193 protein-coding genes, 2 tRNA genes, 4 riboswitches and 1 other annotated feature (1 of these 200 only partly in view) are annotated in these 230,686 nt (G+C 60.9%); of the genes, 57 read left to right on the top strand and 138 right to left on the bottom strand.

Features of this window, described 5'->3' with window-relative positions; all coding sequences use genetic code 11:
* Nucleotides 1-586, top strand: the 3' portion of a protein-coding gene (locus LPW11_RS14890) for a radical SAM protein (protein WP_230994664.1). It extends 203 nt beyond the left edge of the window; only the last 586 of its 789 coding nucleotides appear in the window; its start codon lies off the left edge, out of view; the stop codon is at nucleotides 584-586.
* Nucleotides 587-687: 101 nt separating this feature from the next.
* Here the strand turns inward: LPW11_RS14890 and LPW11_RS14885 are convergent, their stop codons facing one another.
* From LPW11_RS14885 to LPW11_RS14855, 7 genes are all read right to left on the bottom strand, one after another.
* Complete coding sequence (locus tag LPW11_RS14885) at nucleotides 688-1,488, bottom strand: SHOCT domain-containing protein (protein WP_230994663.1); 801 nt, start codon at nucleotides 1,486-1,488, stop codon at nucleotides 688-690.
* A 168-nt stretch (nucleotides 1,489-1,656) separates the two neighbouring features.
* On the bottom strand, nucleotides 1,657-1,968 hold the full coding sequence (locus tag LPW11_RS14880) for a hypothetical protein (RefSeq protein WP_230994662.1): 312 nt from the start codon (nucleotides 1,966-1,968) through the stop codon (nucleotides 1,657-1,659).
* 201 nt (nucleotides 1,969-2,169) lie between these two features.
* Entirely contained in the window at nucleotides 2,170-3,123 is a 954-nt protein-coding gene (gene cysK / locus LPW11_RS14875) for a cysteine synthase A (RefSeq protein WP_230994661.1), read from the bottom strand.
* 202 nt (nucleotides 3,124-3,325) lie between these two features.
* A complete protein-coding gene (locus tag LPW11_RS14870; protein ID WP_230994660.1) occupies nucleotides 3,326-4,393 on the bottom strand; it encodes a sulfate/molybdate ABC transporter ATP-binding protein in 1,068 nt (355 codons plus the stop codon).
* Between the two features lies 1 nt (nucleotide 4,394).
* On the bottom strand, nucleotides 4,395-5,276 hold the full coding sequence (cysW, locus tag LPW11_RS14865; RefSeq protein WP_230994659.1) for a sulfate ABC transporter permease subunit CysW: 882 nt from the start codon (nucleotides 5,274-5,276) through the stop codon (nucleotides 4,395-4,397).
* A 45-nt stretch (nucleotides 5,277-5,321) separates the two neighbouring features.
* Nucleotides 5,322-6,152 (bottom strand): sulfate ABC transporter permease subunit CysT, encoded by an 831-nt coding sequence (gene cysT / locus LPW11_RS14860; protein ID WP_230994658.1) that lies wholly within the window; start codon nucleotides 6,150-6,152, stop codon nucleotides 5,322-5,324.
* Nucleotides 6,153-6,311: 159 nt separating this feature from the next.
* On the bottom strand, nucleotides 6,312-6,773 hold the full coding sequence (locus LPW11_RS14855) for an RrF2 family transcriptional regulator (protein ID WP_230994657.1): 462 nt from the start codon (nucleotides 6,771-6,773) through the stop codon (nucleotides 6,312-6,314).
* 365 nt (nucleotides 6,774-7,138) lie between these two features.
* On the opposite strand from LPW11_RS14855, the gene LPW11_RS14850 reads away from it, so the two are divergent.
* The 7 genes from LPW11_RS14850 to mnmA all read left to right on the top strand — a co-directional run bounded on the left by LPW11_RS14850 (nucleotide 7,139) and on the right by mnmA (nucleotide 12,462).
* Entirely contained in the window at nucleotides 7,139-8,392 is a 1,254-nt protein-coding gene (locus LPW11_RS14850) for an O-acetylhomoserine aminocarboxypropyltransferase/cysteine synthase family protein (RefSeq protein WP_230994656.1), read from the top strand.
* Nucleotides 8,393-8,450: 58 nt separating this feature from the next.
* Nucleotides 8,451-8,663: a sulfur carrier protein ThiS gene (gene thiS, locus LPW11_RS14845; protein ID WP_230994655.1), complete on the top strand. Its 213-nt coding sequence runs from the start codon at nucleotides 8,451-8,453 to the stop codon at nucleotides 8,661-8,663.
* Entirely contained in the window at nucleotides 8,660-9,481 is an 822-nt protein-coding gene (locus LPW11_RS14840; RefSeq protein ID WP_230994654.1) for a HesA/MoeB/ThiF family protein, read from the top strand. Before thiS ends, LPW11_RS14840 begins: the two co-directional genes overlap by 4 nt.
* Entirely contained in the window at nucleotides 9,474-9,875 is a 402-nt protein-coding gene (locus LPW11_RS14835; protein WP_230994653.1) for a M67 family metallopeptidase, read from the top strand. Before LPW11_RS14840 ends, LPW11_RS14835 begins: the two co-directional genes overlap by 8 nt.
* A gap of 58 nt (nucleotides 9,876-9,933) precedes the next feature.
* A complete protein-coding gene (locus LPW11_RS14830; protein WP_230994652.1) occupies nucleotides 9,934-10,872 on the top strand; it encodes a 4Fe-4S dicluster domain-containing protein in 939 nt (312 codons plus the stop codon).
* A 94-nt stretch (nucleotides 10,873-10,966) separates the two neighbouring features.
* Nucleotides 10,967-11,191: a sulfurtransferase TusA family protein gene (locus LPW11_RS14825; RefSeq protein WP_230994651.1), complete on the top strand. Its 225-nt coding sequence runs from the start codon at nucleotides 10,967-10,969 to the stop codon at nucleotides 11,189-11,191.
* A gap of 188 nt (nucleotides 11,192-11,379) precedes the next feature.
* Complete coding sequence (mnmA, locus tag LPW11_RS14820; RefSeq protein WP_230994650.1) at nucleotides 11,380-12,462, top strand: tRNA 2-thiouridine(34) synthase MnmA; 1,083 nt, start codon at nucleotides 11,380-11,382, stop codon at nucleotides 12,460-12,462.
* 72 nt (nucleotides 12,463-12,534) lie between these two features.
* Here mnmA and modC read toward each other — a convergent pair whose 3' ends face one another.
* The 4 genes from modC to LPW11_RS14800 form a co-directional block, all read right to left on the bottom strand.
* Entirely contained in the window at nucleotides 12,535-13,590 is a 1,056-nt protein-coding gene (gene modC / locus LPW11_RS14815; RefSeq protein ID WP_230994649.1) for a molybdenum ABC transporter ATP-binding protein, read from the bottom strand.
* A gap of 1 nt (nucleotide 13,591) precedes the next feature.
* A complete protein-coding gene (gene modB / locus LPW11_RS14810; RefSeq protein ID WP_230994648.1) occupies nucleotides 13,592-14,275 on the bottom strand; it encodes a molybdate ABC transporter permease subunit in 684 nt (227 codons plus the stop codon).
* 86 nt (nucleotides 14,276-14,361) lie between these two features.
* A complete protein-coding gene (gene modA, locus LPW11_RS14805; RefSeq protein ID WP_230994647.1) occupies nucleotides 14,362-15,126 on the bottom strand; it encodes a molybdate ABC transporter substrate-binding protein in 765 nt (254 codons plus the stop codon).
* 263 nt (nucleotides 15,127-15,389) lie between these two features.
* Nucleotides 15,390-17,036, bottom strand: coding sequence for a methyl-accepting chemotaxis protein (locus LPW11_RS14800; protein ID WP_230994646.1), 1,647 nt, complete (start codon nucleotides 17,034-17,036; stop codon nucleotides 15,390-15,392).
* 149 nt (nucleotides 17,037-17,185) lie between these two features.
* On the opposite strand from LPW11_RS14800, the gene LPW11_RS14795 reads away from it, so the two are divergent.
* Nucleotides 17,186-18,088 carry a cation diffusion facilitator family transporter gene (locus tag LPW11_RS14795; protein ID WP_230994645.1) on the top strand — a complete coding sequence of 301 codons (903 nt, stop codon included), beginning with the start codon at nucleotides 17,186-17,188 and terminating at the stop codon, nucleotides 18,086-18,088.
* A gap of 22 nt (nucleotides 18,089-18,110) precedes the next feature.
* Here the strand turns inward: LPW11_RS14795 and LPW11_RS14790 are convergent, their stop codons facing one another.
* The 8 genes from LPW11_RS14790 to LPW11_RS14755 form a co-directional block, all read right to left on the bottom strand.
* On the bottom strand, nucleotides 18,111-18,911 hold the full coding sequence (locus tag LPW11_RS14790; protein WP_230994644.1) for a hypothetical protein: 801 nt from the start codon (nucleotides 18,909-18,911) through the stop codon (nucleotides 18,111-18,113).
* 498 nt (nucleotides 18,912-19,409) lie between these two features.
* On the bottom strand, nucleotides 19,410-19,631 hold the full coding sequence (locus tag LPW11_RS14785; RefSeq protein ID WP_230994643.1) for a GSU3473 family protein: 222 nt from the start codon (nucleotides 19,629-19,631) through the stop codon (nucleotides 19,410-19,412).
* 273 nt (nucleotides 19,632-19,904) lie between these two features.
* Complete coding sequence (prsR, locus tag LPW11_RS14780) at nucleotides 19,905-21,266, bottom strand: PEP-CTERM-box response regulator transcription factor (protein ID WP_230994642.1); 1,362 nt, start codon at nucleotides 21,264-21,266, stop codon at nucleotides 19,905-19,907.
* 51 nt (nucleotides 21,267-21,317) lie between these two features.
* Nucleotides 21,318-23,384: an XrtA/PEP-CTERM system histidine kinase PrsK gene (gene prsK, locus LPW11_RS14775; RefSeq protein ID WP_230994641.1), complete on the bottom strand. Its 2,067-nt coding sequence runs from the start codon at nucleotides 23,382-23,384 to the stop codon at nucleotides 21,318-21,320.
* Between the two features lie 38 nt (nucleotides 23,385-23,422).
* Complete coding sequence (locus tag LPW11_RS14770; RefSeq protein WP_230994640.1) at nucleotides 23,423-24,709, bottom strand: nucleotide sugar dehydrogenase; 1,287 nt, start codon at nucleotides 24,707-24,709, stop codon at nucleotides 23,423-23,425.
* Between the two features lie 58 nt (nucleotides 24,710-24,767).
* Complete coding sequence (locus tag LPW11_RS14765) at nucleotides 24,768-25,400, bottom strand: exosortase C-terminal domain/associated protein EpsI (protein WP_230994639.1); 633 nt, start codon at nucleotides 25,398-25,400, stop codon at nucleotides 24,768-24,770.
* Nucleotides 25,397-26,242: an exosortase A gene (gene xrtA, locus LPW11_RS14760; RefSeq protein WP_230994638.1), complete on the bottom strand. Its 846-nt coding sequence runs from the start codon at nucleotides 26,240-26,242 to the stop codon at nucleotides 25,397-25,399. The genes LPW11_RS14765 and xrtA overlap by 4 nt, the downstream gene beginning before the upstream one ends.
* Nucleotides 26,229-26,498, bottom strand: a complete 270-nt coding sequence (locus LPW11_RS14755) for a hypothetical protein (RefSeq protein WP_230994637.1) — start codon at nucleotides 26,496-26,498, stop codon at nucleotides 26,229-26,231. Before LPW11_RS14755 ends, xrtA begins: the two co-directional genes overlap by 14 nt.
* A gap of 197 nt (nucleotides 26,499-26,695) precedes the next feature.
* Here LPW11_RS14755 and LPW11_RS14750 point away from each other — a divergent pair, with 197 nt between their 5' ends.
* The 6 genes from LPW11_RS14750 to LPW11_RS14725 all read left to right on the top strand — a co-directional run bounded on the left by LPW11_RS14750 (nucleotide 26,696) and on the right by LPW11_RS14725 (nucleotide 33,186).
* Entirely contained in the window at nucleotides 26,696-27,427 is a 732-nt protein-coding gene (locus LPW11_RS14750) for a Crp/Fnr family transcriptional regulator (protein WP_230994636.1), read from the top strand.
* A 171-nt stretch (nucleotides 27,428-27,598) separates the two neighbouring features.
* On the top strand, nucleotides 27,599-28,678 hold the full coding sequence (locus LPW11_RS14745; RefSeq protein ID WP_230994635.1) for a hypothetical protein: 1,080 nt from the start codon (nucleotides 27,599-27,601) through the stop codon (nucleotides 28,676-28,678).
* 19 nt (nucleotides 28,679-28,697) lie between these two features.
* The gene (locus LPW11_RS14740) at nucleotides 28,698-29,714 is read left to right on the top strand and encodes an AAC(3) family N-acetyltransferase (RefSeq protein ID WP_230994634.1); all 1,017 of its coding nucleotides are present in this window, start codon (nucleotides 28,698-28,700) and stop codon (nucleotides 29,712-29,714) included.
* A 214-nt stretch (nucleotides 29,715-29,928) separates the two neighbouring features.
* Complete coding sequence (gene asnB / locus LPW11_RS14735; protein WP_230994633.1) at nucleotides 29,929-31,899, top strand: asparagine synthase (glutamine-hydrolyzing); 1,971 nt, start codon at nucleotides 29,929-29,931, stop codon at nucleotides 31,897-31,899.
* A gap of 18 nt (nucleotides 31,900-31,917) precedes the next feature.
* Complete coding sequence (nadE, locus tag LPW11_RS14730) at nucleotides 31,918-32,910, top strand: NAD(+) synthase (RefSeq protein WP_230994632.1); 993 nt, start codon at nucleotides 31,918-31,920, stop codon at nucleotides 32,908-32,910.
* A gap of 30 nt (nucleotides 32,911-32,940) precedes the next feature.
* Nucleotides 32,941-33,186 carry an acyl carrier protein gene (locus tag LPW11_RS14725; RefSeq protein ID WP_230994631.1) on the top strand — a complete coding sequence of 82 codons (246 nt, stop codon included), beginning with the start codon at nucleotides 32,941-32,943 and terminating at the stop codon, nucleotides 33,184-33,186.
* Between the two features lie 267 nt (nucleotides 33,187-33,453).
* Here the strand turns inward: LPW11_RS14725 and LPW11_RS14720 are convergent, their stop codons facing one another.
* Nucleotides 33,454-36,066, bottom strand: a complete 2,613-nt coding sequence (locus LPW11_RS14720) for an Ig-like domain-containing protein (protein WP_230994630.1) — start codon at nucleotides 36,064-36,066, stop codon at nucleotides 33,454-33,456.
* 783 nt (nucleotides 36,067-36,849) lie between these two features.
* Nucleotides 36,850-38,049 carry a hypothetical protein gene (locus tag LPW11_RS14715; protein WP_230994629.1) on the bottom strand — a complete coding sequence of 400 codons (1,200 nt, stop codon included), beginning with the start codon at nucleotides 38,047-38,049 and terminating at the stop codon, nucleotides 36,850-36,852.
* On the opposite strand from LPW11_RS14715, the gene LPW11_RS14710 reads away from it, so the two are divergent.
* A complete protein-coding gene (locus LPW11_RS14710) occupies nucleotides 38,027-38,167 on the top strand; it encodes a hypothetical protein (RefSeq protein ID WP_230994628.1) in 141 nt (46 codons plus the stop codon). The genes LPW11_RS14715 and LPW11_RS14710 overlap by 23 nt on opposite strands.
* Nucleotides 38,168-38,289: 122 nt before the next feature.
* Here the strand turns inward: LPW11_RS14710 and LPW11_RS14705 are convergent, their stop codons facing one another.
* The 23 genes from LPW11_RS14705 to LPW11_RS14595 form a co-directional block, all read right to left on the bottom strand.
* Nucleotides 38,290-39,675: a glycosyltransferase gene (locus tag LPW11_RS14705; protein ID WP_230994627.1), complete on the bottom strand. Its 1,386-nt coding sequence runs from the start codon at nucleotides 39,673-39,675 to the stop codon at nucleotides 38,290-38,292.
* A 235-nt stretch (nucleotides 39,676-39,910) separates the two neighbouring features.
* On the bottom strand, nucleotides 39,911-41,020 hold the full coding sequence (locus LPW11_RS14700; RefSeq protein ID WP_230994626.1) for a CapA family protein: 1,110 nt from the start codon (nucleotides 41,018-41,020) through the stop codon (nucleotides 39,911-39,913).
* Nucleotides 41,021-41,062: 42 nt separating this feature from the next.
* Entirely contained in the window at nucleotides 41,063-42,475 is a 1,413-nt protein-coding gene (locus tag LPW11_RS14695; protein ID WP_230994625.1) for a hypothetical protein, read from the bottom strand.
* A complete protein-coding gene (locus LPW11_RS14690) occupies nucleotides 42,472-43,428 on the bottom strand; it encodes a glycosyltransferase (RefSeq protein ID WP_230994624.1) in 957 nt (318 codons plus the stop codon). Before LPW11_RS14690 ends, LPW11_RS14695 begins: the two co-directional genes overlap by 4 nt.
* Nucleotides 43,429-43,575: 147 nt before the next feature.
* Entirely contained in the window at nucleotides 43,576-44,853 is a 1,278-nt protein-coding gene (locus LPW11_RS14685) for a phenylacetate--CoA ligase family protein (protein ID WP_230994623.1), read from the bottom strand.
* A gap of 609 nt (nucleotides 44,854-45,462) precedes the next feature.
* On the bottom strand, nucleotides 45,463-46,776 hold the full coding sequence (locus LPW11_RS14680) for an O-antigen ligase family protein (RefSeq protein ID WP_230994622.1): 1,314 nt from the start codon (nucleotides 46,774-46,776) through the stop codon (nucleotides 45,463-45,465).
* Between the two features lie 202 nt (nucleotides 46,777-46,978).
* Nucleotides 46,979-48,508, bottom strand: coding sequence for a lipopolysaccharide biosynthesis protein (locus tag LPW11_RS14675; RefSeq protein ID WP_230994621.1), 1,530 nt, complete (start codon nucleotides 48,506-48,508; stop codon nucleotides 46,979-46,981).
* On the bottom strand, nucleotides 48,492-49,610 hold the full coding sequence (locus LPW11_RS14670) for a glycosyltransferase (protein ID WP_269145421.1): 1,119 nt from the start codon (nucleotides 49,608-49,610) through the stop codon (nucleotides 48,492-48,494). Before LPW11_RS14670 ends, LPW11_RS14675 begins: the two co-directional genes overlap by 17 nt.
* Before the next feature lie 132 nt (nucleotides 49,611-49,742).
* Complete coding sequence (locus LPW11_RS14665; protein ID WP_230994620.1) at nucleotides 49,743-50,879, bottom strand: radical SAM protein; 1,137 nt, start codon at nucleotides 50,877-50,879, stop codon at nucleotides 49,743-49,745.
* Nucleotides 50,876-51,814, bottom strand: a complete 939-nt coding sequence (locus tag LPW11_RS14660) for a class I SAM-dependent methyltransferase (protein WP_230994619.1) — start codon at nucleotides 51,812-51,814, stop codon at nucleotides 50,876-50,878. The genes LPW11_RS14665 and LPW11_RS14660 overlap by 4 nt, the downstream gene beginning before the upstream one ends.
* 15 nt (nucleotides 51,815-51,829) lie before the next feature.
* Nucleotides 51,830-52,948: a DUF362 domain-containing protein gene (locus tag LPW11_RS14655; RefSeq protein WP_230994618.1), complete on the bottom strand. Its 1,119-nt coding sequence runs from the start codon at nucleotides 52,946-52,948 to the stop codon at nucleotides 51,830-51,832.
* Nucleotides 52,945-53,613 (bottom strand): GNAT family N-acetyltransferase, encoded by a 669-nt coding sequence (locus LPW11_RS14650; protein WP_230994617.1) that lies wholly within the window; start codon nucleotides 53,611-53,613, stop codon nucleotides 52,945-52,947. The genes LPW11_RS14655 and LPW11_RS14650 overlap by 4 nt, the downstream gene beginning before the upstream one ends.
* Nucleotides 53,610-54,758 carry a GNAT family N-acetyltransferase gene (locus tag LPW11_RS14645; RefSeq protein WP_230994616.1) on the bottom strand — a complete coding sequence of 383 codons (1,149 nt, stop codon included), beginning with the start codon at nucleotides 54,756-54,758 and terminating at the stop codon, nucleotides 53,610-53,612. The genes LPW11_RS14650 and LPW11_RS14645 overlap by 4 nt, the downstream gene beginning before the upstream one ends.
* On the bottom strand, nucleotides 54,758-55,858 hold the full coding sequence (locus LPW11_RS14640; RefSeq protein ID WP_230994615.1) for a polysaccharide deacetylase family protein: 1,101 nt from the start codon (nucleotides 55,856-55,858) through the stop codon (nucleotides 54,758-54,760). Before LPW11_RS14640 ends, LPW11_RS14645 begins: the two co-directional genes overlap by 1 nt.
* Nucleotides 55,859-55,877: 19 nt before the next feature.
* The gene (locus LPW11_RS14635; protein WP_230994614.1) at nucleotides 55,878-58,454 is read right to left on the bottom strand and encodes a hypothetical protein; all 2,577 of its coding nucleotides are present in this window, start codon (nucleotides 58,452-58,454) and stop codon (nucleotides 55,878-55,880) included.
* Nucleotides 58,444-59,676: a glycosyltransferase family 4 protein gene (locus tag LPW11_RS14630; RefSeq protein WP_230994613.1), complete on the bottom strand. Its 1,233-nt coding sequence runs from the start codon at nucleotides 59,674-59,676 to the stop codon at nucleotides 58,444-58,446. Before LPW11_RS14630 ends, LPW11_RS14635 begins: the two co-directional genes overlap by 11 nt.
* 4 nt (nucleotides 59,677-59,680) lie before the next feature.
* Nucleotides 59,681-60,208: a serine O-acetyltransferase gene (locus tag LPW11_RS14625; RefSeq protein ID WP_230994612.1), complete on the bottom strand. Its 528-nt coding sequence runs from the start codon at nucleotides 60,206-60,208 to the stop codon at nucleotides 59,681-59,683.
* Entirely contained in the window at nucleotides 60,201-62,081 is a 1,881-nt protein-coding gene (asnB, locus tag LPW11_RS14620) for an asparagine synthase (glutamine-hydrolyzing) (protein ID WP_230994611.1), read from the bottom strand. Before asnB (LPW11_RS14620) ends, LPW11_RS14625 begins: the two co-directional genes overlap by 8 nt.
* Before the next feature lie 2 nt (nucleotides 62,082-62,083).
* Nucleotides 62,084-64,501 (bottom strand): glycosyltransferase family 2 protein, encoded by a 2,418-nt coding sequence (locus LPW11_RS14615; RefSeq protein WP_230994610.1) that lies wholly within the window; start codon nucleotides 64,499-64,501, stop codon nucleotides 62,084-62,086.
* Nucleotides 64,501-65,436: a glycosyltransferase gene (locus LPW11_RS14610; RefSeq protein ID WP_230994609.1), complete on the bottom strand. Its 936-nt coding sequence runs from the start codon at nucleotides 65,434-65,436 to the stop codon at nucleotides 64,501-64,503. The genes LPW11_RS14615 and LPW11_RS14610 overlap by 1 nt, the downstream gene beginning before the upstream one ends.
* Before the next feature lie 7 nt (nucleotides 65,437-65,443).
* The gene (locus tag LPW11_RS14605; protein ID WP_230994608.1) at nucleotides 65,444-66,478 is read right to left on the bottom strand and encodes a FemAB family XrtA/PEP-CTERM system-associated protein; all 1,035 of its coding nucleotides are present in this window, start codon (nucleotides 66,476-66,478) and stop codon (nucleotides 65,444-65,446) included.
* Entirely contained in the window at nucleotides 66,460-67,332 is an 873-nt protein-coding gene (locus tag LPW11_RS14600) for an XrtA system polysaccharide deacetylase (RefSeq protein ID WP_230994607.1), read from the bottom strand. The genes LPW11_RS14605 and LPW11_RS14600 overlap by 19 nt, the downstream gene beginning before the upstream one ends.
* A gap of 685 nt (nucleotides 67,333-68,017) precedes the next feature.
* Nucleotides 68,018-69,682, bottom strand: coding sequence for an Ig-like domain-containing protein (locus tag LPW11_RS14595; RefSeq protein ID WP_230994606.1), 1,665 nt, complete (start codon nucleotides 69,680-69,682; stop codon nucleotides 68,018-68,020).
* Nucleotides 69,683-69,755: 73 nt separating this feature from the next.
* Nucleotides 69,756-69,832, bottom strand: a riboswitch (cyclic di-GMP riboswitch).
* Nucleotides 69,833-70,317: 485 nt separating this feature from the next.
* Here LPW11_RS14595 and LPW11_RS14590 point away from each other — a divergent pair.
* Nucleotides 70,318-70,959: a PEP-CTERM sorting domain-containing protein gene (locus LPW11_RS14590; protein ID WP_230994605.1), complete on the top strand. Its 642-nt coding sequence runs from the start codon at nucleotides 70,318-70,320 to the stop codon at nucleotides 70,957-70,959.
* A gap of 101 nt (nucleotides 70,960-71,060) precedes the next feature.
* On the opposite strand, the gene LPW11_RS14585 is transcribed toward LPW11_RS14590, so the two are convergent.
* The 20 genes from LPW11_RS14585 to prsT all read right to left on the bottom strand — a co-directional run bounded on the left by LPW11_RS14585 (nucleotide 71,061) and on the right by prsT (nucleotide 100,462).
* Nucleotides 71,061-73,319: an Ig-like domain-containing protein gene (locus LPW11_RS14585; RefSeq protein WP_230994604.1), complete on the bottom strand. Its 2,259-nt coding sequence runs from the start codon at nucleotides 73,317-73,319 to the stop codon at nucleotides 71,061-71,063.
* 611 nt (nucleotides 73,320-73,930) lie between these two features.
* Nucleotides 73,931-75,670, bottom strand: a complete 1,740-nt coding sequence (locus tag LPW11_RS14580) for an Ig-like domain-containing protein (protein ID WP_230994603.1) — start codon at nucleotides 75,668-75,670, stop codon at nucleotides 73,931-73,933.
* Nucleotides 75,671-75,743: 73 nt separating this feature from the next.
* Nucleotides 75,744-75,820: riboswitch (cyclic di-GMP riboswitch) on the bottom strand.
* A 267-nt stretch (nucleotides 75,821-76,087) separates the two neighbouring features.
* Nucleotides 76,088-78,673, bottom strand: coding sequence for a heparinase II/III family protein (locus LPW11_RS14575; RefSeq protein ID WP_230994602.1), 2,586 nt, complete (start codon nucleotides 78,671-78,673; stop codon nucleotides 76,088-76,090).
* Nucleotides 78,674-79,420: 747 nt separating this feature from the next.
* A complete protein-coding gene (locus LPW11_RS14570) occupies nucleotides 79,421-80,566 on the bottom strand; it encodes a glycosyltransferase family 4 protein (protein WP_230998299.1) in 1,146 nt (381 codons plus the stop codon).
* A 35-nt stretch (nucleotides 80,567-80,601) separates the two neighbouring features.
* Nucleotides 80,602-81,738: a glycosyltransferase gene (locus LPW11_RS14565; RefSeq protein WP_230994601.1), complete on the bottom strand. Its 1,137-nt coding sequence runs from the start codon at nucleotides 81,736-81,738 to the stop codon at nucleotides 80,602-80,604.
* The gene (locus LPW11_RS14560; RefSeq protein WP_230994600.1) at nucleotides 81,731-82,984 is read right to left on the bottom strand and encodes an O-antigen ligase family protein; all 1,254 of its coding nucleotides are present in this window, start codon (nucleotides 82,982-82,984) and stop codon (nucleotides 81,731-81,733) included. The genes LPW11_RS14565 and LPW11_RS14560 overlap by 8 nt, the downstream gene beginning before the upstream one ends.
* The gene (locus tag LPW11_RS14555) at nucleotides 82,962-83,924 is read right to left on the bottom strand and encodes a glycosyltransferase family 2 protein (RefSeq protein ID WP_230994599.1); all 963 of its coding nucleotides are present in this window, start codon (nucleotides 83,922-83,924) and stop codon (nucleotides 82,962-82,964) included. Before LPW11_RS14555 ends, LPW11_RS14560 begins: the two co-directional genes overlap by 23 nt.
* A 25-nt stretch (nucleotides 83,925-83,949) precedes the next feature.
* The gene (locus tag LPW11_RS14550; RefSeq protein ID WP_230994598.1) at nucleotides 83,950-84,855 is read right to left on the bottom strand and encodes a glycosyltransferase family 2 protein; all 906 of its coding nucleotides are present in this window, start codon (nucleotides 84,853-84,855) and stop codon (nucleotides 83,950-83,952) included.
* The gene (locus tag LPW11_RS14545; protein WP_230994597.1) at nucleotides 84,852-85,928 is read right to left on the bottom strand and encodes a glycosyltransferase WbsX family protein; all 1,077 of its coding nucleotides are present in this window, start codon (nucleotides 85,926-85,928) and stop codon (nucleotides 84,852-84,854) included. The genes LPW11_RS14550 and LPW11_RS14545 overlap by 4 nt, the downstream gene beginning before the upstream one ends.
* A 7-nt stretch (nucleotides 85,929-85,935) precedes the next feature.
* Nucleotides 85,936-87,381, bottom strand: coding sequence for a lipopolysaccharide biosynthesis protein (locus LPW11_RS14540; RefSeq protein ID WP_230994596.1), 1,446 nt, complete (start codon nucleotides 87,379-87,381; stop codon nucleotides 85,936-85,938).
* The gene (locus tag LPW11_RS14535) at nucleotides 87,368-88,525 is read right to left on the bottom strand and encodes a glycosyltransferase (protein ID WP_230994595.1); all 1,158 of its coding nucleotides are present in this window, start codon (nucleotides 88,523-88,525) and stop codon (nucleotides 87,368-87,370) included. Before LPW11_RS14535 ends, LPW11_RS14540 begins: the two co-directional genes overlap by 14 nt.
* Nucleotides 88,522-89,355 (bottom strand): polysaccharide deacetylase family protein, encoded by an 834-nt coding sequence (locus LPW11_RS14530; RefSeq protein WP_230994594.1) that lies wholly within the window; start codon nucleotides 89,353-89,355, stop codon nucleotides 88,522-88,524. Before LPW11_RS14530 ends, LPW11_RS14535 begins: the two co-directional genes overlap by 4 nt.
* Nucleotides 89,356-90,498, bottom strand: a complete 1,143-nt coding sequence (locus LPW11_RS14525; protein WP_230994593.1) for a glycosyltransferase family 2 protein — start codon at nucleotides 90,496-90,498, stop codon at nucleotides 89,356-89,358.
* A gap of 39 nt (nucleotides 90,499-90,537) precedes the next feature.
* The gene (locus LPW11_RS14520; RefSeq protein WP_230994592.1) at nucleotides 90,538-91,809 is read right to left on the bottom strand and encodes a TIGR03016 family PEP-CTERM system-associated outer membrane protein; all 1,272 of its coding nucleotides are present in this window, start codon (nucleotides 91,807-91,809) and stop codon (nucleotides 90,538-90,540) included.
* A gap of 11 nt (nucleotides 91,810-91,820) precedes the next feature.
* Nucleotides 91,821-92,930: an XrtA/PEP-CTERM system-associated ATPase gene (locus LPW11_RS14515; RefSeq protein WP_230994591.1), complete on the bottom strand. Its 1,110-nt coding sequence runs from the start codon at nucleotides 92,928-92,930 to the stop codon at nucleotides 91,821-91,823.
* Between the two features lie 83 nt (nucleotides 92,931-93,013).
* Nucleotides 93,014-93,850 carry an XrtA-associated tyrosine autokinase gene (locus tag LPW11_RS14510; protein ID WP_230994590.1) on the bottom strand — a complete coding sequence of 279 codons (837 nt, stop codon included), beginning with the start codon at nucleotides 93,848-93,850 and terminating at the stop codon, nucleotides 93,014-93,016.
* Nucleotides 93,851-93,874: 24 nt separating this feature from the next.
* Nucleotides 93,875-95,350 carry an XrtA system polysaccharide chain length determinant gene (locus tag LPW11_RS14505; protein WP_230994589.1) on the bottom strand — a complete coding sequence of 492 codons (1,476 nt, stop codon included), beginning with the start codon at nucleotides 95,348-95,350 and terminating at the stop codon, nucleotides 93,875-93,877.
* Nucleotides 95,351-95,430: 80 nt separating this feature from the next.
* Nucleotides 95,431-96,237, bottom strand: coding sequence for a polysaccharide biosynthesis/export family protein (locus LPW11_RS14500; RefSeq protein WP_230994588.1), 807 nt, complete (start codon nucleotides 96,235-96,237; stop codon nucleotides 95,431-95,433).
* Nucleotides 96,238-96,378: 141 nt separating this feature from the next.
* A complete protein-coding gene (locus LPW11_RS14495) occupies nucleotides 96,379-97,764 on the bottom strand; it encodes a TIGR03013 family XrtA/PEP-CTERM system glycosyltransferase (RefSeq protein ID WP_230994587.1) in 1,386 nt (461 codons plus the stop codon).
* 52 nt (nucleotides 97,765-97,816) lie between these two features.
* Nucleotides 97,817-100,462, bottom strand: a complete 2,646-nt coding sequence (gene prsT, locus LPW11_RS14490; protein ID WP_230994586.1) for an XrtA/PEP-CTERM system TPR-repeat protein PrsT — start codon at nucleotides 100,460-100,462, stop codon at nucleotides 97,817-97,819.
* A 597-nt stretch (nucleotides 100,463-101,059) separates the two neighbouring features.
* Here prsT and LPW11_RS14485 point away from each other — a divergent pair.
* Nucleotides 101,060-101,839 (top strand): PEP-CTERM sorting domain-containing protein, encoded by a 780-nt coding sequence (locus LPW11_RS14485; RefSeq protein ID WP_230994585.1) that lies wholly within the window; start codon nucleotides 101,060-101,062, stop codon nucleotides 101,837-101,839.
* Nucleotides 101,840-101,965: 126 nt separating this feature from the next.
* On the top strand, nucleotides 101,966-102,682 hold the full coding sequence (locus tag LPW11_RS14480) for a CAAX prenyl protease-related protein (RefSeq protein ID WP_230994584.1): 717 nt from the start codon (nucleotides 101,966-101,968) through the stop codon (nucleotides 102,680-102,682).
* A gap of 384 nt (nucleotides 102,683-103,066) precedes the next feature.
* On the opposite strand, the gene LPW11_RS14475 is transcribed toward LPW11_RS14480, so the two are convergent.
* From LPW11_RS14475 to metF, 3 genes are all read right to left on the bottom strand, one after another.
* Nucleotides 103,067-103,618, bottom strand: coding sequence for a PEP-CTERM sorting domain-containing protein (locus LPW11_RS14475; protein WP_230994583.1), 552 nt, complete (start codon nucleotides 103,616-103,618; stop codon nucleotides 103,067-103,069).
* Nucleotides 103,619-103,917: 299 nt separating this feature from the next.
* Nucleotides 103,918-104,865 (bottom strand): YbgA family protein, encoded by a 948-nt coding sequence (locus LPW11_RS14470; protein WP_230994582.1) that lies wholly within the window; start codon nucleotides 104,863-104,865, stop codon nucleotides 103,918-103,920.
* A gap of 119 nt (nucleotides 104,866-104,984) precedes the next feature.
* Nucleotides 104,985-105,890 (bottom strand): methylenetetrahydrofolate reductase [NAD(P)H], encoded by a 906-nt coding sequence (metF, locus tag LPW11_RS14465; RefSeq protein ID WP_230994581.1) that lies wholly within the window; start codon nucleotides 105,888-105,890, stop codon nucleotides 104,985-104,987.
* A 270-nt stretch (nucleotides 105,891-106,160) separates the two neighbouring features.
* On the opposite strand from metF, the gene LPW11_RS14460 reads away from it, so the two are divergent.
* Nucleotides 106,161-107,798 carry an ABC-F family ATP-binding cassette domain-containing protein gene (locus LPW11_RS14460; RefSeq protein ID WP_230994580.1) on the top strand — a complete coding sequence of 546 codons (1,638 nt, stop codon included), beginning with the start codon at nucleotides 106,161-106,163 and terminating at the stop codon, nucleotides 107,796-107,798.
* A 317-nt stretch (nucleotides 107,799-108,115) separates the two neighbouring features.
* Here LPW11_RS14460 and LPW11_RS14455 read toward each other — a convergent pair whose 3' ends face one another.
* Complete coding sequence (locus LPW11_RS14455) at nucleotides 108,116-109,099, bottom strand: NAD(P)H-quinone oxidoreductase (protein WP_230994579.1); 984 nt, start codon at nucleotides 109,097-109,099, stop codon at nucleotides 108,116-108,118.
* A gap of 82 nt (nucleotides 109,100-109,181) precedes the next feature.
* Entirely contained in the window at nucleotides 109,182-109,553 is a 372-nt protein-coding gene (locus tag LPW11_RS14450) for a hypothetical protein (protein ID WP_230994578.1), read from the bottom strand.
* Between the two features lie 137 nt (nucleotides 109,554-109,690).
* Between LPW11_RS14450 and LPW11_RS14445 the strand changes: the two genes are divergently transcribed.
* From LPW11_RS14445 to LPW11_RS14425, 5 genes are all read left to right on the top strand, one after another.
* Nucleotides 109,691-110,434: a YebC/PmpR family DNA-binding transcriptional regulator gene (locus LPW11_RS14445; RefSeq protein WP_230994577.1), complete on the top strand. Its 744-nt coding sequence runs from the start codon at nucleotides 109,691-109,693 to the stop codon at nucleotides 110,432-110,434.
* Nucleotides 110,435-110,601: 167 nt separating this feature from the next.
* Complete coding sequence (gene ruvC, locus LPW11_RS14440) at nucleotides 110,602-111,093, top strand: crossover junction endodeoxyribonuclease RuvC (RefSeq protein WP_230994576.1); 492 nt, start codon at nucleotides 110,602-110,604, stop codon at nucleotides 111,091-111,093.
* 288 nt (nucleotides 111,094-111,381) lie between these two features.
* Nucleotides 111,382-111,981 carry a Holliday junction branch migration protein RuvA gene (ruvA, locus tag LPW11_RS14435; protein ID WP_230994575.1) on the top strand — a complete coding sequence of 200 codons (600 nt, stop codon included), beginning with the start codon at nucleotides 111,382-111,384 and terminating at the stop codon, nucleotides 111,979-111,981.
* Between the two features lie 444 nt (nucleotides 111,982-112,425).
* A complete protein-coding gene (gene ruvB / locus LPW11_RS14430) occupies nucleotides 112,426-113,439 on the top strand; it encodes a Holliday junction branch migration DNA helicase RuvB (RefSeq protein WP_230994574.1) in 1,014 nt (337 codons plus the stop codon).
* Between the two features lie 3 nt (nucleotides 113,440-113,442).
* Nucleotides 113,443-114,144: a DnaA/Hda family protein gene (locus LPW11_RS14425; RefSeq protein ID WP_230994573.1), complete on the top strand. Its 702-nt coding sequence runs from the start codon at nucleotides 113,443-113,445 to the stop codon at nucleotides 114,142-114,144.
* A 70-nt stretch (nucleotides 114,145-114,214) separates the two neighbouring features.
* Here the strand turns inward: LPW11_RS14425 and LPW11_RS14420 are convergent, their stop codons facing one another.
* The 4 genes from LPW11_RS14420 to trpB all read right to left on the bottom strand — a co-directional run bounded on the left by LPW11_RS14420 (nucleotide 114,215) and on the right by trpB (nucleotide 118,926).
* Nucleotides 114,215-116,110, bottom strand: coding sequence for an ABC-F family ATP-binding cassette domain-containing protein (locus tag LPW11_RS14420; RefSeq protein WP_230994572.1), 1,896 nt, complete (start codon nucleotides 116,108-116,110; stop codon nucleotides 114,215-114,217).
* Nucleotides 116,111-116,182: 72 nt separating this feature from the next.
* A complete protein-coding gene (locus LPW11_RS14415; protein WP_230994571.1) occupies nucleotides 116,183-116,686 on the bottom strand; it encodes an LEA type 2 family protein in 504 nt (167 codons plus the stop codon).
* 84 nt (nucleotides 116,687-116,770) lie between these two features.
* A complete protein-coding gene (locus LPW11_RS14410) occupies nucleotides 116,771-117,469 on the bottom strand; it encodes a lytic transglycosylase (RefSeq protein WP_331001569.1) in 699 nt (232 codons plus the stop codon).
* A gap of 266 nt (nucleotides 117,470-117,735) precedes the next feature.
* Nucleotides 117,736-118,926: a tryptophan synthase subunit beta gene (gene trpB, locus LPW11_RS14405; RefSeq protein WP_230994569.1), complete on the bottom strand. Its 1,191-nt coding sequence runs from the start codon at nucleotides 118,924-118,926 to the stop codon at nucleotides 117,736-117,738.
* A gap of 540 nt (nucleotides 118,927-119,466) precedes the next feature.
* Between trpB and LPW11_RS14400 the strand changes: the two genes are divergently transcribed.
* The gene (locus LPW11_RS14400) at nucleotides 119,467-119,937 is read left to right on the top strand and encodes a tRNA (cytidine(34)-2'-O)-methyltransferase (protein ID WP_230994568.1); all 471 of its coding nucleotides are present in this window, start codon (nucleotides 119,467-119,469) and stop codon (nucleotides 119,935-119,937) included.
* 4 nt (nucleotides 119,938-119,941) lie between these two features.
* Here the strand turns inward: LPW11_RS14400 and LPW11_RS14395 are convergent, their stop codons facing one another.
* Entirely contained in the window at nucleotides 119,942-120,091 is a 150-nt protein-coding gene (locus LPW11_RS14395; protein WP_230994567.1) for a hypothetical protein, read from the bottom strand.
* A 102-nt stretch (nucleotides 120,092-120,193) separates the two neighbouring features.
* Here LPW11_RS14395 and LPW11_RS14390 point away from each other — a divergent pair, with 102 nt between their 5' ends.
* Entirely contained in the window at nucleotides 120,194-122,899 is a 2,706-nt protein-coding gene (locus tag LPW11_RS14390) for a M6 family metalloprotease domain-containing protein (RefSeq protein ID WP_230994566.1), read from the top strand.
* 263 nt (nucleotides 122,900-123,162) lie between these two features.
* On the opposite strand, the gene LPW11_RS14385 is transcribed toward LPW11_RS14390, so the two are convergent.
* The 16 genes from LPW11_RS14385 to LPW11_RS14310 form a co-directional block, all read right to left on the bottom strand.
* Nucleotides 123,163-124,551, bottom strand: a complete 1,389-nt coding sequence (locus LPW11_RS14385) for a radical SAM/SPASM family putative metalloenzyme maturase (protein WP_230994565.1) — start codon at nucleotides 124,549-124,551, stop codon at nucleotides 123,163-123,165.
* A gap of 515 nt (nucleotides 124,552-125,066) precedes the next feature.
* Nucleotides 125,067-126,299 (bottom strand): ChaN family lipoprotein, encoded by a 1,233-nt coding sequence (locus LPW11_RS14380; RefSeq protein ID WP_230994564.1) that lies wholly within the window; start codon nucleotides 126,297-126,299, stop codon nucleotides 125,067-125,069.
* Between the two features lie 90 nt (nucleotides 126,300-126,389).
* Nucleotides 126,390-127,334 carry a Tim44 domain-containing protein gene (locus LPW11_RS14375; RefSeq protein WP_442899824.1) on the bottom strand — a complete coding sequence of 315 codons (945 nt, stop codon included), beginning with the start codon at nucleotides 127,332-127,334 and terminating at the stop codon, nucleotides 126,390-126,392.
* A 48-nt stretch (nucleotides 127,335-127,382) separates the two neighbouring features.
* Nucleotides 127,383-128,180 (bottom strand): HD domain-containing protein, encoded by a 798-nt coding sequence (locus tag LPW11_RS14370; RefSeq protein WP_230994562.1) that lies wholly within the window; start codon nucleotides 128,178-128,180, stop codon nucleotides 127,383-127,385.
* On the bottom strand, nucleotides 128,173-128,547 hold the full coding sequence (locus LPW11_RS14365; protein WP_230994561.1) for a PilZ domain-containing protein: 375 nt from the start codon (nucleotides 128,545-128,547) through the stop codon (nucleotides 128,173-128,175). The genes LPW11_RS14370 and LPW11_RS14365 overlap by 8 nt, the downstream gene beginning before the upstream one ends.
* 141 nt (nucleotides 128,548-128,688) lie before the next feature.
* Nucleotides 128,689-130,020, bottom strand: coding sequence for a class II fructose-bisphosphate aldolase (locus LPW11_RS14360; RefSeq protein ID WP_230994560.1), 1,332 nt, complete (start codon nucleotides 130,018-130,020; stop codon nucleotides 128,689-128,691).
* 88 nt (nucleotides 130,021-130,108) lie between these two features.
* A complete protein-coding gene (locus tag LPW11_RS14355) occupies nucleotides 130,109-131,038 on the bottom strand; it encodes a DUF4140 domain-containing protein (RefSeq protein ID WP_230994559.1) in 930 nt (309 codons plus the stop codon).
* A 76-nt stretch (nucleotides 131,039-131,114) separates the two neighbouring features.
* Nucleotides 131,115-131,585, bottom strand: coding sequence for an FKBP-type peptidyl-prolyl cis-trans isomerase (locus LPW11_RS14350; RefSeq protein ID WP_230994558.1), 471 nt, complete (start codon nucleotides 131,583-131,585; stop codon nucleotides 131,115-131,117).
* 45 nt (nucleotides 131,586-131,630) lie between these two features.
* Entirely contained in the window at nucleotides 131,631-132,872 is a 1,242-nt protein-coding gene (locus LPW11_RS14345; protein WP_230994557.1) for a DUF1015 domain-containing protein, read from the bottom strand.
* A gap of 101 nt (nucleotides 132,873-132,973) precedes the next feature.
* Nucleotides 132,974-133,777, bottom strand: coding sequence for an NlpC/P60 family protein (locus LPW11_RS14340; RefSeq protein WP_230994556.1), 804 nt, complete (start codon nucleotides 133,775-133,777; stop codon nucleotides 132,974-132,976).
* Between the two features lie 306 nt (nucleotides 133,778-134,083).
* A protein-coding gene (gene prfB, locus LPW11_RS14335; RefSeq protein ID WP_230994555.1) for a peptide chain release factor 2 occupies nucleotides 134,084-135,200 on the bottom strand; the annotation gives its coding sequence in 2 pieces (ribosomal slippage) (nucleotides 134,084-135,130 and nucleotides 135,132-135,200; 1,116 coding nt in all).
* A gap of 15 nt (nucleotides 135,201-135,215) precedes the next feature.
* Nucleotides 135,216-136,784 carry an apolipoprotein N-acyltransferase gene (gene lnt, locus LPW11_RS14330; protein ID WP_230994554.1) on the bottom strand — a complete coding sequence of 523 codons (1,569 nt, stop codon included), beginning with the start codon at nucleotides 136,782-136,784 and terminating at the stop codon, nucleotides 135,216-135,218.
* Nucleotides 136,781-137,632, bottom strand: a complete 852-nt coding sequence (locus tag LPW11_RS14325) for a hemolysin family protein (RefSeq protein ID WP_230994553.1) — start codon at nucleotides 137,630-137,632, stop codon at nucleotides 136,781-136,783. The genes lnt and LPW11_RS14325 overlap by 4 nt, the downstream gene beginning before the upstream one ends.
* A gap of 81 nt (nucleotides 137,633-137,713) precedes the next feature.
* On the bottom strand, nucleotides 137,714-138,421 hold the full coding sequence (locus LPW11_RS14320) for a diacylglycerol kinase (protein WP_230994552.1): 708 nt from the start codon (nucleotides 138,419-138,421) through the stop codon (nucleotides 137,714-137,716).
* A 27-nt stretch (nucleotides 138,422-138,448) separates the two neighbouring features.
* Nucleotides 138,449-138,814 (bottom strand): rRNA maturation RNase YbeY, encoded by a 366-nt coding sequence (gene ybeY / locus LPW11_RS14315; protein WP_230994551.1) that lies wholly within the window; start codon nucleotides 138,812-138,814, stop codon nucleotides 138,449-138,451.
* Nucleotides 138,801-141,170: an HD family phosphohydrolase gene (locus LPW11_RS14310; RefSeq protein WP_230994550.1), complete on the bottom strand. Its 2,370-nt coding sequence runs from the start codon at nucleotides 141,168-141,170 to the stop codon at nucleotides 138,801-138,803. Before LPW11_RS14310 ends, ybeY begins: the two co-directional genes overlap by 14 nt.
* Nucleotides 141,171-141,438: 268 nt before the next feature.
* Here LPW11_RS14310 and eno point away from each other — a divergent pair, with 268 nt between their 5' ends.
* The 4 genes from eno (at nucleotide 141,439) to LPW11_RS14290 (ending at nucleotide 146,108) form a co-directional block, all read left to right on the top strand.
* Entirely contained in the window at nucleotides 141,439-142,728 is a 1,290-nt protein-coding gene (gene eno, locus LPW11_RS14305) for a phosphopyruvate hydratase (protein ID WP_230994549.1), read from the top strand.
* 216 nt (nucleotides 142,729-142,944) lie between these two features.
* A complete protein-coding gene (locus LPW11_RS14300) occupies nucleotides 142,945-144,570 on the top strand; it encodes a methyl-accepting chemotaxis protein (protein ID WP_230994548.1) in 1,626 nt (541 codons plus the stop codon).
* 341 nt (nucleotides 144,571-144,911) lie between these two features.
* Entirely contained in the window at nucleotides 144,912-145,076 is a 165-nt protein-coding gene (locus LPW11_RS14295) for a hypothetical protein (RefSeq protein WP_230994547.1), read from the top strand.
* 114 nt (nucleotides 145,077-145,190) lie between these two features.
* Nucleotides 145,191-146,108, top strand: coding sequence for a pseudouridine synthase (locus tag LPW11_RS14290; protein ID WP_230994546.1), 918 nt, complete (start codon nucleotides 145,191-145,193; stop codon nucleotides 146,106-146,108).
* On the opposite strand, the gene LPW11_RS14285 is transcribed toward LPW11_RS14290, so the two are convergent.
* The gene (locus tag LPW11_RS14285) at nucleotides 146,086-146,739 is read right to left on the bottom strand and encodes a protein-L-isoaspartate(D-aspartate) O-methyltransferase (protein WP_230994545.1); all 654 of its coding nucleotides are present in this window, start codon (nucleotides 146,737-146,739) and stop codon (nucleotides 146,086-146,088) included. The two genes, LPW11_RS14290 and LPW11_RS14285, sit on opposite strands and share 23 nt — an antisense overlap.
* 734 nt (nucleotides 146,740-147,473) lie before the next feature.
* Here LPW11_RS14285 and LPW11_RS14280 point away from each other — a divergent pair.
* On the top strand, nucleotides 147,474-147,995 hold the full coding sequence (locus LPW11_RS14280) for a BCAM0308 family protein (RefSeq protein ID WP_230994544.1): 522 nt from the start codon (nucleotides 147,474-147,476) through the stop codon (nucleotides 147,993-147,995).
* An 87-nt stretch (nucleotides 147,996-148,082) separates the two neighbouring features.
* Here the strand turns inward: LPW11_RS14280 and LPW11_RS14275 are convergent, their stop codons facing one another.
* Both LPW11_RS14275 and rpsA read right to left on the bottom strand, forming a co-directional pair.
* Nucleotides 148,083-148,304 (bottom strand): DUF3820 family protein, encoded by a 222-nt coding sequence (locus tag LPW11_RS14275; protein ID WP_230994543.1) that lies wholly within the window; start codon nucleotides 148,302-148,304, stop codon nucleotides 148,083-148,085.
* A gap of 3 nt (nucleotides 148,305-148,307) precedes the next feature.
* Complete coding sequence (gene rpsA, locus LPW11_RS14270; protein ID WP_230994542.1) at nucleotides 148,308-149,510, bottom strand: 30S ribosomal protein S1; 1,203 nt, start codon at nucleotides 149,508-149,510, stop codon at nucleotides 148,308-148,310.
* 227 nt (nucleotides 149,511-149,737) lie between these two features.
* Between rpsA and LPW11_RS14265 the strand changes: the two genes are divergently transcribed.
* From LPW11_RS14265 to LPW11_RS14255, 3 genes are all read left to right on the top strand, one after another.
* A complete protein-coding gene (locus LPW11_RS14265) occupies nucleotides 149,738-149,941 on the top strand; it encodes a GSU3473 family protein (protein ID WP_230994541.1) in 204 nt (67 codons plus the stop codon).
* Nucleotides 149,942-150,109: 168 nt separating this feature from the next.
* Nucleotides 150,110-151,567: an RtcB family protein gene (locus tag LPW11_RS14260; protein ID WP_230994540.1), complete on the top strand. Its 1,458-nt coding sequence runs from the start codon at nucleotides 150,110-150,112 to the stop codon at nucleotides 151,565-151,567.
* 56 nt (nucleotides 151,568-151,623) lie between these two features.
* Complete coding sequence (locus tag LPW11_RS14255) at nucleotides 151,624-152,055, top strand: archease (protein WP_230994539.1); 432 nt, start codon at nucleotides 151,624-151,626, stop codon at nucleotides 152,053-152,055.
* A gap of 6 nt (nucleotides 152,056-152,061) precedes the next feature.
* Here LPW11_RS14255 and LPW11_RS14250 read toward each other — a convergent pair whose 3' ends face one another.
* On the bottom strand, nucleotides 152,062-152,379 hold the full coding sequence (locus LPW11_RS14250) for an ArsR family transcriptional regulator (RefSeq protein ID WP_230994538.1): 318 nt from the start codon (nucleotides 152,377-152,379) through the stop codon (nucleotides 152,062-152,064).
* A 27-nt stretch (nucleotides 152,380-152,406) separates the two neighbouring features.
* Nucleotides 152,407-153,126: a BON domain-containing protein gene (locus tag LPW11_RS14245; protein WP_230994537.1), complete on the bottom strand. Its 720-nt coding sequence runs from the start codon at nucleotides 153,124-153,126 to the stop codon at nucleotides 152,407-152,409.
* A 267-nt stretch (nucleotides 153,127-153,393) separates the two neighbouring features.
* On the opposite strand from LPW11_RS14245, the gene LPW11_RS14240 reads away from it, so the two are divergent.
* Nucleotides 153,394-154,491: an AAA family ATPase gene (locus LPW11_RS14240; RefSeq protein ID WP_230994536.1), complete on the top strand. Its 1,098-nt coding sequence runs from the start codon at nucleotides 153,394-153,396 to the stop codon at nucleotides 154,489-154,491.
* A gap of 121 nt (nucleotides 154,492-154,612) precedes the next feature.
* On the opposite strand, the gene LPW11_RS14235 is transcribed toward LPW11_RS14240, so the two are convergent.
* From LPW11_RS14235 to mutL, 4 genes are all read right to left on the bottom strand, one after another.
* On the bottom strand, nucleotides 154,613-156,079 hold the full coding sequence (locus LPW11_RS14235) for a DUF512 domain-containing protein (protein ID WP_269145420.1): 1,467 nt from the start codon (nucleotides 156,077-156,079) through the stop codon (nucleotides 154,613-154,615).
* A 76-nt stretch (nucleotides 156,080-156,155) separates the two neighbouring features.
* Nucleotides 156,156-156,380, bottom strand: a complete 225-nt coding sequence (gene hfq, locus LPW11_RS14230) for an RNA chaperone Hfq (protein ID WP_230994535.1) — start codon at nucleotides 156,378-156,380, stop codon at nucleotides 156,156-156,158.
* 12 nt (nucleotides 156,381-156,392) lie between these two features.
* Complete coding sequence (miaA, locus tag LPW11_RS14225; RefSeq protein ID WP_230994534.1) at nucleotides 156,393-157,307, bottom strand: tRNA (adenosine(37)-N6)-dimethylallyltransferase MiaA; 915 nt, start codon at nucleotides 157,305-157,307, stop codon at nucleotides 156,393-156,395.
* Between the two features lie 37 nt (nucleotides 157,308-157,344).
* Entirely contained in the window at nucleotides 157,345-159,357 is a 2,013-nt protein-coding gene (gene mutL, locus LPW11_RS14220) for a DNA mismatch repair endonuclease MutL (protein ID WP_230994533.1), read from the bottom strand.
* A 229-nt stretch (nucleotides 159,358-159,586) separates the two neighbouring features.
* On the opposite strand from mutL, the gene LPW11_RS14215 reads away from it, so the two are divergent.
* Nucleotides 159,587-160,219 (top strand): trimeric intracellular cation channel family protein, encoded by a 633-nt coding sequence (locus tag LPW11_RS14215; RefSeq protein ID WP_230998297.1) that lies wholly within the window; start codon nucleotides 159,587-159,589, stop codon nucleotides 160,217-160,219.
* A gap of 11 nt (nucleotides 160,220-160,230) precedes the next feature.
* On the opposite strand, the gene LPW11_RS14210 is transcribed toward LPW11_RS14215, so the two are convergent.
* Nucleotides 160,231-162,123: a UvrD-helicase domain-containing protein gene (locus LPW11_RS14210; protein WP_230994532.1), complete on the bottom strand. Its 1,893-nt coding sequence runs from the start codon at nucleotides 162,121-162,123 to the stop codon at nucleotides 160,231-160,233.
* A gap of 274 nt (nucleotides 162,124-162,397) precedes the next feature.
* On the opposite strand from LPW11_RS14210, the gene LPW11_RS14205 reads away from it, so the two are divergent.
* Complete coding sequence (locus LPW11_RS14205) at nucleotides 162,398-163,432, top strand: adenosine deaminase (RefSeq protein WP_230994531.1); 1,035 nt, start codon at nucleotides 162,398-162,400, stop codon at nucleotides 163,430-163,432.
* 187 nt (nucleotides 163,433-163,619) lie between these two features.
* Here the strand turns inward: LPW11_RS14205 and hisG are convergent, their stop codons facing one another.
* Both hisG and hisI read right to left on the bottom strand, forming a co-directional pair.
* Nucleotides 163,620-164,495 (bottom strand): ATP phosphoribosyltransferase, encoded by an 876-nt coding sequence (gene hisG / locus LPW11_RS14200; protein WP_230994530.1) that lies wholly within the window; start codon nucleotides 164,493-164,495, stop codon nucleotides 163,620-163,622.
* Nucleotides 164,496-164,508: 13 nt separating this feature from the next.
* Complete coding sequence (hisI, locus tag LPW11_RS14195; RefSeq protein ID WP_230994529.1) at nucleotides 164,509-164,886, bottom strand: phosphoribosyl-AMP cyclohydrolase; 378 nt, start codon at nucleotides 164,884-164,886, stop codon at nucleotides 164,509-164,511.
* A gap of 184 nt (nucleotides 164,887-165,070) precedes the next feature.
* Here hisI and LPW11_RS14190 point away from each other — a divergent pair, with 184 nt between their 5' ends.
* Genes LPW11_RS14190 through msrA (LPW11_RS14180) form a run of 3 tightly spaced genes read left to right on the top strand, consistent with a single transcriptional unit; the run spans nucleotide 165,071 to nucleotide 166,918 of the window.
* Nucleotides 165,071-165,943 (top strand): D-alanyl-D-alanine carboxypeptidase family protein, encoded by an 873-nt coding sequence (locus tag LPW11_RS14190; RefSeq protein WP_230994528.1) that lies wholly within the window; start codon nucleotides 165,071-165,073, stop codon nucleotides 165,941-165,943.
* Between the two features lie 12 nt (nucleotides 165,944-165,955).
* A complete protein-coding gene (locus LPW11_RS14185) occupies nucleotides 165,956-166,372 on the top strand; it encodes a secondary thiamine-phosphate synthase enzyme YjbQ (protein ID WP_230994527.1) in 417 nt (138 codons plus the stop codon).
* A gap of 27 nt (nucleotides 166,373-166,399) precedes the next feature.
* A complete protein-coding gene (msrA, locus tag LPW11_RS14180; protein WP_230994526.1) occupies nucleotides 166,400-166,918 on the top strand; it encodes a peptide-methionine (S)-S-oxide reductase MsrA in 519 nt (172 codons plus the stop codon).
* Here msrA (LPW11_RS14180) and LPW11_RS14175 read toward each other — a convergent pair.
* Nucleotides 166,915-167,217 (bottom strand): YciI-like protein, encoded by a 303-nt coding sequence (locus LPW11_RS14175; RefSeq protein ID WP_230994525.1) that lies wholly within the window; start codon nucleotides 167,215-167,217, stop codon nucleotides 166,915-166,917. The two genes, msrA (LPW11_RS14180) and LPW11_RS14175, sit on opposite strands and share 4 nt — an antisense overlap.
* A 247-nt stretch (nucleotides 167,218-167,464) precedes the next feature.
* Here LPW11_RS14175 and LPW11_RS14170 point away from each other — a divergent pair, with 247 nt between their 5' ends.
* On the top strand, nucleotides 167,465-167,668 hold the full coding sequence (locus LPW11_RS14170) for a hypothetical protein (protein ID WP_230994524.1): 204 nt from the start codon (nucleotides 167,465-167,467) through the stop codon (nucleotides 167,666-167,668).
* A 22-nt stretch (nucleotides 167,669-167,690) separates the two neighbouring features.
* Here LPW11_RS14170 and LPW11_RS14165 read toward each other — a convergent pair whose 3' ends face one another.
* Nucleotides 167,691-168,383: a TVP38/TMEM64 family protein gene (locus LPW11_RS14165; RefSeq protein WP_230994523.1), complete on the bottom strand. Its 693-nt coding sequence runs from the start codon at nucleotides 168,381-168,383 to the stop codon at nucleotides 167,691-167,693.
* Nucleotides 168,384-168,506: 123 nt separating this feature from the next.
* Here LPW11_RS14165 and msrA (LPW11_RS14160) point away from each other — a divergent pair, with 123 nt between their 5' ends.
* Complete coding sequence (msrA, locus tag LPW11_RS14160; RefSeq protein WP_230994522.1) at nucleotides 168,507-169,025, top strand: peptide-methionine (S)-S-oxide reductase MsrA; 519 nt, start codon at nucleotides 168,507-168,509, stop codon at nucleotides 169,023-169,025.
* Here the strand turns inward: msrA (LPW11_RS14160) and LPW11_RS14155 are convergent.
* From LPW11_RS14155 to LPW11_RS14140, 4 genes are all read right to left on the bottom strand, one after another.
* Nucleotides 169,022-169,324, bottom strand: a complete 303-nt coding sequence (locus LPW11_RS14155; RefSeq protein WP_230994521.1) for a YciI-like protein — start codon at nucleotides 169,322-169,324, stop codon at nucleotides 169,022-169,024. The two genes, msrA (LPW11_RS14160) and LPW11_RS14155, sit on opposite strands and share 4 nt — an antisense overlap.
* Nucleotides 169,325-169,554: 230 nt before the next feature.
* Complete coding sequence (locus tag LPW11_RS14150) at nucleotides 169,555-171,360, bottom strand: VTT domain-containing protein (protein ID WP_230994520.1); 1,806 nt, start codon at nucleotides 171,358-171,360, stop codon at nucleotides 169,555-169,557.
* Nucleotides 171,361-171,538: 178 nt separating this feature from the next.
* Nucleotides 171,539-172,513, bottom strand: a complete 975-nt coding sequence (locus tag LPW11_RS14145; protein ID WP_230994519.1) for a sulfurtransferase — start codon at nucleotides 172,511-172,513, stop codon at nucleotides 171,539-171,541.
* Between the two features lie 261 nt (nucleotides 172,514-172,774).
* Nucleotides 172,775-173,464 (bottom strand): hypothetical protein, encoded by a 690-nt coding sequence (locus LPW11_RS14140; RefSeq protein WP_230994518.1) that lies wholly within the window; start codon nucleotides 173,462-173,464, stop codon nucleotides 172,775-172,777.
* A 275-nt stretch (nucleotides 173,465-173,739) separates the two neighbouring features.
* Between LPW11_RS14140 and LPW11_RS14135 the strand changes: the two genes are divergently transcribed.
* Both LPW11_RS14135 and LPW11_RS14130 read left to right on the top strand, forming a co-directional pair.
* Entirely contained in the window at nucleotides 173,740-173,982 is a 243-nt protein-coding gene (locus LPW11_RS14135) for a type II toxin-antitoxin system Phd/YefM family antitoxin (RefSeq protein ID WP_230994517.1), read from the top strand.
* Nucleotides 173,983-174,133: 151 nt separating this feature from the next.
* Nucleotides 174,134-174,598 (top strand): pyridoxamine 5'-phosphate oxidase family protein, encoded by a 465-nt coding sequence (locus tag LPW11_RS14130; RefSeq protein ID WP_230994516.1) that lies wholly within the window; start codon nucleotides 174,134-174,136, stop codon nucleotides 174,596-174,598.
* Here LPW11_RS14130 and LPW11_RS14125 read toward each other — a convergent pair.
* From LPW11_RS14125 to LPW11_RS14110, 4 genes are all read right to left on the bottom strand, one after another.
* Complete coding sequence (locus tag LPW11_RS14125; RefSeq protein ID WP_230994515.1) at nucleotides 174,595-175,818, bottom strand: MFS transporter; 1,224 nt, start codon at nucleotides 175,816-175,818, stop codon at nucleotides 174,595-174,597. The genes LPW11_RS14130 and LPW11_RS14125 overlap by 4 nt on opposite strands.
* Before the next feature lie 203 nt (nucleotides 175,819-176,021).
* Nucleotides 176,022-177,785, bottom strand: a complete 1,764-nt coding sequence (locus LPW11_RS14120; protein ID WP_230994514.1) for a flavocytochrome c — start codon at nucleotides 177,783-177,785, stop codon at nucleotides 176,022-176,024.
* Between the two features lie 305 nt (nucleotides 177,786-178,090).
* Complete coding sequence (locus LPW11_RS14115; RefSeq protein ID WP_230994513.1) at nucleotides 178,091-179,503, bottom strand: sigma-54-dependent transcriptional regulator; 1,413 nt, start codon at nucleotides 179,501-179,503, stop codon at nucleotides 178,091-178,093.
* Entirely contained in the window at nucleotides 179,500-181,257 is a 1,758-nt protein-coding gene (locus tag LPW11_RS14110) for a transporter substrate-binding domain-containing protein (RefSeq protein WP_230994512.1), read from the bottom strand. The genes LPW11_RS14115 and LPW11_RS14110 overlap by 4 nt, the downstream gene beginning before the upstream one ends.
* A gap of 738 nt (nucleotides 181,258-181,995) precedes the next feature.
* On the opposite strand from LPW11_RS14110, the gene LPW11_RS14105 reads away from it, so the two are divergent.
* From LPW11_RS14105 to LPW11_RS14090, 4 genes are all read left to right on the top strand, one after another.
* Nucleotides 181,996-183,765 carry a fumarate hydratase gene (locus LPW11_RS14105; RefSeq protein WP_230994511.1) on the top strand — a complete coding sequence of 590 codons (1,770 nt, stop codon included), beginning with the start codon at nucleotides 181,996-181,998 and terminating at the stop codon, nucleotides 183,763-183,765.
* A gap of 125 nt (nucleotides 183,766-183,890) precedes the next feature.
* Nucleotides 183,891-184,061, top strand: coding sequence for a twin-arginine translocase TatA/TatE family subunit (tatA, locus tag LPW11_RS14100; RefSeq protein WP_230994510.1), 171 nt, complete (start codon nucleotides 183,891-183,893; stop codon nucleotides 184,059-184,061).
* 106 nt (nucleotides 184,062-184,167) lie between these two features.
* Nucleotides 184,168-184,243: transfer RNA gene (locus tag LPW11_RS14095), tRNA-Thr, on the top strand.
* 210 nt (nucleotides 184,244-184,453) lie between these two features.
* Entirely contained in the window at nucleotides 184,454-184,789 is a 336-nt protein-coding gene (locus tag LPW11_RS14090; protein ID WP_230994509.1) for a hypothetical protein, read from the top strand.
* Nucleotides 184,790-184,819: 30 nt separating this feature from the next.
* Here LPW11_RS14090 and LPW11_RS14085 read toward each other — a convergent pair whose 3' ends face one another.
* Both LPW11_RS14085 and LPW11_RS14080 read right to left on the bottom strand, forming a co-directional pair.
* Nucleotides 184,820-186,211: an aminotransferase class I/II-fold pyridoxal phosphate-dependent enzyme gene (locus tag LPW11_RS14085; RefSeq protein ID WP_230994508.1), complete on the bottom strand. Its 1,392-nt coding sequence runs from the start codon at nucleotides 186,209-186,211 to the stop codon at nucleotides 184,820-184,822.
* A 44-nt stretch (nucleotides 186,212-186,255) separates the two neighbouring features.
* The gene (locus LPW11_RS14080; protein WP_230994507.1) at nucleotides 186,256-187,245 is read right to left on the bottom strand and encodes a GNAT family N-acetyltransferase; all 990 of its coding nucleotides are present in this window, start codon (nucleotides 187,243-187,245) and stop codon (nucleotides 186,256-186,258) included.
* Between the two features lie 149 nt (nucleotides 187,246-187,394).
* Nucleotides 187,395-187,471: riboswitch (cyclic di-GMP riboswitch) on the bottom strand.
* Between the two features lie 422 nt (nucleotides 187,472-187,893).
* Here LPW11_RS14080 and LPW11_RS14075 point away from each other — a divergent pair.
* On the top strand, nucleotides 187,894-189,138 hold the full coding sequence (locus tag LPW11_RS14075; RefSeq protein ID WP_230994506.1) for an MFS transporter: 1,245 nt from the start codon (nucleotides 187,894-187,896) through the stop codon (nucleotides 189,136-189,138).
* 321 nt (nucleotides 189,139-189,459) lie between these two features.
* Here LPW11_RS14075 and LPW11_RS14070 read toward each other — a convergent pair whose 3' ends face one another.
* From LPW11_RS14070 to LPW11_RS14060, 3 genes are all read right to left on the bottom strand, one after another.
* The gene (locus LPW11_RS14070) at nucleotides 189,460-189,648 is read right to left on the bottom strand and encodes a hypothetical protein (protein ID WP_230994505.1); all 189 of its coding nucleotides are present in this window, start codon (nucleotides 189,646-189,648) and stop codon (nucleotides 189,460-189,462) included.
* 44 nt (nucleotides 189,649-189,692) lie between these two features.
* Entirely contained in the window at nucleotides 189,693-191,162 is a 1,470-nt protein-coding gene (locus tag LPW11_RS14065) for a YsnF/AvaK domain-containing protein (protein WP_230994504.1), read from the bottom strand.
* Nucleotides 191,163-191,223: 61 nt separating this feature from the next.
* Nucleotides 191,224-191,664, bottom strand: a complete 441-nt coding sequence (locus tag LPW11_RS14060; protein WP_230994503.1) for a YsnF/AvaK domain-containing protein — start codon at nucleotides 191,662-191,664, stop codon at nucleotides 191,224-191,226.
* Between the two features lie 494 nt (nucleotides 191,665-192,158).
* On the opposite strand from LPW11_RS14060, the gene LPW11_RS14055 reads away from it, so the two are divergent.
* Complete coding sequence (locus tag LPW11_RS14055) at nucleotides 192,159-195,053, top strand: ATP-binding protein (RefSeq protein WP_230994502.1); 2,895 nt, start codon at nucleotides 192,159-192,161, stop codon at nucleotides 195,051-195,053.
* Between the two features lie 623 nt (nucleotides 195,054-195,676).
* On the opposite strand, the gene LPW11_RS14050 is transcribed toward LPW11_RS14055, so the two are convergent.
* The 6 genes from LPW11_RS14050 to LPW11_RS14025 form a co-directional block, all read right to left on the bottom strand.
* Nucleotides 195,677-196,567, bottom strand: a complete 891-nt coding sequence (locus LPW11_RS14050) for a carotenoid biosynthesis protein (RefSeq protein WP_230994501.1) — start codon at nucleotides 196,565-196,567, stop codon at nucleotides 195,677-195,679.
* Between the two features lie 436 nt (nucleotides 196,568-197,003).
* The gene (locus tag LPW11_RS14045) at nucleotides 197,004-198,074 is read right to left on the bottom strand and encodes an MlaD family protein (protein WP_230994500.1); all 1,071 of its coding nucleotides are present in this window, start codon (nucleotides 198,072-198,074) and stop codon (nucleotides 197,004-197,006) included.
* 61 nt (nucleotides 198,075-198,135) lie between these two features.
* Nucleotides 198,136-198,924, bottom strand: a complete 789-nt coding sequence (locus tag LPW11_RS14040) for an MlaE family ABC transporter permease (protein WP_442899785.1) — start codon at nucleotides 198,922-198,924, stop codon at nucleotides 198,136-198,138.
* Nucleotides 198,909-200,357: a hypothetical protein gene (locus tag LPW11_RS14035; RefSeq protein WP_230994498.1), complete on the bottom strand. Its 1,449-nt coding sequence runs from the start codon at nucleotides 200,355-200,357 to the stop codon at nucleotides 198,909-198,911. The genes LPW11_RS14040 and LPW11_RS14035 overlap by 16 nt, the downstream gene beginning before the upstream one ends.
* Before the next feature lie 320 nt (nucleotides 200,358-200,677).
* The gene (locus LPW11_RS14030; RefSeq protein WP_230994497.1) at nucleotides 200,678-201,205 is read right to left on the bottom strand and encodes a 3-isopropylmalate dehydratase small subunit; all 528 of its coding nucleotides are present in this window, start codon (nucleotides 201,203-201,205) and stop codon (nucleotides 200,678-200,680) included.
* A gap of 115 nt (nucleotides 201,206-201,320) precedes the next feature.
* On the bottom strand, nucleotides 201,321-202,604 hold the full coding sequence (locus LPW11_RS14025) for a 3-isopropylmalate dehydratase large subunit (RefSeq protein ID WP_230994496.1): 1,284 nt from the start codon (nucleotides 202,602-202,604) through the stop codon (nucleotides 201,321-201,323).
* A 171-nt stretch (nucleotides 202,605-202,775) separates the two neighbouring features.
* Here LPW11_RS14025 and LPW11_RS14020 point away from each other — a divergent pair, with 171 nt between their 5' ends.
* A complete protein-coding gene (locus LPW11_RS14020; RefSeq protein WP_230994495.1) occupies nucleotides 202,776-203,804 on the top strand; it encodes a TIGR00730 family Rossman fold protein in 1,029 nt (342 codons plus the stop codon).
* 221 nt (nucleotides 203,805-204,025) lie between these two features.
* Complete coding sequence (locus tag LPW11_RS14015; RefSeq protein ID WP_230994494.1) at nucleotides 204,026-204,226, top strand: cold-shock protein; 201 nt, start codon at nucleotides 204,026-204,028, stop codon at nucleotides 204,224-204,226.
* 388 nt (nucleotides 204,227-204,614) lie between these two features.
* Here the strand turns inward: LPW11_RS14015 and LPW11_RS14010 are convergent, their stop codons facing one another.
* Nucleotides 204,615-206,159: a 2-isopropylmalate synthase gene (locus tag LPW11_RS14010; RefSeq protein WP_230994493.1), complete on the bottom strand. Its 1,545-nt coding sequence runs from the start codon at nucleotides 206,157-206,159 to the stop codon at nucleotides 204,615-204,617.
* 175 nt (nucleotides 206,160-206,334) lie between these two features.
* Nucleotides 206,335-206,574: a binding site (T-box leader), on the bottom strand.
* Between the two features lie 399 nt (nucleotides 206,575-206,973).
* Between LPW11_RS14010 and LPW11_RS14005 the strand changes: the two genes are divergently transcribed.
* Both LPW11_RS14005 and LPW11_RS14000 read left to right on the top strand, forming a co-directional pair.
* The gene (locus tag LPW11_RS14005; RefSeq protein ID WP_230994492.1) at nucleotides 206,974-207,744 is read left to right on the top strand and encodes a SagB/ThcOx family dehydrogenase; all 771 of its coding nucleotides are present in this window, start codon (nucleotides 206,974-206,976) and stop codon (nucleotides 207,742-207,744) included.
* A complete protein-coding gene (locus LPW11_RS14000) occupies nucleotides 207,744-208,004 on the top strand; it encodes a GIY-YIG nuclease family protein (RefSeq protein WP_230998296.1) in 261 nt (86 codons plus the stop codon). The genes LPW11_RS14005 and LPW11_RS14000 overlap by 1 nt, the downstream gene beginning before the upstream one ends.
* A 60-nt stretch (nucleotides 208,005-208,064) precedes the next feature.
* Here LPW11_RS14000 and LPW11_RS13995 read toward each other — a convergent pair whose 3' ends face one another.
* From LPW11_RS13995 to LPW11_RS13975, 5 genes are all read right to left on the bottom strand, one after another.
* Entirely contained in the window at nucleotides 208,065-213,248 is a 5,184-nt protein-coding gene (locus tag LPW11_RS13995) for a trifunctional serine/threonine-protein kinase/ATP-binding protein/sensor histidine kinase (protein ID WP_230994491.1), read from the bottom strand.
* 665 nt (nucleotides 213,249-213,913) lie between these two features.
* Complete coding sequence (locus LPW11_RS13990) at nucleotides 213,914-214,882, bottom strand: DUF5996 family protein (protein WP_230994490.1); 969 nt, start codon at nucleotides 214,880-214,882, stop codon at nucleotides 213,914-213,916.
* A 330-nt stretch (nucleotides 214,883-215,212) separates the two neighbouring features.
* On the bottom strand, nucleotides 215,213-215,719 hold the full coding sequence (locus tag LPW11_RS13985) for a LutC/YkgG family protein (RefSeq protein WP_230994489.1): 507 nt from the start codon (nucleotides 215,717-215,719) through the stop codon (nucleotides 215,213-215,215).
* On the bottom strand, nucleotides 215,716-217,083 hold the full coding sequence (locus tag LPW11_RS13980; protein ID WP_230994488.1) for a LutB/LldF family L-lactate oxidation iron-sulfur protein: 1,368 nt from the start codon (nucleotides 217,081-217,083) through the stop codon (nucleotides 215,716-215,718). The genes LPW11_RS13985 and LPW11_RS13980 overlap by 4 nt, the downstream gene beginning before the upstream one ends.
* Nucleotides 217,080-217,802, bottom strand: coding sequence for a (Fe-S)-binding protein (locus tag LPW11_RS13975; RefSeq protein ID WP_230994487.1), 723 nt, complete (start codon nucleotides 217,800-217,802; stop codon nucleotides 217,080-217,082). The genes LPW11_RS13980 and LPW11_RS13975 overlap by 4 nt, the downstream gene beginning before the upstream one ends.
* A 464-nt stretch (nucleotides 217,803-218,266) precedes the next feature.
* On the opposite strand from LPW11_RS13975, the gene LPW11_RS13970 reads away from it, so the two are divergent.
* A complete protein-coding gene (locus LPW11_RS13970; protein ID WP_230994486.1) occupies nucleotides 218,267-219,679 on the top strand; it encodes a toll/interleukin-1 receptor domain-containing protein in 1,413 nt (470 codons plus the stop codon).
* On the top strand, nucleotides 219,676-223,449 hold the full coding sequence (locus LPW11_RS13965; RefSeq protein WP_230994485.1) for an NACHT and WD repeat domain-containing protein: 3,774 nt from the start codon (nucleotides 219,676-219,678) through the stop codon (nucleotides 223,447-223,449). Before LPW11_RS13970 ends, LPW11_RS13965 begins: the two co-directional genes overlap by 4 nt.
* Nucleotides 223,450-223,492: 43 nt before the next feature.
* Here the strand turns inward: LPW11_RS13965 and LPW11_RS13960 are convergent, their stop codons facing one another.
* From LPW11_RS13960 to LPW11_RS13920, 9 genes are all read right to left on the bottom strand, one after another.
* Nucleotides 223,493-224,371, bottom strand: coding sequence for a substrate-binding periplasmic protein (locus LPW11_RS13960; RefSeq protein WP_230994484.1), 879 nt, complete (start codon nucleotides 224,369-224,371; stop codon nucleotides 223,493-223,495).
* Nucleotides 224,372-224,465: 94 nt separating this feature from the next.
* Nucleotides 224,466-225,365 (bottom strand): cyclase family protein, encoded by a 900-nt coding sequence (locus LPW11_RS13955; RefSeq protein ID WP_230994483.1) that lies wholly within the window; start codon nucleotides 225,363-225,365, stop codon nucleotides 224,466-224,468.
* 59 nt (nucleotides 225,366-225,424) lie between these two features.
* Nucleotides 225,425-226,051, bottom strand: a complete 627-nt coding sequence (locus LPW11_RS13950) for a cysteine hydrolase family protein (RefSeq protein WP_230994482.1) — start codon at nucleotides 226,049-226,051, stop codon at nucleotides 225,425-225,427.
* 302 nt (nucleotides 226,052-226,353) lie between these two features.
* Nucleotides 226,354-227,322: a Tim44 domain-containing protein gene (locus LPW11_RS13945; protein WP_230994481.1), complete on the bottom strand. Its 969-nt coding sequence runs from the start codon at nucleotides 227,320-227,322 to the stop codon at nucleotides 226,354-226,356.
* Between the two features lie 59 nt (nucleotides 227,323-227,381).
* Nucleotides 227,382-227,603 carry a ribbon-helix-helix protein, CopG family gene (locus tag LPW11_RS13940; protein WP_230994480.1) on the bottom strand — a complete coding sequence of 74 codons (222 nt, stop codon included), beginning with the start codon at nucleotides 227,601-227,603 and terminating at the stop codon, nucleotides 227,382-227,384.
* 535 nt (nucleotides 227,604-228,138) lie between these two features.
* Complete coding sequence (locus LPW11_RS13935) at nucleotides 228,139-229,050, bottom strand: DUF4382 domain-containing protein (RefSeq protein ID WP_230994479.1); 912 nt, start codon at nucleotides 229,048-229,050, stop codon at nucleotides 228,139-228,141.
* Nucleotides 229,051-229,139: 89 nt separating this feature from the next.
* A riboswitch (cyclic di-GMP riboswitch) is annotated at nucleotides 229,140-229,216 on the bottom strand.
* Nucleotides 229,217-229,669: 453 nt separating this feature from the next.
* On the bottom strand, nucleotides 229,670-230,008 hold the full coding sequence (locus LPW11_RS13930; RefSeq protein WP_230994478.1) for a cupin domain-containing protein: 339 nt from the start codon (nucleotides 230,006-230,008) through the stop codon (nucleotides 229,670-229,672).
* Nucleotides 230,009-230,064: 56 nt separating this feature from the next.
* On the bottom strand, nucleotides 230,065-230,487 hold the full coding sequence (locus tag LPW11_RS13925) for a hypothetical protein (RefSeq protein ID WP_230994477.1): 423 nt from the start codon (nucleotides 230,485-230,487) through the stop codon (nucleotides 230,065-230,067).
* Between the two features lie 103 nt (nucleotides 230,488-230,590).
* Nucleotides 230,591-230,665 (bottom strand) — tRNA-Gly (locus LPW11_RS13920).
* Nucleotides 230,666-230,686 lie beyond the last annotated feature (21 nt).

Genomic DNA, 230,686 nt, shown 5'->3' with positions numbered 1-230,686 from the left:
CCCCGAGCTGATAGAGGAGGCCCGCGCCGCCGGCGCGAAGACCGCCCTCACCACCAATGCACTCGCCCTCCCCGATGAGTTGGTGGCGCTCCTTTCCGCGGCGCGGACCCGCGTGAAGGTGAGCCTGCACGGTGATCGGGAGGAGCACGACGCGCTGGTGGGGCGGGGCGCCTTCGACGGCACCTGCGCCGGGGTGCACCGCCTCCTCGCGCAGGGGGTAGAGACCTCGCTGCAGAGCGTGTTGGTACGGGGAGGCATCGGAATCATTGAGTGGGGGGTAAACTTCTGCCTGGAGAGGAGGATACGCCGCTATACCCTTCTCCCCTTCGTGGCACGGGGGAGAGGGGGTGACCGCCGGGACCGCTATGAGCTGGAGGAGGCGGGGCGGCGGGCGCTGAGGCGCGAGGTGGCGCGCCTCCGGAAGGATCTCGGGAGCCGGCTCGATCTGCGGCTGCTGGACTTCCACTCCAGGCGCATCCCGGTGGTGGAGACGGACGGCAGGATCGTCTGGGAAGGGTGCAGCGAAACCGGCGACATTCTCATCTGCACCATCCCGGAGGGGGCACAGATGCAGGCGGAGCCATAGCATTGAGTGGCTGTCGGACTGGTCGGACTGGTGTGACAACTCGGTCCACAAAAAAGCCCCCGCCGAAATGGCAGGGGCTTTTGTACTCTCGGTCTGTCGTCTCAGAGTTCCTTCAGGATGCTCTCCTTCTTCGCGCGGTACTCGTCCTCTGTGATGAGCCCTTTCGCCTTCAACTCACCAAGAACCCTCAGGCGCTCCTCGAAGTCCTTCGCCGCAACAGGAGCGACCTTCACCGGCGCCCCCGCGACTTCAGGCTCGGGAGCGAGCGCTGCCTCGGCCGAAGCCTCGGGAACAGCTATCACCAGCCAGTCGGGTCGCTGTGCTGCAAAAGTGACCTTTGAAGAGGTGCTGGTAACGACACCGGGCAGTTCAACCCCCTTCCCGCGGGAGGGGGGGACGAAGGGCTGCAGGCGACGGTCCAGTTCCCGGATCTGTTCGCGCAGCATCCCCAGAATGAGGTTCAGCCGGTTTTCCCGGTAAAAGGCTCGCCCGGTGGTGACAACCTCTTCGCTGCCGATGCCGGCGAGAACGGGGTTTCTTCCGTAGACGGCAAAGACGACGTCCTGGTCGGGGCGCGCCTTCTGCAGCGCGGCGGGGAGTTGCTCGGTGAGAAGCTTCACTTCCGGTTCGTCGAAAACGCGCACCTGCTTCGGGTTGTTCGGAAACTTCACACGCAGGGCGGCAAGCTCCGAGTGGAGCCTCTTGTCGGAGAGGGAGACAGGGTGCTGGTTCGGCGGGGCCTTCTCCCCCCTCTCGTCGCGGTCCACCAGCGCCACGAACTGATCGCGCGAATGCCACACTACCGCTTTCTTGGCCGCCTCTTGCGTAGCGCAACCGGTTTGCAGCGCCATCAGGGAGATCAGCGCAAAAAGACAAAAGGTACGAGGTGACAGAAACGACATTTCTTCCTCCTTCAGCATAAGCGCCAGGCGCCGGGGATAGCAGGCCAACAAGTTCAGCCGTCTTATCAGCAACGCCATGGCAAGTCAAGCCAAAAGGGAGGGATCCCGCGGGTAGTAAAACGAAATCTCATTCCGCTGGTGCGTCGCTCCGTGGAGGAGAAACGCCACCTACAGCGCACACCGGTCTCTGCGTTCAAGCACCGCGTCGATGATCCTGTCCGCTTCGCTGGCGGTGAGACCGACGCCGGGCTTGTTCCCCATCCAGTGGGTAACGTCGTCCCTGCTGCTCGCCAGCGGCTGCGGCAAGGGAGGGCCGTTCACCCGCTTGCCGTTGACGTAGAGCATCGCCTTGTACTCCCCCTGGTGACGCACGAGGGCAAAGGTGGCGAGTGCTCCGTTGGACAGGACCTTGTTCAGAAGCTCCCTCTCCACAATCGGCTCTTCATCCGCATACAGCTTGTACCAGTCAAGGTTCGACATTACCGTTCTCCTCTGGTGAAGATTGCGTCGTGCCAACGAGACAGCGGTTGAATTAAGGGATAGTAATAGAATCGGCACTGCAGGGAGGATCTTGAATTAAAACAGTGGGAAACCGGGAAGGTCGGGACGGCGGGGGAACGAAAAGGATGGGGGAAGGGAAGAGGGATGCCGCGGACGATGCCGGGCATCCCTCTCTTTTACCTACGCTTCCTCGAAGAGGGCGGTGGAGAGGTACCTTTCTGCGAGGTCCGGGAGGATGACCACGATGGTCTTCCCGGCAAACTCGGGGAGCTTCGCCAGCCGCACGGCGGCGGCTGCGGCGGCACCGCTGGAGATCCCCACCAGGAGCCCTTCCTCCTTCACCAGCCGCTGCGCGAAGGCGAGCGCCTCGGCGCTCTCCACCTGCTCAACACGGTCGACGAGGGAAAGGTCGAGGGTCTCGGGGATGAAGCCTGCGCCGATACCCTGGATCTTGTGCGGGCCGGGCTTCAGCTCTTCACCGGCAAGCTTTTGCGAGATCACCGGGCTCTCTTTCGGCTCCACGGCGACGGAAAGGATCTGCTTCCCCTGCGTCTGCTTGATATAGCGCGAGATGCCGCTGATGGTGCCGCCGGTGCCGACCCCCGATACGAGAACATCGATGCCGCCGTCGGTGTCGGCCCAGATTTCGGGACCGGTGGTCTTCTCGTGAATCTCCGGGTTCGCCGGGTTCTTGAACTGCTGCGGCAGGAAGTAACGCGCCGGGTCGGAGGCGGCGATCTCTTCAGCCTTTGCCACGGCACCCTTCATCCCTGCGGAACCGGGGGTGAGGATCAGGTTGGCGCCAAGCGCCGCGAGGACGCGACGACGCTCTATGCTCATCGTCTCCGGCATGGTGAGGGTGAGCTTGTAGCCGCGGGCAGCGGCGACGTAGGCAAGAGCGATGCCGGTGTTGCCGCTGGTCGGCTCAACGATCTCGACCCCCGGCTTCAGCACGCCTCGTGCCTCCGCGTCCCAGATCAGGTTAGCTCCGATCCTGCACTTGACGGAGTACGCCGGGTTGCGCCCCTCGATCTTCGCCAGTACGGTAGCCTGGGCACCTTTGGTGACGTGGTTCAGGCGAACCAGCGGGGTGTTGCCGATAGACTGCGAGTTGTCTTCATAAATGCGGGACATGGAGCTTCTCCTTTCGCTGTTTATTGCGGGCCACTTTTGCAGCGTCGCCGGGTACTGTGTGGGGGTGCAGCTTCTTTATCCAGCTCGCTGCTGGCAGAAAATCCAGAACTACCTTTATAATTATCGCATTCCATTGTCAACTACATTCTCCCCATTCTTGACCACATCGGTGAGACAATGGGGTGCAGGGGGAGGAGAATCGCTAGATCTGGTAGTCGCCGGTGAAGACGCGGACCTTGCGGGGGCGTGCGTAGACGCGTTCCCCTACCTGCAGGGTGAGGCGGTCGGCGGCCTCGCGGGAGAGGTCGACCTCCACCTTCGCGGTGCTCCCCACGAGGGATAGATCGACCCGCACCAGAGGTCCCACCGCGAGGATGTGCCTCACCTGCGCCTCGATGGCGGTCGCGTCCAGCGGGTGCCGGGCGAGCTCGATGTCGTGGGAGCGGACGTAGCCGATGGCAGGGGTATTACTGATGGCGGCATGCTCCGGCGCCTGCACCTCCACCCCGGCGAGCTGCGCCTTCCCCTGGTGCACCCGGCCGTGGAAGAGGTTCACATTCCCCAGGAAGTCGAAGACAAACGGTGTCGCCGGACGGTCGTACACCTCGCTCGGCGTCCCCTGCTGCTCGATGCGCCCACTGTTCATCACCACGATCCTGTCTGCAACCTCCAGCGCCTCCTCCTGGTCGTGGGTGACAAATACGCTGGTGACGTGAATCTCGTCGTGCAGCTTGCGCAGCCAGCGGCGCAGTTCGAGGCGGACCTTCGCGTCGAGCGCCCCGAACGGCTCGTCCAGCAGAAGAACCTGCGGCTGCACCGCGAGGGCTCGCGCGAGCGCCACGCGCTGCCTCTGTCCCCCCGAGAGCTGTGCCGGGTAGCGATCGGCCAGCTGCTCCAGCTGGATGAGACCGAGAAGCTCCCGCACCCTCCCCGCGATCTCCCGCTTCGACGGACGCTCCTTGCGCGGCTTTACGGTCAGCCCGAAGGCAATGTTGTCAAAGACCGTCATGTGCCTGAAGAGGGCGTAGTGCTGGAAGACGAACCCCACCTGCCGCTCCCGCACGTCCCTCTCCGTCGCCTCCTCCCCGTTGAAGAGGATGCTGCCGCTGTCGGGCGCCTCCAGCCCCGCGATGATGCGCAGGAGAGTCGTCTTCCCGGAGCCGGAAGGGCCGAGGAGGGCGACGAGCTCTCCGGAGGGGAAGGTCATGGAGAGGTCGCTGAGGGCCTCGAAGTTGCCGAAACGCTTGCTGATGCCGCTGATCTCGATCATGTCAGTTACCTTTCCTTACTGCGCCGGTGAGGGTCTGCTGGATCTTCCATTCTGCCACCGTCTTCACCGCCAGTGTCACCAATGCGAGGAGCCCGAGGATGGAGGCGACGGCGAAGGCGGCGGCGTAGCTGTACTCGTTGTAGAGTATCTCCACCTGCAGCGGCACCGTGTTCGTCGCGCCGCGCACGTGCCCGGAGACGACGGAGACGGCTCCGAATTCCCCCATCGCCCGCGCGTTGCACAGAATGACTCCATAGAGTATCCCCCACTTGATGTTGGGGAGCGTCACCCGCAGGAATGTCTGCAGGCCGCTCGCCCCGAGAGTCAGCGCCGCCTCCTCCTCGTCGCGCCCCTGCGCCTCCATGAGGGGGATAAGCTCCCGCGCCACGAAGGGGAAGGTGACAAAGAGGGTGGCGAGCACGATCCCCGGGACCGCGAAGATGATCTTTATGTCGTGCTCCTGGAGCCACGGCCCGAGCCACCCCTGCAGCCCGAAGATGAGGACGTAGATGAGACCGGAGACGACCGGTGAAACCGAAAAGGGCAGGTCGATAAGGGTGATGAGGAGGCTCTTGCCGCGGAAGTTGAATTTGGTGATCACCCACGACGCCACCACCCCGAAGAAGAGATTGAGCGGGACGCAGAAGGCGGCGGTAATGAGGGTGAGCCTGATCGCCGCGAGGGTGTCCGGCTCTTTCAACGCCTGCAGATAGGCGTCCCACCCCTTCTCCAGCGCCTGGGAAAAGACGGCGCACAGGGGGAGTATGAGAAAGAGGGCGAGAAAGGCTATGGCGGCGGCGACAAGGAGCCAGCGCACGGCGGCCGGCTCCGAGACGTTCAAGCCCCCCCTCCCCTTATGTCCCAAAATCTTCGTTGCGTGCATCGGGCACTCCTTCCGACCTCACTCGAGGTCACGCTTTGCTGCTGATCATGCCGCGAAACGGCGGCTCCACTTCTGCAGAAGATTTATCGCCAGAAGGAGGAGGAAGGAGGCGACCAGCATGACGGAGGCGATGGCGGTGGCGCCGGCGTAGTCGTACTGCTCCAGCTTCGTGATGATGAGAAGGGGGGTGATCTCGGAAACCATCGGCATGTTGCCGGCGATGAATATGATGGAGCCGTACTCCCCCACCCCCCTCGCAAAGGAGAGGGCAAAGCCGGTCAGTATCGCCGGGAGCATGGTAGGGAAGAGGACGCGGCAGAAGGTCTGCCAGCGGTCGGCGCCGAGGCAGGCGGCCGCCTCCTCTATCTCGCGGTCGAGTTCCTCCAGTACCGGCTGAACGGTGCGCACCACAAAGGGAAAACCGATAAAGATCATGGCGATGACGATACCCGCAGGGGTGAAGGCGACCTTTATGCCGTGCCCTTCCAGAAAGGAGCCAAGCCAGCCGTTGGAGGAGTAGAGGCTCGACAGCGTGATACCGGCGACCGCGGTGGGGAGCGCAAAAGGGAGGTCGACGAGGGCGTCGAGGATCCTTTTGCCGGGGAAACGGTAGCGCGCCAGCACCCAGGCGACGAGGACGCCGAAGATCGCATTGGTGAAGGCGGCGATGAAGGCCGCGCCGAAGGTGACCCGGTAGGAGGCGAGTACCCGCGGAGCCGTCACCGCCTCCAGAAACTCTCCCCACGAAAGGGTAGCGGTCTTGCAGGCGAGCGCGGAAAGCGGGATCAGCACGATGATGCTGAGATAAAAGAGGGTGTAGCCAAGGGAGGGGGCAAAGCCCGGGAGAACTGAATCTTTCTTGCCGAAGACAGCCATGGTACGCTCCGTTTTTTCGCCCCCTCCCGTCGCGAGACAGGGCGTCGTAGACGTCGAGAGTCCGGCAGGAAGCCCCCGGGGTGGCGGCTTGCGCCGCCACTCGCAGGGGAAGTGGCCCGCCTTAGGAGGTACCCGACGTCTACCCGGAGGTACGTCGGACTAGATGCAGAAATCCAGTATCCCTCGGTGCTCTTTCTCTGCTTTTTCGATCTGCTCAAGGACGTCGGCAAGGGTGGTGCCATCGAGCACCTTCGCGATGGCGTCCCGCGTCTCCTTCATGACAAACCTGATGCCGCAGGTGTTCTCGTCCTCGCACTCGGTGCACTTTGCGTAGGAGGTTTCGCTGACGCAGGGGACCGGGGCGAGGGGGCCCTCCATAACGCGGACCGCCTGGCCGAAGGTGATCGTCTTCGGCGCCCTGGCGAGGAAGTACCCACCCCCCTTCCCTTTCTGGCTCTGCAGGATGCCACTATTTTTCAGAGCGAGAAGGATCGCTTCCAGGAACTTCTTGGGGATCCGCTCTTCCCGCGCCAGGTCGGCGATCAGGATCGGCCCTTCTTCGTAATGCTGTGCAAGGTAGATAAGTGCCTTCAGGCCGTACTTGGTCTTTTTAGAGATCATCTTTTTATCCTATCAACTAGGTAGATTACTGATTATCATTGGAGCAGCACTATTGTCAAGAAGTAATTTTTCCTTTACCGCATGCAGCACCTCCGTTCGCGCAAGCGCCTGATTCTCAAGAAAAGAGGGAGGAGAGCACGGACTGCAGCGCCCAAGCGACCTGAGTCCCCGAAAAGGGGGAGCCGCGGTACCTATTCCCCACCTTTTTACTCTGGTATCACCCTTTTATTTCTTGACAAATCCACCACATATTCTTTATCCTCTGCCACACCATTTCATTAAGCTGCCGGTTTTACACCTCGGCAGTAGGTAATAGAGTTTATTACCGCAAGAAGAAGATTATTTCCATAGATTTAGGAGGCGCTGTGGGCAAGGCGGAACGAGAGCTGAAATTTGATACCCTGCTGGTGCATGGCGGCGTGGCACCGGGTCCGGGGGGAGCGACGAAGGCTCCCATCGTGCAAGCCTCCGCATTTGCCCAGGACAGTGCCGAAGGACTGGAGGACATCTTTCGCGGCAGAGCGGTAGGGCCGATCTACACCCGCATCGGGAACCCCACCCTGGACGCCCTGGAGCGCCGTCTGGCCGTCATCGAAGGGGGGATTGCGGCTATCGTCACCGCCTCGGGGATGGCGGCGATCACCACCGCTGTCATGGCGGTAGTGCGCAGCGGCGACGAGATCGTCTCCTCCTCCTCTCTCTTTGGCGGCACCTTCTCCCTCTTCCGTGACACCCTCGGCAACTTCGGCGTCACGACCCGTTTTGTCGACCCCACCGATCTGGAGGCGGTCGAGGGGGCTATGAGCGAGCGCACGCGCCTCGTCTTCGTGGAGACGATCGGCAACCCGAAGATGGACGTTCCCGACATCGCGGAGCTCTCCGCCATCGCCAAAAGGCACGGCGTCCCCCTCATGGTGGACGCGACCGTATCCACCCCCTATCTCGCCAGGATGAGGGATCTCGGCGCGGACATCGTGATTCACTCTACCAGCAAGTTTATAAACGGCACCGCGAACGCCATCGGCGGCGCCATCATCGACTGCGGTAGCTTCAACTGGCAGAGCGAAAAATTCCCCCACTTCGAGCCGTTCTACAAGAAGTTCCGCGGCTTCGCCTTCACCTCCCGCACGAGGAAGCTGATCCACAAGGACCTCGGCGCCTGCGCCGCGCCGATGAATTCCTTCCTGTTGGGCGAGGGGCTGGAGACGCTGGCGCTGCGGATGGAGCGCCATTGCTCCAATGCCCAGAGGCTCGCGGAATTCCTGCAGAGCTACGAAAAGGTGGCCTGGGTCAACTACCCCGGTCTTTCCGACTCTCCGTACCACGAAACGGCACAAAAGCAGTTCGGCGGCAAGTTCGGCGGCCTCCTCACCTTCGGGGTCGCAGACCGCCAGAGCGCCTTCACGGTCATAAACGGGTTGAAACTGGCGAAGAATCTTGCCAACATCGGAGACACGAAGACGCTGGTGATCCACCCGGCGAGCACGATCTGCGCGGAGTACGAGCCGGAGGTAAAGGGGCTCATGGGTGTGACCGAAGAGCTCATAAGGGTTTCGGTTGGCATCGAGGCAATAGAGGATATCTTAGACGACTTCGGCGCGGCGCTCGGGGCGCTGTAGTAACCGCCCCGCCCGGCACAGACCACGTCCCGAAAAAGGACCACCAGGAGCATAATCAATGAATCTGACAGTAAATGGCAAAGCGGCAGAAGTCGCCCAGGATGCACTTTCGGTAACGAGGCTCCTCGAAGAGCTCCAGGTAGCCCAGCGCGAGTACGTCACCGTGGAACTGAACGGCGACATCCTCGACCGCGCCGACTTCGACGCCATAACGGTGAAGGACGGCGACACGGTGGAATTCCTCTACTTCATGGGGGGTGGCTCTTTATGAAGCTCACCGAGGACCAGATCACCCGCTACTCCCGCCACATCCTCCTGAAGGAGGTCGGCGGTAAAGGCCAGCGCAAGCTCCTGAACGGCAAGGTGCTCATCATCGGCGCGGGGGGGCTGGGCGCCCCGATCGCTCTCTACCTGGCCGCCGCCGGAGTCGGGCAGATCGGCATCGCCGACGCAGACGAGGTCGACCTCTCCAACCTGCAGCGCCAGGTGATCCACTTCACCCCCGACGTGGGGAAGGCGAAGGTGCTCTCGGCAAAGGAAAAGATGCTCGCCATCAACCCGGACCTTAACGTGAAGACGTACCAGGAGTGGGTTTCCGCGGCGAACATCAGGGAGATGATCGAGGAGTACGACTTCGTCATCGACGGCACCGACAACTTCGCGGCGAAGTTCCTCATCAACGACGCCTGCGTGCTCGCCGGTAAGCCGTACTCCCACGGCGGCATCCTGCAGTTCGACGGGCAGACCATGACGGTGAAGCCGGGGGAATCCGCCTGCTACCGCTGCATCTTCCCCGACCCCCCCCCCAAGGAGGCTATCCCTACCTGCTCGCAGGCGGGGGTGATCGGCGTGCTTCCGGGCGTGCTGGGGACTCTCCAGGCGACCGAGGCGATCAAGTTCCTCCTCGGCGCGGGGGACCTCCTCACCGGAAGGCTCCTCACCTACAGCGCGCTGCGCATGCGCTTCAGGGAGATCCCGGTGAAAAAGAGCGCGAAGTGCCCGATCTGCGGCGACAACCCCACCATCACAGAACTGCACGACGAGCTCGAAGCGATGACCGTGTGCGACCTGGAGCAGCGCAATGCTTAAGATCCCCTCCCAGATTCTCGAGGCGATAATCGCCCGCTCCCAGGAAGGGTTTCCCCTCGAGGTGTGCGGGATCCTCTCGGGGGTAGACGGTCTCGTCCTGGGGCACCATCCGATGACCAACATGGATGCCAGCAACGAGCACTTCACCATGGACCCGAAGGAGCAGTTCGCGGTGGTAAAGGAGCTGCGCCGCAAAGGGTGGGACATGGTGGCGATCTACCATTCGCATCCGGAATCTCCGGCGCGCCCGTCGGAGGAGGACATCCGCCTCGCGCTGACCCCGCATGTCTCGCACCTGATCGTCTCCCTCATGGACCGGGAGGCTCCGGTGGCGAAGTCGTTCAAGATCACGGACGGCGTGGTGGAGCCGGAAGAGATGGTGGTGACGGAGTAGGACTTTCAATTGAAGAAAAGCGTCCGGCGCCAGCCGCACGCAGGAGGAGACCCTATAGATGGCAGATATAAAGATTGACCTCAAGAACCTGAAGGCGGGCGGCTTCATCAAGGAGCGCGGCAAAGACCTCTTCACCGTGCGCCTGCGGGTGCCGGGGGGGCGGATGTCGGTGGACCGCCTGAGCAAGATCGCTGCAGTGGCGCAGAAATACGGCAAGGGGTACGTGCACCTGTCGGTCCGCCAGTCCATCGAGCTCATCAACATCAACTTCTCCGACTTCGATGCGGTCGTTGCCGAGCTCGGCGAAGAGCAGCAGAAGGTCGCTTCCTGCGGCGCGCGCGTGCGCGTCCCCACCGCCTGCGGAGGGTGCGAGTACAACCCGAACGGCCTGGTGGACACCCAGAAGTCGGCGCTCGAGGTGGACGAGAAACTGTTCGGCACCGCCACCGGGCACCACAAGTTCAAGGTCGGTTTCGCCGGGTGCCCTTTCGACTGCCCGAAGTCGGCGACAAACGACGTCGGATTGCAGGGCGCCATCTGGCCGGAGCTCTGCGCCGACGAGTGCATCAGCTGCGGACTGTGCGCCAAGAGCTGCACCGAAGGCGCCATCACCATGGGTGACGACGACAAGCCAGTTTTTAACGGCTCCAACTGCATCTACTGCGGCGACTGCGTGAAGGTCTGCCCCACCGATGCGTGGAAGAGCGTGAAGAGGGGTTACACCGTGCGCATCGGCGGGAAGTGGGGGCGCCGCCCCCTCGTCGGCACCCTCTACGCCACCTTCCTCCCCGAGGAACAGGTAGTGCCGTTCGTGGCGGAAGTGCTCGCCTGGTACAAGGAGAAGGCGGAGGGGAAGGGACGGGTCCGCATCGGCGACATCATCCTGCAGGAGGGGTGCTCCTCCCTCCTCGAGCACCTGCGCAAGAGCTTCCCGGAGTGCACGGTGGCGGAGACCATTCCTCCGCAGATCGTGCAGACGCAACTGCCGATCCGCTAGGATCCCGGCGCGACGCCGGAGTTTCTGAAAAAGACTGGCCTTTTTCTCTGGCAAACGGTATCCTCGTGCCAGATTTACGTTGAGGAGAGGGAGTATGGAAAGAATAGATCTGCGGGGCGTGACCTGCCCGACCAACTTTGTGAAGGCGAAGCTTGCCCTTGAAGACATCGAGACCGGGGAGACGGTGGAATTCCTCATCGATGACGGCGAGCCGGTGAAAAACGTCCCGAGGAGCCTGAAAGCGGAAGGGCACAAGCTGCTCGGCCTGAAGGAGACCGACGGCTACTACACCCTCACGCTGGAGAAGGGTGAGGACTAGTAGCAAGTCTCGATACCCGGCACCATCATCCCCCTCCTGAGACGGCGGAGGGAGGAGCGAGTGAGCGATTTCACTCCCCCTCCCTTCCCTTTCTCCAGCTGGGGGTTTTTCTGTTTATGGAGCAGAGCGTTCCCACCCCTTTCGAGGGACTGGCGAACAATCCATCGTATTGTGCATCAAGAGGAAATATGACCGAGTCAGTTGGCAAAAAAGTTCTGGTGGCGATGAGTGGCGGCGTCGATTCATCCGTCACCGCCGCCCTTCTACAGGAAAGGGGATATGAGGTTATCGGCGTCACCATGCAGTTGTACGAGCCGCGCCACGCTCCTGTAGGCGGAAAGACCTGCTGCTCCCTCACCGACGTCATGGACGCCGGCAGGGTCGCAAAGCGGCTCGGCATCCCCTTCGAGGTGCTGGACCTGCGCGACAAGTTCAAGGAGATGGTCATCGACGACTTCGTCCGCGAGTATGCCGCAGGACGGACGCCGAACCCCTGCGCGCGCTGCAACGAAAGGATCAAGTTCGGGGCGCTCCTGGAGATGGCCTCTTCCTTCGGGGCGGACCTCCTCGCCACCGGGCACTATGCCCGCATCGAGAAGGACGCCGCCGGAGCGTACCAGCTCCTCAAGGGGCTCGACCAGCGCAAGGACCAGTCGTATTTCCTTTTCGCCATGAACGCGGACCAGCTCTCCCGCACCATCCTCCCGATCGGGTCGATGGAAAAGCACGAGGTGCGGCAGCTCGCCGAGAGGTACAACCTCCCGACCGCCCAGAAGCAGGAGAGCCAGGAAATCTGCTTTATACCCGACAACGACTATGTGCGCTTTCTGGAGGAAAACGGGGTGCACCCGGAGCCGGGAGAGATCGTCACGAGCACCGGGAAGAAGGTCGGCGTCCACAACGGCGTACACCAGTTCACCGTCGGGCAGCGGCGCGGGCTCGGCATCGCCTGGGCGGAGCCGCTCTACGTACTCGCCATCGACCGCGATAACGCCGTCGTGACCGTGGGGCCGCGCCACGAGCTCACCTGCGGGGGGCTCGTCGCCGGGAACACCACCTGGACCGGCACCGCACCGGAAAGCTTCCACGGGACGTGCAGCATCCGCTACCGGCAGAAGCCGGTGCCGTGCGAAGCGGCGCTGGAGGCGGACGGAAAGCTGCGGGTAAAATTCGAGACTCCGCAGGGGGGTGTGACACCTGGGCAGGCAGTTGTCCTCTACGACGGGGATCGTGTGGTAGGCGGCGGCTGGATCGAGGCAGGAACGCCCTGATGCAGATGTGACTGTGAACTGTAGGCCGGGATAAGCCGCAGGCGTTCCCGGCGGTCCACTGCAACGGCAACTCTAATCGAGCCGCCTGAACGACGAAGCCTTCACCACGGCATACAGCTCGCTCCCTTCCTGCAGTTGCAGGTCGGAGGCGGCCGCGGCGACGACCTCGGCAATGAGCTTCCTGTTACCGCAGGAGAGCTCCACCCCCACCTTCGTGCCGGAGGCAAAGGTGTTTTTCACGGTGCACTCCAGGAGGTTGCGGGCGCTGATCGCCTCCGGGTGTTTCTTGAAAAGGATGATATCGCGGGAAGAGAGCTCAAAGAGCGCCTTCGGGCGCTCGTCCCCCGCTGAAAGGAGCACCTCGTTGTCCCCCCACCGGTAAAGATGAAGTCCCTCCTGCACCCCCATCCCCTCCAGATGCAAAAGATTGAGGTACCCCATGGGGCTGCGCCCCATCTTTTCGCGCGCGAGCTTTTCCGCGGTCGTGTGCGCAGCTATCCGCCCCGACTCCACCGCAATGACCTGGTCGGCCATAAGGCGCATCTCCAGCAGGGAGTGGGAAATGAAGAGATAGGGGATCCTGAAGCGGGCGCTGACGTCCTTCAGATACGGGATGATCTGGAACTTGAGGGTGTCGTCAAGGGCGCTCAGCGGCTCGTCGAGAAGGAGGAGCCGCGGATTGGCGAGCACCGCCCGCCCCAGCGCCACCCGCTGCCTCTCCCCTCCCGAAAGGTGGCTTACCCCGCGCTCCAAAAGCCCCTCCAGCTTCAGCACCTCCACCAAGGCATGGAAGTCGACGTTTCTGTACTCCGGGCTGCAGCGCTTGAAGCCGTACAGCAGGTTCGACCTGACGCTCAGGTGCGGAAAGAGGCAGGACGCCTGGAAGACGATGGAGACGCGCCGCTTTTCGGGGGGGAGGGCGATCCTCCTCTTGCTGCTGAAGAGACAGATATCGTCGAGGTAGATTTCCCCCTCGTCCGGGTCGGCAAGCCCCGCTATCAGCCCCACGAGGGTGGACTTCCCGCTCCCCGACTGGCCGAATACCCCGATGTCATCGCCGGAGACGGAGAAATCGACGTCGAGGGTGAAGTCGCCGAGGGTCTTTTTGGCCGCCATGCGGATTTCCATATCAGTCCCTCCGCGCCAGTCTGACGCTCAGATATTCATGAAAGAAGAGGACGAGGACCGATATGGCGACCGAGACGAGACAGAGGGAGAGCGCAAGCTTTTCGCTTGCGGGGGAGCTGGCATAGTCGTAGATCGCAAGAGGAATGGTCTGGGTAATCCCGGGGATATTCCCTGCCACGATGACGGTGGCTCCGAACTCGCCGAGGCTGCGGGCGAACATGAGGGAGGAGCCGGCGATGATGCCGCGCATCGAGAGGGGGAGGATCACGGTGAAGAGCGTGTCGTACCAGCTGGCGCCGAGGGTGCGGGACGCGTTTATGAGCTGCCGGTCGACGGCGTCCATTCCGATGCGGATGGAGCGCACCAGGAGGGGGAAGCCGACGACGGCGGAGGCGAGGACTGCCGCCTTCCAGGTAAAGATGACGGTGATGCCAAGGGGGCGCAGGAGAGACGCGAGCCACCCCTCCTTCCCCAGTAGGAGCAGGAGGAGGTATCCCACCACCACGGGGGGAAGGGTGAGGGGCAGGTTCACCAGCACTTCCAGGACCATCTTGCCGCGGAACCTGACGAAGGTGACGAGATAGGCACAGGCGAGGGCAAAGGGGAGGGACACCACGGTGGCAGCGACGGCGACCTTCGCGGAGAGCCTTATGGCATCATAATCGGCAGGTGCTAGCGAAACCATGATGCGTCCCCCTTATGTTCCACTTCCTTCGTGCTCACCATTGAGCCCGCCTCCTCTACCTCGAAACTCCCTGTCGCTATAGGACGCTACCGCACCGCAAAGCCATACCTGGAGAGCACACCCTTCGCCTCGTCGCTCTCCAGAAAGCGGAAGAATTCTGCCGCTTCCTTCTTTCCCGCTCCCGTGGCGGTAAGACCCATCGGATACACGATGCGGGAGTGGAGCCCCGCGGGGACCTCGAAAAGGATCCTCGTCTTTCTCCCCTGCAGCGCGTCCGTTCTGTACACGAATGCGCCGTCTACGTCTCCGCGCTCGGCATACATGAGGGACTCGCGCACGTCCCGGGAAAAGACCACCCTTTTTTCCATCTGCTTTTCCAGCCCCGCCTTCCTTATGGCTTCGGCGGCGTATTCCCCCGCGGGGACGCTCTTGGGGCTCCCCATGGCGATCCGTTCCAGTTTCGGGAGATCGTGCATGGAGGCGGCCTTCGTGCTGCCACTCCCCGCAAAGACAAGGGTGTTGTAGGCAAGGGGGCGGAGCGATCCGGGCTCCAGGAGCTTTCTTTTTTGCAGATACTCCGTCCACTCGGAGCTTGCGGAGATGAAGATATCAGCGGGCGCGCCATTTTCAATCTGCTTCGCGATGGTGCCGGACCCTCCGAAGTTCGTCACGACGCGAAGACCCCGGTGCCTGGTCAGGTAGAGCCGGGAGAGGTCCCCGATTGCTTCTTTGAGGCTTGCCGCGGCCGCGACCTGAATCTCTCCCGCCACCGCCACCGGAACGCGGGCGGAGAAGCAGAGGAGCAGAAGGATAGCGCTCCATGCGCTTTTTCTTTTCAATCGACCGGCCATCGTCGTACCCCCGCCTTCAGATTAACCGTTGCACAGACTCCTTTAGCAGATTCCATTCCAAAATACCACCGATTCCAAAAGTTCCGCGTTTCCGGAGCTCTCCACGGGGGTCGGCATCCCCCCCTGGCACCTTCCTGCCGCAATAAGGAGCGTCCTTTGCGAAAGGTGCCTGCAGACCGGGCAGGCTTCAAAATGTAAAGAGGCGGGCCCCCTTTCCGGTGGGCCCGCCTCTGACAACGATCAGGTCGTGACAATGCTACAGACTACGCCACCTTGAACTGGTGCACGATCGTCTCCAGATCCTGGGCGCAGCGGGAGAGCTGCGCCGCTTGGGAGGCACATTCATGCGACTCCTGCGCCGTTCTCTGCACAAGGGTGGTAATCTCCTGGATGTTACCGCTGATCATCGCGGTGGTGGCGGTCTGCTCCTCGGCAGCGGAGGCGATCTGCGTCACCTGCAGCGAGACGGCGTTCACCTGCTCCAGTATCTCCTGCAGCGCCGAGCTCGACTTCGTAGCCTCCTCCGTTCCGTGCTCCACCTCGGCTACCCCCTGCTCCATGGCATTCACCACCCCCTTCGTCTCGGTCTGAATCGCCTTTATCATCTCGCCGATCTCACGGGTTGCCTTCGTCGTCCTTTCCGCCAGCGCACGCACCTCGTCAGCCACGACAGCGAAGCCGCGTCCCTGCTCTCCCGCACGAGCCGCCTCGATAGCTGCATTGAGGGCGAGCAGGTTCGTCTGGTCGGCGATGTCCTCGATGGTCCCTATGATCTCGCCGATCTGGTCGCTGCGCTCACCGAGAAGCCCCACCGTGTCGGCAAGTCCCTTTACCCGGACCGCGATTCTCTCCATGATCGTTATCGTTCCTCCCACGATCTCCACCCCATTTTCTGCGATAGCGGAGGTATTCTGCGAGCTCTCTGCCGCGGACTGACAGTTGCGGGAGATGTCACGGGAGGTGGCCGCCATCTGCTGGCTGGCGGTCGCCATACCGGTCGACTCCGCCGCGGCGCTTTCGGCGTTCTGGGCAATCTCCTCGGAAGATCTCGACAGTTCCTGAGAGGCATCCGCCAGTAGCGTCGAAGTCGTGCCGATCTGGTGCAGCATGGAGTCGAAGCGGTCCACCATGGTCTTCAGGCTGCCGAGCATGACCCTCACGCTCCCCCGCCCCTCTACAGGGACCGCTACCGTGAGATCACCGGCAGCGATCCGGTCGGTAATGGAGGTACAGAGGGCAAAGGTGCCACTGATGCTCCTGATGATGAGGGCGCTGACCGCACCGAAGGAGAGAAGGACAACCAGGCACAGGGATATCATGAAGAAGCTGGAGCGCGAGAGAAGAGCTGCTGTTTCCTGCTCAACCTGCACCCCCTTCGCGTTGGTGATGGTCACCAGCCGGTCGATCTGCTGCCGGTGGGACTCGTACAGGGAGGCAAGGGTCTTCAGGGACCCCTCAGACTTCTCGCGGTCCCCGCGCATGAGAGCCGGGAAGAAGGAGTTTATCCCCTCGTTGAAAAAGGCCTGCGCCGGCTGGTACGAGGCTTCCACCATCAGCCGCTTCATCTCCCCTTCCGCAAGTTCCTTCTCCCAGAAGGCGTGTCGCTCGTCATACTCGGATTTGAGCCTCTTGAAGCGCTCCAGGAGCTGCTGCTCTTTTTGGGGATCGCTCGCGTGGTTCGCCTGAAGAACCACCAGGTACGACTCGATGATGTATTCCGGAGGGGGGAGTATGTCGGCGACGAGGTCCTTCCCCTGCACGATCTCGCGGTATAACGGGCTGGACACCTTCACCTTCCCCACCACACCGAAGGAAGCGACGGAAAGAACGACCAGCCCAAGCACCGCTATCAGGGCAAGGACGAGAATCTGTTGAAACACACTGAACCTGCTGACTTTTCCGGCTGCCATGCACTGCACTCCTTCGCATTTGGATTGTAAGGTCCTCGCTATACCATCGTCACTACCGGTCCCCCTCTTTAGGAAAAGTGCGGGAGACACTATGCCGTTATTTTCGGGAACGGTTGTGCTGAGGGGCCAGATGGGGTAAGGTGAGGACCATGAATCAGCAACTCAAACTGCGGGCCGCCCGCATCTCCATCCTTTCCAATACCACCCTTATCGCAATAAAGCTGGCAGCAGGTTTCGCGATGCACTCGGTGAGTGTCGTCTCGGAGGCGGTCCATTCCGCCATCGATCTCACCGCAGCCTTCATTGCGTGGTTCTCCATCCGCGAGTCAGGGAAACCCGCCGACGCCAAGCACAACTTCGGTCATGGAAAGATCGAAAATGTTGCGGGCACTATCGAGGCGATCCTCATTTTCGGGGCGGCACTGATTATCATGTGGGAGGCAGGGCGAAAGCTCGTCACGGGAAATGTGGAGGTGGAGCAGATCGGAGTGGGGCTTTTCGTGATGCTCCTCTCGGCGGGCGCCAACTTTTTTGTCTCCCGGCATCTCTCGAAGGTCGCGAAAGAGACCGATTCCGTTGCCCTGGAGGCGGATGCCCAGCACCTGCGAACAGACGTCTACACGTCCCTCGGGGTTGTTGCCGGTCTGGTGGCGATCAAGCTCACCGGCGTGAAGCTTCTCGACCCGGTGGTGGCGATAGTGGTGGCGTGCCTCATCCTAAAGACCGCGTTCGAGATGACCAAGGAGGCATTTTCTCCGATCCTTGATGCCAAGCTTCCCGATGCCGATGAAGAGGTCATTCACAAGGTGCTGGACGATTATGCGGGGGAGTACGTCGAGTATCATAATCTGAGAACGCGGAAGGCGGGGTCGCTGCGCTACATCGATATGCACCTTGTGGTGGCAAGGGGGATGACGGTTCAGGAAGGGCACGAGCTTTCCGACAAGATCACCGGCCGTATCAAGGAGCTACTTCCCAACAGCCACGTCCTGGTACACATCGAGCCGTGCGGTGATACGTGTGTTATCTGCGAGCAGGAGTGCGGCAAGTAACCTTGCCGCACCCGCGGACAATCTAGAAGGCGTAGGCGAGCTTGAGCGAGATGAGGCTTGAGTCGGAGGGGGGCTGAAAGGCCTGGTTGTCGACGATCTGCGCGCCGCCGGTGGCTATCCGTTGCGTGGGGACGTTGGCCGATTGGGAGAATTTCACAGCTTCGTACTCCACGCTCACCGATACCGCTCCGACCCTGACACCACCCTCTGCAAAGCCGGTCACCCGTGACTTTGGTTCGACCACCACATCCGAGTACCCGGAATCGCTCAGGCTGACATGATTCCTCGTGTAGATCGGAATAAAGGCCCCGCCGCGGGCAAAGAGGGTGCATCCTCCCGTCCTGTACTCCCCTGCCACCCCTGCCTTTGCGTAAAAGAGGTTCCAGTCCTCACCGGAGCGGGTCCTGACCCAGAATTTGTGCCCCAGCGCCGCGAACGGCTCCACATTCAACCGCTCTTCCGCAAGAGCCTGATACCCCAGTGAAAATTCTTCCCTGGTGCCGATGTATATGGTGCTCGAGTCGATCGGAACCGTTCCGGTCACATCGTGCCCGTCATAATCGAGTTCCCCTCCCCATACCTCCAGAAGCTCGTTGAAGGTGAACCGGCTTACTTCGTCCTTCCTGGCGATACCCGCGGCGTGAAGGAAACCCTGCTCCTTCACGAAAGAAGAGCCGTTTAGCTGCTCGTCCCATTCAAACCATCCCGTCTTGAAATATACGCTCGTTTCTCCTGCATAAGCGTCGATGGCAGTAAAAGCGATGCAGAGGGCAAATAGTGCTGCAAGCCTGCAAATGGCGCGGTTGAAGTTTCTCTCTCTCATGGCTCAGCCTCCTATGTTGGGGACACCGAGCTCTTAGTTTCAACCAATGAACCAAAATAAACGTTTCCACACCAAAGGCCCTAGCTTGCTAATACAGCTGAGCTTTTTCCGCTTCAGCGGTTTGAAATTGAAAATGCCATATCAACATGCGCCGAGGTATCGTGCACACGCGGAGAGAGAGAAACAGACGACTCCGTTGGTTTTATTTAACTTTTTCAACACACGGCTGTGAGCAAGTGAGGCAAGGATTGAACAGGGAACGGGGGGGGCGCCGGAGGAGCGAGTGCTACTTCGGAAGGAGTTTGAAAAAGATCCGCTGCAGCGAGTTTGTGGCCGAGGAGTTCGGAGAAGGGAGAATGAACAGCGGAGAGACGCTGGGCGGAGGAGAGAAGGGAAAAGCTGCCCCCTCCGCAGCAGGGATTCATACCTATTGCGGCTGCCACCTGGCGGTGGAGCTACCAAAGTTTGTCAGGATGGAGCCTACCGCCGGGGGGACGGTCAGTTGTTCTGCATCCGATCGCCGAAGAGGTTTTCGGCCCTTCTCTCCGGGCCGTTGTAGGTGGTTGCCTTCCTGCTGGTGCGGATCGGATCAACCCCTACTGTTACCCAACCGGTACTGCGCAAGAACCTCGCTACCTTTCCGGACTCAATAAGGCTGTCCAACATGAAGTCCTTGACATAATCGTAGCGATTGTTCGTCCAGTTCACCTGAATGAGCATAGCACCCACCTCTTGCGTATGAAAAAAAAGTCACTCCGCCGAAGGGCGACCGTGTCAGAAAAATTCACCACTTGTACCCGAGGCATCAGAACCGGGCATTCAAAAATCACACCAAGGAATGATAAATGGCTTTTCAGCTACTTGCGGCACGGACCGGGAGACACCACGCGGGTAGCTGTAAAGAGTCCCGACACCACTGTCGGCAAAGCTTACACAGCGGGCGTAACTGAGGGAGAGTCCCTGTCGAAAAAGGACCGTCCCCTTCGGGAGACCTCAAGGATGCAGTGAAAGTTTCTTCATGAGGTCGTAGAGGGTCGGCCGGCTCACCCCCAGTTCCTCCGCCGCCTTCATCATGTTCCCCGACTGGCGCTGGATGGCTGCCAGCACCATTTCACGCTCCACTCTGTCTCTCGCCTCCCGCAGCGAGATCGTCACTTTCGACGGTTCCGTGTCCTGACAAAATTCGGGATCGGACCCGAGATCGGAAGGCTCGATGGTGGCGCCCTCGCACATGATGACTGCGCGCTGGACCCTGTTGCGCAGTTCGCGGACGTTGCCGGGCCACCCGTAGCTCCTCAGAAAGGAGATCGCCGCCGGCGTGAAACGCACCGCCTTTTTCTTCTGCTCGGCTGAGAACGCCTTCAGGAAATGCTCGGCGATTATCACCACGTCATCCCCCCGCTCCCGTAGCGGCGGGAGATGGATGTTGATGACGCCGATGCGGTAGTAGAGGTCCTCCCGGAACTTTCCTTCGCCGATCGCTTTCAGGATGTCGACATTGGTGGCACAGGTAGTGCGCGTATCGATGCAGATATCCTCGCGTCCCCCCACCCGCTGGATCGTCCCCTCCTGCAGGAAGCGAAGGAGCTTCACCTGGAGGTTGATCGGCAATTCCCCTATCTCGTCAAGAAAGAGGGTTCCCTTGTGGGCGTACTGAAGCTTTCCCTGCACCATCTGGTGAGCCCCCGTGAACGCCCCCTTCTCGTGGCCGAAAAGTTCCGATTCGAGGAGGCTCTCCGGGATCGCGCCGCAGTTGATGGGGATGAACGGCCCCTTGCGCCGCAAGCTCGTCTCATGGATCGCCCCTGCCACCAGCTCCTTTCCCGTCCCGCTTTCGCCGGTGATGAGAATCGGGGCGTTGGAGCCGGCGACCTTGCGGATGGTGGTGTAGACGGCGAGCATCTCCTTGCAGCAGCCGATCATCCCCCACGCTTCCCCGGCGGACTGCACCGTCCCGTGGGTGCGGCTGTGCGATTCGAGGTCGGCAAGATAGAGGGCGCGGCTGATGATGACCTTGAGCTCGGCGAGCACGGGGGGCTTGGAGTAGAAGTCGCACGCGCCCATGCGCATCGCCTTCAGCGCGTTTTCCCGCTCGTTTTGCCCGGTCAGCATGATGAGCTTTGCGTACGGGTTCAGTTCCAGCATCTGGGCCAGAAGACGAAATCCCTCCTCCGAACTCTCCTCGTACGGCGGGAGCCCGAGATCGAGGACCACCACGGGGGGAGCCTCCTTCTTGAAGAGAGCGAGCGCCTCTTTCGCGTCACCGGCGAGAAAGACGGTAAAGTCCTGCCCCAGCCCCCATTTGAGCTGCTGCCGTATCTCCCTGTTGTCGTCGACAATGAGCAACTTAGCCACAGGTAACCTCGTCCACAAATGTCCTGATGATTATCGACCAGAGGCAGCAGTTCATGCCGCCGCCGTATTCCCGTTGTAACCACTCTCCTCCAGCGGGGAGAGCCACACGGTAAAGACGGTCCCCTTCCCTTCCACACTGCTCACGTCGATCCTGCCGCCGTGAGCCTTCACGATCTGGCGGCACTGGTACAGCCCGATCCCCAGCCCCTGTTTCTTCGTGCTGCGAAAGGGGGTGAAAAGCTCGCGGCCGAGAAAGGCGGGGGACATTCCGCAACCGTAGTCGGCAACCCGGATATAGGGGGCGTCTTCGCCTCCGACCTCGACGAAGACCGGGCTCTCCCGGTCGGAGGCCTCGATCCCGTTCAGGAGAAGATTCAGCACCACCTTCTGCATCTCCCCTTCGTCCGCCATGGCGATGCGGGAAGTCCCTGAAACCTCTATCTGCGCCCCCGATATCTGCCGCGCGCTCTTCTTTACCAGGGTCAGGAGATCTACCGGCCTCAGCTCCGTCCTGTGGTTCCCGAAGTTCCCCAGCCTGCCGATCAGGCGCTGCATCTTGTCCACCGTGAGTCCCAGGCCCTCCATCATGTCCTGCTGGAATTCGGGGTTGTCCAGGTGTTGCCGGGCGTTTTCCAGGATGAGCGAGATGGTGGCGACCTGGTTTTTCAGGTCGTGCACCACGAAGGTGGCGAGGCTTCCGACGGCCTCCAGCGCCCGCGCCCGGGTCAGTTCCTCCGAGAGGCGCTGATGCTGCACCGCGAGGGACGCCTGCCTGGCCATCGCCTTCATGAGGTCGTAGTCCTCGTAGATGAACGGCTCGTCCGATTTGACGAGCGCCCCGAGGGGGAGGAGGCCGACAAGCCGCTCCCCTTCGAAGAGGGGGACTATGAAGGAGATGCGGTGCCTGCCGAGGAACTCCTCGTTCTCCCGCAGGATCTCGGGGTTGTCGTCTCTCGTGCTGAATACCCAGCGGCGCTCCCTCAGGTACTTCACCAGCTGGTTCTCGCTCGGGAGGGTGTCGTCCGTCGCGTCCATCTCGCGGATGGAGATGCTGCAGTACCACCCCGTCCCCTCCTGGTGCAGGAAAAGAGCTGCACCCTGCACCCCGAAGGTGTCGCAATAGGCGGAAAGGAGGCTCTTCAGGACCTCTTCGCCGGAAGAGGAGGATTCCACTCTCTCGGTCAGGCTCAGCCACTGGTGCCGGTAGTCGTACTTGCTCGGATAGAAGTGCTTGTGCAGGAAGACCTGCACCTCCCGCTTCACCCTCCTGGAAGAGAGAAGCACCAGGAGAAGAACGCCGCCGAGGAAGACGACGCTCGCCGTGAGGGAGCGCGGGAAGAACGGCCCGAGATACTGCATCCCCACCCCCAGCATCCCGAGAACGACGAGGTAGCAGGCGACCGCGCCGAAGACGACGGACTTGAAGGCTGCGGAGTGTGAGACGGTGATGCGCACCGCGCCGCGAAAGTGCAGCCTCGCGTACGACATAAGCGCCGCCGCCACCGCGAAGAGGGTCGAGCGCAGCGGCACGTACCCCATGTCGAGGGTGCGGTACAGGATGGCGTGGCTGTAGTAAAAGATGAGGACGGCGAGGATGGCGCCGAGCGCTATGACGTCCAGTTTCACCCGCCAGAGCGCCTCGGGGGAGGCGTTTTGCAGGGTCGATTCGAAATTGATCAGGGCGTACACCAGAAACGTCATGATCGCGAAGTAGTAGCAGCTGCCGAAGGTGGTGAGGAAAAGGAGCGGCTCCTGAGGGAAATCGGGGGCATAGAAGAAGGCGGAGTCCGGCAGAAGCAGGGGCGCCAGGACGAGGAGGGGAGAGAGGAGACAGCAGAGCTTCCCGCAGCGGCTGAAAGAGGCGACTCCGCCGCCCCGTGCGTAGCTCAGGCTGCAGGCCACCCAAAAGAGAGGCAAAAGCGCCTCCACCACCAGCGCGCAGCTTTTGAAGGGGAAATGGGGTGCGACCCCGGAAAGGGCTCCGAGGTCGCAAAGTTCCAGCGTGGCGGTGGCGGCGAGGGCAACGCAAAGGGAGGCGTTGTCGAGGGTGCGATCGCGCAGGAGTGCGCGCAGCGCGCAAGCATACAGCGCAATGATCGCAACCAGAGAAATCGCCATCTCCCCCCCTCCTGCGCAGTCCTCGCTGCGCCGCTATCTCAAAGGTTCCAGACCCTCATCCCGGCAGCGCTCAATGCGGAGCCGTCGTAGATACTCTTCACGTCGATCAGCACCGGGGACTCCCCCATGAGCCGGGTGAGCTCCGCCACGTTCAGGGCGCGGAAGTCGGCGTGGGCGACCGCCGCGACAACCGCCACCGCGGGTTTCAACTCGCCGAAAGGAACAAGCTTCACCCCGTACTCCTCCAGCGCCTCCTCGGGGTCCGCCAGCGGGTCGGTTACCTGCACTTCCATGCCGTAGTCGGAGAGTTCGTGGATGATATCGGCGACCTTGGAGTTTCGCAGGTCCGGGCAGTCCTCCTTGAAGGTCAGTCCGAGGACGGTTACGACGCTTCCGAGGACCGGGTGGCCGGCACGGACTATCTCCTTCACCGCGCGCTGCGCGATGAACCTGCCCATGCCGTCATTTATGCGCCGCCCGGCGAGGATCACCTGCGGGATGTACCCCGCCTTCTCCGCGCGGTGGGTGAGGTAGTAGGGGTCGACACCGATGCAGTGCCCTCCTACCAGTCCCGGGGAGAACTTCAGGAAGTTCCACTTGGTACCCGCCGCCTCCAGCACCGCGGAGGTATCGATATTGAGGCGGTCGAAGATCAGCGCGAGCTCGTTCATGAGCGCGATGTTCAGGTCGCGTTGGGTGTTCTCTATCGCCTTGGCGGCTTCCGCGACCTTGATGGAGGGTGCCCGGTGCACCCCGGCGGTCACGACGGAGGAGTAGACCTGCGCCACGATCTCCAGCGTCTGCGCGTCCTGGCCGGAGACGACTTTCTTTATCTTCGTGAAGGTATGCTCCCTGTCCCCCGGGTTGATCCTCTCCGGGCTGTAGCCGACGGTAAAGTCGCGCCCACCCTTCAGCCCCGATACCCGCTCGAGGATCGGGAGGCACTCCTCCTCGGTCACCCCGGGATAGACGGTCGACTCGTACACCACGATGTCCCCCGCCTTCAGCGCCGCCCCCACCGTCTCGGAGGCCCTGCACATGAGGGAGAGATCGGGCTGGTTCGCCTCGTCTATCGGGGTCGGCACCGCCACGATATGGAAGTCGGCGTGCTTTAGCTCCTCTATGCTGTCGGTGAAGAGGATGTCGGCGGAAAGGAGGTCGTGCGCATCGACCTCGCCGGTGCGGTCGATCCCGTCCCTCAGTTCCGCGATCCTCACCTTGTTGATGTCAAAGCCGATGGTGCGGCGCACCTTCCCGAAGGCGACTGCCACCGGCAGCCCGACGTAGCCAAGACCAATGACAGAGACGATACGATCGGTGTTCACAGGTTATCTCCTTTTTCCATTGCCATGATTCTTCTTCCTCGCTCCCTGCGGGGGTCCGCTAGCTCGGCAGGAACTCCCGCAGGGTGGGGATCAGATCTTTCACGAACTGCTCGCCTACCAGGGCGGCCTTCTGGTCGTCCCCCTCCACCGGGACCGATATCCGGATAAATGAGGCGTCGCGGCGCCGGTGCAGCACCGAATTGGCAATTTCGGCAACCTTTAAGGAATATTCGTCGGAGATGCTGGTCTTTCCGACCTGGAACCAGTAAAGGAAGAGCTCCTTGTTCTCTCCCTTCTGGTACAGCGCCCGCACGAACTTCAGCTTCTCCCCCGCGGTGGCGACCTCGGCACGTTTGCTGTACACCTCGCACCAGCCGCTCCCGGGGAGGCAGTGCTTCGGGGAGTGGATCTCGCCGCTCTCCTTGCCGCCGTCGTGATACCCCACGTAGAGGAGCACCCGCTCCCCCCGCGGATTCACATACTCCCGGTACAGGACGTCGGATGCCTTCAGCACCTGCTGCACGCTCTCCGGCAGGCTCGACTCCCGCGTCAGCTTCCAGCTGCTCACCGCAGCGGGAAAGTCTTCGAAAGGCTTCTTCATCGGCACCCCGAGGTCGCGGTGCACCGTCATGTACAGTGCCGCGGCGCCGAGGAGGGCGTAGACGGCGAGGAAGCGGCTCTTCCCGATCATGAGCCCCCCTTCCCCGAGCGGGCGAGGAGGCCGCCGAAGGAGACCACCATGGCAATCGCCACGCCGAAAACCGCGAGCCCTGCGAATTCATGGAAGAACCCCTCCGCCGCCCGGGCTCCCCAGTACTGCGCCAGAAAGCCGGTGACGATCACCCGGAGGGCGTTGGTGAAGACCGCCACCGGGACTGCCGCACCGATCAGAAGCACCCTCTTGAGCGGGGGGATGCGCAGGAAAAAGGCGTAGGCCACGGTCAGTGCCAGGAGCGAGATGAGCGACCTGATCCCGCTGCAGGCGTCCGCCACCTCCAGTGTCGTCTCCGGCAGGATGATGATGTTCCCTTCCGACAGGACCACCACCCCCATGAGCTTCAGGAACGCGATGGAGGCCTTCGTCACGAAGAGCTTCAGGGGGAAAGCGACCGCGTCGTACACGATGTACGGCAGGGGGACCATGAAAAAGAGGTAGCAGATAGGGAAGAGCATGAGCCGGAAAGCCCCCTTCCCGAAGAAAAAGAGAGTGAGCCCGCCAAGGAGGACGACGATGGAGGACCTCATGGTGAAGAGCTCGGTTGCAAGCCATCCCAGCACCAGTTGCACGACCCCGCACCCGACGAGGGCGAGCCCCGGCCACCACGGCTCCACCGCCACGCCCTGCAGTTCCTCTCTCATCTCATAGAGGAAGTATCCGGCAATGAGAGGGACTACGAATCCATGCGAATAGTTCGCGTCGTGGTACCAGTCGAGCGCCATTTGCGGCACCACTGTATGGTACAGCACAGCCACAAGGAGCAGCAGTATCAGATACGGCCACTTGTCGGCCTTCAGAGATTCAACCAAAGTCATAGCTCGCCACCGCTTTGTCGCTTTGCAAGAGCATCGAAGTTGCTTGAGTGAGACCGAAGATTGCAGGCGGATTATGATACACAACCAATTCTTCTTTTGCAACAACAGCTGCATGAATGAGTGAAAATTCGGGAATTAGGCCGAAAACGCGCTCCTGATCAAGGAGTAACTGACGCCGAACCAATAGACACTTTTTATTAAAAGTAGCAGCAGAATGAGAAGGCGCTGCAGGTGGGAAATTTTTTTCTGCTTTCACCGTACTTCCGGAGGGACGCCCGCCGTACGCTGTAAAGAATTCCGACAGTGCGAACGCCGCGTCCGCATGAGGCGGCTCGATCACCTGTAATCACAGAGGGTTAGCCTCGACTGCGGCCAGGGCACTTTTTTTGCTACCTCACCCGCGTCTTTCCTCCCCGGGACGCAACGGCCTGGCGGGGGTACTGGAGGAGCTTTATGGCGGAGAAAACCAGAAGCGTGATCTGCAACATCCCCTTTTTCTCCACCCTCGCCCCTGAAGAGATGGAGCAGGTGGAACTCCTCTTCAGGAAGAAGCAGTACGCCAAGGAGGAGATCGTTCTCTACGAGGAGGACACCTCGAGCTACATGTACCTTATCTATTCCGGCAAGGTGCGGGTCGTGAAGATGAACGACGAAGGGAAGGAGCAGATCATCACCATCCACAAGAGGAACGATTTCTTCGGAGAGATGTCCCTTCTGGACGGCAAGACCTCACCCGCCACCATCATCGCCCACGAAGAGGCGATCATCGGGCTCCTGCACAAAAGGGACTTCGACGAGCACCTGATGAAGAACGAGGGGATCAGGAAGAAGGTCATAGAGCTCCTCTGCAGCCGGCTGCGCGACAGCTGGGAAATGATCAAGATCCTCAGCTTCAACACGGAAAACGCGCAGGACCGCGTCGTTTCCCTCCTGAAGAGGCTGAAGGAGCTCTACGGCATAAGGGACGACCGCGGCGTCATCATCGACGTGAAGATGACCCACCAGCAGATGGCGAGTTACGCCTCGGTGACCCGGGAGACGATGACCCGCGTACTGAAGACGCTGGAAAAGTCCGGAGCGATCAGCATCATGGAGAACAAGGCAATCCGCATCAACAGCTGCTCTTCCATAGCGGCTCCCGAAGCGCCGGACAAGAAACACCCAGCTGCTGCCGCTCTCTCGTAAGCGGGCTTTTGTTCCGTCATTCACTGGAATCCTGCCACAGCCTGCTACAATCCAATTAGCAACCTCCAATACTATCCCGGGGAAGCATCACTCCTCCACCACAAGGCTGTCACCGGCCTGCGGGTGTCGCCCTGCAGATACTCTCCTCTCAGGAGGTTCCACGGAGGGGCCATGGACCGATCAACCGTTCACCCCGTGCATGACCGCATGATGGTGCAGTTCGCCCGCAACGGCGTCCTGTACACGAGCGAGGACCATTTCGTTTACGCGAGCCGGGACAGCGGGTCGACCTGGCAGCAGGTCTGCGAGATCGAAAACCGCAGGACATCCGCAATCAGCAGGGCCAAAAGCTTTCTCCTCAGGTCCGGCATCGTCAGGAGGCTCCGGCGCAATATCGGGATCAACAATGTGGTGGTTCTCCCGAGCGGGACCGTGATCATCCAGTACGACGGCATATACCGCTACGACGGCACAGGCACCCGCGCCCGCCATGTCTGCCGCTTCAGCGATCACAACCTGCAAGGTCCGCTCAAGAACGGGCTGGCGGTGGACGACAGCTCCGGAAACCTCTACTTCGGCGAGTATAATAACACGCGACCGTACAGCGTACGGATCGTGCGCGGGACCGACGACGGCCGCAAATGGGAGATATGCCACCAGTTCCCGCCGGGAAAGATCAAGCACGTCCACAGCATCGTGCCGGACCCGTTCAGAAACCGGCTCTGGATCTGCACGGGCGATGCGGATCAGGAAGCTCACCTCTTCTACACGGACGACGACTTCAGGACCGTGAGGCACCTCGGGGGCCAGTCGCAACGGTGGCGCATGGTTACTGTCATTCCTGCCCCCGACTCCCTGATCTGGGGGTCGGATGCCGGCCGTGACGCCCCGGCGGCAGACAACTACATCTACCGCTACGACCTCGCAGACAACCGGATCGAGCGGTTGCAGTACATCAACAAGCCGGCATACTACGCGACCCGCCTGAGCGACGGAACCCTGGCAATCGGCACGACGTACGAGCCGGGGCAACAGGGGGTTGAAGAGGAATCGGCAGATATCTGGATTTCCAGGGACGCGGAACAGTGGAAGAGAGTCGCTGCCCTCCCCTTCCAGCCTTCCGGCAGGAGCTCCGGCACGCGCTACGGGACGGTGAACTTGCCGGCGGGGGACGACTCCCTGGCCACCCTGTTCTTCACCCCGGTAAATGTCAGAAAGTACGATTTCTCGTTGCTCGAGTGCCGCACATAAACCAGCAGAAGGGGGCCGTATGACCGCTCTTGTGGAGCTGAAACGGAGACTTTTTCCGAAAGGGGTACGGAAAGAACTGGAAAAGCTGCGCAATCGCCTTTTCAACCGCTGCACCGAAGAAAAGCTGGTGCAAGCGTTCCGGCGCCTGCAGATTCCCCCCGGCGCATACATCTGCGTGCACAGCATGCTCAGTGGTCTGGGATATCTGGTCGGCGGCCCGGAAATGGTAATCAGGGCACTGCAGCGCTCTGTCCCCGGCTGCACGATCATGATGCCCAGTTTTCCCTTTTCCGGCTCCGCGAAGGATTATCTCGACCTCGGGCAGGTCTTCGACGTGCAGCGTACCCCTTCCAGAAGCGGATTGCTTACCGAGTGCCTGAGGCACATGCCGGGGGCCGTACGGGGTTTGCACCCTACCCACCCGTGCGTCGCCCTGGGCCCCGGAGCGCACGAGCTGATCGACGGTACCGAGCACTCGGCCACCCCTTTCGGTGACGACTCGGCCTATGGCCGCTTCTGCGAAAAGCCGGATGCGTATCTGCTCCTCATTCACACCAACAACACCAGCATCCTGCACCGGACGCAGGAAATGGTGGACATGCCAAATCTCTTCCTCGATGAGCCCTTCCACGCGAAGAGCCTGCTCCCCGGCGGCGAGGTGGCCACATTTACCGTGAGGCTTCACACACCGGTACTGCCTCTGGCTGTACTGGAAGAAGATGACGGTGGCGACAAGAACGTCTTATGGTATCCGGACTACATGTTGCTGTTTCCCGGCTACAACTATCAGCGGATATGGCAGAAGTTGCGCGGAAACTCGGTGTGGGAAAGACTCAGGAAGAGGCACGAGTCATTCATCGAGAGAGGCATTTATGCGATCTCCGGGAGTGGTGGATCCGAGATCATGTCGGTACGGGTGGCGCCCTGGATGCAGGAGATCAACCGGGACCTGCGCCAGAACCTGGAGAGTTTCCCCCTGAACTACGACCGTGACTTCCTCGTCTCGATGGAGCAGGAGGGACGCCTCGTCAGATGACGATAACAGTGCCGGTTGCGCCGCAGGATGACAGGGGAGCACGGTCTCCGCCCGGAGGGGGTGCGGCTTTGCTGCTGCAGAGAAGCCAGGATAACAGGCGATTCCTTCAGCGGTCCGGTGAACGGCGCTCCGATTGACAAGCACCGGAACCACCTTTAACGTTTCTTAACATGGTTCCACTTTTTTAACCCACCTCAGACAGGAAATCACACCCATGTGCGGAATCTCCGGGGTTTTTGATAGCGGTCCCGACCGTGAGGAGCTGGTGTGCCGGATGATCTCCGCCCTCCAGTACCGGGGTCCGGACGAGACAGGGCTGTACCTCGACGACGATGTGGCACTGGGCCATTGCCGCCTCAGCATCGTCGGCCTCGACGACGGAATCCAGCCGATCGGGAACGAGACCGGGACGCTGTGGATCGTGTACAACGGCGAGGTCTTCAACTATCCGGAGCTGCGCGAGGAGCTCCAGAAGAAGGGGCACCTCTTCCGCACCGGCACCGACACGGAGGTGCTGATCCATCTCTACGAGGAGTACGGGGTGGAGGGACTTGCGAAGGTGAACGGGCAGTTCGCCTTCGCGATCTGGGACAGGGGAAAGAAGGAGCTCCTGATCGCCAGGGACCGGGTCGGCATTCGCCCCCTTTTCTACCACCGCCGCGGCGATCGCGTCCTCTTTGCCTCGGAGATGAAGGCGCTCTTTGCAGACCCCTCCGTTCCGCGGGAGATAGACCCGGTCGCGCTGCACCAGATATTCACCCTCTGGACCACCGTGAGCCCCGCCACGGTCTTCAGGGGAGTGTACGAGCTCCCCCCCGGCCACTACCAGATCATCCGCAAGGGGAAGGCGGAGGCGCCGCGCCCCTTCTGGGCCATCCCGTATGCGACTCCGGAGAACCGGTTCAGGGGGAGCTTCGCCGAAGCGATGGAGGAGCTGAAGGCGCTCCTGCACGACGCCATCAGGATCAGGCTGCGCGCGGACGTCCCGGTCGGGGCATATCTGAGCGGCGGGCTCGACTCATCCATCATCACGGCGGTCATCGCGCGCAATTTCAACAACAGGCTGCGTACCTTTTCGCTCCGTTTCCAGGAGGAGGCGTTCGACGAGACGCCGTACCAGCGGGAAATGGCGGCGCACCTCGGCACCGACCACCGGGAGCTGCTGATCTCCTCCGCCACCATACGGGACAACTTCCCCCAGGTGATCTGGCACTGCGAGACCCCCCTCCTGCGGACGGCGCCGGTCCCGATGTACCTCCTCTCCGGGCTGGTGCGGGGGAACAACTTCAAGGTCGTGCTGACCGGCGAGGGGGCGGACGAGGTATTCGGCGGGTACGACATCTTCAAGGAGGGAAAGATCAGGCGCTTCTGGTGCAGGCGTCCCGACTCGAAGATGCGCCCGCGCCTCCTGGAGAAGCTGCACCCCTACATCTTCAGGGACGCCCGCAGCCGCGCCATGCTGCAGAGCTTCTACGCCGTGAGCCCGGAAGAGCTGGCAGATCCCTTCTTCTCGCACAGGGTGCGCTGGAAGAACACCGGGAAGAACCACACCTTCTTCTCTCAGGACGTGATGGAGAGGGCGGCGGGGTACGATCTCGAAGGGGCGCTCCTGCAGCAGCTCCCGGAGGGGTTCTCGCGGCGCGATCCGCTGGCGCAGGCACAGTTTCTGGAGATGACCCTTTTCCTCTCCAACTACCTCCTCTCCTCCCAGGGGGACCGTGTCGCCATGGGGAACTCGCTGGAGCTGCGCGTCCCCTTCCTCGACTACCGGGTCATCGACTTCGCCATGCGTCTCCCCCCTGCGTGGAAGATACGGGCGCTCGACGAGAAGCACATACTGAAGCGCGCCTTCCGGGACCTTGTTCCCCAGCGTATCCTCTCCCGCCCGAAGCACCCGTACCGTGCGCCGATCCGCGACGTCTTCTTCGCGCAGCGCCCCGGGTACCTCGACGAGCTCCTCTCCGAGCCGGCGCTTAAAAGGAGCGGCTACTTCGATCCGGGGAAAGTGCGGATGCTGGTGGAAAAGTTCAGGAACGCCGAAAAGTTCGTCGCCAGCGAAACGCAAAACATGGCGCTGGTGGGGATCCTCTCAACGCAGCTTGTGCACGAGAAGTTCATAGACCACTTCCCTTCGGGGGAGATAGAGCCGGCCGCCATGAAAAAGAGGGTCATACTCGGCGCATGACCGGCCGCAGGAGGGTACATGGCACCAGAACAACTTTCACCGGAAGTGTTACGGCTCGACGCGAAGGAGGAGACCGCAAGGATCACCGCCACGATACGCACACTTTTGCGTAACGAGCTGAAGCGGCGCGGCATCGTCGTCGCCCTCTCGGGGGGGATCGACAGCAGCGTCACCGCCGCTCTCGCGGTACGCGCGGTGGGAAAGGAGAGGGTATTCGGGCTGGAGATGCCGGAGCTCCATTCGGCGAAGGAGACGACGGAGCTCAGCGGCGCGGTGATCAGCCACCTGGGGATCGAATCGAGGCGGCTGGACATCGCCCCGATCCTCGAGGCGGAGGGGTTCTACCGCGAGTACGACAGCGCGGTGCGCTCCGTCATACCGGAGTACGGCGCGGGGTGGAAATCGAAGATAGTCATATCGAGTTCCTTCGAGAACGAGGGGTTCAGTCTCCACACCCTCGTCGCCCAGGCACCCGACGGCACGATGCAGCGGGTGAGGCTGCCGCTCAAGCCGTACCTGGAGATTGTGGCCGCCACCAACCTGAAGCAGCGCACCAGGAAGATGCTCGAGTACTACCATGCCGACCGGCTGAACTATGCGGTGGCGGGTACCCCGAACCGGCTGGAGTACGACCAGGGGTTCTTCGTGAAGCTCGGGGATGGCGCGGCCGACCTCAAGCCGATCGCCCACCTGTACAAATCGCAGGTGTACCAGCTCGCCGAGCACCTGGGGATACCGGAGGAGATCCGCCGGCGCCCCCCGACGACCGACACCTACTCCATGCCGCAGGGGCAGGACGAGTTCTACTTCTCCCTCCCCTACCGCCAGATGGACCTCTGCCTGTACGCAAAAAACCACGGCATCGAGCCGGAAGAGCTCGCCCCGGCGATAGGGCTGTCGGCGGAGCAGGCGCAAAAGGTCCTGGAGGATATCGACACCAAGCGCGCGACCACGAGGTATCTGCACCTGCGCCCCCTGCTGATCGAGAAGGTGCCGGAGATCGCCTACTGAACCGGGTTCAACCAAAAGGAAGGAAATGCCATGCGCGAGAAAATCAGGCTCTTCATCGTCGACAACTTCCTCTTCGGGGATGCGAAGGGGCTGGAGGACTCCACCTCCCTGCTCGGCGCCGGTGTGGTCGATTCCACCGGCATTCTTGAAATGGTGAGCTTCCTGGAACAGGAGTTCGCCATAAAGATCCAGGACGAGGAACTGGTCCCGGAGCACCTCGATTCCATCAACAGCATCTCGCTATTCCTGCAGAGAAAGCTGGGAGTAGCGACTTAACAGAAACGCCCTGATGGACAGCTATTGGACCTTGAAGATATGGCCATATTGCCCGCCTGCCTTGCACGCGTTTCTGTTCCAGCTTGCTGCCGTTTCCCACACAGTGCGGGCCCCGGGGACATCGGTCACACCATGAGGATCAGCCACAACAGCTGAGGTATCGCGTGCACGCTGCCTTGCGCCCCCACAAAAAAGGCACAGGAAAGTTCCTGTGCCTTTTTCGATCTCACAATTACCGGCATCAGCCGGAGTGTACATTGCCCCCGGTTATACGCGTCTGACCTGGATGGCGTTGATCTTCGCATTCCCGACCTTTCCGCTCAACTGGATATTCATCGTGCCGTTGGTCACCGTCACCGGCAGGGTCACGTCGTAGGCAGCATTTTTCCCTACCTTGGAGTAGATGTCGAGATTGCTGATAACGGTGGAGCCGCCAATCGCCACATTGAAGACGCGCGAACCGACTGTGCTGTACGCAAACTCGGCAAACCTGAGGGTCACGGAGTATGTCCCGTTCGGCAGCGGGATGTTGTAGCCGAAGCTCGTCCCCCAGCGCTCGCTCTTGTACAGCGTCTGGTCGGTAGTACCGGTGATGGTGGAGGTCGTGGTGGAGGCTGCACCACCGGTGTACCTGGTGTCAGTCGAGTAGGAGACAGAGCCGGTGCTCGTGTACTGGGAGCCGCCGCAGTTTACCGCAAATACGGTAGTCGCCGTGGTAGAGGTAAAGCTCGCCGCGATTGTATGATTCGCGGTGACGTTGGAGAAGGTGTAGCTGGATGCCGTCCCCACCAAGGCGCCGTCGACTTTCACCGCAGAGATCTTGTAGCCGGTCGCCGGGGTGATGGTATAGGTCTGGCTGGCCCCGGAAGTCACGCTTGTGGTACCCGCAGGGGTGATAGTCCCCCCCGTGCCGGCGCTTGCGGTGAGGGAGTACTTGGTCGCGGTCACGGTGTTTTTGACGTTGACGCTCACTGCGGAGGAGGTACCCACGTTTCCGGCGGCATCGTACGCCTTCGCGGTCAGGGTGTACGCGCCGTCGGGATAGGAAGCGCTGTTCCATGACATGCTGTAGGGAGCCGTTCCGTCCATCCCATACAACGCTCCGTTGACGTACAGCTCTACCTTGCTTACCGCCACGTTATCGCTGGCAGTCATCGAGACCGGCGTGGTGCCGGAAACGGTCGCATTGGCGGTCGGGGCGCTGATGGAAGCCGTCGGGGCAGTGGTATCCCCCACCACGTTCTTCACAGTGACGCTGACAGGAGCCGACTGGCCGATGTTACCGGCGGCGTCATATGCCTTCGCCGTCAAGGTGTAGGTACTGTTCGCCACGTTCGCTGTGTTCCAGCTCACCGCGTATGGAGCAGCAGTGTCGCTCCCCTGGAGCACGCCGTTAACGTACAGTTCCACCTTGCTCACTCCGACGTTGTCGGAAGCACCTATGGAGACGGTGGTGGTGCCGGTCACGGTACTCCCGCCGGCAGGAGCCGAGATGCTCGCAGTCGGAGCGGTGCCGTCAGCGTTCCCCTGGGCCGAAAGCAGCTGAAAATAAGTGGTACCGATACGGGATCCGTTGATGATGAAGTCATCTATCCACCAGCGGCTGTCCAGCCCGCCGGTGAGGCCGTGGCCGCTCAGGCGATTACCACCGAGCGTGATCTTGTTGTAGAAATGATCGAAGTACATCAGATGGTTCTGGCCCGTAACGGAAAAGTGACCCTTCTCTACACCATTTTTGTCGTAAATCCAGAAGTCCGTGCTGCCGTCGTTGTTCCCCTTCGTCCCTATGTCCGCGGCAAGCTCGACGCCGTACCAGTCGCCGGTGCTGATATAGGAGTTGATGTCCAGGGTGGTGCCGCTACGCAGCGGCCGGTTGTTGACGATGTTGGCAACTGTGTAGTTGGGGGCGGTGCCGGTAGCTACACGATTATGCTCCCCGTAAAAGAGGTTCTGAGGGTTAGAGAGCCCTCCGCCTATGAAGTTGAAGAGGCTGTAGTTCATTCCGTACTCGGGGACACGGTAGGCCCAGCTGGCGTCAACCAAAGCCCTGTCTGCAGCGGTTCCCCACTCGCTCACGCCGGTGAAGCCGGAGCAGAGGTCAAAAGCCTTTATTACCTTGGTCGCATCATAGCCGCCAGCGACACAGGTGGTCCCGGGATCGAGGCACTTGTTGAAGAAGGTCGGGCTCACCTTCATCATGAAAAAGACATAGACCTTCTTGTAGCCGCTTTTCCCGTTAGTACCATCACCGAAGTAGGTCCCCAGCCGCTGCACCCCCAGACCCGCCATGGTCGGGTCGGTGGCTTTGAGGTTGTCGTTGTCCCCTATGTCCAGAACAAGGGATTTTCCGGTACCCCTCCAGGTGTAGGCGGCGCCGTGGTTCCCGATCATGAGCGGCCACTGCAGGTTCGTCCCCGTCTTAGACCCGCTGCTGATGCGCTCCCCCGCCACAAATTTGGAGGTGCCCCTGGCGGTGTTGTCGTAAGTGATTTGAATGTAAGACTTGCCGTCGAGGTTCCAGACCCGGCGCACCGTCGCCGTGGCACCGGAAGTCCCACCCGTGACTACGTCACCTATGGCGAAGGTTCCGCTGCCAGGAGTGAACTGGAAGGACAACCCTTTGGTGTTCCAGAGCTGCCAGATGGACTTGCTGCCATCGATTTTCTTCGGAAGGGAAGAGTTGGAGGGACAGGTGGCGCAACCGGCACCGGAATACCACTGACCACCAGGTGTCCAATCCTGCAGTTCGTCGAATGTGTCAACGATGTCGAACTTGGAGTCCAGGGTCTCTTGCCATGTGGCCGCCTTCCCCTCCGTGCTGGCAAAGAGCAAGGCCAGCCCTGCTACAACAGTAAACGTCGATCTCAGAAACTTCGTCATCAGCACCTCGTCTGATGGGCATGAAGAAGAAGACGTCTTCCTCACACCCGAGCTTAGGTTTCAGGTGCACCTGTTCCGGTAGCACCCCACAACCGCCCCCCTCAGGGCGACCAGCTTCGGCGCCCCCCATTCGGTACGAAATAACTTGGGCATTATGCTCAACCAAGCCCCATTGGTCTGTGTCCCACGTCACAAAAGAAACGCATTAGCTCCAACTAAGCACTCTCAACCCCTTGACATATTAAAATTTGCCAACACCCGAAAGGGCAGCATCCATGTACTGCCATAACCGCGATCCGTTTCCCCGCCGCGCCCAATTCCGCGCCAGCTCAGCCCTTTGCCCGGGGATGCGAGATGCCGAACAGGCAGACGGCTGCCGCCAGGCGTGCGCCCCCTTCGCCGTAATCGGGGTCAATGTTTATGTCGGTTGCATAGCTAAAGGAAGGGCGTGGGAAGGAAGGGGGTCATGGGCAGGTTGAGTTCATACAACGTGATGGGGCACTTCCTCGTTGAACGGCCGAGCCCGTACACAATGCTAATCGACCGGCCTAGCTACTTCCCAAATGTGGATCGGTCTGCTGCGCTTCGCTTCATAGGCTGCCGGGAGCGGTGGCAGGAGAGGAGGGAGTTTCCGAAGGGGCTGTCAGGAGATCTGGATTTGACTTGATTAACAAGTTATGGAGTCAGATGTGATGCCGGTGGGCCTTTGCGGCGGCGGCAAGCAAAGCTTCGGGTAACTCATCTGCAGAAAAGGGTTTCCGCACGTGCAACTTCCCACGGAGATCAAGGAAGTGTGAACTCGATCCGCGACGGGGGCCCGGGATCGCCGTTTTCGGTGACCACCCGGGCTTCTGCGGCATGCCTGCCCGGTGCCAGCAGCAAGTAACGCCCGCTCCCCTTGCAATCCCGCCATCCTCCGCCGTCGGCTTTTACCTCGAAGTGGCTGAAGTACGGACTGTAGCAGCGCAATCCCAGCTTCAGCAGATATCTGCCCCCCCCCACCTCCCGCACCTCCCTGGCCCGCACCTGAACGACGTTTACGGGCCAGTCGAAGAGGGCCTGGGAGTCGACACGTTTTTTTTCTGTCAGGATAGGACCAAGGTCACTGCGAGCAGTCCACCAGGTGGCGAGATCGCCACCGGCGGGACTTCCGGGGGGCAAGCGCCTGCTCAACCAGTCGTTTCTCATGTCGAGATGAACATACCGGTAAAGATGCAAGAGATCCACCTCCCGCAGGCTGGGCTTCAGAGGAGCGAAGGTGCGAACCTTCAGCAACCCCTCTTTCTTGAGTTGCACCCCGCGGTGGCACAGCTCGTAAGCCGAAAGGGGGATGCCGCCGGCTTCGTACACGAGGTTGTAGTCGGTATCCACCAGGAACCATTTGTTGAACTGGTTGGACCACACCTCCGCCAGCGCGTGCTCCCAAACATACCCGTCACTGGAGGCGGTAACGAGGCGGGCCGGCCAGCCAAGGGCCGTAGCCGTCTGCACCGTCACCCTGGCGCATACTTCGCACCAGAATCTCCTGCCCCTTTCACCGGAGACAATGATGTCGGCGGGAGACCCGGTCGCAACGCCACCTGGCACTGGATCCGTCCCATGGTCCCACCGTGTGCCAATCCAGCGGAACAGGATCAGCATCCGGTCATATTCCGTGGCGCCGCTTGAGACCAGATGTCTCAGGCGAAACCGCTGCAAAAGTTCCAGCAGGTACTCGGCGCGGGAGGACTCATAGACGAAGGGAATTGCACCAGGTGCGGGCAGGGTGCCGCCTTGCGCCAGTGCCCCCCTCTCCTGCGGCTGCTGCTCATTTTCGCCGTGGAAGTAGGAGCCGCAGATCGCCTCCACCCGATCCAGATGGCTGGAATAGTGGCGGGCAAGGATCGGCGTGCAGACTCTTTTGGCCGCCAGATGCACGAGAGTAAATGGCGTGGCGTGGTAGTGGCGGGAGAGGAGGAGCGTGCAGCACAAGAGGATTGCCACCGTTGCCGCCGCCAATCGCCGGCTTGATCGCTTCGGACTCATCACGGAAGACTTTCCTGAGCTTCTGGCGCTGCACCATCGCGGAGGCCAGCATACCACCAGCGCCCACTCCGGTTGACCAGATGGTTGAACACGCACAAGAAAAGCGCGCAGATGGATGACAGACTTACGGTGGCGATGCATCCGCTGAAAAAGACTGCGACGAAGAAGAGTGCTGTAGCGGACATCTTCCCTCGCTCTCTATGATCGTGCTGCCTCGATCAGGTGGTCGTCGAGGACGGCTGCAATGCGCTGGACGTTGTAGAAGTCACGCTCATGGTAGTCAGCGCGCAGTGTGCCGGCGATCTTCTTTTGCTCCAGCAACTCCAGCAGCCGGTCTGCGATCCCCGCCACGTCCGTCTGGTCGAAGAGGTCCCCGAACCGGTGCTGAGTGACCATTCTTCCCAGCGCGCCGTCGTGAGGGGTAATGGTGAGGATAGGCCTGTTCAGGCACAGGTAGTCGTAGAGCTTGGACGGTACCTGCGTCCTGGTGTTTGGCTGAATCAGCACCAGGACATCCGAGCGCTGCAGTTCCCTCAGGCATTCGGCGAAGGGGAAGGGGCCGAGATCCCTCATCACGCCCCGCTCCATCAGACTGCGGTAGCGCTCGTGAAAATCGTAATCCAGCTGCACGGTCCCGATCTGCAGAAAGAGGAACTCCCCCGGCTGGCACCTGTCAGAAGCAATCAGTCGCTCCAGCGCCTCGAGAAGGGGGGAGGGATCCCGCCTGCCATACAAGAAACCGGCGTGCGCCAGGACCAGGCGGTCTGGACCCGATTCAGCTGCCGTTTCGGCATCCGGCTGCAAAGTCCGGAAGTCTTCCGGGTCGTAGCCGTTGCTGAGCACCACGAACTTGGAACGGGGCTGCTCCGGATACCGGGCCAGAAATTCGTCCCGCAGAGGCTCCGTATTCGCCGAGACAAGCGCCGCATCGTGCACGATGCGCCTCTCCAGATACCTTCCGAGAGCATCCAGGAGGACCCCCTTGCTTTCGTGGAAGGGGTTGCCGATCCAGGGGTCCCGAAAATCCACGGCGAAGCTGACGCCGGTCACCTTGTGCAGAAGCCAGGCCACCACCAGCGCTGACCATGGCATTCCGCTGGCTAACACGAGGTCGATCTTCTCTTTTCTGACAATGCTGCGGCCGGCTCGCAGCGCAGGCAGGATCCAGCCGCTCGCTCCGTCAGGATAGTGACAAAGGTCGTAGACGAAGTCCTTGACCTTTTGCGCCAGGGAGCGGGGGTGCCGCGGAAGGGCCTCAGATCCCCCCGCCGCGGCCATCCCCTGCGCCTCCACCTTTCCTCTCCCTCTTCCGAGAGCGCGTCGGAGCGCACGCCTCAGGGCGAGAAGCACCTGGAACAGGTCGTAGGAGCGCGCGAATGCGATCTTCTCACCCTTGACCGGCACCTCGCGGTCGAAGTCGCGGGAGACGAAGGGGGGATAGCAGGAGGTTTCCACTGTCAGCACCCATACCGACTGCTTCTCAAGGTACCGCACGAACTTGACCGCCCGCTGCGAGCCTGGCAGAGCCACGCCTCCTGCCGGCGGATAGTAAAAGGTGACGAACAGCAGCTTGTTTTTCTGCATTTCTTTCCCTTTCAAATGATCGTATGAAGGCAGCGGAAGGCAGTTGCGGTGGGGTAGATCCGGATGAGTCAGGTATCTCGACCAGTCTAGTACAAGATAAATTCTTTTCAATGCAAGGATGTAATCGAAGACTCTTCCTTACCGGGCGAGACGGGGCAGAGGGGGCCTCGGACCGAAACGTCTCTTCACAACGGTTCGCGGCACTGGTGGAAAGGAGGCCATGCCGCTGGCAGATTCAGGGATGAGGATAGTGGCGCACGGATCGACGCCCGGGACTGGCGTCCTGGAGATGCAGCGCGCTCCGCAGGGATTGAAAGGCTATCTGCGCCAGGATTGCGGGGTTGTACCGGTGGAAGTTCTTCGCCACATGGAGGTGGGAAAGGTTTCTGTTCCGCAGGCGCAGTCTCTCCACATATGACTCATACTCTGCCGGAACGCGTGAGCAGTGGGAAACCGGGTAGTGCTCCGCAACTGCCAGCGGGGCGACGCTGTAGTCGTCGCAGGTCTCCACAAGCACGGTTTTGCGGATTTGCGTCGTGGCACCTACATCGCAGGTGACAATTATCCCCTTCCGCAACGGATCATCCCACAGCATGTCCGATACAAAGTTTCCCAGGCTGTAGAGGATTATCCCGTCGCGGTAAGCCTCCGCTTCTTGCAGTACGTGCGGGTGATGTCCTACTACAAGGCAAGCGCCGGCATCTATCACCTTTCTCCCGAGGTCGACAATCTCCGCGGAAGGCCCCGAAACAAACTCGTCCCCCCAGTGGAGGCTGACCACGACCTTGTCGCACTCCTCGCTCAACATTGCGGTGTCAGCGATGATCTGGGGGGGGTGTCCCTGGGCGTACAGAGGGGTGTTTCTGCAGTAGTTCTCCGTGGTACATCCATACCCCAGGATGCCGACTTTTTTCCCGCGTAGATCAAGGACCAGGGGGTGGCACAGGTACCTTCCTGTGCCGCGCAGTCCCACGACATGGAGCCCTGCCTCTTCTATGGCCCGACAGGTAGCCCTGAAGCCGACCTCCCCGTGCTGCATTGCGTGATTGTTGGCGACATTGAGCACGGTGATTCCTGCTTCGCGGAGTGCTGTTACTGCTCCCGGAGCTCCCCTCATCTGCGCTTTCCTGAAACTCCAGCGACAGAAGTCGTGGTCGCCGACCACACATTCCAGGTTGGCAAAGACTATGTCACCCTCGAGAAAGTTGCAGATCTTCTGGAACAGGTAGCCAAAACCGGATCTCGAGGTGGCTGACCTGACGCCGAACCCTACGCACTTCGCGGAGTCCCCGAGCATGAGGTCCCCTACAGCGGTAAAAGATAGATCGCGATCGTCACCGGGCATGTACCCTCCTTGTGAACGTGCTCCTGTTTGGCCGAGTCCTGCTCACTGGCCGCTGGGGATTGTCCCTTTAGTCGGAGTGGATGAGGGGACGGTGGACAAAGTCGTTCCCTTAAGCAGCAGGAAGTAGCTCGGCCCGATGCGGGAGCCATTGATGATTACATCGTCAATCCACCACCGGCTGTCGTTTCCACCGGTTTTGCCGCTGCGGCTCAGCCGGTTCCCCCCCAGCACGAACTTGTTGTAGAAGTGGTCGAAATGCATCACCCTGTTTTCGCGGCGTACCGAGTAGTGCCCCTTCTCGGAACCGTTTTTGTCGTAAATCCAGAAGTCCAAGCTTCCATCGTTGTTGCCAGGAGTGCCAATGTCGGAGGCCACCTCGACCCCGAACCAGTCGCCGGACGCGATATACGACTCGATGTCCAGGCTTGTACCCCTGCGTAGCGGCCTGATGCCGCCCTTTCTGCTGACTAGGTAATTGCGCGAGGCGCCGCCAGCAACACGGGTACCTTCCCCGAAGAATATGCTCCGAGGGAATGACTTCCCCCCCCCCATAAAGTAGAAGATGCTGTAGTTCAGCCCGTACTCGTTGAGACGGTGGGAATCAGGTCCGGAAACCTGAGCCGCCTCTGACGGGATTCCCCACTGGCTTACCCCCGTGAAGCCGGAGTCCAGTTCAAAGACCTTTACTACCGATACCGGATCGTACCCATCGGCAACGGAGGTCGCCCCGGACATTTGGGATTTATTGAAGAAGGTGCGACTGACCTTCATCATGAAAAAAACATGTATCTTCTTGTAGCCGCTTTTCCCACTTCTTCCGTCACCAAGGAATGCGGCCATCCGTTGCGCTCCCAAACCCGCCATTGTCGGGTTCCGGGGGTCGGTATTGTCGTTGTCGCCTATATCCATAACCAGCGATTTTCCGTTTCCCCGCCAGGTTTTGCCTGGGCCGTGGTCGGCGATGAAAAGCGGCCACTGCAGGTTCGACCCTGTCTTTGACCCGCAACTGATGCGCTCGCCGGCCACAAAGTTCGTGGTTCCACGAACGCCGTTGCCGTCGGTCAGCTGGATGTACCACTTCCCCTCCAGGTTCCATACCTGCCGCACCGTAGCTCGGGCACCGGACGTCCCACCGGTAATGAGGTCACCAGGGGCGAAGGTCCCGCGCCCTGGATCGTACTGGAAGGCCAACCCCTTGTTGTTCCAAAGCCCCCAGATCGACTTCGTCCCGTCGAGCCTCCGGGGAAGTGTTGTGTCAGAGGGACAGGTCGGGCAACCGGCGGCGGAGTACCATTGGCCACCAGGGGTCCAGTCTCGTAGCTCATCGAAGGTCTCGACGATGTCGTACCGGCTTTGCAGGACCTCCTGCCAGCTTGCTCCTTTGCTATCGCCGCCATAAAGGAAGACCGCCAGAGTAGCTGCCAGGGAAAAGGCCGTTTTAAAGGACTTCTTCATGATGTCCCTCCCCGGGGAGTGAACATTTTCTGGAAATGCCCGTGCCACAGAGATGCACTTCTGGCCACGTAATAAACCATCCAGACGATGATAAGGGGGCCGAAGAATCTGACTTCTGCCCCGCGGCACACGGCTCGTGCACTTCTGTAGAGAGGAAGCATGAGAACCACGGGAAGTGTCACTGATAGGGGGACAGGTCCGGCAGATACCGCAATGTAAAGGTTCAAAGCCAGTGCAAAAGAAAAGAGATAGAACTGAACGACACTGAAAAACTGGCGCAACGACGTCCTCGAGACCGTGATGCTTGCGAGGCTTCTGCCCCTCCACTTCTCCTTCAGGTACAGTGCATAGAGATCCCTGGCTTCACCCAGATGAGTTACTACGAGTTCGTCATCATAAAGGATCTTCTTGCCATGCAACGTCACCTTCCTGCAAAGATCCACGTCCTCGCAGGTCACCAGGGATTCGGAGAACCCCCCTATCTCATGGAAAAGCTCCTTCTTCATTACCATGTTCATCGACGAGGCCCACTGTACGTAGCCAACCGTCCTGTTCTTTCTCCTGGTCTGTTCCCAGGCCTTCTGCACCCACGTACTGTCACCGGGGATGTCGATGCGCCCCGTGACGATACCGATTTCCTCCCTTTCGAGATGCGGCAGGGCCCGGACCAGAAAGTCTTTCGCAACGACGACATCTGCGTCAACAAAGACTACGACATCTCCCGCGACCCGGCCGGCTCCGTGATTCCTCATCTGTGCGATGGTGGAGCCCACCTGCACGAAGACCTGAGCATGGAATCTCTGCGCTATTTCCACCGTGTTGTCTGACGAGCCGTTGTCAACCACCACAACAGTTATGTTATGGCCATCCCTGTTCAGGCCTTCGATGGCGGCAAGGCAAACGGAGATCCTCTTTTCCTCGTTCTTAGCTGGTATTATAAACGCGATATCCATAGGTTCTCTGGCATCCTGTTGGCCCTACTCCTTGCCTGCTATCTCTATCCGCCCCGTCCCGGCGGAGGAAGGCACTTCCCCGGACTTGCGACCCCCGGTGTCATGGCTACTCGCCATTGAGCCGGCGTTTGCGATGCTGGGGCAAAGCTAGACGGTCGATATGAAATCTTTTCTCTTGCCGCTGAAATCGCTTCGCTGACAGTCATCCTGTATCACCACCTCCAGGTCGTCGGAGAAGTACTTGCGGAACTCCCCCTGGATCAGGGAGGTCTCGGCCGGTTCAAGCTTCTTTTCCAGATAAGCAACAACCTTTCCTTTCGTGTCCTGCACCACCTGATAGTTGTAGACCAGATTCCTTCCTGCCAGATTCTTGAAAACATAGTAAAGCGTCAAACTGGGATATGTGTGCTTCTTCCCGTGTATCAGGGCACCTACCCTTCCGGTTACTTCGGTAATGATTTGATGCGCCATTCCACATGAGCATTTCGTCTCCCTGTCTACCCTCACATAGTCTCCCAGCTTGTAGCGGATGATGGGAAAGGATCTGGAGACGAGGTTTGTCACCACTATCTCCTCCTCTATGACCTCTACGAGCGATGTCTCCATATTTATATGCATGTTGCGACCGGGACACTCAAAGGCGATGATCCCGCCTTCTGCAGAACCGTACTCGCTGACGAGCCTCCTACCGAACGCTCTCTGCGCCTCGCGCTGGTATACCTCCAGTATCTTCTCCGAGGTGCCCTTTACCATCTGCAGGTTATAGCCGTGACGGGCATTCGCATTGACCTTTTTCGCCACTTCATAGACCATCGAGGAGTAGCCCTCCAGAAAACGGGCATGGCGCAATTTCCTGGAAAACTCTTCCACATCTTCATCCTTGTAGGAAAAGAGCCGGAACCGGTTCTGCAGGGAATCCAGCAGCCTCATCTTCAGACGCTTCGCGGGTGCGATATTGTAGCCCCACAGGTAACCACTCCGCTCCCACGGCTCAACCTGATGCCAGGAGTATCCCCTGAACACCGAGGCGTTGTGCCACGCATCCCATTCCTGGTTGCGGTAGAATACCAGAGGTCTTCCGGTGCTTCCGGACGTTTCCGAGTAAAAGAGCCTCTCGCCGCAGTCCATTATTTGAATCGCCGCGCAATTTGCCAGCACCTCCTCTTTCGTGCTGCACGGGATCTTTTCCACGTCCTGGAGGCTCCTGATGTGGGAGGGATGGAAGCCGCAACTATCAAACTTATTTTTGTAGAAGCGAGACCTCCCATACGCGTGGACAAGAAGATCCTGCAGTCTGGCAAGCTGCATTTCCTGGAGTGTCTTCAGGTCGTACTTCTCACTCTCCTTCAAAGACCTGTAGCAGTCGAAGATCTTCCTGTTGCGCAGCCAGACCCCCGCGAGGTAAAGGTACTTGTGGATCTTCACTGTCTGCCCTCCCTGTGACAAGGTCCCCCGGACGTTCTCTGAGTCCGGAGCGGCCTCCTGGCTTCCCTCCAGATGGACGAACGGAAAGCGCAACCCCAGTTTTCAGTACAGCCACCGAAGAATTAATTATATCACATTAAAGCCAGAGAACGCGCCCCCTCTTCCTGCGCAGGAGGGGCCGCAACAGGGGGAAAGGGCCACTGACGAGGGGTCCTCGCTGTCGGCAGCCCGCAATTGTCACCCCTTTCACAGAGAGGTGCCGACGATCGCAGCCAGCTTCTCGAAAAGAGGAGCGCCCCGTTCGAGGTAAGATGTGACGCGTCAAGGAACAGTAAAATGGTTCACAGCCGAGTCAAAGAAAGCCTCCCTGTCCACCCGGACCTTTGCAATCAGAGGGGCCCCACACCGGGACGTGCAGTCCACGAGGTAGCGAGGTCTTCCCCGGTGGGACTCCCGGGGCGCAGCCGCCTGCTGTACCAGTCGTTTCTCATGTCGATTTGCACAAACATAACGGTAGAGAGAGAGCAGATCGACAGGCCGCAGGCCTCCTCTTGAGGGAGGCGAAGGTGCGCGGTGTGAGGAGGTCTTCTGCCTGCAGTCGTGGCTCGCTTATCCGAGGGAGGACTGCGGGGCCAACGCGACAGTCGCCGGTCTGGACAGATGGATGTTGGCGAATGCTGCAATGAAGAAAGGAAGCCAGTACATAAGCTCACCGTAGAACCCGTTGATAAAGGAGAGGGCAATCAACAGCGAAAGCCACGAGGATTCCAGTGCCGTTGCCTGGAAGGTATGGTAGGTGGCTCCAGCAGCCGAGAGCCGCTGTCGTGTCTTTCGCGCCAGCACGAAGACGGAAGCGACGTAGCCGATGAAGCAGCACAAGCCTTGGTAGCCATAGTCGGAGAGCACCTCGAACCATGTTGAGTGAACGGCCCTCTTCCCGTTAGTCAGCCACTCCTTCGGGAGGTAGTAAGGGCTCAGCGTGTGGTAGGTTCTGGCTCCGCCACCGAGGGGGTGATCACCCAGCATCTTCGGCGTCATGAGCCAGAAGTCCACCCTGCTGTGGGTCTCCTTCTCGGATGCGCCCTGCACCTCCTTCAGGGTAGACATCCTGGTCCAGAAGACGTCGTCGGCGAGATAGAGAAAGAGTGCCGCAACGCCTACGACCCCCACGACGATTTTCGCCTTCTGCCCTATCAGCCCCTTCTCGCGCAGAACCCTCCAGGAGAAGAAAGCGATGGTAAAGGTAACGGCGAGAAAGGACCCGCGGCTGTTGAGAAGGATCAGAGCGTTGAGGTTGAAGGCAAGGCCCACCAGACATACGAATTGCAGCGGCCTGCTTTTTATAAACAGCAGATAGAAGACGAAAAGGGGGACCGCTGTGGCAAGGAGCGCGGCGGTGCCGTTAGCATCGCTCCCGTCGGCGCACCCTATCCCTTCCAGCCTCCCCCCTCCGGTCCGTCCGGTCTGCCAGATCAGGAGGGCGAGGTAGCTCGTGCCTACCAGGTATGTTGCCAGGAGTGCCTCCATTTTCTCCGGTGTGTCGGTCACCTTGTAGGCAAGGATGACGAACATCAGGACCTTCAGGTACCGTGTCGCAAACTTGTGGTGCACCTCCGGATCTACGGCCCAGAGATAACTGATCACCACCAGTACCACGAGCCCCGCCAGCCACTTCACCTGTGGCAGCGAAAGGACTCGATTGTGAGTGAACTTCTTCATGTTTCCAAGGTAGCTGATCACCACGAGGCACATTACCAGAAAAGAGTAGCGGAGATGCGGTAGCTCCGAATACCACCACCGTTGAGGGGGATTGACAAGGTATTCCATCATATACAGGAGGATGCCGTAAAAGGGCGAGTACCACATGGTAGCCACGGCTCCGGCGAGGAAGAAGGCAAGATACAGAATGGAGGATATGGACATTTCATTCCCCTGCGTTTCTGAGGCTCGGCTGCAGCAGTTAGTTATCGTGGACAGCGGCAAAGTCTAAGCCTTCGCGTTTTTCACGGCAGTGGGGACACGCGTGCCTGTCTCCTACCGCCAGAGTCTCTCGCGCTCCCCCTGCCGCGGCAGGACAAGATCGATCGACTGCCAGCGCGGTCACCGCTTCCAGCACCACTCCCCTCTACCCCCTCGAGGCTTCAGGGAGCCGCCTGCGCCCCGGGATGAAAAGAAACGGATCGATCCGCAGCCACCTTCTCAGGAACCCATGGTCTTCGCTGCTGACGAGCCCGGCAAGGTTGAGGGCGAAGAGGTAGACGTAGCAAAAGATCACAAAGAAGGTAGCAAGGGCCGGCAACCGTTCAGGCAAACCACATCCCGTCCACAGGAGGTGAAAGATGAAGGTTGCGCCCCCGGCGGCACCCGCGACAGCTGAGATCTTCGCGACATGGCGCCACGGCATGATCTCAGACCACTTCACCCCCAGTATCCGCACGGAGCACCCGAGGAGGTACACGACGTACAGGAAAGAACCGGCAAAGACGCCGGCAGCCACGCCGACTGTGCCCATGATCTTGAGAAAGAGCAGGCAACAGGAGATCTTCGTCACGATACTGATGACGGTGGCATGCAGGAGCATCCTGGTGTTGCCGCTGACAGTGGGGATCATGTTGTACACCGTTACACCGAAGAGAAGCGACAGCAGGTATACCCTGAAAACGGGAATCGCCTCCGCGTACTGTTTCGTGTACAGAGTCTCGATGAGCAGTGGAGCCTCGACCATGAGGAAGGCGAAAACCGCGAGGTTTATCTTTGCCACCTTGTCCATGTTCGCGTGCATCAGGTCGAGAAGGAGTTTAACGTTCCTTTCCTTGTAGGCGGCGATGTACTGCGGGAGGGTGATGTCGTTCAGGAGGTAGGTGATGGTGGAAATGAAAGGGACTTCCATCGCGCCACGGGAGTAGACGGCAAACTGGGCGGGGGAGAAGCCGTTCGATATGACGTACTTGTCCAGCTGGCTGCCGACCACTCCGAGATATCCCGCTGCGCTGATCGGAACCGCGTATCGAATCTGGTCCAGCAGCGTCACATGCTCCCCGGTATCCGCAGGAGAGCCCCCGCACCGGCTCAGGCAGCACCGCCTCAGGAGGATGAAGAAGAGGAAAAGCCCCAACGCCTTGGAGACTATCATCAGCAGGAAGATCTCTCTGAGGCCGAACCCGCAGGCGACTGCCCAGAAAAGGGGCAGGTAGTCCAGAAGGGCGCAGCAGAGGACGCTCCCGGAATTGGCTACAAACGCCCCGGAGGAGAAAAAGATCGAGTCCCGGAAGCCGAGAGGAGCCTGCAGCAGTATTATCAGCGCCATGTAGGGGACGTAGCCTGCCAGTTCGGCGTTCCCCATGAGGGCGCTGATGCCCCCCGCACAGAGGATCATGACGAGGGCCACCACTCCTCCAATGGCGATGCTCAGGAGGAGGTTCCTGTAGATGAACCTCTTCCTGTCGGCAGTGACGTGGAAGTAGTAGTAGATGCTTTGCGGTATCCCTACGAAAGCGAGGAGGATAACGGTGTTGACTATGAGCATCGCCTGCAGGTACGTGCCATAGGCGGCCTTCGTGAGGTAGCGGGTCATGATAACGCTCGAGACCATCAAGAGCACCGACCCGGCCGTCTTTGCAAGAATATTGAGCGTTGCCTTATCCGCGAATCTCATGGCTTCCTTCGATCCTGTGTTGATAAAGCTTCAGATATGCTTCCATCATCGTGCTGAAGCTGAAATCCGCGATAACCCGCTCACGCCCCCGGGCTCCCAGCCGGGCGGCCTTTTCCCGATCGTTCAGAAGCTCGACCACGCGCCGCGCCAGCGCTTCATCGTCTTCCACCTCCACAAGGTATCCCGTCACCCCGTCGAGAACGACCTCAGGGTTACCTCCCGCCCTGGAAACCACGGTCGGCACGCCACTCCCCATAGCCTCCAGGAGGGTAATTGATATTCCCTCCGTGAAAGAGACAAGGAGGAAGACCTCAATGACCTTGAAGATCTCCCGTAGATCAGATCGCAGGCCCAGGAAGTGCACCCGCTCGGAGATCCCCAGTTCGGTGGCAAGGGCGGTGAGACGCTCAAGCTGCGTACCGTGGCCGGCAACGAGCAGGACACAGTCGGGGAATGCCTGAAGCACCCTCCTGAAAGCTCTCAGCATCGTCGGGATGTTCTTGATCTCCTCTAGGCGGCTGGCCGTCCCGATCACGCGAGCCCCCTCCCCGATACCAAGTGCACGGCGCTTTTCCTTGAGATCAAACTGCGGGCCCACCTCGTCGATCTCCACTCCATTGTGAATGACGGAGATGCGGGGTCCAGGAAGGTTGTCGTATCGCACCATCGCGAGCCGTGTGCTGCTGGAGATGGAGACGAGGTGATTGACCCTCGTGGCAAAGAGGCGGTTCGTCAGGTAGCGCTTCCAATTCAAGCGCTCCGGGTACATCCGCCCGTGCTCGGTGTACACGAGATTGACCTCTGGTCTGCCGAGGGTGGCCAGAACCGAGTAGTGCAACGGGTTGTACTGATGGGCGTGGACCACCGCCACCCGCTCTTTCTCGATGATCGCTTTCAGCCAGGACACCGTGCCCCACCGATCCTTTATACTGTCAGGACGGAGGTAGAGGGTGATTCCCCTCGCGCGGACCCTTTCGGCGAGGGGGCCGCTTTGACCGACACAAACCATTATGGGCCGGTACCGGTGCGCGGGAAGGCTGGCAACCATGTCGTAGGCCAATTTTTCGGCCCCCCCAACCCCGAGAGAGTAGAGTACGTGCATTACGCAGAGCTGCATAGGCGACAGGGGAAGCGGCTCCGTCCCGGAGTCGCTGGTGTGCCCGTGGTATCCACCTTCGGAGAGAGGTTGACTCGGATTGTAAGCATCTTTCTTCGGTCGCAACATCACGCCTCCCTAGAACCTGCAGTACAAGCCTGCCTTTTCGGCACCGCGGACCGCGTAAAATCTTGCGGTCTCAAGGAGGGACGAGTCGTGGTACGGCCTGAGGTTGCAGTTGAGACAGATAGGCAGCTTCGCGCTCTGCTGGGCGGCAATAAATCTGCGGTGCTTCGCTGTCCCCCAGATCCCGGTCGCTTCGCCGAAGGCTATGTTCCCGAGGTGGTAACATCGGTAAAACGGGCAGGGAGAAACGTCGCCGTTAGGAGCGATTGTCATGAGGGTGGTCGCGACGCGGCAGCTGGCGTGGGGATACTCACCCTTCAGGTGCGTCGCATCTGATGTGGAGTAGTAGGTCTTCCAGCACACATAGACGCGGCTGGTGCGGCTTTGCGCCCGTCTGACCATCTCCTTGAACTCGGCAAGTTCGCCCGGGGTGATCAGGTGCGATTCACCATCTGTCGGCATGAAGAAGGGCTCCGGGCGGGATCCATCCAGCAGAGAGCCGGCGACATTCTCCGGCGAGAATTCCGCCAGCGGGCGCGGGTAGATCGCTGATATCGGATAGCTTTCCAGAAATTCGACGAGGCGAGGGAAGTTCCGGAAATTCATCCGGGAGAGGGTGGTTACGATGCCAAGCCGAGGCACAGTCTTGTCACCTCGCAGCCTGAAGAATTCCTCTATCGCCACTGCAATTTTCGCGAAATTTCCCGATACGCCCCTCACCAGATCATGGGCCTCATCAAGGTCATCAACGGAGAAGTACAGCATGTCTAGGCCGGAATCGATGAGGGATTTAAGGGTCTCGCTGTCGCACAGATTCGCGTTGGTGGGCAGGAACGTGGTGATCCCTTTGATCCGGCACTCACGGATGAGGTCAAAGAGCACATCCTTCCGCAACAGCGCATCGCCTCCGAAGATCTCCAGGGAGCGCACGCCGAGGCGCTCCAGGTTCTTCACCGCCGTCATCCACCCAGCCCGATCCATCTCATCCCTGCCATCCTTCCCCAACTGCCAGAGATTGCACGTCTTGCAGCAGTTAGTGCAGCGATAGGTTAGAAAGGCGAGGGCACAGGTTGGTTGCACCCTTCGATGGCAAAGCTCCCTCTTCACGTTCCCCATAACCTCTTCTGCCATGCCACGAATCAGATTCATACTTCCTCCGAAAATGTGGTTTCCCCATCGGCAGCCACTTCCCCTTTCTTCGCCTTCACCAGCATCAACTCCCCGAGGTTGTTCAAAAGCGGGACCCTCTCCACTACGCGGGAGAGCCAAAGGTCGTTAAGGCCAAGACGTCCGGAGAAGGGGATGTGCACGGAGATCGGATGTGACTTCCGCACAATCAGGTGTCGTCCGATCTCCTCGGTGAGCTCCTTCCTCGTGAAGCGGTGATAGAAGATCCCGCTCTCGTGGCGCCCCTCCTTCGGCAGCCCCTGCATGCGCCAGCTGAGGTGATGGTGATATGCGTTGCAGACGAAGACGCCGCCGGGGGTAAGCTGCTGCGCCACGTGGCGGTACAGGTCTTCGCGCAGCGCAGCAGTTGGAACGTGCTGCAGCACCTGGGCGCAAAGCACGAGGTCGAATGAGTGCGGAGAGGTTTGGAACTTCGTGGCGTCCGCCAGCACGAGCCCCCTCCTCCCCCCCTGTGGCATGGCCGCCGCCAGAAGCTTCAGAGAGTCAAGGGAGAAGTCCACTCCGGTGAAAGATGCCGATCTTCCGGCGAGGTAGACAGAGTACCTGCCGGTGCCACAGCCAAGCTCCAGCACCCTCTTACCCTCGAGCTCGCCGAGCATGCAGAGAGTCGGCGGGATCTCCTTCCTGTCGCCGACCTCACTGCAGTAGGTGTGGTAATTCTCCGCGTCGACGTCTCGTGCCTCAGCCTCACGGACGCTCTCCGGATCCATGAGCTTTTGTTGGTGCTCCAGGAGAATGAGAATGCCACTCTCGACCCGGTAGAGAAGCCCGCATCTAACACAGCGGGCGCACCCATTGAGAACCGGATCCTGCAGCGCGCCTTCCAGCACGAGAGCACCCGCATCGATGGGACAAAGGATCTGCTGCAAAAGCTCGAGGGAAAACCCGGAGTACATATCTTCCTCCATCGTCTACATCGTTATCTGAACGAGCTCTATCCTTGAAGGATCCGCGACGCCTATGCCAAGTTCGGCAGCTCTCTGTATGTAGCGGGGGGGAGGGGCAACTGCTGCCATTCCATTTTCCTTCCTCAGCTTCTCGATGAGCCGCCACCCGACTGCGTCGACCGCCACCGGATCATCGGAGAGAAGCAGCCGGTCGACCCGCGACAGGTACTTCTGATCCCGGCCATTCACCCAGCGATAGGAGCCGAAGATGGCATCGAGAACGACGAGCCGCGTCTTTTCCCGTATCTCCGGAAGGGAGTTAACAAGGGGGATGTGCTCCATGATGTCCTTGTGGTGCTCACCCGGGTTCGCGATGCTCCCGTAGTGGTTCTTCATGCTGAGGGTGACGCCGCAGTACCCGTCCAGCGCCTTCAGCACCGGGACGTTTATGAGGTAGTCACAGTGAAACCGCACACCGGGGAGAGGCAGAAGCCCGCCGGACAGGTCGTTGCACAGCAATCGGGCAAGGCGATGATTGTAGAAGCGGGAGTACCCGCCAAAGTCAGATACGGTGCCGACCTTCACGCCGGGGCCGGAGTTGCGCCGGAACCCGGCGAGGTGAAAGGCGTGGTCTGTCATGTCGTAGATCACAATGTTCCCCGCCGCGACACCTGCCACAAGAAGCCCCTCCACGATCGGCTGCACCACCTTCGACTTCGTGTACACCGCCTCAATCTGGCAGTTCACCTTGATCGCCACCCGCTTCGCCGGGTCGGGAATGATCTGCCGCCACGCAGTTTGGAGATCCCGAGCGCCGGTGAAGGCGAGGACACCCTCCTGCACCATCCCGCGCACCACATCGGCATCGACGTCGGCGTTGTCGAAGCCAGTTCCGGCAGCGGAAGCACGCGGATCGTGGACCGTGATCACGCGGCTCCTGCCACGTACAGAGGTCGCCGCAAATGCCTCTCTCTTGACGCCTCCCCTGAAAAAGGCGGCAGCAGCCATGAGAGCGAGAAATCCGCGGCGACCCAGCCTCCATCCCCATGGCACCTCTTCCCGCGAGATCGTTCCGATTCCGCAGCGGCGTGTCTCCCGAGCCAGATCGCTCGTTGCACGCTCTCCCCTTCCATCCCGAGTCACGACGCGCCCTCCCCAACCACCAGCGGACGCGCTTCCTCGTGCCCGTGCAGCAGGCGCCCAGCCGCAAGGACCTCCTCAGGAGTGGTCGTGAAGTAGCGGCAGCCGCAGACCCTTAGGTGGCTGATCTTCTTCACCGGGAGAAAGCCGCACCCTGTGTAGAGCTTCAGCGACGCGGCGTTCCACTCAGGAATATGGCAAAAGAGATAGCGCCCGCCGCTCTGCGCGAGCCACCCAAGGGTCCCCAGGACGAGCTCCCGGGAGAGCCCCTTGCCGCGGAATTCCGGCGCGATGTAGGTGTCGCAGACGAAGGCCTCGTCATCCTTTAGCGGGATCAGCGCATCGAAGTCCTGCACGTACACCTTCTGCAGTGCGATCTTTATATATCCTGCTGCCGTTCCGCCCCGGTAGATGAGCGGGTAATGGTGCCCCCAACGGCGCGCTGCCTCCAGCTCCGCGCCTGGAGCGATCCAGGGGAAGCGGGCTGCCTCCTTCTGCAGGTATACGCAGGAGGCGGCGAAATCATCGAACTCTATCCGGATCCCCTCCGCCGGCCGCCACTGCGCGCGCCCCGCCGCGGCTCCGCAAAACCACATCGCGCTGTTGTGCGTGAAGAGATACCTCTTGCCCTGCCCCAGAAGGCTCCTGATACGCCGCATACTCGTCATGTACGTGCACCTCCGAGTATCTCCGGCATCAGCCGGACCTTGTCACGCACCGTTCTCAGGAGCGCCACGGTCCCGAGTTCATGAAGGGCGGCCATGGTGGACCCGATCCCTCCGTGGAAGGCGGTGAGGGAGACGTGCGCCCTGGCGCTGTCACTCCAGCGCCTCTTGTACCGATCGAAGCTGCCGCCGAAATCGATCCGGCGTATCCCGGCTGGCACCTCAAAAAACTTCTTCAGGATCTGCATCTCCAGAAAAGCTCCCGGGGACAGGTGCGCATACTCCTCGTGATAGGACGCCCGCAGGGCATGATCCGTCGCGCCGCTGCGGAGGTGGAACTCAAAGGCCACCGTCCTCCCCTCCAGCTTCAGGATCCACAACGAAAGCGCCTGCCGCGCCGCCGCCACACATGCGAGATCGGCGAAGAAGGCCGCGTTCCCGGGTTGCGCCAGCGAGTCACCGACCCTGTCGGTCCAGCTGCTTCTTGCCACGTCCTCGATTTCGGCCCTGACGTCGCGGTACGCCTCCCAAGTCGTGACCTGAACAATCTCGTGGCGCCCGTGACGGCAGATGGTGTTCTCGATGTTGCGCAATGTCTTGCGCGCCCTGGCGGAGCGGCTGGAAAGGAAGGTCTCCCACGTCCCGGAGACATTGATGTACGGCGATGCGAAGGAGGGACGCGACTGGAACTTCCTCCGGTCCTCGAGGAGAAGGCGGAGAAGGGATGCGCAGTTCTCCGACTCCTCCGGTATGTTTTTCAGCTGCAACACGTCCCACATGTCACGGCGCCGATACAGGTATCCCAGCACCTCCCCCAGCACCTTCTCCCGGCACTCCGGCAGCACCAGCGGCTCGTTGTGCAGCGAGTTTCCGTTCTCCAGGAAGGAGAGAGCGCGCACCGGCACACCGTGCAGGAAGGCGCGATGCCGCATCAGGGGAAAGATGCCGACCGTCTCCCCGCTTTTCCGCACCACGAGGACCTGCAGCGCACCGCCGCCGCCAAAATGAGCCCACCAGCAGCGGTACCAGGGATGAGACATGAAGAAGGTAGCGTCATCCTTCAGGGCTGCGTGAAGCACATCCCACTCCGGCTGCAGGCGGTCCAGCCCGAGGGCGTCGTCGACAATGTCGATAGTTGCGCCGCCCATCACGCTCCCTCCACGCGAGGAGTCCCCGCCTTCCTTCCGACTGCTCCGGGATTGCTGCAAGAAAGCCTGCCGCGGCCAATGCTTCGCAAGAGAGAGAAGGCGCCGCAGGTGCTCAGTCTGAAGATGTCTGGGGATGAGGTGCCGTCGTTTCCGGCGGGGACCCTGCCGATGCCGAACCGGTTTCCGCCGCTCAGGTCGTACAGGGTGCTGTCGGTGGTAAAGGCGCAGAGATAGCCGGCGCGGGGCAGGAATTCCTGGTGTCTCTCCTGGAAGTCGAGGCCCGGTTTCCCGTTCGGGAAGCAGAATGCCTCCGCCTCGTGCCCCAGCGTCTCCCTGAACCGTTTCCTCGGTGCCACAATCTCCCCGTGCAGTTCGTCGTCATCCATCTCGGCGAGAATCCTGTGCGTCGCCGTGTGCATCCCGAACTCCACCAGGCCCGAGCGCTGCATGTAGCGCACTTCGTCCCAGTCAAGCAGCCCGAGATCAGCAAGATATTCTGAATAATCGAGCGGCACCGACTGCCGCAATCCGGTCATGAGCATCTCCCTCACCTTCACCCCCGCACGCTTGTACTCCTCCGCGCATGAGACATAGGCCTCCCACAGTTTTCCGGCGCGGTAATACCGCTGCGCCTCCGCACCTGGAAGGGGGAGCTGGATTCCCCTTTGCCACCCGGTCGTAATGAGGAGATAGAGCTCGTCAAACCAGAGGATTTCATTGGTGCCGATGAGATCGACAGTGAGGAAGATTCCGGCGGGAACCTGCAGGTCCTGCATGATGGGAAAGGCGACACTGAAGTTGTTCTTCAGGCCGTCATCGAAGGTTATCAGCGCCGCCCGCTCGGGGAGAGGAGTCCCGGAGGTAAGCGCCGCCACTACCTCAGCAAGGCTCACCAGACGGTAATGGTCGCGCAGGAAGAGTATCTGGCGCCTGAAGGAGTCGACCGGAAGCTGCGTCCAGACCGGCGGATCGAAGAGACGTTCCGTGACGCCATGGTACATGACCACGAGGAGCCGGTTCCGGTTCAGGTACCGGAAAGCGCTGTCCACTCCAAATGCTACCGGAACCCGGCAGAGAGCTTGCTTCAACCACGGATGCATCCTTCCCCTCCGTATGCGATTACAGTCTTGCTCTGAGCCAGGAAAGCTCCCGCTTCAGGCTCGTCTCGCGCAGTGCCACGGCAAGCTCAGAGAGTACCCTCGCCGAGACCGACGCGACGCCAAGTCGCGGGATCGGTGCCCCCTCCCCTCTCCCGTGTGCTGCGACGGCGATGTCGTGCAATTGCACCGTGGAGAGCGCCGGGACTACCCAGCCGTTTTGCAGCATCAGCGCCAGAGGTCTCGTGCACCTGCTGGTTGAAAAACGGGAGAGGTCGACCACCGCAGCGTCCGCCAGCTCGCGTGCCTTCGCGAGGAACGCGTCCCGTGCCTCGTTCTGGGCATGCCGCGCAGCGCCGTAGAGCACCACGCTCTTGCGGAGTTCCTGCGCCGCCCACGTCTCATTTGGATACTCCAACCTTTCCGGACGCTGAAGGTAAGTATACTCGTTTTTGGCCATCCATCTGGCGTAGGTCAGGAGAGCGTCCCTTGCGAATGCGAAGCCGCCATCGCATTCCTCAAGCTCCATCTTCAGATCCAGAAATTTCAGGACCGAGTTGAGAAGGACGGAGTACGACCATGCCACCTCGGGTTGCAGCAGATTTCTTGCGTCAACGTCATCATCGGGATGGATCGAGCCGCCGATCAGCTCCTCGGCGCGTGCCAGGAAGCGGCGATCACCGCAGGCGCGAAAGGCGTCCAGAGCGGCATTGAGGGCGTTTCCGGTGCCGCGGCTCAACGGGTAGCGCGGAAAGGGGGCTCCCCGCCGGAGGTGCAGAAGCGACAGGTAGCTGCGCGTTTTCTTGAGGACCGCCAGAAGGGAGGGGACGCCCGAGAGCGACCGGTAGCACCAGTCCGCAAGGGATACCACGGCATCGCGGAAGCGGGTGTCGCCGGTCAGCCAGTAGTGCAGGAGGAGTCCGGTCGTGTAGCAGTGCTCTGCTGCCGGTCCCCCACCGTAGAAGCGTGGATCCTTCCTCTCGAGGTGCTCTCTGGAAAACGTGCGATGGGTGGCGAGCCCCGCGCTTATGTAGTGCTCGGTGTGCCAGAAGAGGCCGCCGTTGTACTCCTCCCGGTCGCCGTCGGTATGGTAGATGTCGATGTCCAGCACATGCCGGGCGAGATCCCCCGCGAGCTCCCCCCACCCCGGCTCCCCTGTCGCCAGGAACTTGCGGTAGAGCCCGGCGCAGAGGTCGTACTGGTTGTTGTAGTGGGAGATGAAGGGATCCTCCCCCTGGTGATACACCGCCTCGTGGTCGGCGTACACCTCGCCATAGTGGCGCCAGCCGTACTCGTCGATCTCCTCCCGCTTTTCGGCGAGCTCCTGCGGCGAGGAGAGGTAGCGGTCGACGAGATCGTCCCCCCCCTCGGGAGGGGGAAGGTCCGGAAGAACCGCCGCATCCAGCACCGCTTCAGGTGCGGCGACAGCAAGGAGCGGTCGATTCATCCACTCCAGCTCGCGCGGCAGACAGTCGAAGTCAACCCGGATCTGCGTCGTCTTCTGCTCCCCCCCCTGCAGTTCGTGAAGTGCCGGAGAGCCGGCAGGGAAAACAGAAACCTTCAGGAGATCCGCGCCTGCCGAAATCTCCTTCGGAAATTCCTGCCAGAAGCAGGGAAGAACGACCCCGATTCCCCGCTCGCCGAAGCCGCACCAGAAGGAAGGGGTGGCACGGTCCCCCTCCTTGAGCACCCGCTCTCCGTTTTTCAGAAGGTAGCCGCGCCCTGAGGCGTAGCTCGGCCCCTGCGCCGTGCGGTGGTTGGGGCTCAGGCATCTGCGGCCACCGCTCGACTCCTGCCGTATGGAGAGGTCCGCCCCTTTCTCTCCCGCGATCCTTACCACCTCCCCCGGCTCCGCTGCGACTTCCAGCATCGGCTTCCAGTCCGGCGGGAAAGGGAGCTGGAGCGAAAGCTCAGAAAAAAGGAGTGAGCCGGGGTCACCGAGGTCCCAGATCCCTCCCGGGTGGGTCGCGGCGCACGGGTTGTGGAGGGTGAAGTCGATTCCGACGTAGCTGCGATCGGCATGGAAGTGGAGGCGGCAGAAAAAGAGGGCTTTCGCGATCCCGTCGAACCGCCCTGCAAGAGCGAGCGTCGCGCGGAGGGGGCCGCCGCATTCCGGAGCTGCCGACTCCACCAGCGCCGGGTGCCGTGCGCCGTCCGGCAGGATGAGCTCGCAAACCCCGCCGCTATCGGCAAGGCAGCGGGCGCCGCGGGCGGTAACGGCGGCAAAGGGGCGCAGCTTCCGTGCATCGACGGTGAAGCGGGCGACGCCGGTATCGACGGTCCAGCTCCCTTCTCCCGGCACGATCGATATCCCCGGAGCAGGGGGTGGGGCCGCCTCTCCGGCCACAAGTCGGTACACCCCTTTTCCCGCAGCGGGAACCGAGGCTAAGAAGTCGCACAGCAGCCACTTCACCGAACTGTCGTGCCAGCGGGACAGCACGTCCAGTTGCACCGGGCACCCCTTCCCATCGGGCCCGAGGAGGCGCACCCCCGACTCCTCCGGCGCTTCCCCCCTGGCAAACGGCACCGAGACCCGCACCGGTTCCCCGGCACGAGCAACCCCGTCCCTCTCCATCACCCAGATCTCTTTAGCTTTCATCGGCAAAGCCACTCCATGCGGGAACCGGGTCCGGCAGCGAGCCGCACCCAGCAAACCAGGCGTAATACTCCTCCATGAGCCGCACCCGGCGGTCGAACGCGAATCTCTCCTCGATTCGTGCCCGGCATGCGGCACCGAACTCCTTGCGCAGCTCCGGCGACTCCAGCAGCGTCAGCACGTGGCGGGCAAGCGCCTCCGCGTCTCCGGCGGAAGCGAGGAAGCCCCCCCTGCCGTGCTGCAGCAGCTCCGGAACCCCTCCCACCGCGGTCGCCACCGAAGGGACCGCCATGGACATCGCTTCCAGAAGCGTGTTAGGCATCCCCTCCGTCACGGAGGTCATCAGGAAGACGTCAAAGGAGGCGTACAGATCCGGAAGGTCATTTCTGTGACCGGTGAAGTGAACCGTCTTCTCCAGCCCGCGCCGCGCGACCTCCCGGCGGGCCACCGCGAGCTCGTCTCCGTACCCGTCCCCGACGACGGCGAAAAGGGTGCCGGGGAGCTTCCGGGCGACGAGTGCCGCGACGTCGTAGAAGGTCGGAAGATCCTTCTCCGGGGTGATCCGCGCCACAGTCCCCACCAGGAGCCGCCCCTCCCGGAGGGAGAGCTCCCGGCGCAGCACCGGGAGGGCGTCGTCGCGGCACCAGCGGCTCGTGTCGATGCCGTTGTGCAGGACAGTCACCCCTTCCTCGGGAAGGCCGCTGGCGACGAGGCGACGACCGGTATCGGCAGAGACGGCGAGGACCGGCTGCAGATGGCGACGCATCAGGAAGATCTGCATCCGCTGCCTTCCCTTGAAGCGCAGGAATGAGGAAAGACACGGGAAGCAGTGCCGCTCCCCCACCGCGTGGGAGTGGCAGGTGTGCACAATCCTTACGGCGGGGATGAGGAGCTTCAGAAGCCAGGCGTACAGGAGGGTCTTGTCGTCATGTGAGTGCACGACGTTCAGCCGGTGCTCCTTCACGAGTGCCGCGAGGCGCCGCAGGCACTCCAGGTCGAGAAAGGACCGGTCGAGCACGTCAACGTAGTTGATCTTCAGGCGCGCGGCCATCTCCGGGATCTGGAACTGGTCGTCCCAGGGAGCCCTCAGGTAGGTCACCAGTACATGGACCTTTTCCGGATCGTGCAGCGCCGCGGAGTTCAGTACCGTCTTGTCCGGCCCCCCTCCCCCCTTGTAGGTGCCGCGCAGGTCCATGATCCGCGGTATCTTCCGCTTCTCGTTCATGGTCTCACTCGATGCGGCCATCCGGGTACCTGAGGCGGCACCCGGCTCCGAGGGCGGTCGTCCCCGGCGGCAGATTTTTGGTCACCACAACGTTCGCCCCGATGACGCAGTCGTCCCCGATGGTGACGGGGCCGATAATCTTCGCGCCGGCACCGACAAGGACGTTGTTGCCAAGGACCGCCGCTCCCCCGCTCCCGCCGCGGTCCCCGATGGTGACTCCGTGGTACACGGTGCACCCCTCTCCGAGTACCACGGAGGGGTGGAAGATGATCCCGCCGAAGTGGTGGATGCGCAGCCCCTTCCCGATGGTGCAGGCAGCAGGTATGGAGATCCCCGCTGTAATCTCCACGAAGCGCTCGCAGAAAAAGCGCAGCGGCTGCCCGGGGATGCGGTGGCGGTGCAGCCAGTTGAAGAAGCGGTACACCACGATCGCCTGGAACCCCTGCGACAGGACCCCCGCCACGACGGCGCGCGCCGAGAGTCCCTTCCCGGGCGACAGGCGCTGCAGATCGCCACGCACGCGGTCAAACATGGTGCCCTCCGAGGTACGCCCTGTGCCACAGTGCGAGCATCAGGAGGGCCCACAGAAGGGTCCCGTGGTTCTCCCTTCCGTCCTGGTGCTCCTCCCAGATGCGCCGCACCACCGCACGATCAAGGTACTCACCCATCGCCTCCTCGCGCAGGAGCGACTCCTCGGCAAGCCCCTTCAGCTCGGAGCGGAACCAGCAGTCCAGCGGCACGGTGAACCCCTGCTTCGGACGGTTGAAGACGCTCTCCGGGAGGAGCGGGCCGAATACCCGCTTCAGGATGACCTTTTTCTGCCCAGCGGAGATCTTGCAGCTCGTCGGGAGCGCTGCGGCGAATTCCACGACGCGGTAATCGAGGAACGGGGCGCGCACCTCGAGGGAGTGCGCCATGCTCATGCGGTCCACCTTCACGAGGATGTCCCCCGGGAGGTAGGTCTTCAGGTCTGTGTACAGCATGGAGGTGACGTGGTCCGCGCCGGCAACCTTCCTGAAACAGCGCTCGGTGAAGGCGCCGGGGTCGTACCCGGTGCAGGCGCGGCGCACCGGCGCCGCCAGGATCTCCTCCAGAAGGTCGTCCTCTATGAAAGTGTTGGTGCGGTAGTAGGCGCGGGCCGGCTGGCACAGGGCGCTCGTGGTGAGGGAGCGCACCTTCCGGGCGACGGGGTGGCGCACCGTCCGCGCACCGGAGGCCAGAAGTGCGAGGAGCGGCCGCGGCACCGTCTTTCGCACGAGCTCCTCTTTCAGCTCGACGAGATATTTGCTGTAGCCGCCGAAGCTTTCATCCCCGCCGTCGCCGGCCAGCGCCACCGTCACGAACCGGCGTGCCAGCCGCGAGACATGATAGGTCGGCAGCGCAGAGGAGTCGGCGAACGGCTCGTCGAAGAACTTCGGCATGAGGGCCGCGGTGGCGGCGAGATTCTCCTGCACCAGGTACTCGCGATGGTCCGTCCCGAACGCCGCGGCAACCTCGCGGGCGAAGGGGGTCTCATCGTGCCTCTTGTCGGCAAAGCCGATGGAGCAGGTCTTCACCGGCTCCCGCGCTGCACGGGACATGAGCGCCACGACCGCGCTGGAATCGACTCCGCCGCTCAGGAAGGCCCCGAGGGGAACGTCGGCGATCATGCGGCAGGAGGTGCTCTCCTGCAGAAGCTCCAGGAGGCGCCCCTCAGCCTCTTCAGCCGAGCGGGAGGCGGCCTTGAAGGAGACGTCCCAGTACTCGGAGACGCGCGGCTCGCCGCCGACGGAAAGCTCGAGCGAGTGGGCGGGGGGAAGCTTGTAGATCCCCCGGTAGATCGTCTTCGGAGCCGGGATGTACAGGTACTTCAGGTAGTCCGCTATGGCGGTCGGCTCAATCTTCCTCCCGACCTCGGGAAGTACAAGGAGGGACTTTATTTCCGAGGCGAAAGCGAGCCGGTCCCCCCCGAGGTGGCAGTAGTAGAGGGGCTTCTTCCCGATCCGGTCACGCGCCAGGAGGAGCTTTCGCCCCGCCCTGTCCCAGAGTGCGAAGGCGAACATGCCGTTTAGCATCTCCAGCGATCTCACGCCGTGTCTGGCGTAGAGAGCGAGTATGACCTCCGTGTCGGTACGGCTCCTGAAGCTCACACCGGAGCGCTCCAGTTCCGCGCGCAGCTCGAGAAAGTTGTAGATCTCGCCGTTGAAGACGATGACCAGATTGCCGTCGGCCGAGTGCATCGGCTGGTTTCCCAGGGGAGAGAGGTCGAGAATGCTGAGCCTTCGGTGGGAAAGGCCGACATGGTCGTCGAGGAACTCCCCGGAAGCATCGGGGCCGCGATGGCGCATGACCTCCCCCATCTGCCTCAAAACCGCTTCGTCGGCCTCGGGGGCGCATGACCTGAAAAAACCTGCGATTCCGCACATGGCTACGCCACCTCGCTTCGCCAGTTTACCCGCTGGCGCCCGGTTGTCCCGAGATAGCACCCGACCAGAGAAGCGGCCAGAAGGAGGAAGAAGTAATGGCAGTGATTGGCAAGGGACCAGCGCTTCAGGGGGGGAACGAGCTGCACCAGGAGCGCCAGGAACGCCGCGCCGCCGGCCCCCGTGAGGAGCCACGCAAGAACCGGGGTCGCCGTCTCCGGGTGCAGCACCTGCAGCTGCACCAGGACCGAGACGAGGGCGAGGAAGAGGAGACCGCTTCCCCACCGCAGGAGCTTGTGGGAGATGAAGCAGAAGAGAAGCAACGGCTGGGAGAGCCGGGGGATCATCCCCGGGCGCAGGAGGCACTGGTATCCCCCCGCGATGATTCGCGCCTTCCTGCGGAATTCCCCCCCCGCCTCCATGAGGTTCTCCTCGAAACCGAGCGCCTCCTTCTCATGCACCACCAGGTGCCCCTGGCGCGCGATGGCCATGGGGATCACGAAATCGTCAAGGATCGTGTCGGGGCTCGGGGGGGTGAAGAGCTCCCTGCGGATGGCATACATGGCGCCGTCCCCGCCGACGAGCACGCCGAGCGCACCCTCGCGCTCCTGGATGGTGTGCTCGATGCAGTAGTAGCTCTTCTCCGCCACCCCGTAGCTCAGCGCGTCGTTTGCCAGGATCACTTTCCCGGAAACGGCCCCCACCCGCGGGTCGCTGAAATTGCGCACCAGCTTCCTGATCGCACCGGGGGCGTACCAGACGTTCGCGTCGGAGAAGACGACGATCTCGGAATCTATCCTCTCCATCGCCTCGTTCAGCGCGGCGACCTTCCCCCGGTTCTCCGCGAAAGCCAGGAGCTCGACCCCCTTCCTCGCGAACCCCGCCACGACCGCGTTCGTGCCGTCGGTGGATCCGTCCGAGGCGACGACGACCCGCAGGCGCTCCTTTGGATACTCCAGCGCAAGGGTGTTCAGCACTTTCTCCTCGATCACCGACTCCTCGTTGTAGGCGACGATGAGAAGGGTAACCTCCGGGGTGTATGAGTCGTCCCGCGCGATCCTTTTTCCCCAAAGCCGGTTCAGGGGGAGAAGGAGCATCGGGTAAAAGAGGAGGGCATGGCCGAGAAAGAGGGTCAGCAGGAAAGCGGTGAGGGTGAGGACGCGCACCTCCCCGGCGCCCCACACTGCAAGGACCAGCACCCCGAGGGGGGGGAGCAGGAGGAGCGGCGTGCGTGCCGCGGCCGGCATGGCATCGACCTGTTCGTCGTGGCGCACCGTCTTCCAGGTGCTTATGGTGTCACCGCGCAGGCGAAGCACGATCCCCTTTGCGGAAGCGAGGTTCACCAGCATGAAGTAGTACGGCAGGTAAAAGAGGGGGTGCGGCTCCCTCTTCCTGCTGATCCCCCAGCCGAGAGCGGCGAGGGTGCAGAAGGTGACGCAGCAGGCGGCGACACCCTGCACAGCGAGGGACGCGGGGCGGGCAAGGCACTCGAGGAGGATCGCGCAGAAAAGGAGGGCCAGGAAAAACGGGGAGAACCAGCGTAGCGCCTTGTGGGAGACGAGCTGCCAGGCGAAGCGCCCGGTGGCCCACGGCAGCAACGCCTGCGCGACGCGGAAAAGCCCGTTGAAGCTGCGGTTCACAATGCGCACCTTCCGGGAAAATTCCTTGTCGAAGCGCCCGGCGGGATGCTCAGTGCAGAAGGCCTCAGGGTCGAAGATCCCCCGATACCCCTGCACGATTATCTGGAGGGGGTTCACGAAGTCGTTGATGTCGGTCTCCTGCATCGGCCGGTACAGGAAGCGCCTGATGGCGTAGATGGCGCCGTCTCCCCCGACGACGGAGGAAAAGGCGGACTCCCACTTCTTCACCATGATCTCCAGATCCCAGTAGGCGCCCTCGCTTTTCCCCGCCGCGGTCCGGGTCTCCTCCTGGTAGCGGGCGTGCCCCACCACATACCCCACCCTTTCATCGCTGAAGTGCCGCACCAGCGCGCGGATCGCGCCGCGGTCGTAGATGGCGTTTCCGTCGGAAAAGACCACGATCTCACTCGACACGTGCCGCATGGCACCGTTTAGGGCGGCAGTCTTCCCGCGGTGCCCCTCCGCCCGGTAGAGGAGCACCCCCCGCGGCGCGTAGGCGAGGACTTTCTCATCGGTGCCGTCGTCGGAACAATCGGAGACCACTACGATCGAGAGCTTCTCCGGAGGGTAGTCGAGTTGCAGGGAGTTCTCGATCTTCGTTCCGATGACGCCGGCCTCGTTGTAGGCGGAGATCACCAGGGTAACGGACGGGATGTAGCCGGGGTCGAAGGTGTGCGGCTGCGGGAAAAGGCGCGCGAGAACGCACAAAAGGAGCGGGTAGCCTAGGTATATGTAGGCCAGCAGGAGAAGGAGAAAGAGGATGGCGGCTTCCGTGAACGTCATCAGGAGTTCCTCAGAAAGGCGAGCCCCCGGGCCAGATAGTAGACGTTGAGGAGCAGGAAGATCTGGACGGCCCGGCTCGGCGTGCGCTGGTAATACTTCACCAGTGAGGTGACAAGGAGCAACGACTGCCACAGGAGGAAGAGGAGGAGGATGCCGCAGGTAAGCTGCAGGGGGAGGCTGTCCCCCAGCATGATGGTGACGACGACGGTGATGGTCACCAGCGCGTGCAGCACCGGGATAAGGAGGCTGGGGATTTCGGAGCGGGTGACTCCGTGGCGCATCGCTCCTTTCAGGTTGCCGATGCCGCGCCAGTACTCCTTGTGGAAGAAGTGCTTCACTGTTGCCGCCTCGCCGAAATGGAAGGCGACCACATCGCTGTCGGTGACAAGCTTTCCGAGGGCGCGCAGCCGCAGCGAGAGGTCGTAGTCCTCGCAGGTGACGAGCTTCTCGTCGAAGCCGCCACAGGCGAGAAAGGCCTCGCGGCGCACGAACATGTTCATCGACTCCAGCCACTCCGTCTCGCCGAGAGAGACCTTCTTTCTGCGCACCTGGTACCAGGCCCGCTGCACCCAGGTCGCATCGGGGGGGACCTGGGGAGGACTGCCGAAGCAGACGACCTCTGGCGTGGCGAGGTGCCGTGCCGCGTCGGAGAGCCAGGTGGGGGAAACGGTGCAGTCGGCATCGATGAAGGCGAGGATTTCGCCGGTCGTTCTGGAGGCGGCGAGGTTTCGGAGAGCCCCGATCGTCCATCCGGGGACGACGTAGACGATGGCGCCCATTTCGCGGGCGATGCGGGCGGTGTCGTCGCTGGAGCCGTTGTCCACCACCACGACCTCGAAGTCGTCGGCGTGGCACTCCGTCGCAAAGATGGAGGCGAGGCAGCGCCCTATGTTTTGCTCCTCGTTCTTGGCAGGGATGATGATCGAAAAGAGCATTTCTCCCTCACGGAATGTTGCGCACGATCGCCGGTCCCAGAATCCGGGTCATACCTACCGGGAGGCGCTTCCAGAGAGCGATCGCCGCCTCGAACTTCGGGTTTTTGGGACTCAATTCCGGCAGGGGCTCCCCCTCCGGCAGGAGGTACTGCCAGTAGAGCTGCACCGGCTGCGCCCCCCACTGCTTCTTGAAGTTGAAGGTCCCCTCCTCCGGGGTCGAGCGCCCGAAATCGAAGCTCGCGCACCCCTTGTCGATGGCGAAGCGGATCGCCTCCCAGTACAGGAGGTTGTTCGGGCAGAGAGGCTTGTATTCCCGGATGGAGGAGGCCCACGGCATCTCCGTGGTGCGCCGGTACCAGGAGACGATACCGGCGGCTATCGTCCTTCCGTCGTTCATGACGGCGAAGATCTTCGAGTGCTCTGGAAAGGCACGCAGGACGTTTCTGAAGAACTCCTTCCCGTACACCGGGGTCCCCAGGTCGCGCATATTGCGGGCAAAGACATCGTAGAAGTCGTCGAGGAGATCGAGGTGGCCGATAGTGCAGGTAAGGCCGCTTTTCTCGGCCTTGCGGATCTGGTTGCGCAGCTTCGCGTTGAAGGAGTCCCACTGCGACTGCGCGTCGGGCTGCAGGGGAAGGACCATGGTGACCTTGTGTGTGCGGGCGGGGAGCCCCCCTACCTTGAAGGCGAGGTGGCGCATCTCCACGTGGCCGGCCCCGAGGGAGGAGCGCAGTCTCTCCGCCGCCGCCACGAGCGCCGCACCGGCACCGTCGGAGTTGCACAGGAGGCCGCCGTAGTTCACGAAGGGGACCGACACGAGGAAGTTCCCGAAGAGGGCGCTGCGCATGTGTACGAGGGGAAGGATGCCGCGCACCGCTCCGGCGCCGTCGAGTGCCGCAAGGTAGTGCCCCCGGTGCCCGAAGCTCTCCTCGATCACCCGCCTCCAGGAGTAGCGATGGTACGGTGTCGCCTCGGCGGATCCCTCGACAAAGGCATCCCAGCGGGACTGGTCGAGCTCGAATGTCACGGTGTGGTCTTGCACGCGCCCCCCTCACCTTCCGTCAGCAGAACATCGCTCATGGTGCCGTACGGCACCCCCTGCAGGAGATAGCGCAGCTTCGCCTCTGTGCCGGCGAGGTTGTTGTAGTGCCTGAAACGCGACTTCCAACCTGCCTTGATCCGCGGCTGCCCCGGATCTATCTCCCAGGGGTGCAGGTAGAGAACCGCCGGCTTCCCTTCATGGCTGTTGATCTGCTCGATCCCCCACCGGATCAGCGACACCGGAAGTAGCCGGAGATATCCGCCCCCCGCGATCGGAAGGTGGTAGTGCACCCCCGCCACCTTCAAAGGGAGGGTCGAAAGGGGAAACTCCAGCAGGTTCCCGGTTTCCCGCCTTATGGTGAAGGGGAAACGGGGTGCATCGGGAAGACCATAGGTATCGTGGTACACCGGGAAGACGCTGGAATCAAAAGAGAAACCCTCCTCGATCAGTTCATCGAAGGCCCAGAGAGAATCCTTCGTTATTGAATAGGTCGGAGCGCGGTAGCCGCGGATTTCGACGCCGACGGTATCCTCCAGGATCTTCTTCGCGCGCCGGATGTCCTCCCTGAAACGCTTAGGTCCGATGCGGTAGATGAGTTGATGGCCGTAGCCGTGGCAGGCGATCTCGTGTCCTCTTTTGTGGATCTCCCTCACGGTTGCCGGCAGGCGCTCCGCCACCCACCCCAGTATAAAAAAAGTGGCGTGGACGCTGAACTCATCCACCAGGTCCAGCAACCGCGCCACGTTGTCCCCCACCCGCAGTGGAAATCGGTCCCAGTTGCCCCGTTCCACGTACGCCTCAAATGCATGTACCTGGAAGTAATCTTCCACATCGATGGTCAGGGCATTCAGCATGGGAGAGACCTCCCCCCGGCGGCCACAATTGTGGTCCGTCCGGCGCCCCGGTGCGAAGCAGCCGAGGACGCCGAGGGGGAGGTCGTCTCAGCGACCAGCCTCACCCCGCGGAGACGTCTTCTCGTCCGCATCTGTTCCAGTTGAACAGGTTTCGCTTCCCGGTGCTGTGATCGCGCCACTTCCCATTCTGGGAATAAGGAACCTTCGGGGGAGGCCGGCGAAGGCACCGACACGGCTTCCAGGAATTTACTCTACAACAACATTAGAGCCTGTCAATAATTGTTGTCCGAGCTGGAGTTAGCTCTGCTGCGGACATGCCGGGAGAGCGGGTAATGGAGGGAGTTAGAGGGGAAACAAAAGAGGTTCTTCCGCAAATTGTGGGGACGAGATGATGAAACCTGGGCCACCGGCTGCGCGTTCCTCCCCTTTCAAGGGGGAGGACAGGAGGGGGATGGGGGGCGGCGCGATTAACGAACGCATGGAAGAAGCAGGACAAATCGAGCGACCGCCAGTCGCTGCGCGCCCACCATTGTGGGTGTAGGAGAAAGTGTTACCTATGTCCCCGAACAGTTGGCGGCCGAGGGGCAGGGGGCGGGGGAAACCGGCACCTCCATAGCTGGTGGCAGTTCCCCCACCCCTGTCGCTTCAGAGCGGCTGCCAGCATCGGCCGCAGGAGGATGTAGCCTCACTTTTTCCCGACAACACGGGAGAGGATGACGAGGACGTCACCCGCGTCTATCTTCCCGTCGGGGGCCGACTTGCCGCCAACAACGGGCGCCACGTCGAGTTGCGTCACCTGCTCCGCGTTGGGGATGATCTTGGCGCAGGCGACCTGCAGCGCGGTCAGTGCATCGAGAAGTGAGAGCTCGCGGACGTTGGAGACCGTCACGGTCACCGGTACCGCCTCCCCTGCATTCCCCGCCGCATCGAAAGCTTTGGCGGTGAAGGTGTAGGAGCCGTCCGCAACGGAGGTGCTGTTCCACTCCATGTTGAACGACGACATGTTCGAGCTGCCCTGCATCTTGCCGTTGACGTAGAGGACCAGCCTCGCGACGGCCGTATCGTCTGTCGCGGCGAGGGAGACATTGACGGTGCCGCTGACTGTCGAGCCGGAGTTGGAGAGGGTGAGGGAGACAGCCGGTGCGGTCGTGTCGGGCAGGGTGATGGTGACAGTCGCGCTCCCTGCCGCGGAAACATTCCCCGCCGCGTCTTTCGCCCAGGCAAAGGCGGTGTGAGTGCCGGGAGCGGCAAAGCGGAAGGACGCGGGAGCGGAGGCACTCCACCCCTCCCCGTTACCCGCCGGAGGATCAGCACTTTCGGTGACGAGGTAGCCGGTAACGGCGACGTTATCGGTTGCGGAGAAAGACTCGATCGGAACATTGAGCGCACCGGCAGACGCGGGCATGCCAAAGGCGCTGATGACGGGGGGAATGGAGTCAACGACAGGGTTGTTGACGAAAAGGGATACGCACGCGTCGCCGGCATTTCCCGCCACGTCGTACGCCTTCGCGCAGAGCTGATGGCTGCCGTTTGCGACGGCCGAGCTGTCGAGCGTGTAGCTTACCGGGCTCTGGTTTCCGGTGAGGATGACGGCGCCGTCGAGTTGCAGTTCGATGGCGGCTACGGCCGTGTTGTCCGTGGCGCTTGCCGAAAGAGCGACCATACCGCTTAGGGGAGCAGTCGGCGCGACGACCGAAACAGCAGGCTTCACGGTGTCGCCCGCAACTGTTACCACGACAACATCGGAGGTCCCCTCGTTTCCCGCCGCATCGTACGCCTTTGCCGAGATCGAATAGGAGCCGGGAGTAAGGGACGCGGTGTTCCACTCGAAGGAGTATGGGGCAGAGGATTTCTCCGCAGCCATCTCCCCATTGACGAAGAAACGGACTGCGGTCACACCGGCATTGTCGGAAGCATTGGCACCGATCGTGACGGTCCCGATCGCAGTCGTCGAAGGTGCGGTTACCGTTATCGAAGGAGCAACCGCCTCCTTTATCTCGATGATGTTGGAGTAGACGCTCTCGGTTCCGACCGAGTTGTAGGCGGTCACCGCAAAGTAGTAGGAGTTGCTCGGATCCAGCCCGCTGATGGTGGTGCTGGTGACATTTTTCACGTCGAGGGGGGCAGAACCTTCGTCTGCTCCGGAGCCTCCAAAAGGCAATGCGGAGGAATTGGCCTGGTAATAGACCTTGTACCCTGCGAGATCTGCGTCGGTGCTGGGATCCCAGTCGAGGACGACGCTGGCGGCAAAAGAAGCCGAAGGGAAGAAACAGAAGGTAAGCAAAAGCTGCAGGACCGCGTACAGGAGAGAAATCTTCACTGATATTTTGTTCGGCTTCGTCCTGGCCATGTCGCCCTCCGAAAACCGTGGAGCGCGGCAGGCAGAAACAAAATAAGCCGGGGCCGCACACCACGCATGGTATTTCGGCGACCCGGCTGTCTCAGAGAGACCCTATAGGCTTTCCGTCCCATTCTCGCGAATGGTTTAGTATTATCGTGTACCTATTAAATTTTATGCACCGCAAGCTGGCGCCAGTGAACCACAACGCCGGTCTTTCTCATGTGTTTCAAATCACAGAGGCGCACTTTTTTGCTTCGTCTACTCCAGACGGCGCTATGCCACCTCCAATGAACTCCCCCCACCCTCGCCCTTGATACTTTCGAGGGTTCTGTCCTATGTAGGCCGGGATAAGCCGGCAGGCGTTCCCGGCATCTCCCTCGGCCACTTTTCTGCCAAAGGCTGGAACGCGCTAGTAACCCTAAAACCAAAGCTGCGGTCAAGAAGTTTCTGCCCTCTATATCGGGTGAATGGAGTGTCGGATTTCTTTACAAAAAAATAACCCACCGGCAACCGCAACGAAGAAACCGCAGGTGAAACAGCAGCTTTCACAGATGGCACCGGTTATGCTTTTGCCATTGGGTCGATGAAGATTCCGACACTGCTCATACATTGATTTGCTGCAAATAAATACAAGGAGGGTTCTGATGAAGAAGTCAATCCTGGGGGTCGTCTGTTCACTGTGTGCGGCAGTTCTCTTTTCGGCGTCCGTAGCTGGCGCTAAAGCCTTTACTGTCTATGGCAGCGACACGCCGTCGGCGTATTCAGTTTACTTTGAGGGGCAAGCCGAGCCCACGGAAGCCATACCGGTGACTTTTCCGGCAGCGGTGTGGACCCCGGGGAAGTGGATAACACTCAACAATCCGGACCAGACGTGGCCGATGGGGCCGGCGACGGGAAACCTCCCTGGCAGTTACTTCTATCTCACCACATTTGACCTAACGAACTTTGATCCCGCGACTGCGATCTTGAAGATCTCCTGGGCATCGGACAACGTTAGCGAGTTGTTTTTTAATAGTAATCGGATCGGCTCAACTCCTGGCGGCGACAACAGTTACCGACAGCTGACCACCGCTACAATCACCGATGGTTTTATCGACGAGATCAACTTCCTTCTCTTTGTGGTGGAGAACGGTCCTTGGGGGGATGCCCCCTACACCAACCCCACCGGCCTCTTGGTACAAATAGACTCGGCAACCGCCGATCCGGTACCGGAACCCTCAACCTTCCTCCTCCTCGCCGGAGGCATAGCAGCCATCGGCTTCGCGCGGCGGAGGATGAAACGGTAGGGACCTCGGCTCTTGACCGTGCTCTGATCTCGTTCGATAGACGCAAAAAAGGCAGCCCCAGATGGAGCTGCCTTTTTTGCCGTTCGGTGTCAGCAGGAGAGCTAGTTGAAGCGGTACAGCTTCTGGGACGCGGTCTGGACGTTGTTGGAAGTATCGTATGCTTTCACCGCGAGGGTGTGGATCCCTTTGGCGAAGTTCCAGGAGAAGTTGATGGAGCTCTGGTTGGTAGAGACCTTGAGGGCCCCATCGATGTAGAGTTCCATCTTTGCAACCGCGACGTTATCAGTAGCGTAGCTGCTGATCTTCACATTGCTGCCGTTCAGGTAGAGGGAAGTGGGAGCAGTGAAGGCTACCGTCGGCGCGGTAGTGTCGTTGAGGACGGTGACCGCCACGTTTGCGGCCTGGCCGATATTGCCGGCTGCGTCGTACGCTTTTGCGGTCCAGGTATAAGAGCCGTTGGCGAAGCTTGCGGTATTCCAGTTGAAGCTGTAAGGGGCGCTGGTCGTCGTGCTCTGCAGCGCGCCATTGAGGTAGAACTCCACCCTGGAGACCGCTACATCATCGCTGGCAGCCGCGGAAACCGTAACTGTCCCGGAAGCGGTGGTCGGGGCGGTGACCGAAACGCTCGGAGCGGTGGTGTCGTTAAAGACTGCTACCGTCACGCTGCCGGACTGTCCCACGTTCCCCGCTGCGTCAAAAGCCTTTGCGCTGAGGGTATAGGAGCCGTTAGCCACATTGGAGGTATTCCAGCTGAAGCCGTAGGGGGCGCTGGTCGTCGTGCTCTGCAGCGCGCCATTGAGGTAGAACTCCACCCTGGAGACCGCCACATCGTCACTGGCAGCAACGGAAACCGTAACTGTCCCGGAAGCGGTCGTCGGGGCGGCGAGTGATACGCTCGGAGCGGTGGTGTCGTTGAAGACTGCTACCGTCACGCTGCCGGACTGTCCCACGTTGCCCGCTGCGTCGAATGCTTTTGCACTGATGGTGTAGGAGCCATTCGCCACGTTCACGGTGTTCCAGGTAAAGGAGTAAGGAGCGCTGGTGGAGGTATTCTGCAGGATCCCGTTCAGGTAGAACTCCACTTTGGAGACGGCGACATCATCGCTGGCAGCGGCGGCGACATTGACTGTTCCGGTCGCGGTGTTGCCGCTCGTCGGGGAAAGGATGGAGACGGCGGGTGCGGAGGTGTCGTTGAAGACTGTTACGGTCACCGTGCCGGATTGCCCAACGTTACCTACCGCGTCGAAAGCTTTGGCGCTGAGGGTGTAGGAGCCGTTAGTGAGCACGGCGGTATTCCAGCTGAAGCCGTAAGGAGCGCTCGTGGAGGTGCTCTGAAGAGCGCCGTTGACGTAGAATTCTACCTGGGTAACCCCGATGTTGTCAGAGGCGTTGGCGGCAATGCCGACCACGCCACCTACCGTACCGGTCCCGAGGGGGGCTAAGGTCACCGACGGAGCGGAGGAATCGTTCAGAACCGTTACCGTCACATCGCTTGCCAGTCCAACATTCCCTGCCGCGTCGTATGCCTTTGCAGTGAGAGTATGGGTGCCATTGCTTGCCAGGGTGGTGTCCCAGTAGTAGCTTGCGGAATTTTGATTGCTTACGAAAGCGACAGTGCCGTTGTCGTAGACCTCGATCTTCGTGACACCCGTGTTGTCTGTGGCATTGGCGGTTACCGTGACACCGCCGCTCAATGAAGCATTCGGCCCAGGAGCGGTCACCGCAACAGTAGGAGGAACCGTATCCCCACCGATCGTGACCTGCACACTGCTTGATTCACCCACGTTCCCCGCAGCGTCCGTAGCCTTCGCCGAAATCGTGTAGGTGCCAGGGGTGAGGGACGAGGTGTTCCAGGTATAAACATATGGCGCGGTAGAAACGGTCCCGATAAGGGCGCCGTTGGCGTAGAACTGAACGCCGGTAACGCCCGCGTTGTCGGACGCGCTGGCGGTAATCGTCACCACGTTTGCCGCGACCGCGTTAACGACTGCGGAAGTAATGCTGACGACCGGCGGCATCGCCTCTGCGATCTCGATGACGTTGGAATAGACGCTCTCGGTTCCGGCGGAATTGTAGGCGGTGACAGCAAAGAAGTAGGACCGGCTCGGATCGAGGCCGTTTATGGTCGCTGTAGTCGTGTTGGCCACATCGATAGGTGCGCTCCCCTCGGCAGCGCCGGTCCCCTTGAAGGGAACGGCTGCAGAGTCCGCCTGGTAATAAACCTTGTAGCCGGCGAGGTCGGCGTCGCTCGAAGGATCCCAATCGAGTACAACAGTGGCAGCATGGGCAGGAGCAGAAAGCGCGAGCAGCATCAGCGCAGTCTGGAGCACACTTTTGGAACTACACCTGGTCTTTTTCATGATGGTTACCTCCCTTTGGGAATGTATGTGGCGATCTTTAGGCGCAAAAAAGCCGGGACCCGCTGACGCGTATTAGGCATTCGGAACCCGGCGTTCTGCCAGTGACCCAGCGACTTTCTTCCACCCTCGCGGATGGTTTGTTGCCGTCGATATACCTGGTTGTAACTGTCGGAGATCTCGCGGAGTTGTTGTGTGAGTGAGATCACGCCGCTAGACTAATTAGTTTCAACCCTATCGAGAAATTAATTCGCAAGTGTAGTGCCAGCGAGCCAAAGGGCAGCATTGATGCCTAATAAGCTGTTTTCACAACTTTTTTGCGGGAGTGGACTAAATCAGGTGGTCAAAAAGGCTGTCCAGACAAAGAGCAGAGTTATGGAGTAGGTATCCCGAAAGTTGCAGTCATTTGGATATATCTGAGGGATCCAGTCCAGCAGTCGAGCACTGCCAAAAGGATGAACAGCCGTAGCTCGAAAGTTACATGCTGCTCTGCAGAAGGGTTTCTGGAAGAGGGAAGAAAATGGACTGACGCGGTAAGCGGTAACAAAAGGAGGGGGGCACGTCGTGAGACGCGCCCCCTTTTCGCTAAACAAGGTGGTGACTCATCAGGAGCCTTAGTAAAGAGTCACCGTTTTCGTCACGGTACCTACATTGTTCGCAGCGTCGTAAGCTTTCACCACGATGGTGTGTTGTCCCGCAGCGAGGGCAACTGAGGTGGAAAAGGAGCTGTAAGTCGTCGTGTACTTCAGCACGCCGTCGATGTACAGCAGCATCTTCTTGATGCCGACATTGTCGGTGCCCGACGCCTTGACGGCAAGAGAGGTGCCTTTGAAATAGCTCGACGTCGGGGAGAGCAATGTCACGGTAGGGGCAGTTTTGTCGTTGTAGACGGTGACCGTGACGGATCCCGACTGCCCGACGTTACCGGCGGCGTCGTAGGCCTTGGCGGTGAGGGTATAGCTTCCATTGGCAAAAGCCGTGGTAGTCCAGCTGTAGCTATAGGGCGCGGTGGTATCGGTACTTTTCAACACCCCGTTCACAAAAAAGGAAACCTTGCCGACTCCTACATTGTCGGTAGCAGCGGCCGTGACCGCCACGGTCCCGCCCACTTTGGTGCCGGCGACAGGCGAGGTAAGGGAGACTGACGGAGCTGTCTTGTCATTGGAAACGGTGACGGTCACGGTGCCGGACCGCCCGATATTGCCTGCGGCGTCGTACGCTTTCGCGGTGAGGGTATAAGAGCCGTTTGCGACGGAGGCGGTGTTCCAGGTGAAGCTGTACGGAGCGGTCGTCGTGGTGGCAGCGATCGCTCCCTGGACATAAAACTCCACCCGGGTCACGCCGACGGCGTCAGTGGCATTGGCCGAGACGCTGACTGCACCGCGCACGGTGCTCCCGGCAAGGGGCGAAGTCAGGGCAACCGCCGGGGGGGTGGCGTCGGTCCCGACAGTGACCACGACAGTGGAGGACTGGCCGACATTCCCTGCGGCGTCGTATGCCTTGGCCACAAGTGCATGGGTGCCGGAGGCGGCACGCGTCGTGTCCCAGGCGTAGGATACCGAGCTCTGGTTGCTGACAAAGGCGAGGGTCCCGTTGTCGTACACCTCCGTCTTTGTCACGCCCACGTTGTCGGTTGCGCTGGCAGAAACCGTCACAGAGCCGGTGACGGCTGTATTGGCTGTCGGTGAGGTAACGGAGACGGTTGGTGGAACGACATCCCCTGCTACCTTCACGGCGACGCCGGCTGACTGTCCGACATTCCCGGCAGCGTCATAGGCCTTTGCCGAAAGGGTATAGCTTCCGGGGGGGAGCGCAGAGGTATTCCAGGAGTAGACGTACGGTGCGGCTGTGACGGCTGCCTTGAGCGCGCCGTTGATGTAAAACTCCACCTTTGCGACCCCGACATTGTCGGAAGCACTGGCGGTAACGGGGACGGTACCGCTGACGGAGGCGGATGCCAAGGGAGAGCTGATGGTCACGATCGGAGCGACAGCTTCGGGGATTTCGATGATGTTTGAGTAGACGCTTTCCGTCCCGACGGAATTATAGGCGGTTACGGCAAAGAAGTAGGAACGGGCGGGATCGAGTCCGTCGACGGTAGCTGTCGTCGTATTGGCGACATCAATCGGGGCACTCCCCTGCGTCGCACCAGTCCCCTTGAAAGGAATAGCCGCGGAGTCCGCCTGGTAGTACACCTTGTACCCGGAGAGATCCGCATCGGTTGAGGGATCCCAGTCGAGAATGACACTGGCGGCAAAGCTCGGCGCCGCCGACGCCAGCAGGATGAAGAGAACGTGAAGCGTTGCCAGAAATAAAGGCAGTCTCCTGCCGCACTTACCTTTCACTACCACCACAAAGACCTCCACGAGACGGGGTTGTGCAGGTCCGGGCACAAAAAAGCCGGGACCCGCAAATGCATCGAGGCATTTCGGCGTCCCGGCTGTCTCAGGGAGACCCTTTAGGCTTTCCGTCCCACCCTCGCGGGTGGTTTAGTATTGTCGTGTACCGGAGCAAGTTTGGAGCTACTATAAGCTCTTTGAAGAACGCGGGAGGTGCTGCAGGTCACCAAAAACCCAAACTTACAACTCTCCCTATAATGCCGGACAGTGAGCGAAAGACCCATTCGATTGGCTGAACCTGCAGGAGAAGTTGGCGGGGCTGTGGTTGCTAACAAAGCGGGGTGGGAGGAAAGGCTGTGCGAGTCAGGGGTGAAAGCGCGAGCGAAGCAACTAGAAATGTTCCAACTGCCTCGCTCGTTCCTCACAGGAAGACTACTGTTGTATACGCCTCCCACCAAGCGGTCCCGGCGGGACAACGGAAGACGTGGAGGCAACTTCGATAGCAAAAGAACCGCCGCCTTTATAGGTGAAGGAGATGGTCCCACTGTGAGATGAAGTAGGAGTGGCGATGGTGATGCCCTTTTGCTTCACGACGAAGTGCGTGTCGGGAGTGACCTCAGTAATGATATGTGTTATGAGGGAGTTTTGAGGATCAGTGCCGCCGACCGAGTAGCTAAGGGTGTTGGTGGCGGCTGTATTGTACTTTGCAGAATTAAAAATCACGACGTAGTTCTGTGTAACACTGTCTTCGAGCAAGACTCCTATGAGCGAGGAATTTGAAGTCACAAACCGTGAGACAGGGGGAAGTTTTTCGTCTACGTCGCCAACATACATAACGTTTAGAAAAAGGTCACGCTGCTGCTGAATTGCTGGCATCAGTTCCAGACGCCATTGTCCGATCTCTTGGATGGGTCCGCCCATATATCGTTCCTTATCCGCTGCCAGAACCGTCCAGTCAATTCCCCAGTTCTTCGGAACGCTTCCATCCACCCAAAATTCGTATCCTTGACCTCCTACCTTCCGGATCCGGCGGTCTTGCGGAAGTAACACCTTGCCATACAGGGCCGAGTTGTTAAAAACATTCGTTGCTGAGTACGAGTCACCATCGGTGGTGTAAATATGGCCAGTGGCCTCTGTACTAAGGACGTTACCATTGAGCAAAGGTTCGTTTACAGTGTGCAATAGCAACTTTTTCTTAAACTTTGAATCAGATGCTTCAACGCGATCGAATACTAAAACATACGACTTGTCTCCCGCCTTGCGCAGAAACATCACAGCTCTCGTGAATTCAGTTGCACGGGTGCCATACGCTTTTGGTGCCTCGCCAACTGCATAATCAAAAGCCTTACTCGTATCAAAGGCAACAATATCTCCCCAGTTGGCAGCCTTATTTAGCAAAAATGTATTAGTTATAGAAGTAAACGTAGGATGTATTGTCCCGAAAGTTCTCGTCGTGGTTTTTTCTGTTCCTCCTGGATCTGGGTTATTGTTCCCTAATTTTTTGGGTGAGTCCGGATTTGCAGGATCTATGAGTAAAAGCGTGTTATGCGCCACCGTATTCTTCTGGTAACCTATATAGTTTGTCTGCCCCTGATACGTATCGTACACTCCGGATTCCGGGGCCAAATTTCCTCTGCGGTACAACGCAAAACTGTTGACATCAAAGTCGCCGTGGGAGGTTTTTGTAAAAGCAGGAGTAGACCGGAAAGAGGCGATTACTGCATTGTCTGCCCAACTGGACCGCATGTAGACTTCATTTCCCCCGTCAAAGTGTTTCGCAAAAGGCAATTGATCATAGGTTGCCTGCCGCGGATCGATGGCAGGAAGCGCCGGATCGTAAAATAGCAAGGTTGCGATATCTTCAAAATTTTTCCACTCGCCGTAGTATTCGTTGGTGAAAATCCAGCTGGAGGCACCGCGTTTATCGAATGTAAGTATATTTTTAGCAATCCACTGCTGGTATGGGTTTGTCGTTGCTGCCAATTGAGTAGCTACCGAGTGGTACTCCTTCGTCTTCCAATTAAAGTCATTTCCTGTCGTGTCTGAATAGGTTGCGAGACCTCCGGCACCAAGGCCAACTCCGTGATGGAGGACATTTCTATTGAGCCCGAAGTCTGTGCTGTAAAGCTGGTAATCGGCAGCCGAAATATCATAGTGCAGGTCTGCACCGTCAACGAGGTTTATTCCTGTCGCACTCTTCAAGGCCATGAACCAACTAGTTCCATCTGCACCGTACTGGTATCCCTCCAGAGGTGTCCCGTCGTTTAAATAAGCAAATGCTCTAGCAGCGTCTCCATAAATGGAATCATATCTCCACCTGCTCTTATAGCAGAAATCGGCATCAGCAAGATGATTCGCCAGCACTATCTCAGGCCAAGCCCGCCATGCCCAAAATATCCACTCCTCACGGTGAAAGGTTTCCCCCCCGGTACTCTGAATTCGGTTTCCGGCACGTATCCATGCGGCCCGGCCCGCTATGTTTGCCGCAGCGGCAATTTTCTCTACGAGTGCCTCCCGTTGCTGTTGAGTAAGGCCATTGTAGGCCCAGTCAAAGGCAATGGCCCATTCTGCAACTTTGCGGTCGGTACCGGAGACGTTATTTGACGTGTAGCTCCCCGTCCAAGAGGTGGCGGTCTCAGCCATGAGGTTATTGTAAACAATGGATGCATACGCGTTATTTCCGGTCACGGCATAACAAAAAGCTGCTGCGATAGTATCATTAGCCGCAGCTGACTTGATAGATGCCCATTTGTAATGCTGCGCCTGAATTCGTGCCTGAGCTCGCGTGATCAGCTCAGGAGTGAGGATGATACGTGGGTGTTGCGACTTGATGCTCATATTGCGGAATTGAGTCTCAAGAATCTCAACCCGAGCAAGACCAGCGGCATCGCCATACACTGTTCCAACCGTGGATGCATCTAATCCACGTGCGGCCTTCGTCGTTGAGAGCATGCAGAAGACCGTGAAAACAAACAGCGTGAATGGCATCGGGGCTTTCGCCTTCCTTGCTTTGTCCATGTCCACCTCCTAAAACTGCCTTATATTGACTGCTTGCCTGGTTTGACAGGGAGAACTGCCATTTTCCCCAAGGCATAAGAAATAGTATATAAGGGGCAATAGATCTTGATACTGCCTCCGCACGAGCCTTCGAAGAAAGAATGGAAACCCATCGCCACAAGCCGCCTACGTCTCGTCCATGACACTGCAACGAATTCGCAAAGCCAAGGGCCTACAACTCCGTCCAGTAAGATGTGGTGGTATCATACGCGGTAATAAAATCGAGTATTTCAAATCACCAAGTTGGGGAAGTACCTGCAGCGACATGATATAGTCCGGCACGAGTGGAGGGAGTGAAGGCCTGAAAAAAACCAACCACTGCAACGATATGGTGCACCGGTCGTATCTATGGACTGAGGCGTTGAATGACGGAAGGAGACAAACAGAGTATACCATATGGAACAAAGCGTCTTTGTAAGGATCCCCTCAGGAGCAAGTGTCATTGCTTGCGTGGCTGTGTCCCTTCGAGCGAGATGGCTTGAAACTCCCTGCTCCCGTCAGAGGTAGTATATGGCAACGACCTACCTCTTTTCGTAGCCTAACTTCTCATCATCAAAGGTTAAACAAGATCGCCATACGTATAGTCACATTGACCACCATGACTGTTCCAGCGCATGGCGCCTTTTGCAGAGAATCGGAATCTTACGCAGACGCAATATTTCCAATGAAGTCAAGTTCCACCAGCTCCCCCTTTTTCCGTCCGCCATCTCATCGCCGCGGTGCACAGCGGCATGCGCAGAATCCCTCGAAGACCTGCTGTCCGATATTTTCCCAAGTCCGATGAAGCACAGTGGAACTTATTTTCGACGGATCCCATCGTGCATCCATCGCCGCGAGTATGCAGCGACTCCAGGATTCAATAGTATTTTCCGGTACCACCAGACCATTCTCTCGTGACACAAGTTCAGGAACCCCTCCAACGTTTGAAGCTACGATCGGAGTTCCGCAAGCAGCGGCTTCCAACAGGACATTCGGACAGCCTTCATTGTCACTGGCCAGGCAGAAGAGGTCCGCAGCGCAATACCACGGTGCGAGATCCTTGTTTTCAACTTCACCGACAAAAAGAACATTTTCCGTCATGCCATGCTCGATCACCAATGTTTTCAGTTCTTCCCCCAAGCTACCATCTCCGACGATCACCAACTGGAGGTCAGCCTTGATGCCTTGGCGCAGTTTGGTACAGGCACGCAGGAGAAGGTCGAAGCGCTTCGGTTTTTCGAGTCGCCCCACGGAAAGAACAACGGTGCTGCCGGTTCGTAGCCCCACTTTTGCGCGGGCCTCTGCACGGTCCATAGGGGTAAAAATGCTCCCATTGACTCCGTTAGGCACAACAAGCACGCGCTCCGGTGAAACGCCTAGATTTTCTACGAGGGAGACCATGGATTGTGCCACCGGGATAATGAGATCAGCTTGTTGCAGGGTATGGACAATCAGTTTCCTGATTGCCGCTTTTTTGGTATAGGTGTGGATATCACTCCCTCGCAGAGAGACTGAAACAGGAACACCCAACAGATTGGCAAGGGCGACCCCAGCGTAGCCATCTGGGTACGCCCAGTGGACATCGATGATATCAAAAGGATTCTCTCGGTGGAGTTTCCTAATAAAGCCCACAATTGATCGAAAGTACATCATCCCGTAGAGCCGGCGGAGAACTTTGGGAGTGACAAGGTACCGGGGATGATATGTTTCTAGCCCTCCTATACATTCCTTTGCGGGTATCAACCTATAAAGGCGCGCCCTATTCCCGGGACAACAGGAAGGTACCCATGGCACGGGCGCAACCACCTGCACCTCGGTAAATGCTGATAGAGCCTCTAACCTGTTACGGACGAAGACACCAAGGTTCGGTTGCATGTTATTAGGAAAGAGAGTCGTTAGCGAAAGGACCCTCATGATGCTACCCCGTATGCACACAAGAAGGAACGTTTAGCGGAGACTTCTTCGAAAAGTTTTGCATATCGGTTCAAGAAAAGCGGGAGGGTGAACGCGTTCCTCAATCTTGCCCTCCCCTGTTCGCCGTACCTCTTCGATAACTCTGGACGCTGGATGAGATGTAAGATAGAGGTTGCAAGTACAGTCGGATCTTCTGGCGGCACTAGGTTGCCAGTGACGCCATCAACAACTATCTCAGGGATCCCTCCGACTCTGGATGCAACGACAGGGAGCGCGGCTCTCATTGCCTCCAGGAGACAGAGGGGGGTTCCTTCCGAGATAGAGGGGAGCACAAAGATATCGCACAGCTGTAGACATGCGGGGACATCTTTACGAAGACCGGCGAAATGTATATGGCTCTCAACCCCTAATCCGTAAGCAGCTTCCCTTATAGAAGCTTCCAAGGGTCCTGTTCCTATCAAGAGTAAATGAAAGCTCGATACAGTTCTGACGACGCGAGACACAGCTTGGATCAGAAATTTATGGCCCTTTACTTCCCGCAGATTTGCGACGCATACAGCGACGGTCGCATCCTCAGGTATCCCCCACTCCCCGAAACACGCAGTACGGAATTCAGGATCCGGTACTGTAGATAACTCATCGATTGCGTTATAAACAAGTTGCACTGGCACGTCACTTCCCAGACACATCTTCAACCGTTTCCTGATGTCATCCGAAACCGCCACTCTCATATCCGCAGCTTTCAGCATTCGGCGCCATACCGTAGGAGCGAAGCCAGTCTGCATCAAGTGACTGGCGCCATGCACGGAGGCAACCACAGGGATGCCTGCCAATCTAGCAGCCGTTACGCCGTAATTAACAACTGTTAGCCCGTTTACTACATGCACTACATCAACGTTCAGCACCCGTATTCTATCCCTGAGACGAAACAACAGAGTAGGATCAGGCCCCTTACGTTTCGGAACCACATCAACATTAGCTACACCTGAGAATCTTTCAAACATATCCCCGTCCCGTATTGCAATGACGGTGGAATCGAAGCTTGCTTGGTGCAGGCCCCGGCAGAGCTCGAAAACGACGTTCTCAGCGCCGCCTGTAACAAATGACTCCAAAAGATGAAGGACCTTAATCATTACGCACGCTCTTTCCTTGAGTGACTGACACCGAGGCAATGAAGCTTGCCAGAAGAGGGTAGATAAAGGAGTTGTACGCGCCAGGCAAAAAAGCGTACGAGAATAGCAGCACCACACAGGAGATCCCGAAGGCATACGCCAGCATCTCGTGGCTAGACTCTGGGCGACGCGTCAGCATGCCTCGCAACGGGGCAAGTGCCGAGAGCAGAAACGCCGAGAAAGCAGTGAAGCCTAGGATCCCTGTTTCAGAGAGGACCTGTAAGTAGATGTTGTGGACACTCTTTCCCGGATTGCAAAACTGACGGTACTTTTCTGGACAGTAATTCCAGAAGTTGTCATTGAAACCTCCGACACCGACCCCCAGAATGGGTGCAGAACGGACCATATATATGGCAGCACCGTATGTCGCTATCCTTCCAGCAGCTGAGGCTTCTTCCTTATAGTCGACGGTGCTGGAGATCCTCTCAATGTAAGTGCTGGAGACTCTAGCGGCCCCTAAGAGTGCAGCCACGCTCAGAACGATGAAGTAGGCTTTCTTATCCTGTGCCATCGTTGAGCACAGGGCTAGAGCGATACCAAGGCTTAAGAAAGCTCCGCGCGAATAGCTCGGAATGACGCAAATTATGATTAGGATAACTCCAAAGATCCCGATGCTCCGGGGAAACGTGCTCTTTGCCGTCAGGATTAGGTACATGAAGAGGGGCGCCACCGCAGCCAACGTAGATGCGAACTCGTTCCGATCAACCAGACGCCGGGAAGGAAGCGGCATCTCCCACCCAAGGACGCGGTAATGATAATAGGCGGCGGCGGCCACGAAGATGAAGGTAGCAGACAGCCAGTACTGGAGGTTCTTTAGGTCGGAGGAATTTCTGACCACACAGATGCCGATGAAAAAGAGCAGCCACATGTTCGTTATCTCGCCGAGATACCGGTGGGGTCCGCCACCTCCTTCCCCTAAAGCGTGGGTGAGCCAGCAAACAATGAGAAAGCCAGTGAGCCAGCCGAAAGTCTTCAATGATCGAGCGGTCAGTTCGCTTGGGGCACCGGTAAGAACGCAGAGTCCCAGGAGGAAGCCTCCAAGGACGAGGGGGCCATGCAACACGGTATACATCTCAGGAAAGATATCGTAGATATACGGCTTGGCTATAATGAGCACGAGCATCAAGAGGTATCCGACGATGGGGCACTTGAGCGATTTCATCATGAAGCAGGAAACGCCAAGACTAGCAATGCCGAGCGATACCATTGACGGCTCCAAACATCCGGCTCTTTTTTATCCTCCGAAGAAACTCTAGGGAAGACTCCGGAAGAAACGTTAGAAGGGAGAAATACATGAGCGATAAGTCATACCAAGAGGCGGACCGAGCGTTCCGGAGGTAGCTTTTTGCCACAGATATATTCCCGCATTGAAAGAAACGAATTCCGAAGATTTTGTTTAGTTCGAACCTCTTCCAATTGAGATCTCGTGCGGATAGATGGTGGCGTTCCGACAGCGGAGCGAGCTTGTCATACATCCTATTAAGCGCCAGATACGTCCGCTCCATGTTGCTGCGACTGTGTCCGCCGCCCGACACGAGGTAGATGGTGAGCACCTCGTCGAGATACCAGATCGGGTGCCGGTTCGCAATGCGCAGCCATAGGTCGAAGTCCTCTGCCCCTTCAATGAGGGGATCCTCGTCAAAGAGCAGGTCCTCAAACACCAGACGGTGTGCCAGAACACTCGATGTGGTAATCCAGTTCTTCGCCCAAAGAGTCGCGTAAGTGAGTGGATTTTCACCGCTGTAGAGTTTATATTGCGGAGAAGGGGGTATCATACCCGGCCCCAAAGTCCTTTGCACGCCCGTGAAGACCAGTGCCGGTTTCTTAGCTGAGCGGGCGACAGCGACTTGTCGCTCTACCTTCGTGGGAAGCCAGAGATCGTCTGAGTCCATAAAAGCGATGAACTCACCACTACACTTCCTGATCCCCAAATTGCGGGCACTGGCCGGACCGCCATTTTCCTTCGTCAGGACCACCACGGGGCCGCCAAAAGAGCGCGCAATCGTGACAGTGTCGTCCGACGATCCGTCATCGACGATGATCACCTCCAGCGACTTGTGAGTCTGAGCAAGGACCGATGTGACACAGTCGCGGAGGGTTGATGCAGAGTTGTACGTAGGTATCACTACCGAAACAACCGGGTTCAAGAGTTACCTCCGACGCAGAACGGTATTAGGACCTGCTCTTCCAGAATATATCGTGATAGATTGTAGCCAGCAGTCCCCTCGCGGAAATCAGGTTGAGGCAACGAGACAGGCTTTTTAGGTAGTGCTGTCGAGCAAGGGACATCATTCCCTTACGCCGGCAGTGGTATCCGGCGTCATTATGCATTATCGACAATCTCTTTCGAATGATGGCCTCATGGCGGGCATTCCCCTTTTGTCGAGTAAGGAGCTGTTCCATCATCGAAAGGGAGTCCTCAGCATAGAGCAACAGGTTGTTCGTTATGTTTTGAGCGTTTCGGTGTCTGCGCAACAATGGTTGGTCGATGAAGATAAAGTTGTAGTCGTGCGCGATGCGCAACCAGAGATCGTAGTCCTCGGCGATGCGCAGACACTCGTTAAAGCCGCCAACCCTCTCCAGAATAACTCGCGGGATCACGACCGAAGGCGTGAACACGAAGCATTCGTGCAGCAGGTTTTCGTAGATAGCTCCCCCTGATACGTGTCGGAAGCCACGCTCGTGTAGGTACGAAACGTGAACTTCTTCGTCATTTTCCCAGTGAGACATGTCCGTGAAACACAGTCCCGCCGCCGGGTTGGCCGAAAATGCAGCAAGTTGAATCTGCAGCTTTCCCGGATGCCACTCGTCGTCCGCATCGAGAAAGGCTATATACTCTGCAGTAGCCTCCTTAATGCCGCGGTTGCGTGCGGCAGCAGGGCCGGCATTGGCCTGACGCACCAGCCTCACCCGGTCGGCGAAGCGCTCCTCGACGAGGCGTGAGGTGCCGTCCTGCGAGCCGTCATCCACCACGATCACTTCGTACGGCGCGAGTTCCTGCCGCAGCACGGAGTGCACCGCCCTTGCAATGGTTGCTGCGGCATTGTAGGCCGGTATGATCACCGAAATGCGGCTCATGCTCCGGCACCGATCAGCTCTTCGTGCAACACCTCCAGATACGCCCTTCCATACCTGAGATCGGGCTCGAGGTGGTTCCCCTCCGCCCATTCATTCCAGGACTTGATGAAGAGAAGGTTCCCTTCGGGGGGAACCCCGTCGGTAAGATCCAGAGCTTGGCGCAAATGGAGGCGGAATAGCTCGGGAGTGGAGCCGTGAAGCACGATGCCGTTACTGCCGCAGCGAGGCGTATTGTCCCAGTTGGGAAAGACGCAGGGATACTCTGTGATCCCGGGCACCCGGGGGGGGAGGAGCTCCGGCAGCACTGTGCGGTAGTCGCGGATGATCGGCTTGCCGGATAGCTTGCGATAGCGATGACGCAGCCACTTGACGGGGTGACGCAACGACACCCAGTTACGGCGGGACAAAAGGGGGCGCGCCGAGGCGTCAAACCCCGATGAATCGGGCTGCCAGTTCCTCGGCGTCACGACGCCTACCAGGTGCACCCCGCTCAGCCCCGCCTTCTCTGCTGCGCGGCGCAGGTCGCCGACGAACTTCTGCAAAATGGGGATGTCCAGAGGCCGGTACACCAGGAAAATGGGCTTTCCCTCTATCTTCATGTAACGCGGGTCGCAAAAGGCCCTGACCAGGTACTCGATGTGCTGGCGCAGGTCCTCCCCTTCCGGGTAGGTCTGCTCGATGAGGATCTGCTTTTCAAGCCCGTGCCACACTCCCGTCCACGTCTCGTTTGCCCAGCACAGGCAAAAAGGGAAGTCCGGCTTGCCGCTTTCCAGCACCTCCTCGAAGGGGCGCTCCAGGATGCGCTTGCCACCGAACCAGTAATGGTAATAGCAAAACCCCTCGATGCCGTATTCGCGGGCCATCGCCGCCTGCGCCACGCGCGCCTCGGGTAGGCGCAGGTCGTAGAAACCGAGATCGGCGGGGACGTGGGGCTGGTAATGCCCCCGGAACAGCGGTTTCGCCTTGGCGGTATTGGTCCACTCGGTGAAGCCGGGTCCCCACCACGCGTCGTTTTCAGGAACGGGATGGAACTGGGGGAGATAGAAGGCAATGGCGCGTACTTTTTTCCTCATAAATTCCTCAGCGAGCGGGAGCGGGAATAAGGGTGCGCATCTCACGGTAAAATTTCCATCGGGTCAGTAAGCCGTAAGCGACCAGATAACAGAGCACGGCCAGAATAACCTTCACAAAAAGACCGACCAGACCGGGGGAAGCGGTCCCTGGTCCGAAGAGGCCGACACAAGCCGCCGGGGCGGCGAGCAATGCCGGCAGTACCCGCCGCCCGATGGCGCTGGCCTTGAGGTCGACGATCCCCGCGAGCACACGCAGGTAGTAAAAATATTGGAGGACGTATGCAACCGTCACTACGACGGCGGCTCCCACAAGGCCGCCGATCTTGAGGGCGGGATAGATGGCGACGATCTCCACCACTGCGGCGATGAGCGTGGCCCGTGATATCAGCTCGCTCTTCCCCAGAGCCAGCATGACCTGTCCCATGGGCTCGAGGATCGCCCTGATGATGCCGTACAGGCACAAGATCCTTAGGGCGGGCAGGGCCGGCAGCCACTTCGGGTCTCCTTTGCCGAGAAAGTAAAGGAGGAAATCATGGGAGGCGATGAACAAGGTAAGGTTGGTGGCGACAGCCAGAAATGCCACGTACTCCACCACGTCAAGATACTGTTTCTCGATCTTTTTCCCCTCGCGTACCAGGCGGGAGAAGGTAGGAAACAGGACGTTTAGCACTACCCCCTGCAAAATTGTGCACACCATCGAGCCCCAGTTGAAAGCGATGGTGTAGCACCCGAGAAGCGCTGTTCCCGAAGCAGCACCGACGATGAAGTTGTCCGTGTTGAGCATGAGGTAGACCACCAACCCGGAGACGAAGATGTGGCTTCCGTAGGAGAGAAAGATCCTGGCGATCTTCCGGTCAAAGGCAAGGAGGATGCGCGTCGGCCGCAAGAGGTTGACCAGCACTGTCGACAGGGCGGTCGCCAGGAGGTTGCCGGCGACGATGCTCCAGAAGCCGTACCCTAGAAGGGCGGCGACTATCGAGGCAACGGACGATACCACGGTGATGCTCAGTTCATAAATTGATAGGCGCCGGTAGTTCAGCTCTCGTTTCAGGAAGGCGACCGGGAGGAGCGCGAAGGCGGAGATGAGGAAGTTGACGGAGAGGGCACGGATGGCCGGTACCACCTGCGGGCTGCTGAAGAGCCATCCTGCCGGAATGGAAACGAGGTAAGCGACGAGGCACGCGGTCATCCCGAGTATAATCCGCAGCACAAAGGCGGTCCCCGCCTCCAGGTCGTCCAGTGTCTTATTCTTTACTAAGGCGTTATTCAGCCCCATATCGCTGAAACTACGAAAGAAATTGACGAAGATCAGGGAGAACCCCACTATGCCGTAGTCGCTCGGTTTCAGGCTGCGGGCCAGGATGATGCTGGTGACCCCCTGGCAGCCGAACATCATAACCCTGATGAGGGCGTTGTACCCTATCCCGAGGGCGGTCGTTCTACGCAGAGACACGGTTTCCCTCCCTCAGCAACATGCAGATTGTCTCCACCCGCCGGTCCCAGCTGAAGCCGGCCATGGCGACGCTACGAGCCTTTCTGGGCACCTCCCCCTCGGCTACGGCCGCGTCGCAGGCGTCAATGAAGAGTTCGGCGTCACCAGCGATCCGGACGCGGTCCTTGAAGTAAGACACCTCCGGGATGTCGGTAGAAACGACGGGAAGACCGGCGGCAAGGTACTCGTAAAGCTTCAGAGGGTTGCAATGATCGGTGAGGCGCGACTTCAGAAAGGGGATCAGCCCCACATCCATTGCCTTGCAGTACGCGGGGAGCTCCGCAAAGTCCTTTTCGCCGACATATACGACGTTGGGGAAGGAGGCGAACTCGTCTTCGGCGATGGAATAGCGTCCGATGAGGAGCACGGTCCAGGAAGGGCGCGATTTCGCGAGACGCTTCAAAAGATCCACATCCACCCAATCGTAGGAGATATGTCCGAAAAAGCCCACCACCGGCCTTTTCAATGGCGCCGTCTCCGGGGGGGGCTGCAGCGCCGGGTCGAGGACAGCCCTGGAGAAATGATGGTAGTCGACGCCGTGCGGCAGATACTCGACCCGGCCGCACACCTCCCTCTTCCGTTCGTAGAGCAACCGGGAGGAGCAGAGCACCAGGTCGGCGACTTGTGTCAGGGCCTCGTCCTTTTTTTGAAAGGACTGGGCATTGAGGCCGCTGAACCCCGAGTGGTCGTCCACGCAGTAATACACCAGCTTGCGACGTTTTTGCCGCACCACCAGATCGTGCCAGTTCTGGGAGAAGACGAGGAGATAGGGGTCAGCGATCTTGAGCCTCACCCGCGCCCAGGCGATCTGCACAGCAAGCAGCCCGACGTTCAGCCTCTCCACGTAGCCGCCGCGCCAAAAGGGAATGATCAAAGGGGTGAGCACATAGAGGTTCGGCTCCACCTGCCTCACCCCCCGCAGGAAATCCTTTACCTTGCGAAAGATGCGCCCGAGGTCCCCGCGCGAGGCGGTAGGGGGACGAAAGCCTACCGACGAGATGAAAAGGACGGTGTTGTCACGTGCCAGTCGGATGGAGACCTGGTATTTGCTGGTCTTCCACCCCCAGTCATCGGAGGAGAATATTATGAACGAACCACACTTCACTCGGCACCTGTACCTTCTGGATTGCTTTGCGCTTCCCCTGTCGCGAGAGTTGGGCGCACCGCAAGGGCCATACTGCGCAACCGATTGTAGAGACCGTTACCCATCAGCCTTTTAACGCCATTAAGGAGTTGATAGGTGACTCCCACCTCAAGCAGGGTCCTCCCCCTTTGTCGCACCACATCCTTGACTAGTGCGGTGTCACCGCCTCGTACCGCAAAACGGGGGATGGTGCCCTCCCCCCGCCGGTGCCACAAAAAGGGGCGGGAGGTGCAGAAGCCCCGATAACCCGCCTTCTCCGCGCGGGCCGCGCTGCCGGCATCGAACCTGCCCCCCGGGGCGGAGAAGAAGAGGATTTCGCGATCAAGGATCTCCTCCAGCACCCGCTTCGAATGTCCCAGCTCCCGTTCCTGTTCCACGGCCGGGAGATCGCTCAGGAGTCGGTGGCTGGCGGCGTGGCTGCCAATCCCCATCCCCCCCCGCCCAAGCGCTCTCACCTGCGCCATGGTGAGGTAGTGTGGGGTGCCGATCCAGTCCGTGGTGATGAAAAACTCGGCCCGGAAACCGTACTCCTGAAGGATGGGGAGGGCCAGGTGATAGTTGGAGTCATGCCCGTCGTCAAAGGTCAACACCACTGCCTTGCCAAAGGGAAGGTTCTCGGAGAGGACCTCGTCCAGAAGGAGAGTGTGGTAACCTTCCCTCTTCAGGAAGTCCATCTGGGCGCGGAACTCTTCTGCCTGCAGCAGATACACCCCCTCTCCCGGGTCGTCTATCCCGGAGGCGTGCCCGGGAGCCTCGAGAGCGTGGTACATGAGCACCGGCACCGCGACCACCTAGTTTCCTCCCTCGAGATACGCGGGACGCCACAGCGTGGAGCTGTCCCCTCTGAGCCAGCGCCAGAACCCCGCTAGGGCCGCCAGGTTCATGACCACGAAAAAGTAGCTCATTTGCACCATCCTACTGCTGCGGGTCGCAGGAAGTGCTGCACCGACGGCGGCCAGTGCGTAGAAGACGACTTGCAAAGAGGTAGCGAAAAGGTATAGCGATCCCTCGATCAGAGGTCCTAAGCCGGCGAGCATCAGCAGCGCCACAGGCACCAGAAGCCGCCCCATCTTGTGGGAAACGAAGCGCCAGCAGCAGCGGTTCTTCCAGGGGCAGAGTAAAGAGGGGAGAAGTCCCATGAGCTGCCAGTTCCCACCAAGGGTCCTTACCTTGCGCACCCACTCCTGTGTCATCTGACCGGAGACGATGTCGTGGGCCTTGGCGCTCCCGTCAAAGATGGTGCGGTACCCCTGCAGCACCACCTGCATCGGGATCATCACGTCGTCAAGGAGGGTCCCCTGCGGCAGGGTGCGGTACAACGACCGCCGGATCGCGTAAATTGCGCCCGTCGCCCCGACAACCGAACCGCAGCTGCTCTCGGCCTTCCTGATCCATTTCTCATACTGCCAGTACGCCCCCATTTCCACCTGGATACCGCTCGAGGTGGTCTTGTGCAGCATCAACTCACCGCTGACGCAACCGACCGTCTCGTCCCAGAAGTTCGCCACCAACTGGCGGATAGCATCCTCCTCGAAGGTCTGACGGGCGTCACAGAAGACGATGATGTCCCCGATGGCCCAAGGGACCCCCGCGTTCAACGCCTCCGCCTTCCCCTGTCTAGACGGCAACTCCACGATCCTCACCTTCTCGCCAGCGACACGCAGCGCGTGTTCGACGGTGCGGTCCTCAGAGCCATCGGAGACGAGGATGATCTCCAGCCGGTCCGATGGATAGTCCTGGGCCAGCAGGTTCTCCAGCCGCCTCATGATGTTCTGCTCTTCATTGCACGCTGCGATGACAACAGAGACAAGAGGGAAGAATTCCACTTTTTTGACAGGACGCGGCCTTACCTTCTTGAGAACCGCGAGGCACAGCGGATAGCCAAGGTAGGTGTAGAATACGAAGGCGAAACTGATCCAAAAGAGAAATACCAAAGCAAAGCCTTTCTACATGACAATGTTCATAGCATGTATCTAGAAAACCTTCCTCACATCAAGGATCACCCTGTTTGTCTGGCGTCCCCCTGCCGACTCCTCGATTTCGTAGCGGTACTCCGTGTGCGTGTACGTCAGCGCGGTGCTGATTTCGTACGGGAAGCTGTAGGTTACGCTTGCGCTGCCGCTGAAGTGGTACGGGTATCCTGTCCCTTCGTCGCGGGTCACCTTGTCACCGGTCAGTGCCAGTGCGACTGCGAGCCTGGACGAAAGCTCCTGACGGGTGAACAGGTTTATGGCGGTGACTTTCCTGTCCGACTCGGCTGCAAGGGAGAGCGTCTCCTCTGCATCGAACTCGGACCTCACTACGGAGAACCCCATCGTCCCGCTGTCCATCCGCTTTTCAAGCGTCGCACTGTACCTCGTCTCTTTCGTGGAGACGGTGAGCGGGTCGTCGGAGTAGCGCACCAGCCCCTCCAGCGTTCCGGTGAAGACGACGAAGTCGTGGGTGACTCCGGCGTTCCAGAAAAAGTTGCTGGCGTCCCTTCCGTTATCGAAGTCCTGCCAGCTGTTGCCGATACTGCCATAGACAAAGCACTTGTCTGCATACTCGAAGCGGGCTCCGCCTGATACGTTGTGCTCCGTGTAGTCGGCGATGTCGGTATTTACCGAGCCGTAGGAGTAGGAGGCGTTGAGCGACAGGCGCGCGGTCAGCTCATGGGTCAGGTCCGCATACCCCCTGTGCTCCCGCCTGTCTATGGCGGAGGTCGATCCCGAACTCTCCGTCGCGCCCGAAGCTTCCCAGTAGCGCACGTCGGTGTACCGGTACCCTGTCTTCAGCGTTATCTTTTCCGCCAGCCGCCAGAGAAGATAGGGGGAGACGGTGGCGCGGTTTTCGTCGGTCTGGTCGGAAAAGAGGCTCTCTGTCGTGGTGTCGCGGGTCACGTCGAGGGACCTGCGGCTCAGGGAGTCGCTCACATCGACAAAGAGGAAATTCTCAAAGAGCGCGGCGTGTCCGCCGAGAGCCAGGGTGTGGACCTCCTCGTCCTCTTTCCACCCTTTCGCGAAGTGCCTGTACTCGAAGGTGTACCGCGCGTCGGCGCTGAGCGACCCGCTCCGGTAGAGAAGGGAGGCGCCCGGGAGCACGCGGGTCACGAAGTCGCTCTTTCTCCCCGTGGAGGTCTCCAGGATGTTATCGCTGTACTCTTCGCTCAACCCGAGGGAGGGGTGGAACTCGAACTCGGCGGCGAGCGCAGTGCCACAGGACCATGCTGCTCCGAAAGCACAGAGTGCGGCTGCCGCTCTTTTCACGCCAGCTCCTCTCATGGCTTCTCGGTCGCCCCGAAGAGCCTTCTCACCAGCCCCACCTCAGGCTGACGCAGGTTAGTCTGGACCTCAAGCTGCGCCAGCGCCCCATTCAGCCTCGCCAGATTCGCCCCGAGCTCCGATATCGCCCGTTCATCCTTCTCCACGTGGGCGTTGAAATCGTCCCGCAGGAGGGCGAGGAGCCCGGCGAGTTCGCCCAGCGCCGCCACGATCTCGCCGCCTTGCGCCGTGACGCCGGTTGCGGCGACGACGGCGGAGTGGGTCGAAGGCCCTTCCCCTTCACCTCCCCCCCAGAAGTGCTGCTCGAAATCGAGATCCCCCACCACGTCGCGCGCCATCTCCAGGGTGATTTCCCGCACCTCCTCCGCAAAAGCGGAGAGCATGAGGAAGTCGCAGATGATGTTGATGAGCCTCGGGATCCCCCTGCTGTACTGGTACACGAGATCGAGCGTCTCCCGCGGAAAGATCAGCGCCTCGCGGTTCCCCGCGACCTCCATGCGGTGCAGGACGTACTCTGTCATCTCCTCGCGGCCGAGCGCCTTCAGGTGGCAGTTGATGCTGATCCGCTGCCTCAGCTGCAAAAGCTCGGGCGCCGCGAGCGTCTCGCGCAACTCGGGCTGCCCCACCAGGACGATCTGCAGGAGCTTTCCATGGGCGCTCTCCAGGTTCGAGAGCATGCGGATGTCTTCCAGAAGATCCGCCTCGAGATTCTGCGCCTCGTCGATGATGAGGATCGGCTGGTGCCCAGCGGCATACTGCTCCAGGAGGAAATCGTTCAGGTCGCGCATGAGCGACACCCTGTCCTTCCCCGCCACCGGAAGGCCGAAGTCGTCGTTTATCATCGCAAGGAGCTGCTCCGCGGTCACGCGCGTGTTGAATATCTTCGAAAGGGTGACGTTGGCGTACCCCTTGTTCAGGATGTCTCGGATGAGGGTGGTCTTCCCTGACCCGACGTCGCCGGTGAGGAGAATGAACCCGGCCCGCTCCCTGATGCCGTAATCGAGATAGATAAGAGCCTTGCGGTGCGAGCGGCTCAGGTAGATGAACTCCGGGTCGGGCACCAGTTCGAACGGTTTTTTTCGCAGGCCGAAGAATGCCTCGTACATGGGAACTCCTGCATTACGGGAAAGGAGCGGAAGAGTCTGTGCGCCGGAAGCTCGCACGCGATCCCCGCCTTGCTACAACAAGGTCACTCGGTGCGCTCGTACCCCTGATAGTACGAGTAACGGCTGTCGGTGCCGTCGACGGCGGCCGCGTTGTACACCGTCCCGAGGATCGGGCATCCCTTCAGGGACTCCACCGCCTCCCTGATGTTTGCCTGCGAGGCCAGGCGCTCCATGACAACGAAGAGAACCCCGTCCACGAGATGCGCCAGCGAGCGCGACTCCGCAAAGGGGAGTACCGGCGGGGTGTCGATTATTATGTAGCGGTCCGGATAGCGGTTCTTCAGCTCCGCGATGACCGCCTTGTTGTGCTGCGACGAAAAGAGCTCCGCCGGGTTGTCCACCTGCGACCCCGCCCTGATGACGGAGAGCTTCCCGATCCCCGTGGGAACGATCGTCTCCCCGATCTGCGCCTTGCCGGTCAGGACGTCGGCAAGCCCCACCCCCTGCTCCACGTTGAGGTAGCGGTGCACCGAGGGGCGGCGCAGGTCCGCGTCCACCAGGAGCACCGTGTGATCGAGCTCCTGGGAGAGGCTGACGGCGAGATTGAGCGCGGTGAGGCTTTTCCCCTCGCACGGCACGGAGCTCGTCACCATGATCGTGTTGCGGAACACCTCGCCGGTGGTCATCTTCACCAGCGCCGACTTGAGCTTCCGGTATTCCTCGGCCGTTGCCGAGTGCGGGTCGTGCAGGTTCACGAGGAACGGGTCCGTCGGCGACAGTACCCCGTATTGCGCTGACGCTGCCGCAGGTCTCTTCGGTGGAGCCGCTGCGGGGTGAGGCGCTGCAGCCGGCTCGCCCGCCACCTCCCGCTCCTGCCGGAGCCGGGCAGCCTTTTCCATCGCCACTTCGATTCTGCTCATAGCTACCTCACATCTGGCGGCCGCCTAATGCGACCCGCCGGCGTAAACCTTGTCCAGTGCCCGGTCCATGTAGGTAAGATTCAGTACCTCCATCGCCGGGAAGACGAGCATCAGCATGAAGTAGACCCCCGCGAGGCAGAAGATGCGGCGGCTGCGCTTCTTCCTTGCCGCAACCTGCACCGGGTCGGTCATGCGGGGGATCACCGCGAGGACCGGCAAGCCGAGCTCTTTCACGAACTCCACGTCTTTTGCGGAGGTGTCGAGCTGGTCGAGGAGGAAGAGGATGCCGAAGCTCCCGGCAAGCCCCCCAATCATCCCCAGCAGCATGATCTTCAGGCGATCCGGGCTGGACGGCTTCACCGGGAGGACTGCCGGATCGACGACGCGGAAGGTGGTGGACTTGTCCTGCACCTCCATCTGCTTCGAGACCTCCGACTGGCCGTGGCGGGAGAAGAGCTGGTCGTAGATCGCCTTCTGGTTCTTCTTTTCCAGCTCGAGCTTTTCCAGCCCCGCTTTCGCCGTCGGTATCGACTGCAGGATCCTCCTGTTGTTCGCCACGTAGCGCCTGAGCCCTTCCTCGGTCACCTTTATCGCATCTATCTCCGACTCTATCTTCGCGAGTTCCTGCGGTTCCAGAGGCTGCGCCTCCGCTCCCTTGCGAGCCCTCAGCTGCTCCCTTACCGTCTCGATGTCGCTCCGTACGCTGACGACCTCGGGGTAGCTGTCGGTGTACTGCACCCGCAGATCATCGAGGCGTTTTTGCAGGGCGGAGAGCTTCGCCTGCAGGGGGTCGTTCGATTTTCTCGTCACCTGGCGCATCCCTTCCAACTGGCGGCGCCTGAGCTGCAGGTCATAGAGCTTTTGCTGGGCGGTGTTGATCTCCTCGAAGAGCTTCCCCTCGTCGATGGAAATGATGCCGCCGTTGTCCCTTTTGTAGGCGTTAACCTCTGCCTCGGCCTTCTCCAGCTTCTCGTTGAAGGTGTCGATCTGCTCCGAGAGGAACTTCGTGGCGTCGTACGACTCGCCGCGCTTGGAGGAGATGTTCTCCTCGATGTAGAGGCGCACGAGGGTGTTCACGAAGTCCCTGGCCACTCGGGGGTTCTGGTCCAGAAAGGAGATGGTGAAGAGATTCTTGTCTTTTACCTTCACCGTGGTGTTTTTCTGCAGCGTCTTGATGAGCGCTTCCATCTCCGTCTGGTTCTTGCTGAGGTTCATGTCCAGACTGTCGATGACCTTCGTGAGAAGGGTGCGGCTGGTGATTGCATAGGTAAGGACGTTGATGGTGTCTTCCATGGAGGGGGTCACGGTGATCCCCTTCACCAGCTCGCTGATCACGTTCTTCTCGATGAATACGGTGCTCGTCGCCTGGTACTTCCTCGGGAGGACGAAGCTCACCGCAAACGCGAGCGTCATGATGAGAAGCGCGACGACCACGAACCGCTCTTTGTGGTTTAGTACCAGCTGCAGGTACTTTTTGTAGTCCATTTCGGAAGACTGCATGGGACACCTCGTGGAGGAACCGCTATCTCTGTACGTTTTCCAGCTCATGAACGTTCCGGAGGGCGCACCCTCCGCCGTTTCTAGAAGAAACTCTCCTTCACCATCACGTAATCCCCCGCCTTCAGCTCGATGTTCTGGCTGAGATCCCCTTCCTTGAAGAGGCGCTTTGCCTTTACGTCGAAGGAGAGGGCGTCCTTTCCGCTCTTTCTCTTTACCTGCACGTCGTTTTGGTCGGCGAACTTGGTGAAGCCCCCCGCCTCGAGGATCGCCTCCATCACCTTCATACCCTCGCGGTACTCGATCGCCTTCGGGGCATTCACGGCGCCGAGAACGTAGACGCTCTTGTCCAGAAGGACCGGGAGAAAGAGGGCGTCGCCGGTCTCGAGAAGGAGATCCTCCTGCACGTCGCCGCCGACGAAGAGTTTCTGCAGGTTGCTCTTCACCTTCTGCCCGTTTCGCAAAAGGTAGGCGCGGTTCAGATCCGCCCCCTTCAGGTCGGAGAGGATGCACAGAAGCTGCAGGAGCGAGGTGCGCCGGGAAAGCTCGTACACTGTGGACTTCACGCCGCCGCCAAAGATGTACACCTTGCTGTTCGTTATCTCCTTCACGGTGACCGTCACTATCGGGTTCTTCACGAGCTCCTTCAGCCTGTCCGCGAGTGAGGTCTGCAGCTTGCTCGGGGTCATGCCGCTGGCGACGACCTCGCCGAGCCCGGGGACGGTGATCTTTCCGTCGGGGCGGACCTTCACCGCGAAGTTGAGCTCCTTCACCCCCCATACGGAGATGTCCAGACTGTCACCCTCGCCGATGACGTAGTCGACGGCAAAGGAAGCGGCCGGTACCATCAGAAAAATCACCAGGATCGCCAGCATCAGTTTCAGCTTCATGGCCTTCTCCTTCTTCGAAAAAAGAGCGTCGCGTCGTTTGCGGAAGGGGACAGCGTGCGGAAGGGGACAAGTTTGCGCAAGGGGACAGGCACCTTCTAACGAAGGAGCCAGTCCCCCCAACTCAGTCCCCCCACGGGGCGATCACCTGCCGCCGCGCCCGAAGAGCACCACCTTTACCGTCTCGAATATGATCTGCGAGTCGAGCAGCAGCGAAAGGTTCTTTATGTAGTAGAGGTCGTAGCGCAGTTTCTCCACCGCGTCTTCCACGGTCGCTCCGTAGGGGTAGCGCACCTGCGCCCAGCCGGTCAGCCCCGGCTTTATGCTGTGCCGTTTGGAGTAGTAAAAAATCTCCTTCTTCAGGGATTCCACAAACTCCGGCCGCTCCGGACGCGGCCCGATGAAGCTCATGTCCCCCCTGAGGACGTTGTAGAGCTGGGGCAGTTCGTCTATGCGGGAGTTCCTGAGGATGCGCCCGACCCGGGTCACCCGCGCGTCGTTCTTTGACGCCCATACCGCGCCGTTTCTCTCCGCGTCCTGGGTCATGCTCCTGAATTTGTACAGCATGAAGGGCTTTTCGCCACTCCCCACCCTCACCTGCTGGAAAAAGACGGGACCGCGGGAGTCGAGCTTTATGGCCAAGGCGATGAAGGGGAAGAGAGGCGCGCTCAGCACGATTCCTATCAGAGAGAGGAAGATGTCGAAGCAGCGCTTGTAAATCGCTATGAGGGCGGTCCTGCGAAAGCCGCTGGAGAAGATGATCCAGCTCGGCGTCATCTGCTCCAGAAGGAGCTTCCCCTGCACGATCTCGTAAAAGGTGGGGGCGTCGACCACCTCTATCCCGTTCAGCTTGCAGCGCATCATCTCCTGCAGCGGCAGGACCCCCCGCTTCTCCGCCAGGGCGACGACGATCATGCCGACCTTGTGCTTGCGCGCCGTCTCCAGGAGGTCCCCTTCCTTTCTGATGATCTGCGCCTGGAAGAGGTGGGGCTGGTGCACCGTCTCCTCCGGGTGTTCCTTCTCCCGGCACTCAAGAAAGCCGGCGAGGGCGAAGGCGCCGCACTGGGAGGTTAGGAGCCCCCCGAGCTGGCAGGCGAGATCCCCGGTCCCGAGAATGAGGACGCGCTGTGCGAAGGGGGAGCGGCGCGCCTCCGAATCGGAGATGGCATGCCACACGAACTGAAAGATGATAAAAAGCGCCAGTGCAAAAAAGAGGAGCCCCCTGCCGAGCATGACGGAAGGGTCGAGGTAGTACACCACCGAAAGGAGGAAGAAGGCGGCGCCCCCTCCTTGCAGGGAGGCGATGAAGATCTCCCTCTTGCGGCTTTCCCTCGGGAGGTTGTAGACCTCCATGAGGTGCGACGAAAGAAGCACGACGGTTACAAAAATGCCGCAGGCCTTGATGCCGTGATCGGCCTGCCACTCCTCGGGCATGGCCAGGGTGCCAAAGCGCAGCACCAGCGCCGCCATTAGGGCGGCAATGGCAAGAAGCGCGTCAGACAGCAACATCAGGGCAAAGCGCAGATCCATGAGCGGTTACTCCCTCCAGTAGACGAGCCTCGCGCCCGCCTGCGCAAGAGCGCTACTTCTTTACCTGTGCCAGTAACGTCCGGGCAGCGGGTGTGTCGGCGCACTCCCCAAGGGAGAGGCACTGCGCCAGCGCCTGCTGCGCCTTCGCTTTGTTGCCGCTCTGATGGTAGGCGAGCCCCAGGTGGTATTTCACGGTCGGATCGGAGGGCATGAGGGTCGCCGCACGCTCGAGGGCCTTTATGGAGTCGGGGTAGCGGCCGTTTTTCAGAAGTGCATAACCAAGGGTGTCGAGCACCCCCGCATCTCCCGGCTGCAGCTTGAAAGCGGTGATCGCCAGCCGGAGCGCTTCTTCCTTCTTGCCGTATCCGTCGGCGTAGAGGTAGGCGAGATTGTTGAGCGCCGGAACATAGCTCTCGCCGTGATCCACGATCGCCCGATACCTCGCCACCGCCTCCTTCTTCTTTCCGGTGGCGTCCAGAAGTGACGCGACGGCAAATTGCGCGGGAACCGAGTCCGGTTTTACCTTCAGAGCCTCCTGATAGTAGGCGGCCGCCGACGTGAAATCCTTCTTCGCCTGATGAAGCCTCCCGAGCATGAGGCGCGCCTCCACACTCTTCGGATCCGCCTTTACCGCCTTGTTCGCCTCTGCTATGGCGGAGTTCAGATCGTTCACCCCCTGGTACACCGAAGCAAGAAGGAGATACCCTTGCGCTCCCCCCGGGTGTTTGGCGATCAGTCTCCCTGCCTCGTCGATCGCTTTTGCTCCGTTGCGGGCAGCGACATAGGCGGAAATCTTCAGTGCTATACCTTTCTCCTGGTCGAGGGCTTCCACCTCGTCGAATACTTTAATAGCCTTGCTCGTCTCCTTCTGGGAGAGAAGTATCCGCCCTTTCGCCTCCAGGAGAGGTACCACCCGGTTGTTCTGCTTCAGTGCGTCATCGATGGCCGAGAGCGCCTTTTGCGGAGCCCCCTTCTTCTGATGGTAACCCGCGAGGGCGAGGATCCCTTCCGGAGCGTTTGTCTCCGCAGCTTTCTGATAATAGCGCAGGGCCTCGGCGTCCTTGCCGCTGACCTCGCTGAGAGTCGCGATGCCGAGGAGACCCCGCATGTTTTTCGGATCTTTCTTCAGAAGCTCGCCCAGTTCGGCGATGGCGCGCGGGTAATCGCCGGAGGCGGCGTAGTAGCCGGCAAGGTTGTGGTAGGAGGCAGGAAAGGAGGGGTCGACCCGCTTGGCATTCTCCAGCGCCTTCACCCCCTCGGCCTTCTGTCCGCCAGAAAACTGGAGTGCGGCAACGGCGTTGTAAAGGGGCGCATCCCCCTTCCCGCCGTTCAGCCCTGCCTGCAGCACCGAGAGCGCCTTCGCGCTCTTCCCCTGCCTCTGGTAGTAGGAGGCCAGGAGGAGACGGGTGTTGAGGACGTTCGGTGCCGCCTGCACGGCTGTGGCAAGCTCCGTTTCCCCCTCTTCATTCTTCCCTCTGCTGAAGTAGAAGTACCCTTTTTTAAGATGCGCGGTGACGAGCTTCGGATCGAGCTGCGTGGCACGGTTCAGCTCGCGCATCGCCTCGTTGAACATCCCCTGGGACATGTAGGCTGTGCCGAGCAGGTTGTGGGCGACTGCATCGGAATCGTCGGCGGCGATGACCCTCTTGATTTCCGTGATGGCGTCTTCCGTCCTTTTCTGGGCAAGGAGGGTTTCTGCTGTCATGAGCCTCGCCTGGCGCGAGGTGGGGACCCGGTCGAGGATGATCCTGAACTGGCTGAGGGCGTTTTCCAGCTCCCCCTTGTTGTAGTAGCAAAGCCCGAGGAAGTGGTACCCCTCGAGGGTCGGGGAGAGCTTGAGGGACTGCTGCAGGGAGGCCATCGCCTCCGTGTAGTTTTTGCGGTAGAAACTGACGAGCCCCTTCAGGCGGTAGCCGTCCCCCTTCTTGGGGTACTTCTTGATCATGTCGTCAGCCGCGGCATCGGCCTTGGCGAGGTCCCGTTTTTCCAGGTTCAGGAGACCGAGCTTGTACTGTGCATTGATCTGGTTCTCGTCCAGCTGCACTATTTTCTGATAGATGGCAGCCGCGGCGTCGCTGTTACCGAGCCGCTTCTCGAGCGTAGCCATGAGGTAGAGAGCCTTGAAGTTGCGCGGCTCGGACTGGAGGACTTCGGTGAGGAGGGATTTCGCTTTTGCCGCATCTCCCGCGGCGAAGGTGACAGAAGCGAGCTCTAGCTTGGTGGTGCTCCGTTTCGGATCGGCGGCCAGCGCCTGCAGGAGGTAGTTTTGCGCTTCCGGATACTTCTTGCGCACCGCGCAGGAGATGCCGAGCGCCTCGAGCCCCTCGACATTCCCCGGGTGCTTGGCGAGGTACTGCTCCGCGAGGGCAGCCGCCTCGTCACCCTTTCCCGACGCATTCTTCACCCGCGCGAGTTCAAGCAGGACGTCGTCGCGGGAGGGGTTCTGGCTCAGGACCTTCTGGAACTCCTTTTCCGCCTGCTCGTTTTTGCCGAGCGCCGCGTACGCCTTTCCCAGTTCGAAGCGGGCATCGCTGAAGTTCGCGTCCTTTTCCAGCGCGTTCTTGAAGAACACCACCGCAGCGGCCGGGTTCGATTCCTTGAGCTTTTTTACCCCTTCTGCGTACAGCGCCTCTTTGGTCTTGCTTCCGCAAGCGGTGCAGGTCAGCAAGATGAGCAGCATTATCGTAAGGAACTTCATCGCGGGTCCCCCCTTGGCGATAACGGAACAGGGCCAACAGCCAACAGTGAATAATTTGACATTAATGTTGATGTCGGATTTCTTAACAGAACGCTTTCTAATTTTCAACACAAATATTCAACTAGCTCTTATGAAAGGTACCATTTAATGCAGAATGGCGGCTATTTGGAGCCACCGTTCCTCTCCGATACAGCTCCCAGGAAGGGTCGGGAGCCGCAGGCGGTGAATCTAGTACAGGCCCAGGTCACTCGAAATTAATAATCTCCCCCTTAGCTCTCTTATTTCGTTGTCTCACTGTCGATTTTTTTTACACCGCATTCAATGCGGTAATGTCGTGCTGTCTGAACCCACTTTCTCCTTCGGGATAGAGACTCAGGCTGACCGACGTGTTGTGAGGGCTGTTGGTCCAGATACTCGCCCTCATGAGGTGGCAGACGGAGTGGCGCATCTTTCGCGTGTCGGATTTCATTACACACTCTCTGGCTGCGACAAGCAGTTCGTCGCCACTTCGGCCTGTTACAGAACAGGCACGGCGGTTGCATTAAGGGGAAATAACTTTTTGTTCCATGCATTTTTTAAATACAAAAGGAGGAAGAGATGAAAAGGACACTGGCATTGATGGCACTTGTTACAACTCTCACCGCTGGCAGCGCGTTCGCGTTGCCATACAACGACAGGCCCGGGGATGTGGTTCCCGGTGCATCTTCTGCGGGTGGTGAACTTTCCCTCCAGCAGATTCTGAACGCCAAGGTCAAGGGCCCCAACAATACCGAGAACTTCTATAATGCGGTAACTAGCCAGTCGACGGCCGCTCTCTGGAAGAGTGTGGACGCCAACAGTTCCACCTTTCTGGTAAGCCTCTACACCGCGCATTCCAATGGCAAGCTCGGCATCTACTCCCAGAACGGGCAGGAGCATTTCCTGATCGACCGTAGCCAGGCAAGTCCTGGTACCGCCGCAACCTTCTCCATTGTGAACGGAGACCTCTGCGACACAGACGACAACGTTCTGGTGCCAAACTTTGGCAACGTCTTTGGCTTTTTCTGGCTCGATACCGTCGAACAATTTAAGTCGTACACCGAAGACGACAAGAACACCACCCCCGCTCTTTCCTCTGTGAGGGCTCTGACCTATCAACTGCTGGACGGCTCTTCGGTTACACGTATGACTAAATCCGGCACGACGACAGAGCCGATGGACGGCGGCGATGACTGGATCATCGCATTTGAAGATCACCCGTACGGCGACTATGACTACAACGACACAGTCTTCCTGATGAAGGACATCTCCGCAGTTCCGGAGCCGGGCACCATGATGCTGCTGGGCGCGGGGTTCCTCGGCCTTGCCATCTACGGGAAGCGCCGCAAGAATGCCTAGGCTGATCGCATAGAATAATAACAAGAAAGGGCGACACCGCCTCGTGTCGCCCTTTTTTTTCATCGATTTCCCAGTTGTCCGCGCCGCCCGCTCGACGGGACGCAAATGATGTGCTACTAACACTTTATGACTAAAACAGCCGCCAGAGTATCCGGCTTCAACTACGCGATCATATCTCGCACCCTCCCCTTCGCCCTCTTCATGGCTTTCATCGCCGTCGATGAGAGCGTGCGCTTTACCGGCAGCCACGGGTGGCTCAGCCTTCCTCCTGGGACACTGTACTACCTCTACCCGCTCAAGGCATTTTCCGTCGCGGCACTTCTCTATCTATACCGGAATCACTACCCTGAGTTGCGCCTCAGAGATCTCCTCGACAGGCGCGTGTCGCTGGCCTCCTGCATCGTCGGGGTTGTCACCTTCATCCTCTGGATTTACCTCGACTGGACCGTCTCCGTGGTCGGAGGTCCCGCGGGATTCGATCCGGCACTCCTGCCGGAAGGCGCGATCCGGTTTGCGATGACTGCGGTACGCGTGGCAGGCGCAGTCCTCGTGGTACCTGTCATGGAAGAGCTCTTCTGGCGCTCTTTCCTGCTCCGGTACATTGTCGACCCCGACTTCGAGTCCGTCCCCATCGGCCGCTTCACCTGGACGTCCTTTGCAGTCTCCAGCCTTCTCTTCGGGCTGGAGCACCACCTTTTCGTTGCCGGTGTCACTGCTGGAATAATTTACAACGTCCTCCTGTACAAAACCCGCAGCCTCGCCCAATGCGTCCTCGCCCACGCCGTCACAAACCTCGCCCTCGCCGGCTACGTGCTCCTGACCCATAACTGGTGGCTTTGGTAGACTTCAGCGCCACGTTATACCAATCTGCCATCGGCCACCTCGCCGGACTTCAACATTCTCCGCCAAAAGTTTACGCTGCAGAGAATCCTGACGTCTCAGTTCCGGCCCCACCCTGACGACCTTTTCCTGAACAGTCGCCCATGCCGCCCCAACCATCAAAGAAGCACGTCATGTGAGGCATTTGGCGAGCCCCCTATCGATCCGCCTAGGTCCATCGACCTGCGGATCCGCCAGGTCTGCGCCAGTTCGGGTTGTTGGCCCCTAAACGCAGGAAGGGGCGGCGCCTTGCTGGCCCGCCCCTTCCTGTTCCTCTTCAAACTCTACGACAACCGTCGATCGCCCAACATCTTTCACCACAACTAGGTTTCGAGGAACGGAAACGGATTACGCATTATTTCTGCGGCGTTTTCCACAGACCGCGAGGCCGAGAAATCCTGCTCCGAGCAGCATCATGGTTCCTGGTTCCGGGACGGGAGCCGACTCTTCGTGCGAACCATTTACAACGAAGACAGCGGTTTGGATATCAAATTCGTGGCTGCCTGGCGCCCGATGGAAGTAAAAATCTATCATGCCATTTGTACTTAAATCCGAAAGTGTAGCTGCTGGCAAAGGTAACAGGACGTTTTCACTCGGCTTGGAAAAATTAACCGTTCCAGTAATGACGTTGTTCACGAAGACTTCAAAAGTTGCAGTTCCATTATTGTTGTTCCCACTGTTGGTATAGTCGAGTGAGAAAAATGCTGAAGTGAGTGAGTCTACGCCTGGTACGTAGTTCGGTACAAGATTTGTGAGATCCAGACTGTAATGAGTGTCCCAAACGGGGCTCCCAAACGATGCCGTCCATTGGGTCGGGGATGCGTTAGCTATACCAGCCAACGCCAGTAATGCAACAGCAATGACTATGACGCTCCTGAGTTTGCTCTTTGACCATTTCATTGTCCACCTCCAAGGGGTTGTTTAATGGCTCTGCATAAGCACAATTTATGCCGAGGTGGATTTTCGAACTTAATACACCGAAATAAATGCATTTTCAGACCACATCATGTGGCATCCTTTTAGGGACTGTAAAGTAATCAGACAGAACAGACGCAACAATGCGTCCACACTGTAAAGAATTCCGACACCTTATCCGCCACCTGGTCGTGATGCGCCTACAAGGTCAGGAAGCATTCGGGTACGAAATTCCGGCAGTGCGGAGCTGATCAGCGAGCCGACAAGAAATCAGACGATGGAACCTACGCGTGGTTTCGCAGGGCCAGCTCCGAGGGGTGCGGGGAGAGGTAGTACTGACGCAAGAGATAGCTCTGGTCGTACTTGAGGCAGTAATGCTTCAAAAGGGTGATGGGGACGATCAGCGGCACCAGCTTTTCATGATACTGCCTGATTATCTCGAGGAGCTCAGCCTTTTCCATGGCGCTCAGCTCCTTCTTGAAATATCCCATGATGTGGGAAAGGACGTTCGTGTTTTTTGGCACCGTCGCCTGATGGGCCATGGCGGACATGAGGAGCTCCTCGTAGCGCCGGAAGAGCTCCGGCTGCTCGATCCCCTTGCCGGTCGCCACGAGACTCCCCATCTCGCGGTAGATGCTCGGGCTGTGCGCCATGATGAGCAGCTTGTGGTTGGAATGGAATTCGACCAGGCCGCCAAAGGTGGGTCTGCTTTTCAGAAAGGTCTTCCAGCGCGAGTAGGTGAAAACGCTCTCGATGAAATTCTCGCGCAGGTCGGGGTCATTGAGCCGCCCCTCCTCCTCGACCGGCAGGAGGGGAAATGCCTTCACCACGGCAGCTGCAAAGAGTCCGCGGCCGTTCTTGCTGGGCATGCCGCTGTTGTACACCTTCACGCGGTGGAGTCCGGAGCTTGGTGAATCCTTTTTGAAGATGAAGCCGCAGAGCTCCTCCCGGGCCAGCAGGCGGATCTTGTCGTCGCAGAAGGAGGTCATCTGCTCCGTCTTGTCCACCCTGGTGCGTTGCGTCATCAGGCGCGGAGAGGCGGGATCCCCTTCCAGCCGCATCGCCTCGCGCGGAATCGGCATGCCGCACTCCACCTCCGGACAGACCGGGACAAAGGTGAAGAAGCGGCCAAGGATGTCGGTGAGATACGGATCGCGCTTGTGGCCACCATCGTAGCGTACGCGCTCCCCTAAAAGACAGGTGCTGATGCCGACCTTTATAACCGTATCCATAGCCGATTCCTCTACCGCTGATCCGCAGGGTGCGAAACCAATCGCGCCTTTCGGCAGGCTCAGTGCGAACGGGTGGACCATTGATTGTTTCAGGACCGGCCGGGCCGGAGAAAGGATTCCTACCCTTTCGCCTGCAACGCTTCCCGCCCCGGCTCTTCCATCAGCCCATCCACTATATTAATAATAGCGTCTGCGCGGTTCAGCGTATAGAGATGCACCCCCGGCACCCCGGCAGCAAGGAGGTCCTGAGCCTGCTTCCTTGCGTGTGCCACGCCGACCTCCAGGACTGCGTCCGCGCCGCCGCGCCGATCAGCCTCCTCGAGCTGGGCCATGAACTCCGCGGGAATGGTGGACCCGCAGAGCGATGCGATGCGCTGGACTACCTTCAGGCTCACCACCGGGAGTATCCCGGGGACGATCGGCTTGGTGATACCGATGGCGCGCGCACGTTTGACGAAATCGAAGTAGAGGGAGTTGTCGAAGAAGAGCTGGGTGATCACGAAGTCCCCCCCCTCATCGAGCTTCAGCTTCAGGTACTCCAGGTCTTTCGCGGCGCTCTCGGCCTCCGGGTGCGTTTCGGGGTAGCCGGCGACGCCGATGCAGAAGTCGGGACGGGAGGCACGGATAAAGGCGGTGAGATCGGAGGCGTGCAGCAGCGTGCGACAGACGGAGAACTCGGGGGGCGCGTCCTTAGGGCGGTCGCCGCGCATGGCGAGGACGTTGTACACCTCTGCCTCGGCAAGATCGTCGAGGAACTTCTCCAGTGCGCCGCGATACGCACCGATGCAGGTAAGGTGCGCCATCGTCTCCAGGCCGTGCTCCTTCTTGAGGCGGGTCACGATCTCCAGCGTGTCGCGCTGGGTGCTCCCCCCTGCCCCGTAGGTGACGGAGGCAAAGAGCGGCTCGAGGCGTGAAAGCCTGTCGGCGACCTCGAAGAAAGCCGGCCAGTCGGCGCGCTCCTTCGGCGGGAAAAACTCCAGGGAAAAGAACTGCTTGCCCTCATTTATCTTGTCGATGATCCTCATCGAAAACCTCCAGAACAATATCGGCGGAGAAGGCACCGACATGTCGGCTCCACCCTGCGCGCGAACGGTATACACAATGCCATAACAACACCCGAAAATAAACTTTTTTTAGCACGCAGCCGTAGAATCCGTACAGAAATTACCCCGCCGTCGCAGGCGGAAAAAGGGATTGCCGCGCCGGCGGCAAAGATGGTATAAAAGAAGCGCCTTGAAACCACAGGGACCCCTCCCTGTGGTTTTTCATTTTTTCAGAAGGAGACAAAGCACAGGATGATCAGCGCATCGAACGTCACCCTCGCCTACGGCAAAAGGGTGCTCTTTAAGGACGTCAATATAAAGTTTCTGCCCGGGAACTGCTACGGGCTCATCGGCGCCAACGGCGCCGGCAAGTCGACCTTTCTGAAGATCCTTTCCGGCGAGATCGAAGCGGACAAGGGAGAGATCATCGTCGGGCCGCGCGAGAGGATCGCCGTCCTCAAGCAGGACCAGTTCGCCTTTGACGAGTATACCGTTTTCGACACCGTCATCATGGGGCACGCGAAGCTGCACCAGATCATGACCGAGCGCGACGCGATCTACTCCAAGGAGGAGTTTACCGAAGAAGACGGCATCCGCTCCGCCGAGCTCGAGGCGGAATTCGCCGAGATGAACGGCTACGAGGCGGAATCCGAAGCCGCCGTCCTCCTGAACGGCCTCGGCATCACCGAGGAGATGCGCACAAAGAAGATGAAGGAGCTGGAAGGTGGCGAAAAGGTGCGGGTGCTTCTGGCCCAGGCCCTCTTCGGCAACCCAGACGTCCTTCTTCTGGACGAGCCTACCAACCACCTCGACCTGAAGTCGATCGCCTGGCTGGAGGAGTTCCTGTACCGCTTCCAGAACACGGTCATCGTGGTCTCCCACGACCGCCACTTCCTGAACCAGGTCTGCACCCACATCGCCGACATCGACTTCAGCCGCATCCAAGTGTACGTGGGGAACTACGACTTCTGGTACCAGGCGAGCCAGCTACAGCTGAAGCAGCGCCAGGACGAAAACCGGAAGGTAACGGACAAGGCGAACGAACTGAAGGAGTTCATCCAGCGCTTCAGCTCCAACGCCTCGAAGGCAAAGCAGGCGACCTCGAGGAAGAAGCTTCTGGAGAAGCTCACCCTGGAAGACATGCCGGTCTCCTCCCGCAAGTACCCGTACGTGGTGTTCAAGCCGGAGCGTCCCTGCGGCGACATCATCCTTGAAGTGAAGGGGCTCAGCAAGGAAGTCGAGGGTGTGCAGCTCTTCAAGGACCTCGACCTTACCGTCAGGAAAGGGGACAAGATCGCCTTCATCGGCGGGAACTCCCTTGCCAAGACCACCCTTTTCCAGATCCTCGCAGGAGAGCTGGAGCCGGACGCCGGTACCTTCCGCTGGGGGGTCACCATCACCAACGCCTACTTCCCTAAGGAGAACGGCGAGTACTTCAAGAATGACCTCAACCTCATCGAGTGGCTCGGCCAGTACTCCCCCCCGACCGAAGGGGAGAGCTTCGCCCGCGGCTTCCTGGGGCGCATGCTCTTTTCCGGGGAAGAGGCGATGAAGAAGACGAGCGTTCTTTCCGGTGGAGAGCGGGTTCGCTGCATGCTTTCGAGGATGATGCTGACCGGCGCGAACGCGCTGATCCTCGACGAGCCGACGAACCACCTCGATCTTGAATCGATCACCGCGCTCAACAACGGGCTGATCGCCTTCAATGAAGTGGTTCTCTTCGCCTCCCACGACCACGAGTTCGTCTCGACGGTGGCAAACAGGATCGTGGAGATCACGCCCAAGGGGATCATCGACCGGATCATGGGCTTTGACGACTACCTGGAGAGCGCCGAAGTAGTGGCCGCACGCGAGGCGCTGTGCGAGGGACACGCGGAGTTGAGCCTGTAGGGTCTCAGTGGTAGCTACGCAAAAAGGGCGCAGGGGAAATAATTTCCTCTGCGCCCTTTCTTTTGTGTGATACCTCGTTCCCAAGCTCCAGCTTGGGAATGCATGTGCCCGCGAGGTTCTGCCTCGCCAAGACGGGGATTGCCGGCGCGGATGCAAAGCTGGAGCTTTGCGCCCAAGCCCGTTCCCAAGGTGACCTTGGGAACGAGATTCAAAATGCCGGGAATGTCTGCGACTTATCCCGGCCTACATTACATCACCTATCACCATGCGACCATGTAGGCCGGAATAAGCGAAGCGTTTCCGGCAGACTCTTCCCGCTACGCCACCCGCAGCACGATCTTTCCGAAGTGCCCGCTCTCCTCCATGAGGGCGTGCGCCTCTCTCACCTGCTCCAGCGGAAAGACCTGGTGGACTATCGGCACCACGGTGCGATCCGCCAGCTTCGGAAGCGCCCGCTCGGCAAAGAGCGCCACTATATCCCCCTTCTCGGCTACTGGCCGCGCCCGCAGCACGCTCCCGATGATCTGCTGCCTCTTCACCATCATCATTGCCAGATTGAGCTCCCCCGTTATCCCCGACGTCACCCCTATCACCACCAGTCGCCCCTTCACGGCCAGCGAATTCATGTTTGACGAGAAGTATTTCGCCCCGATGTGGTCGAGGATGACATCTACCCCCTTCTTCCCGGTGTACTCCTTTATGACCTCCGCAAAATCGCTTTCACGGTAGTTGATCACCAGGTCGGCGCCGAGCTCTTTTACCCGCTCCACCTTCCCGGGGGAAGCGGTCACAATGAGCCTGCTGGAGGGAACGAGCGCTCGGCAGAGCTGGATAGCGGCCGTGTTGACTCCGCCTCCGCCTCCATGCAGGAGGGCTGTCTCCCCCTCTTTCAGCGCGCCGAGAACGAGGACGTTTAGAAAAGCAGTGATATAGGTCTCGCAGACGCAGGCGGCTTCCTCGAAGCTCATGGTCTCGGGAATCCGCATCAGGTGATTCGCATAGGGGGTGGCATATTCCGCATACCCCCCTCCGCCGACGAGTGACATCACCCGGTCCCCCGGCTGCCACGCGCTGACGCCGGGGCCGACCTCTTCGACGATGCCGGCCACCTCCAGCCCGAGAATCTCCGACTCCCCCGGCGGCGGAGGGTACTTCCCTTCCCGCTGCACCAGGTCCGGCCGGTTCACCGAGGTTGCCATCACCCGCACCAGAACCTGATTCTCCTTCGGAGCCGGTTTCGGCGCATCCCCTACCCTCAGCACTTCCCTGCCGCCAAATCCCTCCATCAGCACAGCCTTCATCGCACCCTCCTTGATAGCAGCAATAACACATTACTCACAGCCGGCCGAAGTGGGCGGTCTGCAGCTCGATCAAACAACGCGTTCATTGAAACTTGATGGCGACCCCTTTGCCGTACATCTCGCTGGTCGGAAAGAGGTAGTAGCTGTCCATCTCCACCCGCACCTCCGGGAAAATAACGGCGTCGGCGCTAATGCGGGCCGCCTCCTGGCGCAGGGACTCGTACACCCACGCATAATCTTCCGGGCTTACATCGGAAGAGGAACCGTACCGTTTTCGGTGAACCTCCAGCACCCCGAGCTTTTGCCAAGGGCGCAGGAGTTCCTCCTGGGTGAGGATGGGGGGCAGCTCCTTCTTGGCCACGGGAGCCGTCGAGCACCCCGCGGCGAGCAGCAAAGTGCACAGAGATAGCAAGAAGAACCTCATGATTTTCCACCCGTTCCCGGTAGCGCTCATTTCGTCTCCCGAGGGGCTAAAGCCGCCCCAGTCCTGAATTCCGCTACAGTTTAGCCACCATTTTCCCACTTTACAACTCTTCTTTGGCCATGCTAGTATTCCCCGTTTTCACAAAACCTCTCGAAAGGAAGTCGCTTATGTCAGGTCATAATAAATGGAGCACCATCAAACATAAGAAGGGAGCTGCTGACGCCAAAAGAGGGAAGATCTTCACCAAAATCATCAAGGAGATCACCGTCGCAGCGAAAATCGGAGGTGGGGACCCGGACGGCAACCCGCGTCTCAGGACCGCCATCGACAAGGCGAAGGCCGAAAACATGCCGAAGGACAACGTCGAGCGCGCCATCAAGAAAGGTGTGGGCGGGCTCGAGGGCACCAACTACGAGGAGACGACCTACGAAGGGTACGGCCCCGGCGGTACCGCGGTTCTGGTGGAGGTCATGACCGACAACCGCAACCGCACCGTTTCCGAAGTCAGGAGTATCTTCACCAAGTGCAACGGCAACATGGGGGAGGCCGGCTGCGTCGCCTGGCTCTTCGACAAGAAAGGCCTCATGATCTTCCCGGAAGGGACCGACTTTGACAAGCTCTTCGAAGCCGCCATCGAGGCAGGCGCCGACGACGTCACCGACGAAGGGGACCAGATCGAGGTCCTCACCGACCCCTCCTCTTTCAACGCTGTGAAGGAAGCGCTGGAGAAGGCAGGCTTCAAGCCGGAGTCCGCAGAAGTTACCATGATCCCGCAGACTCAGGTAAAGCTGGAAGGAAAGCAGGCGGAGAACATGCTGAAACTCATGGAGCGCATGGAAGACTGCGACGACGTACAAAACGTCTACGCGAACTTCGACATCGCCGAAGAGGAAATGGAAAAACTGATGTAGCCAGAGAAAGAGCGTGAGCCGCAAAGGCGCAAAGAACCAGACGGATCAAGGCACGACGGCAGTCTCGGGCGGCGGCAACGGCGCCTCCTCAGCTTTTCGTGCCGCATTGGCCCGCTGGCACTCTTTGCGCCTTTTGCATTTCTACTTCTTTCCGTCAGGGGGGCACATTGATAATTTTAGGAATTGATCCCGGCTCCCGGATCACCGGTTACGGCCTCATCTCCAAGCAGGGGAACCGCCTGATCCATCTGGACAACGGCGCCATCTTCACCCAGAGTGCGAAGGAGTTCCCGGAGCGCTTGGCGAAGATCTACAGCGGGCTCAGCGTCATCATCGATGAGTTCAAGCCGGACGCGGTCGCGGTGGAAAACGTTTTTCTGGCGAAGAACGCGCAGAGCGCCCTCAAGCTCGGGCAGGCGCGGGGGGCAGCGATCGTCGCGGCCGTATCGGCGGGGCTGCCGGTCTTTGAATATACTGCCCTCCAGGTAAAGCAGGCGGTGGTGGGAACCGGGCGGGCCGAGAAGGTACAGGTGCAGCAGATGATCAAGGCGCTCCTGAACCTCCCGGAGATCGCCCAGGAGGACGCCTCGGACTCCCTGGCCGTTGCGATCTGCCACGCGCACTCCTCGGCGATGAATGCGATCAGGATGAGAGCTTGATGCACCCCATCCCCACCGTGCCGTTGTAGGCCGGAATAAGCGTAGCGTTTCCGGCATTCGCTGGTGCTTGGCTGCGGCTGTGGTGGACCGCCGGGAACGCCTGGCGGCTTATCCCGGCCTACATTGACGCCCGGCTCAACCCTATCCCCACCCTGTCCCTTGAAACGGAGGGGAGGTATGGCTGCGGGTTCCGAAGAAATCGGCGACTTCTGCATGCCGAACTTACCCGCACATCCGCTTCGGCATGCCGAAGTTGGACCACGCATCTCGCAACAAGGAGAAGCAGTCATGATCGCTCTGCTCACCGGCAAAATAGCCCACAAGTCTCCGGACTTCATCATCCTCGACGTCAACGGTGTCGGGTACCGGGTGCAGATCCCCTTCTCCACCTACTACGCTCTCCCTGCCGAGGGGGGCGCCGTGTCGTTGCAGATCCACACCTCCGTGAAGGAAGATGCGATAAACCTGTACGGCTTCCGCACCCAGGAGGAGAAGGAGCTCTTTCAGCTCCTCATCGGCGTCTCCGGGGTCGGGCCGAAGCTGGCAAATGGCATCCTCTCCAACAGTGAACCTGCGGAGCTCGCGGAGAGCCTCGTGCGGGGCGATCTGGCGCGACTCTCCGCTATCCCCGGTATCGGAAAGAAGACGGCGGAGCGACTCGTTCTGGAGCTGAAGGAGAAGATCAAGAAGCTCGGCTTTGCCGCTCCGCACCAGGAGGCGGCGCCGGTGGCGGCATCGCAGGAAGTGCGCGACGACGTGGTCTCCGCCCTCATCAATCTCGGCTACAAAGAGGCAGTGGTACAAAAAGCCCTCGCGGAGCTGAAGATCGGCTCCGATGCAACCGTGGAAGGAACGCTGAAGGCCGCGCTCAAAATCCTAATGAAGTAGCCCCGGCACACCCCCTTGGTCTCAAGCAGAGTTTGACTCGTTCCCAAGCTCCAGCTTGGGGACGCCATTGCCCGCCAGGCTCAGCCTCGCCACCCGCGCGAACCTTGATCAGCCGCTGGCGCGGATGCAAAGCTGGAGCTTTGCCCCAAAGTGCGTTCCGAAGATGACCTTGGGAACGAGCATCCGAGCATCCAAGGCAAATCCCCCTGGTCCCCCCTTCGCAAAGGGGGAACGTACCAGCTTCGCGTCCGCCTTGGAGCGGCACATTCTGTTGGTTCTTCGCAATTCCTACAAGAACCCCTCCTTTGCGCCCTTTGCGTCTTTGCGCCCCCCCGATTCCGACGCTTTTTCGCGCACCTTGCGTCTCCGCTCGCCGCTTGACCTTTCCCGCCAACTGTTATACCTTACGTCGTCCGCAGCATCGCAACCGCACCTTGGAGATGTATGACCCGCACCATTTCCCCCCACAAAACTGAAGAAGACCTCTTCGAATCAAGCCTCAGACCGCGGGCGCTGAACGATTACGTGGGGCAGGAGAAGGCAAAGTCAAACCTCGCCCTCTTCATCGACGCGGCACGCGGCAGGAGCGAGGCGCTCGACCACGTCCTCCTCTACGGCCCTCCCGGGCTCGGGAAGACCACGCTGGCAAACATCATCGCCTGCGAGATGGGGGTCAACATCAAGTCCACCTCGGGCCCCGTTATCGAGCGTCCCGGCGACCTCGCCGCGATCCTTACGAACCTGGAGCAGCACGACGTCCTCTTCATCGACGAGATCCACCGTCTCTCCCATGTGGTGGAGGAGATCCTCTACCCCGCCATGGAGGACTTCCAGCTCGATATCATCATCGGCCAGGGGCCGAGCGCCCGTACCATCAAGCTCGATCTCCCGAAATTCACCCTCGTCGGGGCCACCACCCGCGCCGGCCTCCTCTCCTCCCCCCTCAGGGATCGTTTCGGTGTCATCTCGCGCCTCGAGTTCTACACCGACGAGGAGCTCGCCTTCATCGTCACACGGTCTGCACGCATTCTCGGCATGGGTATCGAGCCGGAGGGGGCGATGGAGCTCGCGCGCCGAAGCCGCGGCACGCCGAGGATCGCCAACCGCCTCTTGAGACGGGTGCGGGACTTCGCACAGGTCCGTGCGGACGGCGTCATCACCCGCGAGGTTGCGGATCAGGCGCTCTCCCTTCTGGAGATCGACGACATGGGGTTCGACCAGATGGACCGCATGATTCTCCTCACCATCATCGACAAGTTCGGCGGCGGGCCGGTGGGACTCGACACGGTGGCGGCCGCCATCAGCGAGGAGAGCGACACCATCGAGGACGTGTACGAGCCGTTCCTCATCCAGAACGGATTTCTCAACCGCACCCCCCGCGGGCGCGTCGCGACTGCTGCGGCCTACCACCACTTTGGCAGGATCGCACCGGAATCACCGCAGGGCAGGCTCTTTTAGGTCATGCAGCTCATCTTCGATTTTCCCGTCACCCCGCGCTACAGCTTTGAGAACTTTGTCGTCTGCGATGGCAACAAGGCCGCCTACCGCTTTGCCGAAAAGCTCGCCTTCGGCGACGGCACGGAAAATCTCCTCTACCTGTACGGCCCGCAAGGTTCCGGAAAGACGCACCTCCTCACCGCCCTTTGCGGCGCCATCGACGGCGAGTACCTTTCCTTCGCTGAGAAGCCGGTCTGGAGTGCCCGAGGCGAGGAGGGACCGACCCTCACCGACACCTTCAGTGAAGCAAAAGCGCTCGTGCTGGACGACCTGCATCTCCTTCCGGACAGCCAGGACCTGCGGGTGGAGATATGGGAGCTCTTCAACGCCTTCTATACGTCGGGGAGAAAGATTGCCATCTCAGGGCTGACGCCGCCGAAGGAGCTTCCGCACCTCGACGGCCATCTGACCAGCAGGCTGCTGTGGGGATTGGTGGCGGCGATGGATGTGTCGAGCGACAGTTCGCGCCGGATGATTCTTCAAAAGCTTGCCAAGGACCGCCAGATGGTCCTTCCTGAGGAGGTGAGCGAAGAGATACTGCTGCGGGTGCGCCGTGACGTCCCTTCCCTCATATACGCGCTGGAGTCGATCAACCGCCATGCCATCGCCACGAAGAGGAAAGTGGGGCTGCGCCTGGCGAAGGAAGCGCTGGGGCTCCCCGCCTGACCTGATTCGGGAATCTCTGAAACGGCAAGGGAGGGACCGAGCCCTCCCTCACCTACTCTTCTGCTTTACATTACCCGGCCTTTTTAAGCTCCAGCTCTTCCCACCGTGCGTAGCTCGCAGCAAGCTCCGCCTCGACCGCGCTGTAGCGCGCGGAGATCGCCCCTATCCCACCCTCGACAGTTGCGTACGAGGCAGGGTCCGCCAGCATCGCCTCCACCTCGCCGAGCTCCTGTTCCAGAACGCCGATCCGCTCCTCAACCCGCTCCAGCTCGTTTCGCTCCGCAAAGGTCAGTCCCTTCTTCGGCTTTTCCACCTTTTTCGCCGGGACATCCTTCTTTTCGTTGCGGCTCTCGCTCGCGGCGATGCGCAGCGCCTCCCTGCGCTCGCGGTAGTTGGAGTAGTTCCCCTCGTGGAAGGTCACCACCCCTTCCCCTTCGAAGGCAAGGACGCCGGTGGCGACCTTGTCGAGGAAGAACCGGTCGTGCGTCACCATGAGGACGCAGCCGGGGAAGGAGGCAAGCGAGGCGTCGAGAAGCTGCAGCGTCGGGATATCGAGGTCGTTCGTCGGCTCGTCCAGGATGAGGAGGTTCGAGTCCTGCAGCATGAGCCTTGCCAGGATGAGCCGGCTCTTCTCCCCTCCGGAGAGACTGCCGATCGGGCGCCTGCGGTCCTCCGGGGAAAAGAGGAATTCCTCCAGGTAACCGATCTTGTGCCGCTTCTCGCCGCGGCAGCTCACGTAGTCGCCGTCGCCAAAGAAGTCGTACACCGTCTGCGCCGGGTCGATGACCTCGCGGAGCTGGTCGAAGTAGGAGATGCGCGTCTTTTTCCCCACCGTCACCTGCCCGTTGTCCGGGGTTTCCTCCCCCATGATCATGCGGATGAGAGTTGTCTTGCCGCAGCCGTTCGGCCCGATGACGCCGACCCTGTCGCCCCGCTTCATCCCGAAGGTGACCCCGCTGATGAGGTTCCTCTCGCCGAACCCCTTCACAACGCCGTCCAGCTCCAGGATGGTGCCGCCGAGTCCCTCCTCGGTGGAGAAGCCTATCTTCAGCTCCCGGCGTGCCCCCCCCGCCGTGGCCTCCTGCAGATCCTCGTAGCGGCCGATGCGCGCCTTCTGCTTCGTGCTGCGCGCCTTCGGGCCGCGACGCATCCAGGCGGTCTCGATCCTCAGGAGGTTCAGGAGGCGCGAGCGCGTCTTCGCCTCGTTCTGGAGCCGCTCCTCGCGCTGCTCGAGGTACAGGGTGTATCCGCCGGGGTAGGAAGTGACGGCGCCATCCTCCAGCTCCAGCATCCTGGTGACGACTTCGTCGAGGAAGTAGCGGTCGTGGGTGATCAGCACCACCGCGCCCGGGTATCCCTTCAGATGATCCTGAAGCCACTGCGTGGTGTCCGCATCGAGGTGGTTCGTCGGCTCGTCCAGGAGCAGGAGCTCAGGGGCCTGCAAAAGGAGCCTTGCCAGCGCGACGCGGCGCTTCGTACCCCCCGAGAGTGTGCCGATGCGTTGCGCCGGATCGGGGAGGTTCAGGTGGGTCATCATCTCGCGCACGCGGTGATCGGTGTTCCACCCGCCGTGATGCTCGATCCAGACGGAAAGCTCACCCTGGCGCTCCAGAAGGCGCTCCATGTCCGCGGGACTCTTCCCCATCTTCTCCGACAGCTCGTGGAAGGCGGCGATGGCGCGGCGGATCTCGGTGAGACCACCCTCGATCTCGGCGGCGACAGTGGAATCCTCGTCGAGCACCGGCTCCTGGCTAAGATACCCGACCGATGCGCCGCGCTTCATGACAATGGCGCCGCTGTCGCGGTCCTCCACGCCGCCGAGGATGGTAAGGAGCGTCGACTTTCCGGCGCCGTTGGCACCGATCAGCCCCACCCGCTCGTCCTCGCCGATGGCGAAGGTGACATTATTGAGAAGCTCGCGCGAACCGAAGCTCTTGGAGAGTCCGGAGACATCTACTACGTTCATGGGTACTCCGTTTGGGAATGAGTTGCTCTGGAGGGATCAGGCGATCGGCCGGTCGGGCAGCAGAAGGAAATCCTAGTTCCCGATCTGCAAAAAGTCCGTAAGCTTCCCGAACAGAAAGGCCGGGCGGTACTTCTGGGGAACCACGTAGCTTCCTTTTTTCAACACAGGTACGGTCATCAGCCCCATCGGCGTGTCGAGCTCGAGCCCCGCCTTCAGGTCGTACGGCACGCCGTCCGGATCGGGCTTTCTCTTCAGGATCTCCCACATGTCGCTGAACGCCACCCGCACGGGAATGCGCACGTCCGTGACCTCCTTGGCGGGGAAGCTTATCTCTTCGCGGGCGCCCCCCTTGGCGACAGGCAAGGCCATGACCCTCAGGTCGTAGTTGTACCCCTGAAGCTTCACGTCGAAGCTGTTTTTGTTCTCAACGGTGAGGTACAGCTCCATGCCGGCACCGGCTCCATCGAGCGAGACGACATTCAAATCCTTGACAGTGACCGTGGGATCCTTGAAGAAGGCCGTGCACCCTCCGGTAAAAAGAAATAGCACGAGCAGCAGACAGAACAGTTTTTTCAACTTCGCCTCCAAAAACGTATAGTGGGCGGGCGCCTTTTCGGCAACCCGCCCACTATAACACACACCCCGAATGAAGCTCAAAGACTATCCGCGCGGCGCCAGGTCCATGCCACCCGCCTCCTGCATTTCCCGGACCATCTCGTGACGGACCTTTATGTCGTCCAGTTCACGAAGAAGCTCCTGACGGAATAGCCTGCGCTTCACTTCGTACACCCGGGCAGCCGGTCCGCTGCCGCAATAGAGCCTTTTGGCCCTGTTTAAGTTTCCTTTGGCGTCGCGCAGCTTCACATAAAGCTCGCGGACAGCAGCTTCGGCACACTTCTCGTCGTCGCGCATTTCGTGCGGGCGAAAGCCGTGGCTGATGGCCCTGTCAGGCATCAGTTGCCAGACCCCGAGGGCACCCCTGCTGGAGACAGCCCTGGAGGAGAGCTTGTGCCCGCCTGTCTCGGCGAGTGCTATCTCGGCCAGGTCCATCGGTGTCAAAAGGGTGCCTTCTGTCTTCTGGTAGCAGAGCTCAGCAAGCCAGCGAGCTCTTCTTGGTGTGGTCCGGCGGGCAAATGCCGCAGATATTGCAGATACCTGCTTCTTTCTTTCCTCGAGAGCCAGGTCTTTCGGTTGAGCCTTCTGCTCCACAGCGGCGGGTAACGGTGTGGTCTCTGCAGGACCAGGCAACGCTTGCAGCTCCCTGACGAGGACCGGCGAAATGGGGGCCGCAGGAGCGTGTGCCTGTTGCAGATGGCTCTGGTCGCACGACGTGGTGGAGAAAACCACCGCTACAAGCAACAGGATCTCTTTTTTCATAGACTGAGTTTGTTTGGCTTAGCCGGCCTTGAACTTCAATGTGTCGGTAAAGCCCGCGCCAATCATCTCCTTTCTAAGAAATTTTTGGGGCTGATTTTGAAGTCAGCCCCGCGGAGAGTGTAGCCTATCCCGACATGTTTGCAAGAGTCAATGAGTATTTTGTAAACTTTTTTGACATAAAAAAAAGGGGCCGCGCTGAAATTAACAGCGCACCCCCACACAAACCACTGTAACTGAGGCGTTTTCCGCTACAACTGGACCCCCATGATGTCGGCCACGGTGTGGATATCCTTGTCACCCCTGCCGGAGAGGCAGACGACGATACTGGCATCCTTTGGCAGGGTCGGCGCCAAACGCATGACGTGGGCCACCGCGTGAGACGACTCCAGAGCGGGGATAATCCCTTCCTCCCTGGTGAGGAGCTGGAATGCCTCGATCGCCTCATCATCGGTGACGGAGACATAGCTCGCGCGCCCGCTGTCCTTGAGCCAGGCGTGCTCCGGTCCCACACCGGGGTAATCGAGGCCGGCGGAGATGGAATGGGCGTGGGCGATCTGCCCGAACTCGTCCTGCAGCAGGTACGTCTTGTTGCCGTGCAGCACGCCGACGCTCCCGGCGCACAGCGGCGCGGCGTGACGGCCTGTGTCGATGCCGAAGCCGGCAGCCTCGACTCCCACCATCTTCACGGAGGTGTCGTCCTGGAAGGCGTGGAAGAGGCCGATGGCGTTACTCCCGCCGCCGACGGCAGCGACGAGGTAGTCGGGAAGCTTCCCTTCCACCTCCAGGTGCTGCGCCCTTGCCTCGTCGCCGATGATGGCCTGGAAGTCGCGCACCATGAGAGGATACGGGTGAGGCCCCGCCACGGTGCCGATGATGTAGAAGGTGTCCTCCACATAGGTGACCCAGTGGCGCAGCGCCTCGTTCATGGCGTCCTTCAGCGTCGCGGTGCCGGAGGTGACGGAGGTGACGGTTGCTCCCAGGAGCTTCATGCGGAAGACGTTGAGGGACTGCCTCCTGATGTCCTCCTCACCCATGAAGACTTGGCACCCCATGCCGAAGAGAGCGGCAACGGTGGCGGTGGCGACGCCGTGCTGACCGGCGCCGGTCTCGGCGATGACGCGCTTTTTCCCCATCCTTTTGGCGAGGAGCGCCTGCCCGATGGTGTTATTTACCTTGTGGGCGCCGGTGTGGTTCAGATCCTCGCGCTTCAGGTAGATCTTTGCGCCGCCGAGCTTTTCGGTAAGTTTTGCAGCGAAGTAGAGCGGATTGGGGCGCCCGACGTACTGGCGCAGGTAGTAGGCGAACTCCTCTTTGAATTCCTTGTCGTCGCGGTAATGGTTGTACGCTTCTTCTAGCTCAAAAAGGGCGGGCATCAAGGTCTCGGATACGTACCTGCCGCCAAAGTTGCCGAAATGTCCACTGCTGTCAGGCTGCTTCAAAATCCCCTCCGGTACCGGTTTATGAACCGGCTCATAATAGACCCGCCGTTTTGAAATTGCAAGCTCGCGCCGCCCCGCGCAGGCGATTCTCTTGCCTTTGCTGCGCCTTTTGCTGTAAAAGGAAAAGCCTTAAAAAACTAAAACCTGCTTACCGCAAAGACGCAAAGAGCGCAAAGAGAACCGTAAGTAGATAGCCACACCTTCTTGCGCGCCCCTCACAGGTCAACCTGTTCCACCTTCCCCTTTTGATGGTTTTCCCTTTGCGTCCTTTGCGTCTTTGCGGTTCAATGCTTTTGCTTTTCTGCCGACTCGTTCCCAAGATCCAGCTTGGGGACGCAATTGCCCGCGAGGCTCAGCCTCGCCACTCGCGCAACAATTAAATTAATCCGCTGACGCGGATGCAAAGCCGGAGCTTTGCACTCAAGGACGTTCCCAAGATGACCTTGGGAACGAGCATCGAGACCTTCCCCTTTCGATGGTTTTCCCTTTGCGTCTTTTGCGTCTTTGCGGTTCAACGCTTTTGCTTTTTCCGGAGGCCACATGGACATCCCCTTTCACATAGTACTCGTAGAACCGCAGATCCCCCCCAACACCGGCAATATCGCCAGGCTCTGCGGCGCCACCCGCACCGTGTTGCACCTGGTGGGTGAACTCGGCTTCTCCACCGACGACCGGTACCTCAAGAGGGCCGGCCTCGACTACTGGAGCGAGGTGGACATCCGCTACTGGGACTCCCTGGAGGCGCTGGGCGCCGCCTTCCCCGACGCGCGCTTCATCTACACCAGCACGAAGGCGCGCCAGAGCTACCACCACATGCAGTATGAGAAAGGGGACTTCATCGTCTTTGGGAAGGAAACCCAGGGGCTTCCCGAGCACCTCATCGCGGAGAATCCGGACCACTCGGTGCGCATCCCCATCCTCGGCAAGGTCCGCAGCCTCAATCTCTCCACCGCTACCGGCATCATCCTTTACGAGGCGCTGCGCCAGACCGGCGCCCTGGAAGAGGGCTAGCCTGTCAACGGATTGAACAGCAGCTGTGTTCCGCATGCACAGCTGCACTTTCGTTTCCCCTTTCCACCTTCCCCGCCACCGCCCCCACCGCCGTCTCGACCCGCCACTGGTCCCGCTCCGCACGACGATCCCCGGCCACGTCACACAGGTTCAAGCCCCTTTTCCTGCGGCACAAATGATGCTTTACCGGAGCGCCGGGCCGTGATGCCCTCCGGACTTCCCCGGTCCCTACCCCGGCAGGAAAAGGAGCTCCACAATGAAAAAATCGATACTGACAGCTGCGCGCCTCCTCGTGGCGGCGAGCTCAGCCTTTGCCGGTCCCGCTGTACCCGAAACGACGGAGGTGCGCCAACCGGACGGCACGAGCTTCAAGGCAAAGCCGCGCGGTGACGAATTCCAGCACTGGCTGGAATCGACGGAGACCGGGCATACCGTGTTGCGCAACCCCAGGAGCGGCGTGTGGGAGTATGCCGAGCAGGCTCCCGACGGCACCCTGCAGACGAGCAACATCAAGGTCGTCCCGGGCGGGAGGAACGCCCCGAGTTTCATCCCTGCGGGGGTCAAGCCCCGGCGCGATACGGAGCGTGAAAAGCGGCATCTGGAGGGAATCAACAAGATGTACCAGCAGCGCCTGAAGGAAACAGGAGCGGCTGTGCGCTCCGTTCAGAAAGCTGCCGGCACGACGGCCACGGCATCTTCCTCCATCTCCCCCTCCTCCGGATGGACCGTCTCTCCGGTCTCCGGCTCGAAGAAGCTGCTCATCGTGCTGGTGAACTTCAGCGACCGGACGATGGTGACCACGCCCCAGCAGTGGTACGACGCGGTGTTCAGCACGACGGCGGGGGTCAAATCGGTCGCCAACTACTACAAGGACAACTCCTTCGGCAAGCTCGCCATCACCCCCGTTCCCCACACCCAAAGCGGCAAACCTGCCGGCGTGGTAACGGTAAACCTGGCGATGCCGCACGAGTACAACGGCACCTCCGAGGAGAAGTGGGTGGCGGCGGCGCTGAACCAGGCGGACCAGTATGTCCGCTTCTCCACGCTGGACACCGATGGCGACCGGCTCCTGGAGCGTAACGAGGCGGTGGTCTATTTCGTGGTCGCGGGGTATGAGCAGTCCGGGAGCTCCAGGATCCCCAGCGTTTGGGCACATGCGGCATCGTACTCATCCGGCGGGCTCAGCGCGGCAGGAATCTACTTCCCGGTATGGGCACGCAGCGGCGAGCTCAACAACTCCTCCGTGCAGCACGGCATCGGCGTCATCGCGCATGAGCTCGGGCACCAGCTCGTGGGACTCCCGGACCTCTACGACACCGCCCAGAGAAACGCCGGCCTCGGCGCCTTTTCTCTCATGGCGGCGGGGAGTTGGGGCGCGGCGCCCGGGGAAAGCGCCGGAACGACCCCCGTCGGCCTCGATGCCTGGAGCCGCGAGTATACCGGCTGGTCCACCCCGCTGGTGCCGGCCGGAAATTCCTCTGTCACTCTCGGTGTGCCGCTGGCGGCAGCCGGCAACACCCTGAAGATGACCAACACCACACTGAGCGCCACCGAGTATTACCTAGTGGAAAACAGGAGGCCGCAGGGGTGGGATCTCGGCATGACCAGCCTCCTTGGGAGCTGGAGCGGAGGGCTTCTCGTCGAGCACGTCGACAACGCGATGGGAACGAACCAGTCGGGAGCGGCGGCGCACCAGGGTGTGGTCATTGCACAAGCGGCGAAGCCGTGCGACATGATGACCACACCGACCTGCTACGGGCGGCAGCAGACCTTATTTTACAGCGGGAACAACACGAGCTTCAATGCCACCAGCACCCCGTCTTCTGCCTTCTATGGGGGGCCGAGCTACCGCTGGCTCAACAGCATCTCGGTGCCGGGCAGCAGCATGACGGTCGCGTTCAGCCAGCCCGCATCGACCCTCACCGGCACGATCACCATCAACGGCACCGCCCAGTACACCAATACCGTTTCGGTCACCCTCGGCGTTTCAGCCATCGCCCCGGCACCGGCGACAGTGCAGCAGATGTCCTTCAGCAACGACGGGACCAACTGGAGCGGCTGGCAGGCGTACGCGACCACGAAAGCCTGGGTGCTTGCTGCCGGTGCGGACGGAACGCGTACCGTCTCGGCTCGATTCCGCGACGCATCCGGAACCGTCTCCCCTGTCGCCAGCGATACCATTACGCTCGACACCTCTGCCCCGATGGCGGCGATCACACTCGCCAACGCATCGAACGGAGGAGTCACCCGCAACACCTCGGTGAGCTTCACGGTCAACAATGCCGGAGTCACCGTCTACCGCTACAAACTCGACAGCGCCGCGTGGTCCGGAAACGTCGCCGCGGGGACCGTCACCGCCCTGTCGGGGCTAACCAACGGCGTCCACACCCTGTATGCAATTGCCGGTGACGCCGCCGGGAACTGGCAATCGAGTGCCTCACCGACAACTGTGAAATGGACCATAGACACGGTGGCCCCCACAACAACGGCGACCCCGCCGGGCGGATCGTACGCCGCGGCACAGACAGTGACGCTGGTGGCAAATGAAAGCGCGACGATCTACTACACTACCAACGGCACTACGCCGACGACAGCCAGTGCGAGGTACGCGAGCCCCATAGCTGTGCCTGCGAGCACGACGCTGAAATATTTTGCAGTCGACGCAGCGGGGAATGTGGAGGCGGTGAAAACGAGCAGCTACGTCATCGCCGGCAACACCGTTCCGACCGGCACCGGGACATCGACAGTGACGAACAGCTATACCTTCACGGTAAGCGGCACGAATGTGGTGGCGTACAAGTACTCCCTCGATGGAGGTGCCTTGAGTGCGGAGACGCCGGTGAGTCAGAAGATCGTGCTGACAAACGTGCGGTCCGGCACCCACACCCTCGCGGTGTACGCCAAGAGCACCTATGGGGTGTGGTCGACGGTGCCGACGAAGGTGACGTGGACGGTGCGGTAGCGCTCCTGCAAATGGAATGGAAAACGCCCCGCCGGATCTTTCGGCGGGGCGTTTTTATTGGGTATATCGGGGAGTTGCGGGAAGCGAGGCAAATCCCCCCTGTCCCCCCTTCGCAAAGGGGGGAACGCGAGGTCCAGTGCTTCGTGAAAATGTCCTCTATGTAGGCCGGGATAAGCCGGAGGCGTTCCCGGCATCGGTCGTCGGCCGCAAGATGTATCGCCGGAAACGCTGCGCTTATTCCGCCTACATTTCACCTCGCCACCCTACTGCAAGCAGCGGTACAGCCCCATGCACCAGTAGCAGTCGCCGCAGGCGACGGTGTTGGCGTAGCAGTCCTGCTCGAAGTTCTCGGTGTACAGGTACTCGCACGGCACGAGGTTGCAGTTGGAGCAGATCGGGTAATCCTTCCCGAGCACCTGCGTGCGGTACGACCGGAACTCCGTGCTGTTCCAGATCTCCTTGATCCCCTGCTCCGCTACATTCCCGAATACCTTCGGCTGCACATACTTCTTGCTGTTGGATGAATAGCAGCTGAACCGGTGCCAGAGGAAGTAGCAGTTGTGAACCCCTCCGTCCCACGAGATGAAGGCGGAGCCGTTGTCCACGAACTCGCAGTTTCTCTCGCTGCGCGGCATGATCGCCGGCAGCTGCAGCTCGAGCCCGGCCTCGTCCGCCACCGCCTGCGCCTCCGCGAAGATCGCGCCAAGCTCCTCGATCCACCCTTCGTCCCTGGCGAGCAGGTTGTCCCAGTGAATGAAGATGTCGCGCTTGCGCGCCTCGTCCTTCATCGCCTGCACCAGGTCGACGATCTTCTGCTCCTCCGCGGTGCGGGCGCGAAGATACTTCACCAGGATCTTGAAATAGCGCCGCAGGTCCAGCCCCTCGCGACGGGCACGCTCCTGCCACGGCTTGAAGAATTCCACCGCTTCGTCGCTGTTGGCATCAAAGGCGACACTCCCCATATGCTCCGACTCGTACGGGAGGAGATGGGAGACGATCGCAAAGCTCACCCCCTTCGCCGCAGCCCAGCGCAGCACATCCGGAAGCTCCCGGGCGTTCTCGCGCATGACCACGAACTCGATCCCGACGCGAAGGGCCGACCCGGTCGCCGACTTCGCCTTCTCAAGTGCCAGGAGTGCCCTTTCCAGGTCCGCTACCTCCCCTCCTTCCCTGATCTCGCGGAAGGTGTCGGGGTTCACGCCGTCCATGGAGAGGCAGATCCGGTCGACCCCCGCCTCGGCGAGTGAGAGGGCGCGCGCCTCGTGCAGGAGGAGGGCGTTGCTCTGGAACCCGACCCACGATCCGTGCGGCATCAACTCCTTCGCGCGGCGGATGAAATTCTCCAGCCCGCGGTGCAGCAGCGGCTCGCCGATGCCGTTCAGGACCAGCGTCTCCGTGTGGGGGAGCGCCGGTTCGAGGGCTGCAAAGGTTTCCGGCGCCATGTCACCTTCGGCGATGCAGTTTCCTTCCGTCTGCTTGACGCACATGCGGCACTTCAGGTTGCAGCGGGTCGTCGTTTCCACGAAGAGCCGGGACGGGTATTCCCGCAGCGCCGGATGCTCCGGCGGCGGTGCCGGGACCTCGAACACCTCCCTTTCTTGTGGCGATACATAATCCTGGATCATCTTGAGCGCTGAGTTTTGAGCGGACATTACGGCCTCCCCGATATGTTGGACAGTGGATAGTAGAGCATTGGATGGTAGAAAAATAGCAACATTACGAGGGAAGGATTGTGACGTAGGTCAAGAATTGAGAAATGGCGGAAAGAGGGAAACCGGGGACTGGGGGCGCGGCGTGGGTGGACGCGAAGAAGGCCCGCGGCAGGGTGCCGACGGGCCTTCAGGTAGGACATCTAAATCGGGCTCAGGGGAGCCGAATGGGAGCTAAGCCGTGGGCGGCGCGTCCCTCCCCTTTCAAGGGGGAGGACAGGAGGGGGATGGGGTTAGCTCACGCGCGGTCTCCAACTTCTACCCCATCCCCACCCTGTCCCTCCCCTTGAAAGGGAGGGGACGCCTGAGCTCCTGCGCTGCTAAAGGAAGACGGGCCAAGTTACTTACGCCCCCTCTCCCACTAAAAGAGGCTTCAATCCATTATTTTCTTCGCATTTCGTCCATTAAATCTGTTACACGTCCCTTGCCCCTGAAACGCGCAGGAACCTTTTGTGGCGCTACGGGGCGGCGCCCGGTTCCTTGAGGGTGACGTCGAGCTTCTTGCGCTCCCCTCCCCGGTCGATTTCCAGTACGGCGTGCTCGCCCGGGCGCTTGTGCTGCACCGCGTAGACGAGGTCGAAGCTCTCGGAGACGGTCTCGCCGTCGATGGAGAGGATCCGGTCACCCTTCTTTATCCCCGCGGCTTCCGCGCTGGAGCCGGTAACCACGTCCTGCACCAGGACCCCGGCGCCCGCCTCCGGTTTCTCGATCTGCACCCCGAGCTTCACCTTCTTCGGCAGATCCTCATATGAAAGGTAGGCGAGGAAGTCGTAGGGGACCATGGGGAACTCGGGGAACTGGACGTCCATCATGCGATCCTGCTTCTCCGCCCCGACGTGCAATTCCTCCCCCCCAACGAGGACGTAAGAGGCAGGGAGGCGCCGGAAGGCGCGGCGCGGGATGCCGAAACCGTAGCTTATGTGATTGCCGCCGGCGATGACCAGCATCCTCTTCCCTTTTCCCGCAGGGGAATTGAGGTAGTTCACGATCGACTCCGCCATCGTCTCGTCCCATATGGTCTGCGCACGCACGAAGGAGTCGAGCCCCATGGCGCCGTGCATGTGCCCGCCGTAGACGGCCTGCACCATTGCCCGCTGGTACGGGTCCTTGAAGTCGAGCTTTGAGAGCGCCTCCTTCTCCTGCGCGGTCAGTTCCTCGTCCTTCTTGCCGCGCAGCGCCGCCATCTCGCTCTTCTCCGCGTTCAGCCCGATTACCGGTACCTTGTGGTCGCGGGCGTAGACAAGGAGGTCGCGGTAGTACTCGAAATCCATCTTCCACTGATCAAACCAGTGGGACTCCTTGAGGAATGCCTTCTCGTCCAACTCCCCCGCCACCCAGCGGTCCAGGACCGGCTGCTGGGAGGGAGAAAACATTTCCATCCCCAGCGCCTGCATACCCGGGTGCCGCTCGGAGAGCCCCTTCAGGAGCTCAAGCTCGAGGCGGTGCGAGGCAGGGTTGTCGTGGGTCTCCCCAAGATAGACGATGCGCGCGTCGGCGGCCACATTGAGCATCTGCTCCGGGGTCACCACGATCCCGGTGGGGAGATGGGCGATGTCACCGACCTTCGGCGGGGACGGGAGCGGATACGGGTGTTCGGCATTCCCCATCGGTTTTTTGGCGGCGGTGCAGCAGGCGGTCATGGACAGGATGGCGCAGGCAGTGAAGACATGTCTGAAAGAAAGAAAACGCATGGAACTCCCTCCAGTGAGACACCGCACCCCGATTCGGGGCCGGTGCAAATGCAAGCGGGGGGCGCGCACAGAGCGCCCCCCTGCACATCGTTACTTCTGGCTGATCGCACTGAGCCTCCAGGGGTTATTCCCCACCGGCCTCGTGAAGGTCCAGTACTCCTCGAACTTCACCGGTTCGCTCTTGCTCCCGGAGATCACGGCACCGGTGCGGTCGTCGGTCGTGTAGTCGAGGAGGTTCGCGTAGATGAGGGCGGTGACGAAGTCCTGCCCCCCCTCCTGCCACGCCTCGCTCACCTCGACCTTGCGCACCGCGATGTTTTCCAGGCGGTTTACCTGGTGCTCGCTGACCAGCCTGTCCACGTCCTGCTGCAGGATCCCCCTCATCTCGTCGGTCAGGAGCGACCTCACACCCGACAGGTCGCGATTCATCCACGCCCCCTGGATGCGGAAGAAGAGGTCCATGACGTCGTCGCCGAAGCGCCTCTCGTCGAAGGAGGGGTCCATCTGCCGGATGTGGGAAAGCCCGGCATCCACGTCCCCCGGCCCCTGCTGTGCGTCGAAGCTCGTCTGCTCGTACGGCTGGCGCTGGTAGTCCCCCATCTGGAGCACGCTCCCCCCGGCAGGGCGGTCTCCGCCGCTCCTCTTCTTGATGAAGCGAAAGAGGAGGTAGCCGATCCCCGCCAGAAGGAGGATGTCGAAGAGGCCGATCCCCCCGCCGGCGCCGAAGCCGCCGCCAAAGCCGAGCGACCTGAAGAGCATGCCGCCGAGGAGGCCGCCGGCGAGCCCGCCGAGGAGGCCGGTGCCGAAGCCGAATCCCCTGCGCGGCTGCTGGTACGGGCCCTGCGCGGGTCCCTGGTACGGCTGGGACGGTGCATACTGCCGGGATGGCATCTGCGAGGGGGGGGACATGGGGCGGGAGTAGCTGCGGCTCCCCCTGCTCCCGAACGATCTCCCTCCGCCGGCGCGGGCGAACGCGTCCTGCTCAACGAGCGCCACCATCATCGTGACAACGACTGAAAATAGGGCCATACGCATCGCACTTCTGTGCATCAAAATTCTCCTCTCTCGGTGATCTTCCTGTCGTTACCCTGCCGCCACCCTCTCCTCGACGTAACGCTTCACCCTCTCGACCGCCGCCAGAACACCTTCCTTGCGGGGAAGTGTCGCCGAGACCCCGTCGATAAGGGAGCGCTCCTGCACCAGGGAAAGGGTGGCAGTGAAATTAATATCATACACCCAGCTCAGTTGCAGCAGTTTGAAATCATTCAGCGTCCTCAGCTGGCTGAGCGCCACCATGCGCCCCGATGATAGCGTCTCCAGCACCTCGCCGCTGCAGCGCGGCTCGTCCGGGAAGCCGAGGGGGACTGCGGAGGCCTTCTCGTCCGCGGGAGCCTCATAGTACTCCTGGAAGACCCGCCAGATGTCCAGCTTGTCGGCGTCGCGCACGATCTTCAGGAGATCGGCGGCCTGGGGGGTGAGATCGTCCGGGACAAGGTAGGCGTTGTGCAGGCGCACCGCGCACAGGACGCTCTCACCCTCCTCCGGGGTGAGGCGTTCCAGAAGGCCGCTCTCCGAAAGAATCTGCGCCGAGAGGTGGGCGTGGTTTACCGACTCGCTGTCCTTGAAGGTGCGGTACTTCCGGTACTGCGGGAAGCGGCCGAGATCGTGAAAGAGGGCGGCGCTCTCGGCTAAAAGAAGGCGCCTCGCGCTCCCGCCGGAAGCGATGAGACGCGCCCCCTCGCACACCTTCAGCGTGTGAAGCTCCTTCAGATCCAGATTGCGCTGCGCCTCGGGATCATCCTCCCGGTACGAGTCGCAAAACGAAGAAAACCAGGTACGAAAAACGGAGAGAATATCCCTCTCCAGTACTTCATCAGTCATTACATCCCCTCTGTGTCGCGTATGCTGCCAACTCGGAGAGCGCCTGCTCGTCGCTCCCCATCTGGTACGAGATGATGCGCCTCAGGTGCGCGAAGGAGTCGAGGTCGATCTTGTCGAAAGTGCAGCCGATCCCACCTTCTCCCGAGCGCACGACGGAGCCCGTTACCTTTATCACCACCGGATCGGGGGGTGCGGAGAGGTAGACGGTGAGCTCCACGTCGGTCCCCACCGGCAGGGCCCCCTCCGTCTCCACGAACACGCCGTGCAGGCTCAAGTCCTTTACTTCCCCCTTCAGTGCCACCCCCTCCCCCTGCAGGAGTGCGTTGACCTTGAAGCCGACCCGTGAAAAACTGCGCTTCTCATCCATAGCAGTCCCTCCGAATTCATGGTAGTTCAGGTAGTTGCAACCGTTCGTGCCTCAGATCCCCCGGCCATGGGAACCTTACCCCTTGCACGTGAAAAGGGGGCCGTAGCCCCCTTTTCGTACTCTTGCGGCAGCCGCGCCGGATCAGTCGTCGAAGTTCCCCTGCGGCCCCTTCTCCTTGTGCAGCCCCTTCGCCCGCTCGGTGAACTTCTCGGCGGTCCACTGTGCCGGGTCCTCGATGCGCTTCGCCTTCGGCGGGAGCTGGCAGGAGTTCGCCTGCAGGATCGCCTTGATGGCCAGAGGTGCGGTGTCCTGTGCGTTGAAGACCTCGGTGAGAAGCTTGTAGGTGAAGTTCTCCACCCGCTTCACCATCCGCTCGCGGACCTCCTTCGGCTGGGCGAGGAGCTTGTTCTCGAACGGCAGGTTCAGGTTCTTGAAGTCCCCTTTCTTCCACCCCTTCGACTCGGCGTACGCCACCATCTCGGCCCAGAGCTCTTCGGTCATCCCCTCCCCCGGCACCTTCACGAATTTACCTTCGGCGTCGAGCTTCGCGTTGCCGTAGTCGTTCACTTCCACCCCCCAGGAGACGAACTGCAGGGCGGTGGCCACGTTCGCCTTCGTGGTGCGGGTTCTTTTCGCGATGTCGCGCAGCCTGTCGTAGCTGTTGCCGGAGGTGCCATGCTGGGCGCCGTTTATGCCGAACGGCTTCAACGCCTCGTGAATCTGTGCGGTCAGGTCGACCTGGATCCCGGCGTCGCTCGCCTCGATCCCGTGCGTCGTGCCGTTGTTCAGCGCGATCCAGTCGGGGAAGATGTCGTGTGCGTTCAGCCCCTTGATGAGGAAGACGGCCTCTTCCACCGTGGAGAGCCCCTCTTTCCCCTTGATCTCGCCGACCTCGGTCTCCAGCCCTGCCCAGGCCGGGATGTACGTGTTGAGCTCCAGGTTGGCGGCCAGGTTCTGGTCGTCCGGGAGGTGGGAGGCGTCGATGGCGATGGAGGTGATGCCGGCGTCGAACATGGAGGGGATCTCCACCTTCGCGGCGTCGATGTCCCCTTTACCCTTGATGCCGTAGTGGTCGGCGTGAATGGCGATCGGGATGGTGATGCCGAGCTCGTTGGCAACGGCGTCTACCTGGCGGGCGATGTTCCAGTAGTTCACCGGGCAGTACGCCTTCTGCCCACCCTCGGACTTGGCGATCTCGATGATGACGGCGGAATTGGCGCGCTGCGCCGCCTGGAGCACGCCGCGGATCACAAAGTGATTGCGGGCGTTGGCCGCGATGGAGATGGCATGGCCCTTGGCGCTCATGGCCCGGTCGATGACCTTGCCGCTCACGATGAGTGCCTTGGAGTTGGGGAAAAGCTTCGCGATGTTGGGGGGGCGGCCGATCTCGAGCGCCTTCACGTACTCCTGATCTGCTACCGAACCCTGCTCGAAATCGAGCGTCTTGACGGACTCCGCACCTGTTGCTGACATGTCTTCCTCCTTTTTCCTCATGAAGAGGGGTCATTTCATAAACGGTATACTTATAACATTCTAATAGAGGTTGGCAAGGGAGCTGCCGCTATTTCCCGAAGGCGAGCTCTCCCGCACCCCCTCCGGCGAAACGCCCGGCTCCCACATACGCCCCTTTCCAGAAAGCGGCGGCCTCACCGGGAGGCCACCACCCCTCACCGCCGCTGAAGGCGATGGAGAGGTACGGATAGGGAAGCTCGAGGTACTCCTCCTTCGCCAGGGGGAGCTCGTAGCGGGCAAGGACTGGAAAATCGCCGGCCAGTTCCCGCCCGGTCGAGACGCCGGCGAGAGTGCCGGGGGCTACTAGATAGCGCACCCCCTGCTCGGCCGGGGGGAGCTTCGCGTGGAGGAGAAGCTCAGCTTTTCCGGTGCCGCTCGCCCTGAAGCTGTAGGCGGGGGTCCACTTCCGGGAAAGGGTGAGATAGGAGATGCGCCCCTTCCTGCCGGTCAGCCAGACCTGCGCCACCGCCCCTCCCCTGCGCCCCTCCGCAAGTTCCCGGTCGATCTCCTTCAGCTCGGCCTCGCACTTCCTGCGCGCCCGGTACACCCCCTCGAGCTGACCGAGGCAGAACTCGGTCCCCTGGCGCAGCGCCGCGAGCGGCTCCGGATTGTTCTTCGTCTTCCTGAGGCTCTTGCCGCTCTGGGAGCGGGCGGCGGCGGTGAAGACCTCCTCCCGCACCTCGAGCGCCTTCAGTCGGTCCTCCACCTCCCCCCTGCGCGCCTGAAGCCGTGCGCGCTCTTTCGCGGAGGGGCGCTCAAGTGCGCGGGAGACCACCTCCACCCGGTTGACGGCCCCGCCGGGGGCGCTCACCCGCAGCGACCCGGGAACGATCGCGGGGAGGGGAAACTCCAGGTACCCTTCGCGGCCCTTCTCCTCCACCTCGACCTTTGCTCCGTCGAGGTAGAGGGTGACGGTTCTCTGCTCGCCAAAGGCTTCGCACGAAAGGAGCAGGACGAGAAAAAGCGGCATCAGGCGCATGGGTCACCTCGAAATCGACCGGGGGCAGGTTCCAAGGGATCAATGTACCGGCTGACGCCGCTTTTGCAAGGAAGCGCTACTTCTCCACGTCCAGGAGCTCGACCTCGAAGACGAGGGTGGCGTTCGGCGGGATGACTCCCCCCGCTCCGTTTGCGCCGTAGCCGAGTTGCGGCGGGATGACCAGTTTCCGTTTCCCGCCGACCCGCATCCCCATGACCCCCTCATCCCACCCGGGGATGACCTGCCCGGTCCCGATGCGAAAGACAAGGGGCTCGCCGCGGTCGACGGAGCTGTCGAACTTCTGCCCGTTCTCCAGCCACCCTGTGTAGTGCACGGTCACCGACTTCCCGGAAACAGGCGCGGCGCCGCTTCCCTTCACCAGATCGGTAAAGGAGAGGCCGGAAGGGGTCTTCACCTCTCCCTGTACGGCGGGCGCCGCGGCAGTGGCGGGCTCGGTACCGCTCTTGGCATCCTTCTGGGAACAGGCGGGGATCGCAATCGCCGCCGCCAGAAGGAGCATTACCATAAACTTCTCTACAATGCGCATCAACAACTCCTCCACGAAAACTCCGGATCGCCGGAGAAAGATAATCTAGTCCAGAAGGTGCACGAAGAGACCGCTCCTGAGCTTCGGCTCGAACCAGGTCGACTTTGGCGGCATGATCTTGTCCTCGTCGGCAAGCTCCATCAGCTCGTGAATGGAGGTCGGATAGAGGGAGAAGGCGACCTCGTACTCGCCGGAGTCGACGATCCTCTCCAGCTCCCCTACCCCGCGGATCCCCCCCACGAAGTGGATGCGCTGGTCGGTGCGCGGGTTGCGCACCCCAAGGACCGGGCTCAGGAGGTTGTCCTGCAGGATGGAGACGTCCATGGAGGCGACGGCATCCTCCTCCGTAAAGCTCCCCTCGCGCGGCACGAGCTCGTACCAGGTGCCGGCGAGATACATGCCGAACTGGTGGCGCCGCACCGGAGTGAGGGCGTGGGCAAGGGGGGTGACCTCGAACTGCTCCGCGACCCGCGCCATGAACTCGGCGATACTCCTGCCGTTCAGGTCTCGCACCGCGCGGTGGTACGGCATTATGGTCATCTCGTTGTCCGGGAAGATGACGGTCAGGAAGTAGTTGTACTCCTCTTCCCCGGTGTGCTGCGGGTTGCGGGCCCGGCGCAGGTCGCGCACGCGGCTCGCGGCGGCACTCCTGTGGTGGCCGTCGGCGACGTAGAGGATGGGGATCGCCGCGAACCTGCCGGTCAGCTCCCGCACGACGGCAGGATCGGCCACCGCCCAGAGCGCATGGGAGACGCCGTCGTCCGTGACGAAGTCGTAGAGCGGCTCCGTAGAGGTGGCCTCGTCGATAAGGGCGGTGAGTTCCGCGTCGTGCCGGTAGGTGTAGAAAACCGGCTCGTCGTTCGCGTTCAGCTCGTCGATGTGGCGCACCCGGTCCTCTTCCTTGTCAGCCCTGGTGAGCTCGTGCTTCTTGATGACACCGGTCTGGTAGTCGTCGACGCCGGCGCAGACCACGAGACCGGTCTGGGTGATCCCACCCATCTTCTGGCGGTACACGTAGTAGCGCTCAGTCTCGTCCTGGACCAGCACCCCCTCCGCGAGGAACGACTGGAGGTTCTCGTTCCCCTTGGCGTACGCCTCGTCGCTGTGGCTGTCGGCTCCGGCCGGGAGGTCGATCTCCGGGCGGGAGATGTGCAGAAAGCTCACCGGGTTCCCCGTCGCCATGGCGACGGCTTCTTCCGTGTTCATCACGTCGTACGGGAGGCTCGCGACCTTCTCCGCCAGCTCTTTCCTGGGACGCACCCCCTTGAACGGTTTTATAAATGCCATTAGTACCTCTTTTCTGATTTTTCAGGCGCCGCCGCGGCTGGCGGCGGCGCGACTCTGTAACCCATCGTCGGCCCGGCTGTAACCGGCCCGACCTCTCCCGCCTAGAAATATCTCTTTGCGCCCACAAACTTCTTCAGGTAGTACCCCTCCTCGATGGAGGAGAGCTTGATGTCGTCGCCACGCCGCGGGGCATGCACGAAGCGACCGTTCCCCACGAAGATCCCCACGTGGGTGATCTCCTCCGAAGAGCCGCCGAAGAAGACGAGATCCCCTTCCTTCAGCTCCCCCTTCCCCACCGGATCGCCGACCCGGTACTGCTCGCGCGATGTGCGGGGGATGTTCACGCCGCACAGGTTGAAGACGGCGCGGACAAAGCCGCTGCAGTCCATCCCTTCCACCACGTTGTCCCCGCCCCAGCGGTACGGGATCCCTACGAACCGCTCTGCGGTGCGCGCCGCCACCGAACCCATGTCGCTCGGGGCGCGGCGCGTTTCCTGGAGTTCCTTCTTTTTGCGCGGAGGGGGTGACTGGATGGAGGGGGCGGGCGCCTTCTCGATCGTCACCTCGCGGACCTCACCCCCTTCGGGGCGGGGGGCGGCGATGAAGTAGGAGGAGATGATCCCGTCAGAGACGAGGCGCTGCGCGGTGCGGCGCGCCTCCTCTTTCATGGGGAAGTCGCCGAAGCGCACCGCGTAGATGCCGTTTTCCCTCTTGAAGTAGAAGGCCTCGATCCCCTTTTGCTGCAGCTTCGCGGTGAGCCTCTCCGCGTTTTTCACCTCGGAGAAGGCGCCGACCTGGATGGCGAAGCCGAGGCTCCTGATCCCGGCACGCTGCGCCGCGCAACCGCTGGCAAAAGGGGAGAGAAGCCCCAGAACCAACACGCATACAATCACTAATCTCTGCATCTTTTGCAAATCCTTCAGGGTGCTGCCACCCGCAAAGCCCCTCCGGGGCCCTTCTCAAATATGGCTCATCCGGGAATTCGGGGAGGAGATGGATGAGAACTACGCCGTTGGCAGCGCGTTCCTCCCCTTTCAAGGGGGAGGACAGGAGGGGGATGGGGGGCAGCACGTACCAGCCTCTACCCCATCCCCACCCTGTCCCTCCCCTTGAAAGGGAGGGGACGCCTGAGCTCCTGCTCTGCTAGAGGAACAGAGGCCATTTTCCTTCATTGCGATACAAGTCGCTTACCCGGAATCTCCGGACAAAGCTCAAATATCCGCGGTCTCTCTGCGGACCCCCATCAGGAAGGCGATGACGAAATCCTCCAGGTCGCCGTCCAGGACCGCGTCGGGGTTGCCGCTTTCCACCCCGGTGCGCAGGTCCTTCACCATCTTGTACGGGTGGAGGACGTAGGAGCGGATCTGGCTCCCCCAGCCGATTTCCTTCTTTTCCCCCGCGATCTCGCTCGCCTTCGACTCGCGCTCGCGCAGTTCCATCTCGTACAGCTTCGAGCGGAGCACCTTCAGCGCGGTCGCCTTGTTCATGTGCTGGCTGCGCTCGCTCTGGCAGGCCACCACGATCCCGGTGGGGATGTGGGTGATCCTGATCGCGGAGTCGGTGGTGTTGACGTGCTGCCCGCCGGCGCCGCTGGAGCGGTAGGTGTCGACGCGCAGGTCGCTGTCGGCGATCTTTATGTCGATCTCCCCCTCCTCGATCACCGGGAAAACGAATACCGAGGCAAAAGAGGTATGCCGACGCGCGTTGCTGTCGAAGGGGGAGATGCGCACCAGGCGGTGGATCCCCGCTTCCGCCTTCAGATAGCCGTAGGCGAATTCGCCGGTTACCGCGAAGGTCACCCCTTTCACCCCCGCTTCGTCGCCGGCCTGGAAGTCGGTGATCTCGGTCTTCCACCTCTTCTTCTCGCAGTAACGCAGATACATGCGCAAGAGCATCTCGGCCCAGTCCTGGCTCTCGGTGCCGCCTGCCCCCGCATTTATGGAGACGAACGCGGAGCTTGCGTCGTGGGTCCCGGAGAGCATCTTGCGGAACTCCGCCTGGGCCACTCCCCCCTCCAGCGCCGCGTTCAGCGCATTCGCCTCGGCGAGGAGCTCCTCGTCCTGCGCTTCGCTGCCGAGCTCGACGACGGCGCGCACCTCCTCCAGTTCGCGGCTCAGCCGCTCGTACTCGGAGACGTCCTTCTCCAGCGCGGTGCGCGCCTTCAGGATCTTCTGGGCGCCATCGGCGTCGTCCCAGAAGTTCGGGGCGAGCATCTTCTCCTCGAGCTCCTGGATCTCCTCCCGCTTGCGATCTACGTCAAAGAGACCCCCGGAGCTTGGTAATGCGCTCTGCGAGACCTTCCATCTTTGCCACTTCTTCTCTGAACATCGTTGCTCCTCTTTTTTATTCTGTCGCACCAGCCGGATCGGTCTGAAGCGGGGACTCCCTGCGCCTCCATGTCCTGACGCCGAGGGCGCCGGAGAGGACGAGGCAGGCATAGGCAAAGACGTCCCCGATGCGGGTGTAGGTGCTCTCCCCCGTCCCCAGGCGGACGCTTCCCGAGAGGGTCGCTTCCTGGAAGAGGTCTGTCACACCGCGGATGTGCCCCTTGCTGTCGATGATACAGGAGATGCCGGTGTTCGCGGCGCGCACCAGCGGCACCCGGTTCTCCACCGCGCGAAAGACGGTCATGCTCAGGTGCTGGTACGGCGCGCTCGACTTCCCGAACCAGGCGTCGTTGGTGATGTTCACCAGCATGTGGGCTCCCGCCGCGACATAGGCGCGGGAGACCTCCGGGAAGATCCCCTCGAAGCAGACGAGCACCCCCACCTTCCCCCCCCCCGTCTGCAGCGGCACCGCCTTTTCGCCAGCTGTGAAGTCCCCGATCCCCACCACCATCTTGCTCACGAAGGGGAGGAGCTGGGCCAGCGGCACGTACTCCCCGAAGGGGACGAGGTGCATCTTGTCGCTGCGCCCCACGACCTCACCCTCCCGGGAGATCAGGAAGGCGCTGTTCAGGTAGCGGACCCGTTCGCCGTCCCCTTCATAGGCGGGGCTGCCGACCAGGAGGGCGCTCTGCAGCTGCGTCGCCAGCGCCCGAACTCTCCCGGCGTAGGCGAGGTCGCTCTGGAAAAAGAAGGGGAGCGCGCTCTCCGGCCACACCACCAGCGTCCCCGGGAGATGGTAGCCGTTGCGGGAAAGTCTCTCGTAGGTGGCAACCGTCGTCTCCTGGAACGCCGGGTTCCACTTCACGTCCTGCGGAATATTCCCCTGCACCAGGAGGACCCTCTGCGGGTTCCCCCCTTCGGCGCGATTGAGCGCGCTGATGCCGTAGGCGAGCGTCCCCCCGAGAAGGACGATCAGCACCACGATCCCGCGCACCGGGTAGCGCTCCTTCGCGGCGAAGAAGCGCCACACCTGGTACAGGACCACGTTCGCGAAGGCGAGCAGAAAGCTCACGCCGTACACCCCCGCAAGATCGCTGATCTGGATCAGCGGCAGGGTGCGGTACTGCGAGTAGCCGAGGCTCGCCCAGGGGAAGCCGGTGAGGAGGTAGGAGCGGATGAGCTCACCCGCGACCCACAGCACCGGAAAGGAGAGGAGGGGGGAGACCCCCCTGACTTCCCACTTGCGCGTCAGGAAAAGGACCGTTGCCGGGTAGAGGGCGAGGTAGCAGCAAAGGACGAGGTAGAGGACGACGCTCACGGCGGCGGGGAGCTTGCCGTAGGTGACCATTACGATGTTCAGCCAGTAGAGGATTCCCGCGTAGGCGACCACGCCCCCGGCAAACCCGAGGCGGAAGGCTCCTCCCGGAGAGGCGCCGCGCGCCGCCACAAAGAGGGGGACGAATGCGCACCACGCCAGGAGCGAAAGACCGGGGCTCGGGAAGGAGAGCGCCAGGGCAAGCCCGCTTCCCGCCGCGAGGAGATACCCCCGCGACGCCGGGAAAGATGGGAAACGCAGCTGGCTCACGCGGACTCCGTCTCCTCACCGGCCTCCGGGCGCTTCTCGATGCGCACCTTGGCGATGCGGCGGTCGTCCGCCTCCAGCACGGTGAGGGTCAGCACGCCGCATTGCACGACCTCGCCGACGTCCGGAATGCGCCCGGTAAGGTGAAAGATGAGCCCACCCACCGTCTCGAATTTCTCCCGCTCCACCGTGACGTCGAAGTGCTCCTCCAGTTCCTCTATGGGGAGGCGCCCGTCGACGACGGCCGCGCTCTCCGACTCCTGGACGAGGCGCTCCTCCTCCAGGTCGTACTCGTCCTGGATGTCCCCCACGATCTGCTCCAGGAGATCCTCGATGGTCACGAGGCCGGAGGTGCCGCCGTACTCGTCGATGACGACGGCGAGGTGCACCCGCTTTTTCTTGAAGTCGTGCAGGAGCTCCTCCAGGTTTTTCGTCTCCGGGACGAAGAAGGGGGAGCGCATGATCTTTCTGAGCTCGAGCGTGGAATCCCCCCAGTAGCGCAGGAGGTCCTTCGCATAGAGGATCCCGACGACGTTGTCCACCGTCCCCTGGTACACCGGGAGGCGCGAGTGGCCGCAGGCGTTTATCGCCTCTATCGCCTCGCCGATCCCCGCCTCCACCGAGACGCAGGCCATCTCGGTGCGCGAAAGCATGATCTCCCGCACGACGGTGTCGCCGAGGGTGAGGATGGAGCGGATCATGGCGTTCTCCTCCTCGTTGAGGACCCCCTCCTCTTCACCGGCGTCGATCATCTCCTGAAACTCGGCCTCCGTGAAGCGCCTCTTCCCGGAGAGAAACCTCCCCAGCGCCTCGATGAGCCCTTGCCCCTTTTTACCTGTCTCCTCTTCCAACCTTTTCTCCTGACGAGATCTCCGGTCCGCCCCCCTTTCAGGCGGTCGGCCGGTGTCTCCGACTGCGAATTGTTCTTCCGGTTACTCCACCGCGCGGAAAAGAAAGATCACCGCGAGGGTGAGGGTCGTCCCGGTGGCCGCCCCGAACACCACCTCCCGAAGGGTGTGGATGTTCAGAAGGAGGCGGGAATGGCTCACCATCACCGCGAGCGTGATGCTCAGAAGGGATATCAGCGGGTCCTCGGTGTTCAGGGAGACGGCGGTCGCGATGGAAAAGGCGACCGCGGCGTGCCCGCTCGGCACCCCCCCTCTCAGCGGCTCCCCCTTCCCGGTGACCGCCTTCATGATGATCACCGCGATCAGCACGAGGATTACCGCCACGAGCGTGGCGATGTCGGAGCTCGGTCCTAGCATGACGAGAAACCTCTTGTAGATCGGAAAGATGTACCGCGAAAGTATCAGGTACCCTGTCACCGCCGTCCCGAAAGAGGCGACGAGGACCGCTCCGGCCGCCACATCCTTGGCGATCTTCGCCATCGGGTGGTACTCCGGCGAGATCATGTCCACCGCCACCTCCACCGCCGTGTTCAGCAGCTCGGCAAAGAGGACGAAGGAGACGGAGAGGGCAAGGAGTGTGAACTCGGCGACGCTGACCTTCAGGAAAAGGGCGGCCAGGAGCACCACCAGCGCGGTCAGGAAGTGCTTGCGCATGTGCTTCTGCGTCCGCGCGGCGTAGAGGATCCCCTCGATGGCGCAATTCACCGAGTCTATGAAGCGGGTCGGCTTCACCGTCCCCTCTCCTGTGCCGCCAGCGGACTAGACAAGCCCTTCCTCCTTCAGTATCCCGAAGATGCGGGCCTCCGCCTCCTCCATCCTGGCGGCCTCCGCCTCGCCGCTTCGCTCATGGTCGTAGCCGGTGATGTGCAGGATGCCGTGCAAAAGGAGAAAGGCGACGCGCCCAAAGAAGCTCTCGTCGGCCTCCTCCGCCTCGCGGGCGGCGGTGTCGACGCAGATGATCACGTCCCCGAGCACGTCCGGGTTCACGGCGCCGAACTCACCTTCCTGCATGGCAAAGGAGATCACGTTGGTGGTCTTGTCCCGGCCGAGGTACTCGCGGTTCAGGATGCGGATCCCCCGGTCCCCGGTGAGGGTCACGGAGAGCTCCGCGTCAGGACATCCCAAGGCGCTTAATATCCTCTGTGCCACCTTTCGCAACTGGCTCGACGGCACCGGCCTCCGCCTTTGCCGGTTCGCTATCGTGATCCTCTGCGGGCTTCTTGGCAACTGACTTCTCCTTGTAGGCAGGCTCCGGATAGTCGATCCGGTGGTGGTAGATCCCGGCAAGTATCTGGTTGAAACTCTTCGCGATCTCGTGCAGGTTCTTCAGCGTCAGCTCGCACTCGTCGAGCTGGCCGTCGATGAAGATGTTGTTGATGATCTTTTGCACCATCCCCTGGATGCGCGCCGGCGTCGGGTCGGTGAGGGTGCGGGAGGCGGCCTCCACGCAGTCGGCGAGAAGCACGAGCCCCGCCTCGCGGGTCTGCGGCTTCGGCCCGGGGTAGCGGAAGTCACGCTCCTCCACCGAGCTCGGCGCCCCCGGGTGTTCCAGCCCCTTCGCCTTCTTGTAGAAGTAGGAGATGAGGGAGGTGCCGTGCGACTGCCGGATGATGTCGATGATGGGGAGGCCGAGCCTGTTTTCCCGGGCGAGCTCCACCCCTTCCTTCACATGGGAGATGAGGATGAGGGCGCTCATGCTCGGGGAGAGCTTGTCGTGCTTGTTGTCGCCGGCGCGAATGTTCTCGATGAAGTACAGCGGCTTTTTCAGCTTCCCAACATCGTGGTAATAGGCGGCGACGCGGGCCAGAAGCGGGTTCGCGTTGATCGCCTCGGCCCCCGCCTCCACGAGGCTTCCCACCAGCATGGAGTGGTGGTACGTCCCCGGAGCGCGCACCATGAGCTCGCGCAGGAGCGGCGAGTTGAGGTTCGAGAGCTCGAGGAGCTTCACGTCGGTGGTGTACTGGAAGACCGTCTCCACGAGCGGCACCATCCCGGAGACGTAAAGGGCATTCAGGATGCCGCCGGCGAAGGCGAAGACGACGCAGTACACCGCCTGCATGGAGATGGGGGTCTCGCCGTAGATGTTGAAGCAGAGCGCCACCGCCACGTTCACCACGCTCACCTTCAGCCCCGCGGTGTAGATCGTGCCGCGCTCCTTGCACTGGCGCACGCCGTGGGCCCCGACGATCCCCCCAAGAAGCGCGTACACGACGACCTGCACGCTGCCGTTGAACATGATCCCGATGAGAGGGGCGGTCACCGCGCAGTAGACGAGCGCGACCTCCGAGTTGATGATGATGCGCACGAGGATGACACTCGCGGCGAAAGGGAAGAGGTAGAAATATCCCGCGGTCTCCACCGCAGGGAAGAGCCCGCCGAGGACCGTGGAGACGGCGAAGGCGAACTTCAGCGCCGCAAAGTTCGCCATGCTGAGGACCGCCAGAAAGAGGAGGTCCTTGTTGGAGGGGTTGAATTTCCTGATATTTTTCCGCGCGAAGCGGTACGGGAGGTAACTCAGGACGAGGACGAGCCCGAAGATGCCGATCCAGGTCACCAGCGGCGAATATGAGCGGGAGGTGAATATCTTTTCCAGCTTCAGCGCCTGCTCCGAGGAGATCCGCTCCCCTACCCTGACGATCATCTCGCCGCGCTGCATCTTGAAAAGGACCGGGCGCACCGCATCGCGCGCCTCAACCTTCTTTTCGTCGGTGCGGTCACGGTCCAGCGTCAGGCTCGGGGTGATCATCCGCACCACGACCCCCTTCAGGATCTCCAGCTCCCGCGGATTGGCTCCGGCGTTCAGGAGCCGTGCCCTGGAGAGCTCCTTTCTCGCCTCGGCAACCCCGATGACGGAGGAGTAGTCCCCTCCGGCGAGTTCCTGCCTGCTTCCGGCGCTCATGACGAGGATGCCGTGGGTGCGGTCCTTCGCGAAGTCCTCGCTGTCCGCCACGATGCGCTGCCGGTAGAGGGGCGCGAGGTTCTGGCTCACCGCCGAGAGGAAGGCGCGCTGCTCCTTCACCCGGGCCAAGGAGAGGAATTCACGGTCGCGCAGTTCCACCCCGAGGGTCTTCGAGACGACGTCGCGCCCCGCCCCCCCCTGCACCTGCGCAAACGCCTTCTCGAGGCGGCGCGGCACCTCCAGCGCGGCGTTGGCGTCGAGGGTGTACACGTAGGGAGCCGCACCCTCCGCCTCGGCACGCTTCTTCTCGGTGAGGAGCATGTCCTCGATGAGGTAGTCTTGCGTCGCACGGATATCGGAGGTGGCAATGTCCCCTTCCCGGTAGCTCACTGCCATGAAATGCGGGCTGGGAATGATGAGGAGGGCGAGGAATGCGGCGGTGAAGAAGAGAAGCAGGACGCGGGTCCGTTTCTGGTTCCTCTCAGCGGAGAGACCTGCCGCCATCGAATCGAGACAGGTGCCGCATACCCTCAGAAGCGGGCTCTTTTGTTTTTTTTGTTTATCGCCGCTTTCGGTGGGCATTAGAGTATATGGTTTCCCCTGGATTTAACCAGTAGCTGGGAGATTGGGCAAACAAGAGCAGAATATAGTCCTTTTCGGGAAGAACTGTCAACGGAAACCAATGACAATGCCGGGGTGCGCCCCGTCACGGGACCTGCGCCCGTGGCGTTACTCGTTAAGGAAACCTTACCGATAAAGCTTTCATTTGGCAAAAAATGTGCTATATATCCTCAGTTTCCTACACGGGCACGCGCTGCCCGTTAACTATTCATATCCAAGGAGGGGAAGAATGAGCCAGATAACCGACGTGTACGCGAGGGAAATCCTTGATTCCAGAGGCAACCCGACCCTGGAAGTGGAAGTGTTTCTTGATTCCGGCGTCATGGGGAGGGCGGCCGTCCCCTCCGGAGCTTCCACGGGAGAGCGCGAAGCGTTAGAACTGCGTGACGGCGACAAGGGGCGCTACCTCGGCAAAGGTGTGCAGCAGGCCGTCAACAACGTGAACGACATCATCTCCGACGAGATCAGCGGGATGGACGCCACCGACCAAGCGGGGATCGACGCCCGGATGCTGGCACTGGACGGAACGGAATTCAAGAGCAAGCTCGGCGCGAACGCCATCCTCGGCGTATCCCTTGCCGTGGCGAAGGCTGCCGCTGAAGAAGTCGGCGTCCCCCTGTACCAGTACCTCGGCGGCGTGAACGCGAAGGAGCTGCCGCTGCCGATGATGAACATCATAAATGGCGGCGCCCACGCCGACAACAACGTGGACATCCAGGAGTTCATGATCATGCCCGCCGGCGCCGAAAGCTTCAAGGAGGCGCTGAGGATGGGTGCTGAGATCTTCCACGCCCTTAAAGCGGTACTCAAAGGTAAGGGGTACAACACCGCGGTCGGCGACGAAGGTGGCTTCGCACCGAACCTGAAATCGAACGAGGAAGCGCTCGAGGTCATCGTGGAGGCGATCTCCAGGGCGGGGTACAAGCCGGGGGAGGACGTACTCCTCGCGCTCGACGTCGCCTCCTCCGAGCTGTACAAGGACGGCGCGTACATCCTCGAGAACGAGCCACAGCCGAGAAAGACCGCGGACGAGCTCATCGACTTCTACGAGAACCTGGTGAACAAGTACCCGATCGTCTCCATCGAGGACGGCATGGCGGAGAATGACTGGGAAGGGTGGAAGAAGCTCACCGACCGCCTCGGCAAGAGGGTCCAGCTGGTGGGGGACGACCTCTTCGTCACCAACCCGAAGATCCTGAAGGAAGGGATCGAGAAAGGGATCGCCAACTCCATCCTCATCAAGTTCAACCAGGTCGGCACCCTCACCGAGACCCTCGACGCCATCGAGATGGCGAAGCGCGCCGGATACACCACCGTCATCTCGCACCGCTCCGGGGAGACCGAGGACACCACCCTCGCCGACCTCGCAGTTGCCGTCAACTCCGGGCAGATCAAGACCGGCTCCCTGTGCCGCACCGACCGCGTCTGCAAATACAACCAGCTGCTGCGCATCGAAGACGAGCTGGACGAGGTCGCAGTCTTCAGAGGGAAAGACGTTTTCTACAACCTGAAGAAGTAGCTTTTCCATCGCGGGAGCCCCGTTCACCGGGGGCTCCCGCACATCATAGCACCCCCTCCCCCGCTGCACCGCTTTCCCCGTCCCCCCTTTTTGGCTTCTTCATCCGCAGCTCCATTTTCTAATCATCAGCATCATTAATTCACCTTAAGAATCTTCCGGCTCTGCCGATATCTGTACTATCGGCAATTCGTCAACGCTCTGCGGGAGGATCGTCACATGAAAAAGGCGAGTATAGGTTTCAGGCTGGCTGCAGGATTCGGAGGGATGGTACTGCTCCTGGCGGTCATGGCGCTGGTATGTCTCTCGGCGCTGGCGACGGTGCAGAAGTCGGGGAGCACCGCGGTCAGGGCGAGCGCACTCAGGGTCGCGGCCGCAAGCGACGCCATGGCGCAGCTGCAAAACGTACTGAGGAGCGTGGATGCCGCCGTGAAGGCGCCGGACCACCTGGCGCAGCTGCGCGAACGGGAAAAGGTACAGGGGGCGCGGGCGAAGTACCGCGAGGCGCTGAAGGCGCTGGAGAGCGGGGAGAAGCGGCCGAAGGGGATCGAGCTCCTGCAGAAGATGCGCACCGCGCTGCACCCTGCGGCAGCAGCGAACGACAGGGCGGTGCAACTCGCCGGGGCAGGAAAGGGGGAGGAGGCCCTGCAACTCCTCCAGGATGAGGGAGCCCGCCGCAACGCCGCGGTCGCCAAGGCGTTCGAGGAGATGTCCGCGTACCAGAAAGAGCAGGCCGAGCTCTCCTTCCGCCAGTCTGAGGATTCGTACGCCAACGCCAGGAATGCCGTACTCGCCGTTGTAGTTATCGCGATAGTTGTCGCATGCGCCGTCGGCGCCCTCATAACCAGGAGCATAACCGCGCCGATCGCGGAGATGGTGCGCGTCTTCAAGGAGATGAGCTCCGGCGAGGGGGACCTGACCCGCTCGATCACAATGTCACGGCAGGACGAACTGGGAGAGGCGATCTCCGCCTTCAACACCTTCCTGGAGACCTTGCACGGCACCATCACCCGGGTGTCGCAGACGACTCGGGAGGTCGCCAACGCCGCAAGCACCCTTTACTCCACCTCCGAGCAGATGGCGACCGGCATAGAGGTCGTTGCCGGGCAAACAGGTACTGTCGCCACGGCCGGCGAGGAGATGGCAACCACCGCCGCCGAGATCGCACAGAACTGCCAGATGGCGGCCGAAGGGGCGCAGCAGGCGAACGAAGCGGCGCAGAGGGGGTCATTTGTCATGGACAAGACTGTGGAGGTAATGGGGCGGATTGCGGCGACGGTGCGCGAAACTGCGCAGACCGTCGAGAGTCTCGGCGCCCGCAGCGACCAGATCGGCACGATAATCGGGACGATCGAGGACATCGCGGACCAGACGAACCTCCTCGCCCTCAACGCCGCGATCGAGGCGGCCCGCGCCGGGGAGCAGGGGCGCGGCTTTGCGGTGGTAGCGGACGAGGTGCGGGCTCTTGCCGAGCGGACCACGAAGGCGACGCGGGAGATCGGGGAGATGATCAAGGCGATCCAGACGGAGACGAAGGGCGCCGTGGCAGCTATGGAGCAGGGGGTGCAGCAGGTGGAGGAAGGAACGAACGAAGCGGCCAAATCAGGAGCGGCGATCCAGGAAATACTGGAGCAGGTCGGCTCGGTGAGCACCCAGGTGAGCCAGATCGCCACTGCCGCGGAGCAGCAGACCACCACCAGCACCGAGATCTCCACCAACGTGCACCAGATCACCGACGGGGTGCAGCAGACGGCGCAGGGCGCGCAGGAATCGGCACTCGCGGCAAACCAGCTCTCCCGCCTGAGCGAAGAGCTGCAGCAGCTGGTGGGGCAGTTCAAGGTCTGAGGCGGATCGATTGGCGACTCAGAAAGGCGCGCCCGGAAGGGACGCGCCTTTTTTTGTGGCCACCGGAAAAGAACCAGACCACTCGTTCCCAAGCTCCAGCTTGGGAACGCGCTTGCCCGGGAGGCTCCGCCTCCCCACCCTGCTTCATGTAACCGCTGACGCGGAGGCAAAGCTGGAGCTTGGCACACAAGTGCGTTCCCAAGGTGGACCTTGGGAACGAGGTAGGAGTGACTTCCCCCCCGCACCGCCGCGGCCAGCACAAACCTCCGTGTATTGCCCCCCTTTTCCCACTATACTTGAAGAGGAATGTGAACGTTCCCGCCAAGGGAGGACATAAGACTATGGCATGCACCAGCGAGAAGGAGCTCGTCCACCAGCTCGCTGTCGAGCCGACGGTAAAGTGCGGCATCTGCGGCGCCAAGGCGAAGGACCCCGGGCGTGTCTGCGACATCGTCCTGCTCCCCGACATAGACTATCTGGGCGACGGCGGCGATGTAAAGCTGTAGCCGGCGCTTCCACTCCCGCGCCCCTTCCCTCCCCTTTTCGCGGAGGAGGGAAAGGGACGGCACTCGTCGAAACATACCTTGCGCCCCCTCTTTCATGAGAGTATACTCCCTGCCATGCTTACCTATCAGATCGAGACGAAAGACCATTTCCGCAGGGCCGACTCCTTTCTGCGCAACCTGCTGCCGAAGGCTCCCCACTCCTACCTCAAGAAGCTCCTCACCGCCGGGCACCTGAAGATCAACGGCGCACCGGCTGACGCGGCATATACCGTGCGCTCAGGCGACGTGGTGACGCTGAAGGAGAGCGCGAAGACCGCTGCCTTCCTGGCCACACGGACCCCGCCCTTGGAAATCCTCTTCGAGGACACCTGGATCGTCTCCTTCAACAAGGCTCCGGGGCTCTCGGTGCACCGCACGGAGGACTCCAGCGAGCCGAACCTCGTGGAGGCGGGCGAACGGTTTCTGGCCGAGCGGGACGGTGCACCCGGAAAGCTTAGGCCGGTAAACCGTCTCGACAAGGGGACTTCGGGCGCCATCATCATGGCCAAGAACGCAGTCGCAGCAGGGATGTTCGGCAGGATGGTGAAGGAAGAGGGTCTGGGGAAACTCTATCTCGCCCTCGTGGAAGGGAGTGTGAAGGAGGAGGACGTCATCGACGCCCCGCTGGACGGAAAGGAGTCGCAGACCCGTTATCTGCGTCTGCTGCAGGGGGAAGATGTGGCTCTTCTGGCGGTCTACCCCGTGACAGGGAGGATGCACCAGATACGGCAGCACTTCAAGCTCGTGAAGCACCCGATTCTCGGGGACAAGCGCTACGGCGGGAGGGCCCTCTCCGGCTTCACCGGGCACGCCCTCCATTCCCTGAAGACCACCCTCACCCACCCCGCGACAACGGAAGGGCTGGAAATACTGGCACCGCTTCCGGCGGCACTGGTGACGCTCTGTTGCGAGCTTCTCCCGGCAGACCCGGCGCACCTTATGGAGGCGCTGGAGAGGGTCGCGCCGCGCGCTACCACCCCTCCCTCCCGATAAGAGGGACAAAGCGCACCGCGCAAAGCTCCTCCCGCAAAAACCTCGTCTCCGTCTCGCGGCGCACCCGCACCAGCGTCTGGTAATGCTGGGCGTCCCCCACCGGGATCACCAGCCTCCCGTTCAGCGCGAGCTGGCGCATCAGCGACTCCGGCACCTCAGGGGCGCCCGCCGTCACCACGACCGCGTCGTACGGCGCAGCCTCCGGCCATCCGAGGGTGCCATCACCCTCGTGCACGATCACGTTGTCGAAGTGATGTTCGCGCAGCCGCACCGCCGCCTGCTGCGCCAGAAAGCCGATCCGCTCCACCGTGTGGACCTCCCCCACAACCCGGCTGAGGATCGCGGCGGCGTACCCGGAGCCGGTCCCTATCTCCAGCACACGGTCGCTCGGGGAAAGCTCCAGCGCCTCGGTCATGAAAGCCACGATGTACGGCTGCGAGATCGTCTGCCCCTCCTGTATGGGGAGCGGGGAGTCCTCGTAGGCGAAGGCCTCCATCCCCTCGGCGACAAACGCCTCCCTCGGCACTTCCCGCATCGCCCGCAGCACCGCCTCGTCCCTGATGCCGCGCGCCACCAGATGCTGCACTATCATCAGTTCCTTCTTGGCCGACAGATCCCTTTTCTGGAACATCTCCTTATCCCCCCATAAACACTATATAATTTTACCATCGTCACCGTAAAATCTCCCCCTCCAAGAAATGTTGATTTTTTCCTGCGGAGGGTCTAGCATGAAGTTATGGATGAGTTGCTCCTTTAAAACCGAATGAAAACAGTATCAAGGAGCCCTTTCGAAATTATTGACGATTCCAAAACGGAAGCATACAATAAAATCAAAAGAAGCTCTTTGAAACGAAAGCTCTGGAATGCGCGTAAGTACTAAACCGAGGAACCTGTCGATACTCTTGCAAAGAAGTACGGGTGCAGACGTGGTGAGCAAACGTTCAAAAGAACGGAGCCTGAAGCGTTTTCCCGAACCATGCTTTACAAAAGGACAGTGGGCTCTTACAGTGCTACGACATCCCGGAGCGTTAACTTGGCGTTCAGGGATATAGTTGAAAGCTTATAGTCTCATCCGCCAGGCGTATCCACCGCTTGAAAAAGGGGGTGCGAAAAGACCGGATTGAGTAATCGCCCGGATCTCCCACTCGCATCTACCGACGGATAAGAAAAAAGCATCCCATTCGAACGCCAACCCCCGGAAAAGGTCCGACGAAGTACTGTCGGGCCTTTTTCTTTTTGTGCTCCACCCGGAGGGGACGAGTCCCCGTCGTTGACGGGAGCTCCTCTCTGGAGAAGAGGGTCTCCGGCACCGGCATCGGTGCTATACTTGTAATATGCATAGGAAAAATTCACCGGAGGTGTCCCATGGCACGAACCGTCAACCACGAAAAGAACAAGTTCAAGTCTGTGCTTCGTGAAGGTGTGGAGGAAAAAGGAAGGCGGGCTGCTCGCAGCACCGACGTGTATGTACCGAAGGAAGGACTGAGCGACGGCACCTCATGCAGAGAGTGCGGCATGACGTACAAAAGCAAACGGTGGACCCTGGAGAAGGTTGAGACGAGCGGCGTAAAGATCCTTTGCCCGGCTTGCAAGAGGATGCACGACCACACACCTGCCGGCGTAGTGCACCTTTCCGGCTCCTATCTGCAGGATCACAAGGAAGAAATCATGAACACCCTGCGCCACACGGAGGCGACCTCGCGCACCAAGAATCCTCTCGGCAGAATCATGGATATAACGGAGGATGCCGAGGGTATCACCGTGACCACGACCGAGGAAAAGCTCGCCCAGAAGCTCGGGCGTGAAGTGTACAAATCCCAGAGCGGCGAGTTGCACTACAAGTGGAACCGCGACAACAACCTGGTACGCGTGGAGTGGATGCGCTAGTCTGCACCATTCGGCAGCGAAGCGTGGCGCAGCAAAAAGCCCCCCCGGTTTCCCGGGAGGGCTTTATTAGTTTTGCAGCAACTTCTCTCAGCGGAGCGGCTTGAATAGATACTCAAGGCCGTTCACCTTTATCTCGTACACGCATTGCAGCATCTCGCCGAGTTCCCCTTGCGGGAACCCCTCCTGCCTGAACCACACAAGATACGGCTCCGGCAGGTCGATGAGGAGCGATCCGGAGTACCGTCCGAACGGCATGCGGGTCCGGGCCAGCTTCAGCAGGTTTTTTCGGTCCGGAAAGATCTCCTGCATCCCCTACCCCTTCTTCAGCTTCGCCTTCAGGATGTCGCCGAGAGTCCCCATACCTTTCGGGGCCTGGGCGGCACCGGCGCGGTACGCCTCCAGCGTGTCCGCCTGCTCCTGCTCTGCCCGGCTGATCGATGCGAGGGAAAGGGAGATCCGCTTCTGCTCCTGGTCCACCCCTTCGATCTTCACCTCCACTTCCTGCCCTTCGCTCAAGACCTCTTTCGGGTGGGTGATGCGCTTCCCTCCCCCGAGCTTGGAGATGTGGATGAGACCGTCGATCCCCTCACCGAGCGTCACGAATGCGCCGAAGGGGGTCAGGCGGGCGACGCGCCCGTTGCGGTACGAACCGACCTGGAAGGTGGTGGCAGCCTGCTCCCACGGATCTGCCAGGGTCTCCTTCAGGGAGAAGGAGATCCTCTGTTTCTCCCAGTCGATCGACTTCACCACGACCTCGATTTCCTGCCCCACGGAGAGGACCTCGCTTACGTCCCCGACACGGGACCAGGAGACCTCGGAGATCGGCAGGAGTCCTTCGACGGCACCGATGGAGACGAAGGCGCCGAAGTCGCGCAGGGAGGTGACGGTACCTTTCACCCTGTCCCCCGCCTTCAGTGTCTCTTTCAGCGCCTCGCGCTGCTGGCGCTGCTCCTCTTCGAGGAGGGCGCGGTGCGACACGAGGATGTTGCGGCCGTTCTCGCTGTACTCCGTGATGCGGAAGGGAAGGTGCTTCCCGATGAGCTCGGCGCTGTTTTCCACCCTCTTCAGCCCGACCTGCGAGAAGGGGCAGAAGGCGCGGCTGGACCCTAAGCGCACCTCGAAGCCACCCTTTACTTCCTTCTCGATGACGCCCTCCACGGGGATCCCGACGGCGTATGCTTCCTGGAGCTGGGAGTTGCCCGCGGACTTCCCGCCGAGCTTCGTGGTGAAGCGCATCTCGTTTTTGCGGGACGACACGAACCAGGCGTTGATCTTGTCGCCGACATTGACGGTGACGTTCCCGTCCGGGTCGGTGAGTTCCTTGATGTCGAGGACACCCTCACCTTTCCTGCCGGTGTCGAGGAAGATCCATTCCCTGGTGATCTTCAGGACAGTCGCCTCCACCTGGCTCCCCGGCTCGAGACGCCCCATATCTTTCTGGCTGCGCTCGAAAAGATCTGCAAAACTCTCTTCGCCGTTTTCCAACTCTTCCGAATGATCGTGATCGTGATCCATTGCGTTACCTCTTTACATAGTAGATTCGGGCAATCAACGGAGCATACAGGTGACCCCGTCCCCTTGTCAACAGCGCTTTCGCCGCAAAAGGAGACGCGGGAAAAGGGACCTCTTCCCAGGCTGAAGCCCGGCACGCCCTCCTTTTCCTTAAAGAACGGTGAGGAATAAGCCGATAAAAGTAGTATCGCACAAACGACTAAACGATTCCCGCAACAAAGGAGGAGAGCATGGGGGTTCTTGTCTGCTACGACGACTTCACCTATGACGTGATAAACGACTACCACCTCGACTACCTGATCGACAACGGATGCATCCAGGGCTTCGACCGGTCCGGCGACTGGTGCAAGCTGGAGCACGACTCGCAGGAGGCCCCGCCGCCGCGGCAAAGGAAGAAGATCCTGCAGCGAAAGAGTACCCCCCGCAAAAGGTGAAGAAGGCGCGCTTCCTCCCGTAGCGCCCCCTCCATACCATGAGCCTCCGGACCCCGGGGGCCTCCCCCCCCCATCCCGCCTCCGATACCCCCTTTGGAGCAGGGGATTCTATGATACCATGTAGCGGTGGAACTCCACTTTTCAGCACCATAGCAGCAGGGGGAAGTAATGAATCTTCCAGCGGCATTGAAGAGGATCTCGGAAACGGTATGGGAGCTTCCGGTCTCCCACAAGGAAGGGATGCAGGTACCGGCGCGCATCTTTGCCACCGAAAAGCTCCTTAAGGAAATGGACGCGGGGGTGTTCGACCAGGTCAGCAATGTCGCCTCCCTCCCCGGCATCGTGAGATACGCCTACTGCATGCCGGACGGACACTGGGGGTACGGCTTTCCGATCGGCGGGATGGCCGCGATGGACCCGCACCGCGGCGTCATCTCCCCCGGCGGAATAGGCTTCGACATAAATTGCGGGATGCGGCTCGTCCTCACCAATCTCACCTTCGACGAGGTGCAGCCCCGCCTGCGCCAGCTCGTCGACCGCCTCTTCGCGAGAATCCCCACCGGGGTCGGCTGCCACGGTTTCGTGCGGCTCAAGCAGGGTGATTTCCGCGCCGTCATGGAGCAGGGGTCGCGCTGGTGCCTGGAGCACGGCTTTGCCACCGCAGAGGACCTGGAGATGACCGAGGAAGGCGGGTGCTTCTCCGGCGCCCGCGCCGCCGACGTGAGCGACAAGGCGGTGGAGCGCGGCTACAACCAGCTCGGCACCCTCGGAAGCGGCAACCACTACTGCGAGATCCAGGTCGTGAAGCCGGAGAACGTCTTCCACCAGGGGCTCGCGGAGTCCTTCGGGCTGAACATCCCGAACCAGGTCGTCATCATGTTTCACTGCGGATCCAGGGGGTTCGGGCACCAGGTGGCCACCGACTACCTGAAGGTCTTTCTCTCCGTCATGGAGCGCAAGTACGGGATCCGCATCGTCGATCGCGAGCTCGCCTGCGCGCCGTTCAACTCTCCCGAGGGGCAGGCGTACTTCAGTGCCATGAAGTGCGCGGTGAACATGGCCTTTGCCAACAGGCAAGTTATCCTGCACCGGATCAGGGAGGTCTTCTCAGAGCTCTTCCACCGCGACCCCTTCGACCTGGGGATGCGCATGATCTACGACGTGGCCCACAACACCGCGAAACTCGAGCGGCACATGGTGGACGGAAAGCAGAAGGAGCTCCTGGTGCACCGGAAAGGATCGACGCGCGCCTTCGGGCCTGGGAGCGCGGGGATCCCCGAGTGCTACCGGGAGACGGGGCAGCCGGTCATCATCGGGGGGAGCATGGAGACGGGCTCCTACCTCCTCGCCGGGATGGAGAGCGGCGCAGATGCCTTCTTCACCACCGCCCACGGCAGCGGCCGCACCATGAGCAGGCACCAGGCGAAGAAGAACTACCGCGGCGACAAGTTGCAGCGGGAGATGGAGGCCCGCGGCATCTACGTTCGCACTGATTCATTCGGTGGACTCGCCGAGGAGGCGGGCGCCGCCTACAAGAACATCGACGAGGTGGTGGAAACGACGGAGCTTGCGGGGCTCAGCAGGCGCGTCGCGCGGCTCGTGCCGATCGGCAACATCAAGGGGTAGCGGAAAGTGAAGGGGGCGACGTGCCCCCTTCTTCATTGATACGACAGGAGTGAACCATGTCCTTCAAATACCTGGGAGACATAGCCGTTGCCGATATCGCCTTCGAGGCGACCGGCGCCACCATCGAGGAGCTCTTCTCCAGCGCCGCGCAGGCGACGATGCAGGTCATGGTGGGGGAGCTCGGCTCCATCCGGGAGGCGGAGACGATGCAGGTCGAAATGGAGCAGCAAAGCGCGGAGATGCTCCTCTTCGACTTCCTGAACGAGCTCCTTTTCTACAAGGATGCCCGCAGGCTCCTCCTGCTTCCCTCGGAGATCAAGATAAGCCAGAGCGGAGACCACCTTCTGATGCGGGGGGAACTGCGGGGGGAGACACTCGACGGGGAACGGCACAGGATGGAAACGGACGTGAAGGCCGTGACGCTGCACCGATTTTCGGTGACGCAGACGCCGGAGGGGTGGAAGGCGACGGTCGTTCTGGACGTATAGGTCGGGCTAGCGAAGGGAAAAGCGGGGCTCGGCTATGTGCTCATCGCGGCAGACCGGGCAGCGCCCCGGTCCTTTCAGGCGGTCCCTCTTGCTGAAGACGAAGCCGCACTTCATGCACGAAGCGGGAGAGACGACGAGGGAATTGCGGAAGGCGAGCCGGACGTGCTCCAGATGGGTGAGCACTTCCGACTCCCTGATCCCGAGCCGCTGGGAAATCTCCCGCGCGCTCTGCGGCTCATCCTCCCTCAGCAGGGAGACCATCTCCCGGCGCAGCGTCTCCCCCCGCCCCGCGGGGACAAAGGGGAGAGCGCCCCTTCTCTTCATCTTTCACACTCCATTGGCTACCCGGCATCAGCCGGTTACCACCAGATTGTTGACCACGCCGTTCACCGCAAAGACATACCAGGCATCCGCCTCGGCGACGTCGCGCCCGCGCTCCAAGGCAACCGTCCCGTCGAGGGTCACTATCGCGTTGCGGCAGCTGATCCGGATCTGCGATGCATTGACGAAGGGGTCCTTCTCAAGAACCAGGAGCACCGCATCGACTATCTCGTCGTCGCTGTCCGACATCGGGGGATAAATCTCCAGCCCGTTCACCACGTCGCGGCTTCCGGGAACCCACCAGGCGAGCACCCCCGCGAGACGCTTGTGGGAGATGCTCTGGACCTTTCCGTTCAGCACCAGCACACCCTGGTTTACCTCGACCTCGAAGAAGTACTCCCCCTTCGTGACCCGCACCGGTTCCCACTCCCCCTTCACCATCGCCTTCACGGAGTACTCGTCGAAAGCGGGCTCCTCCAGGAGCGCATCGCAGATGTGGGTCCGGATCTCCCCGTCCTCCATGTGCTCCGCCGGCTCCACCCGCACCCGGTCCACGACGCCGGAAGCCCCCGGAGAGGCGGCAGCGACCTCCAGTGCCACCTTCTTCGCGGCGATCCCCTCCACCTCGCCGGCAATGGTGACGACACCGTCGCGGCAGGCGACTTCCATAGGATAGCTGTGCAGGTTTACCTGCGGGGAGCGCTCCAGCGCCGCGTAGACTGCTTCAACGATCTCTTGGTCTGTTGGCATCTTCTCGCCTCCTGATTTATGTGGAAAAGCGGTAGTATCTACTTTAGAATCAGGTCTGACCGGCTCAGGAACGGGCGTCTCTTTTGTCTGCGTAAGATTGTATCATGGAGATATCCCATGTCGAACCGGTAGCTCCACTCATAGAACCGGCTTTTTGTTGGCTAAACAAAGTCATAGACGAGCCATATACTCTCTTGCCCGTGATAAGGCATACGCGTATACTTTAGCGGCGCATCAGGTACACTGTCGTACTCAAAGAGGCTCGCAATGTGCAGGAAAATATTCATTGCCGCTACAGGCCAACACTGTGGAAAGACGACCATCAGCCTCTGTCTGATGCACCTGGCCAGGAAAAAGTATGCCCGGGTCGGGTTTCTCAAGCCCATAGGTCCCAAGCTCTCAGTCATTGACGGCGTGACAGTCGACAAGGATGCAGCTCTCATTGCCGAGATCTACGGGCTGAAACAGGATCTGCGGCACATGTCTCCCGTGGTTTTGAACAGAACCTATACGAGGGATTTTCTTGACGGGAAGATCGGGCAGGCGATGCCTTTTGAGAGTATCAAGGCGGCGTGCGCCGAGCTCGAGAAGAAAAACGACTTCCTGGTGATAGAGGGATCCGGGCACGGCGGAGTAGGAAGCGTCATCGGGATGAACAACGCGCAGATCGCCAGGGCGCTGGACGCCCCCGTGATCCTGGTGACGAATGGCGGGATCGGCTGCGTCGTCGACGCAGTGCAGCTGAACGCCGCACTCTTTGCGCAGGAAGGGGCGGATGTGAAGCTTGTTCTGGTGAACAAGCTCCTGCCGGAGAAAAGGGAGTCGGCGCTCGGCTACCTGCAGAAGGCCTTTCACGGAAAGCCACACCAGATCGCCGGCGCTCTCGCATACTCCTCGATCCTTGCGAACCCCACCCTTCTGGATCTCGCGAACCTCCTCGGGCGCCCGTTGCACGGCGACCAGGGGGGGAGGAGCCGCATCGTGCACAACATCCAGCTCGGTGCCGCCTCCTCGCAGCGCGTCATCGACACCCTGCGCGACTCCACCGTCCTCATCTCCACCAGCTCTCGCGACGAGCTGATCGTCACCACCTCAGCCCTGTACAATATCCCCGCCTATCGCAGAAAGCTGATCGGGCTCGTGATTCCCGGCTATACCAATATCTCCACCATCAGCCAGAAGATACTGGACGACTCCAACATCCCGTACATACGCGTGGAGATGACTTCCGCCGAAGTCTTTTCCGCCCTGTCGGAACATGTCTCCAAGCTCACAGCGGATGACCAGGAGAAGATCAACCTGATCCAGAGCACAGCGGAGCAGTCGATCGATTTTGAAGTCATCGATGCGATGACGAGACCGTAGCAGACTTTCGGCGACTTCCGTGTCGAGCCACCCTTGTTGAGAGAAACCTTATAATTCAAGACCTGCCCCCGGGGTCCCGGGGTCAGGTCTTGTATTTTGGCGTCTTCGAGGGAGGCGCCTGTTACGGCTGGGCATCCGCCTCGTCCAGAAGGACGTCGTACATCCCCTGCGGCGTGGACGGCACGACCACCACCCTCGACTTCAGCGCCGTCTCCAGTTCCTCGACGGGGACGTCATCCAGGAATACCCCTTCCCCTTCCTTCAGCATCACGTCAGGCACGAGAACCATTTCCCCCAGCTCCCGCCCCTCAAGGGAGGCGATGATGTCCTTCCCGCTTACGAGCCCGGTGACCGTGACGGCGCCGCCAAAGAGGAGATTCTTCACCGCCACCAGGTCGATCGTCACCCCCGTCTTTTCCGAGAGTTTCTCCAGGAAGTCGGCGAGATAACGGTATGGCGATTCGCCGGTCACCACCGTCACACGCATCGCGCGCAGAGGTTCCGCATCCTCCAGCACCTCTTCGGCCTCGTCCAGAAAGAGCGGGATCATCCCCACTCCGTTCTCGATCTGCGGCAGGTCACCGTACTCCTCCAGCGGCGGGAAGGGGAGCTCCCCCTTCACGTAAAATTCGTCTGCCAGAAAAAGGAACGGCTCTCCCAGCTGCTGCGCGAGTTCCCTACTCTTCCCCCCCCACTCCGCCACAAAAGCGGCGGCATACTCCTTCGTCACAGGGGTCAACCTTGGAAGCCTCTGGCGGTGTGCTGTCAGCCCCACCGGCACCACCGCGAGGGAAGCGACCATCGGGTGCAGCCTCGCCATGTCGGCCACCGTTTTCGCGAAGGCCTCTCCGTCGTTCACACCGGGACAGAGCACGACCTGCGTGTGCATGACTATGCGCGCTGCGGCGAGCTCCTCCATTACCTCGAGAATAGGGGTGATCCCCTTTTTGCCCAGAAGCTCCTCCCGCAGTCCCGGGTTGGTGGCGTGCACCGAGACGTAGAGAGGGGAGAGGCGCTGCTCCTTTATCCTTTCGAGATCTGAGCGGTCTATGTTGGCGAGCGTCACGTAGTTGCCGTACAGGAAGGAGAGCCGGTAATCTTCATCCTTCACGTAAAGGGGCGCCCGCAGCCCCTTCGGAAGCTGGTGCACGAAGCAAAAGACGCACTTGTTGCCGCAACGGGCCGGCTGAGGAGCGCGAAAGATCAGGCCGAGAGGCTCCCCCTCTTCCCGCTCGATCTCGAGCTCCCACTCTTCGCCGTCTTCCTTCTCCACGAGAAGCGTGAGCTCGTCGTCACCGCTGAAAAAGTTGTAATCGATGATGTCGCGCAGTTCGTGCCCGTTTACGGCAAGAAGGCGGTCGCCCGGCTCGATCTCCAGCTCCTCGGCTATACTTCCCGGCATCACGCCATCGATAATAAGTCCGGGCATCACGGCCTCCTTCTTGTGACGACGGGTACGCAGCAGGACAGCAGGCTGACGCTCACTGGTCCAGACGCTGAAACCGAACGACTCTGAAGAAACGGATGCAGAAAACGGGAGATAAAAAGGGAAAAGCCGGCTGCGAAGCCGGCTATAGGGAGGAACAATTCCTTGGGTATCATGGCTACTCTTGTTACTTTTGCGGTCCGGAACCCTTTCGGCCCCGAATCGATACTCGCAGCGACTACTGGTGCAGGCGGAAGGACCCGTCAGCCGAAGTTATGCTGCAGATTGCGTGCTTGTAGATGAGTATGTCACCCTGCACTTCCATCAACACGGAGAAGTTGTCAAAGGACTTGATATGCCCTTCCAGCTTTTCGCCGGACATAAGCTGCACCAAAACCTTGACCCGCTCCTTACGGGACTGGTTAAGATACTGATCCTGAATGTTAAAAGGCGTCTTCGGCATGGTCCTCTCCTTTTACGCAAGAAATTCAATAACAATTTTCACGATAGTAGCAAAACTTTCGGGATATTCAAGCCAATAAATTTCATTATCCCGTGTAAACCAAGTGAGTTGTCTCTTGGCGTAACGCCGAGTGTCACGCTTGATGAGAGCTACCGCTTCCGGCAGTGAGATTTCCCCGGCCAGGTGCGCGCACAGTTCCTTGTAGCCGATGGCGCGCATCGCCTTGTGCTCCACCCCGTAACCCCTCTCCATGAGAGAGGCCACCTCCGCCAGAAGGCCGCCCTCCATCATCCGGTCTACCCGATCCTCGATACGGTTGTACAGTGCCGCCCGCTCAACCTTCGGTGCGAGCTTCAGCGCCTCGTACTCTGTATCCGCGAAGGCGTGCTCGGCGCGGAAATCGGAGATCGCCCTCCCGGTCTGGCTGTACACCTCGAGGGCGCGCACGAGGCGCACCCGGTCGTTCGGATGGAGCCGTGCCGCCGTCTCGGGATCAACCTCGCGCAACCGCTCCAGCAGCTCGTCACCGGAAAGGTCCTGAAAGGCGAGGCGCAGTTCGGGATCGCCTGTCGGGGAATCGACCAAGCCGTGCAGCAGCGCCTTGATGTACAGCCCGGTTCCCCCCACGACAATGGGGGTCCTGCCGCGACTCTCTATGTCGGAGATTGCCGCCGCCGCCTCACGACGGTAGTCGGAGGCGGAGAAATTCGTGTCGGGGGAAACGATGCTGAAAAGGTGGTGCGGGACGCGCTCCAACTCCTCCGGGGCAGGCTTGGAGGTGCCGATGTCCATGCCGCGGTAGAGCTGCATCGAGTCGGCATTGACGATCTCGCCGCCGATCCTCTCGGCGAGCTGGAGAGCAAGCGCGCTTTTCCCCGACCCGGTCGGTCCGGCAACGACTATTATTTTGGTCTTTTTGCTCGTCATAGTTTCAGCACGTCAAGCTGCTGGTGCTCAGGGTCCCCTACTGCCTCTTGAACATCTTCTCCACGTCGGTAAGGGTTAGCTTCTGCATCACCGGGCGCCCGTGCGGGCAATTGCTGGAAAAATCGGTGCGGTCCATCTGGGTAAAGAGCGCGGTGATCTCCTGCTGGGTCAGAACGCTCCGTCCGCGCACGACGCTGTGACACGCCACCTTCGCAAGGATGTCCTCCTTGATGTCGGTGAAGGTGCGGCTTCTACCGAGATTCGCCAGCTCTTCCACGATGTCCCGCACGGTCCGCAGATACTCCCCGCCGGCCAGGATCTGCGGCACTCCTTTCAAGATCCAGGTGTTCCCGCCGAATTCCTCCAGCGAGAAACCGAGAGCTTCCAGCTCCGCCACATTCTCGGAGAGTGCCGCCGACTCGCGGAAGGAAAGCTCCAGTGTCTCCGGGAAGAGCAGCCCCTGCGTCTCCACCTGGCGCGTCGCGAACTCCTTCTTGAGCCGCTCGAACGCCACCCGTTCATGGGCTGCGTGCTGGTCGACCAGCACCATGTCGCTGCCGCACTGGCATACGATATAGGCGGCGTTGAACTGCCCGATGACGGAAAGGGATGAGAAATACCCGCGCGACGCATCATCAGCTACCTCTTCCTCGGCTCTGGCTGCGACGACGGGAGGCGCGGCCAGCGGTCGCGCAGCTACGGGAGGAACGAACGGAGTGTCCTGCCAGGAAGGCTTCTGAGTGCGCGGCGTGTAATCGCCCAGGAGCTCCCGCACCTCGGCGACTCGTGCTGCGCTTACCTCGCTTGCCGATGCCGGCGTGGGACGCACCTCCGCTGCGGCTCCCTGAATTAGCTGCGGCGCCGGGACGACCTCACGCTGCAGAGCACCCTTACTCTCTGATTCACCCCTGGCCTCTGCAGTCAAGGCGCCTGCAATGACTCCCGCGCCACCGGACGCACTCCCGGTCCGCGCATGAAGAGGCGCAACAGCAGCAGGAGCTGGAGACGTCGCAACCCTGGACACGCCGACGGGCCGCTCCTGCGGTGCCCGCTTGAGCCATGGTGTCGCGGAAAGAACACCCTCGACGGCGCGCTGGATCGTGTCGTGCACGCGCCCCTGCTCGCGGAAACGGACCTCGTGCTTCGTTGGGTGGACGTTCACGTCAACCTCGCCGGGATCGATCTCCAGAAAGAGGGCGAGCACCGGGTACCTGCCTCGCTCCAGGAAGTTCCGGTATGCCTGCATGATGGCGTGCTGCACCACCTTATCCCTGATGAAGCGCCCGTTGATGTAGGTATAGAGATGGCTTGCAGCGCTGCGGCTCAACTCCGGCGCTGCGACGAGGCCGCGAATCCGCACCGCCCCCTCGGCATGGTCCACAGGGTAGAGGGACGCGGCCAGCGGCCTCCCCAGGAGTCCCGAGACGCGCTCCTTTAAATCGGTGTCGAGCACCCGGAAGACCGTCTTCCCATCGTTTATGTAAGTGAAGCGGACATCGGGGCGCGAGATGGCGAGGCGGGTCAGGAGTTCCCCTACGTGCCCCCCTTCCGTCTCGGGGCTCTTCATGAACTTGAGACGCGCAGGGGTGTTGAAGAAGAGGTTGCGCACGGAGATCACGGTGCCGGAAGCCATGCCGCACTCCTTCACCTCCTTGATGCGCCCCCCCTCCGCGTATATTTCCGTCCCCTCAAGCGTATCGGCGCGACGGGTGCACACGCTCAGGCGGGAGACGGAAGCGATAGAAGGGAGAGCTTCACCGCGAAAGCCGAGGGTCGAGATGGCGAAGAGATCGTCGTCGCACACGATCTTGCTGGTGGCGTGTCGCTCCAGTGCCAGGAGCGCATCCTCACGCGACATTCCGATCCCGGTATCGGTGACCTTGATGAGCTTCTTTCCGCCACCCTCGATCTCCACCGTCACCTCTTTGGAGCCGGCGTCGATGGCGTTTTCCACCAGCTCCTTGGCGACGGAGGCGGGACGTTCCACCACCTCCCCTGCCGCTATCTTGTTGGTCAGATTCTCCGGGAGAATTCGTATCGTCGTTGCCACGCGTCCCTCTTTGGTCAGTGAATCGAAAGCTATCGCCCACGCCGGGAGCGATCAAAGCCGGTGTAACTGGCGCTAAGATACCTTATGCGCCCACACTTTGTAAATCGGGAGCCGCAACGTCTCCGGAGTATTTGTATATGCACCGAAAGTGTGTTATTTACGACGGCTCAATGTAGGCCGGGATAAGCCGCAGGCGTTCCCGGCACAAGCACCGCCGGAGATAACCATGATGGCAAACAACGAGATAGTTTACGCACTGGATCTGCTCGGTACCGCGGCGTTTGCCGCTTCGGGGGCCCTTGCGGGAGTGCGCCGCGGGATGGACATTTTTGGCGTCATCGTCCTTGGCGTTGTCACTGCCACCGGTGGCGGCGTCATGCGCGACCTCCTTTTGAACGACACCCCGCCCTTCTGCTTCAAGAACGAGCTCTACCTCTACCTTGCGGTGGTTGCCTCCGTCATCGTCTTTCTCACGCCGCGCCGTTTCGAGCGGATGCGCAAGGCGATGCTCATCCTCGATGCACTCGGCCTCGGCACCTTCCTCGTCATCGGCACCTCAAAGGCGCTTTCCTTCCATCTCGGGTTCATGGGGTCCGTCATCATGGGGGTCATGACCGGGACCTTCGGCGGCATGATGCGCGACGTGCTGAGCAACGAAATCCCTCTCATCCTCAAACACGAGATCTACGCCTCAGCCTGCGCGGTCGGCGGCGCCCTCTTCTATGCCCTGCACCAGTACGGCGTGCCGGAAGGTATCAACCTCACCGCCTCGGCACTTCTGGTGATCACCATACGCTGCGTCGCCATCATCAAAGGGTGGCAGCTTCCCCGCGGGAAAGGGATGGAGCAGCTGCACTTTTAGCCGCTGCAGCCTCATCCCCTCAAGGCCTTCGCCAGCGGCGCGAAGTGCACGATGTCGATCCTCTTGCAGGCCCGTGTGATGGCGACGTACAAAAGGTTCGTATCGATCTCGCTCTGCCGGTACTCGCTCTCGCTCGGGTTCCACAGGACGACGTTGGTGAACTCCAGCCCCTTCACCTGATGGCTGTTCACCACCAGCACCCCGGGCTCGAAGCTTATCCCCCCCTCCTCGTGTAGCCCCTCGATCCCCTGCAATGCTGCGTGCACCTGCTTCACGTCCGCCTTCTTCCTGCAGATCACCGCGGTGAGCGATTTCGCGTCCTCCTGCAGTCGCTCCGCGACGAGTTGCCGCAGCGACCGCACCGCTCCGGCAAAGTCCCCCGCCTCGTGGAAGCGGACTATGCCGCCGTGGGTCCCCGCGACCTCCCCGTGACGCCCGCTCACCTTCGCCGCAAGCTCCATGATCTCCCGCCCGCTGCGATACGACAGCGAAAGTGTCTCCCTCTCCAGCCCCAGCGTGTTGAGCTGGGTCCTGAATTTGAGGAACCCTTCGGCGTCCACAAAGCTGAGAATCTTTTGCTTGTCGTCGGCGCACACGGTCAGGCTGCGCCGCGCCGAGGTCGCGGCCAGGATCGCTTCCAGCTCGATCTGGGCGAAATCCTGAGCCTCGTCGATGACGATGTGGTCGTAGAAGTTGAGGGCGCCCTGCACCACGCTCTCCGCCGGGCGGCGCAGCTGGCAAAGCCTCAGGAGAATGCTCAAATCGGAGAAGGAAACGAGCCGGTCCTTTCGCTCGATCTTTCCCTGGATCTCGCTGCGGAACGAGTCGCGCTGCCTCGCGTCGGCAAAGAGCGTCTCCGAGACCGTCGGCTCCAGGTAAAACTTCCACAGGTCGAGCACCGGGTCCATCCTCTTGGTGGCGGCGACGTAGCGCGCTAAGAGTCCCGATATGCGGCTGTCCTTTTTCTGCGGCGCAAAGGAGTCTTCAAAGGAGGTCCGCACCGTGAGTCCCAGTTGATGCACCGCGCCGAGAGCCCAGGCGCTGAAGGTATCGACCCTCGTGTCCCCGAGGAGGTCGTCCGAGGTCTTCCTCACATAGTCGCGCAGCGTCCTGTTGAACATGAGGACGAGGCAGCGCTCGCGGCGAAAGAGCTGCGGCTCCTGGAACTGGAGGAATGAGAGGCGGTGCAGCGCGACGGTCGTTTTTCCGGAGCCCGCCGCGCCGGAGAGGAAGGTGCACCCGGAGGAGTTCCTGGTGATCATCCTGAACTGCTCCGCGGAGATGAGGGAGACGATGTCCACCATCCGGTGATCGGACATTTCCGCCTTGGTGTCTGCCGATGAAGGAGCGGCATCCCCACTCCCGCGCCATCCGTCGCCGCACACGGTATAGGTCTCCGAGCCGGTCTCGATGCGCTTCAGGACCTTTCTCTCGATCCCGATCTTGCGCTTCAGGGTCAGGATCCCTTCGCGGTCCCTGCCGCGGATCGTCGCCTCGTACTCCTCCCCTTCCTCGAAGTCGTAGAAAAGCTGCGAGATCTCCGCCTGGCGCCAATCCACTATCAGCACCTTGTTGCCGTCCATGAGCATCTGGCGGCCGATCAGGTACTCCTTCTTCCCGATGCGGCGGTCGGAGTCGTCGATCCCGATGACACCGAAGTACGGCGAGTGGCGCTGCTCGAACTCGGGGAGATACTTGCGCGGATCGTGGTGGCCGTGCTCCACGAGCTTTTCCGTGATGGAGTTCTTCTCGCGCCACCCGAGCGCTTCCAGCCTTTCCTTTTCGAGCTCTCGCGTGCGGGCATCGTGCTTTGCCACCGATGCCGAGCGGTCCGACGCGCAGCGCTCGATCGCTTCGTACACTTCGACAAGACGCCTTTCTTCCTGCTTGATTACTTCTTCCATGCTTCTCCAATGACTGCGGTTGGTGCGGTTCATCCGGCATTCCAGGAGGGCTACAAGCTCAGCCCCCCGGCAGTTCGTCCCTCCCCTTTCAAGGGGGAGGACAGGTGGGGGATGGGGTTCGGTGCGCTCACCAACGTCTACCCCATCCCCACCCTGTCCCTCCCCTTGAAAGGGAGGGGACGCCTGTGCGCCAGTAACAGCTCCTGAAAAAGAGTCTGTTTCTGATAAAATGGTGCTCATCCCTTAATGAGCAAAAATGGGAGAAGGGGGAGCGATGTCTACGCCGATAGAAACCTTCATTCGCAACATTCCAAAGGCCGAGCTGCACCTCCATATCGAGGGAACGCTCGAGCCGGAGCTCATGTTTGCGATCGCCTCCCGAAACAACGTCCCCCTCAACTTCCCATCTGTGGAGGCGCTGCGCGAGGCGTACAACTTCAGCGACCTGCAGTCCTTCCTCGACCTGTATTACCAGGGGATGGCGGTGCTGCAAAAGGAAGAGGACTTCTTCGAGATGACCATGGCGTACCTGAAGCGGGCCCGCGAGGACCGGGTCAGGCATGCGGAGATCTTCTTCGACCCGCAGGCCCATACCAGCCGCGGCGTCCCCTTCGAGACGGTGCTCGACGGGATACACAAGGCATGCCTGCAGGCAGAACAGGAATTCGGCATCACCTTCCGCATCATCCTCTGCTTCCTGCGCCACCTCTCTGCCGAGGAGGCATTCGCTACGCTGCGCGGGGCACTCCCCCACCGCGACCGCATCACCGCCGTCGGCCTCGACTCCTCGGAGCTCGGGCACCCGCCGAGCAGGTTTGCCGCCGTCTTCGAGGAGGCGCGGCGGGAAGGGTTCAGGGTCGTCGCCCATGCCGGCGAGGAGGGGCCGGCGGAGTACATCTGGGAGGCGCTCGATATGCTGAAGGCGCTGCGCATCGACCACGGCGTGCGCTGCATGGATGACGAGGATCTGGTAAACCGGCTGCGGGCAGACCAGATCCCCCTGACGGTGTGTCCCCTCTCCAACGTGCGGCTGCGCGTCTTCCCGGAGATGCGGCTGCACAACCTGAAGCGGCTGCTGGAGCGCGGCCTCGTGGTCACCATCAATTCCGACGACCCGGCCTATTTCGGCGGATATCTCACCGACAACTTCCTCGCGGCCCAGGAAGCGCTGGGGCTCGGTCCGCGCGAGATACAGACGCTGGTGGAAAATTCCTTCCACGCCTCGTTTCTCCGCCAGGAGGAGAAGGAGCGCCATCTGGCGGATGTCAGGCGGTATTGCGAGAACAATGCGCCGCTGACGCAGCCCTGACCGCCACCCTTGCCAGATATGCCGGAAACGCTGCGCTTATTCCGGCCTACATTTCTACATTTCTTACAGCCCCCGTCTTCGACTGGAAAAAGAAACCCGCTACATCCTTAAGAGGTAGCGGGTAACAGTAGATGCAAAGGGGAGAAACCTCTACGGCTCCTCCTATCAGGTCCAGCCAAAGGAAAAACTAGATGATCTTGTTGAGCGGATACTCCACGATCCCCTCAGCCCCGAGCTTCACCAGCTCCGGGACGATGCGGCGCACTTCCTTCTCCGGCAGAACGCTCTCGATGGAGACCCAGTCGGAGTTGTAGAGATGGGCGACGGTGGGGTTGTTGAGGCTCGGCAGAATCTCCGTAATCGCCGGCACCCTCTCCTGCGGTGCGTTCATCTTGAGACCGACCATTCCCTCAGCCCGCAGTGCGCTCTGCAAGAGCGTGGCGATCTGCTCGATCTTCGCGCGCTTCCACGGATCGGCCCAGGCCGCCTTGTTCGCCACCATCACCGGTACCGATTCCATGAGCTCGCACACGATACGCAGGCCGTTCGCCTTGATGGTGGAGCCGGTCTCGGTCACCTCCACGATGGCATCGCAGAGTCCCTCCACTACCTTCGCTTCGGTCGCTCCCCACGAAAACTCAACATTTACCGGAATATTTCTTTCAGCAAAGTAGCGCTTGGTGAATCCGACGAGCTCGGTGGAGATGGTGGCGCCGTGCAGATCCTCCGGACCTTGCACCTTGGACTCGCCGTTCACCACCAGCACCCAGCGTGCCGGGCGACGGGAAGCCTTGGAGTACACCATCTCGCACACTTCCACCACCTCCGAGTCGTTCTCGCGGACCCAGTCGCGGCCGGCGATCCCCACGTCGATGGTGCCGCGCTCCACGTACTTCCCCATCTCCTGGGGACGGATCAGACTGCATTTCAGTTCGGAGTCATCCACGGCAGGAAAGTAGCTGCGCGAAGAGATCGAAATCTGCCAGCCGGCTTTCTTGAAAAGATCGACAGTGGCGTTCTCCAGGCTCCCCTTCGGGATCCCCAGTTTCAAAAGCTCTGCCATCAATGACACCCCTTTATTTTTTGTAGACCGCTTTAGGATCGAAGAGCGGGTTGGAATGCTCCACCCAGGCGCCGTCTTCCCACTTGACGTAAAAGCAGCTGCGGTTCCCGGTATGGCAGGCGGCCGGGCCGTTCTGCTTCACCTTGATGATCACCGTGTCGGCGTCGCAGTCGGTGAGGACTTCCTTCACCTCCTGCGTGTTGCCGGACTCTTCACCCTTCATCCAGTACTTGTTGCGGGTGCGGCTGAAAAACCACGTCTTCCCCGTCTCCAGGGTGAGGTCCAGGGTCTTCTGGTCCATGAAAGCCACCATGAGAACCTCTCCGTTCTCATAGTCCTGGATCACCGCAGGGATGAGTCCCCCCATCTTCTCAAAATCAAGTTTGATCATTGCAATGGAATCCTTATGTGGCGTTTATTTCACAAAAAAGTAGCTTGTCATACACTGCTTGGAGCCTGCTGTCAACCCTTTAAAGCCGGCCGTCTCACAAGAAGTAAAACACCCCTTCCACCGGCCGCGCCGGTGCGGGTGCAACATTTTGCACGCGCTTTCAAAGGGTGCTATAACTGGGGACATGGTCCAATTCCGTCGGTGCCACATCATCGCCGCCTCCCTCATTTTCCTTCTGTCTGCCTCCCCGGCACTCGCAGTGCACAGGTCTCACCCTCTCGCTGCATCCTACCTCCTGCAGGTCAACGGCGAGACGTACGACGCCAAAGCCGCGAACGTGAAGCGGGCGCCGGCGAGCCTGACGAAGATCATGACCGCCCTCCTGGTTCTCGAGCGCTGCACCTCTGATCAGGTCGTGACCGTGACCCGCAATGCCGCCCTCGAGACAGGGAGCAGGATCGGGGTCAAGAAGGGACAGAAATTCACGGTACACAGTCTTCTGGCTGCGACGCTGATGGCCTCGGCGAACGACGCCTGCCGGGCTCTTGCCGAACATGTAGCGGGAAGCGAGCCTGCTTTTGTGGCACTCATGAACGCTCGGGCGAAAGAACTGCACATGGAGAACACCCGGTTCACCAACGTCTGCGGGCATGACAATGCACGGCACTACTCCACCGCCGCCGACCTCGCAGTGGTGAGTAAGGAGGCGCTGCGCCATCCCCTTTTCAACGATCTGGTGAGCAAGCGCTACATGCGCATAAGCACGGTGAACGGCAAGCAGAGCTATACCGTCAGGAACCTGAACCGGCTGATCGGGCGCTACCCGGGGGCGCGGGGAGTCAAGACCGGAACGACGCGCCAGGCCGGCCAGTGCCTGGTCGCGCTGGTGGAGCGCGAAGACACGCGTGTGCTGCTGGTCATGATGCGCTCGCCGGACCGGTGGCGCGCGGCACCCGCGATATTGAACGAGGCCTTCGCCGAAAACGCGCTGGATAAGAGAAAGATTGCGGCGGATGGCGTGACTGATCCCATTTTGAATGAACTTGTAATGCAATGAAAGGAGTGAGCGATGAAGCATTTGAGGAAGGAACTGTGGTTTGAAACGAAGAAGAGGCGCCAGCTCATCAACATCACCCCGGAACTGGAGAAGAGCCTCCGGGAAAGCGGGATAAAGGAAGGGCTCCTCTTGTGCAACGCCATGCACATTACCGCAAGTGTCTTTATAAACGACGACGAGCCGGGGCTGCATCAGGACATAGAGGAGTGGCTGGAAGGGCTGGCGCCTGAAAAGCCGCATTCACGGTACCGCCACAACGTGGGGGAAGACAACGGCGACGCGCATCTGAAACGGACGATAATGGGGCGCGAAGTGGTGGTGGCCGTGACGAACGGAAAACTCGACCTCGGGCCGTGGGAGCAGGTTTTCTACGGAGAGTTCGACGGCATGCGCAAGAAAAGGGTGCTGGTGAAGATCATCGGGGAGTAGCCGCCGCCCCTGGAGGGTCAGGAAGTCATGAGCGGGCAGGAAGGGCTTGAGAAAAGTACGGAAACGGTCGATCTTGCGGGGGGGTGCTTCTGGGGGATGCAGCAGATCCTGCGCAGCATCCCCGGGGTGCTCCGCACAGAGGTCGGCTACGCAGGGGGGCAGGTAAGGAACGCCACCTATCGGAATCACGAGGGGCACGCGGAGGCTGTGCGGGTCGAATACGACCCGCACCAGCTCCCTTTCGAGCAGCTTCTGCGCTGGTTTTTCCGGATGCACGACCCGACCACCAAGGACCGCCAGGGGAACGACCGCGGCACATCCTACCGTTCGGCGATCTTCTACCACACCGAGGAGCAGAGGAAGACGGCCGAAGCCTTCATCGAGCGGCTGAACAGGCAGGGGAAATGGGGCGCGCCGATCGTCACCGAGGTCACCAAAGCCGACCAGTTCTGGAAGGCGGAGGAGGAGCACCAGGACTACCTGGAGAAGTTCCCGGCCGGCTACACCTGCCATTTCATGCGGCCGGAATCGGTGCTGGGGGACTAGGTCGGTCTCACCGGCGACGTCGCATCATCCCCTACCACCGTAGTCCATTGGCGCACGCGCCAGCTGGAGACCAGTCCGTTTTTCACGTACGGATCCGCTGCCACGAAATTCTTCACCACCTCATCCGAATCCGCCTCGAAAAGGAGTACGGCACAGTCAGCCGGGTCGGCGAGCGCGCCCCCCAATATGAGCTCACCCCTCTCCTGCGCCTGCCAGGCAAGCGCCAGGTGCTCGTCCCGGTACTCCGCTCTCCGCTGCAGATAGTCAGGTGTCACTTCGTAAAAAAGCAGGTAATGCATTTTTTCCTCCTTGTAGCAATCTCCCCACGACCAGAAGACGCTCGTCACATGTAGGCCGGAATAAGCGGAGCGTTTCCGGCAGAATCTCGGCGCCATCGCCATCGCCTTGGGGCGACGCCGGGAACGCCTTCGGCTTATCCCGGCCTACGACACCTCAACGAGCCTCAATAATGAGGTCTAGGTCACCCTTGAAAGAAACCGCGAACAGAGACTACCATACAGATGTCACCAGCAAAGGAGCCAAACCATGGCAGACGCTTTGATAAGGTTGAAAGAGCAGGTTGCAGCTCTCTCGGCCGAGGAACTCCGCCATTTCCGCGCGTGGTTTGGGGAGTTCGACGCCGAGGGTTGGAACGAGCTGTTCAGTAATGACGTAGAAAGAGGCGCATTGGACGAGATTGCTGCTGAAGCAGTCGAGCACTGTGCCAACGAAAAATGCAAGGCGATATAGATCACGGCACCGCCCCTCAGGATCAACTTTCGCGGGTGGCGAGCTTGCGACGGTACTTTCCGGCAAAAAAAGACAGTGCGGCGATCGAAAGGATTCCTCCCACCAGCGCCGGCGAGACCTTCCCCTTGAGAAGCTGCGGCAGCGAGCTCGAAAAGACGATGAAGGCGATGCAGCCGGGGAGCATGCAGAAGAAGCTCGTGACGACGTACTGCAGGAACGGCACCTTGGTGAGGCCGAAGGCGTAGTTCAGGAGATTGAACGGGAAGAGAGGCACCAGACGGGTGATCGCCACGATCTTCCACCCCTGCTCGCCAACCTGACGATCGAGCTTTTGCCACGTCGCGCCGGTCAGCTTCTTTTCCACCCAGTCGCGCGCCACGTAGCGGGCAACCAGAAAGGAGGCGGAAGCGCCGATCGTCGCACCGGTTATGGCGTACACCACCCCCCAGAACGGGCCAAAGAGTATCCCTGCTGCGATCGCCATCGGCAGCCCCGGAAGGAACAGCACCGGCGTCACTCCGTAAAGGAGCACAAAGAGGAGAGGACCGAGCATTCCCTGCCCCTCCACCATCTGCCGCAGCCGCTCCGGCTCCAGGAGGGCGGTGCCTCCTGCCAGGCGCACGATCGCCACAGCTGCAACAAGTAAGGAAATGAACAGCACCGGCTTCAGCAGCGACCTGCGCCCCTCTGCCGGAAGGTTCCTCTCTCTGGTCACTTCAAACCCTCCCTTTCTTCTGAGCTCTCTCTTCAGCCGCAACCGGTTCAAATAGGTAAAAGGGGCGGGTGCTGGTGAAGATCATCGGGGAGTAGCCAGCCGCCCCTGGAGGGTCAGGAAGTCATGAGCGGGCAGGAAGGGCTTGAGAAAAGTACGGAAACGGTCGATCTTGCGGGGGGGTGCTTCTGGGGGATGCAGCAGATCCTGCGCAGGGTACCCGGGGTGCTGCGCACAGAGGTCGGCTACGCAGGGGGGCAGGTAAGGAACGCCACCTATCGGAATCACGAGGGGCACGCGGAGGCTGTGCGGGTCGAGTACGACCCGCACCAGCTACCTTTCGAGCAGCTTCTGCGCTGGTTTTTCCGGATGCACGACCCGACCACCAAGGATCGCCAGGGAAACGACCGCGGCACATCCTACCGTTCGGCGATCTTCTACCACACCGAGGAGCAGAGGAAGACGGCCGAAGCCTTCATCGAGCGGCTGAACAGGCAGGGGAAATGGGGCGCGCCGATCGTCACCGAGGTCACCAAAGCCGACCAGTTCTGGAAGGCGGAGGAGGAGCACCAGGACTACCTGGAGAAGTTCCCGGCCGGCTACACCTGCCATTTCATGCGGCCGGAATCGGTGCTGGGGGACTAGCTCGGTCTCACCGGCGACGTCGCATCATCCCCTACCACCGTAGTCCATTGGCGCACGCGCCAGCTGGAGACCAGTCCGTTTTTCACGTACGGATCCGCTGCCACGAAATTCTTCACTACCTCATCCGAATCCGCCTCGAAAAGGAGTACGGCACAGTCAGCCGGGTCGGCGAGCGCGCCCCCCAATATGAGCTCACCCCTCTCCTGCGCCTGCCAGGCAAGCGCCAGGTGCTCGTCCCGGTACTCCGCTCTCCGCTGCAGATAGTCAGGTGTCACTTCGTAAAAAAGCAGGTAATGCATTTTTTCCTCCTTGTAGCAATCTCCCCACGACCAGAAGACGCTCGTCACATGTAGGCCGGAATAAGCGGAGCGTTTCCGGTAGAATCTCGGCGCCATCGCCATCGCCTTGGGGCGACGCCGGGAACGCCTTCGGCTTATCCCGGCCTACGACACCTCAACTGTGCCAAAGGGAGTGCAAGGCGATATAGATCACGGCACCGCCCTTCAGGATCAACTTCCGCCCTTCAGGATCAACTTTCGCGGGTGGCGAGCTTGCGACGGTACTTTCCGGCAAAAAAAGACAGTGCGGCGATCGAAAGGATTCCTCCCACCAGCGCCGGCGAGACCTTCCCCTTGAGAAGCTGCGGCAGCGAGCTCGAAAAGACGATGAAGGCGATGCAGCCGGGGAGCATGCAGAAGAAGCTCGTGACGACGTACTGCAGGAACGGCACCTTGGTGAGGCCGAAGGCGTAGTTCAGGAGATTGAACGGGAAGAGAGGCACCAGACGGGTGATCGCCACGATCTTCCACCCCTGCTCGCCAACCTGACGATCGAGCTTTTGCCACGTCGCGCCGGTCAGCTTCTTTTCCACCCAGTCGCGCGCCACGTAGCGGGCCACCAGAAAGGAGGCGGAAGCGCCGATCGTCGCACCGGTTATGGCGTACACCACCCCCCAGAACGGGCCAAAGAGTATCCCTGCTGCGATCGCCATCGGCAGCCCCGGAAGGAACAGCACCGGCGTCACTCCGTAAAGGAGCACAAAGAGGAGAGGACCGAGCATCCCCTGCCCCTCCACCATCTGCCGCAGCCGCTCCGGCTCCAGGAGGGCGGTGCCTCCTGCCAGGCGCACGATCGCCACAGCTGCAACAAGTAAGGAAATGAACAGCACCGGCTTCAGCAGCGACCTGCGCCCCTCTGCCGGAAGGTTCCTCTCTCTGGTCACTTCAAATCCTCCCTTCCTCCTGAGCTCTCTCTTCAGCCGCAACCGGTTCAAATAGGTAAAAGGGGCGCCTGAGACTTTGACCTTCCCCGCCAGCGCCTGCTCTGGCGACATCCAGAGGTCGAGAAGATGCAGCGCCCTCCCCTTTTGCGCGAAGGTCCCGGCGCAGGCGGCGCAGTAGGTGACGATGGCTCGTCCCTCAGCCTCGGCGACGCGGGAGGCGACAGCCTCCACCACGATGCCGGGGTTGATGAAGTTCGCTCCGCCCCCGCGGCCGCAGCAGATCGTGCGCTCACCCGACCGCTTCATCTCTGCCACCTTTACGCCGCTCGCTGCAACGACCGCTCGCGCCGCTTCCTGTGCGGCTGGGGCAAAGCGCGCGACGCACGGATCGTGGATTACCACCTCCGCGCAGACGCCGTCCACGCCGTGGCGCGGCCTTTCTCCCAGGAGTTCGTACACCGTCTGTACGGCGAGGTCGCCCCCATACTCCGAGAAGATGCGCAAGCAGTTGGGGCAGGCGACCAGCACCTTACAGATCCCGTGCTGGCGGAGATACTCCTTCATCTCCCCAAATACGTAATGGAAATGCTCCTCGCGGCCAAGATCGTGGGAAGGCTTCAGGCAGCAGTCGAGGACGATGCCGACGTTCGGGATCAGCTCCTTTAGCTTGTCAAACACCTCGGAGACGGCGTCGGGACGGGTGCCGGGAAGTGCACACCCGGGGAAAAAGATGGTATCGCAGCCGTCCGGGAGGCCGTAGAAGGTGAAGAGGCGCGAGGTTCCCTTACGCTCGTACCCGATGAGAGGGGCGTGCCTCGGGTCGTCTGCCCCCAGTTGCCTGCGCATCTCCACCCTGCGCTGCAGGAAGTAACGGGAGGGATCGACCCCGACGGGGCAGACCGCAGTGCACAGACCGCAAAGGGTGCACTCAAAGGGATTGCATTCATCCCCTTCTCCCGCGGCAACCTCTGCGGGATTGCCAACCTTTTTCAGAAAGGAGCACCCCTTGACGCACAGGTTGCACCCGGTGCACTGCTCTACTGCGCCGTACTTTGCATTGTCCGGTGCACCGGTCACCGGGGTCAGGTCTTGAATTTTGGCGTTTTGCGTCATTTTGCTCCCATAAAAATCGAGCGTTGAGAAGCAGCCGATGATCTGCCGGAAACGCTGCGCTTATTCCGGCCTACATTGAGACATCTGTTTCGGCAAATTTACGGCAGATAGCGGCGCACACAAAAAGGCCGGTCAGAGACCGGCCAAGTTGTGGGACTAAACATACTTGAAAAGCTGCCTAGTTGGCAACCGCTACCGTCGGCACTGCGCACCCGGTTTCGATCGGCAGCGACGGGTCCTTGGACCAGCCGATCCAGGAGCTGTCATAGTTGTGCAGTTTCTCCACCGGCACCCCCAGGAGGTAGAAGGTGAAGAGGACCTGGGCGGAGCGAACGCCGGACTGGCAGAAGAAATACTGATTCTTCTTCGCATCGACGCCGAGCTTCTTCAGCACCCCTTGCGCATCCGCTGCGCTGATCCACTCGCCAAGGTTCTCCTTCTTCTTGAAGAGCACCCAGTCGCTCTGCTTCCCCCAGGGAATGCGCCCCTTCCGGTACGCTCCCTTCTTCAGCTCCTCGCCGCAGTACTCTTTCTTGTCGCGGTTGTCCCAGAGCTGCCCCTTGCTGCTTCCCTGCAGAGCAACGATCTCGGGGGTGTCGACCCTCAGGCGCGGAGCGGTGACCTTTGCCACGAAGGAGCCGTGCTTGGCCACGTGGTTATCGAGGATGTCGGTGTCGTAGCCGCTATCCTTCCACGCCTTGATCCCGCCGTCGAGCACCCTGACATCGGTTTTGCCGTAGTAGTAGAAGGCCCACCAGATGCGCGTCGCGTCGTACTTCGTGTCGTAGACGACGACCTTGGAATCCTTGCTGACGCCCAACTGCTGTGCGAGCTTGGTAAACCCTGCGGCGTCGATGATGTTGCCGGTGATGCCCCCCTGCGTATCGGCCGGCGCCTCATAAGCCGGACGATCGACCTGGAGGGAGCCGGGAATGTGACCGAGGCGGAACTCCAGATCGTTTTCCGCTGCGAGGATTACCAGTTTCGGGTCCTTCGCATCGATGAGCTGCTTCAGCTCCTTCGCCGTGATGAGGGCATTGCCCCGGGCATACCCTTTATATCCCTTCGCCTGCGGCTGTGCCGACGCTGCTGACGCGAGCCCTGCGACAATCAGTGCGATCGGGACAACCTTCCTGAATAACCTCGAGAACATTCCACACCTCCACCATGTAGTACAGTAAATATTGCGTGGAGGTAGTTACTACTATTTTGCTCAAGAAAGCAATCTCTTTTTCCACACCAATCTGGTTCGACTGCATTATTTATTTCTGAGCAGGAAGGTAGGAGTTGTGCGGAGAGGATAAGAAGACGCGAGAAGTTGGGGAGAATGTGGGGAAAATGTGTGGGGGGAGCGGCGAGATGTGGAGGTGACAGAACGCAGCCCGCCATTCCGAATTGCACAGGTAGCGCTTTATTATGACGAGCGGCCCGAGGCGTGGCGAGGGACCCCGATTCTGTCCAGCATCTCGTTCAGCGAGGAGCCCGCGCGGGAGCGAATCGCCTTTACGCTCATCTCCGGCCCCACCCCTTTGACCGCATGATCACAGGCCATCTTCAGGAACCTGACGGTCCCCAGTTCATCCCCACGAGCAAAGGCAGCCTCGGCTGCCAGCCCAAGCCACAGCCCCTTCGTCTGGGGCGGCGCCTTAGCGGCCCGCTCAAGGACTGTCTCCGGATCGACCTCACCGGACTCGACAAGTTCGAATGCCTCAGGAAAGGTCGCATCTCGCGTTGCACAGCGAAAGAGTGTGTTTGCATCGGTCCCGAGCCGGCGTAGCATGCGCAGCGTGTTCCTAGTGCGCTCGTAGAGGACCTCCTGCGGAGTGAAGTACATAAGGGCATCCCACTTCTCGGCCGTCGGGTTCCGGGAAAAGTCCACCACCGCGTCCGCCCACCCCGGAGGGGGAGCCCCTGTCTGCTCCAGCAGCTTCTCGATCGCGGCACGATCCGGGCAGTCGGCGGCATCAAGTGCCAGCCGCGCCAGCGCCCCTGCCTCCTCCATCCTTTTCAGCCGAAGGAGTTCCTCGATCAGGGGGCGTGGATTACCTCCATTCACCCATGCGGTGCGCAGATCCTCGAGGTAACTGTCGTTTCCCTCTTTCATATATCGTTCCCTCACTTTTCTCCGTTTCCGCCGTCGCGTTAAAAGTGGGACGTCAGCCCCGGCTGTGACTTCGGGACTACCTTAGCCGCCTCGCATTAGCCTTCACGAATTACAATCGGCAAGGGTGAAGAGATTCTTGAGGGCGAAATCCGCTTCCCCCCCGGCGAAGTTCCACCCGTGGACGGCGGTTTACGCCTCCTACTGAGGCCTTACTAATTACTTTGACCTCCTCCTCTTCTTCTCAGCCTGCTACCATGGTCCTTAGAAGGAGGTGCATGATGAAGACGGTTTCAAAACTAAAGTTTTGGTCCCGCTCACTGAATTACTTTCGGCTGGTCGAGCAGACTGGCGAAGAAGTAGTGATAACAGACCGAGGTCGTCCAGTTCTCAAGGTCGTACCTTATGTAGCAGACATGGAAGATCTCTTTCGTGGTCTTAGAAACACGGTGGTGAAATACGAAGCACCATTGGAACCAGTGGAGCTCGAAGAGTGGGACCCTTCGAAATCAACTGTATGACGCGCGGAGGGTGGCTGATTCTGTAGCACCTTCCCACCCTCCCCTGTTCGCCTCCGCTGTTTCACATCCCGCCGATCCAGCTTGTCTTCCGTTCATAAAGGAAGTACAATCCCGCGCTCGAAGCCACTATTGCCAGCCAGGAGGTTCTGTCATGCAAAGGGAAGTGCGCCGCAAGGAGAGGGAGATCAGCGAGGCCGACGCAAAAGAGCTGCTGGAGCGGGGAGTGTACGGTGTACTATCTACCGTCGGGGCCGACGGAGCGCCGTACGGCGTCCCGCTCAATTACTTCGTAAGGGGCGGCGCCATCTACTTCCACTGCGCGGTGGAGGGGCACAAGCTGGAAAACCTGGCCGCGGAGCCGCGGGTCTCGTTTTGCGTCGTCGGAAAGACCGAGGTGGCGCTCGAGAAGTTCTCCACACGCTATGAGAGTGTCATTGTCGCGGGGAAGGCATCCGAGGCGGTCGCCGATGAAAAGCAGATGGCGCTGGAAGGGCTCCTGGCGAAGTACTTTCCGAAGAAGAGCGAGGCGGAGAGGCTGAAGTACATCGATGACCTGGGAGCACGGACGAAAGCGTTCCGGATCGACATCGAAGGGATCAGGGGGAAGCGCAACTAGAGCCTGGTGGTAACCGGTACCTCAGGAGAAGGCTCCTCCGGGAGGGGAGCGGAGGGAAAAGAGAAGAGCATGAGGGCTGCGAGACAGATGGTGGAAGTCAGCGAGAGAGCGCCTGAAGCCCCCAGTCTCGAAGCCAGCCACCCCATGAGGGCACTCCCCACCGGCGCCATCCCGAGGAGCGCAAAGGTATATGCCCCCATCACTCTCCCCCGCAGAGACGACGGTGCTGCCTGCTGGACAAAGGCGTTGATGTGCGCGAGAAAAACGACGACGCCTGCGCCGGCGACAACGAGGGTCCCGAGGCAGAGGCGATAGTCACGGGAGCCCGCGAAGAGAAAGAGGGCGGCGGCAAAGACCATCCCGGCCACCGCTGCTCCCCCCCTCATACCATTCCTTTCTTTCCGTGCAGCCAGGGCGAGGGCCGCCACAAGGGACCCGCTCCCGGCGCACGCCGACATTATCCCCAGTCCTTGTGCCCCCACCCGCAACCCCTCCGCAAAGACCGGGAGAAGCGGCACAAATGGGATGCACAAAAGGCTTACCAGTACGACCAGGAGCAACGCGCGCCTGATCTCCCTTTCCTTCAGGACAAAGAAAAGCCCGTCACGCAGGTCCCGAAGCGGCAGGCCGACCCTGGAGAGCTCAGGCCTCCACGACTGCGGGCTCGGCGGGAGCAGAAGGAGAGTGCCGACGCCGATGAGGAAGCTCGCGCCATTTATGAAGAAGCAGGGGGCCGTGCCGAACGCCGCAATGGTGCAGCCGGCAATGGCAGGCCCCAGCATGCGTGTCGCATTGAAGGAGACTGAGTTGAGAGCCACTGCGCGGCAGAGCCGGTCGCGGGGAACGAGCTCCGCCAGATACGCCTGGCGTGCCGGGATATCGAATGCGTTCAGCATCCCCTGTACGAAGGCGAGCACGAGAATGCCGGAGGCGCTGATCCGACCGTACATGGTGAGGAGCCCAAGAAGAAGGGCGGGAATGGTCGACGCCGTCTGAGTGGCTATGAGGAGGGTGCGCTTGCTGAGGCGATCGGCCGTGACGCCGCCGAGAAGGGAAAAAAGGAGAGCCGGCAGCGACACCATGATGGCGGTGAGCGCCAGCTGAGCGGGAGACCTGGTGAGGGTCCACACGAGCCACCCCTGGGCGACCGACTGGGTCCCCCCCCCCAGCCAGGAGATCGTCTGCCCGGTCCAGAAGATGCGGAATTCTTTATTTCTCATCATGCTGCACCGAACCTTGAGCATCTTGTGCCGGAAACGCTGCGCTTATTCCGGCATACAAGCCCCCATCCCCCTCCTGTCCTCCCCCTTGAAAGGGGAGGGACGCGAGGGCGACAGTGCCTCATGGAGCCAGGTCGGGAGCGGGTGAGGGACAACCATCGGGAGTCCCCCACCCGCTCCACCCTTTCGAACCTACCTGCCTGCTACTTCACACCCTTCACGCACTTCACCGCGCTTGCGCCGGCGATTCTGCCGAAGGTGACGGTCTGCGAGATGGAGTTGCCGCCGAGGCGGTTTTTGCCATGCACGCCGCCGGTCCCCTCACCCGCTGCGAAAAGACCGGGAATGGGCTTGCCGTCTTTCGCCACGACTTCGCTCTCGGTGGTGATCTTCAGCCCCCCCATGGTGTAGTGGACGCCCGGCTTCACCGCGATGGCATAGTACTTCGGCGTCTTCAGGGGGCGCGGCATGTCCGGACGCTTGAACTCTGCGTCGGTCTTCGTCTCCACTGCCTTGTTGTAGTTCGCGATCGTCGCCTCCAGCGCATCCGCCGGCACCTTCAGAGCAGCAGCGAGACCCCTCACGGTCGCCCCTTGCTGCACCAGGTCGAGATGGAAGTAGCCGTCGATCTGCTTGAGGCTCTGGCGCACACCTTCGTCGAAGACGAGATATGCAGATTTCCCGGTCTGCGCGAGGATAGCGGCGGAAGCCTTGTCGCGGGTGGTGAGCTCGTTTACGAAGCGCTTCCCTTCCTGGTTGACGAGGATTGCGCCGTTGCCGCGTACCGCCTCGGTGATGAGGATGCGGCTGCCGGCAGCGACGGTCGGGTGGATCTGGATCTCCTTCATGTCCTTCACATCGGCACCGACGGCAGTGCCGAGGTCGATGCCGTCACCGGTCGCGCCCGGCTGGTTGGAGGTGGTCATCCCCTTGTACTCCGGACGGTAGTAGGCGACGCGCTCGGGGTTGGCGGAGAAGCCGCCGGCGGTGATGACGACCGCTTTCGCGTTGATGGTGTAGGGGCCGCTGTGCTTGCCTTCCACGACCACACCGGTGACGTTCCCCTTGGCGTCTTCCACGATCTTTACGACCTTGCTGTTCATCCGGATGTCGATCTTGCGGTCAGCCGCATTCTTGCGCAGCACGTTGATGATGTGGGCGCCGACCGCCGAACCACCTTTCGGGCGGTGGGTGCGGTCGACACTCGCGCCCCCCATGCGCCCCACGTCGCTCAGATCCGCGCCGAGGCTGGTGAGCCAGTCGACAGAGGAGGCGGAGTTCTTGGCGAGGATCATCGCAAGGGCAGGATCGTTCAGCTCACCGCCGCCCACCATGGTGTCCTTGTACATGAGCTCCACCGAGTCCTTGATCCCCTTCTTCTTCTGGAAGACAGTCTCGGCGGCGTTCATCCCGCCGGCCGCCAGCATGCTGTTTCCGCCGGTGATCGGCTGCTTCTCGATGATGACGACCTTCGCCCCTGCGTCATGCGCAGTGATCGCCGTGGTGAAGCCGGCCGCACCAGCGCCTATGACCACGACATCCGCCTTCTCCGTGCGCATCTTCCCCTTCTGCTTTGCGGGCGCCTTCTCGGCCGCCTTTGCTCCGCCAGCGGGGATCTTCATGTCGAAGGAGTGGCAATTGAGGCAGTACACGTACGATGCGGTGTGCCCGTGGTGGCAGGCGGTACAGTTGATCTCACCGAGATGTGATCTGTGGGGGTTCACCTCTTCCTTGGAGTGCTTCCCCATTTCCTCCAGCGTCCCGTGACAGCCGATGCACCCCTTGTTTACCGATGCCTCCGAATCGTCCACGGCGATCTTCTTGCCGCTGCCGTGGCAGTCCGCGCATTTCGCCTTCCCCTTGTGCAGTTCCACGAGGGACCCCTTCCCCTCCGCCGCCCAGAGTGCGGTCGCCGACATCACCATCAGCACCGCCGCCATCAGTAAACCCAGCCTGAACCTTCTCATTTTTTTCTCCTTTCGTGGACCAGTTTTGGACCGCTCTTCCCTATTCCCTTATGGCAGCGGACGCAAGCACGTCCTCTGCGTGTGAAGTTCACGCCGCTTATGAGCATTTGGAGTGCCAAAATTTAATGGGGGGAATAAGTCCTAAATTCTACAAGGCTTTGGCGGGATGAGAAGGTCGCGACGGAAAGAAAAGGGGGATAACCGGAGGTTATGGCAAAAGGGGGGCGGGCGCGGCAAGCCGCGCTGCGGGCGGAAAACGGCAGGTATAACCGGAAGGTATCGTATAACCTCCGCTCATACCCCTTTCAGCTGCGAAGCTGCTTCAGTCGCTTGTTGAGTGCCGGCTGTGAGATGCCGAGGAGGCGCGCCGCGAGGGTCTGGTTTCCCTTCGCCCGGTGCAGCGCCTCCTGCACCAGAAATGCCGCGGCATCGCTGAAGGTGGGGAGCTCGTCGAACCCTGCGAACGGATTCTGCCGTTCCGATGCCGCGGGGGGGACCGCCCCTCCCTCCCGGCGCTCCAGCACCTTCGCGAAGGAGTCCATGGAGAGCACGCGGTCGCGGTGCAGGCTCACCGCGTCGTACACCATCGCCTTCAGTTCCCTCACGTTACCGGGGAAGTTGTACACCGAAAGAAGCTGCGGGAGTTCCCGCGGCGGTGTCGGCTTCTTCTTTCCCAGCTCGTGGGCGGCCTGCGCCAGGAAGTGGTCCAGGAGCAGCGGGAGATCCCCCTTCCGCTCCCGCAGGGGGGGCACCTGCACATGGTGGGTACGCAGCCGATAAAAGAGGTCTCGGCGGAAGGTGCCGGCAGCCTCCCTGGAGGCGAGATCATGGTGTGTGGCGACGATGACGCGCGCCTTGAGCCGCTTCGGCAGGTCCGCCCCGAGAGGGAAATATTCACCCTCCTGCAGGAGCCGCAGGAGCTTCACCTGGGAGGGGATGCTGAGGTCGCCGATCTCGTCCAAAAAGAGCGTGCCGCCGGCTGCTTCCTCCACCATGCCGCGACGCGCCTGCTCCGCGCCGGTAAAGGCTCCGCGCAGGTGCCCGAAAAGGGTGTCGGCAAAGACGGTGTCATCAAGACCCGCCACGTTCACTGTCACCAGCTTTCCCTTGCAGCCGCTCAGCCGGTGCGCGGCACGGGCAAAGAGCTCCTTCCCGACCCCCGTCTCGCCCGTGATGAGGAGCGGCTGGGGGCTGTGGGCCACCGCCTCCACATAGGAGAAGAGCGCGTGCATCGCCGGGTCCTTCGTCACGATGTCGGCGAATACCTCGGGGTGCCGCACCGCCGGTGCGCTGAGGCGGCTCGCCATCTCCCGGTGGTCGCGCTGCAGCTCCTGCATGCGCACCGCGCGCAGCACCCCCGCCACGATCCTGTCCTCCTCATCCGTCTTCACGAAATAGTCGAAGGCCCCGCGCTGCATGCAGCGCACGACCGTCTCGATCTGGTCGAGCCCGCTAAGGACGATGGTGCAGATTTCCGGATGCCGCTCCGCGATCAGCTCGAGGAGGTCCTCGCCGGAGAGGTGAGGCATGGTGAGATCGAGCAGGACGACGCCGACCGTCCCCCGCTCCAGGATGGCGCTCACCTCCCTGCTGTCGTTGCAGGGGACGATGCGGTTGATCCCCGCGCACGATTCAAGGGAGAGCGCAAGGGAGCCGGTCCAGGCGGGCTCGTCGTCGACGAGAAGAACATCGAAATCGGGATAAAGGGTATCTGTCATAGCTCCTCCTCACGGAAAGCCGGAATAATCATCGCGACCGTGGTGCCGCTGCCGGGGGTCGACTTGAAGGAAAGAGTGCCGCCGTGCTCCTTCACTATCCCGGCGGAAACGGAGAGGCCGAGCCCCGTCCCCCCCCACTCCCGTTTCGTGGTGAAGAAGGGATCGGTGAGCCGCGACAGGTTCTCCGGCGCAACGCCGTTCCCCTCGTCGCGCAGCGTGAGGGTCACGCCGACTCCCTGATCGTACCGGGTCGTGAGCTCGATGGCCCGGTCCGGCGCGGGGAGCGCCTGGCAGGCATTCAGGATCAGGTTCACGATGACCTGCTCGATGCGCTGTGTGCTGCCGCGAAACCTCGGGAGCCTTTCGCCGTAGCGGGCAGTAAAGGCGGTGGTGGCCTTGCGGATCTCGTGCTCCACGAGACGCACGGCGGCGCCCGCCGCCTCATTGAGGTCCACCAGTTCCTCTCCCGCCCGGTCGTCGTGCCGTGCGAAATCCTTCAGGTCGCTGACGATCCGTTTTATCCGCTTCCCCGACTCCTGCAGCTTGTCCAGGCTCTCCGGGACGATCTCCCTCATGCGCGAGTAGGGAATCCCGCCGCAGCGGAAATCGCCGTTTTCCTCGTAGTAGCGCTCGAGAATGCGGGAGGCGTCCGCAAAGAAGCGCTTCAGCTTCGGCGTCTCCAGGAGGATGAGTCCCGTGGGGTTGTTGATCTCGTGGGCGACGCCGGAGACGAGGACCCCGAGCGCCGCCATCTTGTCCGCCTGCACGAGCTGCTGCTGGTTCACCCTCAGATCCTCCTCCGCCCGCCGCCGCTCGGCCACCTCGCGGGTGAGGTCCGCGGTGCGCAGCGCCACCTGCCGGTGCAGCGTGCGGGTCCAGAGCGCTATCGCCCCGAGAAGGATCAGGAGAGGGACGACCACCACCGCCGCGTACTTTGCCACCGTGCGCCAATCGGTCGTCTTCGGCTCCAGCACACCGAGCCATTTAGCCTGGATGGCGTCGTACTGCCCCGTCTGCTTCAGGATGGCCAGCCCCTCGTTGAACCTTGACAGGAGCTCCGAGCGCCCCTTCAACACGCCATAGCAGTACTTCTGCGCCGCAATGTTTCGCACCATCGGAGTCAGATTGGTGAGCTTGAGCTGGCGGATGAGGTACATCCCGGGGAGGATAGCGACGAGGGCGTAATCGCAGCGGCCGGAGGCGGCAAGACGCAGGGCGTCGGCGGGGGTGTCGGTGAGGCGCATGGTGCCGCGAAAGCCGGAGTGAACCAGCTGGTCGTGCATGATGCCGCCACGATGCAGCGCCACCTCCTTCCCCGCGAGATCGTCGAGGGACGATATGGGGGGCGCACCGCGGCGGGCAAAGACGGCGTGGTTGATGACCGCATGGGGGATGGAGAAGTCTATCTCGCGCGAGCGCTCCTGGGAAAAGGAGATTCCCTGGAGGACGTCGACCCTTCCGTCTCGCAGGGCGTCGCGCGCATCGGACCAGCTGCCGAGGCGAAACTCGATCTGCATCCCCATGACCTCGGCGATCGCCCTGGAAAGCTCCACGTTGTACCCCGCGGGCTTCCCGTCGCGGTCCAGGAATTCGTACGGAGGGTAGGAGCGATCCCCCCCGATGACGACCGGCTGCGAGCTCGCGTCGGCGGTGGCAGCATGGGCGAAGCCGGCATGAAGGAGGAGTGCGACCGCCAGAAGGATGGCGGCCAAGGGGGCAGTTGCGGGGAGCAAAATGTGGCGCAGTCGAGACATCTTACCTGCTTGATACACCTTCTGCCCGCGCAGAGTCAATCGCAAAGGTTCTTCCTGAATTGCAGAAACCAAGGGGATTGTGTGCCCTCAAAGGAGTAGGCGAGGCTATTACGTCCCCCCTTTGCGAAGGCTCATCCGACAATTTCGGGGAAGCCGTATTATGTTCCAATGAAGGGCCGCACGAGGCCTCGCGTCCCCCCCTTCGCAAAGGGGGGAACGTTAGGCCTACTGCAGTGCTTCGTGGCAATGTACCCCACGCTCCCTCGGAACCCCTGGGAGGCAGCCGAGGGCCGCGAGAGCGCTTTCAGGATTCCGTATGACAAAAGGCTATAGCTATAACCCGCGGTTATGCCGCGGCGCATCATGTTGAAGTCACTGCATTTTTTGCATCTCACGGCAACTCTCCTTTTGGCTGTCATAACCGGTGGCTATCGGCCTTCCATGCGGCAGCCAACCCGCCTGCAGCGCAAAGAATCTTCGATTTCAACCACTTAGCAAAATAAACAGAGACGGCATTGTCTATGCTCAGGGAGAAAACGTAGCTCCCCGGCGTCCGATGGGCGGGACGTGTGGCTGCTTCGCAGCCATCGCAGGCAAGATGCCTGCGCTCCAGCGCGGCGCGGGCGACATCACAGACGGAAAAACATGTAGGCCGGGATAAGCGGAGCGTTCCCGGCAGAATCGGTCGAGACAACTTCAAAGGACAGTCAACTTACCAAGGAGAGAAGGAGGCAGTAGATGTCGGTTAGCAGAAGGGATTTTCTGAAGAAAAGTGCAACCGTTTCGGCGCTTTCGGCAGCAGCGCTGATGGGAGTCAACAGGATCAATGCAGAGGGGGCGTCCGAAGAGCTGGAAACAGAGCCGGTCGTTGCGCCTACCAAGGGTGACCGCAAGGCCCCCGCCTTCAAGGTCCAGGACCCTTACCCCCTGGGGCCGGACAAGACGAAATACACGCTCCTCACCGACAAGTACGTATCCGTCACCAAGGTGAACGGCAAGGAGATGTTGCAGATCGACCCGAAGGGGCTGACCTTCCTTGCCAACGCCGCCATGAAGGACGTCAGCTTCCTCCTCAGGCCCGCTCACCTGGAGCAGGTCGCGGCCATCCTCTCCGATCCCGAGGCTTCCGACAACGACCGTTATGTGGCGACGACGATGCTGCGCAACGCCGAGGTCGCGGCGCAGTTCCGTCTCCCGATCTGTCAGGACACCGGCACCGCCACCATCTTCGCGAAGAAAGGGCAGCGAGTGCTGGTAGCCGGCAGCGACGAGCACTTCCTTTCCGCCGGTGTGTACAAGACATATACCGAGGAGGACCTGCGCTACTCCCAGACCATCCCGCTCGACATGTACGAGGAGATCAACAACGGCGTGAACCTCCCGGCCCAGATCGACGTCATGGCGACGACCGGGATGGAGTACAAGTTCCTCTTCGTGGCCAAAGGGGGTGGCTCGGCTAACAAGACGATGCTCTTCCAGGAGACGAAGGCAGTGCTGAACCCCGCGAGCCTGGAGAAGTTCCTGGTAGAAAAGATGAAGAGTCTCGGCACCGCGGCGTGCCCTCCGTACCACCTCGCCTTCGTCGTCGGCGGCACCTCCGCTGAAGCGTGTCTGAAGACTGTGAAGCTCGCCTCCACGAAGTACCTGGACACTCTCCCCACCTCCGGCAACAAGGCCGGCCAGGCATTCAGGGATCTGGAGCTCGAGAAAAAGCTCCTGCAGGCCGCCTACAAATGCGGGTACGGCGCACAGTTCGGCGGCAAGTACTTCGCCCTCGACGTGCGGGTCATACGCCTGCCGCGCCACGGCGCCTCCTGCCCGATCGGCATGGGGGTCTCCTGCTCGGCTGACCGAAACGTCAAGGCGAAGATCGACCGCAATGGGATCTGGCTCGAGGAACTGGAGCGTAACCCGGGGCGCTTCCTTCCCATCTCCGCTCGGATGAAAACGGACGACGGCGTGAAGATCGACGTGAATGCGCCGATGAAAGAGGTCCTCGCGCAGATCAGCAAGTACCCGGTCGGCACGCGCCTCTCCCTCTCCGGCACGGTCATCGTGGCGCGCGACATCGCCCACACCAAGTTCAAGGAGAGGCTCGACAAGGGGCTGGGTCTCCCGGAGTATCTGACAAAGCACCCGATCTACTACGCGGGCCCCGCGAAGACGCCGCAGGGGTACGCCTCCGGCTCCTTCGGCCCCACCACCGCCGGCCGCATGGACTCCTACGTGGAGCTTCTCCAGGCAAACGGCGGCTCCATGATCATGATCGCCAAAGGAAACCGCAGCAAGCAGGTGACCGACGCGTGCAAAAAGAACGGCGGGTTCTACCTCGGTTCCATCGGCGGTCCCGCCGCGATTCTCGCGAAGGAGAACATCAGAAAGGTGGAATGTCTTGATTATCCGGAGCTGGGGATGGAGTCGGTGTGGAAGATCGAGGTGGTCGACTTCCCCGCCTTCATCCTCGTCGATGACAAGGGGAACGACCTGTACAAGAAGATAACCGGGTAAGGACGGCGCAGCTGCTCCCTCTTCCTGGTGGAGGGGGAGCGGCTGCCCAGGTAATGCCGGAAACGCTTGCGCTTATTCCGGCCTACATTTCATACACCATACACTCGAGACAAGCGGAGAACACCATGTTCGGATTAGGAATGCCGGAACTCATAATTATCGCAGTCATAGCCCTCATCGTCGTAGGACCCGGGAAGATCCCGCAGTTGGGGCAAGCCCTCGGCAGCGGGATCAGGAACTTCAAGAAAGCAACGACCGAAGACGACTTCGTGCAGATCAACGAGAAGGCCCAGTAGAGTTTCGACACGATTTTTTTTGCCTGAGTTGCCATCTATCCAGGATCGGGTATCATCAGTTTTGTCTGAACGTTGCAACAAACCTTCCCTTGGTAGATCTTCTCAAGCCGGTGTAGTTCAATTGGTAGAACGGCTGAATGGTATTCAGCAGATGGGGTGTTCAAGTCCTCCCGCCGGCTCCAGCTTTTCAAGCTCCACACTTTCAAAATCCCGCACGCACCTGCCGCACACGCCACCATCTGTGCGCGCCCACCTGGATTACTGCTGCAGCTCACGCCTCTCCCAGTGAAGAAAGCACCGTCTGGTGCTACACTTTTTCAGGTGGTTACCAAGAAATGCCCCCGCCCCCCCGTTCCATCTTGCCTCGGAGGGGCAGGCACCGGAGGAGCCTCATGAAGTTCACTCTGGAACAGATCAGGACGTCCGCAATGCGGCTGGATAGCAGGTATGACTTCGGGCAGTATGTGATGCGAGGGCCTCAGGAAAACGTGATGGAGCTGGAGTCGTGGCTGTCTTTTTCGTCCGTGGCCGCGAAGCTGCACCACGAAGGGTATGTAATGGTTCCTCCAAAGGAGTACGCGGAAGCGCTGGGAATTCGGGTCGCGGAAGTCGTGGACCAGATAGAGAAAGAGGGCACCCTCTTCGCCCTCTTTCATGCAACCCACGACGACAATTTCATACTCGTGCCGTTGCCCGAGCGGGAGGAGAGTGCTCCCCCCGCAGAATAGTCCCGCCTGTCAATACGGCATCGCCACTCCCTACAGGAAAGGGGAGTGGGCGCGCGGCTCACTCACCCGTCGCGGCACTCTCTCCTCATTTCCCCCCTTCAGTTGAGAAACCGGCACAACGGGTATTGCCTGCGCCATCGCCTCGCTCCGGAAGAGCGCGACGAGGTCACGGGCATCGGCCGCCGTGATGCGCGGATGGGTGGGGAGGTTCACCAGGTGCCTCGCCGCCTCCTCCGCATTGGGGCAGGAGCCTTTGATATAGCCACCGCACTCCGGGGTCATCGCCTCTTCAAGGACGGAGGTGAACCAGGTGCCGAGCACGAGGCGCGAGGTGGAAAGCCGCACCAGCTGGGCCCGGTCCGCCACCCATACCGGAAAGCGCACATAGGCAGGTTCCGCCCCCGCAGGGAGTACCGGCACCGCGTACCCGAGTGCGCCAAGCGCCCCGTGGTAATACTCCGAGATGCTGCGGCGGTGCGCGACGATTCGGCCGAGGTCGGCCAGCTGGCACAGTCCCACTGCCGCCTGCGCGTTGCTCAGCCTCTGCTCGTAGCGCCACGGTTTCAGCCCGAGGAGCTCATCGCGCACCGTCGGCCTCGGCAATGGCAGGCGCTTGCCGAGCAGCTCATAGGTGGCACGGCTGTAGTAGTGGATCCACGGGTGCCCCAGAACAAAGTACATGAGGAGCTTCACCAGGTAGCGCGCTGCCAGCGCAGGTGGTGGAGGGGCGCATTCCGCCTGAAATTCCCGCATCTTTTCCGCCAGCTGCGGATCGTCCGTCACCACCATCCCCCCCATGGTGGTGGAGATTGTCTTCGTCTCCTCAGTACTGAAGAAGGCGGCCCGCCCGAAACTCCCCACCGGCCTGCCGTTGAAACGCGAGCCGAGGGCGTGCACGCAGTCCTCGATGAGCACGAGGCCGTGGCGCCTGGCAAACTCCTGCGCCTCGGTAAGCTGTGCCGGTATCCCGAAGGTGTGCTGCAGCAGGAGTACCTTGCAGCGGGGGGTGACCTTTCGCTCCGCGTCGGCCATGTCCATGTTGTAGTTCTGCGGCAGGCAGTCGACATAGATCGGGGTCGCGCCGGTGTAGCGGATGGCATTTGCCACCACTATATGCGTCGGAGCCTGGAGCAGGACCTCGTCTTCCGTCTCTACTCCGAGCGCGCGCAACAGGCCGTAGAGACCGACGCGTCCGCTGGAAAAGCTTATGCCGTACTTTACCCCGATGGTGCGGGCAAACTCCGTCTCGTAGCGCGCGAGCGACTCTCCCTGCACGAGCTTTCGCGGATCGAGCAGATGCTGCACCGCGCAGAGGCAGTCGTCATAGTCGACCGTCCCCCCGAGCAGGGCATGATGGCGCCGGGGTAAAATAGGGAGAGTCAGGCGACCTCGCGCCCCCCCCCTGCTGGATGTCTGGTTCACGGTAATCCTCCTCGTTTTGGCTGTCTCGGCGTCACACTCTCCTGCTACCCCAGGTGCCGGTAGACAAGCTCCCCTTCCATCTGCAGCAACGCCCTCGGCAGGATGCGGTTGGCGCGGTTCAGGATGCGGCGCCCGAGACTTCCTTCCATACCGACCTTGTTCATCTTCGGATAGTAGTAGTACGACAGCGCCAGCTTCTCCGCCCCCCAGCGCTCCTTGAACTCGATGAGCGAAGGGTTGTCGAGGGACGACCTGCCGAAGTCGAAGTAGCTGGCCCCTTCGCTGCAGGCGATCTTGATCACCTCCCAGATGAGCATCTGGTTGGGTGAGAGGTTGAGGTACGCCTCATCGGACGCGCTGTACTCGTAGGTGAAGGTGTCCCTGAACTTGAGGGTGAAGGCGGCGGCGATCACCCTCCCCTGGTACTCGAGCAGCGGAACGAAGAGGAGGTTCCTGGGCGCCAGCTCATGCCACATGTTGCGGAAGAACTTGAAGGGGTGGGGAGGGAGCCCGTGTTTCTTCCGGATGCCGATGTGCAACCGGTAGAAGCCTTTCAGGTCCTCCACATCCTTTGCAAGGCGCACGCGGAAACCGTTCTTCTCGGCCCGGCGGATCCTCTGCCGGATGCTGGTGGAATGAAACTTCTGGTACACCTTCGATTCCCCGGGGCGCAGGTCGAGCATGTGCGTGACGTGGCTGCAGTGCTCGACCAAAAAGTCAGGCACGTCGTGCAAAGGGTCTCCCGACTTCAGCTCGAGATACTGAATCTCCGGGTTTTTCTGCAGGTTGTAGCGCACCATGTCCGCCACCGCATCGTGCGGGACAAGGGGGGGACAGAACGACGTGAACGGCAACGACACCAGCCGGTCGCCGGTGAACCTGCTCTGCACCAGCATGAAGGGGTACACGCCGTGGAACTCCCGCGATCCCGTGTGCTCCAGAGCCAGGTAGAGGGGGCGGTAGCCGTATGTCGTCTCCAGAACGGTGCGCCATGCGGAGTGGTGATAGATGGAGCCGTTTGGGCTCGCAGTCACAAAATCATCCCACCTCTGATTGTCTTCACTACCTACGACTTTGATGACAAGAGTCATAAGGCCTCACTTGGGCATTCTACCCGTCAAATACAGAGGATATCGGCATGGCTTCAAAAGACAAAGCCAGGGCCGTTGATCCGGATGGATGTTTCGGCAGCCTGGCTGTCTTCGTGAGACCCTTACGGCTTTCCGCACCGTCCTCGCGAACGGCATGGCTTTTCGTTATCCCCGTCTTTTCTAGAAAAAGTATAGCAGTTGAGTGAAAAGAAACCGGCAAAAGTAAAGATGTAGTATGGCGACATAATTAGAGAAAGAGTGAAATAGGGAGGAAGGATCCCTGTGAAAGAGACAAGTTGCAGAGAAATTCGGCAGACCGAATTGATACAGTAGTGCAGCGGTTTGTAATAGCGAAGACGAATCGTCCTGACTGTCAGCTTGAGGATAAGCGGCAAAGAGCGAGACACTCTTTAAGCATTACAACCGATCTCTTCCCCCCGTTGCGGCGCGTTTCCCTTTGCGTCCTTTGCGTCCTTTGCGTCCTTTGCGTCTTTGCGGTCCGTCGGTTTTGCCGTCAACAGGCAGGCCCCTTCATTGACATCGCATCGGAAAGTAAATAAGATGCCGCACACTTTCCCGAAGGAGAACTGCATGACCGATCGCCACACCCCGCGAGAAGTGGCAGCGCAGATTTTCAGCATGCCGGTCATCGTGGCCGCCCTAGGATACTTCGTGGACATCTACGACCTGGTCCTTTTCAGCATCATCCGGGTCGAAAGCCTGAAGGACCTCGGGCTTACCGGGCAGGAGCTCATCAACCGCGGCGTCTTCCTGTTGAACATGCAGATGGCCGGGATGCTCATGGGAGGGATACTCTGGGGTGTCCTCGGAGACCGCAAGGGGCGGCTGAAGATCATGTTTGGCTCCATCTGCCTCTACTCCCTTGCCAATCTCGGCAATGCAATGGTCCATACCCTCCCCTCCTACGCCTGCCTGCGCTTCCTCGCCGGCGTCGGCCTTGCCGGAGAGCTCGGCGCGGGGATCACCCTGGTAAGCGAGGTGCTGCGAAAGACGATGCGCGGGTACGGGACGATGATCGTCGCGTCCGTCGGGGTATCCGGAGCAATCCTCGCGAACTTCATAGCGAAGCAGTTCGACTGGCGCAGCGCCTTCGTCATCGGCGGCGTGCTGGGGCTCCTCCTGCTGGTCCTGCGCCTCAAGGTCGCAGAGAGCGGGATGTTTCGCGGCTTGGAGGAGAGCGCCGTGCGGCGTGGCGACTTTCTGTCGCTCTTTACCAGCACCGACCGCTTTGGCCGCTTCTTCCACTCCATCATGATCGGCGTCCCCACCTGGTTTGTCGTCGGCATCCTCATCACCTTCTCCCCGGAATTCGCGAAGGCCCTCGGCATCAGGGGGAGCATCAGCGCAGGAAATGCCGTCATGTACTGCTACCTGGGTCTGGTGTTCGGGGATGTCGCAAGCGGAGTGCTGAGCCAGCTCCTGAAGAGCCGTCGCCGCGTCGTCCTCATTTTCCTTGGGCTGACGGTAATGGGGGTGGTGGGGTATTTCATGGCGGGGGGGGCTGAAGCGTCGAGCTTCTACGCGATCTGCACCTTTCTCGGCTTCGCCAGCGGGTACTGGGCGATCTTCGTGACGATAGCGGCGGAGCAATTCGGCACCAATCTTCGAGCCACCGTCGCCACCACCGTGCCGAATTTCGTGCGCGGCATGGTGATCCCCATAACGATGCTCTTTCAGCTCTTCCGGCAGAGCATGGGGCTGGAGAGGGGGGCCTGGTGCGTCGGGGCGATCTGCATGGCAGTTGCGCTCTTCTCCCTCTGGAGGCTTCAGGAGACTTTTCACAAGGAGATGGATTTTCTGGAGGAGTATCCGTAGCGAGATGGAGGCGACTAGATACTCGTTCCCAAGGTCCACCTTGGGGACGCACCCTGGATGCGAAGCTCCGGCTTTGCATCCGCGTCAGCGGATAACGGTAATGGCGTAGGTGGCGAGGCAGAGCCTCGCGGGCAAGCCCGTTCCAAAGCTGGAGCTTCGGAACGAGAGGCGCGTGATTCGGGAGCCGGCACGCGCTGGAGCACAGGCACCAATGCTCTCCCGGAATCACCCTGATAACAAGAAAATCGGCAAAGCCCGCGCCCTTTCGAGCGACGGCGCCTTGCCGATTTCTATTGCAGTTTCGGGAGCTAAACTCCCTTCCTACTGCCGCATCAGCATCATTATTACAAGGAAAATTACTATCGCCGCGATTACCACGGCGGCTATCATCGCCGGTGAAGAAGTCCGCGCGGGCTTGTCATAGACACCAAACGTCTTCTTCACTCCGGTGTCCTTATGCTCCGTGCCGCCCTTCTCCGTTCCAGTTGGAGTCGGATACACCTTTGGCATTTACTCCTCCTTGACCAGGGACGGTGCTCCTGGCAGGTCACCTGCTAGATGTGACGCTTCTTGTTCCACCCGTAGCGGATCGCTTCCTTAAACTGCGCCCAGCTGCCGGCAGGATGATTCCTGTCCCACGAGCGGTGCAGGTCTTCTTCCACCTCCGACCAATCCCGTCCTTGGAAGCGGGCAGCCTCTTTATCTTCATCGGCATAATGATAGGCGGAGCGGTACGCTTCAAAGTCACCCTTGCCGCCGTACATGCTCTGGTAATGCCTGCGGAAATCCTCGTCCTCGGCATTGAGCCCTGTGGCGGCCATGCCGTGCTGCCGCCCCTCGCCGCTGCGGTCCACGTCTACCCTCGTCTGGCGTGCCGTTTCGCTGACAGTCTCCATCCGCTGGCTCGTTTCCTTCCCTACCAGCACCTCTTCCTTCACCCGTGCCTCTTTCGATACCACGGGCTCTTCCCTCATTTCACGAACCTCTACCGACGCCTCCTTGAAGGCATCACGCTCGCTTCCGGAAATCGGACGATCCACCGGCCGGCGCTCCACCTTCGCGTGCTCTTCGCGCAGCGACACATTCTCCTGGATGGGGACGGATTCAATGTGGCTGTACACCCGCACCATCCCCTCGGGGACTTCACGTTTCCCGACTTTGACCTGCTCCTCGGTTACAGGAATAACCCTCTCCTGCCCCGTGCGGCCGGTCATCTCGGTCCGCTCCTGCCCGGTGCGGCCGGTCATGTCGCTCCGCTCACGCTCCGGAAGGGCGGTGTCGCGACTGATGTTCAGCCCCTCCCTGCGCTCATCAGCCATATCCTGTTTCAGACGCGGCGAAATCTCCTCGTTGGCCCGTTCCGAAAGCCGGACATCTTCCCTGCCCCGCTCAATTCCTTCGGTGCGCTCAACCCCTTCGGCGCGCGTCGTGCCGGTCCTGTGGATCGTCTCGTCGCGGTGCCCTTCGGTCTGGAAGCCGGTCCACCCCTCCTTCTTCCAGTGCTCCGCGGTCCTGTCTATGTCGATCGCGCCATGCTTCTGCATGATGTTCGCCGCGTGATCGACCCTGTCTTCGGGGCACGTTACCGTCACGAGGACGCCCCCCCTCTTGACACCTTCCATATAGTAATGGGCATCCTTCTCCGGCACCCCCATCTTCATCAGGGCACCGATACCCCCGCCTGCCACCGCACCGATGCCGGCTCCAGCAAGGGCCGCACCCAGAGGCCCGAGGGCGAGCGCAGGTCCGATCCCGGGAATGGTGAGAGCGGTGAGTCCTGCAACAAACCCTGCCAGCCCGCCGACCGCCGCGCCCGCACCGGCGCCTGTCGCAGCCCCTTCCGCCGTGGCGCTCTTTTTCTCATCCTTCAGTTCGTGCACGTCGCCGGTTGTTCCCGTCGTCCCACCGCGATGGCTCCCTACCAGGTTTATGGAGCCTCTATCGAATCCGCTGCTCTCCAGGTCGCGCACGACCAGTTCAGCCTGTCTCATGCTGTCCATCAAGCCTACGACTGTCTTTGCCATATGCTAAATCCTCCTTGCTGTGTGGCGGATTGCCGCCGTGCCCAAGCTCCCTGCAGCACGGTTACTTCTTTCGAGGTTCATCAACATGCTCCACAATCGCCTGCTCACTCTTCAGCACCTCTGTCTGAGGTTGCCTTACGGTGGTCTGCTCCTTGGTGATATGGAGCTCTTCCTTCAGGAGGAGCTTTTTCTCAACCACCAGAACCTCCTCGATCAGAGGGACCACCGTCACGTCACCCTCCTGCCTGATCCCGACCGGTGCGTCAATCACCGCATTTATCGGCACCCGCTCGACATGCACCTGTTCCTTCAGAAGGGGCATATCCACGGTCTCTTCCCGTTCATGAACAACCTTTTTGACCCGGGTAACACCGTCTTCCACCACTCTTTTCCCTACCCGCAACTCCTCTTCCACGACAGGAATGACCTTTTCGTCCTCCACCCTGCCGGATGGCGACTTCTCCCGTCGTGAGTCACCCCAAAGGAAACTCTTTTTATCCACGACCGTCTCCCCTTGCGCATTAAAGTCCGCACGCAAATACTGAAAAACGAAGCACCTTTTACCTATGTAATATTATTAATTCTATGACAACGGCTCCATATCTTCAAGGTATATAGGATTTCGTGAAGCGTGGGGCTTTAAACTCATTAAGAGCGTTGCGACAGCAGCAGAGGAAGCCGCAGACATTAAAGTACTAGCTGCACTACGCAGTTTAACGTAATCCCTAATTAATGGTAGAAAGAGAAGGTCCTATACCACTGACACTGTAGAGACGACAGGCCGATGATGAATCAGAAGCATTTTCCAAATTCTCCTCCATACCTTTTTTGCTGAACTCTAGCACTTCCTCCGTTAGTCACAGCTCTCTTTTCAACACATATAGTGTCATCACGCTGAAGGTTAATAGCCCAATAATTATGAGGTATAATGGGAGCAAAGTCCTTCGGTTATGAAGTGGGCGGTGCACGTACTTACATGTTTACAAGGATGTATACATGACCGCATCAGACTCCACCGACGAAAGCAGACGCGCCTTCGACCTTCTCAGCAGCCTCAACGAGATACTGATATTTGCCGCCAAAGCCAATGACGTTGGCGATGTGATGACATGCGTCGTCACAGCGAGCGCACAAGCTCTCGGAAGCGACTCCGCCGCCCTCTTCCGGCGCGAGGGAGAGCAGTGGGTCGTCAGCCGGGGGTACCACCTGCCTCAGGCGCACGAGACGGCAACCTTTTCGGACGAGGAGCTCCCCCATGCGGCGCTCGCTGTTATGGCCCGGAAAGCGGTGCTGATAGAGGATGCCTGCACCGATATGCGCGCCAACAACGCCCTCATGCAGGAGTACGGCATTCGATCTCTCATGGCTGTGCCGGTTCTGCACGAGGACGGGATTGTCGCCGCCCTCTCCTACCACTTCCACACCGCCCCCAGAACGTTCAGCCAGTTGGAGAAGGATTATGCACTGAAGGTTTCCGACGCCCTTGCCACTGCCCAGCACAATGCCGCAGCGCAGAGGGATCTTTGCGCCCTGCGTGAAAAGCTGACAGAGGCGAAGCATCTCGGCGAGGCCATCAATCGTATCGACAGGATGATCTACTCCAATCTCGACACCGACGAAATCTTCCGGAAGGTCATCGCCGCTGCAAACGACGCGCTCGGCGCGGAATCTGCCATCCTTTTCCTGAAGGAGGGTGAGGATTGGCACGTGCGCTACGTGCACAAGCTGTCGCAGACGCTGGTCGGGAGGGTTTTCAGAAGCGACGAGGTGAGAAAAACGGAAATGTCCGCTCAGGCAGGAGAGATCGTCACCATCTGCCACACCCGTCATGGCAGCTCCTCTCAGCCGCAACTCATGGCGATGCTGGATATCCGCTCCCTGCTCGAATTCCCGCTCATCGTGAAGGGGGAGGTGATAGGAAGCCTCTCGTTCCACTACCACTCGCGCCTGGTGGAATTTACCGAGCTTCAGAAAGATTTCGCGGCGAAGCTGCACGGTTCCGTATCGTTCGCGCTGCAGACGGCCCGTCTTTTCAAGGCGCTGATGGAAAGTGACTCCTGCTTGAGAATGGCGGAGAAGATCGGCAAGTGGGGGTACTTTCACTATGACAGGGTGCGCAGCAAGCTCACCTGGTCGGAAGGGATGTTCCAGATCTTTCGCCGCGATCCGGCACTCGGCACACCATCCCTTGAGGAATTTCTCGAGACGCACTTCCAAAAGGAAGAGATCGAAGGGGTGAGGAAGGATGTCCTGGGCGACCGGTCCCGCCATTTCGAGGCAAAGGTGAAAACAGGTGACACGTTCGCCGAGGTGCAGGTGCTCATCGACTCCCTCCCCTGCGAGAGCTGCGAAACGGCCGCCCGCCTCGGGACTGTGCAGGACATCACAGACAGGCGGCAGGCGGAGAGCTTCAAGCAAGGCATCCTCGATTCTCTCCCCGCACACATCGCGGTTATAGACAAAGATGCCACCATTCTGGACATCAACCGGCCGTGGCTGCGCTTTGCGGAGGCGAACGGTGCGACCGGAAGGGCCGGAATCGGGGTGGGGGTAAACTATCTCTCCGTCTGTCGAAAAGCTGCCGACGAGGCGGACCCGCTGGCACGCGAGGCCCTGGAGGGGATCGAGTCTGTGCTTTCCGGAGACCGCGACCATTTCGAGCTGGAGTACCCGTGCGACTCGCCGGACGAGAAGCGGTGGTACCTCATGCACGTCCTTCGTCCCACCAACCATTTCGGCGGCGCAGTCATCGCCCATCTCGACATAACCGAGCGAAAGCTCGCGGAAGAGGCGCGGCACCAAAGCGAGCAGCGCCTCGCCTCCTTCATGGAGCACCTCCCCGCCGCGGCCTGGATGAAGGACCCCGGGGGTCATTACCTCTACGTCAATCCGGAGGTGGAGAGGACGATTTCGGTGCCGATGGCCACGTTGCAGGGGAAGACGGACGAGGAGATCTTCGGGCAGGACATGGCGCGCCTTTTCGGGGAGAAGGAGAAGCGCGTCCTCGCGGAGGGTGGCATCAGGACGATCGAGACGCTGCCGCTCCACGACGGAAGGGACCACCACTTCCTGGTGAGCAGATTCGGCGTGCCGGGATCTGACGGCCCGCCGGTGCAGCTGTGCGGAGTCGCCATCGACATCACCGACCGCATCGCGGCACAGGAAGAGGTGGAGCGGCTCAATTCCGCCCTCGAGGCGCGGGCTGCCGACCTTGAGGAGGTAAACGCCCAACTGGAGGCCTTCAACTATTCGGTGTCACACGACCTGCGCCAGCCGTTGAATGTCATCTGCGGCTACAGCCAGGGGATCCCCATGGAGTGCGGCAACGAGATGAGTGAGTCGTGCAGCGAGTACGTGAAGCAGATCTACCGCGCCGCCCTGCGCATGAACGATCTGATCGACGCCATGCTGAGGTTTTCCCGCCTCACCAAGAGCGAGCTGCGCCGCGAGACGGTGGACCTCTCTGGACACGCAAAGGCGGTATTGACACGGCTGAGGCTCGAAGCCCCGGAACGCCGGGTCGAGGTGAAGGTACAGGAGGGGGTGGTGGCCACCTGCGACGAAGGGCTCGTCACCGTGGTCCTCGAAAATCTCCTCGGGAACGCCTGGAAGTACAGTGGAGAAAGGGAAAGCACTATCATCGAGTTCGGCAGAAAGATCGTGGCAGGAGAGGACACATTTTTCGTGAGTGACAACGGGATAGGCTTCGACATGGCGCACGTGGAGAAGCTCTTCCAGCCATTCCAGAGGCTGCCGGGAGCCGACGCCTTCCGCGGGCACGGGATCGGGCTGGCCACGGTGGAGAGGATCGTGAAGAAGCACGGCGGCAGGGTCTGGGCGGAGTCGCATCCGGGACGCGGGGCGACCTTCTACTTCACGCTGCCGGAATAGTGCGAGCGGAAGGAGGACGGTACAGGAAAGGCCGGGTCGCAATGACTCCGGCCTTTTTTCGTGCCTTCCGGGAATGCCGTGGAAACCGAGATATGGGCCTAACGTTCCCCCCTTTGCGAAGGGGGGACAGGGGGGATTCCGGAAGTGTTGGAGGCGCTGGCACTTGTAGGCCGGAATAAGCGGCAGCGTTTCCGGCATTCGCTGGTGCGCGTGCGTCGGTGGTGGACTGCCGGGAACGCCTGCGGCTTATCCCGGCCTACATTGACGCCTGAGGCTCGCCCCCATCCCCACCCTGTCCCTCCCCTTCAAAGGGAGGGGACGCCAGGGCTCCTGCTCGCTTGATGGCACTGCACCCTCCGCACAGTAGCTACAGGCGGACCTTTCCCGTTTCGGACGAGGCGGGGGACCAGGGGATTTCTGCGAGATGTTCGTCCAGATCTTCTTTGCGAAGGTCCATCGGGAATATAAGAGGCGGGGATTTCGGAAGTGTTGGAGGCGCGGACCTTGTAGGCCGGAATAAGCGGCAGCGTTTCCGGCATTCGCTGGTGCGCGTGGGTCGGTGGTGGACTGCCGGGAACGCCTGCGGCTTATCCCGGCCTACATGGACACCCTCCGCACAGTAGCTACAGGCGGACCTTTCCCGTTTCGGAGGAGGCGGGGGACCAGGGGAACTCGGCGAGATGGGCGGCGAGATCTTCGCGGCGGTAACGGTTGATCTTGTTCACCAGCAGTACGAGCGTCATCACCACCGGCAGGGTGAAGATGAAGATACCGGTCAGAGCCATGAGATGCTCGCCGATGTAGAAGGTGACGCTGAGGTTGAAGGCGATGACGCAGAGATACAGAAAGGGGGCGTAAAGGGAGCGGTACGGTGCTGCCTTGATCCCGGCAGGGCGCTTCTCCCGACGGGCCTCCCTCTTTCCGATGACGCGGTCGATGACCTGCAGCGCAGCGATCATCACCGCGCTTACCAGCCACCAGCCGAGGTAGTTGCTCAGCGGGACGCCAAAGTGTGCCCCCACCTCGCGGTAACCGTAGATCTGCCCGAGGAACCAGCGGTTTCCCTGCAGCGCGACCGGGTCGGTCACGATGTCCAGGAATACCTGGAAGAGGGATCCGAGGAGAAGGGCTGAGAAGGAACGCCTGATGGCGCCGGTTTCCAGGGAGATGAGGTCTCCGCGTACCTTCTTCACCGGTGCGAGGACCAGGAGTGCCGTCGCATAGCTGCAATAGGCGAGAAAGACGTAGGAGAGGGAGTCGAAGAACGGAACCCCTGCGATCCACAGCTCCTTTCCCTTGGTAGCATCTATATAGTAGTACCAGCCGTACGGAAAGCCGCTGTTGATGGATGAGTACTCGGAGGCAAAGGCGATGAGGTAGCCGACGACGGTGAACCAGATCGTCTTGCGCCACCCCAGGTGCAGCACGGCGGCCACGAGGTACGCGGCGAAAAATGCCCACACATACGGGCGCATTGTCAGAGTGCCAACTGCTATGTCCAAAAAGTCAGACACTACCTACCTCCTGAAACAAAGAAACGCAAGTCGTGACGCGGGTCGCGCGGATCGACGGGCAGAGCAGGATCAAGCATTACGCCCTGTCCGCGCCCATCCCAATAATCCGTCTGATCCGCGTGCTGCTTGCGTAAAAGTAACCGGCAGAAACGGGAGTCCCCGGCAAAGGTTCTTCCGGGAATTCCGGGGAAGGCGCTACAGAGAATCCGGGTGCCCCCGCGCTGGAGCGTAGGCATCTTGCCTGCGATGGCGGCGCAGCCGCCACAGACCACGCGGCTGGCGCTGCGGCTACAGGCTGGGAAGCCTGTGCTCCAGCGCCGCGCCACTAGCGTCCCCTCCCGTCAACGGAAGAGGATCGGCTGCGCTGAGTTCCAGGATTCCCCGGATGAACCTTTCAGATGGAGGGGAATGGCGATCGCCGCACGCATCCGCTTTACTAAAAGAGCGTCCCCACAATGGATCCAAGAACAGAAATCGGGCCTGCGTCGCCAAGACCTTCCATCGCCTTCTCCGCCTTCTTCAGCGTCGCCGTGGTGTCGCGGTACAGCTGGTCCTCGTTCACCAGCTTCCCGAGCGTCCCCTGGCCGGAGTTGATCTTCACTGTCAGCTCCTTTATGTTCTTCGTCGCCTCGCGCGCGTCGTTGTACAGCCCCTCGTCGTTGACGAGCTTGCCGACAGTCCCCTCACCCTTGTTGATCTTCCCGGTGATGTCGCGGAAATCCTTCATGCCCGCGCTGAGATCCGCCACCCCCGGCTTGAGCTGCGCCAGGAGCCCCTGCACGTCGCGATAGAGGGCATCGTCGTTCACCAGTTTTCCGATTGTCCCCTCACCCCTCTCGATCTTGCCGGAAACGAGCTTCAGGCTGGTAACGGCGCTGCTTGCGTCGTCGTAGAGACTGCGGTCGTTCAGGAGCATGGCGAGGGAGCCGTCGCCGCGGTCGAGCTTCGAGGTGATGCTGTTTATGTTGGAGATCGTCCCCTTCAGGCCGCCGCGGTTTTCGTCGAGGATGGCGGATATTTTGTGCAGCACCTCGTCCTGGTTGCGGTTCAGGTTGTTGATGAGGACCTTCGTGTCCTTCGTTAGATCGCTCACGTTGTCCACGATGACGTCGATGTTGGCCACGTCTTTTCCCCGCACAGTCCCCCCCTCCGGCAAAACGGGGGCGGTGGGGGTACCGAAGGATAGGCCGAGGAACTGGCCGCCGAGGAGGTTGGTGAGACGCAGCATGGCGACGGAGTCGGTCTTGATGGCCGTTCCGGGTTTCACCTCGAAATCGATCTTGATCTTGTCGGAGAGGACGCTGATATCGGTGATTCGCCCGACGTCGACGCCGGCCAGACGCACCGGATCGCCGATCTTCAGCCCCGTGATGCTGGAGAGATAGGTGTGATAGGCAATGTGCTTTTCAAAGGGATTCCACTTCTCGCCAACCTCCAGGAGTATGCCGAGTATGAGAAACCCGCAGATAAAGAAGAATCCGACCTTTTTTTCCACCGAGAGAGCCATGGTGTGAAAACCTCCAAAAGAAACAGGGCGCGGGGCGCCTCCGCCGAACGGTGCGCGGACGCTACATGAGGGCCCTGGTCAGAAAATAATCGGCAACGAGGATGAGCATGAAGGAAAGAACCACCGACCTGGTGGTCGCCTGCCCGATCCCGCGCGCCCCTCCCGACGTGGCGAAGCCGACATAACAGGCGACGAGGGCCACGATGGAGCCGAAGCAGACCGCCTTGGTGAGACCGGTCCCTATCTCCCGCATCTTCAGCGCGGCAGTGAGACTGTCGTAGTAGGTGGAGTAGGAGACGAAAATGTGGGGGTGCAGGTTGCTGATGATCGCCCCGCCGATGATCCCCACGAAGTCGGAGTAGATGACGAGCGCCGGGACGCAGATGATGCACGCGATGAAACGCGGCATCGCCAGATAGCGCACAGGGTCGATATCGAGAGTGCGCAGCGCGTCTATCTCCTCGTACACCGTCATGACCCCGAGCTCCGCCGCCATCGCGGAACCGACACGGCCGGCCACCAGAAAGCTCGTCATGACCGGACCGAGCTCGCGCACCATCGAGTGCCCCACGATGGCACCGATGATGTTCTGCCCGCCGTACTTCTCCAGCTCGACACCGGTCTGCAGGGCGAGGACCATCCCGACGAAGAACGCCATGACAGAGGCGACCGGCAAGGTCTCGAAGCCGATGATCGACATCTGCGTGAGGATGCTCGGAATGTTGCGCGGCGCCTCGCGGAAGTAGTAGAAGATGCGCCCCTGGAGCAAGAGCATCTCCCCCAGAATCTGGTGGAAGTAAAGCACCCTCTTCCCCAGCGCCTCGAGGAATCTCGTCACTTCGCCCCCCATTTCACGCCTGGCAGCCAGAAGAGGGAAAACTCCCGTTCCGGTCCATTGCTTTTATACCTGACAACCCCCTTCAGGAGCTTCAGGTCTTTCCCCGATTTCTCGGAGTTGTAGCGGATCAGCGGGAAGACCTCGTAGGCGAGATCCTCGCCGCGCCGCTCATGCCAAAAAAGATTCCACATAAAGCTCGAGGCCGAATGTCCGTTGCCGTCCCACTTTCTCTGGTAGATGCGCCACAGCGGCGCCCAGTTCCTCTCTATCCCCTCGCGGTCCAGTATCGACTCCACCGGTGCCGGGAAGGAGAAGGAGGAGACCCCCTGCGGCGTGCGCGTGTAGAGATAGAGCGGCCACAGAGCGGAGCGCTCGCGGCTGCTGCCGTCCTTGGGCCAGCTCTCCGTGCTCGAGCGGTACAGGAAGTAGAGCACGCGGTCCTCGTCCCGGTTGAAGATGTTGGAGCGCCACTCCTCATGCCGGTAGAAAGGCCACCCGTACCAGTGAGTCTGCCGCTCTCCCGTGGTGATCTTCGCGTAAAAGGGGAGAAAGACGTCGGAATCGCGCCCCTCGCCGCGCACCGTGCGGATGAAGGGGTAGAAGTAATCAGTCTCGTGGTACTTCTTTGCGCGGTCGTCCGTGTACCCGAAGAAAGGCCACAGGTAGCTGCGGCTCGTCTTTTGCGGCGAATCGGTCGCGGCGTAGAAGGGGAAATAAAATTTCTTCGTCGTGGGGTTGTCCGTGTCGAGCCCGCTCTCCCCTTCGAGATAGAAGGGCCACATCACGTACTTCTTGTGGTACACCCCTTCCTTCGCCTCCTGCCCATAAAGGGGAAAGACGCCGAAGCCGCTCTCGTTTTCCCCTTCAGTGCGGGAGAAGATGGGCCAGAGGTAGTGGGTCCTGGTCGTCCCCTTTTTCACCGTCTGGCCGTAGAGCGGGAACATCACGAAGTGGTACTCGTCCCGCCAGAAGCGCTCGTACATGTCACCGTAGAAGGGGGCGACGGCGCGGTAGGGGCCGTACTTGTCGGACCTGCCCGAGATATAGAAAGGGAACAGAGTCGTCCCTTCCTCGCGCGCCTTCCCCTCGTCCTTGCGGTACGTCGTCTTCTGGTAAAGCCTCAACACCTCGAAGCTCTCGGCTTCGCGGGAGTTGTCGGAGGCGGCAACGGGATAGAGGTAGGTCGTGGAAGAGCTTTCCTCTTTCACATCCTCGGTGCGGTAAAAGAAGGGTCGCACCGCATCGACCCGCTCGTCCCCCTTTATCTGGAACTTCAGGAACGGGCCAAGAATGGAGAGATTGCGGTATCCCTCGGCAGGGCTCTCGCGGTAGTCGACGAGAGGCCAGAGGGTGAAGATGGTTCCGTGCGAATCGTCACCGGCCTGAACCGGCGCTGCTATGAGCAGGGAAAAGAGAGCCCCTATGGAAAAGCGAAATAAAGACATGAACCTCAACTTTGTAAGCCAGCGGAGAAACTCCGGAATACTAACTGCAGCCGTTAGGCGGAGTCAATCAAAAAATGCCGTAAAGCGTAGCCGTCAAGACCAGTTTCGTCCGCAGATTACGCAGATTTCCGCAGATTAAAGTCAGAAGCTACGGATAGAGAAACTGCTTTTAAAAAATCTGCGAAAATCTGCGTGATCTGCGGATAGAAGGTTTTGCTTCTGCGCCGCCGCACAAAAAAGAACAGGCAGGAAACCGCTGTGGTCTCCTGCCTGCCTGATGGCTTGCCTACGCCTTCGCTTATTTCGCTGCTACCACTATATCAGTACTTGCTGTCCGCGTAATCGACCCAGCCGCCGGCCAGTACCAGCGCCTTGTCAAAGGGGGAGAGAGCGAACTTGATCTCCGCCTTCTTCCCGCCGCCGACGATGCTCAGCGTCTCCCCTGCCACATTGACGGTGATCGTGGCATCAGGGCACTCGGCGAAAGCGAAAAGCTCCTCGATCTGCTGCTCGGGCAGCTCGATCGCCACCATCCCGCAGTTGAACATGTTCTGCCTGAAGATGCGCGCAAAGGACTGCGCGATGACGACGGAGATGCCGTTTACCTCCAGCACCCACGGTGCGTGCTCCCTTGAGGAGCCGCAGCCGAAGTTCGCGCGCGTCACCACCACGCCGGCATTGCGGGTCTTCTCACTCTTGGGGTCGAATCCCTCCAGCTTCAGATCTTCCAGCAGGTACGGGCGAAGGTCCGCCTTGGTGATCTCGGTCAGGTACTTCGCCGGAATGATCTCGTCGGTATTTATGTCGCTCCGGTCCAGAAAGAGTACCGGGCCGCCAAAAGTCTTCATATAAGCTCTCCCTTTTGTGGAAATTGCATATCAGCACCACATGCAATGCTGAACCGCTGGCGCCGAACCCTCGAACGGGCGGGCCAGGGGGGGGACAGAGTCCCCTCAAAACTGCCTACAGGTACTTCCGCGGGTCGGCCAGTTTCCCCTCGATGGCGGAAGCTGCGGCGGTTGCGGGAGAGAGGAGGTGAACCATGCCACCCTTCCCCATGCGCCCCATGAAGTTCCTGTTGGTGGTCGCCGCGCATACTTCCCCTTCCGCCAGGACGCCGTTGCTCATGCCGAGGCAGGCGCCGCAGGTCGGGTTGGTGACGCAGAAGCCGGCATCCATGAAGATGTCCATCAGCCCTTCCTTCAGGGCGTCCTTGTACACCTGCGGGGTGGCCGGCGAGAGGATGCCGCGCACGGTCGGGGCAATCTTCTTCCCCTTGAGGATCTGGGCCGCGATGCGCAGGTCTTCCAGCCTGCCGTTGGTGCAGGAGCCAAGATAGACCTGGTCCACAGGCTCTCCGACCATCTCGCTGATCTTCTTTACCATGTCCGGCTTGTAGCCGTAGGTGCACAACGGCTCTATCGCTGAAAGATCGAAGTTCAGCACGCGCTCGTACTGGGCGTCGGGGTCGGACCACCACCCCTTGAACGCCTGCAGCGCCTCTTCCTTCGATGCATAGTCGCCGGAAATGAAGGGCCAGAGGTACTCGAGGGTGGTCTCATCCGGCATGCAGATACCGGAGGTGCCCCCCGCCTCGATCGCCATGTTGCACAGCGTCATGCGCGATTCCATGGTCATGGCCTCGACGATCGGGCCGCCGAACTCGAGGACGCGGTCGGTGGCGCCGTTCACGCCGAGCTGCCCGATGACGTAGAGGATCGCGTCCTTCGCGTACACCCCTTTCGGCAGCGTCCCGTTCAGGTTCACCCTGATGGTCTTCGGCTCGCGGAAGGCGCAGACCCCTTTCAGGATCCCCACCTCCAGGTCGGTCGTCCCGACGCCTGCCGCAAAGGCGCCGAAAGCGCCGTGGGTGCAGGTGTGGGAGTCGCCCATGATGACGGTGTTACCGGGCCTGATGAAACCCTTCTCCGGGAAGAGGGCGTGGCACACGCCGTTGGCGCCCACGTCGAAGAAGTCCTTGATGTCGTGGCGCCGCGCCCAGTCCCTGAGCATCTTCGCCTGGGTGGCGGTCTTCGAGTCCTTGCTCGGGGTGACGTGGTCGATGACGGCCTTGATCCGGTCCGGATTGAAAACGCGGTCCTTCCCGCGTGCAGCGAGATCCGCGATGGCGATCGGGGTGGTGATTTCGTGGCACATAACCACGTCGATTTTCAGCACCTTCGTGCCGGAAAAAGGCTCGTCCACCAGATGGGCGGCAAATATCTTTTCGGCTGTAGTCATGCCCATAAAAAGCGCTTTCCTTTTAGCGAAATAGGATGATTAATTCTGACGCCAACAATAAACCAAAGGCACCCGACAAATCAAACTAATAATTGTTCAATATTATTAAACCTTTGCCTCGCGACTGCCCCGATGGTATACTTCCTCGCACCAAAATCAGAGGCAGGAGTTCAGACGATGCAATTGCGTTTCACCCGAGCAAATGGCGAGATCGACACACTGATTGACGAGCTCCTGGACAAGATCGGAGGGGTGCACCATCCGGACCTGGTGCGGGAGATGGTCATCGCCGCGCTGAAGGCGGGGCAGGATACCGACTATCTCGCCGACCTGAAGCTCCTCAGCAACACCCTGAAAGAGATGCGCTACACCACCCTCGTCTTCGCCCCCTACCGGCACAGAAAGAAGGTCACCATCTTCGGCTCGGCGCGCACCCTTCCGGAAGAGCCGATGTACCAGACGTGCGTCAATTTCGCCCGCACCCTCGCGCAGAAGGGGTACATGATCATCACCGGCGGCGGCCCCGGGATCATGCAGGCGGGAAACGAAGGCGCAGGGAGCGAGCACTCCTTTGCGGTGAACATCCGGCTCCCCTTCGAGCAGGGCGCGAACGTGGTCATGCTGAAAAATCCGCGCCTCATCACCTACAAGTACTTCTTCAACCGGAAGGTTGCCTTCGTGAAGGAGACCGAGGCCATCGCCGTCTTTCCCGGCGGCTTCGGCACACTGGACGAGGCGATGGAAGTCTTCACCCTCGTACAGACAGGGAAGACCTCGCCGAAGCCGCTCGTACTGGTGGACGACGAGGACGGGTACTGGGAGCAGTGGTTCAGGTTCATGAAGGAGCGCCTCCTGGTGAAGGGGTTCATCTCCGCCGAGGACTTCTCCATCTTCACCATCACCAAGAGCTACGAGGAGGCGGTCCGGGTCATCGAGGAGTTCTACAAGAATTACCACTCGATCCGTTTCGTCAACGGGCTCCTCATAATCAGGCTCAACAAGGAACTGACCCCGACGCAGATAGAGATCCTGGAAAACGAGTTTCCCGAGCTGCGCGTCCCCGGCACCAGAATCGTCGCCAGCGGCCCCCTTCAGGAGGAGAGCGACGAGCCGGATCTATTAGACCTGCCGAGAATTTCCCTTCATTTTGACCACCAGCATTACGGGCTCCTCATGGCGTTCATAGGGCGGCTAAACACCTTCTAGGAGCGGCTCTACGAAAAAATCTTTATAAATAATTTCTTGACAACCGTATTACACGATGCTAATTTTTTCCCGAACAGCTGGTCACGGACGTGTTTTAAGCACCGGAAGGCTTCAAAGGCAATTATCCTTTGGGTCGTTTTCAATGCCGAAGACTCTCCGGACAGAACGGCACACACGTAGAATCCGGCGAGGACCGGAGGGCACAAAAGGAGGCAGGGAAAATGGCACAGGGTAAAGTGAAATGGTTCAATGACGCGAAGGGCTTTGGTTTCATCGAGCAGGAGAACGGCGAGGACGTGTTCGTTCATTTCTCGGCAATCACCGGGGAAGGCTTCAAGTCCCTCACCGAAGGGGAAGCGGTCACTTTCGACGTGACGAACGGACCGAAAGGGCTTCAGGCGGCTAACGTCAAGAAGATGTAAGCCCCCCGGCTCCTGACGAAAAGGCCCCGCAGGAATTTCCAGCGGGGCTTTTTTCTTTCCTGCAGTCGGATGTAGAAAACCGCGTCAGTCACCTCAAAGAAGCATCACTCCACCGCCCCCTCCCGCTCAGTACATTCCGGCATCTCAAGGACTACTATCCCCCCCATTTGCAAAGCTCCATCCGGGAATCCGGGGGGAGCATGGGTACATTGCCACGAAGCACTGCAGAAGGCCCAACGTCCCCCCCTTTGCGAAGGGGGGACAGGGGGGATTTGCCTGTGGTTGCACCACAAGGTGCCGCCAGTGAAGGTTATGGCAGCTTCACCCACCCCCCAGCCCCCTCCCGTCAAGGGAGGGGGGACGTCGGGCGGATGGGCAGCAGCGGAACCTACAGCGGTTCCACATCCCTGAAGGTGGCGAGATGCAGCCGGTTGAGGGCGTTGATGTAAGCCTTTGCCGATGCCTCGATGATGTCGGTGGAGGAGCCGCGCCCGACGACTGTGCGGGCGCCGCCGGCGAGGCGAACGGAGACTTCCCCCTGGGCGTCGCTGCCGCCGGTAATGGAGCCGACGTTGTACTGCACCAGCCGCTCATCCATGCTGGTGAGCTTGCGGATCGCCTTGAAAGTCGCGTCCACCGGCCCGTCGCCGAGCTCCGCAGTGCGCACCTGCTCACCGTCGATCTCCATCTGCACCGTCGCCGTCGCCACCGCGAAGGAGCCACAGGTCACCGTGATGTTGGAGAGCTTGAACTTGTCGTCCAGCCTCATGACCTCGTCAGCCACGATGGCGTCCAGATCCTCGTCGAACACCTCTTTTTTAAGGTCCGCCAGCGCCTTGAAGCGGGTGAATGCCTTGTTGAGGTTCTCCTCGCTGAGCTCGTACCCGAGTTCCTCGAGGCGCTTTTTGAAGGCGTGCCTGCCGGAGTGCTTCCCGAGCACCAGCGCTCCCCCTTTGAGCCCCACCGATTCCGGCGTCATGATCTCGTAGGTCGACTGGTCCATCAGCATGCCGTGCTGGTGAATTCCCGCCTCGTGCGCGAAGGCGTTTGCGCCGACGATCGCCTTGTTCGGCTGCACCACGAGGCCCGTGATGTTCGTCAGGAGGCGGCTGGCCGGGGTGAGCTGCTCGGTCACGATGTTCGTCTTGAAGGGGAGGATGTCGCCGCGGGTCCTGAGCGCCATGACGAACTCCTCAAGCGAGCAGTTGCCGGCGCGCTCGCCGATCCCGTTGATGGTGCACTCCACCTGCCCCGCACCCGCCTGCACTGCGGCGATGGAGTTCGCCACGGCGAGGCCGAGGTCGTTGTGGCAGTGCACCGAGATGACGGCGTCCTCGATGTTCTTCACGTTGTCCTTCAGGTACTTGATGATGTTGAAGTACTCATTCGGAATGGTGTAGCCGACGGTATCGGGGATGTTGACCACCCCCGCGCCGGCGTCGATGACAGCCTCGACGACCTCTGCCAGGAACTTGAGATCGGTGCGCACCGCATCCTCGCAGGAGAACTCCACGTTGCTCGTATAGGAGCGCGCCCGCTTCACCCCTTTCACCGCGGCGTCGAGCACCTCGGCCGGAGACATCTTCAACTTGTACTTCATATGGATGTCGGAGGTCGCGATGAAGGTGTGGATGCGCGCCCGCTCCTGAGCCGATTTCAGCGCCTCCCAGGCACGGTCGATGTCCTTGAACCCGGCGCGGCACAGACCAGCGATCTGCGGCCCCTTGATCGTCTCCGCGATGCGGCGCACCGCCTCGAAGTCCCCTTCTGAGGCGATGGGGAAGCCAGCCTCGATGACGTCCACGTTCAGCTTCTGGAGCTGTGTGGCAAGGCGGAGCTTCTCCTCTATGTTCATGCTGGCACCGGGGGACTGCTCGCCGTCCCTGAGGGTGGTGTCAAAAATCTTGATAGTTCTCGGATGCGTCTCTTTCATGCGCTCCTCCTTGTGTACGATGGTCATTATACCCCTGCGTTGCCGCAACGGTCGGGGGTGGTGAAGCTGCCAAGGTCAAAGAAGGTGGCGCCCCTCCCCCACCATATGCCTCTCCCGCAGGAAAAGGTGAACCTCAGCACGTCGTGGTCCAAATAAAAAAAAGCCTCCGCCCCTAGCAAGGGGCGAAGGCTTTAGAAAGCTTCCGCGGTACCACCCTCGTTCATCCGCGTTGTGCGGACCTCTTTGCGCCCTTAACGCGGGCGGTCGGCCAAAGCTAGCAAGCGGCTGCAATGCAACCGTCTCGTTCACCCTGGCGGCTCCGAGGCGAGTTCACCCGCTTCCCCACCGGTTCGCACCATCCACCGGCTCTCTCAAGGGGAAGGAGAAGGCTACTACTCCTCATCACGGCCTTTAAAGAATTCGTGAATAATATGAAAAAGGATTTGCCGAAGTCAAGGGGTTTTTAGCAGCCGCCGGAGTTAAGCCGCCCCCCCCTCCCCGGACTGGAGCCCCTCGCGACACATCAACAGCCCCCGGCCGGCAGAGGCGGCCATTTCGGCACACCGAACCGCACCAGCCAAGTGCGCGGAACAACAAGGTAAAACCTGCTGCGCCATCACAGTAAAATCAACAATTTTAATGAGATCAGCCCTACAGCGGTAGAGCAGATGGACAGCAACCGGATAACGGGGTAATATTCCGCCGCGCCCCGCCGCACAAGTTTCAAACCCGGCTTTCTGTCTTTGCTTCTGAAAATCTGCGTGAATCTGCGTAATCTGCGGACGATAACGGTTCTGAATGAGAGGAGTGAGAAATGAAGAACAACCCGACGCTGACGACAGAGATCGGCAGGTACTTCCTCACCGACCGCATCAGGGAAGAGGTCGATTTCCGCGGCACCGAGCAGTCGCGCGGAACGCTCCCCCCTCCGGTTCAGAAAGCGGCGCCGCCCGATTCCTCCGTCATTCCCCTCCCGAAGCAGGAAGAATGGGACATCCCGCCGTGCGAGCTGAAGACCGCGATAGGAAACAGGGAAAGCCGCCGCAGCTTCACCTCCGCACCGCTGTCACTGCAGGAGGTGGCATTTCTCCTTTGGGCGACTCAGGGAGTACGGGCGAAAGTGCACGAAGCCGCCGTGTTGCGCACCGTCCCGTCGGCAGGGTGCCGTCACCCGCTCGAGACGTACCTGGCGGTGATGAGGGTCGAGGGATTGGAGAGCGGAATATATCGGTACCTGCCACTGGAGCACGCCCTGGTCAGGGTGCGCATCGTGGAAAATCTCCCCGCGAGCGTTGCCGCTGCCTGTCACGGCCAGCGTTTCGCGGGGCAGGCGGCAGTGACCTTCATGTGGACGGCAATCCCACACCGCACGGAGTGGCGTTATGGGGAGGCGTCGTACAAGGTCATCGCCATCGATGCCGGGCATGTCTGCCAGAACCTTTACCTCGCCTGCGAAGCGATCGGCTCCGGCACATGCGCGATAGCGGCGTACAACCAGACCCTTGTCGATGAACTTCTTGGTGTGGATGGAGATGAGGAGTTCGCGGTATATCTGGCTCCGGTAGGAAAGGTGGCGAGCAAGTGATGGAAGAATGGCAGGTGTATATCATCCTCTGTTCCGACGACTCCCTCTACACCGGGATCACGACGGACGTGGAAAGGCGCTTCAGCGAGCACGCCAGCGGCGCGGGCGCGAAGTACTTCCGCGGCAGGCGCCCGTTGCGGGTCGTGTACAGTGAAAAAGGACACACGCGGTCCTCTGCATCGCGGAGAGAATATGAGATCAAGAAAATGAGCAGGAATGCGAAGGTGCAGCTGACCGAAGAGAACGCGGCACCTGTCTGACCTGTCTGACCTGTCTGACCTGTCTGCCGAAAATGCTCCGGCCTACAAAAAACACACAGGCTATACTGCCGCGGCTACCGGCAACTCCAGCGTAAAGACCGCCCCTCGCCCTACCCCGTCGCTGTGCGCCGTGAGCGTCCCCCCCATCTCCTTTGCCGCCAGCGCGCAGCTGTGCAGCCCGAAGCCGTGCCCACCCTTGCGGGTGGTGAAGCCGTGGCTGAAGATCCGCAACAGGTTCTCCGGCGCGATCCCCTCCCCGCAGTCCGCCACCGATATCCGCAGGCACCCTTCCACGACCTCCGTCCGCAGCGTCATCAGAGCAGTCTCCGTTCGATGGCTGTCCATGGCGTACTTCGCGTTGCTGATCAGGTTCACGAGAATCTGCAGCACCCGCGCCTTGTCCAGGGGGACCGACGGGATTTCCGCAAAATCCTTCAGCACCGTCACCTGATGACGCTGCAGCGCACCGCTGTTCATGCGCAGCGCGTCCTCCACGAGGTCGCTCACCCGCGTCGGCTCCATGAGGCTCGTGCCACGCGCATACGACTGCTGCGCGGCCACGATCTCCTTTATGTGGTCCACACTCCCCACCAGGCGCGACAGCTCCCCCATTACGGAGCGCTGCTCCTCGTCCAGCGCCCGGGAGAGCTTTTCCAGGTACGCCGGGAGGAGCCTCCCCCTCGGATCGTGCGAAAGGAAAAGAGGGAGATCCGCCGAGTGCTCCTTCACCAGCTCCACCGTCTTCCCGAGCTCCCGCGACTTCGACGAGGCCATGGCATGCATCACGATCCCGGCAGAGATATTGACGCTGTTTAGCACGTTCCCCACGTTGTGCAGGACGTTCGTGGCGATCTCCGCCATCCCCGCCTGCCGCGCCGTCGCCATGAGCTCGCTTTGTGCCGCGGAGAGCTCCGCCGTGCGCTGCCGCACCCGTTCCTCCAGCTTCTGGTACAGGAGGGCGTTTTCCAGCGACACCGCGAGCTGTCCGGCGAGAAGCTTCACCGCGTCCAGCCCCTCGTCGGTGAAGGCGCCGCGGCTCAGGCGGTTCTCCAGGAGAAGGACGGCGCGCAGCACCCCCTGGTTCAGGATCGGAAGGGCAAGGACCGAGCAGCACTCCAGCGGGAAGAAGTAGCCGTCGAAGGCGAAGCGATCATCCCTCTTCACATCGTGCACGAGGAGCGGCTCCCGGGTCCGCTCCACGTAGCGGAATATCGCCACCGGGAGGATCCGCTCCCGCGCCCCCTCTTCCAGGGGAAGCGCCTCCCCTTCCTCCGGAAGCAGACACCATCCGCTCCCCTCCTGCCAGAGCACCAGGGAGACTCCGGAGGCGCCGGTCATGGCGCCGAGGAGCTCGACTACCTGGGCGCGCACCCTTTCCAGGCTCGTCTCGGAGGAGAGGGCCTGCGAGCCGCGCAGGATCGCCAGCATGTCCACCTGATCGGAGGAGACGCCGTAGCGCGAATCCTCCCCCCGCGGCACGGCACGGGGTGCCCGCAGGAAAGGATAGCGCTCTTCCAGTTGCAGCACCTTCGCCTCGGCTCCCCACTTGCGGTAGTGGGACAGGGCCTCGGACAGGAGGTGCCGTCCGCTCCGCTCCAGCCCGTGATCCAGGTGGCAGAGCGCGGCCCGCTCCGTGATGAGCGCGCGGTGCCAGGGGCGCCGGCGCATTTCAGCCTCAGTCATGGCCTCCTCGAAAGCGCATAACGCTTGTCGCACCTCCCCAACAGACCACGCCCGCTCCGCGTCAAGGAAATGCACCAGATGCCGGAAGTTCTCCGGAGCATCGGCGGCACGCCGCGCCAACCATTCGCGGGAGAGCGCGAGTTCGGCGAGAAGCGCGTCCCGCGCCTCCCCCGCATCCTGCCGTATCCTGTGAGCCAGCGCCAGTCCCTGGAAAAGATGAAAGAGTGCCGTGACGTAGCAGGCGGCGAGGTAAGGGAGGAGCTGCATCGCATCGCCGGCGTACCGCACGAGCTCCGCCATATTTCCCAGCAGAGCCGTCATCATGGCGCGGGTGAAGAGGCGCTGCGCCGCGACGGTCCCGTTCATTTCCGGCTCCGACGGCTTTGGCGCCACACCTCGAGCCAGCATGTCGGCAACTTCCTGGTAGTAGTTGAAGGCCGTCAGGCATTGGGCATTTCCGGTGCGTGCGGAAAAGGCGAGACACGGCTCCAGCATGGAGGTGAATTCCAGGAGGGTGTCTGCACACTCGAAGAAGGCGGGAATGGAGGAGTAGTAGGTAAAACAGGCATTTTGCAGGTCGCCCCCCTGCAGGAGCCCCTCGTGGCTGCGCTGCGCGAGCCGGAAGCTTTCCTCCAGAGGCTCGAACCAGACCCCGGAGCTCAGGGAAAAGAGGAAGAGGGCCTGGGAGGTATCGGGCTCGTAGCGACGCGCCTCGCTCACGGCGACCGCGTGTCGCACCACTCGGTACCCGGTGTGGAAGTCCTCCCTCACCGCCACCGTCATAAAGCTCGCGTGGCTCAGGGGACCTATCAGCGCGGCACATGGGCCGTTTTCCACCCACAGGCGCTGGGCCACCAGGAAGAGCCACGGGGTGACTTCCTGCCCGCTAAAATAGGAGGGGGGAATCATCCGGTTGATCAGGCGGGCGATTGCCAGGATGCGCGGGTCGTCGACGTCGCCTCGCGCCAGGTCCTCCGCAACGCTCGCCTGCGCACCCCATTTCTCAAGGAGGTCCAGTCCCCGCTCGATCTCCCCGCAAAGTTCGTGCTGCTGCGGGACCGCGACACCGAGCGTACGCAGGACCCCGAGCCCGAGCGCCACCGCCTCCGCCGCGCGCCCCCTGTTGGTGAGGCTGCACACCTGGAGCCACGCCGCCCCGGCGAGCTCCACCGGATCGGGGGAGCGCATTTGGATGGAGCGATAGACCTCGTCCGCCTCGTCGAGGCGCGCAAGGCTGTACAATGCCGCGTGGTACTCCCTTTCCATCTGGAGAAAGAGAAGGGTGTCCTCAGGATTGTTGATTCTCTGCAGGAGTTCCAGAGCCGCCGCAACGATGCGCTGTGTAATGGTGAAATTGAGGTTCTTCGTCTTCGCCGCCGCATCCCGAAAGAGCAGCACCGCCCTCCGGCACTCCAGCGGATCCTGCACCAGATGAAGCGCGGCCAGATACTGCTCCGCCGCCAGGATGAGGAACTCCGGAAGGGGGGCCAGGGATCTCCCGAGCGACAGGTGCAGCGCAAGGCGCGCCCCGTGCTCCATGCGGGCGTATGCCGCCTGCTGCACCCGGTCGTGCCTGAACCCCACCGCGCCCCCCGACTCCGACGACTCGATCACCAAAAGCCCGTCCTCAAGTGCCGGCACCAGGTACTCTTCGACCTGCGAGCCCCGGAGAGCGGTCGCCGCCTCGAGGAGCGGGACGGTCACCTTTCCGCCGAGGCAGGCCACCGTCTCCACAAGGTCCTGCGTCTCCTGCGGCAGGAGCGCGATACGGGAGGAGAGAAGGTCGAGAAGGTCGCCACCTCCGACATAGCGGCGGATCGCCGCCGCGTCCCAGCTCCACCCCGACTCCCCCACCACCAGGACCCCCTCGCGCCGCAGGGCGTTGATCATTTCCACCGTGTGGTATGGGTTCCCGCCGGTGCGCGCGATGACGGAGGCGGCAAGTCCTTCTGCTTCCTCCTTCTCCAGGCGCAGCATCTGGCGCAGAAGAAGGGTGAGATCGCGGGGAGGGAGGTTCGCCAGGTGCAAAAGGCGCGGCGGCGTCGCGCAGCCGGCCCACCGTGACAACATCGGCGACAAGGGGTGCAGCGCGTCCACCTCCCCGTCGCGGTAGGCGCAGACCATGAAGAGTCCCGGGACGTTTTCCGTCGCCAGGGCATCGACGAGCCCCAGCGGGGTGGGAGCTGCCCACTGCAGGTCATCGAGCACGAGAACCAGGGGACGTTCCGGCGAGGCGACGGCGCGAAAGACCTCCAGCGCGCTCTGCACCATGCGGTCCTTGTTCTGCAGAGCGTCCCCCGAGAGGGTCTGCGGCGCTCTGCGCAGGACCGCCCCCAGTTCGGGGATAAAGAAAGCTGTGATCCCGGCGTTGGCTCCGTGTTCGCGCAGGATCTTTTCACGCAGCGGTGCGAGCTGGGCCTCAGGCTCGGCAAGGAGAAGGCGCCCGAGCGCCCCCATCGACTGGCGCACCGCGTCCGCCTCCAGATCGCGGCGATACTGGTCGAACTTGCCGCACACAAACCAGCCGCGCCTGGCGGCAACGATCGGACGGAGTTCGTTCAGGAGCGCGGTCTTCCCCACCCCGGGCGCGCCGGCAATAACCAGGCACCCTCCCCGGCCATGCATCGCGAGGTCAAAGGCGTCGTGAAGGGCGGAGATCTCCGTATCCCTCCCCACAAGGCGCGAGGGGGGAGAGAGCCTGAGGGGGAAGTCGCGCTCCCTGAGCGGGAAGTCCGTCGTCTTTCCCGTCAGGAGCGTCTCCCGCAGACGCACCAGGTCGAAGGCGACCCCCTGCGCGCTCTGGTAGCGGCGGTCCGGCTCCTTTTCCATCAGCCGCGTCACGATGCGGGAAAACCCTCTCGGGACCGAAGGATTCCGCTCCGATGGGGGGACCGGAAGCTCTGCCAGGATGTCGTGGATGAGCTGCAGCGGATCATCCCCGGCAAAAGGGGGTGCGCCGGTGGAGAGCGTATAGAGGACCGCGCCGAGGGCATAGAGGTCCGCACGGTAATCGACCGCGCGCCCCGTCCGCCCGGTCTGTTCCGGCGCCAGAAAAGGGAGGAAGCCTGCAATCTCGCGGTGATGCACGAAGCTTGGGCGCTCGTCTGCAAAGGTGGTGGCAAGGCTGAAGTCGACGATGAAGACTCTCTTCTCCAGCGGAGACCACAGTATGCTCGCCGGGGAGAGGTTCTTGTGGGCGACGCCGGCCCCGTGGATGTCGGCGAGGATCTCGGCGACCTGCTGTGCAATCTCCAGAAGGAGCGAGGTCTCCGGGAGCGCAGCACCGGTCAGAGCGGAGAGGGGGACCGCGACGGTATCCTCCAGGGCGATGGTGGCAGGGGCCGTCGTCTCCCCCTCCACCAGGCGAGGCACCCCCGACACCGCCCCCAGGCGCTCCACGATGCGCCGTTCGTGGTAGAGGCGCTGCAGGGCGTTCTGACCGAGGAACTCCTTCGTAAGGACCGCCCCTCTCCCATCCCGGCGCGGTACACGGCAGATGCGAGCCAGTCCGTTCTCGAAGAGTAGTTCTTCCTTACCTCTCTCACCCGACTCCCGGGTCATCGCACCCCTCCTTCCCTTGCCGACGCCGGCGCTCGCGAAACTCGTTTGCTCTCGAAGAGGATCTCCCTGCCGCAGCTCATGCCGCTCCGGTACTCGGCGTGGGTCATTCGCAAAACTCCTTGCTGCTGGATATTCCCGTGTTGCCTCGGCGAGGGTGTGGAGGAGGAGAACCGTGAGAGAAAAGGAGACGCAGCACAGCGTCATATCGGCAGAGGAGGGGGAATGCTTTAGGCAATGCGGCAATGGAGACGGGAGATGGGTGAGGAAATGCGCAGAGTGCAGAGGTTCGGCTGTGGCGTTCGGACGCGGCCCCTTCACGTATGGCCTGGCAAAAGCAAATCCCCCCTGTCCCCCCTTCGCAAAGGGGGGAAACGTGAGGTCTCGTGCAGTGGTTAGTATGAGAATACTGCAGGTTGAAGTGTTACCTATGTCCGCGAACCCGTTACCTATGTCGCCGAACACGTGTTACCTATGTCCCCGAACACCTATTACCCGCGACTCCGGGCTATGCAGGACCGCGAGTTCTCCTGCAGCGGCCACTGGATATCTGCTCCACGTTCGCGGCCTTACGTCCCCCCCTTTGCGAAGGGGGGACAGGGGGGATTTGGCCTTTGGTGGCGACATCTGGCATGGTGGCACCTTCCAAGGAGGAGGAGTCGGGCATGTCAGGGGTGACGGAGGATATTGCCACCGGGGGGAAAGTCGCCACGCTCCAGCTCGTTCCTGTCCCAGCGGGCGCACTCGGCGGCCGCCTCGTAGGTCGTCTGGAGGAAATCGAGGAGAGCGCTGTCGGGCGACGGCGCGCGACGCACTTCCTCATACGGGAGGACAAACTCCTTCAATCCCGCATGGTACCCTGCACCGGCCGGCCGCACCGGGGCTGCTGAAAATCCCGGCGGCTCCGGGTACGAGTAGGAGTAAAAGATCGGCTCAGGCAGGAGCTCACCGCCGGGCCAGAATCCGCAGCTGCTCACCTCGTGGGAGTACGCCTCACGCGTGACCCAGTCCGGGAGATGCGGGATCCCACCGGGATGCGGCGGCGCGGGTCGTCCGGAGAAGCGGGTGACGGCGAGGTCGAAGCTTCCCCAGAAGAAGTGCACGGGGCTGCACTTTCCGATAAAGCGGGCGCGAAACTCCTTGAAGACCCGATCGATCTGCACCAGCGCGCGCCAGAAACGGTTGGCCTGTTCCGCCTCGTAGGAGGCGTGTACGCGATCGGTTTCAAAGGGAATCGGTTCCGCCACCTCATTCGGGATCGTGCTGATCTGCACCGGAAGGTTCAACTCGGAGAGCCTTGCCAGGAGCTCCTCGTAGAAGTGCGCCACCGGACGCGGCGCCAGAGGTATCGTCCTTTTCCCGCCGTCACTGGCGAGGATATGGACCGCATGCTCGATAAAGTCGAAGTTGATCTCGAAGGTTCTGCTCCCGTACGGGATCGGCGAAGTCGTGAGCCCGCGGGAGGTGACGTACAGCGGCGTGTGCCACGAGTGGTTCACCCATGTCGTCTGAACCAGCCTTACCTTGCCGACTACCTGCGTGTACATGTGCAGCGTGGCGCAGGTGTCCTTCCACTCGGCAAAGGGGATGCTCGGCCAGTCATTGCTGGTTGCTTCCAAAGAGGATTGTGCTGTCATGTCCCGCTCCCTGTAAAGTTGCCGAAACCCCGCAGTTTGGACCATAGAAGAAATTATAGCATCTCCAGCTGTCTCCCCATGAAAGGGGACAGCGGCACAGGCGCAGGCGAGCACGCTCTCAGGGTGGGAGTGGGGTGAGCAGGAGGCGTCCATGTAGGCCGGGATAAGCCGCCAGGTGTTCCCGGCAGTCCACCACAGACGCAGCCGCGCGGCAGCGAATGCCGGAAACGCTACCGCTTATTCCGGCCTACAAATGCCAAAGGGCCCCGGGGCGGAGATGATGAGGCGGATCGGCACGCCCCCCGACTGGGCGGACCTCATTGACCGGGTCTACGGCACCGGTGGGTTCACCACGAAAATGTCCACCCGCTCCGGCCCGTGCACGCCTATGGCGAGGGTGAGCTCGATGTCGGCGGTACGGCTGGGGCCGGTGATGATTGCCATGTTCGTCGGCGGTGTGCCGATGCTCCCGATAAAGTCATCGAGCGTCCGGTAGATCTTCTCCGCGGGGAGGATTGCTACGTGATGCGAGGGGAGGAGGCTTCCCTGCACGGCCCTCCCCTCCACGCTGGCGCACACTATGCTCCCGGTTTCCGCAATCCCCGCAAAAACCTCCTCCACCGCAACCTGCGCCTCCTCATATCCCACGAGGGGCGTCACACCCTGCACCGCCGCCACCTCCAGCTCGCTGAGAGCGGGAGAGTACACAGCACCCGCCGCCGGCAAGAGCGCCGCGATCGCTTCCCGCAGGGCGTCGGCATCTGCGACCTCCATCGCTACCGCCGCGGCGCCTGCCGCCTTCTCCATGAAAGTTGCCACCATCTCCGCACGGGTCACGGCATCCTCCTGTGAAATGGCCTCGCCGCCGGCTCCGGGAGCCTCCCCGCTACCTTTTCCCCGCCAACCTTTTTGATCACGGGCCAGAGAAGCCGGGAGAGCTTTTCTCCCCATCCAAAGAGCGCAGGCTGGGCGGCCGCCGCGCCGAAGAGGCGCATGCCGATCCTTTCCCTCCTGTCGGAGAGACCGTCCCTCACCCTCTCCTCCCTCAGCTTCACGATGAGTTCCACCAGCGGTATGCGCACCGGGCAGACGTCGACGCAGGCGCCGCACAGCGTGCTGGCGTCGACCAGCGGGTAGGAGTTTTCCATCCCGGTGAGAAGGGTCGTCAGCACCATACCCATCGGCCCCGGGTAGGTCCAGCCGTAGGCGTGCCCGCCGACGGTCCGGTACACCGGGCAGACGTTCATGCAGGCGCCGCAGCGGATGCACTTCAGCATCTCGCGGCACTCACCCTTCACGATGGAGCTGCGGCCGTTGTCCACGAGAACTATGTGCAACTCCTTCGCACCGGTCGCCTCCCCCGCTTTGCGGGTCCCGGTGATGAGAGAGACGTAGCTGGTGATCGCCTGCCCCGTCGCCGAGCGCGGCAGGAGGCGGATGAAAGTCGGCAGGTCGGTGAGCTTTGGCAGGATCTTTTCGATGGAGAGGACGGCAACGTGCAATGGAGGGAGGCTCGTCACCATCCTGCCGTTCCCCTCGTTGGTGAAGAGGACGAGGCTGCCGGTGTCGGCTATGGCGAAGTTCGCCCCGGAAATCCCCGCCTTCGCCGCCAGGAACTTCTCGCGCATGACCTTGCGCGCGGTCTTCGTCAGGACCTGCGGGTCTTCGGTGTACGGTACGCCGAGGCGCTCCGAGAAGAGCTTTCCCACCTGCTTCCTGTTCTTGTGAATGGCCGGAACGATGATGTGCGACGGGGTCTCCCCCTCGAGCTGGATGATGTATTCCCCGAGATCCGTCTCCACCACCTCTATCCCCAGCCGCTGCAGGTGGTGGTTAAGCCCTATCTCCTCGGAGACCATCGACTTCCCCTTCGCCGCCATGGTGATGCCGTGCCCGGTGAGGATGGAGCCGACGATGTCGCAGGCGCTTTGCGCATCACTCGCCCGGTGCACCGTCGCCCCCTGCCGGGCTGCGTTCGCTGCGAAGGTGTCCACATAGCCGGGGAGGTTGTCCAGCACCTCCATGCGAATCGCCGAGGCCTTCTCGCGCAGCGCCTCCAGGTCCGGGACCGAGCCGAAGGCGAGGGTTCGCCTGGTGCCGAAGGTATCGGCGGCGTTTCTGAGCGCGGCGCGCAGCGACTCATCGGCAATGGAGGCAACGGAGTTGGCGCGGAAATGGAGGCTTCCCTGTTCTTCGCTCATAATCCCTCCGCCAGGAGTTGCACGAGGTGCTTCGCCTTTACCGTGCTGCCGCGGCGCTTCAGCGCGTCCGCTATCGTCATCAGGCACGCGCTGTCGCCGCCGGTGACCGTGTCGGCGCCGGTGGCGATGACGGAATCGGCCTTCTCCTCGGCGAGTGCGCAGGAGATCTCCGGCAGCTTTGCCATGAAGACTCCGCCGAAACCGCAGCAGCGGGTCGCGTCCGGCATGGGGACGAATTCGGCCCCTTTCAATGCGGCGATGAGGAGGAGCGGCTCCTCCCGCACCCCCAGCATCCGGGTCAGATGACAGGAGGAATGGTAGGTGATGCGCCCCTTCCCGATGAAGCTCCTTTCCTGCGCCCGCAACGTTCCGACCAGGAACTGCGAGATCTCGAAGACTCTCGCCGCGGCCCGCGCCGCCTTCTCGGCGAGCCGGGGGTCATCACGGAAGAGCTCGGGGTAGTGGTGCTTCACCATCGCGGCGCAGGAGCCTGAGGGGGTAACGATGGGGTCGTCGCCGGTGAAGACGGAGAGGAAATGTCTTGCAGCACCCCGCGCTTCCTCGCGATACCCGGCGTTGAAGGCGGGTTGCCCGCAACAGGTCTGTCCCTTCGGGAAGACAACCTCCACCCCGAAGTGCTCCAGGAGTTGCACCGTCGCCTCTCCCACCTCCGGGTAGAAGGAATCGATCATGCAGGTGCCGAAAAGCTGAACTCGCATAAACTCTTTGCCTCCTTGGTATCGAGAGCACCCTTTCCTGCGGTGAAGTCTACTGGAGCGGACTGCGCTGTCAATTAAACCGATCTGTATGCGGCTCCCACTGTTACTTTTGGTCTTCATTCATGACACCACCTTCCTTGACATAGTGCAGCAGGAAATTATTCTATTGTTCGTACCGCGTACAGTAACACCAAGGGACTGTATCAGCTTCGACAGGAGATGCGACGCACAATGTAAGTAATAATGACGCCAGAGGTAAGAATGTTAACACACATACCTCCCATCTCTCGACTTAAGCTCACCACACAACAATCGTTACCCCCCCTGCAACTACATCCTCAGTATCACATCCAAGTCCCCTCCCCTCTGCAGCTATTGCCACCGTTTTCAAGCGTCTTCGTGCCTCTTTCCCAAAGGGGGCTTGCGACACAGTTGTAGTCTTTTTACAGTCCAGGAGGTCGATCATGAGCTATGTGCCGCAGTTCAAGAACGACATATTTATTAGCTACCGGCATACTTCCAACGATGCCCACGACAGGTGGATCGATACCTTCTGCCAGGAGCTCCGGGCCAGGCTCCTCGACCTGGTCGGTGAGGTAACCATCTGGCGGGACGAAGGGAAGATCCGCGCCGGCGACCAGTGGCGTGCAGAGATAATGGCGGCACTCGACACCACCGCCATCTTCCTTGCCGTCATCTCCAGGACTTACTTCGACTCCGATGTCTGCTGCAAGGAAATGGACTGCTTCCTCGGGAAGGCGAAGAGCGCGACAGAGGCGATGCAGAAGCGGATCGTGCCGATTTTCAAGCAGCCGCTGAAGCCGGACCAGCAGTTGCCGCTGGAGATCGCCGCCTGCCACAACCACAAGTTCTTCAAGGAGGACCCCAAGCGCCCCCCCTACTTCATGGAGTACAGCCCCGGGAGCACCGAAGGCACCTCCCCCCAATTCTGGGAGACCCTGGAGCGCCTCGCCCAGGACCTGATGGACGCGCTGGAGGAGCTCAAGGGGTACGTCTGCAAGATGAGGGTGGGGACCGTCTTCCTGGCACGGGTCGCGCCGGAGCTCCATGACGAGAGGGAGAAACTGAGATCGGACCTGCAGCAGCGCGGCTTCCTGGTGGTGCCTGAGCGGGAGTACTTCTGGAACTCCGCGGACCTCAAGGAAAGGATCAGCGACCACTTGGCAGCTGCCGACCTCTGCGTCCACCTCGTCTGTGGCGCCTCCTGCGAAACGGAGGTGCCGGCACGGGCGAGGCTCCAGCTGGAGCTGGCAGTGGGCGCGATGAAGAAGAAGGGGAAGCCGATGCCCCTGGTGTGGATCCGCAGTAGCGACTCCCCGGACTGCACGGCAAAGGAGCTCATCGACTACATCGAGGAGGAGCTTTCCAACGAGGGGGTGGAGTACCTGGAGGACACACTCGAGGAGTTCAAGACACAGATCTACGCGAAGCTCCCGTCCCCTCCGGCGGCCGCAGCCGGGTCCGAGGTCGCCTTGATCGTTGAGCAGGGGGATGTCGCCACGACACGCCCGATGAAGCAGTACCTTGTCGAAAAGCTGGCGGTCGATCCGAAGGCCATCGCCTTTGCCGGGGCGGAACCCGCCGACCCCGCAGGGCTCGCCAAGACCCTCGCCCGCTGCAGCAAGTGCATCATCTACTGGGGCGGACAGACGGAGGGGTGGGTGGACGCGGTCCTTTCCCACCCCGACGTCACCCCCCTCGCGGGGAGGGGCCGGCTCTGCGTGTATGCCGCGCCACCGGACACGCCGGAAAAGGAGGCATTCCTCACCACGAAGGCTCAGACGGTCATCGCGACCGCGGGGGTCAACGAGGAAGAGCTTCGCCACTTCATCGCACCGAAGGAGGGGGTGTCATGACCGCAACGGAAGAGCTGATACTGGCAAACCCCTTCCCGGGGCTGCGCCCCTTCTGCGAGGGGGAGGCGGACCGCTTCTTTGGGCGCGCAGAGCAGATAGAGGAGCTGGCGGCCCGACTCCAGTCGGAGAGATTCGTCGCGGTGGCGGGGGCGTCAGGGTGCGGGAAGTCGTCCCTTGTGTGCGCCGGGGTGCTGAGCAGGCTCTCCGTGGCGGACGGAGACGGGGGCGGCAACACGTGGCGCTGCGCCGTGATGCGTCCGGGGAACCAACCGATCACCAACCTGGCGCAGAAGCTCTCACCGATCATCGGGCTCGGCGGCGGCTCTGAGGAGTCGCGCACCGGCCCGCTCCTCGGCAGGCTCAGGCTCGGGGGGCTTGGCCTTGTGGAGGCGGTCGGCTTTGCCCGGCTGGAGCCCGGCACGCGGGTGCTGGTGGTGGTCGACCAGTTCGAGGAGATCTTTCGCTTCAGAAACCTCATAGACCCGAACGAGGCGGCGGCCTTCATAAAGCTGCTGCTGAACGCCGCCCGCACCCCCCAGTCCCCGGTAAGCGTCATCATCACCCTGCGCTCCGAGACGCTCGGCTCCTGCGCCGACTTTCTCGACCTCCCCGAGGCGGTGAGCCGCGGCCAGTACCTGGTGCCGAAACTGACCCGGGACCAGCGCAAGGAGGCGATCACTGAGCCGGTTCTCCTGCGCGGTCACAGCATCGCGCCACGGCTCGTCCAGCGCCTGCTGAACGATGTCTCCAGCAGCTTCGACGACCTTCCCGTCATGCAGCACGTACTGTCGCGCACCTGGAACAGGTGGGCCGAGACGTGCGAAGGGGCGAGGGCGATCGACCTCGAGGATTATGAGGCGGTGGGTGCCGCGAAGGAAGCGATCTGCAACCACGCGGAGCAGGCGTATGCGTCTCTTGCCGAGCTCCAGCCGGTGGCAGAGAAGGTCTTCCGCGCACTCACCGAGCGGGTCTCGGAGGGGATCGAGGTGAGGAGGCCTCTCAATTTCGATCACCTGTGCCGGGTAACGGGGGCCTTGCCGAGCCAGGTGGCGCAGATCGTCGACCGCTTTCGCCAGCCCGACACGGCATTCCTCATGCCGCACCAGGAGGTCTCTCTGGAGAGCAACCCGGTAATTGACATCTCGCACGAGAGCCTGATCAGGCAATGGCAGCGGCTGCGGGAGTGGGCCGGGGCGGAGGCGAGATCGCGCGCGATGCTATTGAGAGTTGCAGACGCCGCCCGACTCTACGAGGCGAAGGAGGGGAGCCTATGGAGGGAGCGCAACCTGGAGCGGGCGCGAGAATGGCGGGAAAGGACCCAGCCTACCCCGGAGTGGGTGGCGCTGTACGCCTCCGGTGACAGCGCCGCCACCATGAAGTCCATGGACCGCTTCCTCGAACTCAGTTGCAAGGAGGCGGCCCGCGAGCAGAGGCTCTCGAAGGTGCAGCGGTGGGGGGTGGCTCTCTTCGCCGTCGCCCTCCTCGTCATCGTCGCCGGGGCGGCCATCCTGAGACGCGCCGCCTCCGACGACCTGGCGGGGAAGTCCCTGGAGAAGTTGAATTTTGATCCCGCCTACAGCGCCCTGCTCGCCTCCGCCGCCGTACACCGCGACAGCGACAACGAAAATGCAGAGTATGCACTGCGACAGTCGCTGGCGTTGCTGGAAATGGCCCACACGGAGAGCCCGATTCTTTCATTCAGTGGACCGGTGCGCGATTTGCGCTATTCCCCTGACGGGACTCGCCTCGTCGTGGCGGCAGGCACCACCGTCACATTGCTGGACGCGGGGTTCAAAGAGGTCGCCAAACCGGTCGATTGCAAGGGAGACGTTTTCAAGGCATGGCTGGCAGCGAAAAACTCCGTGGTCGTTGCCTATGCAACAGATCCCGGCGGAATCGCCCACGTGAAACTGTACCGGGCCGGTGGAGGCTCGCAGCAACTGTCGTGCGGGCCGGAGCAGTCGGTGTCCGCGGTATGCGTCAGCCCCGATGACCGGCACGTGGCGGTGGGGTGCGCCTTCGGGGAAATCAGCATCTGGGATGCATCAGTCCCGTCGGCCCCGCCGAAGATAGTGGCGGGTGCCGGGAGTTCAGCCGTCACGGCTCTCGCTTTCTCCAGCGATGGCAGCTACCTCGCAAGCGGACAGGAGGACGGCACCACCATTATCTGGCGAGAGGGTCACCGCGGGGCGTGGATCGGCCGGATGGACGGGAAAAAAAACCGCTCGCCCATGCGGCAGGGAGGAGCGATCAGAGACATCGCCTTCCACCCGGCCACAGCGTCACAACTGGTCACCGCCTCAGATGATACGAAGGCCATCGTCTGGAACCTCGATCTGCAGCACCGGCGACTTGCGCGAACAGAGCCTCCGCGTGTCCTGGAGCACCTTCGACCGGTTTACAGGGCGAAGTTCGCGAAGCTGGACGACCAGAGCTACCCGGTGCTGACGGTCTCCGACAAGGTGGCGAAACTATGGATAGCGCAGGTCAGTGAAAGGAAGCAAAGGCGCAGGCACGACAGCTGGGTCGTGGACGCAGAGGTATCCCCCAACGGCACCCTCCTGGTAACCGCCAGCAGCGATGGCACGGCGCGTCTCTGGTCGACGCGGACGTTGGGCTCCATAATGCTGCGCGGTCACCGGGATGGCGTGAGCCGCGCACTCTTCACACCGGCAGGAGATCGTGTGATAACGGGGAGCTACGATGGAACGGTGCGGGTATGGCGCTTCAAGGTCCCCCATCTCCTTTCCTTCTCGGAGAAGTGGGCACTCAATGCGAGGTACAATCCCTCCGGAGACTGCCTTGCCGTTGGAGATGAAGGAGGGTGCGGCATTATCGGAATCGACGAGGCTGGCGGATCTGGTCACCCCCGCACAAGCCTTGGAAGCGAAGGGGAGAACCAGTACATCTCGCTGTCCTGGAGCGGGGACGGGAAACACCTGGTAGCGACGAAGACCTCCAATGCCTTGGCCGATTCACGATTCGAGACAGTGCTATGGGATGTGGAGAAGCATGAGGAGAGGACTCCGTCATGGCTGAAGCGCTGCACCATGGCGACTTTCAATCCCGAGCGGAAGGAAATGCTGACGCTCGACGCGGACGGAAAAGTGAAGATCTGGAAAGAAGAGAGCCTCAACGAAGAGAACGCCACCTGCGAGCAGGAAGTAGGAACGGGGCACAACACTGCTGCCATGAGTCCTGACGGCAGGTGGGTCGCCTCCACCGACGGCAACACGGTCCTCCTCTGGGACCGGCGGGACCCGTATGCTCCCCCCAAAGCCCTTCGGGCGCACAATGGCGCCGTATTTTCCTTAGAGTTCAGCAAAGACAGCAAAAAACTCGTCAGCGCCAGCAGCGACCTGACTGCCACGATCTGGTCGGTCGAGGAGTCGGGGAGGGCTCCGATCATTCTGAAGGGGGGGCACATCGCCCCGCTGTCATCAGCCTCCTTTAGCCCCGCGGGCGACATGGTGGTGACCGGCAGTGCCGACAACACCATATGCGTGTGGGACGCGAGAACAGGGCACCAGCACTCTGCGTTGCGGTGGCACACGGAGGGGGTAAACGACGTGCGGTTTAGCCCCAGCGGGAGAGAGATCGTTTCCGCCAGCGACGACGGGGCGGTGAAAATCGGCGAGTGCGACGCCTGCTGGAAGCCGCTCGGCGAACTGCGGAAACTCGTGGAGAAATATGCGACGGTCAGTGAGAGCGACCGCAGGGAGATCGCCAAGGAAAAGGTCTATTTGAGGCTCCCCGGCATCTCCTGGTAGCGGAAAGGATTCCTTCGGTAAAGAGGCAGGAGCCGGTGGAACATCACTTCATGGTAGCGGGGTCGAACCAGAGCGTGGGGTCGTTCAGCGGGGTGTCCTTTGGAAGGGTCGGATTGACGAGTCTGATAACGCGCCGATGTTTCAGATCTGCCTTCAGAATGGCTTCCCTGTTGTATTTCATGAAGATGGCGTCGAAAGAGCCGTTCCTGATCATCTTCCTCAGCCCCGCTTCCACACGTTTTGCCAAAGCGGCGTTCGATCTGTTGAAGAAGAAGTAGTACGGCCAGGGATAGTAGATGAGCAAATTCTTCTCGATGGCAAGATTTGGAATGGCATCGCGGCGCGCGGCATATTCTGCGAAGATCTCGTTGATCCCGCGGGGAAAGAGGTCGATCCGCTTCGCCGCACAGAGCCTGAACAGGCTGTCGTAGCCCGCCGTCTCCACCGGGATTCCATTGGCAGCATAGATGGCGGTATCGCCCCATCCGATCCCCTGTCCGATGATTACCCCCTTCAGGTCTTTGGCGGTCTTGATCCTGTCCACATCCGCCTGCTTGTCCTTCGCGATGAACGCTATGCGATACCCGAGGATCCCTTTCCTGAGAGGGATCCGCACCGCGATGTACTCCCTTTCCTTCTGTTCGGAGGTACCACTCCAGGCCACATTGATCGTGCCGGCGGGCTTGCGTAACTCGGCGAGATACCGCGCCTCGTTCATCCCCAAAGGACTCGATTGCAGGGTGTACGGGCCGTAGTCCGGAACGGTCGTGTCCAGAGCAGTATGGAGGATCTCGATGAGGTCGTCGAAACGGGTTTCGCCACGGGACTCGGAGGCTGGATACACCACTCTTGTATGGGCTGTCGCGATGGTGGCAGTCGTAAGGAGTAACAGCAGCAAAGACATTGTGAGCGAACGCTTCATGTTCTCTCCGGTTTATCACCAGAGTGTCAGTGACTTGAAGCTTCAGTTGCCGCCACAGTTGCGGCGGTGGTCGCGGAGGTTCCATTCCCGCCTGTCACCTCACCCGCACGCCGAGCTTCTCATCCCAATGCAGAGGCTTCGGCGCTTTCGCCAGGGGGCTCTCCGGCACCTCTCCGGCTGCTACGCCATATTTCCAGTCGGGGGGGCAGATGGCAATGAACCGGGCATAGCCGCCCAACCCTCCCTTGAACTTCGGGAAACCGATGACCACGAGCGCCCCTCTCTCCGGAACCTGGTCGAGATGCGCCACCCCCTCCGCCTGGGTGTAGCCGTTTTGCAGGAGCCACGCCTCTCCCTCGAGGTTGGGGGTCGCGTCGGTGTCGAGCGGCTCGTGACCGTGAAAAAGGATGTGCCGCTCTTCGTGCAGGAACTTCAGCGCCGCCAGCGATACCCCCGGAAAGGGGCGGCGAGTGGCGAGAGCGGGATCGGGCCACGACCCGGACCACCCGGAACGGACGAAGACGACAGAGCCCTCCGGGATCCGCCCGTGCCTCGACTCCCACCCCTTTACATCGTCCACCGTCAGGGTGTAGCCGGGATCTCTCTCCACCTGATCAACAATCGATATCACCACGAGGGGACGGACTGCAAAGGTCGGCGGCAACTCATCGATTGCAGGATACTCCGGGTTCCAGTGAGCGGGAGGATCGAGCTGGGTGCCAAGCTGATCAGTTGCCAGCATGTAGCGGGTCGCCTCGAACCCGTCCTTTTCCCAACTGTACGGAGCGCCGCTCTTCGGATTGAGGGCCGGCCCGAAGGTGGAGGGGGCAAATCCTTCCCAGACCGGTATGGCCGGAGTGATGGTATGGGTAAGATCGACATATTTCGCCCCCTTCAGCTCCCTCTCGTAGAGCTGCCAGAGTCGCGGCTGAGACGGCGTGCTGCACCCCGCAAAGCAAAGCGCCGTCAGTAGCACAATCCACAGGTACTTCATACGCCCCTCCCTTGGCACCTCACAGCCGCGTCTCAAAAGTAAAAGATCGACCTCCTGACTTACCGTCGCAATTGCTGCTCGCTGCTCCATCTGAGCATCTCCTCGAGGTCCAGATCGGGAGACGGGGTGATATCTGCCTTCAGAACCTTCTGCATCTGTTCGAGGGCGTGCTCATTCTCCCCTGGCGTGTTCGATACCACGCAGTCCGACGGCACGAATATGTTCAGATCCCGCATGTACGCGTCATTTGCGCTGAAGAGGATGCAGATGTTGCCGGCAATGCCGGTCAGGATAAGGGTGCGAGCTCCGAGATAGGTCAGGAGCGTGTCGAGGGTGGTGGCATAAAAGGCGGAGTGCTTCGGTTTCAGCACGAAGTAGTCATCGTCGGCCGGCTGAAGAATGCGAGCAACCGGCTCTCCCCTGACGTGGTCATTCAGGCAATGCTCGACGACGAGCCTGAAGTCCGACTTCCACCGCCCGAAGTTGTCGTTCACGTAGATGGCAGGGATGCACGCCTCCTTCGCCCGCCGCTTCAATTCCGCGATTCTGCGCGCCATCGGAACAGCCTGCTCCACCAGCGCCTCCGCACCGTCAAACTCCATATCGTTGATGACGTCGATGAGCAGGAGTGCCACGGCACAATTCTCGGGAACATTTCCGTGCAGATCCTCGTTGTTTGTAGGCATCGTGTCCTCCGTTCTCCAGTGCAGAAGGATATGCCGGCGACCTGTGTTACTTTTTTTCCCTGCATCGCTTCATTACTTATACAAACCTATTGTGTGGAGGCAATAGACCGGGAGGTCGAGGACCGGGAAAAGGAGCTTCTTTGCGTGGTAAAGGAGGATTTTCGTTGCTGCGTAACGGGGGTAGGAGTGGGCCTGTGGAGACGGGATGAGCGGGGCAGCCTCGTAGCGTGCGCTAGCGCTTTTGTGCTTTCACCCATAAATCCCCCCCCTGCGGACAGGGGGGGAATGTCCAACTTTCAACGCTACTTCTGCTCGATGGAAGTAAGCCGCCAGGGATTGTTGCCGACAGGACGAACGAAGGTCCAGTACTCCTCGAAGCGCACCGGCTCGGTTGCGCTCCCCGATACGATGGCGCCGGTGGACTCGTCAGTCGTGTAATCGAGGAGGTTGGCCTGGAAAAGGGTGGTGAGGTAATCCTGCCCCATCTCCTGCCACGCCTCCACTATTTCCACCTTCCTCACCGCTATCTGCTCCAGCCTGTTCACCCGCCGCTCCTGCAGCAGACGCTTCACATCCGTCTCGAGGACATCCCTCATCTCATCGGTCAGCAGCCCCGACACGGTGGAGAGGTCGCGCCTCATCCAGGCACCCTGAATCTTGAAGAAGATATCCATTGCTGCATCGTTGAAGCGGCTTTCGTCGAAGCCGGGATCCATGCGGCGGATCTGGTCGATCCCGCTGTCGGCGTTGTCCGTAGTCTCTGCGGCACCGGCGCCGTAGGAGGGGTGCGATGTAGCCGGGTACCCGTAATTGATCACCTCCGGCGAGCGACGCTGCGTTCCGCCATAAGCAGTGGCGGTAGCGGGGGTCATCTTTTTCCGCACCATGCGAAAGATGAGGTAACCGATCCCGGCCAAAAGGATGATCTCGATCACCCCTATTCCGCCCCCCCCGAAGCCCCCTGCCCCTCCGGCAAAGCCGAGGCTGCTGAAGAGCATCCCGCCGAGGAGGCCGCCCATGATCCCCCCAGCCATACTTCTCAGGAAGCCGCCGGATTGTGGCTGCTGGAACGGTCTTGTGGCGGGCGCCGCGTACGGACGTGACTGACCGGGGTAGCTGTAGGACGAGCGGGGCTGTGAGTAGCTGCGCGACCCGCGGCTTCCCATGGAGCGCCCGCCGCCGGCTCTCGCTTCAGCATGCTGCTCGAAAACCGTCACCCCCGCAAAAAGCATGGCAGCCAGGAATACACCACCTCGTAACACGCGTTTCATTCTTCTCTCCTTCCTTTCAACTGTTGTGTTCATACCGTCCCCTTTCACTCTTTTGCCGATCATGGCTTCAGGCAGAGCGTCTGCCGCGTGCTGACCCAGAAGGAGATCGCCTCCCTGACCACATCCGACACATTCCTGGAGGTCGCCCTGGAGACTCTGTCGAGGAACTCCTTTTCCTGATCGGTGATGCGCAGGGACACGATGCTGTTCAGGTGATCCTCGGCCGCCTTCTTTTTCCTGCGGGTGGCAGTGGTACGTGAGATTTTCTGATGGTACTGCATGCTACTTCTCCTTTCGATGAATCGGATGGTGTCGAACTCCGCCGGATCTCTCGCGCGTCGAGCACAGCAGCGGACGCGGGAACGAGAACCTGTGGAGGAGTGACGGGGGCGGTGTCCGGAGCTGAATCCGGATTGTGCGGTGGGAAGAAAGGAGGGTGGGTGTTGCGTGGCATCCCTCCGGCTCCCACAGTGGGCGTTTTGCCGGAGGGGTAATAAAAAAGACCTTTACCCGCGGCTGGCGCCTGGATAAAGGTCTTGTTGACAGTGGAATCTGCCCCGGTTCCGGGTCTTGCGACCGTAGTGACGGAATCCGGGTCGGCCATTTCTCCGACCGATAACTACTCCCCTTTAGATGGAATCGATACTATATCGATTCAATACCGTTTGCAACTAATTTTTGTGTACGCCATTTCATCCTTTCTGTTGCCGCAGAGGCGCACGTGCGAATTTGGGATAGGCGCGCGGCTAAGGAGCGGAAGGAAGCGTGCCCTGTCCCGGGTTGGCCCGGAGATGGGGCACGCTTGTCGGCATCAGATCAGGGAGTCAGGAGCAGGATATCTCCCAGGGAGGTATCGGTGCCTGTTGTTACCGTTTGAAGTGGCGAAGAATAGGGGGCGAAGCCTGCAGCCGTCACGTGTACGCGGTATGAGCCTCCCGGGACGAAGGCTGTGAACGGTCCCTCCCACCGGTTGCTTGAGAAGTTGCTGAAGATGGTTCCGGCAGCTATAGGGTTCACTCCCCCCTGCGGCACCACCGACACCGTCGCACTCGACCAGTCTTTGGAGGTGGAAACGACCGTGCCCGAAAGGGCACCGAAGCTGGTCATGCTGGCGCTCGTCTGGATGATGCGAATCCCTGTCGGCTTCAGGTTGTAGGCGCCATTGCCACGCGCGACTATGGCCGTGTTCGGGTCAAAATCGAGGACGATTGCATTTATTACCCCCGCCTTCACCTCGAAATTCCCCAGCACCTTGAGCCCGGACTGCTGTGCACTGGGCGTCGTGAGCGGCACCTTCACTGTCGGGGCCGTCTTTAGTGTGAGGTAATTGACAGGATCGGCCTGGCCGGAGGGGTTCGGGGCCAGGATGAGGCGCACCTGGTTGTAGGTACCGGCGGGAAGCGGAATGGACCCGAGCAGTTCCTGCTGGAAGCGCAGGGTCAGGACATCCACGACATGCGGGGTATCATAGGTCACCACCACCGGCAGGCGGGAATCGTTGTCCGGCGCGTTTTCCAGTCCGGGGGGCACCACGCGGACTTCCTTGATGGCGATGAAGACATTGGCAAACGTGTCGCTCTGTTTGTCGGTGAGACTCACCTTGAGCGTCCCTACGGCGGCAGTACTGCCACTGCCACCGCCGCCGCATCCCGGCAACTGGGCGAGTACCAGAGCAGCCACCAGGAAAAGCCCCACAACGCCCCACATCCTTCTTACTTTCCTCGACATAAACGATCCTCCTTGTGGTTTTCCCCAATCAGGCCGAACTTTTCCGGCACCAGACGCAGAAAAGCCGGGGCCTGAATATCGGATGATATTTCGGCAACCCGGCTGTCTCAAGGAGACCCTATAGGCTTTCCGCCCCATCCTCGCGGATGGTTAAGTATTATCGTTTACCACCAAGGGGTGATGTAATGTGGCCGTATTATGCACAGCAATTGATGCTTGTCAACACCTCTTCGGACGCGTCGCACCCGTTTCTCGTATAGGTGCGTAACGATCGGGCTCATCGAAGAAGGTAATGTCTGCATGCCCCGCATAGATTTTTCCCGAATGCAGGGCGCCCGCAGGAAGCCACTGCGTGGGGTCAGGCTTTGCATTTTGATATTTGATGCGGTGAGTGATGCACGGGGTCATGATGCACGGCGTCTCCTCACACTGCGCTGCAGCGCAAAGACTTCGCGTGCAGGCGGTGTATGCCGCCCCTGCTCCTGAAAAAGGAGGAGATCCTGTTCCAATCGCAAACTGAATAGCCTGACCGCAAGCGTTGGCGCAAATCCCCAAATGCAAAGCCTGACCCCGGAAGTTGGGTTCACCGCTTCTTATTCGGATTATGGCGCCGGCATTACTACTCCTGTACAGGTGCGTAACGATCGGGTTCGTCGAAGAAGGTAATGTCTGCATACCCCGCGTAGATCTTTCCCGAGTGCAACTCCCCTGCAGGAATGAAGTACCTGTCACCCTTGGTATAGACCGCTCTGCTCCCTGCGACGGTCAGCTCAATCTTCCCCTCGAGCACGAATCCTACTTGGGCGGCGTGGGCATGTTCCGGCAGTTCTACGTCCTCGGCAAATTCCTTGAAGATGATCTGGTGCGATCGGGATTGCGAAAGGTACGCGGTTACGCCCTGGAGAGGGATGCTCGCGTGCGGAAGTTCTTTGATGGGCTGAGGGAAGAGCTCGGGCATTGTAACCTCCTGGATGAGCGTGGACGGCGTCGGCGACACACGTTGGCGTTCAGGGTCTAGCGGAGCACGTGGGGGTGTGTTTCGAATTTCTCCAGTTTCTCATCACGGAAGACGAAGCGAAGCTGAAGGGCCATCGGGTGAAGCGACGTTCCAGCCTTTGAGTTCGGATCATCCGCGATGCAGTCCGCCACCGGAGGCGTATCGGAGGAGTGGAAGCACTCGAGGGATATGCCTTGGCGCGCTAGCAACGCATCCACTATGCCTTTGGGAGTTCCCTTTGGCGCCTCACGGCCCACCGTCTCTTCCCAGAACCTCGCACGCTCCTCCAGGTTTCCACGACTAAACAATCCATCGAACAGCCCGGTGGAGTTCCAGAGCAGCAGTCCGAAAATTACTAGGATCAAGTATGCAACTGATCTTCCCATCACTTCCTCAAACAGCAAACTGTGCGTAACGTGGTGGGCGGTGAGCAGGTTCACTGCTCCACCGGCTTCGTGGGGCACTGCGGGAGGGGGGACGTGCACACGAGGTGCATACAAAAGAAAACCCCGGCAGCTTCGGGCCACCGGGGTTTGGATCTTTTGGAGCGGGAAACGGGATTCGAACCCGCGACCTTCAGCTTGGGAAGCTGACACTCTACCACTGAGTTATTCCCGCTCAACAGGATGCTCTTTATAC

The sequence above is a fragment of the Geomonas sp. RF6 genome (assembly GCF_021044625.1).
Taxonomy (GTDB): domain Bacteria; phylum Desulfobacterota; class Desulfuromonadia; order Geobacterales; family Geobacteraceae; genus RF6.
Note: the sequence above shows the minus strand (reverse complement) of the source record. Positions and strands in the feature narration are given on the sequence as shown.

Excerpts from the sequence above, each read along its gene's own strand:
- LPW11_RS14885 (WP_230994663.1), bottom strand. The coding sequence starts at position 1,488 with ATGTCGTTTCTGTCACCTCGTACCTTTTGTCTTTTTGCGCTGATCTCC.
- LPW11_RS14880 (WP_230994662.1), bottom strand. The coding sequence starts at position 1,968 with ATGTCGAACCTTGACTGGTACAAGCTGTATGCGGATGAAGAGCCGATT.
- cysK (WP_230994661.1), bottom strand. The coding sequence starts at position 3,123 with ATGTCCCGCATTTATGAAGACAACTCGCAGTCTATCGGCAACACCCCG.
- LPW11_RS14870 (WP_230994660.1), bottom strand. The coding sequence starts at position 4,393 with ATGATCGAGATCAGCGGCATCAGCAAGCGTTTCGGCAACTTCGAGGCC.
- cysW (WP_230994659.1), bottom strand. The coding sequence starts at position 5,276 with ATGCACGCAACGAAGATTTTGGGACATAAGGGGAGGGGGGGCTTGAAC.
- cysT (WP_230994658.1), bottom strand. The coding sequence starts at position 6,152 with ATGGCTGTCTTCGGCAAGAAAGATTCAGTTCTCCCGGGCTTTGCCCCC.
- LPW11_RS14855 (WP_230994657.1), bottom strand. The coding sequence starts at position 6,773 with ATGATCTCTAAAAAGACCAAGTACGGCCTGAAGGCACTTATCTACCTT.
- thiS (WP_230994655.1), top strand. The coding sequence starts at position 8,451 with ATGAATCTGACAGTAAATGGCAAAGCGGCAGAAGTCGCCCAGGATGCA.
- LPW11_RS14840 (WP_230994654.1), top strand. The coding sequence starts at position 8,660 with ATGAAGCTCACCGAGGACCAGATCACCCGCTACTCCCGCCACATCCTC.
- LPW11_RS14835 (WP_230994653.1), top strand. The coding sequence starts at position 9,474 with ATGCTTAAGATCCCCTCCCAGATTCTCGAGGCGATAATCGCCCGCTCC.
- LPW11_RS14830 (WP_230994652.1), top strand. The coding sequence starts at position 9,934 with ATGGCAGATATAAAGATTGACCTCAAGAACCTGAAGGCGGGCGGCTTC.
- LPW11_RS14825 (WP_230994651.1), top strand. The coding sequence starts at position 10,967 with ATGGAAAGAATAGATCTGCGGGGCGTGACCTGCCCGACCAACTTTGTG.
- mnmA (WP_230994650.1), top strand. The coding sequence starts at position 11,380 with ATGACCGAGTCAGTTGGCAAAAAAGTTCTGGTGGCGATGAGTGGCGGC.
- modC (WP_230994649.1), bottom strand. The coding sequence starts at position 13,590 with ATGGAAATCCGCATGGCGGCCAAAAAGACCCTCGGCGACTTCACCCTC.
- modB (WP_230994648.1), bottom strand. The coding sequence starts at position 14,275 with ATGGTTTCGCTAGCACCTGCCGATTATGATGCCATAAGGCTCTCCGCG.
- modA (WP_230994647.1), bottom strand. The coding sequence starts at position 15,126 with ATGGCCGGTCGATTGAAAAGAAAAAGCGCATGGAGCGCTATCCTTCTG.
- LPW11_RS14800 (WP_230994646.1), bottom strand. The coding sequence starts at position 17,036 with ATGGCAGCCGGAAAAGTCAGCAGGTTCAGTGTGTTTCAACAGATTCTC.
- LPW11_RS14795 (WP_230994645.1), top strand. The coding sequence starts at position 17,186 with ATGAATCAGCAACTCAAACTGCGGGCCGCCCGCATCTCCATCCTTTCC.
- LPW11_RS14790 (WP_230994644.1), bottom strand. The coding sequence starts at position 18,911 with ATGAGAGAGAGAAACTTCAACCGCGCCATTTGCAGGCTTGCAGCACTA.
- LPW11_RS14785 (WP_230994643.1), bottom strand. The coding sequence starts at position 19,631 with ATGCTCATTCAGGTGAACTGGACGAACAATCGCTACGATTATGTCAAG.
- prsK (WP_230994641.1), bottom strand. The coding sequence starts at position 23,384 with ATGGCGATTTCTCTGGTTGCGATCATTGCGCTGTATGCTTGCGCGCTG.
- LPW11_RS14765 (WP_230994639.1), bottom strand. The coding sequence starts at position 25,400 with ATGATCGGGAAGAGCCGCTTCCTCGCCGTCTACGCCCTCCTCGGCGCC.
- xrtA (WP_230994638.1), bottom strand. The coding sequence starts at position 26,242 with ATGACTTTGGTTGAATCTCTGAAGGCCGACAAGTGGCCGTATCTGATA.
- LPW11_RS14750 (WP_230994636.1), top strand. The coding sequence starts at position 26,696 with ATGGCGGAGAAAACCAGAAGCGTGATCTGCAACATCCCCTTTTTCTCC.
- LPW11_RS14745 (WP_230994635.1), top strand. The coding sequence starts at position 27,599 with ATGGACCGATCAACCGTTCACCCCGTGCATGACCGCATGATGGTGCAG.
- LPW11_RS14740 (WP_230994634.1), top strand. The coding sequence starts at position 28,698 with ATGACCGCTCTTGTGGAGCTGAAACGGAGACTTTTTCCGAAAGGGGTA.
- asnB (WP_230994633.1), top strand. The coding sequence starts at position 29,929 with ATGTGCGGAATCTCCGGGGTTTTTGATAGCGGTCCCGACCGTGAGGAG.
- nadE (WP_230994632.1), top strand. The coding sequence starts at position 31,918 with ATGGCACCAGAACAACTTTCACCGGAAGTGTTACGGCTCGACGCGAAG.
- LPW11_RS14725 (WP_230994631.1), top strand. The coding sequence starts at position 32,941 with ATGCGCGAGAAAATCAGGCTCTTCATCGTCGACAACTTCCTCTTCGGG.
- LPW11_RS14720 (WP_230994630.1), bottom strand. The coding sequence starts at position 36,066 with ATGACGAAGTTTCTGAGATCGACGTTTACTGTTGTAGCAGGGCTGGCC.
- LPW11_RS14705 (WP_230994627.1), bottom strand. The coding sequence starts at position 39,675 with ATGCAGAAAAACAAGCTGCTGTTCGTCACCTTTTACTATCCGCCGGCA.
- LPW11_RS14700 (WP_230994626.1), bottom strand. The coding sequence starts at position 41,020 with ATGCCCGGTGACGATCGCGATCTATCTTTTACCGCTGTAGGGGACCTC.
- LPW11_RS14695 (WP_230994625.1), bottom strand. The coding sequence starts at position 42,475 with ATGAAGAAGTCCTTTAAAACGGCCTTTTCCCTGGCAGCTACTCTGGCG.
- LPW11_RS14690 (WP_230994624.1), bottom strand. The coding sequence starts at position 43,428 with ATGGATATCGCGTTTATAATACCAGCTAAGAACGAGGAAAAGAGGATC.
- LPW11_RS14680 (WP_230994622.1), bottom strand. The coding sequence starts at position 46,776 with ATGTCCATATCCTCCATTCTGTATCTTGCCTTCTTCCTCGCCGGAGCC.
- LPW11_RS14675 (WP_230994621.1), bottom strand. The coding sequence starts at position 48,508 with ATGAGATTCGCGGATAAGGCAACGCTCAATATTCTTGCAAAGACGGCC.
- LPW11_RS14670 (WP_269145421.1), bottom strand. The coding sequence starts at position 49,610 with ATGCACGTACTCTACTCTCTCGGGGTTGGGGGGGCCGAAAAATTGGCC.
- LPW11_RS14665 (WP_230994620.1), bottom strand. The coding sequence starts at position 50,879 with ATGAATCTGATTCGTGGCATGGCAGAAGAGGTTATGGGGAACGTGAAG.
- LPW11_RS14660 (WP_230994619.1), bottom strand. The coding sequence starts at position 51,814 with ATGTACTCCGGGTTTTCCCTCGAGCTTTTGCAGCAGATCCTTTGTCCC.
- LPW11_RS14650 (WP_230994617.1), bottom strand. The coding sequence starts at position 53,613 with ATGACGAGTATGCGGCGTATCAGGAGCCTTCTGGGGCAGGGCAAGAGG.
- LPW11_RS14645 (WP_230994616.1), bottom strand. The coding sequence starts at position 54,758 with ATGGGCGGCGCAACTATCGACATTGTCGACGACGCCCTCGGGCTGGAC.
- LPW11_RS14640 (WP_230994615.1), bottom strand. The coding sequence starts at position 55,858 with ATGCATCCGTGGTTGAAGCAAGCTCTCTGCCGGGTTCCGGTAGCATTT.
- LPW11_RS14635 (WP_230994614.1), bottom strand. The coding sequence starts at position 58,454 with ATGAAAGCTAAAGAGATCTGGGTGATGGAGAGGGACGGGGTTGCTCGT.
- LPW11_RS14630 (WP_230994613.1), bottom strand. The coding sequence starts at position 59,676 with ATGAACGAGAAGCGGAAGATACCGCGGATCATGGACCTGCGCGGCACC.
- LPW11_RS14625 (WP_230994612.1), bottom strand. The coding sequence starts at position 60,208 with ATGTTTGACCGCGTGCGTGGCGATCTGCAGCGCCTGTCGCCCGGGAAG.
- asnB (WP_230994611.1), bottom strand. The coding sequence starts at position 62,081 with ATGTGCGGAATCGCAGGTTTTTTCAGGTCATGCGCCCCCGAGGCCGAC.
- LPW11_RS14615 (WP_230994610.1), bottom strand. The coding sequence starts at position 64,501 with ATGACGTTCACGGAAGCCGCCATCCTCTTTCTCCTTCTCCTGCTGGCC.
- LPW11_RS14610 (WP_230994609.1), bottom strand. The coding sequence starts at position 65,436 with ATGCTCTTTTCGATCATCATCCCTGCCAAGAACGAGGAGCAAAACATA.
- LPW11_RS14600 (WP_230994607.1), bottom strand. The coding sequence starts at position 67,332 with ATGCTGAATGCCCTGACCATCGATGTGGAAGATTACTTCCAGGTACAT.
- LPW11_RS14595 (WP_230994606.1), bottom strand. The coding sequence starts at position 69,682 with ATGGCCAGGACGAAGCCGAACAAAATATCAGTGAAGATTTCTCTCCTG.
- LPW11_RS14590 (WP_230994605.1), top strand. The coding sequence starts at position 70,318 with ATGAAGAAGTCAATCCTGGGGGTCGTCTGTTCACTGTGTGCGGCAGTT.
- LPW11_RS14585 (WP_230994604.1), bottom strand. The coding sequence starts at position 73,319 with ATGAAAAAGACCAGGTGTAGTTCCAAAAGTGTGCTCCAGACTGCGCTG.
- LPW11_RS14575 (WP_230994602.1), bottom strand. The coding sequence starts at position 78,673 with ATGGACAAAGCAAGGAAGGCGAAAGCCCCGATGCCATTCACGCTGTTT.
- LPW11_RS14570 (WP_230998299.1), bottom strand. The coding sequence starts at position 80,566 with ATGCAACCGAACCTTGGTGTCTTCGTCCGTAACAGGTTAGAGGCTCTA.
- LPW11_RS14565 (WP_230994601.1), bottom strand. The coding sequence starts at position 81,738 with ATGATTAAGGTCCTTCATCTTTTGGAGTCATTTGTTACAGGCGGCGCT.
- LPW11_RS14560 (WP_230994600.1), bottom strand. The coding sequence starts at position 82,984 with ATGGTATCGCTCGGCATTGCTAGTCTTGGCGTTTCCTGCTTCATGATG.
- LPW11_RS14550 (WP_230994598.1), bottom strand. The coding sequence starts at position 84,855 with ATGAGCCGCATTTCGGTGATCATACCGGCCTACAATGCCGCAGCAACC.
- LPW11_RS14545 (WP_230994597.1), bottom strand. The coding sequence starts at position 85,928 with ATGAGGAAAAAAGTACGCGCCATTGCCTTCTATCTCCCCCAGTTCCAT.
- LPW11_RS14515 (WP_230994591.1), bottom strand. The coding sequence starts at position 92,930 with ATGTACGAGGCATTCTTCGGCCTGCGAAAAAAACCGTTCGAACTGGTG.
- LPW11_RS14510 (WP_230994590.1), bottom strand. The coding sequence starts at position 93,850 with ATGAGCAGAATCGAAGTGGCGATGGAAAAGGCTGCCCGGCTCCGGCAG.
- LPW11_RS14505 (WP_230994589.1), bottom strand. The coding sequence starts at position 95,350 with ATGCAGTCTTCCGAAATGGACTACAAAAAGTACCTGCAGCTGGTACTA.
- LPW11_RS14500 (WP_230994588.1), bottom strand. The coding sequence starts at position 96,237 with ATGAAGCTGAAACTGATGCTGGCGATCCTGGTGATTTTTCTGATGGTA.
- LPW11_RS14495 (WP_230994587.1), bottom strand. The coding sequence starts at position 97,764 with ATGGATCTGCGCTTTGCCCTGATGTTGCTGTCTGACGCGCTTCTTGCC.
- prsT (WP_230994586.1), bottom strand. The coding sequence starts at position 100,462 with ATGAAGTTCCTTACGATAATGCTGCTCATCTTGCTGACCTGCACCGCT.
- LPW11_RS14485 (WP_230994585.1), top strand. The coding sequence starts at position 101,060 with ATGAAAAGGACACTGGCATTGATGGCACTTGTTACAACTCTCACCGCT.
- LPW11_RS14480 (WP_230994584.1), top strand. The coding sequence starts at position 101,966 with ATGACTAAAACAGCCGCCAGAGTATCCGGCTTCAACTACGCGATCATA.
- LPW11_RS14475 (WP_230994583.1), bottom strand. The coding sequence starts at position 103,618 with ATGAAATGGTCAAAGAGCAAACTCAGGAGCGTCATAGTCATTGCTGTT.
- LPW11_RS14470 (WP_230994582.1), bottom strand. The coding sequence starts at position 104,865 with ATGGATACGGTTATAAAGGTCGGCATCAGCACCTGTCTTTTAGGGGAG.
- metF (WP_230994581.1), bottom strand. The coding sequence starts at position 105,890 with ATGAGGATCATCGACAAGATAAATGAGGGCAAGCAGTTCTTTTCCCTG.
- LPW11_RS14460 (WP_230994580.1), top strand. The coding sequence starts at position 106,161 with ATGATCAGCGCATCGAACGTCACCCTCGCCTACGGCAAAAGGGTGCTC.
- LPW11_RS14455 (WP_230994579.1), bottom strand. The coding sequence starts at position 109,099 with ATGAAGGCTGTGCTGATGGAGGGATTTGGCGGCAGGGAAGTGCTGAGG.
- LPW11_RS14450 (WP_230994578.1), bottom strand. The coding sequence starts at position 109,553 with ATGAGCGCTACCGGGAACGGGTGGAAAATCATGAGGTTCTTCTTGCTA.
- LPW11_RS14445 (WP_230994577.1), top strand. The coding sequence starts at position 109,691 with ATGTCAGGTCATAATAAATGGAGCACCATCAAACATAAGAAGGGAGCT.
- ruvA (WP_230994575.1), top strand. The coding sequence starts at position 111,382 with ATGATCGCTCTGCTCACCGGCAAAATAGCCCACAAGTCTCCGGACTTC.
- ruvB (WP_230994574.1), top strand. The coding sequence starts at position 112,426 with ATGACCCGCACCATTTCCCCCCACAAAACTGAAGAAGACCTCTTCGAA.
- LPW11_RS14425 (WP_230994573.1), top strand. The coding sequence starts at position 113,443 with ATGCAGCTCATCTTCGATTTTCCCGTCACCCCGCGCTACAGCTTTGAG.
- LPW11_RS14420 (WP_230994572.1), bottom strand. The coding sequence starts at position 116,110 with ATGAACGTAGTAGATGTCTCCGGACTCTCCAAGAGCTTCGGTTCGCGC.
- LPW11_RS14400 (WP_230994568.1), top strand. The coding sequence starts at position 119,467 with ATGGACATCCCCTTTCACATAGTACTCGTAGAACCGCAGATCCCCCCC.
- LPW11_RS14390 (WP_230994566.1), top strand. The coding sequence starts at position 120,194 with ATGAAAAAATCGATACTGACAGCTGCGCGCCTCCTCGTGGCGGCGAGC.
- LPW11_RS14385 (WP_230994565.1), bottom strand. The coding sequence starts at position 124,551 with ATGTCCGCTCAAAACTCAGCGCTCAAGATGATCCAGGATTATGTATCG.
- LPW11_RS14380 (WP_230994564.1), bottom strand. The coding sequence starts at position 126,299 with ATGCGTTTTCTTTCTTTCAGACATGTCTTCACTGCCTGCGCCATCCTG.
- LPW11_RS14375 (WP_442899824.1), bottom strand. The coding sequence starts at position 127,334 with ATGCGTATGGCCCTATTTTCAGTCGTTGTCACGATGATGGTGGCGCTC.
- LPW11_RS14370 (WP_230994562.1), bottom strand. The coding sequence starts at position 128,180 with ATGACTGATGAAGTACTGGAGAGGGATATTCTCTCCGTTTTTCGTACC.
- LPW11_RS14365 (WP_230994561.1), bottom strand. The coding sequence starts at position 128,547 with ATGGATGAGAAGCGCAGTTTTTCACGGGTCGGCTTCAAGGTCAACGCA.
- LPW11_RS14360 (WP_230994560.1), bottom strand. The coding sequence starts at position 130,020 with ATGTCAGCAACAGGTGCGGAGTCCGTCAAGACGCTCGATTTCGAGCAG.
- LPW11_RS14355 (WP_230994559.1), bottom strand. The coding sequence starts at position 131,038 with ATGCGCCTGATGCCGCTTTTTCTCGTCCTGCTCCTTTCGTGCGAAGCC.
- LPW11_RS14350 (WP_230994558.1), bottom strand. The coding sequence starts at position 131,585 with ATGCGCATTGTAGAGAAGTTTATGGTAATGCTCCTTCTGGCGGCGGCG.
- LPW11_RS14345 (WP_230994557.1), bottom strand. The coding sequence starts at position 132,872 with ATGGCATTTATAAAACCGTTCAAGGGGGTGCGTCCCAGGAAAGAGCTG.
- LPW11_RS14340 (WP_230994556.1), bottom strand. The coding sequence starts at position 133,777 with ATGCAGAGATTAGTGATTGTATGCGTGTTGGTTCTGGGGCTTCTCTCC.
- LPW11_RS14310 (WP_230994550.1), bottom strand. The coding sequence starts at position 141,170 with ATGCCCACCGAAAGCGGCGATAAACAAAAAAAACAAAAGAGCCCGCTT.
- eno (WP_230994549.1), top strand. The coding sequence starts at position 141,439 with ATGAGCCAGATAACCGACGTGTACGCGAGGGAAATCCTTGATTCCAGA.
- LPW11_RS14300 (WP_230994548.1), top strand. The coding sequence starts at position 142,945 with ATGAAAAAGGCGAGTATAGGTTTCAGGCTGGCTGCAGGATTCGGAGGG.
- LPW11_RS14295 (WP_230994547.1), top strand. The coding sequence starts at position 144,912 with ATGGCATGCACCAGCGAGAAGGAGCTCGTCCACCAGCTCGCTGTCGAG.
- LPW11_RS14290 (WP_230994546.1), top strand. The coding sequence starts at position 145,191 with ATGCTTACCTATCAGATCGAGACGAAAGACCATTTCCGCAGGGCCGAC.
- LPW11_RS14285 (WP_230994545.1), bottom strand. The coding sequence starts at position 146,739 with ATGTTCCAGAAAAGGGATCTGTCGGCCAAGAAGGAACTGATGATAGTG.
- LPW11_RS14280 (WP_230994544.1), top strand. The coding sequence starts at position 147,474 with ATGGCACGAACCGTCAACCACGAAAAGAACAAGTTCAAGTCTGTGCTT.
- LPW11_RS14275 (WP_230994543.1), bottom strand. The coding sequence starts at position 148,304 with ATGCAGGAGATCTTTCCGGACCGAAAAAACCTGCTGAAGCTGGCCCGG.
- rpsA (WP_230994542.1), bottom strand. The coding sequence starts at position 149,510 with ATGGATCACGATCACGATCATTCGGAAGAGTTGGAAAACGGCGAAGAG.
- LPW11_RS14265 (WP_230994541.1), top strand. The coding sequence starts at position 149,738 with ATGGGGGTTCTTGTCTGCTACGACGACTTCACCTATGACGTGATAAAC.
- LPW11_RS14260 (WP_230994540.1), top strand. The coding sequence starts at position 150,110 with ATGAATCTTCCAGCGGCATTGAAGAGGATCTCGGAAACGGTATGGGAG.
- LPW11_RS14255 (WP_230994539.1), top strand. The coding sequence starts at position 151,624 with ATGTCCTTCAAATACCTGGGAGACATAGCCGTTGCCGATATCGCCTTC.
- LPW11_RS14250 (WP_230994538.1), bottom strand. The coding sequence starts at position 152,379 with ATGAAGAGAAGGGGCGCTCTCCCCTTTGTCCCCGCGGGGCGGGGGGAG.
- LPW11_RS14245 (WP_230994537.1), bottom strand. The coding sequence starts at position 153,126 with ATGCCAACAGACCAAGAGATCGTTGAAGCAGTCTACGCGGCGCTGGAG.
- LPW11_RS14240 (WP_230994536.1), top strand. The coding sequence starts at position 153,394 with ATGTGCAGGAAAATATTCATTGCCGCTACAGGCCAACACTGTGGAAAG.
- hfq (WP_230994535.1), bottom strand. The coding sequence starts at position 156,380 with ATGCCGAAGACGCCTTTTAACATTCAGGATCAGTATCTTAACCAGTCC.
- miaA (WP_230994534.1), bottom strand. The coding sequence starts at position 157,307 with ATGACGAGCAAAAAGACCAAAATAATAGTCGTTGCCGGACCGACCGGG.
- LPW11_RS14215 (WP_230998297.1), top strand. The coding sequence starts at position 159,587 with ATGGCAAACAACGAGATAGTTTACGCACTGGATCTGCTCGGTACCGCG.
- LPW11_RS14210 (WP_230994532.1), bottom strand. The coding sequence starts at position 162,123 with ATGGAAGAAGTAATCAAGCAGGAAGAAAGGCGTCTTGTCGAAGTGTAC.
- LPW11_RS14205 (WP_230994531.1), top strand. The coding sequence starts at position 162,398 with ATGTCTACGCCGATAGAAACCTTCATTCGCAACATTCCAAAGGCCGAG.
- hisG (WP_230994530.1), bottom strand. The coding sequence starts at position 164,495 with ATGGCAGAGCTTTTGAAACTGGGGATCCCGAAGGGGAGCCTGGAGAAC.
- hisI (WP_230994529.1), bottom strand. The coding sequence starts at position 164,886 with ATGATCAAACTTGATTTTGAGAAGATGGGGGGACTCATCCCTGCGGTG.
- LPW11_RS14190 (WP_230994528.1), top strand. The coding sequence starts at position 165,071 with ATGGTCCAATTCCGTCGGTGCCACATCATCGCCGCCTCCCTCATTTTC.
- LPW11_RS14185 (WP_230994527.1), top strand. The coding sequence starts at position 165,956 with ATGAAGCATTTGAGGAAGGAACTGTGGTTTGAAACGAAGAAGAGGCGC.
- msrA (WP_230994526.1), top strand. The coding sequence starts at position 166,400 with ATGAGCGGGCAGGAAGGGCTTGAGAAAAGTACGGAAACGGTCGATCTT.
- LPW11_RS14175 (WP_230994525.1), bottom strand. The coding sequence starts at position 167,217 with ATGCATTACCTGCTTTTTTACGAAGTGACACCTGACTATCTGCAGCGG.
- LPW11_RS14170 (WP_230994524.1), top strand. The coding sequence starts at position 167,465 with ATGGCAGACGCTTTGATAAGGTTGAAAGAGCAGGTTGCAGCTCTCTCG.
- msrA (WP_230994522.1), top strand. The coding sequence starts at position 168,507 with ATGAGCGGGCAGGAAGGGCTTGAGAAAAGTACGGAAACGGTCGATCTT.
- LPW11_RS14155 (WP_230994521.1), bottom strand. The coding sequence starts at position 169,324 with ATGCATTACCTGCTTTTTTACGAAGTGACACCTGACTATCTGCAGCGG.
- LPW11_RS14150 (WP_230994520.1), bottom strand. The coding sequence starts at position 171,360 with ATGACGCAAAACGCCAAAATTCAAGACCTGACCCCGGTGACCGGTGCA.
- LPW11_RS14145 (WP_230994519.1), bottom strand. The coding sequence starts at position 172,513 with ATGTTCTCGAGGTTATTCAGGAAGGTTGTCCCGATCGCACTGATTGTC.
- LPW11_RS14140 (WP_230994518.1), bottom strand. The coding sequence starts at position 173,464 with ATGAAAGAGGGAAACGACAGTTACCTCGAGGATCTGCGCACCGCATGG.
- LPW11_RS14135 (WP_230994517.1), top strand. The coding sequence starts at position 173,740 with ATGATGAAGACGGTTTCAAAACTAAAGTTTTGGTCCCGCTCACTGAAT.
- LPW11_RS14130 (WP_230994516.1), top strand. The coding sequence starts at position 174,134 with ATGCAAAGGGAAGTGCGCCGCAAGGAGAGGGAGATCAGCGAGGCCGAC.
- LPW11_RS14125 (WP_230994515.1), bottom strand. The coding sequence starts at position 175,818 with ATGAGAAATAAAGAATTCCGCATCTTCTGGACCGGGCAGACGATCTCC.
- LPW11_RS14120 (WP_230994514.1), bottom strand. The coding sequence starts at position 177,785 with ATGAGAAGGTTCAGGCTGGGTTTACTGATGGCGGCGGTGCTGATGGTG.
- LPW11_RS14115 (WP_230994513.1), bottom strand. The coding sequence starts at position 179,503 with ATGACAGATACCCTTTATCCCGATTTCGATGTTCTTCTCGTCGACGAC.
- LPW11_RS14110 (WP_230994512.1), bottom strand. The coding sequence starts at position 181,257 with ATGTCTCGACTGCGCCACATTTTGCTCCCCGCAACTGCCCCCTTGGCC.
- LPW11_RS14105 (WP_230994511.1), top strand. The coding sequence starts at position 181,996 with ATGTCGGTTAGCAGAAGGGATTTTCTGAAGAAAAGTGCAACCGTTTCG.
- tatA (WP_230994510.1), top strand. The coding sequence starts at position 183,891 with ATGTTCGGATTAGGAATGCCGGAACTCATAATTATCGCAGTCATAGCC.
- LPW11_RS14090 (WP_230994509.1), top strand. The coding sequence starts at position 184,454 with ATGAAGTTCACTCTGGAACAGATCAGGACGTCCGCAATGCGGCTGGAT.
- LPW11_RS14075 (WP_230994506.1), top strand. The coding sequence starts at position 187,894 with ATGACCGATCGCCACACCCCGCGAGAAGTGGCAGCGCAGATTTTCAGC.
- LPW11_RS14070 (WP_230994505.1), bottom strand. The coding sequence starts at position 189,648 with ATGCCAAAGGTGTATCCGACTCCAACTGGAACGGAGAAGGGCGGCACG.
- LPW11_RS14065 (WP_230994504.1), bottom strand. The coding sequence starts at position 191,162 with ATGGCAAAGACAGTCGTAGGCTTGATGGACAGCATGAGACAGGCTGAA.
- LPW11_RS14055 (WP_230994502.1), top strand. The coding sequence starts at position 192,159 with ATGACCGCATCAGACTCCACCGACGAAAGCAGACGCGCCTTCGACCTT.
- LPW11_RS14045 (WP_230994500.1), bottom strand. The coding sequence starts at position 198,074 with ATGGCTCTCTCGGTGGAAAAAAAGGTCGGATTCTTCTTTATCTGCGGG.
- LPW11_RS14040 (WP_442899785.1), bottom strand. The coding sequence starts at position 198,924 with ATGGGGGGCGAAGTGACGAGATTCCTCGAGGCGCTGGGGAAGAGGGTG.
- LPW11_RS14035 (WP_230994498.1), bottom strand. The coding sequence starts at position 200,357 with ATGTCTTTATTTCGCTTTTCCATAGGGGCTCTCTTTTCCCTGCTCATA.
- LPW11_RS14030 (WP_230994497.1), bottom strand. The coding sequence starts at position 201,205 with ATGAAGACTTTTGGCGGCCCGGTACTCTTTCTGGACCGGAGCGACATA.
- LPW11_RS14025 (WP_230994496.1), bottom strand. The coding sequence starts at position 202,604 with ATGGGCATGACTACAGCCGAAAAGATATTTGCCGCCCATCTGGTGGAC.
- LPW11_RS14020 (WP_230994495.1), top strand. The coding sequence starts at position 202,776 with ATGCAATTGCGTTTCACCCGAGCAAATGGCGAGATCGACACACTGATT.
- LPW11_RS14015 (WP_230994494.1), top strand. The coding sequence starts at position 204,026 with ATGGCACAGGGTAAAGTGAAATGGTTCAATGACGCGAAGGGCTTTGGT.
- LPW11_RS14010 (WP_230994493.1), bottom strand. The coding sequence starts at position 206,159 with ATGAAAGAGACGCATCCGAGAACTATCAAGATTTTTGACACCACCCTC.
- LPW11_RS14005 (WP_230994492.1), top strand. The coding sequence starts at position 206,974 with ATGAAGAACAACCCGACGCTGACGACAGAGATCGGCAGGTACTTCCTC.
- LPW11_RS14000 (WP_230998296.1), top strand. The coding sequence starts at position 207,744 with ATGGAAGAATGGCAGGTGTATATCATCCTCTGTTCCGACGACTCCCTC.
- LPW11_RS13995 (WP_230994491.1), bottom strand. The coding sequence starts at position 213,248 with ATGACCCGGGAGTCGGGTGAGAGAGGTAAGGAAGAACTACTCTTCGAG.
- LPW11_RS13990 (WP_230994490.1), bottom strand. The coding sequence starts at position 214,882 with ATGACAGCACAATCCTCTTTGGAAGCAACCAGCAATGACTGGCCGAGC.
- LPW11_RS13980 (WP_230994488.1), bottom strand. The coding sequence starts at position 217,083 with ATGAGCGAAGAACAGGGAAGCCTCCATTTCCGCGCCAACTCCGTTGCC.
- LPW11_RS13975 (WP_230994487.1), bottom strand. The coding sequence starts at position 217,802 with ATGCGAGTTCAGCTTTTCGGCACCTGCATGATCGATTCCTTCTACCCG.
- LPW11_RS13970 (WP_230994486.1), top strand. The coding sequence starts at position 218,267 with ATGAGCTATGTGCCGCAGTTCAAGAACGACATATTTATTAGCTACCGG.
- LPW11_RS13965 (WP_230994485.1), top strand. The coding sequence starts at position 219,676 with ATGACCGCAACGGAAGAGCTGATACTGGCAAACCCCTTCCCGGGGCTG.
- LPW11_RS13960 (WP_230994484.1), bottom strand. The coding sequence starts at position 224,371 with ATGAAGCGTTCGCTCACAATGTCTTTGCTGCTGTTACTCCTTACGACT.
- LPW11_RS13955 (WP_230994483.1), bottom strand. The coding sequence starts at position 225,365 with ATGAAGTACCTGTGGATTGTGCTACTGACGGCGCTTTGCTTTGCGGGG.
- LPW11_RS13950 (WP_230994482.1), bottom strand. The coding sequence starts at position 226,051 with ATGCCTACAAACAACGAGGATCTGCACGGAAATGTTCCCGAGAATTGT.
- LPW11_RS13945 (WP_230994481.1), bottom strand. The coding sequence starts at position 227,322 with ATGAAACGCGTGTTACGAGGTGGTGTATTCCTGGCTGCCATGCTTTTT.
- LPW11_RS13940 (WP_230994480.1), bottom strand. The coding sequence starts at position 227,603 with ATGCAGTACCATCAGAAAATCTCACGTACCACTGCCACCCGCAGGAAA.
- LPW11_RS13935 (WP_230994479.1), bottom strand. The coding sequence starts at position 229,050 with ATGTCGAGGAAAGTAAGAAGGATGTGGGGCGTTGTGGGGCTTTTCCTG.
- LPW11_RS13930 (WP_230994478.1), bottom strand. The coding sequence starts at position 230,008 with ATGCCCGAGCTCTTCCCTCAGCCCATCAAAGAACTTCCGCACGCGAGC.